156 protein-coding genes and 4 tRNA genes (1 of these 160 only partly in view) are annotated in these 172,511 nt (G+C 64.6%); 67 read left to right on the top strand and 93 right to left on the bottom strand.

The annotated features are described in order from the left end of the window. The 5 genes in view from metH to ABZ720_RS12495 are tightly spaced (at most 5 nt apart) and all read right to left on the bottom strand, a layout consistent with a single transcriptional unit that may run on beyond the window. Nucleotides 1-6, bottom strand: the 5' portion of a protein-coding gene (metH, locus tag ABZ720_RS12480) for a methionine synthase (RefSeq protein WP_438264100.1). 2,658 nt of this gene lie to the left of the window's left edge; only the first 6 of its 2,664 coding nucleotides appear in the window; its start codon is at nucleotides 4-6; its stop codon lies beyond the left edge, outside the window. Further along, nucleotides 3-1,091 (bottom strand): homocysteine S-methyltransferase family protein, encoded by a 1,089-nt coding sequence (locus tag ABZ720_RS17485; protein ID WP_438264101.1) that lies wholly within the window; start codon nucleotides 1,089-1,091, stop codon nucleotides 3-5. The genes metH and ABZ720_RS17485 overlap by 4 nt, the downstream gene beginning before the upstream one ends. Nucleotides 1,092-1,096: 5 nt before the next feature. Continuing rightward, nucleotides 1,097-1,960 carry a homocysteine S-methyltransferase family protein gene (locus ABZ720_RS12485; RefSeq protein WP_366555859.1) on the bottom strand — a complete coding sequence of 288 codons (864 nt, stop codon included), beginning with the start codon at nucleotides 1,958-1,960 and terminating at the stop codon, nucleotides 1,097-1,099. 1 nt (nucleotide 1,961) lies between these two features. Next, nucleotides 1,962-2,816: a methylenetetrahydrofolate reductase gene (locus ABZ720_RS12490; RefSeq protein WP_366555860.1), complete on the bottom strand. Its 855-nt coding sequence runs from the start codon at nucleotides 2,814-2,816 to the stop codon at nucleotides 1,962-1,964. Continuing rightward, nucleotides 2,816-3,793 carry an ArsR/SmtB family transcription factor gene (locus ABZ720_RS12495; protein WP_366555861.1) on the bottom strand — a complete coding sequence of 326 codons (978 nt, stop codon included), beginning with the start codon at nucleotides 3,791-3,793 and terminating at the stop codon, nucleotides 2,816-2,818. The genes ABZ720_RS12490 and ABZ720_RS12495 overlap by 1 nt, the downstream gene beginning before the upstream one ends. Before the next feature lie 237 nt (nucleotides 3,794-4,030). On the opposite strand from ABZ720_RS12495, the gene ABZ720_RS12500 reads away from it, so the two are divergent. Continuing rightward, nucleotides 4,031-4,507, top strand: coding sequence for a flavin reductase family protein (locus tag ABZ720_RS12500; RefSeq protein WP_366555862.1), 477 nt, complete (start codon nucleotides 4,031-4,033; stop codon nucleotides 4,505-4,507). Nucleotides 4,508-4,518: 11 nt separating this feature from the next. Further along, on the top strand, nucleotides 4,519-5,541 hold the full coding sequence (locus tag ABZ720_RS12505; protein ID WP_366555863.1) for a bifunctional riboflavin kinase/FAD synthetase: 1,023 nt from the start codon (nucleotides 4,519-4,521) through the stop codon (nucleotides 5,539-5,541). A gap of 31 nt (nucleotides 5,542-5,572) precedes the next feature. On the opposite strand, the gene ABZ720_RS12510 is transcribed toward ABZ720_RS12505, so the two are convergent. From ABZ720_RS12510 to ABZ720_RS12545, 8 genes are all read right to left on the bottom strand, one after another. After that, nucleotides 5,573-6,322 (bottom strand): glucose 1-dehydrogenase, encoded by a 750-nt coding sequence (locus ABZ720_RS12510; RefSeq protein ID WP_366555864.1) that lies wholly within the window; start codon nucleotides 6,320-6,322, stop codon nucleotides 5,573-5,575. Between the two features lie 81 nt (nucleotides 6,323-6,403). After that, complete coding sequence (locus ABZ720_RS12515) at nucleotides 6,404-7,144, bottom strand: AMP-binding protein (protein ID WP_366555865.1); 741 nt, start codon at nucleotides 7,142-7,144, stop codon at nucleotides 6,404-6,406. 59 nt (nucleotides 7,145-7,203) lie between these two features. Then, nucleotides 7,204-8,943 carry a 2-oxoglutarate dehydrogenase complex dihydrolipoyllysine-residue succinyltransferase gene (gene odhB, locus ABZ720_RS12520; RefSeq protein WP_366555866.1) on the bottom strand — a complete coding sequence of 580 codons (1,740 nt, stop codon included), beginning with the start codon at nucleotides 8,941-8,943 and terminating at the stop codon, nucleotides 7,204-7,206. 48 nt (nucleotides 8,944-8,991) lie between these two features. Beyond that, nucleotides 8,992-11,958 carry a 2-oxoglutarate dehydrogenase E1 component gene (locus tag ABZ720_RS12525; RefSeq protein ID WP_366555867.1) on the bottom strand — a complete coding sequence of 989 codons (2,967 nt, stop codon included), beginning with the start codon at nucleotides 11,956-11,958 and terminating at the stop codon, nucleotides 8,992-8,994. A gap of 107 nt (nucleotides 11,959-12,065) precedes the next feature. Beyond that, the gene (gene sucD, locus ABZ720_RS12530; protein ID WP_366555868.1) at nucleotides 12,066-12,950 is read right to left on the bottom strand and encodes a succinate--CoA ligase subunit alpha; all 885 of its coding nucleotides are present in this window, start codon (nucleotides 12,948-12,950) and stop codon (nucleotides 12,066-12,068) included. Then, nucleotides 12,950-14,146 (bottom strand): ADP-forming succinate--CoA ligase subunit beta, encoded by a 1,197-nt coding sequence (gene sucC, locus ABZ720_RS12535; protein ID WP_366555869.1) that lies wholly within the window; start codon nucleotides 14,144-14,146, stop codon nucleotides 12,950-12,952. The genes sucD and sucC overlap by 1 nt, the downstream gene beginning before the upstream one ends. A 182-nt stretch (nucleotides 14,147-14,328) precedes the next feature. Beyond that, the gene (gene mdh / locus ABZ720_RS12540; RefSeq protein ID WP_366555870.1) at nucleotides 14,329-15,285 is read right to left on the bottom strand and encodes a malate dehydrogenase; all 957 of its coding nucleotides are present in this window, start codon (nucleotides 15,283-15,285) and stop codon (nucleotides 14,329-14,331) included. Nucleotides 15,286-15,438: 153 nt separating this feature from the next. Continuing rightward, complete coding sequence (locus ABZ720_RS12545) at nucleotides 15,439-17,301, bottom strand: ABC transporter transmembrane domain-containing protein (RefSeq protein ID WP_366555871.1); 1,863 nt, start codon at nucleotides 17,299-17,301, stop codon at nucleotides 15,439-15,441. 163 nt (nucleotides 17,302-17,464) lie between these two features. Here ABZ720_RS12545 and rpmE point away from each other — a divergent pair, with 163 nt between their 5' ends. The 3 genes from rpmE (at nucleotide 17,465) to ABZ720_RS12560 (ending at nucleotide 21,735) form a co-directional block, all read left to right on the top strand. After that, nucleotides 17,465-17,692: a 50S ribosomal protein L31 gene (gene rpmE / locus ABZ720_RS12550; protein WP_366555872.1), complete on the top strand. Its 228-nt coding sequence runs from the start codon at nucleotides 17,465-17,467 to the stop codon at nucleotides 17,690-17,692. Nucleotides 17,693-17,966: 274 nt separating this feature from the next. Beyond that, nucleotides 17,967-18,536, top strand: coding sequence for a transcription termination/antitermination protein NusG (gene nusG / locus ABZ720_RS12555; protein ID WP_366555873.1), 570 nt, complete (start codon nucleotides 17,967-17,969; stop codon nucleotides 18,534-18,536). A gap of 511 nt (nucleotides 18,537-19,047) precedes the next feature. Beyond that, nucleotides 19,048-21,735 carry an ATP-binding domain-containing protein gene (locus ABZ720_RS12560; protein WP_366555874.1) on the top strand — a complete coding sequence of 896 codons (2,688 nt, stop codon included), beginning with the start codon at nucleotides 19,048-19,050 and terminating at the stop codon, nucleotides 21,733-21,735. Between the two features lie 212 nt (nucleotides 21,736-21,947). On the opposite strand, the gene ABZ720_RS12565 is transcribed toward ABZ720_RS12560, so the two are convergent. The 4 genes from ABZ720_RS12565 to ABZ720_RS12580 form a co-directional block, all read right to left on the bottom strand. After that, nucleotides 21,948-22,024 (bottom strand) — tRNA-Arg (locus ABZ720_RS12565). Nucleotides 22,025-22,052: 28 nt separating this feature from the next. Next, entirely contained in the window at nucleotides 22,053-22,358 is a 306-nt protein-coding gene (locus tag ABZ720_RS12570) for an ETC complex I subunit (protein ID WP_275823588.1), read from the bottom strand. 35 nt (nucleotides 22,359-22,393) lie between these two features. Then, a tRNA-Pro gene (locus ABZ720_RS12575) sits at nucleotides 22,394-22,470 on the bottom strand. A gap of 62 nt (nucleotides 22,471-22,532) precedes the next feature. Then, on the bottom strand, nucleotides 22,533-23,288 hold the full coding sequence (locus ABZ720_RS12580; RefSeq protein WP_366555875.1) for an aromatic ring-hydroxylating oxygenase subunit alpha: 756 nt from the start codon (nucleotides 23,286-23,288) through the stop codon (nucleotides 22,533-22,535). A gap of 238 nt (nucleotides 23,289-23,526) precedes the next feature. Between ABZ720_RS12580 and ABZ720_RS12585 the strand changes: the two genes are divergently transcribed. Genes ABZ720_RS12585 through ABZ720_RS12600 form a run of 4 tightly spaced genes read left to right on the top strand, consistent with a single transcriptional unit; the run spans nucleotide 23,527 to nucleotide 28,732 of the window. Continuing rightward, entirely contained in the window at nucleotides 23,527-26,748 is a 3,222-nt protein-coding gene (locus tag ABZ720_RS12585) for a formate dehydrogenase subunit alpha (protein WP_366555876.1), read from the top strand. A 10-nt stretch (nucleotides 26,749-26,758) separates the two neighbouring features. Further along, nucleotides 26,759-27,361, top strand: coding sequence for a formate dehydrogenase FDH3 subunit beta (fdh3B, locus tag ABZ720_RS12590; RefSeq protein ID WP_366555877.1), 603 nt, complete (start codon nucleotides 26,759-26,761; stop codon nucleotides 27,359-27,361). Between the two features lie 13 nt (nucleotides 27,362-27,374). After that, nucleotides 27,375-28,583 carry a formate dehydrogenase subunit gamma gene (locus ABZ720_RS12595; RefSeq protein ID WP_366555878.1) on the top strand — a complete coding sequence of 403 codons (1,209 nt, stop codon included), beginning with the start codon at nucleotides 27,375-27,377 and terminating at the stop codon, nucleotides 28,581-28,583. Between the two features lie 20 nt (nucleotides 28,584-28,603). Next, nucleotides 28,604-28,732 (top strand): hypothetical protein, encoded by a 129-nt coding sequence (locus tag ABZ720_RS12600; RefSeq protein ID WP_366555879.1) that lies wholly within the window; start codon nucleotides 28,604-28,606, stop codon nucleotides 28,730-28,732. Between the two features lie 96 nt (nucleotides 28,733-28,828). Here ABZ720_RS12600 and ABZ720_RS12605 read toward each other — a convergent pair whose 3' ends face one another. The 5 genes from ABZ720_RS12605 to tpiA all read right to left on the bottom strand — a co-directional run bounded on the left by ABZ720_RS12605 (nucleotide 28,829) and on the right by tpiA (nucleotide 33,135). Beyond that, nucleotides 28,829-29,089 (bottom strand): hypothetical protein, encoded by a 261-nt coding sequence (locus ABZ720_RS12605; protein ID WP_366555880.1) that lies wholly within the window; start codon nucleotides 29,087-29,089, stop codon nucleotides 28,829-28,831. 116 nt (nucleotides 29,090-29,205) lie between these two features. Beyond that, complete coding sequence (gene kdsA, locus ABZ720_RS12610) at nucleotides 29,206-30,066, bottom strand: 3-deoxy-8-phosphooctulonate synthase (RefSeq protein ID WP_366555881.1); 861 nt, start codon at nucleotides 30,064-30,066, stop codon at nucleotides 29,206-29,208. A gap of 18 nt (nucleotides 30,067-30,084) precedes the next feature. Beyond that, the gene (gene pyrG / locus ABZ720_RS12615; RefSeq protein ID WP_366555882.1) at nucleotides 30,085-31,710 is read right to left on the bottom strand and encodes a CTP synthase; all 1,626 of its coding nucleotides are present in this window, start codon (nucleotides 31,708-31,710) and stop codon (nucleotides 30,085-30,087) included. A gap of 201 nt (nucleotides 31,711-31,911) precedes the next feature. Then, nucleotides 31,912-32,265, bottom strand: a complete 354-nt coding sequence (gene secG / locus ABZ720_RS12620; RefSeq protein WP_366555883.1) for a preprotein translocase subunit SecG — start codon at nucleotides 32,263-32,265, stop codon at nucleotides 31,912-31,914. Between the two features lie 102 nt (nucleotides 32,266-32,367). Beyond that, on the bottom strand, nucleotides 32,368-33,135 hold the full coding sequence (gene tpiA, locus ABZ720_RS12625) for a triose-phosphate isomerase (RefSeq protein WP_366555884.1): 768 nt from the start codon (nucleotides 33,133-33,135) through the stop codon (nucleotides 32,368-32,370). Nucleotides 33,136-33,332: 197 nt separating this feature from the next. Here tpiA and ABZ720_RS12630 point away from each other — a divergent pair, with 197 nt between their 5' ends. The 5 genes from ABZ720_RS12630 to ABZ720_RS12650 all read left to right on the top strand — a co-directional run bounded on the left by ABZ720_RS12630 (nucleotide 33,333) and on the right by ABZ720_RS12650 (nucleotide 39,278). After that, complete coding sequence (locus ABZ720_RS12630; protein WP_366555885.1) at nucleotides 33,333-35,204, top strand: SurA N-terminal domain-containing protein; 1,872 nt, start codon at nucleotides 33,333-33,335, stop codon at nucleotides 35,202-35,204. A gap of 4 nt (nucleotides 35,205-35,208) precedes the next feature. After that, nucleotides 35,209-36,714 carry an anthranilate synthase component I gene (trpE, locus tag ABZ720_RS12635; RefSeq protein ID WP_366555886.1) on the top strand — a complete coding sequence of 502 codons (1,506 nt, stop codon included), beginning with the start codon at nucleotides 35,209-35,211 and terminating at the stop codon, nucleotides 36,712-36,714. 64 nt (nucleotides 36,715-36,778) lie between these two features. Next, the gene (locus tag ABZ720_RS12640) at nucleotides 36,779-37,792 is read left to right on the top strand and encodes an amidoligase family protein (protein ID WP_366555887.1); all 1,014 of its coding nucleotides are present in this window, start codon (nucleotides 36,779-36,781) and stop codon (nucleotides 37,790-37,792) included. Continuing rightward, a complete protein-coding gene (locus tag ABZ720_RS12645; RefSeq protein ID WP_366555888.1) occupies nucleotides 37,789-38,463 on the top strand; it encodes a gamma-glutamyl-gamma-aminobutyrate hydrolase family protein in 675 nt (224 codons plus the stop codon). Before ABZ720_RS12640 ends, ABZ720_RS12645 begins: the two co-directional genes overlap by 4 nt. Beyond that, on the top strand, nucleotides 38,460-39,278 hold the full coding sequence (locus ABZ720_RS12650) for a TVP38/TMEM64 family protein (protein ID WP_366555889.1): 819 nt from the start codon (nucleotides 38,460-38,462) through the stop codon (nucleotides 39,276-39,278). Before ABZ720_RS12645 ends, ABZ720_RS12650 begins: the two co-directional genes overlap by 4 nt. Here the strand turns inward: ABZ720_RS12650 and ABZ720_RS12655 are convergent. Beyond that, nucleotides 39,208-40,218 (bottom strand): divergent polysaccharide deacetylase family protein, encoded by a 1,011-nt coding sequence (locus ABZ720_RS12655; protein WP_366555890.1) that lies wholly within the window; start codon nucleotides 40,216-40,218, stop codon nucleotides 39,208-39,210. The genes ABZ720_RS12650 and ABZ720_RS12655 overlap by 71 nt on opposite strands. 193 nt (nucleotides 40,219-40,411) lie before the next feature. Here ABZ720_RS12655 and ABZ720_RS12660 point away from each other — a divergent pair, with 193 nt between their 5' ends. The 10 genes from ABZ720_RS12660 (at nucleotide 40,412) to ABZ720_RS12705 (ending at nucleotide 50,417) form a co-directional block, all read left to right on the top strand. After that, complete coding sequence (locus ABZ720_RS12660; RefSeq protein ID WP_366555891.1) at nucleotides 40,412-40,987, top strand: anthranilate synthase component II; 576 nt, start codon at nucleotides 40,412-40,414, stop codon at nucleotides 40,985-40,987. Between the two features lie 21 nt (nucleotides 40,988-41,008). Next, a complete protein-coding gene (gene trpD, locus ABZ720_RS12665; protein WP_366555892.1) occupies nucleotides 41,009-42,046 on the top strand; it encodes an anthranilate phosphoribosyltransferase in 1,038 nt (345 codons plus the stop codon). Beyond that, nucleotides 42,043-42,849, top strand: coding sequence for an indole-3-glycerol phosphate synthase TrpC (gene trpC, locus ABZ720_RS12670; protein WP_366555893.1), 807 nt, complete (start codon nucleotides 42,043-42,045; stop codon nucleotides 42,847-42,849). Before trpD ends, trpC begins: the two co-directional genes overlap by 4 nt. Then, nucleotides 42,846-43,322 (top strand): cyclic pyranopterin monophosphate synthase MoaC, encoded by a 477-nt coding sequence (moaC, locus tag ABZ720_RS12675; protein ID WP_366555894.1) that lies wholly within the window; start codon nucleotides 42,846-42,848, stop codon nucleotides 43,320-43,322. Before trpC ends, moaC begins: the two co-directional genes overlap by 4 nt. Beyond that, the gene (locus ABZ720_RS12680) at nucleotides 43,322-44,545 is read left to right on the top strand and encodes a molybdopterin molybdotransferase MoeA (protein ID WP_366555895.1); all 1,224 of its coding nucleotides are present in this window, start codon (nucleotides 43,322-43,324) and stop codon (nucleotides 44,543-44,545) included. Before moaC ends, ABZ720_RS12680 begins: the two co-directional genes overlap by 1 nt. Before the next feature lie 42 nt (nucleotides 44,546-44,587). Continuing rightward, the gene (locus tag ABZ720_RS12685) at nucleotides 44,588-45,625 is read left to right on the top strand and encodes a TAXI family TRAP transporter solute-binding subunit (protein ID WP_366555896.1); all 1,038 of its coding nucleotides are present in this window, start codon (nucleotides 44,588-44,590) and stop codon (nucleotides 45,623-45,625) included. Between the two features lie 142 nt (nucleotides 45,626-45,767). After that, nucleotides 45,768-46,622, top strand: a complete 855-nt coding sequence (locus ABZ720_RS12690; protein ID WP_366555897.1) for an SRPBCC family protein — start codon at nucleotides 45,768-45,770, stop codon at nucleotides 46,620-46,622. A 152-nt stretch (nucleotides 46,623-46,774) separates the two neighbouring features. Then, a complete protein-coding gene (locus ABZ720_RS12695; RefSeq protein ID WP_366555898.1) occupies nucleotides 46,775-47,242 on the top strand; it encodes a (2Fe-2S)-binding protein in 468 nt (155 codons plus the stop codon). 4 nt (nucleotides 47,243-47,246) lie between these two features. After that, on the top strand, nucleotides 47,247-49,607 hold the full coding sequence (locus ABZ720_RS12700; RefSeq protein WP_366555899.1) for a xanthine dehydrogenase family protein molybdopterin-binding subunit: 2,361 nt from the start codon (nucleotides 47,247-47,249) through the stop codon (nucleotides 49,605-49,607). A 15-nt stretch (nucleotides 49,608-49,622) separates the two neighbouring features. Next, entirely contained in the window at nucleotides 49,623-50,417 is a 795-nt protein-coding gene (locus ABZ720_RS12705; RefSeq protein WP_366555900.1) for an FAD binding domain-containing protein, read from the top strand. Nucleotides 50,418-50,506: 89 nt separating this feature from the next. On the opposite strand, the gene dapF is transcribed toward ABZ720_RS12705, so the two are convergent. Together dapF and ABZ720_RS12715 are read right to left on the bottom strand one after the other, a co-directional pair. Next, nucleotides 50,507-51,370, bottom strand: a complete 864-nt coding sequence (dapF, locus tag ABZ720_RS12710; protein ID WP_366555901.1) for a diaminopimelate epimerase — start codon at nucleotides 51,368-51,370, stop codon at nucleotides 50,507-50,509. Then, nucleotides 51,360-52,196, bottom strand: coding sequence for a branched-chain amino acid aminotransferase (locus tag ABZ720_RS12715; protein WP_366555902.1), 837 nt, complete (start codon nucleotides 52,194-52,196; stop codon nucleotides 51,360-51,362). Before ABZ720_RS12715 ends, dapF begins: the two co-directional genes overlap by 11 nt. Before the next feature lie 112 nt (nucleotides 52,197-52,308). Here ABZ720_RS12715 and ABZ720_RS12720 point away from each other — a divergent pair, with 112 nt between their 5' ends. From ABZ720_RS12720 to ABZ720_RS12730, 3 genes are read left to right on the top strand one after another with little or no spacing between them, the layout of a single operon-like run. Continuing rightward, nucleotides 52,309-52,653 (top strand): DUF952 domain-containing protein, encoded by a 345-nt coding sequence (locus ABZ720_RS12720; RefSeq protein ID WP_366555903.1) that lies wholly within the window; start codon nucleotides 52,309-52,311, stop codon nucleotides 52,651-52,653. 3 nt (nucleotides 52,654-52,656) lie between these two features. Next, nucleotides 52,657-53,712, top strand: a complete 1,056-nt coding sequence (locus tag ABZ720_RS12725; RefSeq protein ID WP_366555904.1) for a quinone-dependent dihydroorotate dehydrogenase — start codon at nucleotides 52,657-52,659, stop codon at nucleotides 53,710-53,712. Further along, nucleotides 53,699-54,922, top strand: a complete 1,224-nt coding sequence (locus ABZ720_RS12730) for an MFS transporter (protein ID WP_366555905.1) — start codon at nucleotides 53,699-53,701, stop codon at nucleotides 54,920-54,922. The genes ABZ720_RS12725 and ABZ720_RS12730 overlap by 14 nt, the downstream gene beginning before the upstream one ends. Here the strand turns inward: ABZ720_RS12730 and ABZ720_RS12735 are convergent. Beyond that, on the bottom strand, nucleotides 54,901-55,206 hold the full coding sequence (locus ABZ720_RS12735; RefSeq protein WP_366555906.1) for a 4a-hydroxytetrahydrobiopterin dehydratase: 306 nt from the start codon (nucleotides 55,204-55,206) through the stop codon (nucleotides 54,901-54,903). The genes ABZ720_RS12730 and ABZ720_RS12735 overlap by 22 nt on opposite strands. Before the next feature lie 78 nt (nucleotides 55,207-55,284). On the opposite strand from ABZ720_RS12735, the gene ABZ720_RS12740 reads away from it, so the two are divergent. Both ABZ720_RS12740 and ABZ720_RS12745 read left to right on the top strand, forming a co-directional pair. After that, nucleotides 55,285-55,719: a metallopeptidase family protein gene (locus ABZ720_RS12740; protein ID WP_275823557.1), complete on the top strand. Its 435-nt coding sequence runs from the start codon at nucleotides 55,285-55,287 to the stop codon at nucleotides 55,717-55,719. Nucleotides 55,720-55,763: 44 nt separating this feature from the next. Then, the gene (locus ABZ720_RS12745; protein ID WP_366555907.1) at nucleotides 55,764-56,615 is read left to right on the top strand and encodes a sterol desaturase family protein; all 852 of its coding nucleotides are present in this window, start codon (nucleotides 55,764-55,766) and stop codon (nucleotides 56,613-56,615) included. On the opposite strand, the gene ABZ720_RS12750 is transcribed toward ABZ720_RS12745, so the two are convergent. From ABZ720_RS12750 to ABZ720_RS12765, 4 genes are all read right to left on the bottom strand, one after another. Beyond that, complete coding sequence (locus tag ABZ720_RS12750; RefSeq protein ID WP_366555908.1) at nucleotides 56,560-57,249, bottom strand: LolA family protein; 690 nt, start codon at nucleotides 57,247-57,249, stop codon at nucleotides 56,560-56,562. The genes ABZ720_RS12745 and ABZ720_RS12750 overlap by 56 nt on opposite strands. A 113-nt stretch (nucleotides 57,250-57,362) precedes the next feature. Next, nucleotides 57,363-59,798, bottom strand: a complete 2,436-nt coding sequence (locus ABZ720_RS12755) for an FtsK/SpoIIIE family DNA translocase (protein ID WP_366555909.1) — start codon at nucleotides 59,796-59,798, stop codon at nucleotides 57,363-57,365. A gap of 5 nt (nucleotides 59,799-59,803) precedes the next feature. After that, nucleotides 59,804-61,063, bottom strand: a complete 1,260-nt coding sequence (locus tag ABZ720_RS12760; RefSeq protein ID WP_366555910.1) for an aminotransferase class I/II-fold pyridoxal phosphate-dependent enzyme — start codon at nucleotides 61,061-61,063, stop codon at nucleotides 59,804-59,806. A gap of 372 nt (nucleotides 61,064-61,435) precedes the next feature. Continuing rightward, nucleotides 61,436-62,935 (bottom strand): aldehyde dehydrogenase, encoded by a 1,500-nt coding sequence (locus ABZ720_RS12765; protein WP_366555911.1) that lies wholly within the window; start codon nucleotides 62,933-62,935, stop codon nucleotides 61,436-61,438. Between the two features lie 275 nt (nucleotides 62,936-63,210). Between ABZ720_RS12765 and ABZ720_RS12770 the strand changes: the two genes are divergently transcribed. From ABZ720_RS12770 to ABZ720_RS12820, 11 genes are all read left to right on the top strand, one after another. Further along, nucleotides 63,211-63,302, top strand: a tRNA-Ser gene (locus ABZ720_RS12770). Between the two features lie 413 nt (nucleotides 63,303-63,715). Continuing rightward, nucleotides 63,716-64,849 (top strand): DNA-methyltransferase, encoded by a 1,134-nt coding sequence (locus tag ABZ720_RS12775; RefSeq protein ID WP_366555912.1) that lies wholly within the window; start codon nucleotides 63,716-63,718, stop codon nucleotides 64,847-64,849. Between the two features lie 63 nt (nucleotides 64,850-64,912). Next, nucleotides 64,913-67,021 carry a DEAD/DEAH box helicase family protein gene (locus tag ABZ720_RS12780; protein ID WP_366555913.1) on the top strand — a complete coding sequence of 703 codons (2,109 nt, stop codon included), beginning with the start codon at nucleotides 64,913-64,915 and terminating at the stop codon, nucleotides 67,019-67,021. Continuing rightward, nucleotides 67,021-67,236, top strand: a complete 216-nt coding sequence (locus tag ABZ720_RS12785) for a DNA modification system-associated small protein (RefSeq protein WP_366555914.1) — start codon at nucleotides 67,021-67,023, stop codon at nucleotides 67,234-67,236. The genes ABZ720_RS12780 and ABZ720_RS12785 overlap by 1 nt, the downstream gene beginning before the upstream one ends. 4 nt (nucleotides 67,237-67,240) lie before the next feature. Continuing rightward, nucleotides 67,241-69,226 (top strand): AAA family ATPase, encoded by a 1,986-nt coding sequence (locus tag ABZ720_RS12790; RefSeq protein ID WP_366555915.1) that lies wholly within the window; start codon nucleotides 67,241-67,243, stop codon nucleotides 69,224-69,226. Beyond that, complete coding sequence (locus tag ABZ720_RS12795; RefSeq protein WP_366555916.1) at nucleotides 69,223-69,609, top strand: hypothetical protein; 387 nt, start codon at nucleotides 69,223-69,225, stop codon at nucleotides 69,607-69,609. The genes ABZ720_RS12790 and ABZ720_RS12795 overlap by 4 nt, the downstream gene beginning before the upstream one ends. Beyond that, a complete protein-coding gene (locus ABZ720_RS12800) occupies nucleotides 69,606-72,137 on the top strand; it encodes a sigma factor-like helix-turn-helix DNA-binding protein (protein WP_366555917.1) in 2,532 nt (843 codons plus the stop codon). The genes ABZ720_RS12795 and ABZ720_RS12800 overlap by 4 nt, the downstream gene beginning before the upstream one ends. Nucleotides 72,138-72,401: 264 nt before the next feature. After that, the gene (locus ABZ720_RS12805; RefSeq protein ID WP_366555918.1) at nucleotides 72,402-73,769 is read left to right on the top strand and encodes an MBL fold metallo-hydrolase; all 1,368 of its coding nucleotides are present in this window, start codon (nucleotides 72,402-72,404) and stop codon (nucleotides 73,767-73,769) included. 193 nt (nucleotides 73,770-73,962) lie between these two features. Then, complete coding sequence (dctP, locus tag ABZ720_RS12810; RefSeq protein ID WP_366555919.1) at nucleotides 73,963-74,952, top strand: TRAP transporter substrate-binding protein DctP; 990 nt, start codon at nucleotides 73,963-73,965, stop codon at nucleotides 74,950-74,952. 164 nt (nucleotides 74,953-75,116) lie between these two features. Beyond that, nucleotides 75,117-75,665 (top strand): TRAP transporter small permease, encoded by a 549-nt coding sequence (locus ABZ720_RS12815; RefSeq protein ID WP_366555920.1) that lies wholly within the window; start codon nucleotides 75,117-75,119, stop codon nucleotides 75,663-75,665. Further along, the gene (locus ABZ720_RS12820; protein WP_366555921.1) at nucleotides 75,665-76,981 is read left to right on the top strand and encodes a TRAP transporter large permease; all 1,317 of its coding nucleotides are present in this window, start codon (nucleotides 75,665-75,667) and stop codon (nucleotides 76,979-76,981) included. The genes ABZ720_RS12815 and ABZ720_RS12820 overlap by 1 nt, the downstream gene beginning before the upstream one ends. A gap of 27 nt (nucleotides 76,982-77,008) precedes the next feature. On the opposite strand, the gene ABZ720_RS12825 is transcribed toward ABZ720_RS12820, so the two are convergent. The 4 genes from ABZ720_RS12825 to ABZ720_RS12840 all read right to left on the bottom strand — a co-directional run bounded on the left by ABZ720_RS12825 (nucleotide 77,009) and on the right by ABZ720_RS12840 (nucleotide 82,629). After that, nucleotides 77,009-77,578: a hypothetical protein gene (locus ABZ720_RS12825; protein WP_366555922.1), complete on the bottom strand. Its 570-nt coding sequence runs from the start codon at nucleotides 77,576-77,578 to the stop codon at nucleotides 77,009-77,011. A 144-nt stretch (nucleotides 77,579-77,722) separates the two neighbouring features. Continuing rightward, a complete protein-coding gene (locus tag ABZ720_RS12830; RefSeq protein WP_366555923.1) occupies nucleotides 77,723-80,017 on the bottom strand; it encodes an Ig-like domain-containing domain in 2,295 nt (764 codons plus the stop codon). A gap of 13 nt (nucleotides 80,018-80,030) precedes the next feature. Further along, complete coding sequence (locus ABZ720_RS12835) at nucleotides 80,031-80,810, bottom strand: hypothetical protein (protein ID WP_366555924.1); 780 nt, start codon at nucleotides 80,808-80,810, stop codon at nucleotides 80,031-80,033. 64 nt (nucleotides 80,811-80,874) lie between these two features. Continuing rightward, nucleotides 80,875-82,629: a hypothetical protein gene (locus ABZ720_RS12840; RefSeq protein WP_366555925.1), complete on the bottom strand. Its 1,755-nt coding sequence runs from the start codon at nucleotides 82,627-82,629 to the stop codon at nucleotides 80,875-80,877. A 494-nt stretch (nucleotides 82,630-83,123) separates the two neighbouring features. On the opposite strand from ABZ720_RS12840, the gene ABZ720_RS12845 reads away from it, so the two are divergent. Further along, entirely contained in the window at nucleotides 83,124-86,120 is a 2,997-nt protein-coding gene (locus ABZ720_RS12845; protein WP_366555926.1) for an ATP-binding protein, read from the top strand. A 7-nt stretch (nucleotides 86,121-86,127) separates the two neighbouring features. Here ABZ720_RS12845 and ABZ720_RS12850 read toward each other — a convergent pair whose 3' ends face one another. After that, the gene (locus ABZ720_RS12850) at nucleotides 86,128-87,120 is read right to left on the bottom strand and encodes an LLM class flavin-dependent oxidoreductase (protein WP_366555927.1); all 993 of its coding nucleotides are present in this window, start codon (nucleotides 87,118-87,120) and stop codon (nucleotides 86,128-86,130) included. Nucleotides 87,121-87,184: 64 nt separating this feature from the next. Next, entirely contained in the window at nucleotides 87,185-87,751 is a 567-nt protein-coding gene (locus ABZ720_RS12855) for an HdeD family acid-resistance protein (protein ID WP_366555928.1), read from the bottom strand. Nucleotides 87,752-87,956: 205 nt separating this feature from the next. Between ABZ720_RS12855 and ABZ720_RS12860 the strand changes: the two genes are divergently transcribed. After that, nucleotides 87,957-88,700 carry an SDR family NAD(P)-dependent oxidoreductase gene (locus tag ABZ720_RS12860; RefSeq protein WP_366555929.1) on the top strand — a complete coding sequence of 248 codons (744 nt, stop codon included), beginning with the start codon at nucleotides 87,957-87,959 and terminating at the stop codon, nucleotides 88,698-88,700. Nucleotides 88,701-88,738: 38 nt separating this feature from the next. Then, nucleotides 88,739-89,164 (top strand): cupin domain-containing protein, encoded by a 426-nt coding sequence (locus tag ABZ720_RS12865; RefSeq protein WP_366555930.1) that lies wholly within the window; start codon nucleotides 88,739-88,741, stop codon nucleotides 89,162-89,164. A 43-nt stretch (nucleotides 89,165-89,207) separates the two neighbouring features. Here the strand turns inward: ABZ720_RS12865 and ABZ720_RS12870 are convergent, their stop codons facing one another. The 5 genes from ABZ720_RS12870 to ABZ720_RS12890 all read right to left on the bottom strand — a co-directional run bounded on the left by ABZ720_RS12870 (nucleotide 89,208) and on the right by ABZ720_RS12890 (nucleotide 93,946). Then, nucleotides 89,208-90,047 (bottom strand): ABC transporter permease subunit, encoded by an 840-nt coding sequence (locus ABZ720_RS12870; RefSeq protein WP_366555931.1) that lies wholly within the window; start codon nucleotides 90,045-90,047, stop codon nucleotides 89,208-89,210. Then, complete coding sequence (locus ABZ720_RS12875; RefSeq protein WP_366555932.1) at nucleotides 90,044-90,979, bottom strand: ABC transporter permease subunit; 936 nt, start codon at nucleotides 90,977-90,979, stop codon at nucleotides 90,044-90,046. Before ABZ720_RS12875 ends, ABZ720_RS12870 begins: the two co-directional genes overlap by 4 nt. Beyond that, the gene (locus tag ABZ720_RS12880; RefSeq protein ID WP_366555933.1) at nucleotides 90,976-92,112 is read right to left on the bottom strand and encodes an ABC transporter ATP-binding protein; all 1,137 of its coding nucleotides are present in this window, start codon (nucleotides 92,110-92,112) and stop codon (nucleotides 90,976-90,978) included. Before ABZ720_RS12880 ends, ABZ720_RS12875 begins: the two co-directional genes overlap by 4 nt. Before the next feature lie 111 nt (nucleotides 92,113-92,223). Continuing rightward, nucleotides 92,224-93,372 carry a polyamine ABC transporter substrate-binding protein gene (locus tag ABZ720_RS12885; protein WP_366555934.1) on the bottom strand — a complete coding sequence of 383 codons (1,149 nt, stop codon included), beginning with the start codon at nucleotides 93,370-93,372 and terminating at the stop codon, nucleotides 92,224-92,226. Between the two features lie 154 nt (nucleotides 93,373-93,526). Then, a complete protein-coding gene (locus ABZ720_RS12890; RefSeq protein ID WP_366555935.1) occupies nucleotides 93,527-93,946 on the bottom strand; it encodes an OmpA family protein in 420 nt (139 codons plus the stop codon). A 208-nt stretch (nucleotides 93,947-94,154) separates the two neighbouring features. Here ABZ720_RS12890 and ABZ720_RS12895 point away from each other — a divergent pair, with 208 nt between their 5' ends. Genes ABZ720_RS12895 through ABZ720_RS12905 form a run of 3 tightly spaced genes read left to right on the top strand, consistent with a single transcriptional unit; the run spans nucleotide 94,155 to nucleotide 97,872 of the window. Continuing rightward, entirely contained in the window at nucleotides 94,155-94,856 is a 702-nt protein-coding gene (locus ABZ720_RS12895; RefSeq protein WP_366555936.1) for an HAD-IA family hydrolase, read from the top strand. Beyond that, entirely contained in the window at nucleotides 94,853-97,156 is a 2,304-nt protein-coding gene (locus tag ABZ720_RS12900; protein ID WP_366555937.1) for an AsmA family protein, read from the top strand. The genes ABZ720_RS12895 and ABZ720_RS12900 overlap by 4 nt, the downstream gene beginning before the upstream one ends. Nucleotides 97,157-97,161: 5 nt before the next feature. Next, entirely contained in the window at nucleotides 97,162-97,872 is a 711-nt protein-coding gene (locus ABZ720_RS12905) for an ATP12 family chaperone protein (protein ID WP_366555938.1), read from the top strand. 324 nt (nucleotides 97,873-98,196) lie between these two features. Here ABZ720_RS12905 and infC read toward each other — a convergent pair whose 3' ends face one another. The 6 genes from infC to ABZ720_RS12935 all read right to left on the bottom strand — a co-directional run bounded on the left by infC (nucleotide 98,197) and on the right by ABZ720_RS12935 (nucleotide 102,244). Further along, nucleotides 98,197-98,718 carry a translation initiation factor IF-3 gene (gene infC / locus ABZ720_RS12910; RefSeq protein WP_275823528.1) on the bottom strand — a complete coding sequence of 174 codons (522 nt, stop codon included), beginning with the start codon at nucleotides 98,716-98,718 and terminating at the stop codon, nucleotides 98,197-98,199. Between the two features lie 101 nt (nucleotides 98,719-98,819). After that, a complete protein-coding gene (gene thrS, locus ABZ720_RS12915) occupies nucleotides 98,820-100,745 on the bottom strand; it encodes a threonine--tRNA ligase (protein ID WP_366555939.1) in 1,926 nt (641 codons plus the stop codon). A gap of 103 nt (nucleotides 100,746-100,848) precedes the next feature. Next, nucleotides 100,849-101,256 carry a type II toxin-antitoxin system HicB family antitoxin gene (locus ABZ720_RS12920; RefSeq protein WP_366555940.1) on the bottom strand — a complete coding sequence of 136 codons (408 nt, stop codon included), beginning with the start codon at nucleotides 101,254-101,256 and terminating at the stop codon, nucleotides 100,849-100,851. 4 nt (nucleotides 101,257-101,260) lie between these two features. After that, a complete protein-coding gene (locus ABZ720_RS12925) occupies nucleotides 101,261-101,449 on the bottom strand; it encodes a type II toxin-antitoxin system HicA family toxin (RefSeq protein ID WP_275823525.1) in 189 nt (62 codons plus the stop codon). 20 nt (nucleotides 101,450-101,469) lie between these two features. After that, nucleotides 101,470-102,015 (bottom strand): hypothetical protein, encoded by a 546-nt coding sequence (locus ABZ720_RS12930; RefSeq protein ID WP_366555941.1) that lies wholly within the window; start codon nucleotides 102,013-102,015, stop codon nucleotides 101,470-101,472. After that, the gene (locus ABZ720_RS12935) at nucleotides 102,002-102,244 is read right to left on the bottom strand and encodes a hypothetical protein (RefSeq protein WP_366555942.1); all 243 of its coding nucleotides are present in this window, start codon (nucleotides 102,242-102,244) and stop codon (nucleotides 102,002-102,004) included. Before ABZ720_RS12935 ends, ABZ720_RS12930 begins: the two co-directional genes overlap by 14 nt. A gap of 334 nt (nucleotides 102,245-102,578) precedes the next feature. Between ABZ720_RS12935 and ade the strand changes: the two genes are divergently transcribed. After that, nucleotides 102,579-104,285 (top strand): adenine deaminase, encoded by a 1,707-nt coding sequence (ade, locus tag ABZ720_RS12940; protein WP_366555943.1) that lies wholly within the window; start codon nucleotides 102,579-102,581, stop codon nucleotides 104,283-104,285. Between the two features lie 27 nt (nucleotides 104,286-104,312). Next, nucleotides 104,313-105,098 (top strand): alpha/beta hydrolase, encoded by a 786-nt coding sequence (locus tag ABZ720_RS12945; protein ID WP_366555944.1) that lies wholly within the window; start codon nucleotides 104,313-104,315, stop codon nucleotides 105,096-105,098. A gap of 27 nt (nucleotides 105,099-105,125) precedes the next feature. Here the strand turns inward: ABZ720_RS12945 and ABZ720_RS12950 are convergent, their stop codons facing one another. From ABZ720_RS12950 to ABZ720_RS12965, 4 genes are all read right to left on the bottom strand, one after another. Further along, nucleotides 105,126-106,046, bottom strand: coding sequence for a HEPN domain-containing protein (locus ABZ720_RS12950; RefSeq protein ID WP_366555945.1), 921 nt, complete (start codon nucleotides 106,044-106,046; stop codon nucleotides 105,126-105,128). Further along, nucleotides 106,046-107,119: a DUF262 domain-containing protein gene (locus tag ABZ720_RS12955; RefSeq protein WP_366555946.1), complete on the bottom strand. Its 1,074-nt coding sequence runs from the start codon at nucleotides 107,117-107,119 to the stop codon at nucleotides 106,046-106,048. The genes ABZ720_RS12950 and ABZ720_RS12955 overlap by 1 nt, the downstream gene beginning before the upstream one ends. A 375-nt stretch (nucleotides 107,120-107,494) precedes the next feature. Beyond that, nucleotides 107,495-107,941 carry a zinc metalloprotease gene (locus ABZ720_RS12960; protein ID WP_366555947.1) on the bottom strand — a complete coding sequence of 149 codons (447 nt, stop codon included), beginning with the start codon at nucleotides 107,939-107,941 and terminating at the stop codon, nucleotides 107,495-107,497. 16 nt (nucleotides 107,942-107,957) lie between these two features. Continuing rightward, nucleotides 107,958-108,776: an alpha/beta fold hydrolase gene (locus ABZ720_RS12965; protein ID WP_366555948.1), complete on the bottom strand. Its 819-nt coding sequence runs from the start codon at nucleotides 108,774-108,776 to the stop codon at nucleotides 107,958-107,960. A 48-nt stretch (nucleotides 108,777-108,824) separates the two neighbouring features. Between ABZ720_RS12965 and ABZ720_RS12970 the strand changes: the two genes are divergently transcribed. Next, the gene (locus ABZ720_RS12970) at nucleotides 108,825-109,139 is read left to right on the top strand and encodes an ArsR/SmtB family transcription factor (protein ID WP_366555949.1); all 315 of its coding nucleotides are present in this window, start codon (nucleotides 108,825-108,827) and stop codon (nucleotides 109,137-109,139) included. On the opposite strand, the gene ABZ720_RS12975 is transcribed toward ABZ720_RS12970, so the two are convergent. The 15 genes from ABZ720_RS12975 to ABZ720_RS13045 all read right to left on the bottom strand — a co-directional run bounded on the left by ABZ720_RS12975 (nucleotide 109,136) and on the right by ABZ720_RS13045 (nucleotide 123,439). Beyond that, entirely contained in the window at nucleotides 109,136-110,017 is an 882-nt protein-coding gene (locus tag ABZ720_RS12975) for an SDR family oxidoreductase (RefSeq protein WP_366555950.1), read from the bottom strand. The genes ABZ720_RS12970 and ABZ720_RS12975 overlap by 4 nt on opposite strands. A gap of 28 nt (nucleotides 110,018-110,045) precedes the next feature. Next, the gene (locus ABZ720_RS12980; protein ID WP_366555951.1) at nucleotides 110,046-110,492 is read right to left on the bottom strand and encodes a type II toxin-antitoxin system RatA family toxin; all 447 of its coding nucleotides are present in this window, start codon (nucleotides 110,490-110,492) and stop codon (nucleotides 110,046-110,048) included. 12 nt (nucleotides 110,493-110,504) lie between these two features. Next, on the bottom strand, nucleotides 110,505-111,461 hold the full coding sequence (gene lipA / locus ABZ720_RS12985) for a lipoyl synthase (RefSeq protein WP_366555952.1): 957 nt from the start codon (nucleotides 111,459-111,461) through the stop codon (nucleotides 110,505-110,507). Between the two features lie 4 nt (nucleotides 111,462-111,465). Further along, entirely contained in the window at nucleotides 111,466-112,866 is a 1,401-nt protein-coding gene (gene lpdA / locus ABZ720_RS12990) for a dihydrolipoyl dehydrogenase (protein ID WP_366555953.1), read from the bottom strand. A gap of 18 nt (nucleotides 112,867-112,884) precedes the next feature. Further along, complete coding sequence (locus ABZ720_RS12995) at nucleotides 112,885-114,267, bottom strand: pyruvate dehydrogenase complex dihydrolipoamide acetyltransferase (protein WP_366555954.1); 1,383 nt, start codon at nucleotides 114,265-114,267, stop codon at nucleotides 112,885-112,887. 18 nt (nucleotides 114,268-114,285) lie between these two features. Next, nucleotides 114,286-115,671: a pyruvate dehydrogenase complex E1 component subunit beta gene (locus tag ABZ720_RS13000; protein ID WP_366555955.1), complete on the bottom strand. Its 1,386-nt coding sequence runs from the start codon at nucleotides 115,669-115,671 to the stop codon at nucleotides 114,286-114,288. Nucleotides 115,672-115,741: 70 nt separating this feature from the next. Continuing rightward, nucleotides 115,742-116,917 (bottom strand): pyruvate dehydrogenase (acetyl-transferring) E1 component subunit alpha, encoded by a 1,176-nt coding sequence (gene pdhA / locus ABZ720_RS13005; RefSeq protein WP_366555956.1) that lies wholly within the window; start codon nucleotides 116,915-116,917, stop codon nucleotides 115,742-115,744. A 142-nt stretch (nucleotides 116,918-117,059) separates the two neighbouring features. Next, nucleotides 117,060-117,392: an FtsB family cell division protein gene (locus ABZ720_RS13010; protein WP_366555957.1), complete on the bottom strand. Its 333-nt coding sequence runs from the start codon at nucleotides 117,390-117,392 to the stop codon at nucleotides 117,060-117,062. Between the two features lie 148 nt (nucleotides 117,393-117,540). Next, on the bottom strand, nucleotides 117,541-117,915 hold the full coding sequence (locus ABZ720_RS13015) for a DUF5615 family PIN-like protein (RefSeq protein ID WP_366555958.1): 375 nt from the start codon (nucleotides 117,913-117,915) through the stop codon (nucleotides 117,541-117,543). 2 nt (nucleotides 117,916-117,917) lie between these two features. Beyond that, the gene (locus tag ABZ720_RS13020) at nucleotides 117,918-118,499 is read right to left on the bottom strand and encodes a DUF433 domain-containing protein (protein ID WP_366555959.1); all 582 of its coding nucleotides are present in this window, start codon (nucleotides 118,497-118,499) and stop codon (nucleotides 117,918-117,920) included. Between the two features lie 230 nt (nucleotides 118,500-118,729). Further along, on the bottom strand, nucleotides 118,730-119,716 hold the full coding sequence (locus ABZ720_RS13025) for a branched-chain amino acid ABC transporter permease (protein WP_438264102.1): 987 nt from the start codon (nucleotides 119,714-119,716) through the stop codon (nucleotides 118,730-118,732). Then, nucleotides 119,716-120,603: a branched-chain amino acid ABC transporter permease gene (locus ABZ720_RS13030; protein WP_366555960.1), complete on the bottom strand. Its 888-nt coding sequence runs from the start codon at nucleotides 120,601-120,603 to the stop codon at nucleotides 119,716-119,718. Before ABZ720_RS13030 ends, ABZ720_RS13025 begins: the two co-directional genes overlap by 1 nt. Nucleotides 120,604-120,683: 80 nt before the next feature. Then, nucleotides 120,684-121,883, bottom strand: a complete 1,200-nt coding sequence (locus ABZ720_RS13035) for an ABC transporter substrate-binding protein (RefSeq protein WP_366555961.1) — start codon at nucleotides 121,881-121,883, stop codon at nucleotides 120,684-120,686. Nucleotides 121,884-121,947: 64 nt separating this feature from the next. Further along, a complete protein-coding gene (locus ABZ720_RS13040; protein WP_366555962.1) occupies nucleotides 121,948-122,691 on the bottom strand; it encodes an ABC transporter ATP-binding protein in 744 nt (247 codons plus the stop codon). Next, nucleotides 122,684-123,439 carry an ABC transporter ATP-binding protein gene (locus ABZ720_RS13045; RefSeq protein WP_366555963.1) on the bottom strand — a complete coding sequence of 252 codons (756 nt, stop codon included), beginning with the start codon at nucleotides 123,437-123,439 and terminating at the stop codon, nucleotides 122,684-122,686. The genes ABZ720_RS13040 and ABZ720_RS13045 overlap by 8 nt, the downstream gene beginning before the upstream one ends. 250 nt (nucleotides 123,440-123,689) lie before the next feature. Here ABZ720_RS13045 and ABZ720_RS13050 point away from each other — a divergent pair, with 250 nt between their 5' ends. Both ABZ720_RS13050 and ABZ720_RS13055 read left to right on the top strand, forming a co-directional pair. Continuing rightward, nucleotides 123,690-123,962 carry a BrnT family toxin gene (locus tag ABZ720_RS13050; RefSeq protein WP_366556010.1) on the top strand — a complete coding sequence of 91 codons (273 nt, stop codon included), beginning with the start codon at nucleotides 123,690-123,692 and terminating at the stop codon, nucleotides 123,960-123,962. Nucleotides 123,963-124,035: 73 nt separating this feature from the next. Next, nucleotides 124,036-124,209, top strand: coding sequence for a helix-turn-helix domain-containing protein (locus tag ABZ720_RS13055; RefSeq protein WP_366555964.1), 174 nt, complete (start codon nucleotides 124,036-124,038; stop codon nucleotides 124,207-124,209). A gap of 31 nt (nucleotides 124,210-124,240) precedes the next feature. Here the strand turns inward: ABZ720_RS13055 and ABZ720_RS13060 are convergent. The 6 genes from ABZ720_RS13060 to infA form a co-directional block, all read right to left on the bottom strand. Beyond that, a tRNA-Phe gene (locus ABZ720_RS13060) sits at nucleotides 124,241-124,316 on the bottom strand. 98 nt (nucleotides 124,317-124,414) lie between these two features. Continuing rightward, on the bottom strand, nucleotides 124,415-125,392 hold the full coding sequence (locus ABZ720_RS13065) for a S1C family serine protease (protein WP_366555965.1): 978 nt from the start codon (nucleotides 125,390-125,392) through the stop codon (nucleotides 124,415-124,417). Next, entirely contained in the window at nucleotides 125,389-125,643 is a 255-nt protein-coding gene (locus tag ABZ720_RS13070) for a DNA gyrase inhibitor YacG (protein ID WP_366555966.1), read from the bottom strand. Before ABZ720_RS13070 ends, ABZ720_RS13065 begins: the two co-directional genes overlap by 4 nt. 4 nt (nucleotides 125,644-125,647) lie before the next feature. After that, nucleotides 125,648-126,823, bottom strand: a complete 1,176-nt coding sequence (locus ABZ720_RS13075) for a ribonuclease E/G (RefSeq protein ID WP_366555967.1) — start codon at nucleotides 126,821-126,823, stop codon at nucleotides 125,648-125,650. Further along, the gene (locus ABZ720_RS13080) at nucleotides 126,820-127,398 is read right to left on the bottom strand and encodes a Maf family protein (RefSeq protein WP_366555968.1); all 579 of its coding nucleotides are present in this window, start codon (nucleotides 127,396-127,398) and stop codon (nucleotides 126,820-126,822) included. The genes ABZ720_RS13075 and ABZ720_RS13080 overlap by 4 nt, the downstream gene beginning before the upstream one ends. A 15-nt stretch (nucleotides 127,399-127,413) precedes the next feature. After that, the gene (gene infA / locus ABZ720_RS13085; RefSeq protein ID WP_275823490.1) at nucleotides 127,414-127,632 is read right to left on the bottom strand and encodes a translation initiation factor IF-1; all 219 of its coding nucleotides are present in this window, start codon (nucleotides 127,630-127,632) and stop codon (nucleotides 127,414-127,416) included. 388 nt (nucleotides 127,633-128,020) lie between these two features. Between infA and ABZ720_RS13090 the strand changes: the two genes are divergently transcribed. Together ABZ720_RS13090 and gltB are read left to right on the top strand one after the other, a co-directional pair. Continuing rightward, nucleotides 128,021-129,472 (top strand): NAD(P)-dependent oxidoreductase, encoded by a 1,452-nt coding sequence (locus ABZ720_RS13090; RefSeq protein WP_366555969.1) that lies wholly within the window; start codon nucleotides 128,021-128,023, stop codon nucleotides 129,470-129,472. 27 nt (nucleotides 129,473-129,499) lie between these two features. Next, a complete protein-coding gene (gene gltB, locus ABZ720_RS13095; protein ID WP_366555970.1) occupies nucleotides 129,500-134,044 on the top strand; it encodes a glutamate synthase large subunit in 4,545 nt (1,514 codons plus the stop codon). Nucleotides 134,045-134,150: 106 nt separating this feature from the next. Here gltB and ABZ720_RS13100 read toward each other — a convergent pair whose 3' ends face one another. From ABZ720_RS13100 to ABZ720_RS13130, 7 genes are all read right to left on the bottom strand, one after another. Next, nucleotides 134,151-135,161 carry a hypothetical protein gene (locus tag ABZ720_RS13100; protein WP_366555971.1) on the bottom strand — a complete coding sequence of 337 codons (1,011 nt, stop codon included), beginning with the start codon at nucleotides 135,159-135,161 and terminating at the stop codon, nucleotides 134,151-134,153. Nucleotides 135,162-135,365: 204 nt separating this feature from the next. Beyond that, complete coding sequence (locus tag ABZ720_RS13105) at nucleotides 135,366-135,851, bottom strand: 2,4'-dihydroxyacetophenone dioxygenase family protein (protein ID WP_366555972.1); 486 nt, start codon at nucleotides 135,849-135,851, stop codon at nucleotides 135,366-135,368. 67 nt (nucleotides 135,852-135,918) lie between these two features. Then, nucleotides 135,919-136,626: an SDR family NAD(P)-dependent oxidoreductase gene (locus tag ABZ720_RS13110; protein WP_366555973.1), complete on the bottom strand. Its 708-nt coding sequence runs from the start codon at nucleotides 136,624-136,626 to the stop codon at nucleotides 135,919-135,921. Then, nucleotides 136,623-137,255, bottom strand: a complete 633-nt coding sequence (eda, locus tag ABZ720_RS13115; protein ID WP_366555974.1) for a bifunctional 4-hydroxy-2-oxoglutarate aldolase/2-dehydro-3-deoxy-phosphogluconate aldolase — start codon at nucleotides 137,253-137,255, stop codon at nucleotides 136,623-136,625. The genes ABZ720_RS13110 and eda overlap by 4 nt, the downstream gene beginning before the upstream one ends. Continuing rightward, entirely contained in the window at nucleotides 137,252-138,190 is a 939-nt protein-coding gene (locus ABZ720_RS13120; RefSeq protein ID WP_366555975.1) for a sugar kinase, read from the bottom strand. Before ABZ720_RS13120 ends, eda begins: the two co-directional genes overlap by 4 nt. A gap of 26 nt (nucleotides 138,191-138,216) precedes the next feature. Further along, the gene (locus ABZ720_RS13125; protein WP_366555976.1) at nucleotides 138,217-138,702 is read right to left on the bottom strand and encodes a GNAT family N-acetyltransferase; all 486 of its coding nucleotides are present in this window, start codon (nucleotides 138,700-138,702) and stop codon (nucleotides 138,217-138,219) included. After that, the gene (locus tag ABZ720_RS13130) at nucleotides 138,699-139,643 is read right to left on the bottom strand and encodes an acetamidase/formamidase family protein (RefSeq protein WP_366555977.1); all 945 of its coding nucleotides are present in this window, start codon (nucleotides 139,641-139,643) and stop codon (nucleotides 138,699-138,701) included. Before ABZ720_RS13130 ends, ABZ720_RS13125 begins: the two co-directional genes overlap by 4 nt. Nucleotides 139,644-139,777: 134 nt before the next feature. On the opposite strand from ABZ720_RS13130, the gene ABZ720_RS13135 reads away from it, so the two are divergent. Continuing rightward, a complete protein-coding gene (locus tag ABZ720_RS13135; RefSeq protein WP_366555978.1) occupies nucleotides 139,778-141,232 on the top strand; it encodes an N-acyl-D-amino-acid deacylase family protein in 1,455 nt (484 codons plus the stop codon). 13 nt (nucleotides 141,233-141,245) lie between these two features. On the opposite strand, the gene ABZ720_RS13140 is transcribed toward ABZ720_RS13135, so the two are convergent. Continuing rightward, on the bottom strand, nucleotides 141,246-142,073 hold the full coding sequence (locus ABZ720_RS13140; RefSeq protein ID WP_366555979.1) for a c-type cytochrome: 828 nt from the start codon (nucleotides 142,071-142,073) through the stop codon (nucleotides 141,246-141,248). Between the two features lie 125 nt (nucleotides 142,074-142,198). On the opposite strand from ABZ720_RS13140, the gene ABZ720_RS13145 reads away from it, so the two are divergent. From ABZ720_RS13145 to ABZ720_RS13160, 4 genes are all read left to right on the top strand, one after another. Further along, nucleotides 142,199-143,035 (top strand): universal stress protein, encoded by an 837-nt coding sequence (locus ABZ720_RS13145; RefSeq protein ID WP_366555980.1) that lies wholly within the window; start codon nucleotides 142,199-142,201, stop codon nucleotides 143,033-143,035. Between the two features lie 133 nt (nucleotides 143,036-143,168). After that, a complete protein-coding gene (locus tag ABZ720_RS13150; RefSeq protein WP_366555981.1) occupies nucleotides 143,169-145,511 on the top strand; it encodes a xanthine dehydrogenase family protein molybdopterin-binding subunit in 2,343 nt (780 codons plus the stop codon). 9 nt (nucleotides 145,512-145,520) lie between these two features. Continuing rightward, nucleotides 145,521-146,345, top strand: a complete 825-nt coding sequence (gene cysQ, locus ABZ720_RS13155; RefSeq protein ID WP_366555982.1) for a 3'(2'),5'-bisphosphate nucleotidase CysQ — start codon at nucleotides 145,521-145,523, stop codon at nucleotides 146,343-146,345. A 35-nt stretch (nucleotides 146,346-146,380) separates the two neighbouring features. Next, nucleotides 146,381-147,181: an inositol monophosphatase family protein gene (locus ABZ720_RS13160; RefSeq protein ID WP_366555983.1), complete on the top strand. Its 801-nt coding sequence runs from the start codon at nucleotides 146,381-146,383 to the stop codon at nucleotides 147,179-147,181. Between the two features lie 22 nt (nucleotides 147,182-147,203). Here ABZ720_RS13160 and ABZ720_RS13165 read toward each other — a convergent pair whose 3' ends face one another. From ABZ720_RS13165 to ABZ720_RS13195, 7 genes are read right to left on the bottom strand one after another with little or no spacing between them, the layout of a single operon-like run. Next, entirely contained in the window at nucleotides 147,204-148,082 is an 879-nt protein-coding gene (locus ABZ720_RS13165) for a phytoene/squalene synthase family protein (protein WP_366555984.1), read from the bottom strand. 3 nt (nucleotides 148,083-148,085) lie between these two features. Next, nucleotides 148,086-148,748, bottom strand: coding sequence for an SMC-Scp complex subunit ScpB (scpB, locus tag ABZ720_RS13170; RefSeq protein ID WP_366555985.1), 663 nt, complete (start codon nucleotides 148,746-148,748; stop codon nucleotides 148,086-148,088). Further along, a complete protein-coding gene (locus ABZ720_RS13175; protein ID WP_366555986.1) occupies nucleotides 148,745-149,557 on the bottom strand; it encodes a segregation and condensation protein A in 813 nt (270 codons plus the stop codon). Before ABZ720_RS13175 ends, scpB begins: the two co-directional genes overlap by 4 nt. Beyond that, nucleotides 149,554-150,555, bottom strand: a complete 1,002-nt coding sequence (nagZ, locus tag ABZ720_RS13180) for a beta-N-acetylhexosaminidase (RefSeq protein ID WP_366555987.1) — start codon at nucleotides 150,553-150,555, stop codon at nucleotides 149,554-149,556. The genes ABZ720_RS13175 and nagZ overlap by 4 nt, the downstream gene beginning before the upstream one ends. 35 nt (nucleotides 150,556-150,590) lie before the next feature. After that, on the bottom strand, nucleotides 150,591-151,568 hold the full coding sequence (locus ABZ720_RS13185; protein ID WP_366555988.1) for an SPOR domain-containing protein: 978 nt from the start codon (nucleotides 151,566-151,568) through the stop codon (nucleotides 150,591-150,593). Then, nucleotides 151,568-153,322: an arginine--tRNA ligase gene (argS, locus tag ABZ720_RS13190; RefSeq protein WP_366555989.1), complete on the bottom strand. Its 1,755-nt coding sequence runs from the start codon at nucleotides 153,320-153,322 to the stop codon at nucleotides 151,568-151,570. The genes ABZ720_RS13185 and argS overlap by 1 nt, the downstream gene beginning before the upstream one ends. Before the next feature lie 3 nt (nucleotides 153,323-153,325). Beyond that, nucleotides 153,326-154,486, bottom strand: coding sequence for a deoxyguanosinetriphosphate triphosphohydrolase (locus ABZ720_RS13195; protein WP_366555990.1), 1,161 nt, complete (start codon nucleotides 154,484-154,486; stop codon nucleotides 153,326-153,328). A gap of 69 nt (nucleotides 154,487-154,555) precedes the next feature. Here ABZ720_RS13195 and ABZ720_RS13200 point away from each other — a divergent pair, with 69 nt between their 5' ends. From ABZ720_RS13200 to ABZ720_RS13210, 3 genes are all read left to right on the top strand, one after another. After that, entirely contained in the window at nucleotides 154,556-155,125 is a 570-nt protein-coding gene (locus ABZ720_RS13200; protein WP_366555991.1) for a DNA-3-methyladenine glycosylase I, read from the top strand. 150 nt (nucleotides 155,126-155,275) lie between these two features. Next, nucleotides 155,276-156,037 carry a phosphoribosylaminoimidazolesuccinocarboxamide synthase gene (purC, locus tag ABZ720_RS13205; protein WP_366555992.1) on the top strand — a complete coding sequence of 254 codons (762 nt, stop codon included), beginning with the start codon at nucleotides 155,276-155,278 and terminating at the stop codon, nucleotides 156,035-156,037. 13 nt (nucleotides 156,038-156,050) lie between these two features. Further along, on the top strand, nucleotides 156,051-156,239 hold the full coding sequence (locus ABZ720_RS13210) for a hypothetical protein (RefSeq protein ID WP_366555993.1): 189 nt from the start codon (nucleotides 156,051-156,053) through the stop codon (nucleotides 156,237-156,239). Nucleotides 156,240-156,282: 43 nt separating this feature from the next. Here the strand turns inward: ABZ720_RS13210 and ABZ720_RS13215 are convergent, their stop codons facing one another. Then, entirely contained in the window at nucleotides 156,283-156,576 is a 294-nt protein-coding gene (locus ABZ720_RS13215) for a hypothetical protein (protein ID WP_366555994.1), read from the bottom strand. A gap of 597 nt (nucleotides 156,577-157,173) precedes the next feature. On the opposite strand from ABZ720_RS13215, the gene ABZ720_RS13220 reads away from it, so the two are divergent. The 5 genes from ABZ720_RS13220 (at nucleotide 157,174) to ABZ720_RS13240 (ending at nucleotide 162,702) form a co-directional block, all read left to right on the top strand. After that, entirely contained in the window at nucleotides 157,174-157,680 is a 507-nt protein-coding gene (locus ABZ720_RS13220; RefSeq protein WP_366555995.1) for an RNA polymerase sigma factor, read from the top strand. Next, nucleotides 157,677-158,549, top strand: a complete 873-nt coding sequence (locus ABZ720_RS13225) for an anti-sigma factor family protein (protein ID WP_366555996.1) — start codon at nucleotides 157,677-157,679, stop codon at nucleotides 158,547-158,549. The genes ABZ720_RS13220 and ABZ720_RS13225 overlap by 4 nt, the downstream gene beginning before the upstream one ends. A gap of 153 nt (nucleotides 158,550-158,702) precedes the next feature. Further along, entirely contained in the window at nucleotides 158,703-160,199 is a 1,497-nt protein-coding gene (locus ABZ720_RS13230) for a succinate-semialdehyde dehydrogenase (RefSeq protein WP_366555997.1), read from the top strand. 23 nt (nucleotides 160,200-160,222) lie between these two features. Next, nucleotides 160,223-161,641, top strand: coding sequence for an aminotransferase (locus ABZ720_RS13235; RefSeq protein WP_366555998.1), 1,419 nt, complete (start codon nucleotides 160,223-160,225; stop codon nucleotides 161,639-161,641). Between the two features lie 74 nt (nucleotides 161,642-161,715). Continuing rightward, entirely contained in the window at nucleotides 161,716-162,702 is a 987-nt protein-coding gene (locus ABZ720_RS13240) for a cyclodeaminase (protein WP_366555999.1), read from the top strand. 9 nt (nucleotides 162,703-162,711) lie between these two features. Here ABZ720_RS13240 and mfd read toward each other — a convergent pair whose 3' ends face one another. Next, nucleotides 162,712-166,215 (bottom strand): transcription-repair coupling factor, encoded by a 3,504-nt coding sequence (gene mfd / locus ABZ720_RS13245; protein WP_366556000.1) that lies wholly within the window; start codon nucleotides 166,213-166,215, stop codon nucleotides 162,712-162,714. 7 nt (nucleotides 166,216-166,222) lie between these two features. Beyond that, the gene (locus ABZ720_RS13250; RefSeq protein ID WP_366556001.1) at nucleotides 166,223-166,513 is read right to left on the bottom strand and encodes an FAD assembly factor SdhE; all 291 of its coding nucleotides are present in this window, start codon (nucleotides 166,511-166,513) and stop codon (nucleotides 166,223-166,225) included. Nucleotides 166,514-166,588: 75 nt separating this feature from the next. Between ABZ720_RS13250 and recG the strand changes: the two genes are divergently transcribed. Beyond that, a complete protein-coding gene (recG, locus tag ABZ720_RS13255; protein ID WP_366556002.1) occupies nucleotides 166,589-168,670 on the top strand; it encodes an ATP-dependent DNA helicase RecG in 2,082 nt (693 codons plus the stop codon). Between the two features lie 5 nt (nucleotides 168,671-168,675). Here recG and ABZ720_RS13260 read toward each other — a convergent pair whose 3' ends face one another. From ABZ720_RS13260 to ABZ720_RS13270, 3 genes are all read right to left on the bottom strand, one after another. Next, entirely contained in the window at nucleotides 168,676-169,743 is a 1,068-nt protein-coding gene (locus ABZ720_RS13260; protein WP_366556003.1) for a hypothetical protein, read from the bottom strand. Nucleotides 169,744-169,885: 142 nt separating this feature from the next. Then, entirely contained in the window at nucleotides 169,886-170,998 is a 1,113-nt protein-coding gene (locus ABZ720_RS13265) for a helix-turn-helix transcriptional regulator (RefSeq protein ID WP_366556004.1), read from the bottom strand. A 92-nt stretch (nucleotides 170,999-171,090) separates the two neighbouring features. Continuing rightward, nucleotides 171,091-172,287, bottom strand: a complete 1,197-nt coding sequence (locus ABZ720_RS13270) for an MFS transporter (protein ID WP_366556005.1) — start codon at nucleotides 172,285-172,287, stop codon at nucleotides 171,091-171,093. Between the last annotated feature and the right edge of the window lie 224 nt (nucleotides 172,288-172,511).

The following is a 172,511-nucleotide window of genomic DNA, read 5'->3' on the forward strand; positions in this document are numbered from 1 at the left end:
GGTCATGCTGCCTCCTCTTCTTCATCACGGGGCAGAATAAAGGGCTCGAGGCCGGAAAGCCGCATCCAGGGCTTCATCTGCGGGACACGCCGGGGCGCCTTGCCCTCGACGGCAGCCGCAATGGCCTTCAAGTGTTCTGGGGTGGTGCCGCAGCAGCCACCCACGATGTTCAGGAGTCCATCCTTGGCCCAGTCGGCGATATGCTCGGCCATTTCTTCCGGTCCCAGATCGTAACCGCCGAACTGGTTCGGCAAGCCGGCGTTGGGATGCGCGGACACAAGCGTATCGGCGATCCGGCTCAACTCGGCCACGTGCGGGCGCAGCTCCTTGGGGCCCAGAGCGCAGTTCAGCCCGACCGAGAAGGGCGCCACATGGCGCACGGAATGCCAGAAGGCTTCCGGGGTCTGGCCCGAGAGCGTGCGACCGGAGAGATCCGTGATCGTGCCGGAGATCATGATCGGCACCGCATCGCCCAACTCGTCGAACAGACCGGTCAGCGCGAAGAGCGCCGCCCGCGCGTTGAGCGTGTCAAAGATCGTTTCCACCAGGATCAAGTCGGCACCACCTTCGATCAGGCCTTTGGCTGCCTGCCGGTAGTTCTCGACCAGCTCGTCATAGGTTACGTTGCGGAAGCCGGGATCCTCGACATCCGGGGACAGCGAGGCGGTGCGAGACGTCGGGCCGATCACTCCGGCCACGAAGCGCGGCTTCTCCGGCGTCTTCTCGGTCATGGCATCGGCGGCGTCACGCGCCAACTGGGCCGCACCGCGGTTCAGATCATCCACCGCCGATTCCAGGCCGTACTCCGCCTGGCTGATCGCGGTGGCGTTGAAGGTGTTGGTCTCCAGGATGTCGGCACCAGCCTCGAGATTCTCGCGGTGGATGTCGCGGATCAACTCGGGCCGGGTGAGAGCGAGCAGGTCGTTATCACCCTTCAAGTCGCGCGAGTGGTCGCTGAAGCGATCACCACGATAGTCATCCTCCTCCAGGTCAAGTCCCTGGATGGCGGTACCCATCGCTGTGTCGAGCAGAAGTATCCGTTCCTTGGCCGCTGCGTGCAGCGCCTTTCTTCGGGTCTTTCGATCAGTCATGAAATTCAATGTAACTCCGTGATGATTGGATCGAGGCGCAGCGCCGAAGACGGCACTACGCTCTCATCGCTGTGGGCACCTGCTGCGCGGGCGGCGGCATTGAGCGGCCGCAGCCCGTCGTCGGCGAGCAGGCGCAGGCGTCGGTCAAGCGCCGCGGTGTCTTCGGGGGTATCGCCACCCCCGATCAGGTTCACACCTTCACTTTGAACGGCCCGGGTGAGCCAGTCGCCGCGAGCCCGCGAACCGTTGCGATAGATGATCGTGCCATCGACCTGCTCCAGGACGTGGTTCGAGTAAGCGACGGCGCCGGGCGTGCTCTGGAGGTAAAGCGGTGCCATGGCGCCCAGTTGGCGCCGTGCCTTCTCCGCCCCGCGCAGAAAGAGGGAAGCGCGACCGGTCCCCGGCGTCACATCCAGGGCGATCCCGTCGGCGCCCCCGGCGATCAGGCCTTCGGCCTGTGTCGCCACGGCAGCTTCGAGTTCGCCCGGCGACGCATCCCAGCCCTGGTCACGTACCAGCCCCAGCACGAAGCGCCGGCGGCCGCGACCGGGGATGGAATCCACTGCCTCGCAGGCGATCTGCGTCGCGACGAAGTTCAGGTAGAAGGCCTGGTCGGCCAGCCCCGCATCCTCCAGCGACAGCGGCGAAGCATCGAGCGTGTGACTGCGCACCACGTCGGCGCCCGCACGAAGATAGGCTTCGTGCACCGCCTTAACCCAAACCGGTCGAGTGAGGCACAGCAATTCCAGCCGCCCTTCGTGCCCCCAGAGGTCGCGCTCAGGGTCGATGGGCTGCTTGCGCAGCTGGCGGCTGACGGCGCCGTCCGTCAACAGCACGCGCTGTGCCAGTGCCTCCTCCAGGCGTCGCATGTCAGGCCGCCTCTTGCAGATCGGGCCGGATCCCCAGCAGTCGACAGATCGCCAGGGTCATCGGCGCCTTGTTGAGTGTGTAGAAGTGGAAATCCTCGATGCCTTCGGCGCGCAGATCGCGGCAAAGATCGGCTGCGATGACGGCACCCACCTGGCCGCGGGTTTCCGGATCGTCCTCCAGCCCGGCAAAGCGCTCGCCCACCCAATCGGGCACCGTGGCGCCGCAGCGCTCGGCAAAGCTTTTCACCTTGTTGAAGTCGTGCACCGGCACGATACCCGGGACCAAGGGCTGCGTGATGCCGGCGCGCACTGCACGATCCCGGAAGCGGAGGAAATCATCGATATTGAAGAAGAACTGGCTCACCGCCCGGTCGGCACCGGCATCGAGCTTGCGCTTGAGATGCTCCAGTTCGGCTTCGATGGACGGCGATTCCGGGTGGCCTTCGGGATAGCAGCCCACGCTGATGTCCTCGGCGCCCATACGCCGCAGCGACGCCACCAGTTCCACCGCCCCGGGATAGCCCTCCGGATGCGGGCGATAGGGCCGCGCCATATCGGGCATGTCGCCGCGCAGGGCCACAAAGCGCTTCACGCCGGCGTCCAGCCAGCTCTGCAACTGGGCGTCCACTTCGGCCCTCGGCTGCCCCACGACGGTGATATGGGCGGCCGGGTCCATGCCCGGCGTATCCAGCAGAAGCTGCAGCCCCTTATTGCTGGACTCACGCCCGGACCCGCCGGCGCCGTAGGTCATGGACCCAAAGGCCGGGCGCAGGGGCGCCAGCTTCTTGGCCGTCTCGGCCAGTTGACGCTCTCCCGCCGGCGTGCGCGCCGGAAAGAATTCGAAGGAGAATCGCATCAGATCACCTTCCTCGCAGTTTCTGCGTTATCAGAGTTGAGACTGTCATTGGCGGGCCGGCGCCCGAGCCAAAGGCCAACGGTCAAGGGACCGCCGGCTAGAGAGTGCGAACGTTCCGCCACCAGACCCGCTTCACTCAGGAAATCGGTCATCCCAGCATCGGAGAAGCCCAGCCAACGATGGGCATGCTCGCTGCGCAGTTCGGCGCGTTCATGCGGCAGGAAGTCGACGACCACGAGCCGCCCTCCCGGCCGCAAGACCCGCGCCGCTTCCTTGATCGCCGCCGCAGGGCGCTGCGCGTAGTGCAGCACCATATGCAGCGTCACCACGTCAAAACGCCCCGCGGCAAAGGGCAAAACCGTCATCTCGGCATGACGCACCTGGCAGTGCCGCAGACCGGCCCGGAAAAGATTGGCCCGGGCCACGGTCAACATATCGCGCGACAGGTCGACGCCTATGGCACTGCGGGCATGATCGCCCAAAAGCTTGAGGACATGCCCGGCGCCGGTGCCCACATCGAGAAGGTCGTCGATAGGCTCGGCCAGGACGATCTCCCGCAAGGCGCTGTCCACCGTGTCGGTGTTGGCATGCAGCGCCCGCAGCCGGGTCCAGTCCGTGGCGTTGCGGCGGAAATAAGCGGCAGCCTTGACCGCCCAGGCTTCCTGCACCGCCTGAAGCCGCTCCAGGTCACGCGCATGCAGCGGGTCTTCCGCCGGCAGCAGGTCGACGAGCTGGCGGGACAGTTCAGCCCCAAGCCCACGATCGGAAAGCCGATAGTAGGCAAAAGAGCCCTCCTGGTGCCGCTGGAGGAGACCTGCCTCCACAAGCAGCTTGAGGTGGCGCGACACCCTGGGCTGGGACTGGCCGAGAATCTCGACCAGGTCACTGACCGTGAGCTCCGCATGGGCACAAAGCGCCAGCACACGCAGCCGTGTCGGCTCCGCCGCTGCCCTCAGCCCCTGCAAAAGCACGTCCATCCCTGGTCCTCGCTCGCTCATATAAAGATATCTTTATACCCTTATGCTGCCGACTTCAAGAGGAGCAAAAGAGGCGCATGGTCATCGGATGCATCGCAGATCTGTCGGCGCCTGCTGCCCTGAGCGGTTGCACCGAGGGGGCCGATGGTCGATATGACCACTTCGTAATGGCAGGAGCGGAGAATGACCGGAGCAGGCGAGAAAGCGGCGCCGCAGGGGAGCCCAGAGGCAAGCACCGTGGATCGAAGTGATCTGCGCGACGCCCTGGGCAGCTTTGCCACCGGCATCGCCATCGTCACCAGCATTGACGAGACCGGCACCCCCGTGGGCGTGACGGTGAACTCCTTTTCGTCGGTCTCCATGGACCCGCCCCTGGTGCTCTTCTGCCTTGACCGGAGCGCCTTCAGCCTGCCCACCTTTGTGTCGGCGGGCCACTTCGCCATCAACATCCTGGAAAGTGCGCAGGCCGAACTCTCCAAGCGCTTCGCCACCCCAATGGCCGACAAATGGGCGGGTCTGCGCTGGACTGCAGGGTCCGGGGGCATTCCGCTGATCCCCGGCTGCGTCGCCTGGCTGGAGTGCGCCCGCCATGAAGTGATCGAGGCCGGCGACCATCTGATCCTGGTCGGCGAGGTCACGCGGGTGCGCAACGAGCCGGAGCGTGATGCACTGCTCTACAAGCGCGGCCGCTACGGCCACTTCGTCAGCGCCTAGAGACGTATCACATGCGCTTGATTCGCCACCCGCGCGCAACGCCACCTGAGTGCCGCAACGCGGTCGCGGTCATCGGCAACTTCGATGGCATCCATCGCGGTCACATGCACCTCCTGGAGCATGCCCGTGCGCTGGCGACAGCGCGAAACGCACCCTGGGGCATGGTCACCTTCGAACCGCACCCGCGGCGCCTCTTCGCACCCGATCTTGCGCCCTTTCGGCTGACCCCGCTGCGAGTTAAGGCCCGCCTGCTGCAAAGCCTGGGCGTCGAGGTGCTCTGGGTGCTGCGCTTCAATCGGGCGCTGGCCGGCTTGACGCCCGAAGCCTTTGCCCGAGAGGTCTTGCATGAGGGGCTGGCGCTCAAGCATGTGGTGGTGGGAGCGAACTTTCGCTTCGGCAACCGGCGCGCCGGTGATGTGGACGCGTTGCAGCAGTACGGGCAATCATTCGGCTTCGGCGTCAGCGGCCTCGGCATGGCTTCCGCGCCGGGCCAGGCGCAGGAAGTCTACTCCTCCAGCCTGGTCCGGGACTACCTGCAGGCCGGCAATCCGACCCGCGCGGCACTGCTGCTCGGCCGCTACTGGGAGATCGAGGGCCGGGTGCATCATGGCGCCAAGCGCGGCCGCGAACTGGGTTTTCCCACAGCCAACATCCTGCTCGGGCGCGATACGCTGCGCCCCGCCTTCGGCATCTATGCCGTGCGCGTGGCCGTGGAAGGCGCCTCGAGCGAGGGGCGCAGCACGACCCGCTGGCTGCCGGGTGTGGCCAATCTGGGCATCAGCCCCATGTTCAACTACGCCGAACCACTGCTGGAAGTGCACCTGATCGACTATCAGGGCGACCTTTACGGCCGTCATCTACGAGTGGCGTTTATCGACTACCTGCGGCCCGAAGCTCGCTTCGACAGCCTGGACGCCCTGAAGAACCAGATGACCGAGGACTTGCGCCGAGCCCGCGCCACGCTGGCCTGGGAAGACTGGCAGGGCAACTGGCCGGCCAGTTCCTTCCTTCCCATACGACCCGGCGAGTCCTGACTGGTGGGCGCATTACTGACCGGACGCGCGCTCAAACGCAGCGCCCGCCATCCACCGGCAGCTCGATGCCGGTGATAAACTCCGCCTCTTCCGAGGCCAGCCAGAGGGCAGCCCGGGCAATGTCCAAAGGCTTGCTCATTCGCCCCAAGGGAATGGTTGCGACGAAGCGGGCCCGGTTCTCCGGCGTGTCCGGTACACCCATGAAGTGCTCGAGCAGCCCGGTCTCACCGATGACCGGGCAGATGGCATTCACCCGGATGTTGTCCGGAGCCAGTTCCACAGCCATGGACTTGGAAATCACGTTGGCCGCACCCTTGGAGCCGTTATACCAGACCAGGCCGGGGCGCGGACGGATGCCCGCCGTGGAGCCCACGTTGATCACGGACCCGCCGCCCTTGGCGCGCATGGCCGGCACGGTCGCCTTCGCCATGAGATAGATCGCCTTGACGTTGACGGCGTAGACCTTATCGAAGGTCTCCTCGTCCACTTCCAGCATCGACTGGTTGCGGTGGGTGATGCCCGCGTTGTTGACCACGATATCCGCCTCGCCGAAGGCCGCGCGCGTGGCGGAGACGATCGCATCGATGCCGGCAGCCGTCGAAACGTCGCCCACAGCAGCGATGGCGGCCGCGCCGATGTCACCGGCAACGCGCTTGGCTTCCTCGGCGCGGATATCGGCGACACAGACCTTGGCCCCCTCCTCCGCGAACAGCCGGGCAATGCCTTCGCCGAAACCGCCGCCGGCACCGGTGACGATGGCAACCTTGTCCTTCAGTCTCATGCAGCGTCCCTCGCTTCCATCTCTTGTTGCAGGATCATCCTCAAGTAGGGAGAGCAAGACAAGCCCGTTCCCGGGTTAGCCTCAGGGTATCTCCCGCTCACTTGCAGCCTGTTGGCCGATCTTCGCCAGGCTCTTTCGGTCGAGCCGCGGCGAGAGCAGCACGCGAGCGCCAGCCTCCAGCCCGCGCAGCACCGCGGCAAAGCTGCGCGCATCGGCCAAAGGGGCCGTCAGCAACCAGCGCTCGTCCTGTCGCTTCGGCACCGCTGCTGCCGCAATCTCGGTTCCGAGACGGGCAGCGTCCCACTCCGTCATCAGGCCCTCCAGGGCCGTCATTCCGTGCACTGCTCCCCCGAACGACTCCCGTTTCCTCAGGGAGGCATAACGCAGAAAGCGTGGATCCGGCGGCAGCGTCGCCAGACCGCCGCCGCGCAACAGAGGCGCGATCAGATTGCGCGGAAAGGGCAAGAGATCGGTCAAACGGTCAACGGCCACCGGCATATCGGCAGGACAGGCACGCATGAGCCGCAGCACCTTATCGAAAAGCGGCGTCGGGTTGGAGGTAATCAGCAGCTTCGGCGGCCTGGCGCCAAGGCGTGCGGCCAGTTCAGCCTCCTCCTCCCGCGGGTCCAGGACCAGCAGGAGCAAGCCCAAGCAATCGGCGGCAATCAGCAGTTCGATGTGTGTGGGACTGTTGGGCAGAAGCACGGCCACCCGGTCGCCGTGGCCCAGCCCCCCTGGCACCGCTTCGACCAGACCGGCCGCCAGCGCCCGGCCGGCATGCGCCAGGGCCGGAGCCGATGTCGTGCGGCCGAGGAAGTCCACACTGCCTCGCCCTGCGTCAACATAGGCCTGCAGCGCCAACGGCGCCTGACGGCCCGCGGTCACAGGTCCAGAAGCAAGCGCTCGGGATCCTCGATCGCTTCCTTGACCTTGATCAGGAAGGTCACTGCCTCGCGACCATCGACGATGCGGTGGTCGTAGGAGTGCGCGAGGTACATCATCGGCCGAACTTCCACCTGCCCGTTCACGGCCATGGGCCGTTCCTGGATCTTGTGCAGTCCGAGAATGCCCGATTGCGGTGCATTGAGGATCGGCGTGGAGAGCAGCGAGCCGAAGACGCCGCCATTGGTGATCGTGAAGCTGCCACCCTGCATCTCCTCGATCTTGAGCTTGCCGTCGCGCGCGCGGCCAGCAATCTCGCCAAGCGAGGATTCGATCTCCGCGAAGGACTTGCCGTCGCAATCACGAATGATGGGGACCATCAAGCCCTGGGGTGTCGAGACCGCCATGCCGATGTCGAAGAACTTGTTGTAGACAATCTCATCCCCGTCGATACGGGCATTGACCGCCGGCACCTCCTTCAGCGCCGCCACCACGGCCTTGGCGAAGAAGGAGGTAAAGCCCAGCTTCACCCCGTGCTTCTTCTCAAAGCCTTCCTTGTGCTTGGACCGCAGGGCCATGACGGCGCCCATGTCTACCTCGTTGAAGGTGGTCAACATGGCCGCCGTGTTCTGCGCTTCCTTCAGGCGTCGGGCAATGGTCTGGCGCAGCTTGGTCATGCGCACCCGCTCCTCACGCGGCGAGGAGTCGGCGGGAGCCGCCGTCGATTTGGGCTCGGCAGTGGGCTGGGAGGCCGGTGCCGGCGCTTGCGCTGCCTGCACCTGAGGCTTTGCCAGCAGTTCCTTGCGCCCTTCCACCACGGCCAGGACGTCTTCCTTGGTCAGGCGTCCCTTGGGGCCGGTCGCAGGGATGCGCGCCGGGTCCAGGCCATGCTCAGCCACCAGATTGGTCACAGCAGGCGAAAGGGTCATGCTCGAGCTTCCGCCCGCGCTCTCCAGGAAGCTCTTCAGGTCGCGCGCCGTGATCTTTCCGCCTTCACCACTGCGCGGCACCGCACTGGGATCGAGGTCGCCGGTCGTCGCCTCTGCAGGGGCCGCCCTCTCGGGCTGAGCCGCCGCGGGTGCCTTCGCTTCGGGTTCCGCCGCAGCAGCGGGCTTGCTTGGCGCCGACTTCGCCCCCGCTCCACCGGCGGTGACAGCGCCCAGCACTTCACCCGGTTCGACAGAGGCGCCTTCCGCTGCATCGATCCGCGTGAGCACACCGGCCACAGGTGCATTGACTTCGAGACTGACCTTGTCGGTTTCCAGTTCCACCAGGGGCTCGTCCGCGCCCACGCTGTCGCCTTCCTGCTTCAGCCACTTAGCGACCGAAGCCTCCGCCACGGACTCGCCAAGCGTCGGCACGACAACCTGCTGTTCCTCGCCGCCGCCGGGCTCCTCTTCGCTCGGCGCGGCCTCGCTCGCTTCTTCCTCGGCGGGTTCTGGTGCAGCGGGCTTGGACTTCTGCGAATCAGCCGCCGGCGCCTTTTCGGCGGGCTGGCCCTCCCCTTCACCGATGCGGCCCAGCAGTGCATCGACCTCGACGTTGGCGCCCTCTTCCGCCAGGACCTCGCTCAATACACCGGCTGCTGGCGCATTGACCTCGAGCGTCACCTTGTCGGTTTCAAGCTCCACCAAGGGTTCGTCCGCGGCCACACTCTCGCCGGGCTGTTTCAGCCATTTGGCCACCGTTGCCTCGGTGACTGATTCGCCCAGCGTCGGGACCCGGATCTCGGTTGTCATGATCGCTCTCTCGTCCTTGGTTCGTCCGGTGGCTGCGAAGGGGGTCGACTACTTTGCCGCTGCGTGCTGTTCCTCGTCGGCCGCGCGGCGGGTGCCGATGCGCCCGACCCGCGCCATTCCCACGGTGAACGCCTCTTGCAACAGCTGGTTCTGTTCGGCCACGTGCCGCTGAAAGCGCCCGGTTGCTGGCGACGCCGCGGCCCGCCGACCGGCGTAACGCGGTCGCGGCTTCTTGAAGCCGATCTCATCCGCCGTTTCCTCGATGAAGGTCTCGACGAAGGACCAGGCGCCCATGTTCCGCGGCTCTTCCTGGCACCAGACCAGTTCGCAGTGACGGTAGGGCTCGAGCCGTTCCTGCAAAGCATCCCAGGGGAAGGGATAGATCTGCTCCAGTCGGATGAGATGCACATCCTTGACCTGATGCTTCTCCTGCTCCTCCAGCAGGTCGTAGTAGACCTTGCCCGAACAGAGCACGACCTGCTTGGCGTCCTTCGGCTTGCTGGGCAGCTGCGGTTGCACCATGACCCGGTGGAAGGAACTGTCCCCCGTCATGTCCGCCAGGTTGGACTGGCAGCGCTTGTGCCGCAGCAGCGATTTCGGAGTCATCACCACCAGCGGCTTGCGGAACTCCCGATGGACCTGTCGGCGCAGCGCGTGGAAGAAGTTGGCTGGCGTGGTGCAGTTCACCACTTGGATATTGTCTTCAGCACAGAGCTGCAGGAAGCGCTCCATCCGCGCGGATGAGTGCTCCGGCCCCTGCCCCTCGTAGCCGTGGGGCAGCAGCATGACCAACCCGGACATCCGCAGCCACTTGGCCTCGCCGGAAACGAGGAACTGGTCGATGATGATCTGGGCACCGTTGACGAAATCGCCGAACTGCGCCTCCCAGAGCGTCAAAGCTTTGGGTTCGGCCAGGGAGTAGCCGTACTCGTAGCCCAGGACCGCCAGTTCGGACAGCGGGCTGTCGACAATTTCCAGCTTGCCCTGATCCGGCCGGATGTGTTCCAGCGGCTTGTAAATCTCCTCGGTCTTCTGGTCGATCAGCGAAGCATGGCGCTGGGAGAAAGTGCCGCGATTGCTGTCCTGCCCCGACATGCGCACCGGATGGCCTTCGATCAGCAACGTGCCGAAGGCCAGAGCCTCGGCCGTCGCCCAATCAATCCCGGTCCCGCTCTCGAACACCTTGCGCTTGTTGTCCAGCTGGCGCTGGATCTTGCGATTGACGTTGAAGCCTTCCGGATAGCTGCACAGCGCTTCGCCGACTTCCTTCAATTGCTCCTCTGACACGGCCGTGCGACCGCGACGCGGATCGTAGCCCCGCGCAGCCTTGAAGCCGCTCCACGCCCCCTCCAGCCAGTCGGCCTTGTTGGGCTTGTAGGACTTGGAGGCCTCGAACTCCTGATCCAGCCGGTCGAACCACTGCTGCACCAGCGCATCCGGCTCCTTCTCCGAGACCACCCCCTCGCTCGAAAGCTGCTGGGCATAGATGTGACGGGTCGAGGGGTGGCCCTTGATCCGCTCGTACATCAGCGGCTGGGTGAAGGCCGGCTCATCGCCCTCGTTATGGCCGAAGCGGCGATAACAGAACATGTCGATGACGACGTCCTTCTTGAACGTCTGCCGGAACTCCGTGGCGATGCGCGCCGCATGAACCACGGCTTCGGGATCGTCGCCGTTCACGTGCAGGATCGGCGCCTGGATGATCTTGGCCACATCCGAGCAATAGGGCCCGGAGCGCGAATTCACCGGATTGGTGGTGAAGCCGATCTGATTGTTGACGATGAAATGGATGGTGCCGCCGATGCGGTAGCCCTTGAGCTCGGAGAGATCGAGCGTCTCCGGCACCAGCCCCTGGCCCGAGAAGGCCGCGTCACCATGCAGCAGCAGGGCCATGACCTTGGTGCGGTCACTGTCGCCGCGCTGCTGCTGCTTGGCACGCACCTTGCCGCAGACCACCGGGTTCACCGCTTCCAGGTGCGAGGGGTTTGCGGTCAGGGACAGGTGGACCACGTTGCCGTCGAACTCTCGATCCGCCGAAGTGCCAAGGTGGTACTTCACGTCGCCGGAGCCACCCACATCCTCAGGGTGCGCAGCACCGCCCTGGAATTCGCTGAAGATCGCCTGGAATGGCTTGGCCATGAAGTTGGCCAGCACGTTCAAGCGACCGCGGTGCGGCATGCCGATCACCACTTCCTCGAGCCCAAGGTGTCCACCGCGCTTGAGGATCTGCTCCAGCGCCGGGATCATCGCCTCGGCGCCATCCAGGCCGAAGCGCTTCGTGCCGGTGTACTTGCGGTCCAGAAACTTCTCGAAGGATTCCGCTGCCGTCAGGCGCTCAAGAATGGCGCGCTTGCCGGGAATGGTGAAGTCGGTCCGATTGTGGTCCCGGGTCTCGATGCGTTCCTGGATCCAGCGCTTCTGGTCCGGATCCTGGATGTGCATGAACTCCACGCCAATGGAACCGCAGTAGGTCTCGCGCAGCGCCTGCACGATCTCCCGCAGCGTGGCGATCTCCATGCCCAGCACATTGTCGATGAAAATCGGCCGATCCATATCGGAATCGCTGAAGCCATAGGACTTCGGATCGAGTTCCGGATGCGGCTCGACCTTGACCAGGCCGAGCGGGTCGAGCTGAGCCTCCAGGTGCCCGCGAACGCGATAGGCGCGGATCAGCATGAGGGCGCGGATCGAGTCCACGGTCGCGGCGCGCACACGCGGATCGTTGATGTCCGCGGGAACCGCGCCGGGCGGCAGCATGGGGCGTGGCGAGCGGGCCGGCCGGGTGTAGCCGTCGGGGCAGCCCTGGACGCCGGTGTCGCCGGGTTCCGCCCCTTCCGGCCAGTCCACCGCCTCGTTCAGGACCGCACGGGCATCCTCGTCCAGAGCATCGAAAAACGCCTTCCAGTCCGCCCCCACGGCATCCGGGGAACCGAGATAGGTGGCATAGAGCGCCGCCAGTTCGGGCGCATGAGGCCCCATCAGCTGCACGTCACCACTCGCCTGTTGCTGCGCCATCGCTTCTTTCAGCGCGGGACCCGCAAGGGCGGCCGCGCCGCCTCCTTCCAATCAAAGGCCGGGGAAGTCGAATGCAACTCCCCCGGTCTCATTTAACACAGTGCGCGCTACTTACCAGCGGCCTGCATGGCCTTGACCATGGAGCTGCCCAGGCTGGCCGGTGAGTCGGCCACGAAGATGCCTGCCTCCTGCAGCGCCTTGATCTTGAAGTCGGCCGTGTCGTTGCCGCCCGAGATCACCGCACCGGCATGGCCCATGCGACGCCCCGGAGGCGCCGTGCGGCCGGCAATGAAACCGCAGACCGGCTTCTTGGTGGCTGCGGCGGCCAGGTATTCGGCACCCTTCACCTCGGCGTCACCACCGATCTCGCCGATCATGATGATGCCTTCGGTCTCATCGTCGTCGAGGAACATCTCGAGACAATCGACGAAGTCGGTGCCATTGACCGGATCGCCGCCGATGCCGATGCAGGTGGACTGCCCCAGCCCCGCTGCGGTGGTCTGGGCAACAGCCTCGTAGGTTAGGGTGCCGGAGCGCGAAACGATGCCGATCTTGCCGCGGCGATGGATGTGGCCAGGCATGATGCCGATCTTGCATTCGTCCGGCGTGATGATGCCGGGGCAGTTCGGGCCGATGAGCCGCGCCTTGCTGTCCACCAGGGCGCGCTTCACCTTCACCATGTCCAGCACCGGAATGCCCTCGGTGATGCAGACCACCAGCTCAATCCCGGCATCGATGGCTTCCAGGATGGCGTCGGCTGCGAAGGGCGGCGGGACGTAGATCACGCTCGCGTTGGCGCCGGTGTCGTTCACCGCCTCGGCCACGGTGTTGAAGACCGGTAGGTCCAGGTGCTTGCTGCCACCTTTGCCCGGGGTCACGCCGCCGGCCATGTTGGTGCCGTAAGCAATCGCCTGCTCGGAATGGAACGTCCCCTGCGCGCCGGTGAAGCCCTGGCAGATGACCCGGGTGTTCTTGTCGACCAGAACGGCCATCAGTTCGCCTCCTTCACTGCGCTCACGATCTTCTCCGCCGCATCGGCGAGGTTGTCTGCCGACACGATGGGCAGACCGGACTCCTCCAGGATCTTCTTGCCGAGTTCCACGTTGGTGCCTTCCAGCCGCACGACCAGCGGCACATGCAGGCTGACCTCGCGCGCCGCGGCGACCACGCCCTCGGCAATGACGTCGCAGCGCATGATGCCGCCGAAAATGTTAACCAGGATGCCCTCGACGTTGGGGTCGGAGAGAATGATCTTGAAGGCCGCGGTCACCCGCTCCTTCGTCGCACCACCGCCGACATCCAAGAAGTTCGCCGGCTCGCCGCCGTAGAGCTTGATGATGTCCATGGTGGCCATGGCCAGGCCGGCGCCATTGACCATGCAGCCGATGTTGCCGTCGAGCTTGATGTAGTTCAGCTCGTGGCGCCCGGCCTCGATCTCCATCGGATCTTCTTCGTCCTCGTCGCGCATTTCGGCGACGTCAGGATGGCGGAAGAGCGCGTTGTCATCGAAGCCCATCTTGGCATCGAGGGCGATCACCGCCCCCTCGCCCGTCACCACCAGCGGATTGATCTCCATCAGGGAGACATCGAGCTCGGTGAAGGCCTTGTACATGGCCGCCAGGAACTTCGTGGCCGCGCCCACCTGCTTGCCCTCGAGGCCCAGCGCGAAAGCGATCTTGCGCGCCTGGAAGGGCATGAGGCCGACGGCCGGATCCACAGGCTCCTTGACGATCCTCTCGGGATGGGAGGCTGCCACCTCCTCGATCTCCATCCCGCCTTCCGTGGAAGCGACCACCGTCACCCGGCTGCTGGCGCGATCCACGAGCATGGACAGGTAGAGCTCACGAGCGATGTCGCAGCCTTCCTCGATATAGAGGCGCTTGACCTCCTTGCCCGCGGCCCCGGTCTGCTTGGTGACCAGCACATGGCCCAGCATCGCCTTGGCGTTGTCCCGGACTTCCTCAATGGACTTGCTGACACGCACACCGCCCTTGCCTTCAGGGTCGTCCTGGAAGCGGCCCGCGCCGCGTCCGCCGGCGTGAATCTGCGACTTGACCACCCAGACGGGGCCGCCGAGTTCCTTTGCGGCCGCTTCCGCTTCGTCCGGCGTGTAGGCGACATGCCCGCGGGGCACGGCCACACCGAACTTCGCGAGCAAGCTCTTCGCCTGATACTCGTGAATATTCATGCTGTTGCGCTCATTTCTTCCAAGGAAAGTTTAGAATGAAGCTGTCGAAACACGCTCCGCCCCACACCCATGTTTTCCGGCGCCTTCGCCTCCCGGTGGCACTTTAACAGCCTGCCGAAACGGCGCAACCGGCGCCGGAAATACCTGGGATCGAGGCGATCGGTCTCGCCGCATGCGCCAGATCACGCGCCTTCGAGATTCTTGCAGGCGTCGATCAGTCCGCGCACCGCATTCACCGAGTGGGTGAAGCCGTCCATTTCGGTTTCGTTGAGTTCGAGTTCCACGATCCGCTCAATGCCTTCCGCACCGATCACCGCCGGCACGCCGACATAGAAGCCGTCCACACCATATTCGCCGGACAGATAGGCGGCGCAGGGCAGCACACGCTTCTTGTCCTTGAGGTAGCTCTCCGCCATGGCAATGGCCGAGGAGGCCGGGGCGTAGAAGGCCGAGCCGGCCTTGAGCAGGCCCACGATCTCGGCGCCGCCATTGCGGGTGCGATCGACGATGGCGTCGAGCTTTTCCTGGGTGATCCAGCCCATCTTCACCAGATCCGGCAGCGAAATGCCGGCCACGGTGGAGTGGCGCACCATCGGCACCATGGTGTCGCCATGACCGCCGAGCACGAAGGCCGAGACATCCTCCACGGAAACCTGCATCTCTTCGGCCAGGAAGTGGCGGAAGCGCGCGGAATCGAGCACGCCAGCCATACCCACCACCTTGTTGTGCGGCAGGCCGCAGGCCTCGCGCAGGACCCAGACCATGGCATCCAGCGGATTGGTGATGCAGATGACAAAGGCGTCCGGCGCATGCGTCTTGATGCCCTCGCCGACCGCCTTCATGACCTTCATGTTGGTGGCCAGCAGGTCGTCGCGGCTCATGCCCGGCTTGCGCGGAATGCCGGCGGTGACGATCACCACATCCGCGCCGGCGATGGCCGAATAGTCGCTGGCGCCGGAAAAGTTGGCATCGAAGCCTTCGACCGGAGCGGACTGGGCAATGTCCAGTGCCTTGCCCTGGGGAATGCCGTCGACGATGTCGAAGAGCACGACGTCGCCCAGTTCCTTCAAGCCCGCCAGCAGGGCCAGCGTGCCACCGATGTTGCCTGCGCCGACCAGCGCGATCTTGTTGCGTGCCATGGAAAACTCCCCGGATTCGAGGCCGCTTCGACAAGGGGTCGAACGGCTATCGTTGCGCCGAAAAAACGCGGAAAAAGGACCGCCGCTGTTTACGACCTTTGCCGGTTGGACACAAGGCGGCGTCGCCTTCTGACTAGCGGCCGGCCGTCCAGATCAGGCGCCGGCGGTGGACAGCGGGAGCGCCGGCGAGAGGCGGTCGCCGGCAAAGCGATCGGCCTGATCGAACTGTAACGTGGCCAGGCGCCGATAGAGGCCTTCGGGTTCGGCCATGAGCGACTCGTGGGTGCCGCTGGCCACCACACGCCCGCGATCCAGCACCACGATGCGGTGCGCGCGCTGAACCGTGGCCAGGCGATGGGCGATCACCAGAGTCGAACGCCCGCGCGAAAGGCGGTCGAGAGCGCTCTGCACCATGCGCTCGCTCTCGGAGTCGAGGGCCGAGGTCGCCTCATCGAGCAGGAGCACCGCCGGATCGCGCAGGATGGCCCGGGCGATGGCCAGGCGCTGGCGCTGGCCGCCGGACAGGCGCACGCCGCGCTCGCCCAGGAAGGTGGCGAAGCCCTGCGGCAGGGCATCCAGGAACTCCGTGCAGCCGGCGGCCTCGGCCGCGTCACGCACCTCGTCGTCGCTCGCGCCGGGGCGGCCGTAGCGGATGTTTTCCCAGGCGTCGGCGGAAAAGATGACGGCATCCTGCGGCACCAGGCCGATCCTTTGCCGCAGAGCCTGGGGATCGGCCTCGCGCAGATCGACTCCGTCGAAGCGAATGCGTCCCGCCTGCGGATCGTAGAAGCGCAGCAGAAGCTGGAAGACCGTCGACTTTCCGGCGCCCGAGGGGCCCACCAGCGCCACGGTCTCGCCCGGCTCCACCGCCAGATCGAAGCCTTCCAGGGCCGGTGCATCGGGGCGGGCGGGATAGCGGAAGGCCACGGACTCGAAGCGAACGGCGCCTACGGGCGGCTCCGGCAGGGCCACCGGCTGGGCGGGAGCGGCAATCTCCGGCTCGGTTCGCAGCAGTTCGATGAGCCGTTCCGTGGCACCTGCAGCACGCTGCAGATCGCCGATGACCTCACCGATCGCTCCGAAGGCGCCGGCCACCACCACGGCATAGAAGACAAAGGACGCCAGTTCGCCGCCGCTGATTCGGCCGTTCAGGACATCGCGACCGCCGATCCAGAGCACGGCGGAGACCGCACCGAACACCAGCAGGATGACCAAAGCCGTTAGCCAGGCGCGGGCACGGATGCGGGCTACCGCGGTGGTGAAGGCCTCCTCCACCCGGCCGGTGAAGCGGGCGCGGTCCAGGTCCTCGTGAGTGAAGGCCTGCACCGTGCGGATCGCGTTCAGCGACTCGTCCACATAGGCGCCGACATCGGCGATGCGGTCCTGGCTGTCGCGCGACAGCCGGCGCACCCGGCGCCCGAACAGGAGGATGGGGAAGACCACCAGCGGCGTGACCAGCAGCACCAGCCCGGTGAGCTTCGGCGAGGTGATCAGCAGCATGATCAGGCCGCCGGCAAAGAGCAGGGTGTTGCGCAGCGCGATGGACACGGAGGTGCCAACCACGGTCTGCAGCACCGTCGTATCCGAGGTCAGCCGGGAGAGGACCTCGCCCGTGCGGGTGGTTTCGTAATAGGCCGGGGAGAGCCGGATCACATGGCCGTAGACCGTCGTGCGCACGTCGGCGATCACCCGCTCGCCGATCCAGGTCACCAGGAAGTAGCGGCCATAGGAGGCCAGTGCGAGCACGACCACCACGCCGAAGAGGCCCAGCACCGCCCGGTCGAGCCGTGCCGTGTCGCCGGCAGCAAAGCCCTCGTCCACCAGCCCGCGCAGGCCGGTGCCGATGGCAAGCAATGTCGCGGCCGCAATCACCAGCGCCACCATCGCGCCGGCAACCTGCAGCTTGTAGGGTCTAACGAAGCGCCAGAGATAGGTCAGGACCCGAAAGTCCCGGCCGGTCGGTCGATCGAACTGCTGACGCGCCGCGGCCGTCGCGGCTTCCTGGATGCGTGCCATCGGCACCTGTTCCGGCTGATTGCAAAAGGCCCGCCGCGGAGAACCAGTCTCGAGGCTCCGTCGGGCGCGGCTGCTAGATCGCATGCCGGACGGCAGGGAGCAAGGCGGCCTTGCAATAGCCCCGTCCCTTGGTTACAAGGCGCGCGACTTACGGAGGTGCGCGATGAAACAAGGTATTCATCCTGACTATCATGAAGTGACCGTCATCATGACCGACGGCACCGAGTACACGACCCGCTCGACTTACGGCAGCGCGGGCGACACGCTGCGCCTCGACATCGACCCCAAGACGCATCCGGCCTGGACCGGCGTTCACCGGGTGTCGGAGCGTGGCGGCCAGGTGGCGAAGTTCAACAAGCGCTTCGGTGCCTTCGGCCTGAAGAACGACTGATTGCGCGGCACCGGGCCACGCGATGGCTCGGTTCTGGCACAGTAGACGCAGCAGGGCGGCCCTTTGCGGCCGCCCTTGTTGTGTTTTGCGGCTTGTGACGCTGTGTCGCAACCTCCGGGCAACCGCTCGTCTCTGTCGTTCGCGGCGGGGAAAGCCATTGCCTCCGCCTCCCTGCAATCGATACAATCTTATGTAGAGATTTGCAGCGAGACGCGCCCTGATGGGCGTTGATCGCTCCGTCTACGGAAAATCGACGGATCGCAGGGGTGGGGTCGTGACAGCGAACAGGGGCAGCACAGCAGAGGGCACGGCACCCTCCGCGCGAGGACAGCCGCCGGAGTCCGTCAGCGAACGGGCTTGGTTTCTGGCCCAGTTCAAGCCGAACTGCCAGCACATCGCCGAGCGCAATCTGCAGCGCCAGCACTTTCCGGTCTTCCTGCCGCAGCAAATGGTCACCCGCCGTCAGCGCGGCCGCTTCGTCGAGGCGCTGCAGCCGCTGTTCCCAGGCTATCTCTTCGTTTCCTTCGATCCGGCAAGCGGTGGCTGGCGCAAGATCAACGCGACCTATGGCATCACCCGCCTGGTCGCCTTCGGGAGCGACCCGGCCCCGGTGCCCCCTGCCCTCGTCGCCGAGCTCATGGCCCGCTGCGATGGCGAAGGCCAGCTCCAGCCGCCCACCGCATTCGCCCCGGGCGACAGCGTGCGCGTGACCAAGGGCCCCTTCGCCGACTTCGTCGCCCGGATCGAAAAGCTCGACTCGCAAGAGCGCGTCTGGCTCCTCCTCGACATCCTGGGCCGCCCCACCCGGGTCTCGGCACAGCTGGATGCGCTGCAAGGCGTGTAGGATGTCGACAACGAGCCTATCAGTTAACTGTAAGCGCCGTTCTGATGGGGTATCGCATCGCTGCTTTTCATTATGCGGGGCAAATTATGGTAAATTCGTCGAAGCCTAGACCCATATCGAAGCTGATTCGTGAATGTAACATAAGCCCGCCCGCGATCTCCTTCCCACAGCAAGCGCATCGTCAATCGCAAATCATTGCGACGAGCAGGCATGCGAGGGACGATCAGGCGTACATCGACGCGATTTCCGATTCGGACGATGTATGAGGCACGGCAAGCCTGCCTAAACCGTCTCGGGGCGCCACCAATTGCCATTTGCTACCTATGTCTCAACAATTACTACCGATGCCATGGCGAACCCGAGAGGCCAAAGTGTGGAGCCACTATAGCATTGTTATTGCTGAGTAATTGTCCAGGTGGTCGGCCTTAGCGCTTGGCGCACTCTCCCAACAGGGTTGCCTATTGTTCCCGAAAAGCTGAAAAATTGCGTCAGGATGGGGGGCATGGGTTGCATGACTACAAACCACAATAACGATATCGAACGCGTGTCGGGCGAAACGCTCGGTGTCCTGGAAGCGATCGCGGCCTCAGCGGATGCTCAGTTGCGTGAGCCGAACACGATAGGCCCTGATGCTTTCGCGAGCGTCAACACGTTCACTTCTCACGAGGCGATAAAGAAGCTCAGCGGCATCGACGCTACGAAACGCCGCAGTCTTGAGTCCCAGTCCCGCGAACCAGCGATCGCGCGTGTCCTGGTCCGGACGGACGCTGGCAAGTTCATCATATACTACATCACCCGCGATACGCCATATGCGGCACTCGACCCAACCACGAAACTTGCAGGCCGCAACGCGCCGGCCGGACGGCTTGCCGCACTCTCTGTAGGCGAGGATTTCAAAATTGGCGGCATATCTGGCGTCATTGTCGAAAAGGTAATCCTCCACCCACTCCGACCCGAAGGCCTCTGGGACTCGCGTAACTCCGTACTCGAAGGCGACACATACGGGCCCATAACCGTTGTTTCGATGAGGGAGGCGCTGGCCGTCATCCCGACCGCCGACATTGGCGATGAGATACTCGCCAGTATTCTTGCGGCGGACGAGAAGGCCGCCAATGTCATCGAAGGCATTCGCCGCAGTGTCATCACGAAGATGGGCCTACGCGACCAACCGATTCTCGACCGCTACCAGGACGAGATATTCCGGTTGCCGCTGAACAGGCAGATTCTGATCGTCGGCCCGCCTGGCACGGGTAAGACGACGACACTAATCCGCCGCCTTGGGCAGAAGCTCGACCGCGAATATCTGGACGATGACGAGCGCCGCCTTGCCGATGCCGCGCGCTTCGACGGCTCGCCGTCGCACGCCGACAGCTGGATGATGTTTACGCCCACCGACCTCCTGAAGGTTTACCTCAAGGAGGCGTTTGCCCGAGAGCACATCGCCGCACCGGACCAAAGAATCTCGACTTGGGCGCGCTTTCGACTCGACCTTGCACGCGACCGCTTTCTCATCCTGCGTACGTCGAATGGCGGAGGGCCGTTTGTTCTCAGAAGCAACGCCTTCTTCACGCGGCCCGACCTGCTCTCACGACAGACCGCTTGGTACGAGGATTTCGCGAATTGGCAGTATGGGCACTTCCGAGACAATCTGAAAGGCGCCGTCGCGCTGCTCAGCAATTCCAAGACCGAGGAAGCCCGGAGGTTGTCGGAGAAACTGGCAGCGATTGTTGACGACGCCGGCGCCGACTCGTTCGCGCGCACGATAACAGCGCTGGCCGCTACGGAGGAGCGCGTTACTGATTTGCTGCAAGTGCTCAAAGAGGAAACAGATGGCACCATTCGCAGACAACTGAACATGCTTGTAAATAGGGACCGGCAGTTCCTTGAAGAACTGGCGCGGTTCCTGGACAACCTGGCTGACGCCGATGACGATTCTGATGAGGTGGACGCCGAGGAAGAAGAAGACGGTCAGGCGCAATCACCGCGCACGAGGGACGCCAGAGCCGCGAGAGCCTATATGCGTAACGTGCGCAGTCAGGCGCGCGCCCGTGTAAATCATCGCTCCATCGGCAAGGACACTCGGGCAGGACGGATCGCAGATTGGATCGGCGAGCGAACCTTGCCGGAAGACGAACTGCGGGCGCTCGGTGAGAGCCTGCAAGTACAGGGGGCGCTTCGTCGCTTCACCCACCCGGTGCGGCGGTACATTAACGGCATTGCGGGCCGCTATCGTCATTTCCGCCGCACTCGCCAGGCAGAGAACAGCTGGTACACTGCCGATACGATCGCAGCGAACGACGTCGATCCGCTGGAGATCGACGTAATGCTCCTCTGCGTGATGCGTGCGGCTTCATCCCTGCTCCAGGACCGCACGATCCTGCGCAACATCGACGACCCCGCCTATGCCCCGCTAAAGGACTATTTGGGCGTGATCAGAAATCAGGTCATGGTCGATGAGGCCACAGACTTCTCGCCCGTGCAGCTCGCCTGCATGGGCGCGCTCGCCAGTCCTGGAATTCAATCCTTCTTCGCCTGCGGCGACTTCAACCAGCGCATCACCGCTTGGGGCAGCCGATCCGCCGACGAAATGCGCTGGGCCTCGCCCAAAATCGAAGTCCGGCCCATCCAGGTCAGTTACCGCCACAGTCGCCAGTTGAGCCAACTGGCGACTGAGATCGTACGGCTCTGCTCCGATGACACCGTTGATATAGCGCTGCCAAAGGATGTCGATAACGAGGGGGTGGCACCGGTCCTCGGGACCGGTCTCGCAAGTCACGAAGACATCGTAAGCTGGCTTGCCCAGCGGATTGTCGAGATTGAGCAGTTCACAAAGCAGCTCCCTTCGGTCGCGATTCTCGTGAATGACGAGGTGGATGTCGGGCCACTCGCGGAAGGCTTAATAGCGGCCCTGGTGGAAGAGAATCTTAACGTCGTTGCCTGCTACAAAGGGCAATTTGCGGGGCAGGAGAACGACATTCGCGTCTTCGATGTGCAGCACATCAAGGGGCTGGAGTTCGAGGCTGTATTCTTCGTCGGCGTGGATACGCTGGCGAAGATGAAGCCGGACCTGTTCGACAAGTACCTCTATGTCGGCGCCACGCGCGCGGCCACTTATCTCGGGCTCACCTGTAACAGTACCGCGCTTCCACGCAAGATTGAGCCGCTGCGCGATAGCTTCGCCGCAGACTGGAAGCGGTGATGGTTTCGATCGGGAGCGCGTTCACCGCTCCCGATCGAAACAGTCCCTCCACCGCGCCCCTCCAAGTTCACGGATTAGTTATAGAATGAACAATACATCGACTTGGAACGGAGAACCCTGCAGACTATCGACAACCCGTTCGGACCCAGGGTGTCACCCATGTCTTAGGTACAAACTGTTACCTATGTCTCAGGAATGAACACAGTGGGAAATGGCGCGCCCTGCAGGACTTGAACCTGCGACCTAGTGCTTAGAAGGCACTTGCTCTATCCAGCTGAGCTAAGGGCGCTTTGGCCAGGGTGGCGGGCCTGGCGGAGTCAGTGGGTCCAGCGGTTGAGGCGGTCGACGCGGAAATTGTCGGCGTAGGCCTTGGGACGCAGTGTGCGCTCGCGCGGCCGCTCGACGCTGTACATGTAGCCATGCTTTTCGGCATAGGCCACGGCTTCCTCCGCGGTTTCGAACCAGAGGCGCAGCTGCTGGCGCGTGTCGGGCGAGGAGGTCCAGCCCATCAGCGGCTCGATGCTGCGCGGCGCGGCGGGCTCGAACTCCAGCACCCAGCGCCGGGTGTTGCCGCGGCCTGATTGCATGGCCGTCTTGGGAAGCTGGAAGATCCGCACCTGCATGGCTCTTTCCGTCCGTTCAAGGTTCCGCTGCGGCATGGTCGGGGCGGCCGGATTCGAACCAGCGACCCTCTGCTCCCAAAGCAGATGCGCTACCAGACTGCGCTACGCCCCGCGCGCCGCACTTCGCATCGGGGTTTAGGCCCTCGCCGCGCCAGGGTCAAGCAACCAGCGCCGCTATTGCGCGGCCTGTTCCTCGGGCGCCAGGCTCGCCTGCACCCGCTGCTGGAAGTAGGCGACCCCGGGTTCGTGGCGCGGGCTGAGCGGGCCCGGGCTATAGGCGCCGGAGGCATAGTTGCGCTGCGTCTCCTCGCAGATGCCGAAATCCTCCTCCACGATGGCGCAGTTGCCCTCGATGGTTTGCTCGACGAAATTGTCGGTGTAGGTTTTCCAGTTCGCCGCCATCACGAAGCGCCGGGTGGCGACCGCGGTGAAGGACTCGAGGGGATGGTCTGCCAGTTCTTCCGGCAGATCGCCCAGCTGCTCGACCAGCTCCTGCTCCGGCGCGATCGCCAGGAAAAGCAGGCCGCGCCAGCTTGCCACCGACACGGGCTTGAGCGGCCAGTCCTCGAGGCGGAAATCCGGATGCTCGCCGAACCAGGGCGCCTTCTGCAGCCGCCCCTCCTGGTCATACACCCAGTTGTGATAGGGGCAGCGCAGCAGGCTGCAGCGCCCCTGCCCTTCCGCCAACAGACGCGCGCCGCGGTGGCGGCAAAGATTGTGGAAGCCGCGCAGGACACCGTCGCGCCCACGCAGTACAAAAAGGTGCCACCCGGCCAGCTCGACCGCGAGATAGTCGCCGGGCGCGGCCACCTGGCTTTCCGGTCCCAGCAATTGCCAGGTGCGGCGGAAGATCGCCTGTCGCTCGGCGTCGTGGACGCCTGGGTCGACATAGAAGTGCGCTGGCAGATTCCGCTGCAGCGAAGCCGTCATCCACGCCTCCCCGGGTTAAGTGCGGCGGCAAGTCTGCCGGAAATCGCGCCACAATTGCAATGCGACAAGACGCCGGAGGCCACGGCAATGAAGTCAGATTCCAGCCTCGATGGAACCTTGCCGCGACCCCGTCGTTATTTTGCTTGGAGATTGATCGCTTTGGAGGTGGGGCAATGTCCAACTGGAAGTGTAGGTCCGAGCGTCATGGCATGAAGCGCCAGCTGTTCGTGAGGCCGTCATGCTGAAGAAGCGTACATCTTCCATCACCCGGCCCCTAACCGGCGCCAAGACGCGGCGCATGGCTGCGCCAATTGCAAGCATCGGCACCGTTGACCGGCGGACTTTCCTGAAGGGCTCTGGCATGGCGGTTGCGGGACTCGCCGCCTTGGGCACTTTGCCGGCGACCCGGGTGCGCAAGGCTCCGGCGCAGGAGCCGGCGCAGACCGGCGCAATCGAGGAGCGCAAGACCATTTGCCCCTACTGCGCCGTCGGCTGCAGCATCATCGCCGAGGTGCAGAACGGCGTCTGGATCGGCCAGGAACCCGCTTTCGCCAGCCCCATCAACATGGGCACGCACTGCGCCAAGGGTGCGGCGGCGCGGGAAGTGGCGCTGGGCGAACGCCGCCTGAAGTATCCGATGAAGCTGGAGGACGGCCAGTGGCGCCGCCTGTCATGGTCGGAGGCCATCGAGGAGGTCGGGGATCGGCTTCTGGCTATCCGTGAGCGCGAGGGTCCGGAGGCCGTGTACTGGCTGGGCTCGGCCAAGTTTTCCAACGAGCAGGCCTACCTGATGCGCAAGTTCGTCGCCTTCTGGGGCACGAACAACGTCGACCACCAGGCACGGATCTGCCACTCCACCACGGTCGCCGGCGTGGCCAACACCTTTGGCTACGGCGCCATGACCAACAGCTTCAACGACATCCACAACAGCAAGGCCATCTTCCTGCTGGGCGGCAACCCCGCAGAAGCCCACCCCATTTCCATGCTGCACCTGCTGCACGCCAAGGAACAGGGGGCGCACTTCATCGTCGTCGACCCGCGCTACACCCGCACCGCGGCTCACGCCACGGAGTATGTGCGGATCCGGCCCAGCACGGACATCGCCTTCCTCTGGGGCGTTCTCTGGCACATCCTGCGCAACGGCTGGGAGGATCAGGACTACATCGCCAGCCGCGTTTATGGCTTCGAGGAGATCCGCGCCGAGGTCGAGAACTATCCGCCCGACGTGGTGGAGAACATCACCGGTGTTGCGGCCGACCAGGTGGAGCGCGTGGCCCGCATCATGGCGGAGAACCGGCCCGGAACGCTGGTCTGGTGCATGGGGCTGACCCAGTCCACAAAGGGACATGCCAACACCCGCGCCGCCTCGATCTTCCAGCTTGCGCTCGGGAACATCGGCGTCGCCGGAGGCGGCACCAACATCTTCCGTGGCCATGACAATGTTCAAGGCGCCACCGACCTGGGACTCGATGCCAGCACCCTGCCCGCCTACTACGGCCTGAGCCAAGGGGCCTGGCAGCACTGGGCCCGGGTCTGGGATGTGGACTACGAGTGGCTGAAGAGCCGCTTCACCTCGCAGGAGCTGATGGAAACGACGGGCATGCCGGTGTCCCGCTGGTTCGACGGCGTGCTGGAGGCAACGGAGAACCTGGACCAGCCGACGCAGCTGCGCGGGATGGTGTTCTGGGGACACGCCGTGAACTCCCAGACCCGCCAGCCCGACGCGAAACGGGCGCTGGAGCAGCTCGATACACTGCTGGTCATCGACCCCCATCCCACCTTGGCGGCGGTGCTGGGGGAACGGCGCGACGGCGTCTATCTCCTGCCCTCGGGCTACACCATGGAGATCGCCGGTTCCGTCACCAACTCCCAGCGGGCACTGCAATGGCGCGAACGGGTGGTGGAGCCGATCTTCGAGGCCAAGAGCGACTACGAGATCACCTATCTGCTGGCCCGTAAGTTCGGTTTTGCCGAAGAGCTCTTCAACCAGATCACCGTGGAGAACGACCAGCCGCTGCCGGAGGACCTGCTGCGCGAGATCAACCGCGGCACCTGGACCATCGGCTACACCGGCCAGAGCCCGGAGCGCCTGAAGCGCCACATGGAGCACCAGGACAAGTTCGACACCACCACCTGCCTGGGCATGAGCGCGCCGGTGGAGGGCGAGTACTACGGCCTTCCCTGGCCCTGCTGGGGTACGCCGGAACTCGGCCACCCGGGGACGCCGCTGCTCTACGATGCGAGCAAAGCCGTTTCCGAGGGAGGGCTACCCTTCCGCGCCCGCTGGGGCGTGGAGTATCAGGGCGACAACCTGCTGGCCGAAGGCAGCGCGCCACCGGAATCGGAAATCGAGGACGGCTACCCCGAGATCACCCTCGCCATGCTGACCAAGTTCGGCTGGAACGGGGAATTCCGGCCCCAGGAGGCGCTGGCAATGGTGGCCACGGCAGCCGAAGCCTACGAGCCCGGCCTGCTGGATCTGTCCGACGAGGAGGCCGAGAGCCGCCTGCGTGAACTGCTGGACGAGCAGGATCTCCGACTCTCCCCGGAACAGCGCCGCAGCACTCAGCCCGGCGCCGAGGGCAGCAGTCTGCGCGAGCAGGCGATCGAGACCTATGAAACCAATCGCCCTCCCATTGCGGAGAATCCGCAGGAGGAAGAATCGAACGAGACTGAATCAGCCGATCAGGGTCAGCAGACCGAGGAAGGCTTCGGCGAGATGGAGTTCGGCGGTGGCTCCGATTCCGAAGAGGAGGCACCGCTGGAGGAGAATCCCTTCACTGAGGCCCTCTTGCAGATCAATTGGAAGTCCGACCTTTCGGGCGGCATCCAGCGCGTTGCGATCGCGCACGGCCTGGCGCCCTTCGGCAACGGCAAGGCGCGCGCCCTGGCCTGGAACTTCCCGGACCCGGTGCCGATCCATCGTGAGCCGCTTTACACGACGCGCCGCGACCTGCTTCCCGAGTATGAGACCTACGAAGACCGGCGGGACTATCGCCTGCCGATCCTCTACCGCACCATTCAGCAGCGGGATTTCTCGCAGGACTTCCCGCTGATCCTGACCAGCGGCCGTCTGGTGGAGCATGAAGGTGGCGGCGATTCCACCCGTTCCAACAAGTGGCTCGCCGAGTTCCAACCCCGCATGTTCGCGGAGATCAATCCCAGCGATGCCGCCGCGGCCGGTATTCAGGCCGGCAGCGAACTGTGGCTGCACACACCCGAGGGAGCGCGGGTGCGCGTTCCCGCCCTGATCACCAACCGGGTGGGCCGCGGCACCGTCTTCATGCCTTTCCACTTTGGCGGCTGGTTCCAGGGCGAAGACTTCAGCGGCCGCTACCCCGCAGGCACGGTGCCCTATGTGGTGGGCGAAGCCGCGAACACCGCCACGACCTACGGCTACGACCCGGTCACCTTGATGCAGGAGTCGAAAGCCACCCTCTGCCGCATCGAGCCCGCATAAGGAGCCCGCAATGGCCCGGATGAAGTTTCTCTGCGACGCCGAACGCTGCATCGAATGCAATGCCTGTTCCGTCGCCTGCAAGAATGAGCACGACGTGCCCTGGGGCATGGTGCGCCGGCGCGTGCTTACGGTGAACGACGGCGAGGAAGGTCAGGAACGCTCTCTCTCCATCGCCTGCATGCACTGCACCGATGCGCCCTGCATCGCCGTGTGTCCCGTGGAGTGCATCTACCAGAACGACTATGGCATCGTGCTGCACGACAAGGATCTCTGCATCGGTTGCGGCTACTGCTTCTACGCCTGCCCCTTCGGGGCGCCGCAGTTCCCGCAGCAGTCCAACTTCGGCAGCCGCGGCAAGATGGACAAATGCACCTTCTGCGCCGGCGGACCGGAAGAAGCCGGCTCCGAAGCGGAATTGCGCAAGTACGGCCGAAACCGCATCGCGGAAGGCAAGCTGCCGCTCTGTGCCGAGATGTGCTCCACCCGCTCGCTGCTTGCCGGCGACGGCGATCAGCTGGCGGAGATCTATCGCGAACGGGTCCAGCGACGCGGCTATGGCAGCGGCGCCTGGGGCTGGGAGACGGCCTACTACGGGCCGCGCACGGGTAGCTGAGGGGGCTAGGCCAATGGTACGTGCCATCGGGGGATTAGCAGCGCTCGTGTTCCTCGCCCTGCTCGTCTGGACGCTTTACTCCGGTTTCTCATCCAGTGACCGGGTCGTCCCCACCGACGGCGTGATCGGCGGCGGGACGCCGGATCCCGTGGCCGAGAACGCGGCGGACTACTCCACCTTGGTCGAACGCGCGCAGTTGCAGCGCTGGCGCGGCGACACCGGCCCCTCGCCGGAAGGTGAACAGACCCCCGTTGCAACGGACGAGGCGCGATCGGCTGAACAGACCTCGGAAGAGCGGGTCGAGCTCTGGCTGTCGCGCACGGAAGCGCAGGGCGACCTGCTGCAACCCCGGCGCTTCGTCGAGGGGCAGAGCGTCCTTCCCGGCGAGGTGCTCGGTGTCTTCTCCCAGCCGCAGGGCAGAAGCTGGCGTGCCTTCCGCAACAACTGGGTCGTATTCGGCGGCGGCGTCTACATTTTCGGGATCAGCGCACTTCTGGCACTGTTCCTCGCCTGGCGCGGTCGCGTGCGTGTGGAGGAAGGCTTCGCCGGTGAGAGCATTGTCCGGTTCAACGCCTTCGAACGCGCCAATCATTGGATGACGGCCGTTAGTTTCGTGCTTCTTGCGCTCACAGGCGTGGTGATCCTCTACGGCCGCGACCTGATACGCCCATGGCTGGGCCCTCAAACCTTTGCCGACCTCGCCAGTGGCAGCGCCTGGCTGCACATCGCCCTGATCATCCCCTTCACCATCGGCCTGATCGTGATGTTCTTTGCCTGGATCGCGCAGAATCTGCCGAAACGGGTCGACTGGGAATGGCTGAAGCGCGGCGGTGGCATGGGCCGCGAGCAGTCGCTCAATCCCCCTGCGCCCAAGTTCAACGCCGGACAGAAGCTGGTCTTCTGGCTGGTCATCCTGGGCGGCCTTGTGCTGGTGGCCAGCGGCCTGTCGCTGATGTTCCCCTTCCTGTGGCTCGGCTACAGCGGCATGGAGCTCAGCCAGACGGTCCACGTAGTTGTCGGCCTGCTCATGATCGGGGTCATCATCGGCCACATCTACATCGGCACGATCGGCATGGAAGGTGCCTTCGAGGCTATGTGGTCCGGCCGCGTGGACCGCAACTGGGCCAAGGAACACCACAGCCTGTGGTTCGAAGACCTTTTGACCAAGGGAAAGGCTCGTTCGCACGCGCGGCGCACTCCGGCAACGCGTGAACCTGGATGAGCCTTGCAGAGGAGGATGGAGTGAGGGCTTTTGTTGGCGGTGTGATCGTGGCCTGCTTGCTGGCAGCAGCGACGCTTTTCATCTACTCGAGCTTTGCCATCGACAGTGCCGGCGGCTATCGCCCGGCTGCGACCCTGCACCTGGATTGAGCTCGGACAGTCAAGCAACCGCGAACGGCAAAAAGCCTCTCCCCACCATCGATGGGGAGAGGCTTTTTCAGTCAGTGTAGCCGCCTTCGCTCGCCGTTACTGGCAGGAGAAGGTGGCTTCCATGCGCTCGCCTTCGCCGTCCCTGTCCAGCAGAACGGCGTCGCGGTCGAACTCCTCATCGCAGTAGTCCTCCGCCTGCTCCTTCACCTCGTCGAAGTCGCTGCCTTCCTGATAGGAATAGCTGACGGTCGGCGAGGAGGCCTGGCTGCGATAAGGGTTCGATGAGCCGCTGCAGGCGGCAAGGGCAATAGCCGAGACGGCCAGGGCGGCCCAGGTGACTTTGGTTCGGTCGAGCATTCGACTCTCCCTGTTACAGGTTTGTGCCTGGCTCAAGGAGATAAGCGCGGCCGCCGATTACGCCCAAGGACAGTTCTATGACCTTATCCGGACCAACAGGCGCCTTAATGCTAGGACTACGCGAGGCTCACCGGCCGCTGCTTCGCGAGCTTGTCGAAGGCCACCAGGGTTTCCAGCAGCTCCTTGAACTGATGCAGCGGCACCATGTTCGGGCCGTCGCTCGGCGCATTGTCCGGATCCTGGTGCACCTCCATGAAGACCGCCGCGACGCCGACGGAGACGGCTGCGCGGGCCAGCACCGGCACGAACTCCCGCTGTCCACCGGAGGTCGCCCCCTGTCCGCCCGGCTGCTGCACCGAATGGGTGGCATCGAAAACGATGGGGCAGCCGGTCTGCGCCATGATCGGCAGGCCACGCAGGTCGGTCACCAGCGTGTTGTAGCCGAATGACACCCCGCGCTCGGTCAGCATGACGCGCTCATTGCCCGAGGCGCGCACCTTCTCAGCCACGTTGCGCATGTCCCAGGGCGCCAGGAACTGGCCCTTCTTGACGTTGACCACGGCGCCGGACTGCGCAGCGGCAATCAGCAGGTCGGTCTGCCGGCACAGGAAGGCCGGAATCTGCAGCACGTCGACGCTCTCCGCGACGGGCGCGCACTGCCCTGCCTCGTGCACGTCGGTCAGCACCGGGCAACCGTAGGTCTCACGCACCTCGGCAAATATCGGCATGGCCTCCTTCAGCCCGATGCCGCGCTTGGACGTGAGGCTGGTGCGGTTGGCCTTGTCGAAGGAGGACTTGTAGATCAGCCCAACGCCGAGACCGCTGCAGATCTCCGTGAGCGCCTGTGCCATCTCCAGGGCATGTGCCCGGCTTTCCATGGCACAGGGGCCGGCGATGATCGCCAGGGGAAGGTCGTTGCCCAGGGTCAGGGACCCGATCTTCACGTGAACCGGGGCACGCGGGGTGGAACTGCTCATGCTCTGTCCTCTCAGGCGCTACATCAGGCGCGATTGCTCGACCGCGGCCCGGATGAAGGAGGTGAATAGCGGGTGCGGCGCAAAGGGTTTCGATTTGAGTTCGGGATGGAACTGCACCCCGATGAACCAGGGGTGGCCGGGGACCTCGACGATCTCCGGCAGCTCACCGTCCGGCGAGAGGCCGGAGAAATGCAGCCCGACGCGTTCCAGCGCATCCTTGTAGTTGACGTTGACCTCATAGCGATGCCGGTGGCGTTCCTGGATCTCGCCCTTGCCGTAGATCTCGTGCACCTTGCTGCCCCGCGCAAGGACCGCCGGATAGGCACCCAGGCGCATGGTTCCTCCCAGGTCGCTGTCGGAACCGCGACGCTCCACCTGGTTTTCCTTCGTCCATTCGGTCATCAGGCCGACAATGGGCGGATTGGGCAGGCCGAACTCGCTGGAGCCGGCGCCTTCCAGCCCGGCCAGATGACGTGCGGCCTCGATCACCGCCATCTGCATTCCGAGGCAGATGCCGAAGTAGGGAACCTTGCGTTCGCGCGCGAAGTGGGCTGCGGCGATCTTGCCTTCAGTGCCCCGTTCGCCGAAGCCGCCGGGCACCAGGATCCCGTGCACGCCTTCCAGCTGCTGCAGATGGCCTTCCTGCTCGAAGATCTCCGCATCCAGCCAGTTGACGTTTACCCGAACGCCATTGGCGATTCCGCCGTGAATTAGGGCTTCGGCCAGCGATTTGTAGGCATCGATCAAGCTGGTGTACTTGCCGACCACGCCGATGGTGACCTCGCCATCAGGATGGCGCACGGTGTCTGTGATGCGGTCCCAGATCGTCAGATCGGGCGCGCCGGTCTCCAGCTCGAAATGCCGACAGACAACGGCATCCATGCCCTCTTCGTGATAGGCGCGGGGCACGGCGTAAATGGTGTCCACATCCAACGCCTGGATGACGGCATCCTCCCGCAGATTGCAGAAGAGCGCCAGCTTGCGCCGGGCATCCTTGTCGATGGGATACTCGGACCGGCAGAGCAAGACGTCAGGCTGTATGCCGACCGATTGCAGCTCCTTGACGGAATGCTGGGTCGGTTTGGTCTTCAGTTCACCCGCCGACGAGATGTAGGGCAGCAGGGTGAGATGCATGAAGAGCGAGCGCGAGCGGCCCAGCTCATTGCCAAGCTGTCGGATGGCCTCCAGGAAGGGCAGGCTCTCGATGTCGCCGACCGTGCCGCCGATTTCGCAGATGCAGAAATCCTCGTCCACCAGGTCGGAACGGATGAACTCCTTGATGGCGTCGGTGACGTGCGGGATGACCTGAACGGTGGCGCCGAGATAGTCGCCGCGCCGCTCCCGGGCGATGATGCGGCTATAGATCTGGCCGGTGCTGACGCTGTCGCTGCTGCGAGAGGTGACCCCGGTGAAGCGCTCATAGTGGCCGAGATCAAGGTCGGTCTCGGCCCCGTCGTCAGTGACGTAGACCTCGCCGTGCTGATAGGGACTCATGGTCCCCGGGTCCACGTTGAGATAGGGGTCGAGCTTGCGCAGCCTCACCTTGAAGCCGCGCGCCTGCAGCAGCGCACCCAGGGCCGCTGCCGCCAGCCCCTTCCCCAATGAGGATACCACGCCGCCGGTGATGAAGATGAACCGCGTCATGGGCGTCCCTTATCCGCGCAAAAGCCGCACTCGGCAAGCCCCCCAGATCGGGACTCTCCTGAGCGCGCGAGATTTCAACGGGTCCTGTCGGACCGAAAACCGAACAAATCGAAGCCCATCGCTCAGCCCCTATGCCTGCCGAAACGGGCGTGGCCGGGCTGACGCCGCGATGGGTGGTGCCCCTACAGCCGAAGCCGAGGGCTACTGAACCGGGACTGCCGGCGCTTCGGGCTGACCGTCACCGGAAGGCTGCGACTCGATCGGAGCCGGCGCCGAAGGGATCAAGGGCGTGTCGACGATCGAACGCTGCTGCGTGGTGCCACTGGCCAGGATGGTCAGCAGAATGCTGGTCACCATGAAGGCCGCTGCCAAGAGCGCGGTGGTGCGGGTCAGGAAGTTCGCCGTGCCACGGCCGGACATGAGGCCGCCCATGCCGCCGCCACCGCCGGAACCACCGCCGATTCCCAGCGCTCCTCCCTCGCTGCGCTGCATCAGCACGACACCAATCAGCGCCAGAACGACCAGGAGATGGACAACGAGTAGAACCTGCATCATGGCGAAACCGCCTTCTCTCAACGATAAGCATGCATCACGCCCCGCGCCCTGAACGGGCGCCGGGTTGCTGCGCGCGGATATAACTGCTCTGGGCCGCTCGTTCTAGGGGCAAGCGGCGGCGATGGCCCAAAAATCTTCGGCCTTGAGGCTCGCGCCGCCCACCAAAGCCCCGTCCACGTCGGCCGTGCCGAGCAGCTCCGCCGCGTTCGCCGGCTTCACGGAACCGCCATAGAGTATGCGCGTCGCCTGCGCTACTGCTTCGCCGCGCAGGTCCTCTAACACCTTGCGAATCGCCCCGTGCACCTCGGCGACATCCGCAGATGTCGCTGTGAGACCGGTGCCAATCGCCCAGACCGGCTCATAGGCGAGCACAAGTTCGCTCGACCCGCCAGCGGCCGGGAGCGATTCCCTTACCTGAGTCTCGATGATCTCCAGTGCCCGTCCGGCATCGCGCTCTTCGCGTGTTTCTCCAACGCAGATGACTGGGGTCAGGCCCGCCGACAGGGCCGCAGCAGCCTTGGCCGCAACCAGTTCACTGCTTTCGCCATGGTCCTGGCGCCGTTCGGAGTGGCCGACGATCACGAAAGTGCATCCCGTATCCGCCAGCATTTCTGCGCTGGTATCGCCGGTGTGCGCGCCGCTTTCGGCCGGGTGACAATCCTGACCGCCCAGGGCGATACCGGCATTGCTGACTGTCGAGCGCAAAAGGGGCAGCAGCACGAAGGGCGGGCAAATCAGCAGATCGCAGGAGGGCGGCGTGCCGGCCACACCGGCTTCCTCCAGCTTTCCAGCCAGGGCTTCCGCCAGTGACAGGCCATCCCGGCTCAGGCCGTTCATCTTCCAGTTACCGGCGATCAGCTTGCGCCGCATCGGACCCCTCCTCGTGCACCAGTCATCCACACTGCAGACAGCTAGGCTTTAGCATGTGCCGCCCCTAGCTGCCAGTCGGCACGATGGCACTTGCCGCAAGAGCCTCTGCTATCTGTTGCCCGGAAGCGGCACGCTCCTTAGGATGCCGCGGCACCCGCACTGCAGGCGGAGCGCGTTACACAGTTGGGCGGAAATTCATGGGCAAGCTGCGCGGCGTCGTCGCCAAGGTATTTCTCTACGCACTCTTCGGGTTGCTGATCCTCAGCTTTGCCGTCTGGGGCATCGGCGACATGTTCCGGGGACGCACGGCCGCCCCGGTGGTCGCTGAAGTGGGCGAGCAGGAAGTAACCCAGGAGGAGTTCCGGCGCGCCTTCAGCAGCGAGTACAACCGCTTGCGCCAGATGCTCGGCGGCGACTTCGATATCCAACAGGCACAGGCGCTTGGTCTGCCGCAGCAGATCCTCAGCAACCTCGTCAATCGACGTCTGTATCAAGCGCACGCCCGGGAACTTGGCCTGACCGTGACCGACGAGCAGGTGCGTCAGGAAATCTTTTCAGTTCCGGCGTTCCAGAACGAACAGGGCCAGTTCGACCGCTTCCGCTACGAGCAGGCCCTGCGGATGGGACAGCTGACCGAAGCGGATTTGGTGCAAGAACTCCACGACGAGATGCTGCGCAGCCGCCTGCTCTCGGCTGTGCTCGGTGGCGTCGAAGCCCCCACGGCTCTGGCAGGGGGGCTCTATGCCTATCGCAACGAACGCCGTACTGCCGACTATGTCGTGGTCGAGCCGGACGCAGCGGATTCACTCCCCGAGCCGAGCGAGGAGGAACTGCAGGCCCACTACGAGAACCTCGTCGACCAGTTCCAGGCGCCCGAGTACCGCGAGGTAAGCTGGCTGCACATCGATCCGGCCGCGCTCGTGGATGGTGAGAACTTCCCCGAAGAGGAACTCCGCACGGCCTACGATGAGCGGATGCATCTCTATAGCGAACCGGAACGCCGCCGCGTCGAGCAGATCCTCCTGGAGGACGAAAGCGAGGCCGAAGCGGCACGGGAACGCCTTGTCTCCGGCGCAAGCTTCTCCGCCGTGGCGGAGGACATGACCGGCACTGCCCCCATTGATCTGGGCCTGGTGGCGCGCGAGGACATGCCCGAGGCACTGTCCGGTCCGGTTTTCAGTGCGGGGGAAGGCAACGTCACTGAACCGGTGGAATCAGCCTTTGGCTGGCACCTCATTCGCATCGTCGAGGTCGAGGAGGAAAGCGTACGCCCCTTCGAGGAAGTGCAAGACGAACTCGCCGTCGAGCTAAGCGAGCACGAGGCGATCGAAAGCGCCATTGCCCTCGCGAACCGGCTCGACGACCTCCTGGCGGCGGGCGCGGCGATCGAGGAAGCGGCGGCCGACCTAAATCTGCGACTGCAAGAGGCAGACGCCATCGACCGCTCGGGCGAAGACCGTCAGGGCGAGAGCGTCGAAGACCTGCCGGCACGTGAGCGCTTCATCGAGACCGTCTTCTCGACCCAGGCCGGGGACACCAGCCTGCTGGTGGAAACCGAGGCCGGCGGCTATTTCGTGCTCAGAGTGGACGGCATCATTCCGCCGGCCGCACGGCCCTTCGAGGAGGTCCGCGAGGATGTGCTCGCCAACTGGCAGGTGCAGGAACGTGAAGCCCTTGCCTTCGAACGAGCCGATGAGCTGGCCGAGCGCCTGCACAACGGCGAGTCGCTGAGTGCACTTGCGGAAGCCGAAGGGCTCGAGCTACAGAGCACGCCGGACGTGCAGCGGCAGGGCCGCGACCCCTCTCCGGAACTGATCGAGCAGCTGTTCGAGGCCAACGTGGGTGAGGTAATCGTCGCTTCCGGGCCGGAATGGCCCCTGCTCGCGGTGTTGGAAAGCATCGAGAGTGCCGATCCCGAAACGGCGGAACAGGCCCTGTCAGAACTCCGGCAGGACACCAGCGGTCGCCTACGCCAAGACATGGAGCAGTCCTTCCGACTGGCGCTCGAGGCCGAATACGGGGTGACCTTCAATCAGCGGCGTATCGACGACGTCCTTCTGGAATTCTGAACCCGTGCAGATTCATCCTGATTTCGAGAGCTTTCGCGCAGCCTACAATGCCGGAAAGCCGCAGGTCGTCTGGACCACGCTCGTTGCCGACCTCGAAACACCGGTTTCCGCTTTCCTGAAACTGGCGGAGGGGCAGCCCTTCTCCTTCCTGTTCGAATCGGTTGAGGGCGGCACGACCATTGCCCGCTACTCCTTCATCACCTTGAAGCCCGATCTGGTCTGGCGCTGCCGCGGCACAACGAGCGAGATCAACCGCCGGGCGCGCGTGCAGCCCGATGCCTTCGAGACACAAAGCGGTCACCCGCTGGAGAATCTGCGCACGCTGTCGCGCGAATGCCGTGTGGAAATCCCGGCACACCTGCCACCGATGGCGGCCGGACTGATCGGCTATGCCGGCTACGACATGGTGCGCCTGATGGAGCGCCTGCCGGAGAAGAACCCGGACGTGCTCGGCGTGCCAGACAGCATCTTTGTCCGACCGACAGTCACGGCCATCTTCGACCGCGTCGAAGACCTGGTGACCGTGGTCTCGCCGGTCTGGCCCGACGGAGAACGTTCGGCCCAAGCGGCCTACGACTTGGCCTGCGAGCGCCTTTCGGAAGTCACAGCGGACTTCGAGCGCTCCCTGCCCTATCGCCGGGAGCGGCACGAAGACGCCGGTGAACTGCCGGATCCCAGCTCCAATCTCAGCCCCGAGCGCTTTCACGAGATGGTGCAGCAGGCAAAGGATTATATTGCCGCCGGTGACATCTATCAGGTCGTCCTCGCCCAGCGCTTTTCCGTGCCCTTCACGCTGCCGCCCTTCCAGCTTTACCGCGCTTTGCGGCGCCTAAACCCTTCGCCTTTCCTCTTCTATCTGGATTTCGGCGATTTCTCTGTGGTCGGCTCATCGCCGGAAGTGCTGGTCCGTCTGCGCGATGGCGTGGTCACCATTCGGCCCCTGGCGGGCACCCGTAAACGCGGGGCGACGCCGGACGAGGACCGCGCACTGGCCGAGGAGCTCCTGGCCGACCCCAAGGAGCGTGCCGAGCACCTCATGCTGCTCGACCTTGGGCGCAACGACGTTGGCCGCGTGTCCCAGGTGGGCAGCGTCCGCGTGACGGAGCAGTTCGTGGTCGAACGCTACAGCCACGTCATGCACATCTCCTCCAATGTCGACGGCCGTATAGACCCGCGCTATGATGCGATCGACGCACTGGTAGCGGGCTTTCCTGCGGGAACGGTGTCCGGCGCGCCCAAGGTTCGGGCGATGGAGATCATCGAGGAATTGGAACCCGACCGCCGGGCAACCTATGCCGGTGCGTTTGGTTATCTCGGTGCCAACGGTGACATGGATACCTGTATCGGACTGCGCACGGCGCTGGTGAAGGACGGCATGCTGCACATCCAGGCGGGTGCCGGCATCGTGGCCGACAGTGATCCGGAGAGCGAGCACCAGGAATGCCGCAACAAGGCCCGCGCCCTGATCCGCGCCGCCGAGGAAGCGGTGCGATTTGCCCGGCGGGGATGACCTCATCCTGTCCCGCCGCCGGGCCGACAGGTCATCGAGGGTGATTCAACAGGGCTTCCGAAACATGGCCGACGCGCTGCAACACCCACCGCTCACCCGTAACGCCGAGGGCGCGCTGCGCCGGGTGGGGGTGGAGATCGAGTTTGCCGGTCTTGATGCGCTCCAGGCGGCCAACTGCGTGCGCGAGCTGTTCGGTGGCCGCCTGGTCGAGCATGACCCCTACAGCTTTCAGGTCGAAGACACCTGCTACGGCGACTTCGAATGCAAGCTGGACAGCCATCACGTCCACACGACCGAGGAGGACAGCCGCAGCCTCAAGGACTTGCTGTTCGGGCTGGTGGACGACCGCCAGGCCCAGGATCTGGCGCGCAAGGCCGGGAGCTTCTTTGGCGATATCACCCGCTATTGGCTGCCGGTCGAGATCGTCGCCCCACCGGTGGCCTACACTGAAATGCCGGCTTTCGATCGCCTGGCCGACGCGCTCACCGAGGCCGGGGCGGAAGGCACACAGGAATCGGTGATCTACGGCTTCGGGATGCAGTTCAACCCCGAGGTGGCCTCCTTCGAGGCCGAGTACCTGCGACGCCATATCCAAGCCTACTGCCTGGCATCGGAGTGGCTGCGGGCCAGCATCGAGGTTGACATGACCCGGCGCCTTTTGCCCTTTGTCGACCGCTTTCCCAACGCGTACCTGCGCCTCATCCTGAAGGAGGACTACGCACCGGAGCTGGGCGAACTGATCGATGATTTCCTGGAGCACAACCCGACGCGCAACCGGGAACTCGACCTGCTGCCGCTCTTCCGTTTTCTCGATGAGAAGCGCATAGCCGACGTGGTCGACATGACCCTGGTGAAGGCACGCCCCACTTTCCATTATCGTCTGCCGAACGCATCGCTCGGCATGGAGGGTTGGTCCGTGGTGCAGGAGTGGAACCGCTGGGTGGCTGTGGAGCGACTGGCAGCCGATTGCGAGCGTCTGCGCGCCACGATGCAGGCCTGGCACGAAAACGATAACAAGCTGATCTCCGATGACTGGGCGAAGCTGTCCCGGCGTTGGATGGAGAACGGCGGCTCTTGAGAGCACCGCTGATAGCCGTCACGAGTTCCCGCCGTCGCGCCCTCTTCACGGCCGTGATGAACCGCATTGCCCTGCTGCGGGCCGGCGCCCGCAGTGTGCGGGTCTATCCCGGCAAGCGGGTCGACCTCAGTGCGGTGGATGGCTTGCTGATCGGGGGCGGCGACGATATCGATGTGCGGCTCTATGACCAGGATCTCATCCTGGAAACCCGCCTCGACCCCGAACGCGACGCCCTGGAGATGGAAGCCCTGGCTCTGGCCGAGGAGCGCAAACTTCCCGTGCTGGGCATCTGCCGCGGCGCGCAGATCATGAACGTCTACTATGGCGGCAGCCTGCTGCCCGACATTCACGCGCTCTTCGAGGATCTGCCGCGCATGCGCACGGCCCTGCCCCGGAAGTGGATCAACCTGCGCATCGACAGCCGGCTGCATGGCATCCTGGGCCGCGAGCGGCTGAAGGTGAATTCCCTGCACCATCAGGCCGTGGACCGGCTCGGTCGCGATCTGCGGGCCATCGCCCGTGACGATTCCGGCATCGTGCAGGCCATCGAGAACGACAACCACCCCTTTCTCATCGGCGTGCAGTGGCACCCCGAACTGATGCCCTTTCACCGCGGCCAGCAGGAACTCTTTCGGCGGCTCGTTGCGGCGGCTCGGGGGCCCTCGGGATGACCCAGCCGGAGAGCGAAGGCGGCCAGGCCGCGCCAAGCGCGGCTCGAAACCTGCAGCGCCTGCGTCAGGCCATGGTGCTGTTGATCCTGGCGGGCGTGCTGGGTGCCTGGTTCTTCTTCGACCTTGGGGACTGGCTCAGTTTCGAGCAGTTGGCCGAGCGCAGCCAAGACGCACGCGCGGCGCTCGACGCGCGCCCCGTGAAGATCACGGCCCTGTTTCTCATTTCATTGGTCCTGGTCACCCTCTTTTGCATTCCGGCGGTGGCGATCCTGCAGATCTTCTCCGGATTCCTCTTCGGTCCGCTGGCGGGAACGCTGCTGTCCGTCCTGGCCCAGACGCTGGGCGGCGCCCTGGCCTTCCTGATCGCCGGTCATACCTTCCGCGAGAGCTTCGCCCGCCTGATCGGGCCCTATCTCCGGGGGCTCGAGGCTGGGTTTCAAGCCAATGCCTTCACCTACATCGTCACTTTGCGCATGACGCCCGTGATGCCCTACTGGGTGGTCAACATCGCACCCAGCCTGCTCGGCGTGCGTTTTCGTCCCTTCGTGCTTGGGACGCTTATTGGCGCGATCCCGCTAACCTTCGTCTATGCCACGTTCGGAGCCGGCCTGGGAGAGGTCATCGATGCTGGGGGCACGCCGGAGCTGGCAGATCTCTTGACCCCCAAGGCCATCGCCCTCGTTTGCGTGGCCCTGCTGTTTGCGCTGGCGCCCATGCTGCTGCGGCGCCTGATGGGACGGAAGATCAACCCGCGCCCGGAACCGCTATCAGACGGGGAGGAATCTCCTCAGACTCCACACGAACCACCGCGCTGACAGGGACAAGCTGGAAGCCCTTCTCCGACAGGCCCGGAAGCCATGCGGCGAGGGCGTCCAGCGTCTCGGCATAGGGATGGCCGATGGCTATGGCGACGCCGTCACGGCGCGCGATGCTTTCGGTCTCTGCAAGCTGCTGCCGGATGAAGTCGCGCGAGACCTCGTGGTCGAGGAACACGTGACGCTCGGCCAGCGGCACCCCAAGCTCCTCCGCCAACACGGGTCCCTTCGTCTCGGCCGAGGTGCGGGAATCGAGAAACAGCAGCCCCCGCCGGCGCAACTCGGCCATGACCAGCCGCATCCCCGGTTCGTCGGCGGTGAAGGCGCTGCCCATGTGGTTGTTGACTCCGACATAGCCCTCGAGCCGGTCGAGGCTCCAGCGCAGGTTGGCGCGCTGCTTTGCCTGGGCATCGGACAGCAGGAGCGCCCTTGGTCCCGGATCGAGATGATTCGAGGGTTCCATGGGCAGATGGAGCATCACCTCGTGTCCCGCTGCCCGTGCGCCCTGGCTCAAACCAGCCAGGCCATCGGCGTAGGTCATGAAGGACAGGGTCAGCGGACCCGGTAGAGCCACGGTTCGACGCGTTGCCGGGCGATTCAGCCCCAGGTCATCGATCACCACCACGATGCGCGGCCGCCCTTCAGCCGCCGCCACGGGCACACCGTGCTCCTGCCAGGCCGCTGGTTCCCGAAGCGTCGGCGGTCTTGGGAAGCCGAAGGACGCCGGTGCTTCCGGCGGCGACGGCATGCGTGCCAGCGGTGTCGGCTGCAAGGGATCGGGCGGAGGCAAAGCCAGGACCGTGCGTTCAGCTGCAAGGACCGGTGCCAACGGCTTGGCCGCTTCCCGCTCACCGCCGGCCAGGGCACCCAATGCAGCGCCCAGACACGCCAGACCCAGGATCGCACCGCGCACGACGCCCTTCGGTACTCTGATGGGCATGAAAAAATCCGCCTCCAGCACCTGCCCCGCCAACGAGGCTCTCGGCCCAGTGTAGCAGACTTGGTCTCCGACTGGCTCGCCTCCTCTGCGTCGGGACCTGCTCTTGTGCTGGCGCTTTCTCGCCCTTCGCTGGGTTGCTATAAAGGCCTGCCAGCTCGCGACCCCCGTCGCGACACCGTCAATGGACCGTTTCATGATCCTGCTGATCGACAACTACGACAGCTTTACCTGGAATCTCTACCACTATCTCGGCGAACTGGGTGCCGAAGTGGTGGTCCATCGCAATGATGCCCTGACCGCAGCCGAGGCGCTGGCGCTGGCGCCGGAAGCCATCGTTCTGTCCCCGGGTCCCTGCGATCCAGACCGGGCGGGAATCTGCCTGGAGCTGATCGCACTGGCCGCCGGGAAGGTTCCGCTCATGGGGGTTTGTCTGGGACATCAGTCCATCGGCCAGGCACTTGGCGGACGCGTCATCAGGGCGCCACAGCCGCTCCACGGCAAGATGAGCCGCATCTCCCACAGTGGACAGGGCATCTTCGCCGGCCTGCCCTCGCCGATGCAGGTGACGCGCTACCACTCGCTGACCGTGGAGCAGGACAGCCTGCCGGATGTGCTGGAGGTGACTGCCAGAACGGCTGATGGCGTCATCATGGGCCTCCAGCACCGTGAACTTCCGATCCACGGCGTCCAGTTTCACCCCGAGTCCATTGCTTCGGAACACGGCCATCAGCTCCTGCGGAATTTCCTCACGCTGGCCGGCCGGGCCTGACAAGAAGCCAAGGAAGAAGCCATGCCCGCCGACATGCCCGACCTGAAAGCCCTGCTCGCCGAAGTGGCGAACGGGCGAAGCCTCTCCGAGAGAGACGCCCGCCGCGCCTTCGACATCATGATGGCTGGAGACGCCACGCCCTCGCAGATGGGCGGCTTCCTTATGGCCTTGCGCGTGCGCGGCGAAACCGTGGCAGAGATCACCGGTGCGGCCCGCGCCATGCGCGGACGCATGACCGCGATCGAGGCTCCAGAAGGCGCCATCGATACTTGTGGCACCGGCGGCGATGCCAAGGGCACCTTCAACATCTCGTCGGCCTCCACCTTCGTAATCGCCGCCTGCGGTCTTCCCGTGGCCAAGCACGGCAACCGCGCGCTTTCCTCGAAGAGCGGCGCCGCCGACGTGCTGTCCGCGCTCGGGGTAAACGTCGATGCGGACATGGCACTGATCCGCAAGGCCTTGTGGGAAGCCAACACCTGCTTCCTCATGGCGCCACGCCATCACAGCGCCATGCGTCATGTGGGGCCGACGCGGGTCGAGCTCGGCACCCGGACAATCTTCAACCTTCTCGGGCCCTTGTGCAGTCCGGCCAAGGTGAAACATCAGCTCATGGGTGTGTTCGACCGCGTCTGGCTGGTCCCGCTGGCCGAGGTTCTGCGGGAACTGGGCCATGAGCGCGCCTGGATCGTCCACGGGGAGCATGGCTTCGACGAACTGACCACTGCCGGGGCCACCTATGTGGCCGAACTGAACCAGGGTGACATTCGGACCTTCGAGGTCACACCCGAGGATGTCGGCTTGCCACGCTGTGCCCCCGACGACCTGGCCGGTGGCGACGGGCCGGAGAACGCCGCGACACTTCGGGCGCTCTTGGCCGGCCAGCAGGGGCCGCTGCGCGACACCGTGCTGCTGACGGCCGCCGCCGCGCTGGTGATCGGCGGCAAGGCCCAGGACCTGCGCGAGGGCATTGCGCAAGGGGCCCGCGCAATCGACGAGGGCCATGCCACGGCCGTACTGGAACGACTGGTGGCGATTACCAATGAGGGAGCAAGGGCATGAGCGACGTCCTGGCTCGCATATGCGCGGAGAAGCGCGAAGAACTGGCCCGCCGGAAGGCAATCCGTTCGCTCGCCGAAGTCCAGGCCGCTGCCGAGGCGACCGATCCGCCGCGCGGCTTTCTGGAAGCCCTGCGTCGTCGGGCGGCAAGCAATGGCTACGCTCTGATCTGCGAAATCAAGAAAGCATCACCTTCCAAGGGATTGATCCGAGAGGATTTCGATCCGCCTGCACTGGCCCAGGCCTATGCGCAGGGTGGCGCAACCTGCCTTTCCATCCTGACCGATACGCCCTGGTTCCAGGGCCGTGACGAGCATCTGCAGGCCGCGCGCGCCGCCGTCGACCTGCCGGTCTTGCGCAAGGATTTCATGCTCGAGCCTTATCAGATCGTCGAATCCCGCGCCCTGGGTGCCGACTGCATCCTGCTCATCATGGCCGCGCTGGAAGACGGGCAGGCAGCGGAACTGGAGGCGGCGGCCTTCGACCTGGGCATGGACGTGCTGGTCGAGGTACACGATGGCGAGGAACTGGCGCGCGCCTTGAAGCTCCAGTCCGCCTTGATCGGCATAAACAACCGCAACCTCAAGACCCTCGACGTCGATCTCAAGGTAACGGAAGAGCTGGGGCCGCAGATCTCCGACACGCGCTTCCTGGTCGCGGAAAGCGGCATTTACACGCCAGAGGACATCGCGCGCCTTCGTCGGGCCGGGGCCCGCGCCTTCCTGATCGGCGAGTCATTGATGCGCCAGGAGGACGTCACCCAGGCCACACGGAAACTGGCGGCAACTGACGAGGCGGCGGCATGAGCGAGTTCACCCACTTCGACGCGCAGGGCCATGCAGTCATGGTGGACGTCTCCGACAAGCAGGAGACGGAGCGTGTGGCCGTTGCCAAGGGCGACATCGTCATGCAGCCGGAGACGCTGGCGCGGATCCGCGACGGCGGCGTAAAAAAGGGCGATGTGCTCTCCGTTGCACGGCTGGCCGGCATCATGGGTGCAAAGCGCACCCCTGACCTCATTCCCCTGTGCCATCCCTTGGCCCTGACCAAGGTGAGTGTGGATCTGGCACTCGCGCCGGAGCGCAACGCCGTCGAGATCACGGCCACCTGCAAGCTCAAAGGCCGCACCGGCGTCGAGATGGAGGCACTGACCGCCGTGAGCGTTGCCGCGCTCACCGTCTACGACATGTGCAAAGCCGTCGACCGAGGCATGCGGATCGAGAATGTTCGCCTGGCGCATAAATCGGGCGGCAAATCCGGTGATTATGAGGCGCCGTGATGATTTCGGTTGAAGAGGCACGCACGCGTATCCTGGAGGCTTTCAGCCCGCTGCCAGCCGAGGTCGTGGCAATTGATCAGGCCCTGGGGCGGGTGCTGGCCGCTCCGGTGATCGCTCGGACCACTCAACCCCCGAAGGCCGTTTCGGCCATGGACGGCTATGCGGTCAAGGCTGCCGATGTGGCGCAAGCCCCCGTGCGCCTGCGCGTGGTGGGGGCCGCACCCGCCGGCGGCGACCACGACGGAATTCTGCAATCCGGCGAGGCCGTGCGCATTTTCACCGGCGGCCCGCTGCCGCGCGGCGCTGACGCCATCGTCATCCAGGAGGACACGGACAGCGGCGAGGACACCGAGGGCTCCTGGGTCGAGGTCCGCGTCACCGTTCCCGAAGGTCACTATGTCCGCCCCGCGGGGCTGGACTTCTCGGCCGGAGATCGGGGCCCCGAGGCCGGACAGCGGCTGGGCGTGCGGGACATCGGCCTGGCCGCTGCCATGGATCAGCCGTGGCTCACGGTTCACCGCAAGCCGCGTGTGGCAATCCTGGCAACCGGCGACGAGGTGGTCATGCCCGGCGAACCGCGCGGCCCCAACCAGATCGTCAGTTCCAACGGCCTGGCGCTGCAGGCGCTGGTGCGCTCCTGCGGCGGAGAAGCGATCAACCTCGGCATCGCGGAAGACAATCGGGATTCACTGCTGCGGCTCGCAGCCGGCGCGCAGGGTGCCGACCTGCTGGTGACCACCGGCGGCGCCTCAGTGGGAGAACACGATCTCATCCGCTCGGTTCTCGGCGAGGACGGGCTGGAGCTGAACTTCTGGAAGATCGCCATGCGCCCGGGCAAGCCTCTACTGTTCGGGCACCTGCGGGAAACGCCCCTGCTGGGTCTTCCGGGCAATCCCGTTTCCTCGCTGGTCTGCGGCCTGATCTTCCTGCGCCCGATCCTTGCCCGCCTGCAGGGTCTCGACACCGTTGAACGAACCGTCACCGCCCGCCTGGGCAAAGCGCTACCGGCAAACGACAAGCGGCAGGACTATCTGCGGACCCGCCTGACCGAGGAAGCCGACGGCAGCTTGATCGCTCTGCCCTTTACCCGCCAGGACAGTTCCATGATGGCCACCCTGGCACAGGCCGACGGCCTCTTGATCCGGACACCCTCCGCCCCTCCTGCCGAGCCCGGCGAACTGGTGTCCGTGCTGCCGCTGGCTGAAGGACGGCCCGGCCTGTAACATGGGACGCCTTCAGGGAAGGCAATCAGGGAGGTGAAGGGGATGACCAGACAGAGCAAGGGGCGTCGCGCTTTCCTGCGGGCCGGCGCCATGGCAGCCGCTGTTTCCCTTGGGCTGGGCTGCAGCGCCGGCGCGGCACAGGCTGAAGGCAGCAGCTACATTCTCGCCACCGCCACCACCGGCGGAACCTACTATCCCGTGGGCGTCGCCCTGGCCACTCTGGTGAAGATCAAGCTCCAAGCCTCCGACGGCATCGACATGTCGGCCATCTCCTCGGCAGGCTCGGCCGAAAACATCCGCATGATGCGCAACGGCGATGCACAGTTTGCCATCCTGCAGGGCCTGTTCGGCGTCTATGGCCGTGATGGGATCGGCCCATTGGAGCAGGAAGGACCGCAAGTCAATCTGCGCTCGATCACCGCACTCTGGCAGAATGTCGAGCACTTCCTGCTGATCAAGGATCTCGCCGAAACCGGCACAATCGAGGACATGAAGAACGTCTACGGCCGGCCCTATTCCATGGGCGCGGCCACCTCGGGCACGCGTTTCTCGAATGAGTTCATTCTCGGCAATCTCGGGATCGACCACGGACAGTTCGAGCAGGTGCACAAGGGCTATGGTTCCTCCATCGATGACCTGCGAAGCGGCGCCATCGTCGGCACCAATCCGGCCGCTGGTCCGCCTACCGGCGCGGTGACCCGGGCTTTCGCCCAAATGGGCGACGACATCGCGTTTCTCCAGTTCACCGACGAGCAGGCCCGCGCTGCCGATGGCGGGAACACGCTCTACAGCCCCTACACCATCGAGGCCGGGACATATCCGGGCCAGGAAGCAGACTGGCAGACGATCGCCCAGCCCAATTTCTTGGCGGTGAACGCCGATGTGGCGGAAGAGCACGTCTATCTCATCACCAAGACCGTCTATGAGAACCTGCCCTTCCTCATTAACATCCATGCTGCCACCGATGAAATGTCGCTGGAAACGGCTCTGACCGGGCTGCCCTTTCCGCTGCACCCCGGTGCTGCGCGCTTCTACGAGGAAGTCGGGATCGACATTCCGGAGCACCTGCGCCCGCGGTAACAGCGCCATGCAACGCAGGATGCGCGCTGCCCTCCTGCTTCATCTGGAATTGGCGAAAGCCGCATCAGGCTCTAGGTTGAAAGGAAGCCGCCGGTCGGGATTGGCACGGGGGCACGGGCAATAAGCAAGAGGAACACTCTCCATGGAAATGAGCGGCGAACAGCGTATTCCGGCACCGCGCCAGGTGGTGTGGGACGCGCTCAACGATCCGGAAGTGCTCAAGGCCAGCATTCCAGGCTGTGAAAGCCTGGAGCAGAACGAGGCTGGCGATGCCTTTGACGCCAAGGTGCGCGCCAAAGTGGGTCCCGTCAGCGCGCGCTTTGCCGGTTCCGTCAACTTGACCGACATCAACCCGCCGGAAAGCTACACCATCAGCGGTGAAGGCAAGGGCGGCGCAGCCGGCTTTGCCAAGGGCGGCGCCAACGTCAAGTTGACCGAGGAAGGTTCGGAAACTCTGCTGTCCTATGACGTGAATGCCAAGGTGGGCGGCAAGCTGGCCCAGCTCGGCTCGCGCCTGATCGACGGCACCGCCCGAAAGATGGCCGACGACTTCTTCGCGCGCTTCTCGGAGATTGCGGTGGAACGCGCCGGTGGCCCTGTTCCCTCCGGCGAAGCAGCAGCGGCTCGGCCGGCAGTGTTCGAGCCCACGCCGACGGAATCCGCGGAACTGCCCAAAGCCGAAACCGCTGCTGAGCCAACCGAGTCCGCAGTCGGAGCTGCAACGCCGGAGCCACAACCCGCGCAGCCCACGGAATCGGCAGAACTGCCCAAAGCCGAGACCGCTGCTGAGCCAACCGAGTCTGCAGTCGGCGCCGCAACGCCGGAGCCACAACCGGAGCCCGCACAGCCTACACCAGAGCCACAGCCTGCTGCCGCAGCGGAGACTGCACCAAGACCAAAGAAGGAGCCGCCCAGTTCGGCCGCCGGCCTGCCGCCGGCTGTTTGGATCGGTGTGTTGGTGGCAATCATAGCCATTTTGCTGTTTTTGATTCTCTGATCTGCACCCCCGCAATCCGGGTGCCTCTTGACCGCCGAGAAACCGCGCAACACACTCGCCAGCAGGGATGCCCCGGCCAGCGGGATACCGAACAACAAGACACTCTGTCGGCACAAGATCGACCGAGTTCCCGAACATCAGGAGGGAGACGGATGCCAAGCCTTTCCATGACGATCAACGGCAAGCAGGTGACCAAGGACGTCGATCCGAACACGCTGCTTGTTCAATTCCTGCGAGAGAACCTCTCGCTCACCGGCACCCATGTCGGCTGTGACACCAGCCAGTGCGGCGCCTGTGTCGTGCATGTGAACGGCAAGTCCGTGAAGTCCTGCACCATGCTTGCGGTCCAGGCTGAGGGCTCGGACGTCACAACCATCGAAGGCCTGGCCCAGGACGGCGAACTGCACCCCATGCAGGCGGCCTTCCGCGAGCATCACGGTCTGCAGTGCGGCTTCTGCACGCCCGGCATGGTGATGAGCGCCGTCGATCTGCTGCAAAACAACCCGGACCCTAGCGAAACCGAGATCCGGGAGTGGCTGGAAGGCAACATCTGCCGTTGCACCGGCTATCACAACATCGTCAAGGCCATCCAGGCCGCGGCGAGCGAGATGAGGAGGTGAGTCCATGTCCGACAGCGGAATCGGCGCCCCGGTAAGGCGCAGGGAGGACAAGCGTTTCCTGACCGGAAAGGGACGCTACACCGACGATATCAATCGCCCCGGCCAGCTATACGCCTACTTTCTGCGTTCGCCGGTGGCCCATGCCAAGGTGACCCGGGTCGAAACGGCCGAGGCCGAAGCAGCCCCGGGCGTGGTTGCGGTTTTCACAGGCCAGGACATGGCGGCCGACAACGTGGGCTCCCTGCCCTGCGGCTGGACGGTCACCGATCGGCACGGCGAGCCTCACAAGGCGCCGCCGCACTATCCCCTGGTGCGCGACAAGGTGCGCTACGTCGGCGATCACGTGGCGATGGTGGTGGCTGAAAGCTATCCGCAAGCGCGCGATGCCGCCGATCTGATCGAGGTGGACTACGACGACCTTCCCGCCGTGGTGGACACCAAGGAGGCCATGTCCGGCACCCAGATTCATGACGAAGCGCCTTCCAACCTCTGCTTCGACTGGGAACTGGGCGACAAGGACGCCGTGGAGCAGGCCCTGAGCCAGGCGGCGCGCGTCGTCGAGCTGGATCTGATCAACAACCGCCTGATCCCGAACGCCATGGAGCCCCGCGCGGCCATTGGCGAATACGACAGCGGCACCGACAGCTACACGATTTATTCGACCAGCCAGAACCCGCACCTGCTGCGGCTGATTCTCTGTGCCTTCGTGCTGAACCTGCCGGAATCCCGGGTGCGAGTGATCGCGCCGGACGTGGGCGGCGGCTTCGGCTCGAAGATCTATGCTTACGCCGAAGAAACTTGCTGCACCTGGGCCGCCAAGAAGGTCGGTCGGCCGGTGAAGTGGACGGCCGAGCGTGGGGAGGCTTTCGTCTCCGACGCCCACGGCCGCGACCACGTCACCAACGTCAAGTTGGCGGTGGATCAGGAAGGCAAGTTCCTGGCCTTGAAGGTGGATACCACGGCGAACGTAGGGGCCTATCTCTCCAGCTTCTCCACCTGTGTGCCGACCTATCTCTATGCCACCCTGCTGGCCGGGCAGTACGCCACCCCGGCAATCTATGCCAATGTGAAGGCGGTTTTCACATCCACGGCCCCGGTGGACGCCTATCGCGGCGCCGGTCGCCCGGAGGCCACTTACCTGATCGAACGGGTGGTGGAAGTGGCGGCCCGCCAGCTCGGCATGGATCCGGCGGAGCTTCGGCGCAAGAACTTCATCAAGCCCGACCAGTTCCCCTACCAGACCCCCGTGGCACTGACCTACGACATCGGCAACTACGAAGCCTCGCTCGACAAGGCTTTGGAGATGATCGACTACACGGGCTTCCCGGCACGCAAGGCCGAGGCGGAGAAGCGCGGCAAGCTGCGCGGCATCGGCCTGTCCGCCTACATCGAGGCTTGCGGCATTGCGCCCTCGGCCGTGGTGGGTGCACTGGGCGCCGGCGTCGGACTGTGGGAGTCGGCCCAGGTGCGTTTCAACGCCACGGGCACAGTGTCGGTCATGACCGGCGCGCACAGCCACGGCCAGGGGCACGAGACCACTTTTGCCCAGCTCGTGTCCGAGAAGTTCGGCATTCCCTACGACAATGTGGAGATCGTGCACGGCGACACCGGCGCCATCCCCATGGGAATGGGCACCTACGGCTCCCGTTCGCTCGCCGTGGGCGGCTCGGCCATCGTGCGGGCCTGTGAGAAGATCGTCGAAAAGGGCCGCAAGATCGCAGCCCACCTTCTCGAGGCCTCGGTGGACGATGTGGAGTTCAAGGACGGCCAGTTCACCGTGGTTGGCACCGACCGTTCCAAGTCCATGGCCGAAGTGGCCTTTACGGCCTATGTCCCGCACAACTACCCGGAAGGGGTTGAGCCCGGCCTGGACGAAACGGCGTTCTACGACCCGCTCAACTTCACCTATCCCGCAGGCGTGCACATCGCGGAAATCGAGGTCGACCCCGACACCGGCATCACGCAGATCGTGGACTGGGTGGCCGTGGACGATTTCGGCCGGGTGCTCAATCCGATGATCGTGGAAGGCCAGGTGCACGGCGGCATCGCGCAGGGCGTGGGTCAGGCACTGCTCGAGAACTGCGTCTACGACAAGGAAAGCGGCCAGTTGGTGACCGGCTCCTACATGGACTACACCATGCCGCGGGCGGATGACCTTCCGTCCTTCCGGGTCGGCATGACAGTCACCGAGTGCACCCACAATCCGCTTGGCGTAAAGGGTTGCGGCGAGGCTGGTGCCATTGCCGCCCCGCCGGCACTGATCAACGCCATCACCGACGCCATCGGCGCCGAGATCGACATGCCGGCCACTGCGGAGAAGGTTTGGCGGGTCTGCCAGGCCCGCTTCGCCCAGGCAGCCGAGTAAGGAGGAGAAACGAGAATGTACGCCTTTGAGTATCACAAGCCCTCCTCGGTCGAAGACGCCGTGGCGGCGCTGAGCGGCAAGGATGATCCGAAGATCGTGGCCGGCGGCATGACCCTGCTGCCGACCATGAAGCAGCGCCTCGCCTCACCCAGCGATCTGATCGACCTCGGCGGCATCGCCAACCTGGTGGGTGTGCGCGAGGACGGCGGCGCACTGGTCGTGGGTGCCATGACCACCCACGCGGCCGTGGCCGGTAACGACCTTGTGAAATCCAGGATCCCTGCCCTGGCCGCACTGGCCGAAGGAATCGGCGATCCGCAAGTGCGCAACCGCGGCACCATCGGCGGCTCGGTCGCCAATGCCGATCCGGCGGCAGACTATCCTGCCGGCCTGGTGGGCTTGGGCGCGACTGTGACCACCAACAAGCGCGAGATCGCGGCCGACGACTTTTTCACCGGCCTGTTCGAAACGGCACTTGCGGAAGACGAGCTGATCACCTCGGTGCGCTTCCCGGTGCCGCAGAAGGCAGCCTACGCCAAGTTTGCCAACCCGGCCTCGCGCTACGCCATCGTCGGCGTCTTCGTCGCGCAGACCGACGGCGGCGTTCGCGTGGCGGTCACCGGTGCCAAGGGCAGCGTTTTCCGCGTGGCGGAGATGGAGCAGGCACTGTCCGGCAACTTCTCAGCCGATGCGGTGGCCGGCATCAAGGTTCCGGCTGATGACATGAACGGCGATCTCCACGCCTCGGCCGAGTACCGGGCCCATCTGGTGACGGTCATGGCAAAACGTGCGGTGGCCGCTGCCGGCTGATCGCCTCGGCAGTGCAAGCTCAGGGCCCGTGCCTCAGGTGAGGCACGGGCCCTTTTCTTGTTGGAGACGATTTCTGTGCGGCTTGGCGTTCAGCCTGCCAGGATCGCCGGATCGAGGTGCCCGGTGAAGACCTCGGCCGCGGGGCCGGTCATCTCCACATGGCCGTCGCTCTCACGCCAGGCCATGCGCAGCGTACCGCCCGGCTGATGCAGCAGGGCGCTGCGCCCGGCGATCAGCCCACGCCGAACAGCGGCCACGACCACCGCACAGGCAGAAGAGCCGCTGGCATGGGTCGCCCCGGCGCCGCGTTCCCAAATGCGGTGCTTCAAAGCCCCGTCGGGCAGGACCTGCACCACCTGGACATTGGCACGCGCGGGAAAGAGCGGCGCATGCTCGATCTGCGGCCCGAGAGCGGCCAGATCGATTGCATCCGCATCCTCGACGAAGAAGACCACATGCGGATTGCCCATGGAGACCGCCACGGGATCGGACAGCGGCCCCAGGGCGAAATCCAGGTGCAGGGTGTCCATCTCGCGCGCCAGCGGAATGTCCCGCCAGTCCAGGCGCGGCGGCCCCATATCGACGGAAATCAGGCCATCGGCACCGGCGCGCGCATGCAGCTCGCCCACCAGCGAGCGGATGACCACCGCGTCCTTGCCGGTTTCCTGAAACAGCAAGCGCGCGACACAGCGCGTGGCATTGCCGCAGGCCTCCGCCGTGCTGCCGTCGGCATTGAAGAAACGCACGGCCACGTCAGCCCCCTCGGGCGGCGGCAGCAGGATCACCACCTGGTCGCAGCCAATACCGAAGTGACGATCCGCCACCCGGGCCAGTTGAGCCTGACTCAGCTCCAGCGGCCTGGTCCGGGCATCGAAGACGACAAAGTCATTGCCCAGGCCGTGCATCTTGCGGAAGGCGAGCGGCCCGCCTCCCCCGCCAGCGTCAGCCGCCATGCGCCCAGGCCCAATAGAGCTCGCGCGCCCGGCTGTAGATCGGCCCAGGCTGGAGGTCGCGGTTCTCGATTCGGGTGAAGGGCATCACCTTGCCGTAGTTGCCGGTCTGGAACACCTCGTCGGCTTCGAGGAAATCCTTCCAGGTCAGCGTGCGCTCATGGACCGTGATCCCAGCCTCGCGCAGCAGCTTGCTCACCCGCTGGCGGGTGATGCCGTTGAGGAAGGTGCCGTTTGGCACCGGCGTGTGCGCCTCGCCGTCCTTCGCCAGCCAGATATTGGCCGAGGTGAGTTCGGCGACATTGCTGTTGGAGTCGAGCATCACCGCGTTGTCGAAGCCGCGCGCACGGGCCTCGCGCAGCGCACGACCGCTGTTCGGATAGAGACAGGCTGCCTTGGCGTTGGTCGGCGCCGTCTCGATGGTGGGACGCCGGAAAGGCGAAAGCGTCACCGCACCGCCCTTGGGCTCCGGCAGCGTCGAGTCGTAGATCGAAAGGCAGAAGCGCGTGGTCTCCGGATCATTGTCGACGAAGCCGCCCTCGGCCCAGTACATCGGCCGGATGTAGAGCCCGGCACCCTTCTCGAACTTTGCGATGCCGTCCTGGCACAGCTCGAAGATCTCACCGGCCTCGTGCAAGGGCTTGAGCCCCATGGCGCGGGCCGAGTTGTTGATGCGCTGGCAATGGATATCCAGATCCGGCGCCACCCCCTCGAATGCCCGCGCCCCATCGAACACGCAGGAGCCCAGCCACATGGCATGTGTCATCGGCCCCACCAGCCCGGGATTGCCCTCCAGCCACGCGCCATCCACATAAGTCCAGGTTGTCATCACTCACCTCATATAGCCTCTCGCAGCAGCATAGCTTCTGGAACCGCGCACGCAATCCACGGCTTGCTGGGAGAGGCTGGAAGAGTGCCCAAAGCACCGGTAAGGTTTGGCCATGACTGAAAAGATCTATCACGTCTGCCGTGCCGAGGACTGGGCGGCGGTTGGGGCCAGCGGTGGTTATCGCGGCTCGGCCGATGACCTGCGGGACGGCTTCATCCACTTCTCCACGGCCGCCCAGGTTCGCGAAAGCGTCGCGAAGCACCGGGCCGGGCAAGGTGGCCTGGTCATTCTCGCAGTCGATGCCGCGGCCCTGGGCGACGCACTGAAATGGGAGCCGTCGCGGGGCGGGCAACACTTTCCGCATCTCTACGGGCCGTTGCCCCCGGAGGCCGTGCGCTGGGTTCGCCCACTGCCTCTGGGTCCGGAAGGACACAGCTTTCCGCCGCTCGAGGACTGAACCATGGCGCTGACGAACCAGGCGCTCGCCCTTCTCCGCCGGCTTGATCCGGAGCGGGCGCATCGCCTGACGGTGCAGGCGCTGGCCCTGGGTCTGGGGCCGAGGCAGAAGCAGGCTGACCACCCCATCCTGCGCACGACCCTCTTCGGGCGGGAACTGGCCAATCCCCTGGGCCTGGCCGCCGGTTTCGACAAGCATGCCCAGGTCATGGCGCCGCTCCTTGCCGCCGGTTTCGGTTTCGTCGAGGTAGGCTCCATCACACCGGAGCCGCAGCCGGGCAATCCACGGCCACGGGTCTTCCGCCTCCCGGAGGACGGTGCCGTGATCAACCGCTACGGCTTCAACAGCCGCGGCATGGAGCGCGCCGCCCGGCGCCTTGCCGGCTATCGCACGGCTGCTGGGCGCGGTTTCGTCGGGGTCAATCTGGGCAAGAACAAGCAGACAGCCGATGCGGCCGAAGACTACGCCCGCGGCGCCGCGCGGCTGGCCATGCATGCGGACTACCTGGTGGTCAACGTCTCCTCGCCCAACACCCCCGGCCTGCGTGCGCTGCAAGGGCGGCAAGAGCTGGAAAGCCTGATCGCACGCGTGCGCGCGGCCCTGCCCCAACCAGCACCGCCGCTGCTGCTCAAGATCGCACCGGACCTGACGGAGGCAGATCTGGAGGACATCGCCGCCGTGGCTCTGTCCGCACCGCTGGAGGGACTCATCGTCTCCAACACCACCATCACCCGGCCTGCGGACCTGCAGAGCGCCGCGAAGACGGAGGCGGGCGGGCTCAGCGGTCGGCCGCTTTTCGGGCTGTCCACCGAGGTCCTGCGGCAGGTCTATCGCCTGACCGGCGGCGCCCTGCCCCTGATCGGGGTCGGGGGCATCAGCAGCGGCGCCGATGCCTATGCCAAGCTGCGCGCCGGGGCCAGCGCGGTGCAGCTATACACGGCGCTGGTCTACGAAGGCCCCGCACTCATCCAGCGCATTAAGGCGGAACTCGCCGAGTGCCTGCGCCGGGACGGGCTGTCCGCTCCGGCCGATGCCGTGGGACGCGATGCAGGGCGCTGATCGTTCGCGCGCTCTGCAGATCATCGCGCTGGCCTGTCTTGCGCATGTGCTGAGCGTCGCACACCACGCCACCTTCCCCGCCCTGATCCCACTCTTCCAGGCGGAATGGGGCCTCAGCAACAGCGAGAGCGGCTGGATCAGCGGCGTGTTCTTCGCCGGATATCTTCTCGGCGTGCCCGTGCTGGTGCCGGCGACGGACAGTCTCGATCCTCGACGCATCTACGTCGCCTCCGCTCTGGTCGGTGGTCTGGCGACCTTGGCCTTTGCCTGGCTCGCCCAGGGTTTCTGGTCGGCCCTGCTGCTGCGCGCCCTGGCCGGTCTCGGCATGGCAGGCACCTTCATGGTTGGCCTGCGCCTGGTGACCGATCGCTTGAGCGGGCGCTGGGAAAGCCGCGGCGCATCCTGGTACCTGGCCAGCTTCTCCATCGGTCTCGCGATCTCGACCTTCCTGGCCGGCGAGCTGGCCAGCCTTGGCGGCTGGCCCCTGGCATTCCTGGTCGCGGGCCTGCTCAGCACGGGCTCCGTGCTACCGGCTTTGCTCCTGCCCCGGGTCACGGGCATGCGACAGCCGGCGCCGGTGGCGCGCCCGCTGGACCTGCGCCCGGCGCTGCGCAACCGTGCGGCGCTCGGCTACAACATCGCCTACGCCTGCCACACCTGGGAACTCTTCGGCTGGCGATCCTGGCTCGTCGCCTTCCTTGTCTTCGCCTTTGCCTGGCACGGTCAGGAAGGTGTCGCGGGCTTCGGGCCCACCCAATGGGCAAGCCTCTTCCTGATGCTGGGGCTGCCGGCGTCCATTCTGGGCAACGAGGCGGCTCTGCGCTGGGGCCGGCGCAGGACACTCACCCTGGTGATGCTCGCCTCTGCTGCCTTGGCCGCCGGTCTCGGCTTTGCCGCCGTACTGCCGCCCGCGCTGCTCCTATTGCTCGTTGCCTGCCACGCGATCCTGGTCATGGCGGACTCCTCGGCGCTGACCGCCGGCGCAGTGGCAGCGGCGACAACCCGGCGCGGCGCCACCATGGCAGTGCACTCGCTCCTGGGATTCACCTTTGCCTTCATCGCCCCCCTGGTGGCCGGCCTCCTGCTGGATCTGGGCGGCGACACGCCACTGGGGTGGGGGCTCGCCCTGGCCAGCCTCGGCCTGGTGGCAGCCTGCGGCCCCCTGGCGCTGCGCTATTCAGCGAGGCATCAAGCATTTCCCGCAGCTTGAGCGAAACGCTCCATGGCCTTGGCGAGTTTGATATCCTGTCCAGTAACGCCGCCGGCGTCATGAGTGGCCAGGGTGACCTCGACTCGATTGTAGACGTTGAACCATTCGGGATGGTGGTCCATCTTCTCGGCCGTGAGCGCCACCCGCGACATGAAGCCCCAAGCTTCGTTGAAACTCCTGAAACGGAAGGTACGCTGGATCGCATCGCGCCCTTCGACCTCGCCCCATTCCGGCAGGTCAGCGAGGGCGGCGGTGCGTTCGGTTCCGACCAGCTTTTCACGCATGGTGCAGCGCTCCTTGTTTGAAGGTCTCGATCAACAGGACGTGGCGGCCGGCCGGAAAGCGGTCAAGGAAAGTCTTTCATGCTTTTGAAGAGAAACATCATGGTCGAGTCTGGATTTCTTCATTCCCACGGTGCTCCGCCCAGCCTCGTCGACATGGATGCCATGGCCCGTGAGGCCCTGACGGCCGTTCCGCAGGAACTCCGACGGTTTCTCGGCGACGTGACGATCCGCGTGGACGACTTTCCCGACGACGAAGTGCTGGAACAGCTCGACTGCGAGTCCCCCTTCGACCTGCTCGGCCTCTACCGGGGCGTCGACCTGACGCAGCGCAGCTTCTCCGACCAGCCGCAGGATTTGGACGTCATCTTCCTCTATCGCCGCCCCATCCTCGACTATTGGTGCGAGACCGGAGAGGACCTGACGCGCATTGTCCGCCACGTGCTGATCCATGAAATCGGCCATCACTTCGGCCTGTCCGACGAAGCCATGGAGCGGATCGAGCAGGAAGTCTGAGCCTGCGGCTTGGGCAGCCGCCACAAGAGCGCCATATCCAGGCCATGGACATCGGCATCGCCACACTGCTGGCCTGGAAGGGCGTCATCGTTGGCGCCTGGTTTTTAGCCTTCTTCCTGGCTGAGCGGCTCCGGCCCGCCGCGGCACCCCTGACCCAGCAAGAGCACGAGCCGCGCGGCGGTACGCCGCGCCTGGGCCGCAACGCCGGGCTCTGGCTGCTCAATACCGGCCTGTCACCGCTGCTGGTGGTCCCGATCACGGCCTGGGCGGCGAGCCAGTCGCTCGACTGGCGACCCGCGGTCTGGAGTGGCTGGGGCGGTCTACTGCTCGACCTTCTGCTGCTGGACCTGCTGATCTATTGGTGGCACCGGGCCAACCACGAGATCGCCTTCCTGTGGCGTTTTCACGAGGTGCACCACCGCGACCGCTTCCTCGATGTCACCTCGGCGGTACGCTTCCACTTCGGGGAAGTGATCCTCTCGGCGCTGGCGCGGGCCGCCGTTATCTGGTTGCTGGGTTTTCCGCTGCTATCGGTGCTGGTGTTCGAGGCCGTGCTGCTCCTAGCCTCGGTCTTCCACCACTCCAACCTGCGCCTGCCGCGCGGGCTGGAACGCCCGCTCTCCAAGGTCATCATCACGCCGGAGCGGCATTGGGTGCACCACCATGCCATACGGCAGGATACAGACTCCAATTACGGCACGGTCTTCGTGATCTGGGATCGGCTTTTCCGCTCGCTCAATCCCAACCCTCGCCGGCTGGACATGGTGATCGGCGTCGAGGGGCGCGGCGAACAGACGCTGCTCGCGCTTCTGCTCCAGCCCTTCCGGCGGAACTCTGACGTCAATTCGTCCGATCGAAACCGGGCGCCCGGATCCCCGGCAGATTCTGCACATTGAAGACGGAGGGGTTGGGGCGAGTCTCGTAGTCGAGCTCGTGCAGCGCCACCTGAGTGCGCACCCCCTGGGAATCCACCACCTCCCAGAGCACCAGCTCCAACGGCTCGTGTTGGAACACCAATTCGATGGTCCCCTCTTCCGGTGAGTCGCTCTGGCGCAGCAGGATGGAGAGGTAGTCCTCGTCCTGTTGCACGTTCAGGATATCGAGCCCGTCCTCCAGATCGATGTCCTCGCGCAGGAGCAGCCACAGCGGCGTGCGGCTCAGCGGCACCATGGTGGCCTGCTCCAGTTCGCGATCATAGATGACGAAGTTCATCCCGTCGGCGACCAGAAGTGTGGGTTCGGGGGCATCATAGTCGAAGCGGATACGCCCCGGTCGCCGCAGGGCAAAGTCGCCTTCCGAGTGTCCGCCACGGGAGGTGGTCTGCACGAAACGCCCCTGCAGGCTTTCGATGTCGTTGAGATAAGCCTCGATGGCGTCCAGGCTGTCTTCCGCCTCGGCCGGCGCAACCTCCTCCGGCACCGACAAGGCAGGGACCTCCTGTGCCGCCCCGCTCTCCTGCGCCATCCCCGTCCCCGAGGGCAGCAGCAATGCGGCGGAAAACGTCAAGGCTGTCAGCGAAAGCAGGCTCATCACGGGCAAGGCCCTCCATGCAGGCGATGGTGACGGTACGTCAACTCACTGTCACGCTGGGCAGCGAAGATGCCAATCCCATGGCAGCTTCACGGCACCTTTGCGGCGCCGCCTCAGTCATAGCCACGCTCGCCCAACAGCACCTCGCGCTTGCCGACATGATTGGCCGCGCTGACGATCCCCTCGGCCTCCATCTGCTCCACCAGGCGGGCCGCCCGGTTGTAGCCGATCTGGAGCTGGCGCTGGATGAAGGAGGTGGAGGCCTTGCGGTGGCGCGCCACCACCTCCACGGCGCGGCGGTAAAGCTCTTCGTCCGGGCCGCCCTCGCCGCCACCGAGGCCGGGAATGCCCTCTTCCTCGCCTTCCGGTTCGTCGGTCAGGCCCTCGACGAAGCTCGGCTGGCCCTGTGCCTTGAGGTGGGCCACGACGGCTTCCACCTCCTGGTCGGAGACGAAGGGCCCATGCACGCGGGTGAGCCGTCCGCCGTGGGCCATGTGCAGCATGTCGCCTTGGCCCAGCAGATGCTCGGCCCCGGACTCGCCCAGGATGGTGCGGCTGTCGATCTTGCTGGTGACATGGAAGGAGATGCGGGTGGGGAAGTTGGCCTTGATGGTGCCGGTGATGACATCCACGGAGGGCCGCTGGGTGGCCATGATCAGATGAATGCCGGCAGCACGCGCCATCTGCGCCAGGCGCTGGATTGCCCCCTCCACCTCCTTGCCGGCCACCAGCATGAGGTCGGCCATCTCATCCACCACCACCACCACATAGGGCAGCGGCTCCAGGTCGAAGGGCTCCTCCTCGTGAATCGGCTGCCCGGTGTCGGGATCGAAGCCGGTCTGCACCCGGCGGGTCAGCACCTCGCCGGAGCGCCGCGCCTCCTCCAAGCGGGCATTGTAGCCGTCGATGTTGCGCACACCGAGCAGCGACATGGCGCGATAGCGGTTTTCCATCTCCCGCACCGCCCACTTCAGCGCCACCACCGCCTTCTTCGGCTCGGTCACCACCGGTGTCAGCAGATGCGGGATGCCGTCATAGACCGACAGCTCCAGCATCTTGGGGTCGACCATGATCATGCGGCAGCGTTCGGGCGGCAGGCGGTAGAGCAGCGAGAGGATCATGGCGTTGATCCCCACCGACTTGCCCGAGCCGGTGGTGCCGGCGATCAGCAGGTGCGGCATGCGCGCCAGATCGACGGAGATCGGCAGGCCGCCGATGTCCTTGCCCAGCACCAGTGGCAGGGCCGCCTTGCTTTCGATGTAGTCGCTGCTGGCCAGCAGTTCGCGCAGATAGACCGTCTCGCGCTTGCGATTGGGCAGCTCGATGCCGATGGTGCTGGTGCCTGGAACCACGGCGACACGCACCGAGGTGGTGGACATCGAGCGCGCGATATCGTCGGACAGGGCCACCACCCGGCTGGTCTTGGTGCCCGGCGCCGGCTCCAGGTCATAGCGGGTGACAACCGGGCCCGGACGGACCTTCACGATCTCGCCGCGCACGCCGAAATCCTGCAGCACACCTTCCAGGAGGCGCGCGTTCTTTTCCAAGCCGTCGCGGTCCAGTTGGCCGCCATCTTTTGTGGGCTCCGTCAGGAGCGTCAGCGCAGGGGGGTCATAGCCGCCATCGCCGAAGGAGAGCGAGGTCTGCTCCTCGCCGCGTTCGCGCCGCGGTGCCTTGGTTCGCGGACTCGGCTCGGCCACCAGGCCCGGGGCCGGACTCTTGGCCCCTGAATCCGGCAGCGCATCGGGCGCGGCCTCGGGCGCGGCCGGCCTGACCGCCTTGCGTTGGCGGCGCGCGGGCGCCGGACGCGCAGGCTTCTCCGCCGGAGGCCCATCCGGCAGTGTCTCCTCGCTGGACCGGCGGCGGCCAAGCAGGCTCACGCCGCGTCCCAAGCCACTGCGCAGGTATCCGACGGCGCGGCCGCTGCCCTGCCCCAGTCCGCGGCCAACGGCCCGCCATTCGCCCAGGCGAAAGGCGAGCGCAAAGACCCCCAGGCCCAAGGCGAGCACCGCGGCCAGCAATGCCGGAATCACCGGGGAAACCGCAAAGAGCCGCAACGACTGGGACAGCAACAGGAGACCCAGCCAGCCTCCCAGGCCGCTGCGCAGTGGCCAGCCTTGGGTCGCCGGAACGACAGTGAGCGCCAAGGTGGCGGCCATCAGCGCCACCACGGCGGCAAGCAGGCGCAAGGTGAAGCGGCTGATGGCGTGGCTGCGCAGCAGCCGCCAGCCCCAGGCCATCGGCAGGAAGGCGAGCAGGAAAGCGCCCAGGCCGAAGCTCTGCAAGAGCAGGTCGGCCGTGTAGGCGCCGGGCAGTCCCAAGGGGTTGCTGACGTCCTGCGCCCCGGCGCGATTGAGGGAGGGATCGGCCGGATCGTAGCCCAGGCACACCAGCAGCAGCAAAAGACCGAGCAGCACGAGGCCGAGGCCCAGAGCCTCGATCATACGATCACGCAGGAAGGTGACCGCTCCGGCCGGCAGCAGGCGGTAGGACTTTCCGCGTGCCCCTGTGCGGTTGCTCGTGTTGCTTGCGCCCCGTGCCGAAGCCACCGCGCCTACCCCAGCACCTCGATCAGGCGATCGAGCGCGGGTTCGGTCACCTCCGGTCCATAGACCAGGGCCACCCGGATGAAACGCTCACTCGGATTGCCACCGGGCAGCGGCCGGGCGCAGAGATAGCCGCCGGGCAGCGTGCGGATACCGGCCTCGCGCCACAGCCGCTTCGCCGCCGCCTCGCCATCACCCACCTCGAGCCAGAGGAAGAAACCGCCCGCCGGCTTTGTCCAGCCGAAGCGGTTGCCCAGCTTTCGTTCGGCCAGAGTGAAGAGATTCTGGTAGAAACCGCGCGTTTCGGCGACATGGGCCTCGTCGTTCCAGAGCGCGGCGCCTGCCTCAAGTATCGGCACCGGCACGCCCGCTCCGCCGTACCGGAAGAAGGCATCGATCGCGTCCACCATGCCCTGCTCCCCGGCGACGAAGCCGCAGCGCAGGCCAGCGGCGCTGGAGCGCTTGGACAGGGACTGAAAGCTCAACACCCGGTCGAGCGAACCGCTTTCGGCCGCAGCCTCGAGCACGCCGGCCGGCGGGGTCTCGGTGTAGACGTCGGCGTAGCATTCGTCGGCGGCCAGGGTGAAGCCATGCTGGCGTGCCAGCGCAATCATCCGGCTCCACTGGGCCTTGTCCGCCACGGCGCCTTCCGGATTGGAAGGCGAGCAGAGGAAGGCGATTGCGGTGCGGTCCAGGATGTCCGGGTCGAGCGCACTGAAGTCGGGCAGGAAGCCCGTTTCGCGGGTCACCGGCACGAAAACGGGCTCGGCGCCCGCTGCCACGGCGCCGCCCACGTAGACGTGATAGCCCGGGGCGGGAATCAGCACCTTGGTCCGCCCCTCGGCCGCGCCCAGGTTGATCGCCGCCAAGGTGGCGAAAAACAGCCCCTCGCGGCTGCCTGGGATCGGCAGCAGGTGGCGGTCTTCCTCGATGAAGCCGTCGGGCAGCCCGTAGCGCCGGTTGAGCCAGCCCACGGCAGCCTTGCGATAGCTCTCCGGCCCACGGAAGGGAGGATAGCGTGACCAGTCTCCGGGAAACTGCGCGATCGTCTTCGCCACCAAGGGCGGCGCCGCGAGCTGCGGGTCGCCTACGGAGAGATTGATCGGCTTGCCGTCGGGCAGCGGCGAGCGACCGGGCTCCACCCCCTCGAGCAGACGCGCCAGCCGCAGGAAGGGATGAAAGCTGCGCGGGTCGACACGCAAGGGGCCTTCGTCCCCGGCTACGGCCGCGCTGGCCGGCGGCGTGCTGGATCGACTGGCTTCGGTCATGCTGGCTCCTCAACTGGTCGTGCCAAGGCACGGCGCTTGCCTGGGACAAGACGTGAACAGGGTAACCGCTTCATGCGGTCATGGAAACCTGTAGTGGCCTGCTTGCGCCGACTCCCAAGATTTGGGAAGAACAAACGCGAAATGTTCCCAAACTCCCTGGAGCCGCTTGCGGGCGTGGCTGACTCACACGGCGGCGCCCACTCGAGCGGATCTCGTTTGAACTGTAACGCGCAGCGTTTAGAACAAACGCGTGAATCCGCTCTGAATCAAGGGTGTAGAGCAGATTCACGTCTCAAATCGCTTCGCTTCGCGAACCCGATTTGAGACGATCTGCTCTAACAGCGCCGCCGCTGATGCTGCTCGCTCCGGATCTCAGTGCAGTTCGATCCAGATGGTCTTGAGTTCGGTGTACTTCTCCATCGAGTGCAGCGACTTGTCGCGACCAAAGCCGGACTGCTTGTAGCCGCCGAAGGGCGTGGTGATGTCACCGCCGTCGAAGCAGTTGACCCAAACCGAGCCGGCCCGCAGCGCGCGCGCCATCTTGTGCGCCTTGTTGATGTCGCGGGTCCACACAGCAGCCGCCAGGCCGTAGATGGTGTCGTTGCCGATGCGCACCGCCTCGCTGGCGTCCTTGAAGGTCAGCACCGAGAGCACCGGACCGAAGATCTCTTCCTGGGCGACACGCATGTTGTTGCGCACACCGTCGAAGATTGTCGGCTCGACATAGCAGCCGCCGGTGTCGGCAAAGGCCTGCTTGCCGCCCAGCAGCAGCTTGGCGCCCTCGTCCTGACCGATCCCGATGTAGGACATCACCTTGTCGAGCTGCTCCTTGTCGACGATGGCGCCCATCTGGGTCTGGGGGTCCAGCGGGTTGCCGAAGCGCATGCCGGAAGCGACCTTCTGCACCTTCTCCAGGAACTCGTCCTTGATCGACTCCTCGACCAGCAAACGGGAGCCGGCGTTGCAGACCTCACCCTGGTTGAAGAAGATTCCCCAGGCGGCAGCACTCGCAGCGGCATCCATGTCGTGGGTGTCCGCCAGCACGATGTGCGGGGTCTTGCCGCCGCACTCCAGGGAGACGCGCTTCATATTGGTCTCACCGGAATAGCGCAGCAGCAGCTTGCCCACCTCGCCGGAGCCGGTGAAAGCGATTGAATCCACGTCCATGTGCCGGGCCAGCGCCTTGCCGGCCTCTGGGCCATAGCCGGTGACCACCTGGAAGACCCCCTCGGGCACGCCGGCCTCAGCGGCCAGCTCGGCCACGCGGATGGCGGTCAGGGAGGACTGCTCGGCCGGCTTGATAATCAGTGAGTTGCCGGTGGCCAGCGCCGGACCGATCTTCCAGGCCGCCATCATCAGCGGGAAGTTCCAGGGCACGATCGCCCCGACCACACCCACCGGCTCGCGCCGCAGCATGGCGACGATGTTGTGCGCGGTGGGCGCCACCTCGTCATAGACCTTGTCGGCAGCTTCCGCGAACCAGCGGATGCAGTTCGCCACGCCCGGAATATCGATGTTGCTGGAATCGGTGATGGGCTTGCCCATGTCCAGCGTCTCCAGCAGCGCCAGCTCGGTGCGGTGCTGCAGGATCAGGTCGGCGAACTTGAGCATGATCCGCTTGCGCTTGGCCGGCGCCAAGTCGGCCCAGCGCCCGTCCTCGAAGGCGGCGCGCGCCGCGCGCACGGCGCGATCCACGTCCTCCTCGCCGCAGCGGGCAACCTTGGTCAGCAGACGGCCGTCGATCGGGCTGGTGCAGTCGAAGGTCTCGCCGCTGGCGGAATCGACATAGCGACCGCCGATGAAGGCCTGCCCCCGGATGTTCAGGCCCTGGGCCTGCTCCTGAACGGCATCGAGGGAAAGAAGCGCAGACATGGGAAGTCTCTCCTCGGTAAGAGTGGAAAACGGGACTGGCGCCGCCAGTGCCGGACAAAGGCCTCCAGACATCGGCGCGTCTCGGCCGGACGATAGCGCCGCCCATAGGGCGCAGCAAGCACGCGCGCACCTCCAAAGGCAGCCTTCGGGCGCTCGCTCTGGAACCTTCGCGGAGGGGCCTGGATGCTGGCCCGGATGCTGGCGTTGACAAGGCGCCGCCCCTGCGCCTAGAAGGTCTCGCCGCAAACGTCGTGGTGGACAGCCGCTCGTTTTGCGGAGGGGTGGCCGAGTGGCTGAAGGCGACGGTTTGCTAAACCGTTATAGGGTTAACCCCCTATCGTGGGTTCGAATCCCATCCCCTCCGCCATTCCTTGCAAGCCCAGGCTCTTTGCTCTTCCCCATTATCGGGGGATGAGCATTCATCAGACACAATTTATTGTGCTGCTCCGGCTGTCCAAACTGCTGGAACAGTTCGCGTTTGGGCGAGCATGTTTCATATATATATGGCCGTATTAGTAAAAATACTATATAAGCGATATATTTATAAAAAATTCTATATGTATTATCTTAGTCGCACCGAGATAGTGACGGCTTTCTGCGCGACATACGTCTAATTTTATACCTTAAATGCATTAGGATGGGAGAGTGTTTAATTAGTATCTTCCTTCCGATGACGAAACGTCATGAGCTTACCGAGAGTTAGCCCCAAATTTCGCTATTTACCGAAGCTTGTGTCCCAGATACCATTAAAGATGGTTTCAGGGGAGGCAGATTCACGCCATGGCGACATGGGGGAAGACGCACGATGTGGCGATCGCGAAATCAGTCAGACAGGGGCGGCGAACATCAACGCCCATCTATACCACCGCCTTCGGCTCAGCCTACTGCGGCGACTCCCTTAAGGTACTGAGAAGTAGGCCGCTTGGGACGCTCAAGGGCAAGATCCAGCTCGCGTTCACCTCGCCACCGTTTCCACTCAATACCAAAAAGAGCTATGGCAACCTGCAGGGTGATGAATATGTCCGCTGGTTCGCGAGGTTCGCACCCCTCCTCCGAGACATGGTGACAAAGGACGGCTCCATCGTCATCGAGATCGGCAACGCGTGGGTGCCCGGTCAGCCGACTATGTCCACGCACGTTCTGGAAGCATTTTTGCGTTTCCTTAAGATGGGCGACCTGCACCTTTGCCAAGAGTTTATCTGGTATAATCCGGCGAGGCTGCCGTCCCCGATCGAGTGGGTCAACAAAGAACGAATGCGGGTGAAGGATGCCTTTACCCGCATCTGGTGGATGTCTCCGAGCCCCCGCCCGAAGGCTGACAACCGAAAGGTGCTCCGCGAGTACAGCTCGAGCATGAAGCGCCTCATCAAGACCGGCAGGTACAACGCTGGCGCACGACCGTCTGAGCACCACATCGGCGCCGAGAGCTTCAAGACAAACAACAACGGGGCTATCCCGCCCAACGTGGGCGGCGTAGACGCGCTACCATCGCTCGACGCTGTCATCACGCCCAAGGGCTTCGCCGAGTTTCTGGAGGAGACCACCAACCTTCTGAAGGCATCAAACACGCTATCCAACGATGAGTATCGCAGGTTCTGCCTCAACCGAGGCTCTCCGGTGCACCCAGCACGGATGCCTCCCAGTTTGGTCGAGTTCTTCGTCAAGTTCCTGACCGACAAAGGCGACACGGTACTCGACCCATTTGCCGGCAGCAACACGACAGGAGCAGTAGCGCAGGACCTTGGACGGCGATGGATTTCCATCGAGGCGGACTGGAACTACGCGGCCCATTCCATTGGGCGTTTCAGCCCGGCAGCACTCACATCGATCTCTGAAGGTTTCGAGATCACGGAAATCGAAAAGGCCGCTGAATTGGCCGACGGCGGCGTGCCAGACTACTCTGGAACGGCGTGACTCGATGGACACTTGCGAAGTCCAAAGAGAAAAGGCGCAGTAAGCACAAGAAGGGGGGACGAAATGAGCAGCCAGATTGCCAACCGTGACACACGCCCCTTTCTCGGCAACCTTTCGGTTCTCAACCTAAAAACCGAATACCGCTCCCTGAAAGAGGACCCTGTCAGGGAGTTCTACAGACCCTGCCTGCTGAACGCGATCAGCTACAGGAGAGCGGTTGGTTACTTCCGGTCCACCATCTACAACGTGATAGGCACATCGATTTTAGAGTTTGCGCGTCGCGGCGGCCGTACCGAACTTATCTGCTCTCCCGAACTGAGCGAAGAAGACATCGACAGCATCGCGCTAGGATACGCCCGCAAGAGTAAAGTTGTCGCGGAGAGGCTGTCCCTGCAAATCGAAGAACTGCTGGCCGCCGAAGCAACTGCAATGCACACGCGCCTTCTGGCAACGCTGGTTTCGGTGGGCGCGATGGAAATCAAAGTCGCCGTCCGCTCCGACAGGAAGGGCCTATATCACGAGAAGATGGGCGTTTTCGCGGACGGCATTGGCAATGCCGTCAGCTTCAAGGGGTCTGCCAATGAGACCTGGAGCGGATGGCACCTGCAGGGCAATTTTGAATCGATGGAAGTATTTTGCAGTTGGCGAGGTGGGCTGGAGGCAGAACGGGTAAAAAAGCACACGGCCCACTTCGAAGCGCTGTGGGCAGAAGACGATCCGGACATCGAGGTGTTCTCGTTTCCCGCCGAGGCGGTGGCTCATCTCAAGAAGGCAGCATTTAAGGATTTGGACGCCGTGGACCGAAAAGGCCTGCCGCCCCCCCCACAGCGACGAACACCGTTACCCCACCAGAACGCAGCCGTGAACGCGTGGTTGTCCCGTGGCGGTCGGGGGATATTCGAGCACGCCACGGGCAGCGGCAAGACCTTCACGGCGTTGATGGCGATTCGCCACCACATCGAAGCCGGAAAACCCGTGCTGGTGGTGGTCCCGAGCAAGCTGCTGCTCGACCAGTGGGCTTTGGAGATAAAGGATGAGATTCCTGAAGCCACACTGTTGCTCGCCGGCGCGGGCAACAACGCTTGGCGGGCTCCCCATCGATTGAAAGGCATGACGGGAGCCGAAACCGCGGAAGGCAGCCGGATCGTGCTCGCCACGATGCAAACCGCTTCCACGGACGCCTTCCGGGATGCGGTTATCGACGGTGAGCACCTCCTGCTGGTCGCCGACGAGGTGCATCAGATCGGCAGTTCGCAGCATTCGCGCATTATGACGCTCGACGCCGGCGCCAGGCTCGGCCTGAGCGCGACGCCTATCCGCTACGGCGACCCGGAGAGTACCCGGCACATATTCGCGTATTTCGGCGGCGTCATACCCCCGCCGATCACACTTGCGGACGCGATCGAGGCCGGCCGTCTCGTTCCGTATGAGTACTTTCCGCATGCGCTCAATCTGACGGCGGAAGAAGCCGACGAATGGCGCGCCTACACCGTCAGGATACGTCGCGAGGTTGCTCGGCAAAAGTCGGACGAGGCCGGCGCACGGCCGCTTTCCGACAAAGCGAAGATGCTGCTCATACAAAGGTCTAGAATCGCGAAGAAGGCGACGGCCAAAGTGAGCCTCGCATGCGACGTGCTCAAGGCGGAATTCGAGAAGGGACAAAGCTGGCTCGTGTATTGCGAAGATGCCGACCAGCTAGGGCGGGTTCTCGCCATGCTTCGACAAGAGGGTATGAACCCCGTCGAATATCATTCGAGAATGGATGGCGACCGCGCCGCCACGATGTCCTGGTTCCAGTCTTTCGGTGGCATTCTAGTGTCGATCCGTTGCCTCGATGAGGGCGTTGACATACCGGACGTATCCCACGCTCTCGTTCTCGCGTCATCACAGAATCCGCGCCAGTTCATCCAGCGGCGCGGTCGTATCCTGCGGCGCGCACCCGACAAGCAGGTCGCAATCCTTCACGATGCCATCGTCGTGCCGGTCAACGCCGACGACGAGCCCGAACAAATCAGTTTGCTGAAATCCGAACTGCTGCGGGCGATAGAATTTGCCGACCACGCGATCAACAAGGGCGCGGGCGCGGAACTGCGCGACATTGCGATCAGCATGGGAATTGACCCCGACGACCTGCTCGACAGCGGGGTTGAGGAGAACGAGGAGGATGCCTGATGTCGGATGACAATGAACTCGGCCTAGAAACGCTCCTTTCAGTGAAAGTCGAGCTGGGCGTCGATCTGGACGACGAACTTCTCGAAGCATGCTTCGAGATCCAAAAGACATACCAGTTCAATCATGACAGGACGCTGTCCACGCAGGCGATGGACCGCCTCATTGAGGACCGTGTCGAGAAGGCCGGCGGCAAGCAAACCAAGGACAGGGCCTGACAGAATGAAGCTTCACAGTCTCACAGCCCGTAATTTCATGCCCTACAAGGGCGAGATGGAATTGACGTTCCCGCAGGACGAACAGCGAAACGTCATGATTGTCTTCGGCGACAACATGCGCGGCAAGACTAGCATCCTGAATGCGATCCGCTGGGCCTTCTACGGCGAAGCGATGGGCCGTCACTCGCGGCCGATCCCCCTACAGGAGATCGTCAACAAGGACGCGGCCCTGGTGGACGACTGGCGGGTGGAAGTGCATGTGAAGTTCGATGCCAACGGCCATGCCTATGATTTGCGCCGCGTCGCCGAGCGCAGACAGATGGTCGCCACACCTTCCAAACCCGAAGATTTTACCCGGTCGATACACCTGGCGCGCGACGGCTCTGCGGTCTCCGGGGACCAGGTCGAAGCCGAGATCGGCTTAATCGCGCCGAGGCAAATCGCGCGGTTCTTCCTTTTCGATGGAGAATTGCTCCAGGAATACGAGACTCTGTTAATCGAGGACAGTCAGCAGGGCCAGCAGATCAAGGAGGCCATCGAACAGGTGCTTGGCGTACCCGCCCTCACGAACGGTCGGGTGGATATTCAGACAATTCTTAAACAGGCGCAAAAGCGTCAAAACGCAGACCTCAGGCAGATCGCCGGCCTCGAAAAACAGGCAGAACGTCACGCGGACCTGACGGGAAAAACCGACGCTATCGACCGCGACCTCAAGGATTTGAACGCGAGATGGAGAAAAGTTCGCGAGAAAAGAACCGTGCTTGAAGACGAAGTTGAAGCGGCGCAATCGGTGATCGGCGCGAAAGCGACACTGGATGCGAAGCTCGGAGAGCAGAAGGTTCTGATGGAAGACTGTGAGCGGAAGGAAGCCGAACGGCTCGATCTGCTATCAGGTGCCTGGAAGGACCTGATCGATGCGCAACTCCAGATCAGGCGCGACCAGCTTGAACTCCGACGCAAGGAACTAATGGATTCCATCAAGAAACGAAGCGGTCTGGCGCAAAAAGCCTCTGACTTGCAACACCTTCTGGATACTCGCGAATGCCCCACCTGCGAACAAGTTATAAGCGAGGAGCGACGGTTCCAGATCGGTGAAATCTTGGGGACGGCCGAAGCCGAATTACAGTCCATTGAAGACAGCAGCGCAGCGCTACAGGAGATTTCCGGGCAACTCGACGCGTTGTCGAAAATCAGAGGCATTAATGCCAAAGACCGGCTTCGTCAGGCGGAGAAGGACCTGCAAGGCTATAACGTGCGCCTGACGAAGATCGAGAACGACATCGAAAAGCTGCGCGACGAGATCGCCGGTTACGATACTGCGGAAATCGCGCGCAAGCGCGTGTTGCTCAGCGAGAAAATTAGGGAAGAAGGCCGCTTGCAGGGCGATATTCAGGATCAGAACGTCGAGCGCAAGAAACTGTTCGACGAACTGGCCGTCTCGCAAAAGGCAATAGAGGGTCTGACCAAGGATCGCACGCAGCGCAGCACAGTAAAGGTTTCGCTTTGCTCTGACCTAGAAAAGGTGTTCTCGCAGAGCATCGAGCAGCTGCGGGACAAGTTGCGCAAACGTGTTGAAGAGCTTGCGAACGAGGCTTTCAAACACTTGACCACGCAGAAGAGTTATCGTGGGCTGGAGATCAACGACAATTACGGCTTGCAGATCGTCGATGCGTCCGGGCGTCACGTCGCCGTGCGAAGTGCGGGCGCGGAGCAGATCGTGGCGCTGTCCCTCATCGACGGGTTGAACCGGACCGGCCGCGCCGCCGGACCCGTTATCATGGATACGCCGTTTGGTCGCCTAGACCTGAATCACCGCGACAATATTCTGAGTTATCTGCCTTCGGTGACGAGCCAGTTCGTTCTGCTGGTTCATAGCGGAGAGATCAGGAAGGAAACCGATCTTGCTGTCATCGCCGAAAGGATCGGCGCTGTCTACGAGATCAGGGAAATCAGCTCCACGCAATCTCGACTGGAAAAGGCGACGTTATGAGCATCGCGGAACCTACCACAATCGGACTTTCGGAAGGCGCACATGAAAAGCTGAAACGACTGCAAGAGGAACAGTACTTCCGTGAACTTCTCGATGGATACCGTTTCGCCATAGGGCTTGCGCTTGCACAAGGGGTGGAGCCGCCCGAGCTCCAGAAGCGAACAACGATCTTCAATGTGGGGACCGTCGATCCGGACCAATCCCTGCAACGCTCGATCGAAGCACTTGTGGGAGATCGTGTCCGGGATGCGTCGATATACAAGATGGCCGAACGCCTTGCGGAATGGGGCGTCAATGAACTTGCGTCCCAGGCGGAGTCCGGCAGCATCGACTTTGTCGGCTTGCTCGATCAAGCCGCCGAGAGGGAGGCCGTCGATACATGATGGAGGCTCCCCTTCGCGCGTTTCTTATGTTGCGTTCGCGTGACGGCACATGGACGGTCACCGTTTGCCGCGACCTTGGTGCCGTCATACGCGCATGGAAAACGCGAAGGGAGCCAGATCGGGGCGTAGCCGTGCTGCATGTCGGCTTCAACCGCCCGCCGTCGCACAGCTTCGATGAAGTCGCAAAAGCGCATCCGGGTCGCATGCTATTGACCGCGGGGGCGAAGCACAGCGTTCCGGCCTCGTTCGTTTCTTCCGCCGCCCCGGTCGGTGCAGCGGGAATCTTTGACGTGTTCATCGGGCTGCAAGGCTGGGGATACACGCTTGACGATCCGACAGCAGGAGCAGATCGGGTAGAGCCGCCGCACCCGAACACCGTGAGCCATGAGCCGCAGGGTTGGGTCGCTTCATACTTGCGCGAGCACCCTTCAGATGCGGAAATGGTATCGGCACACGGAATATTCGACGACGCTACTTATCTCGACCGGGAAGCGGGACTAGAACGAAGTATTCGGCACCGCTCTGGACTGTTTCGCCTGTATCACATCGTGGGCACGAATTGCGACGACCCGTGCAAGTTTGCCCGCGCCGCACCGCCTTGGCTGGCCGCGCGGGAGCTGATGTCCCTGGCCCTTCCGGTGCGGGCCGACAACGTCTTCCGAGTGAGCGGCATCAAGACGGTGTGCAATCTCGCCGACTGGTCACCTGAAGCCCTGCTGGGCCAAAGGAATTTCGGGCGAACATCATTGAGGGATACTTTGCAGGCGCTCACCGCCGCCCTCAACAATGGACCTCTTCCGGCGGCGACGGCCGAAGAGGAGTCCCGCCGTCTACTGACCGAGGTACGGAAGTCGCTGCTGGTGTTCTCTGGCCGCGAGCGCGACGTGCTGATCCGCCGTTTGGGATTCGAAACCCCTCCAGAGACGTTGCAGGAGATTGCTGACGACTTCGGTATAACGCGCGAGCGTGTCAGGCAGATCGAGGCGCAAGCGACCAAGAGATGGATACGCGAATCATCCTGGGATGACATTCTTGAACAGAAAATCACCCGGCTTTTGATCGGCCGAAGCTTTCCCCTTCCGGTCGCTGGAGTGGAGGCCATAGATGCGTGGTTCGAGGGCGTGTCGGCACACAGGATCTTTTTCAGAAACCTCGTCCAGGCCATCTGTGGCGACCGCATCCACATGATCCCGATCGACGGCCTTTACTACTTCAGCCTCATGACGCAGGAAACTTGGGAGCGCACGGTTTCCGAAGCATCGGCGGTGTTATCTTCCGGCGCGGGACGGGAGTGGAGCGAAGATTACGCCTGCGCGCTTGTGCATGGTCTGCTTCCCGACACGGCAAATGAGTTCGGTACCTTACTATGGGACAAGGCGTCCCGCCTGTGCCATTTCAGTTTCGCCGATGACGGGTCGCGCATTCTCACGAGTTACGGTCGCGGCGCAGACCAGCTCGTTGAAGCCATTCTCGCCGAGTCCAGAACACCGTTGCACTACACGGAAATCGCCGAGCGCGCGAGAATCAGGGACGGAAGAAATCTGGATGCGAGGCGGGCGCACAGCGCCGCCGCAAGCGTGGGTTTTCTGTTCGCGCGCGGCACATATGGACTTGCGCGCCATCTGCCATTGTCTGATGAGCAAATGTTGCAGATTCGAAGCGAAGCTGAGGACATCTTGTGCTCTGAAGCGCCCGGCAGGCAATGGCACAGCTCTGAAATTCTCTCGGAAGTATCGGAGCGAATGGAAGGCAGCATTGACGGCCTCGACAAGTATGTCCTCGACATCGCGCTTGCCGGATCGGAAATGCTTAGACCCCTTGGGAAGATGACATGGGTTGCGGCTGCGGCCGACACCGACGATCAATCCCGCATTGACGTTCACCAAGCCGTGGTCGCAATCGTTCAGGCAGCGGGACATCCCTTAAGAACCAGTGAAATAAAGGAACGCCTGACCGCCGTGCGAGGCGTCAACGAAACGTTCCAGATTCATCCGGTTGACCCGCTTGTTCGCGTGCAGCCCGGCCTGTGGGGCATCAACGACAGGGATGTTCCGCTTTCACGCGAGGAACAGCGTGAGCTTGTGGAACGTCTGGTGCATATGCTCAATGAGAATCAGTCTGGAATTCACGTAAGCGAACTGTCTGACGTCTTGCCCCTACAGGATTGCCCGCCGGATGCATTTTGTTCCATTGCCTCACAAGACGAGCGGCTGAAGATCGGGCAGGGTCGCTATGTGTACTTCGCCGAATGGGGAAACCCGAGGCGCGAAACCATCGCCCATGCGGTAGCCGCCGTCCTTCAAGAGGCAGACGAACCGCTTGGCCTTGAGGAAATCACTAAACAGGTCGAATACCGAATTGGTAGAAGGACCGACAAGCCGGTCGTCTCCGGCGCGTTGCAGGCGCTCGAAGCGGAGTTCCTCGACGCGACAGGAGAATGGACCCTGAGGAAGCCGTCGCGAGACGATAACGAAGAAGCCGAACTGACCGAGGATGCTTCGCTCGACGTGCGTCAGAGTTCTGTCTAGCTCTTACCTTGCACGCCCATTGCCTCGGCGAGCGCACCCTGGGTAAGCCCCAGCGGCTTCTTGAACTCCTCAGCAGTATCTCCTGCTTCACCTGTAGCTGCCCACGACCATCCCAGCTCAACACCCTCCTCCGGCACCAGCGAAACCTTCCCCCGCAAACCGCGTTTCCGCTCCAGACGCTTTTGCTTTGCATCCCGGCCCCGGCATTGCCCCGGCCGGGGCGCATGCAGCCAATCGGCACCGTCAACAGGGGAGGAGCGCGCCATGTTTTTTCAGCGAATCAAGACACCCGGCATCGCCCATGTGGCCTACATTCTGGCGGAGGACGGCATGGCCGCTCTCGTCGACCCCGGCCGGGACGTGGAGCGCTATCTGAAGGTGATTCACGACAACGGGCTGCGGCTGCGCTGGGTGCTGGAGACGCATCGGCAGGAGGATTTCGAGATGGGCGGCGCGGCGCTGCGAACGCTCACAGGCTGCGAAATTCTGGCTTGCGACCATGACATCATGGCTCATGCAGACCGGCGGCTGCGCGATGGAGAGACCATGACGCTCGCCGGGGGCATGACGCTGCACGCCCTGCACACGCCCGGGCATACGCCGGAAAGCATGTGCTTTGCCATCAGCCTCGACGCCGCACCGGATCGGCCCTGGGGCGTGTTCACCGGCGACAGCCTCTTCATCGGCGACACCGGGCGCACCGATCTGCCGGACGTCGACAAGACGGCTGAGAATGCCGGCCTGCTCTATGACCAGGTGCACGCCAAGATCCTGCCGCTGGGCGACCAGGCCTTCGTCCTGCCGGCGCATGGCGCGGGCTCGGCCTGCGGCGGCAACGTCGCCGACCGCGACCACTCCACCATCGGCATCGAGCGGGTCAGCAACGCCGTCGCAACCAAGAGCCGGGATGACTTCATTCGCCACAAGGCCGGCGAAGGGCTGGCGCGGCCGCCCTATTTCCGCCTGATGGAGGAGGTGAACCTGCACGCCGGCCGCCCCTTCGACGACCTGCCCCTGGCATGGCTGCAGCCACAGGAGTTCGCCGAGCGTTGCGGCGAGGCTCTGGTAATCGATACCCGCGACGTGGAGGCCTTCGCCGGCGGGCATATCGGCGGCGCCTACAGCGTCTGGCTGTCCGGTGTGGCCCGCTATGGCGGCTGGATCTCCGAGGAGTCGGCATCCATCCTGCTCGTGGCCGACGGCCCTGCAGCGGCGCGCGAAGCACGCCTGTCGCTCGCGCGCATCGGCTTTGACAATGTGGCCGGCGCTCTGGCCGGCGGCTTTGAGGCCTGGCGCGATGCCGGGTTGCCCATCGAGACAAGCGGCACGACAGCACCGCGCGCGCTGGCCGATCGCCTCGATGAGGTCGCGGTTCTCGACGTCCGCGAGACCGAAGATTTCGAGGAAGGCCACATCCCGGGCGCCAAGCACGCCTTCGTCGGTCATCTGGAAGAACACCTGGCCGAGCTTGAACTGAGCCGCGAAGAGCCACTCGTGGTCACCTGCAGCGTCGGCCATCGCGGCAGCCTCGCGGCCAGCATCCTCGAGCGTAACGGTTACGCGGACGTCTCCAATCTCCTGGGCGGAATGACGGCCTGGACGGCGCTGAACATGCCTGTGGAAAGCACCTGACCAGCGGGCCAAGCCGGCCCGAATGTCGTTCGGAACAGACACCGCACCACCAGATTGCACACAAGTTATTGACCACGCGCATAATCCCGGGTTGGATGCTGCTTGCGCCTTGATCGGGCGCAGCGTGGGGCCAGGGCGGCGGAGATCGCCTGCGGGCTCTGGAACGAGGGACAACGCGCTCAGGGAGGATAGAATGAAGCTCTTACCCCTTGCTGCGATTGCGGCCGTATCCGGGCTCGCAATTGCCGCCAGTTCCGCACAGGCACAGCAGATGCGCCTGTCGCACCAGTGGTCGACGGCGGATGTCCGCCACAAGGTTGCCGAGATGGTGGCCGACGAGGTTGCCGCCGCCGATGTCGGGCTCGACATCCGTATTTTCCCCTCCGCATCCCTGTTCGCAGCCAGCGAACAGTACCTGCCGCTCAGCCGCGGCCAGCTCGACATGTCGGTCTTTCCGCTTTCCTACGCCGGTGGACAGCGGCCCGAATACAATCTCACGCTGATGCCCGGTCTGGTGCGCAATCACGATCACGCCGCGCGGCTCAACCATTCTCCCTTTATGGAAGCCATCGAAGAGGTGATGGCCGAGGACGACGTGATGGTTCTGGTGCACGGCTACCTCGCCGGCGGTTTCGCGGCCAAGGACGGCTGCATCACCGAGCCGTCGGACATGCAGGGCCGCACCGTGCGCGCCGCGGGTCGGGCCTTCGAGCAGATGCTGGCGGCCGCCGGCGCCTCGATCTCCTCCATGGCCTCCTCGGAAATCTACAACGCCATGCAGACCGGGGTGCTGGACGCGGTGAACACCTCCTCCTCGTCTTTCGTCTCCTACCGCCTCTACGAGCAGGTGGACTGCTTCACCCCGGCGGGCGATGTGGCGCTCTGGTTCATGTACCAGCCCCTGCTCATGAACAAGTCGACCTTCGAGGACTTGAGCGAGGAGCAACAGCAGGCGCTGCTGGACGCCTCGGCCAAGGCCGAGGAATGGTACCTGGAGCAGGCCAAGGTCGACGACGCCCGGGCGGTCGAGGTCTTCCGCAACAACGATGTGGAGATCGCCGAGATGACCCAGGAAGACTTCGAGGCCTGGCGCGAACTGGCAGCGGAATCCGCCTACGCCAGTTTCCTGGACGAGGTGCCGAACGGGCAGGAACTGCTCGATCTGGCCTTCGAGGTCGAATAAGCGAAGCCTGCGCGGGCGCCCGGCCCATGATCATCGCCGGTACAGGCCGGCGGGTCGGGCGCCCCACAGCTGCGCGACGAGTTTCTGATCCTGTCCCACGCTGATGCAGGGGTATCGGGCGCGCAGGCCGCATCTCATCTCGACCTGATCCAGGCCGGAACTTCATGACCCACGCTTCCCCGAGCAACGCTTCCCGCGGCGCAGTCGATACGCTTCTGCGCACCATTGCGTGGATTTCCACCGTGTGCGGCTGGTTCTCGGCGCTGATGATCCTCAGTTCGGTGCTGATCACCTGCCAGATGATTTTCGTGCGCTTCGTGCTGCGCCAGTCGACGATCTGGCAGACCGAGATGGTGGTCTACCTGATGGTCGGGGCCACCATGCTGGGCCTGCCCTACGTCCAGAAGCTGCGCGGGCACGTCAACGTCGATCTCCTGCCCATGTGGCTGCCGCGCAGGCCGCGCAAGTTCCTGGCGCTCCTGGTGCTTGGGCTGGGCATTGTCGTGCTGAGCGTCATGGCCTGGTACGGCTATGAGAACTGGCATATCGCCTGGGAGCGGGGCTGGCGCTCGCCCTCGGTCTGGGGCCCGCCGTTATGGATTCCTTATCTGCTGCTGCCGGTGGGCTTCGGGCTCTTCATCCTGCAGCTCCTGGCCGACCTACTTGCCCTGCTCACGGGCCGCGACACGCCCTTCGGCCTGGAGGACAAGTGATGGACCCGCTCACGCTGGGGGCCCTGGTCGCCCTCGTCACGGTCGCGGTGCTCTTTTCGGGCGTGTCGGTTGCGACCGGTTTGCTGATTGTCTCCGCCGGCTTCCTGCTCATCTTCGACGGAATGCGCTCGCTGGAACTGCTGCCCGAGATGTTCTTCGGCAAGCTCAATTCCTTCGCGCTGCTGTCGATCCCCATGTTCATCATCATGGGCGCGGCGATCTCCTCCACCCGTGCCGGCGCCGACCTCTACGAGGCGCTGGAGCGCTGGCTGACCCGCGTGCCCGGCGGGCTGGTCATGTCGAACCTCGGCGCCTGCGCCCTCTTCTCGGCCATGTCCGGCTCGTCGCCCGCCACCTGCGCGGCGATCGGCAAGATGGGCATCCCCGAGATGCGCAAGCGGGGCTATCCCGACGAGGTGGCGGCCGGCTCCATCGCCGCGGGCGGCACACTGGGCATCCTGATCCCGCCCTCGGTCACCATGATCGTCTATGGCATCGCCACCGAAACCTCCATCGGTCGCCTGTTCCTGGCCGGCGTGATCCCCGGAATGCTGCTGGTCGGCCTCTTCATGGCCTGGTCGGTCTGGTCGACCTGGCGCAAGCACGCGCTCTATGCCATCGCCAACCGGCGTTATGACCTGCGGGAGAAGCTGGAGATCCTGCCCCGGGTCCTCCCTTTCCTGCTGATCATCCTCGGCGTGCTCTATGCGCTCTACGGCGGCGTCGCCACACCGTCGGAGACCGCAGCGGTGGGCGCACTTCTGTGCCTGGTAATGGCGGTGATCATCTACCGCATGTGGGCCCCGCGCGCGCTCTGGCTGGTGTTGAGCAGCGCCACGCGCGAAAGCGTGATGATCCTCTTCATCATCGGCGCGGCCGGGGTCTTCAGTTACATGCTGTCCTCGCTGTTCATCACCCAGTCGATCGCCATGTGGATCTCGGACCTGGATGTGAATCGCTGGGTGGTGATGGGGGCGATCAACGTCTTCCTGCTGGTCGCCGGCTTCTTCCTGCCGCCGGTGGCGGTCATCGTCATGGCGGCGCCGATCCTGCTGCCGATCATCCTGGCAGCCGATTTCGACCCCTACTGGTTCGCGGTGATCCTGACCATCAACATGGAGATCGGCCTGATCTCGCCCCCTGTCGGCCTCAACCTCTATGTGATCAATTCCATCGCGCCGGAGATCAAGCTCAAGACCATCCTCATGGGCTCCCTGCCCTATGTGGGCTGCATGGTCCTGGCCATCCTGATCCTCTGCCTCTTCCCCGGCCTCGCCACCTGGCTGCCCGAGGCGGTGATGGGACCCATTCGCTGATTCTCGTGCCAGGCGACCGCGTAAACGTCAGCAGTATCCGGGGAAGCCGGGTTCGTCAGGAAGGGAGAACTCGGCCTCGATGGTAACCACATCGCCGCCGCTGCGACGCACGTCCCCCTCGATGCGAACAGCGCCGTTCTCCGCAACAATCATGGGTTCCGCTCTGGTCGCCGGCGTCACATCCCCGCTGCGATAGTTGGTTGTCGGGTCAGTCGCAGCGCTTACGGTTTGCACCGGTGGACGGCCTCTGTCGCGATCCACCTGCAGGGCGTAGACCATGACGTCACCACTGTCATTCAACGCCGCGACCCGGATGGTGACGGTGGTTCCGCTTTCGACACCTGGTTCCGGTTCACACCAATGGGACGCCGTCAGATCGTACGACTTCCCATCGATCGTCATACTGCCGACCGTTGCAGGCCCGTTGCTGGAAAGGTGCTTGGCCTTCGCTCCCTTGTTGGACTGGGGCACAGCGCCCGGCTCCGTCTGCTCGGCGTGGCTTTCCAAGCCTCCCGACACAGCGAGGATCAGACCGAAGGTGGCGACGGCCGCGCTCCGGCGCGCCCACTTGAGGGCAGGATTTCGTGTGATCGTCATGGTCGGCACTCCTCCGATGTGAAGCTGGCCGCCCGCAGGCGGTGTTGGGAACACGCGGCTCGTCGCCGGGACGCCCCGGGTGGTGATAGGCCTCGAAAGGCCCGGGGTTGAGAATTGAAGGCACCGCGCCGCTCTGTGACCGCCTCAGCGCGGGAGATGATCCATAAGCGATCGATACTCGCTCTCGTTAATCCAGACCCGCTCGGAGCTCAGCGGAGACGGCCACATCAATGGCGTCGGCGTGCCGGGATACTCGCTGTTGCCCTCGGAGTAGGATTTGTTCTGGCCCGTCATGCCATCCGCAGCAATGCGGAACCCCTCGATGGTCGGATCGGCATAGCCATCGGCAGTCAGTCCCATCTTGTTCAGGTCGTCGATATCCCCGGGTTTGTGCTTCAGGCCGTGATAGTGCCCGATCTCGTGGACCAGAGATTCCGCCTGGTGCGAAATGGGAATGCGTATGCCATCGACGGAGGTGGCGATGCTGAGCGTGATTCCCCGATCGGCTTCGTTGGAGAAGCGCGTGTGCACGGCACCGCCTGAATAGTCGAGTGTGCCAAAGGGTACCAGAACGACGAAGACATCCTGCGGCTGAGAAACGATGTGGGGTGAATTGCGCAAGTCGGCCAACAGGTTCTTCATGGGTGTCACGCCGCTTCCTGGCCTGGCGTCTTCGACGTTCGTGAAGGCCGTGCGCACCTCGCGGACCGGGAGAAGCTGTCGTGTGAATTCGGCCGCAGCGCGCGCCACCTGTTCGGCGACCAGCCAGTCCTCGCTGGGAACGCCATCTGACCAGGGGCCGACGGTGAGAAATGCAAAGCGCAGTGTCAGCGGCTGCGGATCCGTCTGCCAGATTTCGAAGTCCCGCTCGACAATCACGTCTGCCGGATCAAGCGGCCCCGGGAAGGGATCGTATGCCGCCAGACGCGCTTCGACCACGGGCGGCGAGACACCTCTCCTGGCTGGAAGCCAGCCGTAGACGTTGATGGTATGCGCGGCCTGCCGCCGATGTCGTGTGTTGAACTGGTCGGGCCGATGCAAACGGATCTCCTCGGTGGTCGCCGTGCCGCCGAACTGCGGTTCGACGCGGCGCTGATGTTCGGACACGACATTGAGATCCAGGGTGATCGGGAAGGATGTGGGCTGCCAATCCGGGTGGATATGCCCATGCTCTTCCCAGTTGGGATAGATCCTGATGGCGGTGGGTTTTTCCGTTACCAGCGGCGCGTCGCGCACCGTCTGGTAGACATGCATCTCCAGAGGCGGGTCGTCGGAATTGTTCTGAAACTCCAGGTCAAGGATCGTCGAGAATCGCCACCAATGATCGGCACCGAGAGTGGTTTCACCGTCTCTTGCCCGTATGCCGTCCGCACCGCCCTTCAGCCTGGCTTCGTACTGGACACCCGATTCCAGATCGCTGTCGGGGGAGAAGGTGAAGCGATTGCCGCCCTTGGACGCGATCTCACCGGAAACCTCAATCTCGTTGCCAGCCCGATCGCGGGTGGTGAGCGTGAAGCCGCGCCTGAGGCTGGCGAGATCCACGGGGGTGGTGAACTCCCACTCCACTGACGGCCTCTCGAAGTTGACATTCTCACGCTCGTGATCGGGCGTTACATCCACCACTTCGAGCGGGTCGTGAGGCACGCAGTCGTCGGGGTTCGCCTCCCAGGACTCTGCGTCACAGACCCAGCCCCGCACATCGCCGATACGGCCCGTCAGATCCGACGACGGATAGCCTCGGTCCCTATGGGTGCGCGATTCCTGGACACGGGCGGCAAACTCTATCCTGTATCCCTCTGCACGCCGTGTGAGGTGCAGTTTGCTTAGAATGGGCAGCTCGGTTTCAAAGTACTCCTCTGAGCCATCCGTGCAGCCGGTGCGATCAGGCTCGAACATGTGGCACAACCAGGTCACTTCAAACACGGCTTTGGGGGCTTCAAGTTCCGTGCCCAACGCCTCGCCGCCGTGTTCAGGCGGAAAGGCGGCGCTCAGCGTGAACACGTGCGCGCCATCCGTCTGTAGCCGCGCGTTGTACATGCGGAAGCCATGCTGGCCCGTGTACCTTTCCGGGTCGATCCGCAGGGTGGCGCCTCGGCCCTCCGTAAAGTCGGTCACCTGCAGGGAGCCGATTCCGGAAAGGCGAGCGACCCAGTCACCGCTCACCTCAATGCCCCAAACCACATCGACAAAATCGTAGGGCGTCTCGCCCAACATCGACTCCAGCACGGCTTCGGGCAGTGTGCCGGTCATGTCGAGTTCCATGTACTCGAACATCTGGTTGACGGGCCCACCGGAAGGATCGGGCAGCGGAATAGGCTTGTATTCCTCCACACTCTCGAATTCCGCTTCGGGTATTTCGAGAGTCTGCTGGGCTTGCGCGACAGGGCCTGCCGCCACCAACGCGAACATCGCGAGGGCCCAGATCGGAGCGCGCATCATCCTACGGCCCGCCTCAATCGTTGGAACGGGAGGCAGGACTGTTGGTCTCTTCCTCCCCAAGGTCGGTCTCGAACCGCCCTGCCACCAAGATACAGGCTTCGGGGTCGATACTTCCCTTCATCAGCGCGCTGATCGGGCAAAGGCTTCCTTCGAAAGTGCCTTCGGCAAATCCACCGCCTTCAACGATTTCCAACTGGTCGAATGCAACGACAGCGTCAGTTCCAACGTCGTGCGTTGAGACATGAAACCCTGTCTTTTCGCCAAAATTCTTGTGGTAGGATATCTCGGCTTCGTGCTGACCGTGCAGCAACTCATCCTTGTTCTCTGCCGAGAATGGGGGTAGTTCGATGGTCAGGCCGCCTTGGCGCAGAATCTTCTCTGCATCCGGGTCGACGCCCATGATGCGCAACGCAATCTTTTCTTCCCCATCGCCCCCCAGCATCTGCGCCAGCGGATTGGCGGCGGCATCGTCGCCCATCATCTCGGCCATCTTCTCCAGGCGCTCTTTCATCTGCTCGCGCTGCTGCTCGCCCATGGCTCCCAAAGCGTTCTCCATGGCCCGCGCATCCGAATGCGGTCGCCAGGCAGCGGACGCCATGTCGCTGCCTTCGACCTCACCGGAGATCGTTAGCCAGCCGCGTTCCGTGCCGTCGACGGTCCCGTCTATCGAGCCGAGCACGGTCATCGTCCGAGAGTCCTGCGAGACTGCGGGAGCTGTGAAGAATGCTGAAACGGAGATCACGGACAGAATGACCATCGGGCCCACTCTTGTTGCGATACTGGTGAACTTCATGAGTTATTCCTTTGGGGGCGGTTGGTGAATCGCGGGAACACAGGCAGGTGCCGCAAGGTGTGCATCAGAAACGCTCGAGCGCGCGGCGGGCGGTTGGGCTGAAGTTGTCGTCGTCCAGATCAATGACACGCTGGAGAAAGGCCAGCCACTCCGCCTTGGCCTCGGGATCCTGCGCAAACCACCCCGGGCGCATCAACATGGGCCGCATGTAGGGCTCCAGCGCGAAGTCATAGCTCGCGGGCTTGTCTTCCGCGAAGATCGTCGGGGCGTAGGTGCCGATGACGCCGGCAACCGTGTTGGCCTCCAGACTGGCGAGCGCTTCCCCGTTGCGGGCCAGGTGTGGCCCCAAGTATTCCAGATCGATTGCCGTACTCTGGATCGCTTTTCCCATCATGATGGCGGCGGCCTCACGTGTGGCCGAGCGCTCGAGCCCCGGGGTGGTGCCGCTACCGATTGCAATGGCCGTGGCCGGGTTGATCGCCCAATTCGTCAGATGCTCCGAAAAGCGCACCTCGATGGCATCCACCACTTGCGGTGCGAGCTCGGGCGACGACATCAGGGGTGCCAGCAACGCCACCGGCAACTCGGCTTCACTCGGATCGTCCGCTTGCCAGATCAGGTCGACCGCCTCGCCAATGAAGTAGTCCGGGTCGAGAGCCGCCAGGCGTGCCGGCGTCTGGCGGAGCGACTTGGCCGCTGCTATCCGCGCCTCAGGAGCCGCGGCAGGATCGGTGAGCAGGGCAAAAACCGAGGTCAAGGCAGCCGACGCATCTGCATCGGGGTTGCGTTGCAGGAACAGGACCTGTCGCGCTGCGCCGATGGCGCGGTGTGTCGTTGTTGGCCCGGACTCGATCAGCTCGGTCATGGCACGTGCGAAGATCGACGAACTTTCATCGCGCAACGCGCTCTCGAGCAGAGAAACGCCTTGCCGGATCGGCTGTTCTCCCTCGAGCGCCCTGATCTCGTCCAGCATACGATCCGTGGCACCTTCAGGAGACATCGAACCCTCAGCAAAACGGCTGATCAGCTGAAAGCGCGCCGGCCCTTCCAGCGGCTCAATGGCCAGTGCTGCATCCAGCGCCGCCTCGGTTCCGACCCGCGCGAGTGCCTCCCGGCTCTGCTGCGGGCCGGCCACCTCAAGATTGCCGAGAACGTACTCGAGCCTTTCGGTGTCGTTGAGAAACGGCAAATCATCCAGGCGCTGCAGAAAATAACGGGTCGCCGCTTCACCGTGAGCGCCCTCGAACACCGCCACGTCCAGCGCAGCCTGCACCGGCGACGGGAGTGCTCCCAAGGTCATCAGTCGTTCGGCATGGTCCGGCGCCGCATCGATCAGCGACATCAGATCGCGAGTCAGTGTCTCGTTGTCGATGTCTACCTGCATCGCGGCGTCCAGTAATGCGGCATAGGACCTGTCTTGCGTGGCGAAGTCGGGGTCGAGGATCTTGCTGCGCAGCAGGTCGATTGCTTCAGGGGCCTGCATCGCATGCATCGCGGACAGCGCACTGAGCCGCAGTTCATCAATCTGTACGTCGGAGAACTGGGCGCTGTCGCCGTGCTCGACCACGAAACGCACCGTGTCGCGCGCGGGCAAGGCGTTGGGACCCATCTCGATCAGCGCCTGCAAGGCCATGAGCCGGCGCATCAGGACTGGCGCACCGAGATCCTCCGCATGGTCCATTGCCGATTTGCCTCGCAGCTGCGCTTCCGGGTCATGGTCCGGCACAGGCTGTTGCGATACAGCTAGCGGATCGGGGGGTGAGTAGCTGTCAGCCGATGGCGCTGCCGGGTTGCTCAGGAAGATGACCGTGATGGCCACGGCCAATGCCCGGGACCGGCGAAATGAGCGAGATGAGCACGTCATTGTCTGCTCCTGTTCAGCATAGGCATTGGCGGTCGGGCGTGAACTGTGTGCCCGGCCGCATGCCTATGGTGAGCACTTCGTTGGAGCGACGTTGATTTCGACCGATGGTTCGAGCCGATGCAGCGATTGAAACCTCGAAGCCAATGGTGCCATGGGGCCGCCCCCATGGTCTGGCGTGCTACACCGGGATCGGCCCAACGCGAAGGAAGGCTATCATCCGCTGCCAAGCCTTTCCCCCTTCGTTCGAACAGGTAGCGAGCAGAAACTGAACCAGCGGTTTCCGCTGCCTGGCCCACACTGATCCGCCCATAACGCGAGTGCGACTTGCGGGCTAATGCGATAGGCTGTGCCGGGCTATTGGAGCCAGGCTCCCCCAGGCTCCTCGGGGATGCGGGATTGAATAAGGTTAACCTCCAAGCGATCGGAAAGGCGGGCCGGGCGTGCCGGCGATGAAGCGCCTGCTTCTGCTCGGCAACCTGCTGGCCGCGCTGGCCCTGGCGGCAGTGGTGACCTTCGAGATACTCGCCGACCGACAGCAGGTCATCTCCGATGCCGGCACCGATGCGGCCAACCTGCGCGATGCCCTCACCGAACACACGCGGCAGACCTTTTCTGCCGTTGACATCGCGCTGCGCGGGGTCGCCGAGAATATTGACAGCCGCACTCCCGGGTCGGATGACGCGCACGACATGCTACGGCTGCGCCAGGAAGCCTTCAGCCCAGCCTTCTCGCTCTTCCTGGTTGACCAGAATGGCCTGGTCACCGCCACCTCACGCACGCCAGAGCCGGGATCTGTCGATCTCTCGTCACACCCCTTCTTCACGGCGCACCGAGACAAACCGAACCAGGGGCTCTACGTGGCGCCGCCTCGCCTGGGCGAGGTGGGCCACGCCACCGGGCGCTGGATCATGAACGTCAGCATCCGGCTGGAGCATGCCGACGGCCGCTTTGCTGGCGTGGCCTCGGCCGCCATATCCCCCGCCTACATCAGCAACTTCTACGAGGTTTTACGCGTCGGCGAGCACGGTGTGGTCGGGCTTCTGACGCACGAAGGTAAGGTGGTCAGCCGCAACCCTTTCGACGAGAGCCTCATCGGATTGCGCCAATCCGACATCACCTTGCCCATCGACACGCTCGCGGCCGGCGAAACCGGAATCTTTCGTGGACCGCTCGCCGAGAGTGAGGCAGGAGAGTGGAGCATCGCCTACGCCCAGGTGCCCGACCTGCCGCTCGTGGTCTACACCGGTATCTCCCTGGACGAACGGCTGAGCAAATGGCTGCGTCGCGCGCTCATCGACATCGCCGTTGGGCTGCTGGCCATTCTTTTGCTCAGTGGCCTTACCTGGATTTTCATCAGGCGCATCGGCGAGCGCGAGCGCAATGCAGCCGAGCGAATTGCGAACCTGAACGCCCTCACGCAGGCCTCGGCCGGCCTGCTGAACTCGCAGAGCATCCAGGATGCCCTGCAGAGGGTTGCGGACCTGGCGCGTGAGCTGGCACCCAGCCATCAGGCAATCGCGAGTGTCGTCCTCGACGATGGGCGCAAGCTGCTGCGCAGCTCGCTCTCCGACAAGTATGCGGCCTGGCGGGACTACAGCGCGCTGCCCGACGGCAGCGGCATCTATCGACTGGTGCATGCCACCAATGAACCCATGCGGCTCAGTCAGGAGCAACTGGAGGCGCACCCGGAGTTCCGGCGGTTCGGCAGCGAAGGGGATAAGCATCCGCCCCTGCGCGGCTGGCTTGCGGTCCCCCTGGCCGCGCAGGATGGCCGCAACCTTGGATCGCTGCAGCTTTCTGATCGCAATGGAGGCGAATTCACCGACGAGGACCAGATCCTCATCCAGCAGCTCGCCAACATCGCCACCGCGGCCATCCAGAAACTGCGCTTGACCGAGGAACTGCACGAGGCAGCGACCCAGGCGCACCGGCTGCGCGCCGATGCCGAACGGGCGCGCCGCGAAAGCGAATCCATACTGAGATCGATTCGCGACGGCGTCTACGCGGTGGACCGGGCCTGGCGCTTCGTCTTCATGAACCGACAGGCCGAGCGCTACCTCGAACGCAAGGCGATCGACCTGATCGGCCAGTCGATCTGGGACGCCTTTCCCGAGGCCCAGAACACTCTGCTTTATAGCGAGTATCGGCGGGCCGTCCGGGAGGGCGTGGATGTCGAGTTCAACCTCTACTATGAAGCGCTGGGCCGCTGGTTCGAGGTGCGGGGCTTTCCGCACGAGCACGGCCTGACCGTCTACTTCCAGGACATCTCCACCTGGGTCACCCAAGAGGAACAGCTGCGCCAAGCCCAGAAGATGGAGGCGGTTGGCCAGCTCACCGGCGGGATCGCGCACGACTTCAACAACCTCCTCACCGTCATCCTGGGCAACGCCGAGACGGTCACGGAGATGCTGCCCAGGGACAGCGAAAGCCGTCATCTGGTGTCACTCATCAACCGCGCTGCCGGACAGGCCGCCGACCTGACCCAACGGCTCCTGGCCTTCTCCCGCCGCCAGGCGCTCGACCCGAAAGCCACCGACGTCAACCAGCTCATCCGCGAACTGGAGCCGTTGCTGCGACGCGCCCTGGGCGAGCGCTATCGCATCGAGCCCCTGCTGGACTCGGATGCGCCGACTGCGATGGTCGATCCAAACCAACTGCAGAATGCCTTGATGAACCTGGCGCTGAACGCCCGCGACGCCATGCCCGACGGCGGCAGCCTGAGCATCGAGACCACAGAAGTTACGATCGAGCAGGAGGATGCCGATACTCACCTGCTGCCCGCGCCGGGCACCTACGTCCGCATTGCCGTGGGCGACAGCGGCAGCGGCATGGCACCCGAGATTCGCGCTCGGGTGCTCGAACCCTTTTTCACCACCAAGGCTACCGGCGAGGGCACAGGGCTCGGCCTGCCGATGGTCTATGGCTTTGTGCGCCAGTCCAACGGCCACATCACCATTTACAGCGAACCAGGCGAGGGCACGCTCATCAAACTCTACATCCCCTCAGTCAAATCTCAGGCCAAACCCCAAGCGCAGAGCCCCACCCGACAGGAGATTCCTGCCGGCCGCGAGAAGATTCTCGTGGTGGAGGACGACGCCATGGTGCGTGAGTTCACCGCCCTGACTCTCAAGCGTCTGGGCTATGCCGTGACGGCCGTGGCCGATGGACTGGCAGCGGAAGCCGCATTGAAGGAGGGGGCACGCTTCGACCTGCTGCTCTCCGACGTGATCCTGGCCGGCAGCATGAACGGCCGGCAGGTGGCCGAGGCCGCCCAGGCGATCCAGCCCGACCTGCCGGTGCTATTCATGTCAGGCTACACGGAGCAGGTGATCACCCACCACGGCCGCCTCGACCCCGGCGCACGGCTGCTGCAGAAGCCCTTCCGTCGCGCCGATCTGGCACTCAAGGTACGCGAGGCCATCGAGGACGCACGCAAGCAATCCTAGACGGGATTCACGCAGTCGTTTCAGCCTGCGCCTGGGCAATCAGCTCGTAGGAGCGCAGCCGATCTTCGTGGTGGTAGAGGTCGGAGACGATAATCAACTCGTCTGCGCCGGTTTCGGCCACCAGATCGGCAATGCCCGCCCTGACAGTGGCCGGCGAACCGATGATCGAGCGTGCCAGCATCTGCATGGCCTGGGCTTTTTCCATCGGTGACCAGTAGCTCTCGATGTCGTCGATGGGCGGCTTGCTGTAGAGCCGCGTGCCGCGCACCAAATCGACGAAGGACATCTGCTGTGTCGTCGCCAGTCGGCGCGCCTCGGCATCGCTGTCGGCTGCGATGATGTTGACGCCCACCATGGCGTAGGGCTGCTGCAGCTGCTTCGAGGGCCGGAAGCGGCTGCGATAGATCTCCAGTGCCGGCAGCAACGCCTGCGGCGCGAAGTGCGAGGCGAAAGCGTAGGGCAAGCCCAGCTCCGCCGCGAGCCGAGCGCCGAAGGTGCTCGACCCCAAGATCCAGAGCGGCACCTCCGTCCCCTCCCCCGGCACGGCGTGGAGAAACTGTCCGGCCTGCGGCGGAGCCAGCAAGGCCTGCAGTTCCAGCACATCCTGGGGGAAGGAATCCGACGCCGCCGGAGAGCGGCGCAGCGCCTGCAGGGTCCGCTGATCGGTACCGGGCGCGCGCCCCAGCCCAAGGTCGACACGATCGGGAAAGAGATGCGCCAAAGTCCCGAACTGCTCCGCAATCACCAGGGGCGAGTGATTGGGCAGCATGATGCCGCCGGCACCGACACGGATCTTCTCGGTGCCACCGGCGATGTGCGCCAGGACGACGGCTGTCGCGGCACTGGCGATGCCGGCGATGTTGTGATGCTCGGCGGCCCAGATTCTTTGATAACCCCAGCCCTCGGCGTGGCGAGCGAGGTCGCGGGCGTTGTTCAGTGCACCACCGGCGTTCGTTTCCTGGGTGATGCGGACCAGATCGAGGATGGAAAGGGGAATCATGCGCGGCCCTTACAGCATTGAAGACGGGGGGCGGAATCGGCACCCGCCAGACATGTGGGAAGCGTCAGGAGCGCTGCAATGTCCGCAAGGCCATGGCTGTCATGACCAGGGCCAGGCCGGTGAACAGAAGATTGATCCCCACCAACAAACCGAGGACCCAGTCGGCCGAACCGGGCAGGCCGAAAACAATCAGCAGGCCCAGCACCAGATCGATCACGCCGCTTACCAGCATCCAGGTCCAGCCGCGCGCCATGGTGCTGCGGTAGCGCGCAGCGGCGCCAAGCTTGAACAGCCCGGTCGCCAGGAAATAGGCCGCGAGAATGATTGTCAGGGTCAGCACACCGGCAAGCGGACGCCAGAGCAGCGTGGCGCCGGCCAGCAGGAACACCACCGACATCAGCAGGTTCGACCAGTAGCCGGGCTCGCTCGATCCGGAGCGGAACACCGCAAAGATCCCGAGCACGCCGGCAATGAGCAAGAGCCAGCCCAGCAGCAGGCTGATGGCCACGGCGGCAAACCCGGGCGCCACGATGGCAAAGAGGCCGAGCAGGCAGAGCGCCACTCCGTAAAACAGGAATCCGGTGATGTGCCGGCGGATCGTATCGGCGTCTCTCGGCAGAACGGCGCGCATGGTGCTCTCCCCGTGTCTGGTGCAGGAACAATGGCTCAGCATGGCGGCTCCCGGGCGTAATGGAAACCATCTTCGCCACCCTGCGGCGCAGATCAGGCGCTTGCGCTATGCCGCCTGCTCGCGGCACTCTGCTTCCATACAGGAGAGGGAGCGCGCAATGGCAAGAGCCGGTGGGGTACGGTCGGGCGGACGTCTTGAAGGAAAGGTGGCTTTCATCACCGGTGGCGGCGGCGGCATAGGCCGCGCCACGGCCGAGCGATTTGCCGCGGAAGGCGCCTGCGTCGCGGTGGCCGAGATCAACGCGCAACTGGGAGAAGCCGCCGCCGAGTCCGCGCGTGCCGCCGCCGATTTCGGCGGGCACGCGCATTTCATCCACTGCGACGTGACCGATCATGCCTCCGTGGAAGCGGCCGTTACCGAGACGGTGAAGCGCTACGGCAAGCTGGACATCCTGCACAACAATGCCGGCGGCTCCACCAAGGAGGACGGCCCGGTCACCGAAGCACCGGATGAAGAGTTCTGGCGTGTCATCCGCCTCGACCTCTACGGCACCTTCCTCTGCTCAAAGCTGGCGATTCCCGAGATCATCAAGGCCGGCGGCGGCTCGGTCATCAACATGTCGTCCAACGTGGCCTTGATGGCCGTGCCGGGGCGCGACTGCTACACGGCAGCAAAGGGCGGCGTCGCCTCAATGACGCGATCCATGGCCGTTGAGTATGCGCCCCACAAGATACGGGTGAACGCCATTGCGCCGTCGGTCACGCTTTCCGACCGGGTCAAGAGGTTGATCGATGACAGCGCGGGCATCGCCGATCTGGCGCGGGCCCATCTGCTGGGCCTGGGCGAGCCGATCCATGTGGCGGATATGGCGGTCTATCTCGCCTCGGACGAGTCGCCCATCACCACCGGGCAGATCCTCTCGGTGGACAGCGGCGTAACCGTCGCCTGAACCCATCATTCACGCCATCACGTCAGGGAGACACTGCCATGACCGAGAAAGCCAAGACCGGCGCCTGGAGCTTCGTCCACCATCAGGCCTCTGAGGCAGAATGGACGCCGGGCCTGCGGGAAATCTTCGACTACCGCGATCTCGGCATCAAGGAAGGCACCAAGGGCGACTATGTCGCGCACGTGATCCGCGCCAACGGCCGCAAGAGCGCGGACAAGGTGCAGCGCTGGCACATGCACGACTGCACCTTCCAGTTGGTCTACGTCCTGAACGGCTGGGCGACCTTCGAGTACGAGGGCCAGGGCGTTCACACCATCCGCAAGGGCGATACCGTGCTGCAGACGCCGAAGATCAAGCATCGCGAAATCGACTGCTCGGCAGACTTCGAGGTGCTGGAGATCGTCGCACCGGCCGACTTCAAGACCATTACCCTCGACGATGAAGAGGTGGCGGCGGCCCAGTAAGTCGGCACAACCGACGCGGTGGGCACACGCCGGGCGATCCGGTTCAGGACCGCCCGGCCAAGGCCGCCTGCACGTCGCGTTCGCGCCGCCGTTCGCTGCGGATCATCAGCCAACCGGAGATCACCACCGCCACGGTGACGATCAACACGATGATCGTCGCCAGTGCATTGACGTCCGGCGATACGCCCAGGCGCACCTTGGAAAAGACCACCATCGGCAGGGTGCTGGCCCCCGGTCCGGAGACGAAGGAAGCGATCACAAGATCGTCCAGCGACAGGGTGAAGGCCAGGAGCCAGCCGGCGACAAGCGCCGGTGCGATGATCGGCAGGGTGATGACCAAAAAAACCTTCCAGGGCCGCGCCCCGAGGTCGAGCGCTGCTTCCTCCAGCGAGCCGTCCAGGGATGAAAGCCGCGACTGGACGATCACGGCCACATAGGCCATCGAAAAGGTGATGTGGGCGATGGTGATGGTGGTCACGCCGCGCCCCGAGGGCCAGCCCACTACACTCTCCAGGGTGACGAACAGCAGCAGCAGTGAGAGACCGGTGATCACCTCCGGCATCACCAGAGGTGCGGCGATCATCCCGGTAAAGAGCATCCTGCCGCGAAACCGCCCAAAGCGCGTGATGGCAAGGCCGGCCAAGGTCCCTAGCGCCACGGCGAAGGTTGCGTTCACCGCGCCGATGCGCAGCGACAGCAGCGCCGCATCGATGATCTGCGGGTCGCGGAAAAGCTCGCCGTACCAGCGGGTCGAGAAGCCCCCCCACACCGTGACCAGGCGGCTGGCGTTGAAGGAGTAGATGATCAGCGACAGGATCGGCCCGTAGAGGAAGGCGAAGCCGAAGCACAGAGCGGAAAAGAGAAACCAGTTGCGCCGCTTCATGCCCCCTCCCGGCGCAACTGCATGCGCTGAAACAGCATGATCGGCACCACCAGCACCAGCAGCAGGGCGATGGCCACGGCCGAGGCCACCGGCCAATCACGGTTGCCGAAGAACTCATCCCAGAGCACCCGGCCAATCATCAGGCTGTCCGGCCCGCCCAGCAGCGAGGGGATGACGAACTCGCCCACCGCCGGAATGAAAACGAGCAGGGAGCCGGCAATGATGCCCGGCACCGACAGCGGCAGCGTGATGGTCGCAAAGGCCTTCCAGGGTCGGCAGCCGAGATCCTGCGCCGCCTCCACGAGGTCGCCCGGCAGGCGCTCCAGCACTGCGTAGAGCGGCAGGATCATGAAGGGCAGATAGGAATAGGTGATGCCGATGTAGATGGCGAAATCGGTGTTCATCATCTGGATCGGCTGGTCGATCACCCCGAGCCAGAGCAGCAAGTTGTTGATCAGACCGTTGTTGCGCAGGATGCCCATCCAGGCGTAAACGCGCAGCAGGAACGAGGTCCAGAACGGCAGGATGACCAACAGCAACAGGATGTTACGCAAGGCTGGCGGCGCCTTGGCCATGCCATAGGCCATGGGATAGCCGATCAGCAGGCACAGCAGCGTGGAAACCCCGGCCAGCTTCAAGGAATTGAGGTAGGCGACGATGTAAAGGTGGTCTTCCCAGAGGAAGCGGTAATTGTCCAAGGTCGCCTGCAAGGCGCCGTCCGGCCCGAACAGTGGGGTGAACGGCGGCTGCGCGATCAGGGGTTCGGCCAAGCTGATCTTCAGCACGATGGCAAAGGGCAGCAGGAAGAAAAGCAGCAGCCAGAAGTACGGAATGGCTGTGACCGCGCCCTTGCCCCGCGTCCAGAAGCGCGGCTTGCGCCCCGGCGTCGTGAGCGGGGCGCTTGGAGCGGGAGTGGGCTGGGCCGTCGTCATTCGTTCAAGACCAAGGCGGCCGAAGACCGCCAGCCCAGGTAGACCATGTCGTCCCAGTCCACCTCGCGCTCGGTGGAGTGGAGCGTGTTCGCGGTGCTTACCTTGACCAGGCGGCCGCCATCGAGCTCGACACGATAGACGGAGAGGTTGCCGAGGTAGCCCAGGTCACGCACCTTGCCGCGCAGGACATTGGGCAGATCGAGCGGCTCGCGAGAGATGGAGATCTTCTCCGGCCGCACGGCAACGCATACCTCCCGGCCCGGCGGCAGTTCGATTTCCGAGCGCACCTGCAAGGTGCTTCCAAGGTCCGGCACGTCTACCGTGAGCGCCTCGCCCTTCCGGCCGGCGACTTTGCCGTCGAAGAAGTTGATTGAGCCGATGAAGTCGGCCGTAAAGCGCGTTTTGGGGTACTCGTAGATCTCGGTGGGCGTGCCGACCTGCGCAATCTGGCCGCGGTCCATCACGGCAATGCGTGTGGACAGCGACATCGCCTCCTCCTGATCGTGGGTGACCACGATGAAGGTGATCCCCACCTCCTCCTGGATTGTCATCAACTCGAACTGGGTCTGCTCGCGCAGCTTCTTGTCCAGCGCCGCCAGCGGCTCGTCGAGCAGCAGCAGCTTCGGCCGCTTGATCAGGCAGCGGGCCAAAGCGACACGCTGGCGCTGCCCCCCCGAGAGCTGATGCGGCTTGCGCTTGGCATAGGGCCCGAGCTGAACCAGATCCAGCGCCTCCGCCACGCGGCGCTTGATCTCGGGCGCCGGCACCCGGTCCTGCTTCAGGCCGAAGGCCACATTCCCGCCCACAGTCATGTGCGGAAAGAGCGCATAGGACTGGAACATCATATTGACCGGGCGCTCATAGGGCGGCGCGTCGGTCACATCGCTTCCATCGAGATAAATGCGCCCCTCGCTCGGCTGTTCGAAGCCGGCCAGCATGCGCAAAAGCGTGGTCTTGCCGCAGCCCGATCCACCCAGAAGGCAGAAAAGTTCCTTGCGATAGATGTCGAGGCTGACGCCATCCACCGCGACGAAATCACCGAATCGCTTGACCACCCCTTCGATGCGCAGAAAGGGCGGTGTATCCGGCTGCTGCCAACTGGTGCTGCTGCCACCGCCTGTCGCCTGGGACACCCTGCTCTCCCGCAATCCACACAGTAAAAGGGGACGAGGGCCGCTTGGACCCCCGCCCCCGCTTACAAGGCGCTGTCGATTGAGCCAGCCACCTGCCGGTCACTCTGCCGGCTACTGCCCGGTGCGGACCCGCGTCCAGGCCCGAGTACGCAGGCGCTCGAAGCGTGGCGTGATCACCTCGGCGGAGAAAAGCCGCTCCTTCACCTCATCGGTCGGAAAGACTGCCGGGTCCTCGGCAATCTCCGGGTCGACGTACTCCAGGGAAGCCGGCACTGCATTGGCATAGACCACGTAGTCGGTGATGTCCGCCATCACCTCGGGGTCCAGGAGATAGTTGATGAAGGCATGCGCGCCGTCGGGATTTGGCGCATCGGCGGGAATGGCCAGCATGTCGTACCAGAGGATCGTGCCTTCGGAGGGAATGGTGTACTCGATCTCCACACCCTGCCCCGCTTCGGCAGCCCGGTCCCGCGCCTGGAAAACGTCGCCGGACCATCCATAGGCCAGGCAGATCTCACCATTCGCCAGGTCGTTGATATACTGCGAGGAGTGGAAGTAACGGATGTGCGGGCGAAGCTCCATCATCCGCTCTTCCGCCTCGGCCAGATTGTCCGGATCCTCGTCGTAGGGATCGTGGCCGAGATAGTGCAACAGAACCGGGAAGACCTCGGAGGCGTCATCCAGGAAGGCCACGCCGCAATCGGCGAACTTCTCCAACACTTCCGGCTCGAACAGCATGGCGTAGGAGTCCACCGGGGCGTCCGGCATCCGCTCCTCGATCTTCTCCACGTTATAGCCGAAGCCGTTGGTGCCCCACATGTAGATGGCGGCATGCTCGTTGCCCGGATCGGCCAGATCGCCCACCGGCCGCAGCAGGGTTGGGTCAAGATTGTCCCAGTTGGGGATCTTTCTGCGGTCGAGCTTCTGATAGATGCCCGCTTCGATCTGACGTGCAAGATAGGGAACGGCCGTCGGCACGACCACGTCGTAGCCGGAGGATCCGGCCAGCAGCTTGGCCTCGACCACAGAGTTGCTGTCGTAGACGTCGTAATTAACCTTGAAGCCGGTTTCCGCCTCGAAGTTGGCGATGGTGTCTTCGGCGATATAGTCGGACCAGTTGTAAACATTGACGGTGTCCTGAGCCTGAGCACCAGCCAGCCCCCCGGCCAGGCCCAGTGTCAGGGCTGCTGTCCCCACGCCCGCGCCCAAAGCAAAGCGCCGGCCCGTTCGGCCACCGATGGTGATTCGCTTTTTGATCATGATGTTCCGCTCCGCCTTCCCTGTTGCCCTCGGTGTCGAGATCGCTCGCGGAACCCTCATGGCCTTTTGGCCTCGAACTGCGGGCCCTACGCAAGCCTTATCTCGACCCTTGCGTGCCGCATTCTCGCCTTGGCGGAGTGCCGAACGCAAGCCTTCAACGCGCGGCTTCCAGCAGAAGAATGCGCCTTTCCAGGGCGTGGTAGCCGGCCTCATCTGCCGACCCCACATCGAGGAGAATGACCCTGTTCGACAGGCCGGCCTCGGTGAGCACGGCCGCCACTGCCTCGGCCCGCCGCTCTGCCAGGCGCCGATTGTACTGGCCGTCTCCTTGACCGTCTGCCTGCGCAATGATGCAGAGCTTGAGGTCAGGCATAGCGAGATAGTCGGGAACAACGCGCTCAAGCCGCGTGCGCTCCCGTTCCGTGAGCTCCGCGGAATCCGCCGAGAAACCGATGACGACCGGCGGGCGTTGCGGCTGCTCAAGGGCACGGTCACAAACCGCATGGGCACGCACCGCTTGGGACGCGACAAAGATCGTCGCAAGCGCGGCGGCAAGGGTCAAAGTGCGTCGCATCAATAGATCTGATTTCTCGCCATCGGCCCGCTGATCGGGCCGCAGAAGCATCATGCAAACATTGGATTGGGGCAACCCCGGGGCAGCCGGGAGGCGTACCACGCCTGCTTTCGACACATTTGACGACGATGCCGGAGGGCGCCGCGGCCCTTGACGACATGGGCTCGCCGGGTCACCTACGGGCATGCCTGGGCAAAGGACATCCGCGTTGGGTACAGCCGCTTCCATGGGCCGACCGCCCTTCAAACTCATCCTGTTCGATTTCGACGGCACGCTGGTGGACAGTCAGGCGAACATCCACCGCTGCATGGCTCAGGCTTTCGCCGCCGATGGTCTGCCGCCCCCAGCGCTGGCAGAGGTGCGCCGGGTGGTCGGACTGTCGCTCGAACTGGCGGTGGGCAAGCTGCTGGGCGAAGCCCTGCAAAGTCGCACCGCTCGTGTGACGTCTGCCTATCGTGAGGCCTTCTTTGCCTGGCGCCAGCACCCGGACTATTGCGAGGTGCTGTTTCCCGGCGCTCGCGACGCCCTGCTGCAACTCGATCAGCCCGACGTCTGCCTCGGCATTGCGACGGGAAAGAATCTCCGTGGCCTGAGCGCAGCACTGGAGAAGCACGCGCTTGCCGACCGCTTCATAACGCTCCAGACCCCGGATCATTCGCCCAGTAAGCCGCATCCCGGCATGGTACTGCGCGCTCTGGCCGAGACCGGTTTCCAGCCACAGGATGCCGTACTCATCGGTGACACCACCTATGACATCGAGATGGCTTGCAATGCCCGCATCTCGTCGCTCGGGGTTGGCTGGGGCTATCATGCGCCCGACGAGCTGCGCGCCGCCGGTGCACGCGGCATCGTTGAGGATTTCACCCGCCTGCCGGACGTTCTGGCGGGGCTGAAGGAGACAAGCACATGAGACTCGGCTGGATCAAATGGGCGCTGCTCCTGGTCATCGCCGTTCCTGTGGCGGTTCTGGTGGTGGGATACATCATCCTGACAAGTCAGGACTTCGACGAGATCCGGCGCCTGGCCGAGAACGAAGTCCAGAAGGCGACGGGCCGCGAGCTGCAGATCGAGGGACCGATCGATATCGCGCTCTCGCTAACGCCCGCCATTCGCCTCGAGGGCATACGTTTCGCCAACGCGCCGGGCGGCGGCGCCGAGGATATGGCGCGCGCCGAGCGGCTGGAGGTGCAGGTCGCCCTGCTGCCGCTGCTGCAAAGCGAAATCGAAGTGCAGCGCTTGGTCCTGGTCGATGCCGACATCCTGCTGGAAACCGATGCCGAGGGCCGAGCCAACTGGGACTTCAGCCAAGACTCTGCAGACGGCGAGGAACAGCCTGCTGAACCCGCTTCGGATGGCGGAGCGCAAGGCGAACCGCAGCTTCCGCGCCTGGAAGCGGTGACCATCGAGAATGCGCGAGTGACCTGGCGCGACGGGCGCAGCGGCGAAAGCCTCGCATTGACCGTCGAGGAAGCACAGATCAGCGAGACCGAGAATAGCCTGAACCTCGATGTTTCCGGCACCTACCAGGAGATTCCCTTCGCCCTGGAGGGGCAGGTCGGCGCGCCTGCGCTGATCCTGTCGGGGGCCGACGTCCCTGTCGACCTGGAAGGGCATCTGGCGGACACGGCTTTCGCCGTCGAGGGACTGGTGACCGCCCCCGACGAGAACCCGGGCGCAGACCTGCATATCTCGCTCGACGGCAGCGATCTGCCTGCCTTGTCCCGGCTTGCCGGCCGTGACCTGCCCGACATTGGGGCCTACAGCCTCGCCGGACGCTTCGGCTACAGCAGCGACGCACTGACCTTCGAAGCCGTGGAGGGCAGCCTGGCCGAGTCCAGTTTTCAAGCGGAGGGCCAGGTGGCCGGCCTGAACGAGGGGGCACCGCGGGTCGAAGCTCGGGTCCGTGGCGAAGGGCCGGCGCTGGAAGCATTGGCCTCCCTGGGTGGCGCCGAAGCGCCGCCGCTTGGCGCCTGGACACTGGACACGGCTCTGGTCGCCGCACCCGATGGCATCACGCTTTCCGATCTCTCGGCCCAGGTCGGCGAGAACGCCGTGACCGGCCAGGTTGAACTGGCTCTGGGCGGGGATCGGCCGCGCCTGAACGCCCGCATCGCTTCCGACTTTCTCGATCTCACCGCCCTGATGCCCGAGGGCAGCGAAGACGACGGAGGCGATGACAGCAGCGGCAGTGGCGAGGACTCCCCCTTCCTCATTCCCGACACGCCCCTTCCGCTGGACGCCCTGCGCACGCTCGATGGCGAGGTTGAATTGCAGGTGGGCCGTCTGCGCCTGCCGAACGAATTGGAGCTCGAATCGATCGACGTTCTGGCGCGCCTCTCGGCCGGCGACCTCACCCTGGAGCCGCGCAATCTTTCCTTCTACGAAGGGCAGCTCTCAGGTCAACTGCGCCTCGACGCCAGCCAGCAGCCGCCAGCGTTGGTGAGCGACCTCACCCTGAGCGGCCTGAACCTGGGGCGCTTGATGCGTGAAAGGGAGATCAGCGACTCCATGCAGGGCCTGCTCGACGCCCGCCTTGATCTCTCCGGGCGCGGCAACAGCCCGCGCACGCTTGCTTCCTCGCTTAACGGCGAGAGCGAGTTGGAAGTGGGCGAAGGCGTGATCTCCAACCGGCTGCTGGCGATCGTCGGATCCGGCCTGAACGAGATCATGAACCCGCTCTTCGGCGAACAGGACACCACTTCCCTGCACTGCGTGATCAGCCAGATCACCTTCGAGGACGGGGTGGCGACCAACCGCGCCGCGCTGATCGACACCAGCACCTTCTCGGTGGCCGGCAGCGGACGCGTGGACCTGCGCGACGAATCGCTGGACATGCACTTCGACACCTCCTCGCGGGTGCCGGCACTGGTCAGTCTCGCCATTCCCTTCAATGTCCGCGACACCCTCAAGGAGCCGCGCTTTGCGCCCGATCCGCTCGGCACCGCACAGCGGGCGGCTGAAATGGCAGGCATCGCGATCGCGCCGCCGGCCGCGCTCTCCGCCATGCTGGGCATGAGCGAAAGCGAAGCCGAGAGCGAGAACCCTTGTGCGGTGGCGCTGGAAGCCGCGGGGACGGAACCCGCCGAAACGTCCGCGCCTCAACAACAGATCGAGGACATGGGCCGCCAGTTGCAGGAAAACCTGCCTCAGGATCTGGAGGGGGCCGGCGATGAAATCGGCCGCCAGCTGCGCGGACTCTTCGGGAACTGATCGGAATGCAGCAAGCAAAGACCAAACGCTTCTACAAGACCGCGACGGCGACCGCGACCCCGGAAGGGTGGCAAGTGGAACTTGACGGCCGTCCCGTGAAGACCCCGGCCAAGGCACCCTTCCTTCTACCCACCGCCGCCCTCGCCCAGGCGGCCGCAGAGGAGTGGCAGGCGCAAGGCGAACGTGTTGACGCAGCCAGGATGCCGGTGACCTCGCTCTCCTTCACCGCCATCGATCTCGTCGCGGGTCAGCGAGCCCAGATCACGGAGGAACTGGCCGAGTTCGCCCAGACCGATCTGCTCTGCTATCGCGTCGAGTACCCGGAATCTCTGGTCCGTCGACAACGCGACTGCTGGCAGCCCTTGCTGGATTGGGCCGCTTTAACGTTCGACGCTCCCCTGGCGGTCACCAGCGGGATCTATGCCATCGAACAGGACGGCGCCTCGTTGCGGGCCCTGCAGCGGGCGATCGCGCGTCACGATGACTTCGCGCTGACCGCCCTGGCGACCGTGGTGCGCCTGAGCGGTTCCCTGGTGATCGGTCTGGCCTTCAGTCACGCGCACATCGATGCTGCTGCCGCATTCGATGCGGCAGAACTCGATCAGACCTACGAACTGGAACACTGGGGGGAAGACGCGGAGGCCAAGGCGCTCCGGGATGCGATGCAGCAGGAGCTTGCCGACTGCGAGCGGTTCCTCACGCTGCTGCGACAGTAGCATCAAACAGCGCTGAGGCTTGCCCGGACTTGGGGTATCAAATGATGGTACAGGGATCACCCCGGGTCCGTGAGTCGAACTCGCGGTGATGCGGGCAGTCCAACCGGTCTGCTGATCCCTTCTTCAAGGTTCAGCAGACCGGAGACTATTAGAGCGGATCGCGTTTGATCTGTAACGCGCAGCGTTCAGAACAAACGCGTGAATCCGCTCTGAAGCAAAGGTGTAGAGCAGATTCACGAATCAAACTGGGTCGCTTCGCGAAGCCGATTCGACTCGATCTGCTCTAGTGGGGGCACGGCACCGCACGCGACCGCGCCCGGAAGCTCAACGCGGTGCCATGACCATGGTCATCTGGCGACCTTCCATCTTGGGGGTCTGCTCGACCTTTGCAGCCTCGCCGACCTCGTCGCGCACACGATTGAGCAGGGCCAGGCCCAGTTCCTGATGCGCCATTTCACGGCCGCGGAAGCGCATGGTGACCTTGACCTTGTCACCCTCCTCCAGAAACTTCGCCACCGACCGCATCTTCACCTGGTAGTCGTGCTGGTCGATGTTCGGGCGCATCTTGATCTCCTTGACCTCGATGACCTTCTGTTTCTTCCGGGCTTCGTTGGCCCGCTTCTGCGCCTCGTACTTGAACTTGCCGTAGTCGAGGATCTTGCACACGGGCGGGTCGGCCATGGGCGAAATCTCGACCAGGTCCAACCCGGCGTCTTCCGCGCGCAACAGCGCATCGCGCGTTGCGACAACACCCACATTCTCTCCGGTCTCGTCGATCAGCCGCACCTTCGGGATGCGGATCTGATCGTTGACGCGCGGTCCTTCGCGGGAAGGCGCGGCGTCCATTGGTGGTCTGGCTATGGAAGCATCTCCTCAAATTGCATTGACCGGCTGCGAACCCCCCAACGGCCGCGAGCGCAACCCAGCCTTCTTCGGTAAGAAATGGGTTACGCCGTGGGCCGCAGGTCGGGCGCCGCAGCTTCCGTCTCTAGTGTAATGAGCGCATCGTCGAGCGCAAGAGTCTCCTGCGCCTTACTACCAAGGCGGCGCAGGGTCACGCTACGCTGCTCCGCCTCGCGGGCGCCGACGACGGCAATCACCGGAACCTTGGCCAGGGAGTGCTCGCGGACCTTGAAGTTGATCTTCTCGTTGCGCAGATCGGTCTCGACCCGCAGCCCACGCTTGGCCATGGCTGCGGCGACCTCTTCGGCATAGGCGTCGGCCTCGTTGGTGATCGGAGAGACCACCACCTGCAGCGGCGCCAGCCAGAGCGGGAAACGGCCGGAGAAGTTCTCCACCAGGATGGCCAGGAAGCGCTCGAAGGAGCCCAGGATGGCGCGGTGCAGCATCACCGGGCGATGCTTCTCCCCGTCCTCGCCGATGTACTTCGCATCGAGGCGTTCCGGCAGCACGAAATCCACCTGCAGCGTGCCGCACTGCCAGTCGCGGCCGATGGCGTCCTGCAGCACGAACTCCAGTTTGGGACCGTAGAAGGCGCCCTCCCCCGGGTTCAGGCTGTACTCCAGCCCCGCCGCCTCGGTCGCCTCGATCAACGCCTTTTCCGCCTTGTCCCAGATGGCGTCGGCGCCGGCGCGCTTTTCCGGACGGTCGGAGAACTTCACCTTCACATCGGTGAAGCCGAAGTCGGCGTAGATGGATTTCAGCAGGTCGCAGAAGCGCTCCGTCTCCGAGACGATCTGGTCCTCGGTGCAGAAGATGTGGGCGTCGTCCTGCACGAAGGAGCGCACGCGCATCAGCCCGTGCAGCGCGCCGGAGGGCTCGTTGCGGTGGCAGGAGCCGAACTCCGCCATGCGCAGCGGCAGATCGCGGTAGGAGGTGATGCCGCGCTTGAATATCTGCACGTGCCCCGGGCAGTTCATGGGCTTCACTGCCAGGATCCGGTCCTCGCTTTCGGCGATGAACATGTGCTCGCGGAATTTCTCCCAGTGGCCCGAGGCCTCCCAGAGGGAGCGGTCGATGAGCTGCGGCGTCTTCACCTCAACATAATGGCCGGCCTCCAGGCGGCGGCGCATGTAAGACTCCACCGTGCGATAGAGCGTCCAGCCGCGCGGGTGCCAGAAGACACTGCCCACCGCCTCTTCCTGCAGATGGAAGAGATCCATTTCCCGGCCCAGGCGACGGTGGTCGCGCTTGGCGGCCTCCTCCAGGATGGTCAGGTGAGCCTTGAGACGCTTTTCGTCCTCCCAGGCCGTGCCGTAGACGCGCTGGAGCTGCTGGTTCTTGGCATCGCCGCGCCAGTAGGCGCCGGAGACCCGCAGCAGCTTGAAGGCGTGGCCCAGATTCTTGGTCGAGGGCAGGTGCGGCCCGCGGCAAAGGTCCAGCCACTCGCCCTGGCGATAGATGGAGATCACCTCTTCGCGCGGCAGTGTGGCGATGTGCTCCGCCTTGTACTTCTCGCCGATCTCGTTGAAGAAGCGGATCGCATCGTCGCGCTCCCAGACCTCACGGCTGATCGCCTCGTCCCGGTCGACGATCTCGTGCATGCGCCGCTCGATCTTCTCCAGGTCTTCCGGCGTGAAGGGTTCGTCGCGCGCAAAGTCGTAGTAGAAGCCGTCGGCCGTCGCCGGACCGAAGGTCACCTGCGTGCCGGGATAGAGCTCCTGCACCGCCTCGGCGAGCACGTGCGCTGCGTCGTGGCGCAGCAGCTCCAGGGCATCATCATGGTTGCGGGTCACGATCTCCAGGCGCGCGTCCTGCTCGATCGGGCGCGTCAAATCGCGCAGATCGCCCTCGACCTTCACCGCGAGCGCGGCCTTCGCCAGTCCGGGCCCGATGGCCTCGGCGACCTCCTGCCCCGTCACCGGCCCGTCGAAGCTCTTCACCGATCCGTCCGGCAACGTAATCGCAACCATGCCTTAGTCTTTCCTGCCTTTTGGGAACACCGTTAAGAAGCCGGATCAAAGGAGTCTTGACCGGCACTGTCAAGCAAGGGGACGCGGGGATATTCGGCGCGGCTCAGCGGCCATCCCGCCGGTCGCTCATCATCTCCCGTGCCGCCTTGGCGAGAAAGCCCGAACGATTGAAGCCGTGGCGGCTCGCATAGGCATCGATGGAGGCCAGAAGGTCCTCCGGAAAGGTGACGTTGACCCTCACGGCGCGCATACGCACCTCCGGCGCCGGTACCAGCACTGCAACGCCCTCGCGGTTCTCGGGGTCGCTCATCACCCGGTCCAGATCCGAGGGCTCCGGCACGGGATCTCCGTCAGCCGCGAGTCCTTCCAGATGCAGCGCCAGGGCCTCCTCGGCCATGGCCCGCGCCTCGGCCAGGTCCCGTCCCGCGGTGACGCAGCCGGGGAGGTCCGGGAAGGAAACGCCGAAGTCACTGTCGGCATCCTTGTGGATCAGGGCGATGTAATAGCGCATGTCGTTACCGGAGCTTCAGCCCCGCCTGTCTTTCTATGGAGCGCAGCGTGCCGAACGGCATATCCCGCTGTGGATGGGGAACTGTGACAAGTCCCTGCTTTACCGGGTGCTTGAACTGCTTGTGGCTGCCGCGTTGTCGCACCTCATACCAGCCATCCGCCTCAAGGCGCTTTATGACCTCACCGCTTCGCATGTGTATTTATATGCATAAGGTCAGTCAGTTTCAATAAGCGCCGGCTCCACCATTCGGGCGTTTGCCCTGAGACGGTCGCGAAGATGGCCCGCTTCGCCAGCAGTCACCGCCTCGTTTGCCGCCTTCACCACCTGGGCGAGGGCCACCTCTTCCCGATCGAGCTTGCCATGATCGCAGAACCAGCGGGAGACGTCCGCCCAGTCCCAGAGCGGACTTGCGGCGGTGACGCGCGCCACCGGCGGCGGGAAGCCGCTCGCGCGCTGTCCCTTTGCATAGAGCGACAAGGCGGCACGCGTCAGGCCCGCACGCGACGCCATGTCCGTCAGGCTGACCAAGGGGTCGGGCTCCACGCGTTCAACCGTAGCACCCGCCTTCATTACGTCCTCGATGGCGGAAACGACGGCGTCCTCCGGCGAGCCTGCCTCCCGCGCAAAGTCGGCTATGATGCGACCGCGCTGAAAGGAGATGGTCGCGTCATCGCAGCCAGCGCGGTAGAAGCGCGCCTCGAGATCCTCATCCTGTGGGTCCAGCCCGGAAGCAACGATGGCGAGTTCATAGGTTCTCATCTTCGAACTCCCGCCCATGCGGGCATCTGTCCACCGCGCGACGGATCTGCCGGGCGTGGCTGCCGGGGTTGCGCGGCGTGCTGTTGACCCCGATCTGGCATCCTTCCCGATCCGCAAGAGGGCAGAACAAGCGCCCCCAATGCCCCAGCGGGCGCCAGCCCCATCCCAGCGCCTCGGCGTAGGCCACAGCCTCCTCCACCTCCTTATGCGGATGTCGAGGCCTGGCCATTGGGTGCGCTCAGTATGCGGCGATCGTTAACAGACGTCAACAACGTGCAACCTTCCTTGCCAGAGCAAAAGAGTAAACTAGTTTACCGTGCATTCTTTGCGCGATTTTCCCACCTCATATCCCCAACCCCGTCATCGCGAGGAGGCGAAGCCGACGCGGCGATCCAGGGCCACAGGTCAGCCGCCCTGGACTGCCGCGCTCCGCTGCGGTCGCTCGCAGTGCTGGGTGGAGAGACAGCGAGGGACGGCGTCGTAACCGCGCAGGAAACGCACAGCCGGTTTCACTCCCGCCGCGCGCGGATTAGACTGGGGCAAAATAGACGAGGAAACCCGGCATGACCGGCTATCAGGAGACACTGGCCCGCCGCATCGACCAGGCGCGCGGCGCCACCGCGGCCGATCTGGTGATCAAGGGCGGGCGCTATCTGGACGTGGCGCGCGGGGTGCTGGAGTCCGGTGACGTGGCAGTCTGCGGCGACACCATCGTCGGCGTCGGGCCCGACTACCGCGGCACCCGCGAGATCGACGCGCGCGGCCGGATCGTGGTGCCCGGCTTCATCGACACCCACGTCCACGTCGAAAGCTCGATGGTGACGCCGGTGGAGTTCGGCCGCTGTGTGCTGCCGCGCGGGACTACGACGGCGATCTGCGACCCGCACGAGATCAGCAACGTTTTGGGCGCGGAAGGGCTGGAGTACTTCCTGCAGGTCTCGGGCCGCATCCCCCTCGACCTTTTCGTGCAGCTTTCGAGCTGCGTGCCGGCAACGCACCTGGAGACCAGCGGCGCGGCCCTGTCGGCGCAGGAGCTGGCGCACTGGCGCGACCATCCGCGCAGCCTGGGCCTGGCCGAGATGATGAACTTCCCCGGCCTGCTGGCGAAGGACCCGGGCGTGCTGGACAAGCTGGCCGCCTTCGAGGGACGGCACATCGACGGCCACGCCCCCATGGTCGGCGGGCGCGACCTCTGCGCCTATGCCGCCTGCGGCATCCGCAACTGCCACGAAAGCAGCAGTTTGGCCGAGGCCGAGGAGAAGCTGTCGCGCGGGCTGCAGGTGCTGCTGCGCGAAGGCAGCGTCGCCAAAAACCTCGACACCCTGATCCCGCTCCTGACCGAGCGCACCTGGCCCTTCCTCGCCTTTTGCACCGACGACCGCAACCCGTTGGACATCGAGCGCGAGGGTCACCTGGACTACCTCATCCGCCGCGCCATTGCCCTGGGCGCACCGGCGCTCGACGTCTACCGCTGTGTCTCCTGGGCCGCGGCGCGCCACTTCGGGCTGGCCGACCGCGGCATGGTGGCGCCGGGCCAGCGCGCCGACCTGGTGCTGCTGGACGACCTGGAGACCTGCGCGGTCAGCCAGGTGGTCGCCGCCGGCCGCCCGGTGGACGAGGCCCTGCTGGCCCAGGACCCGGGCATCGCGCCCGTGGGCTACAACTCCATGAAGCTCGCGCCCGTGACCGCCGAAGCCTTTGACGTGCCCGTCGGCCTGCCGCAGCCGGTCATCGGCATCATTCCCCATTCGCTCGTGACTGAGCGGCTGGAGTTGTCGCTGCCGGAGCGCGGCGGCCTGCGCCTGCCCGATGTCGAGCAGGACGTGCTGCGCGTCGCCGTGGTGGAGCGCCACCGCTACAGCGGCAACATCGGCCGCGGCTTCGTGAAGGGCTTCGGCTTCCGCGAGGGCGCGCTGGCCGCCAGCGTCGGCCACGACAGTCACAACGTCACCGTGATCGGCGCCGCCACGAGCGACATGGCCGTGGCGGTCAACCGCCTGATCGAACTGGGCGGCGGCTTCGTCGCCGTGCGCGACGGAAAGGTGCTGGCCGAGCTGCCGCTTCCGGTGGCCGGCCTCATGTCCGACCGCCCCTTCGCCGAGGTGGCCGCAGCACTGAAGCCGCTGCAGGCGGCGACGCAGGCCATCGGCTGCCCCCTGCCCGACCCCTTCATCCAGATGGCCTTCCTGGCGCTGCCGGTCATCCCGCACCTCAAGATCACCGACCGCGGCCTGGTCGACGTCGACCGCTTCGAACTGATCGCAGCCTGACCCGCCTTATCGAGACGAGTGCCCCGCATGAGCGACCAAGCCAGCACCTCGGCCAGCTTCATTGAGCCAGAGTACCTCGACCGGGGCGACGGCCATCGCCTCGCCTACCGCCGCACCGCCGGGACCGGCACCGGCATCGTCTTCCTCGGCGGCTTCAAGTCGGACATGACCGGCTCCAAGGCCCTGGCGCTGGAGGACTGGGCCAAGGCCCGCGGCCGCGCCTTCCTGCGCTTCGACTACCTGGGCCACGGGGAATCCTCCGGCGACTTCGAGGATGGGACCATCGGCCGCTGGGCCGCCGACGCCATCGCCGCGCTCGACGCCCTGACCGAGGGGCCGCAGATCCTCGTCGGCTCCTCCATGGGCGGCTGGATCATGCTGCTGGCGGCGCTGGCCCGGCCGGAGCGCGTGGCGGCCCTGGTCGGCATCGCCTCCGCCCCCGACTTCACCGAAGACCTGATGTGGGCCGAGTTCTCGGAAGAACAGCGCGAACAGCTCTTGCGCGACGGCCGCCTGCCCCTGCCCTCGCCCTACGCCGAGGAGCCGACGGTGGTGACCCGCCGCCTGGTCGAGGAGGGCCGCGACCACCTGCTGCTGCGCAATGCCATCCCCCTCACCTGCCCCTTACGCACCCTCCAGGGCCGCCGCGACCTTGACGTCCCCTGGCCCCACGCCCTGCGCCTGGAAGAGGCCTACGCCGGCGAGGACGTGAAAACGGTCCTCATCAAGGACGGTGACCACCGGCTATCGCGGGAGGAGGATTTAAGGGTGCTGCGGGCGGTGTTGGAGGGGTTGGTGGCCGGCCTGGGCTGAAAATTCTTACCCGCGATAATAGAACATCTAGGAAAACCCCTGTAAAACTATCCGCAACGGTATTCCACTGCTATTCCTCACCACAATAGGTGAATCATCCCTCCTTAATTGTGAAGCTCTGAGTGCTTTTTCGTATGATGAATGGCGCTTAACAGCTTTTCCGGTCGACCTTTTCCTTTCTATCCACGCCCCATCAAATGTTTTGTCAACAAAACGAACCTTAATTGGCGGATTCTTTGCCTCTTCTCTTAATTTTTTCGCAGTATGCGATTTGATATATATTTTCTTTAGTGAATGCAGCAATAATGCGACAGACAACGCTATTAAGGCAGATACGGTGAGATTTGTTTCTAAATCCGTGGTTGTGACGTTTCCCGTTGGGTTGTGTGCTGAACTATGCCTTGTTCGAGCTAAATTTTCAAAATCATCGCCCAAATCTGTCCTATGCGCCCCTAATTCTCCAGTGATTGCTGTGAGCTTGGACCAAGGCGTATGCACTCCCAACGCCTTCAGTGCCGATGCAATGTCGTCTTTGCTAATGTTTGAGCCTTTTGGACTAAATCCATGAGCGTTAAATCTTGCAGGAAGGGTCATAGCGTTCGGCAAAAAAGATATTTCGCTCTCAAAAAATGAAAGACGATCTGCTTTTGGCATAAAACTCATTCTATTTAGAATTCCTTCTGTCGCATAAATCGTCACAAATTTTCTAAAATCTTCACTCATATCAGCATACGCAATTTTTGTTTTTGAAGCGTCCTCCATGAACGCATGAAACGCCCCTTGTAAATACTTTTCTAATAAGGCAAAAGATGATACAGATAGTCCGTGCCGCAGAATTCGAGCACTTGTATTATGCTTCGACGAACCCAATGACGCGTCAACCAGAATCTCCTCTGCTGTAACGCCTTTTATAGATTCAAGGATATCAAAGAACTCCGCGTTCATCATTAATTAACTTCACTCAGAAGCGTTTCGTATGTTTTTGTAACTCTATACCTAATGCGCGCAGGCGTATTAGTGCCCGTGCGAACAGATTTATCAAACTCTTTATCACTAAAAAGCTGTCTCGTTTTCTCGACGATATGCTTACGCCTTGAGCATACAGATATAAACTCTTTTTCTTCTAATCTCCATGATGCTAGCATTTGCGCATCGTATAGGCCGGCAAGAAGTTGGTCTCTCCATCCCAAGCCATCAGGTCTTTGAAACGCCCTCTCGCCCCAAATTTCTTCAACGCGTGCGATCGCAATATTAAAACTATTAGAGATATTGAATGCACTTTTTTTATCAGTATTTTCATGCTTCAACATAAAAGTATCCATCTGTCGGATTAGACTTCCTCGGAAATGAGCTAGATCAACTGACAGAGCCAAAAATCTCAATACAAACTCCGCATCCTGCATTTGGCGGTATGATTGCGACTTTTCGGACGTAATTTTTAACTGCTTACGTAGAAACGTATTCTTTGCACATTCATATATGGCATCATTCATCGCACCGCGAAAAGCAACATTTCTAATTTCTTGTTGATTAAGGCTTTCTCCACCTCTATTTAACCTAAGAAACACCTCGTACTTAAGATGTTCATTGGTTTGCTTAAGAAGTGTCACCACCCTCAGAAAAGGCCTGAGCCGCAGTGCATTATAAATTTCTGATGGCATATCATTAAAATACTTACCCTCGGCTTGAACTAGGCTTTCAAGTCCCCGTAGCGCAATTCTTCCGCTCATAAAATCCGCTATAGCTTTTAGTCGTTGCTTTCCATCAATTGCAGTATACTTCCCATCATCTTCTTCAGATAGGTATATTGGCGGAACTGGAACATTTAGTAGGAAACTCTCTATAAGTGCTGATTGATCTTCCTGTTTCCATCGCTCGCGCCTCTGAAAGCCTGGCGACAGGTCAATAGAACCCTCTTCGACCATATTTGCCAACGTCCCCAGTGGCAGATCTGCAGTTTGTATAACTAGCTTAGATTGCGCTCTGTTAAAATTTTCCGCTAGCGATGCACTTTCCTTCATTGCGTTCTCCGCTTTTCATGGCCAAGGGTAATTTGTTACTTTATGCAACGTGATGTGCAAACACTTAGATGCATTGCTAAATCTCTACTGCTTTTATGAGCATCGACTATAAAATCGGGCCTACAACCAATGTATTTACCTAGTGAACTCAAAGGGTGTCGCGAGTGCTTTACGCTACCGGGGATCGGCGCGCGGGCGCAACCATAAAGTGCCAGGAATCTTGTCTGCTACGCTTTAGTTCCCGAACTCCTTCACTTAAATCAGCTACCCGTCATCCCGGCGTTGGGGAGGGAGTAGAGCCACGAGCAAGCCGTTGTTCAAAGCAGCTCGAACAAGCGCTTCTACGCCATCCACCAACGCCCGGGAGGCCCACTCCTAATCAGGGCACCCCGGCCCTTCCTGCCGTCGGCTGCTCAATGAGAAGCCGCGTTCGATGTCCTGCTGCACGGCGGCGTATTCATCCATGGTGAGCATCACACCGGCGATGGGCAGGGGATAGGGCCACATGAGGGAGAGCAGCAGGTCGTGGCGCAGGATGCCCTCCCCAACCTCACCGTTGCCTTCGCTGACCGACTTGTTCCAGCCGTTCAGGCCGCTCAGGTCCAGGCGGAAGCCCTCGATGCCTTCTTCGTAGCGACCGATGGGGTCGGGCGCGCAGGCCCAGTCGGTGGGATTGTGGCGCAGGGACAGGGTGTGGGCGATCTCGTGCAGCAGAGCCTGCGCCAGGGTGTCGTCGGTGACGCTGTCGTGGACGAAGCCGGAGGGCGGGTTTACCCCATTGGCCCCAGCGGTGCGCGGCTTGCACTCCCGCGCACCCAGCACCGTTCAACCCACCGCATCACTGGCCCATGATCTGGTCCAACACCGCCGCCACAATCGCCTCCGGCCGGTCCTCCTGCACCAGATGGCCGGCGCCGGGCACAGGCACGCAGGGGCGGTCGGAGATCAGTGCCGCCAGGGCCTCGCCCTGCGTGTAGGGGATCCACTGGTCCTCCTCGCCCCAAAGCACGGTAACGGGACAGTCGAGGGGGCCGTAGAGGCCCTGCACCTCGTCGGTAAACTTCTGGTCCATCTGCGCGATCTGGCGATAGAAGGCCGGCTGTCCCACGGAGCCGAGCCAGGGGGCGCTGTAAACCTTGAGCGCCTCGGCGGAGAGCGGTTGGTGGGCCGCGGTCTGGAGATAGGCGGCGAGCAGCGCGCGGTGCATATAGTCGGGCATGCCGGCAAAGGCGGCCTCGTGTTGGCGCACATGCTGGACGAAGGGCGAGCCCCAGGGCGCCAGCGCCACGGCGTCGAAGATGGTGAGCGAAGCATAGCGCAGGCCGTCGAGGTACCAGGCCCTGAGCGCCGTGGCGCCACCGAAATCGTGCGCCAACACGTCGGGTCGCTCCAGCCCCCACTCCCGGAAAAGCCCGACCAGCACCCGGTTCTGCACGCCGAGCGACACGTCCTGGCCCTCGCGCATCTCGGACTGCCCATAGCCGACTAGGTCGAAGTAGTAGATGCTGCGGCGCCCCGCGGGCTGCGGAACGATCCGCCGCCAGACCTGGGAGGAGAAGGGCGTGCCGTGGATGGCGACCAGCGGCGGCCCCTCGCCCAGCTTCCCCCAGCGCACAGCGTTGCCCTCGACGGTCATGACGTTCGGTAGATCCAGCATGGCGCATCTCATATTGTTATTTCGCTAAGTGACTATATGATTGTCGGCATGGACAGGGCAATACAGATGAAGGCCATGGCCAGCGAAGTGCGGATGGCAATCCTGCGCCTGCTGGCGGAGCCGGAACGGCACTTCGGGCAGCAGTGGTCGGCGGACGCAGTGGCGTTCGGCGTCTGCATGAGCCTGATCGCCGAGGCCCTGGGCATCGCCCAGCCCACGGCCAGCCGGCACCTGGACATCCTGAAGCAGGCCGGTTTCATCACCGTGCGCCGGCAGGGCAAGTGGTCCTACTGCCAACGCGACGAGGCGGCGATCCGCGACTATCTGGCCTGGCTGGAAAGGGAACTTACCGCCGCAAGCTAGAGCGCGCGCAGCAGCGCCTGCAGCCCTTCGCGGTAGGTGGGATAGGCCAGCGTCACCCCCAGCACGTCCTTAATGCGGCGGTTGGAGACGCGGCGGCACTCGGCGTAGAAGCTGCGGGCCATGGGGCTGAGTTCGGCGCTCTCGAAGGCTTCGACCGGCGGAGGCGGCCGTTGTAGCAGTTCCGCTGCGTATGCCACCACCTCGGCGGTGCTGGCAGGGAGGTCGTCGGCCAGGTTGAAGATCCCGCCCTTCTCCGGCTGCGCCATCGCAGCGGCCAGGACAGTCACCAGGTCGTCGACATGGATGCGGCTGAAGACCTGGCCCGGTTTGACAATGCGCCGCGCCGTTCCGGCCTGCAGCGCCTCCAGGGCGTTACGTCCAGGGCCGTAGATGCCGGCGATGCGAAAGACAGCGCAGGTGGCACCCAATTCCTGTGCCAGAGCCTCCCACCCCGCTTCCGCCCCGATGCGGTGACTCGCACGGGCGCTGCCCGGCGCCGGCGGCGCGGTCTCATCGACCCAGGAACCCTGGCGATCGCCATAGACCCCGGTGGTGGAGAGATAACCCAACCAGCGCGTGCCGCCGTCTCGGTCCAACGTCCGGTGCAGCAGCGGCAGGACCATGTCGCTGCCCTCCTGCGGCGGGATGGAGGAAAGGATGCAGGCGGCCCCCGTGAGCTCCGGCAGCGCCGCCTCGGCGAGTGTGCCGTCCGCGAAGCGATGGGCCTGGATGCCGCGCGCGCGCAGCCGGCGCACGCCCTCCTCACTGCTCACGGTCCCGGCCACCCGCCAGCCCTGCCCCTGCAGGCGCTCCGCGAGGCGGCTCCCCGTATAGCCGAGGCCGAAGATGAAGGCCGAATGCACCCTGCTGTCACTCATGGCCGGTCCGAGATGAAAAAAGTAGCGTCTAGCCCTTGCCGTAAAGTTCCTTCGCCCGCCCCTCGAAGGCGCCCACCATGCGGCGGACGGCCTCGTTGAAGAGCGGCTGCATCACCTTCTGCAGCAGGCGGGAGCGGAACTCGAAATCGACGTAGAAATCCAGCAGGCAGCCCTTTTCGTCGGGCAGGAAGAGCCAGTGGTTGTTCAGGTACTTGAAGGGGCCGTCGATGTAGCTGACGTCGATGCGCAGATGCTCTTCGGCCTCGTCGTGCAGCACCACGCGGCTGGTGAAACGCTCGCGCACCATCTTGAAGCCGACCGCCAGATCGGCGGTGACCGTATTGCCTTCGCGCCGGCGGATGCGCGACGCCAGGCACCAGGGCAGGAACTCGGGATAACGCTCAATGTCGGCCACGAGATCGAAGAGTTCGCGCGGCTGGTACGGCATGCGCCGCTTTTCGGCATGGGTTGGCATAGGGGTGTGACTTCAGCCTGCAGCGGCGAGCTTGGCCTCACGCGCGGCGCGCAGGCGCTCGAAATCCTCGCCGGCGTGATAGGAACTGCGCGTGAGCGGCGAGGCGGACACCATGAGGAAGCCCTTGCCATAGGCGCGGCGCTCATACTCCTTGAACTCATCCGGCGTGATGAAGCGGTCGATCGCGTGATGCTTGGCCGTGGGCTGCAGGTACTGGCCGATGGTCATGAAGTCCACATCGGCCGAGCGCAGATCGTCCATGAGCTGCAGCACTTCCTCGCGGCTTTCACCCAGCCCGACCATGATGCCCGACTTGGTGAAGATCGAGGGATCCATCTCCTTCACCCGGTCCAGCAGGCGCAACGAGGCAAAGTAGCGCGCCCCGGGCCGCACCGTGGGATAGAGCCGCGGCACGGTTTCCAGATTGTGGTTGAAGACGTCGGGCCGCGCCGCGACCACCACCTCAAGCGCGCCGTCCTTGCGCAGGAAGTCGGGGGTCAGGATCTCGATGGTCGTGGCCGGCGAGGCTTCGCGGATCGCCCGGATGGTCTGGGCGAAATGCTCGGCGCCGCCGTCTGCCAGGTCGTCGCGGTCCACCGAGGTGACCACCACGTGCTCCAGCGCCAGCTTGCGCACCGCCTGGCCGACGTTGGTCGGCTCGAAGGGGTCCAGCGCATTGGGCCGGCCGGTGGAGATGTTGCAGAAGCTGCAGGCCCGGGTGCAGATCTCGCCCATGATCATCATGGTGGCGTGCTTCTTGGCCCAGCACTCCCCGATATTCGGGCAGGCGGCCTCCTCGCAGACCGTGGCCAGCTTATGCTCGCGCACGATCTCCCGGGTCTCGTTGTAGGCGCGGGAAACCGGCGCCTTGACGCGCAGCCACTCGGGCTTGCGGCGCTGCACGGGATTGTCCGGCTTGTGCGCCTTTTCGGGATGACGCAGCCGGGGCTTTGCTTCGATATCTGCCATGGCTCTAGAAGTGGATGGCCCGCCCGTAGGCGTCAAGCACGCTCTCATGCATCATTTCCGAGAGCGTGGGGTGCGGGAAGACGCTGTGCATCAATTCAGCCTCGGTCGTCTCCAGGTTCATGGCAACCACATAGCCCTGGATCAGCTCCGTCACCTCGGCGCCCACCATGTGCGCGCCCAGGAGCTGGCCGGTCTTGGCATCGAAGATGGTCTTGACCAGCCCGTCCGCATCGCCAAGCGCAATGGCCTTGCCGTTGCCGATGAAGGGGAAGCGTCCGACCTTGACCTCGCGGCCGGCCTCCTTGGCCTGCTTCTCGGTCATGCCCACCGAGGCGACCTGCGGATGGCAGTAGGTGCAGCCGGGGATCAGGTTCTTGTCGAGCGGATGCACTTCCTTGCCGGCGATGGCTTCGACGCAGACCACGCCCTCGTGGCTCGCCTTGTGCGCCAGCATCGGCGCGCCGGCCACGTCACCGATGGCATAGACGCCCGGCTCGGCGGTGCGTCCCAGGCCGTCGGCCACGATGATGCCGCGCTCCACCTTCACCTTGGTGCTTTCCAGGTTCAGGCCTTCCACATTGCCGACCACGCCGACGGCGGAGATCACCTTCTCCACCTCGATGGTCTGGCTCTTGCCCTTCTCGGCCTCCACCGTGCAAGTGACCTTGTTCTTGCCCTTGTCGAGCTTGGTCACCTTGGCGGAGGTCAGGATCTTGATGCCCTGCTTTTCCAGGCGCTTGCGGGCGTGGGCCGCGATCTCCTCGTCCTCCACCGGCAGGATCTGCGGCAGCACCTCGACCACCGTCACCTCGGCGCCCAGGCTGCGGTAGAAGCTGGCGAACTCTATGCCGATGGCCCCGGACCCCACCACCAGCAGGGATTTGGGCATGCTTTCGGGCACCATGGCCTCGAAGTATGTCCAGACCTGCTTCTTGTCCGGCTCCAGGCCGGGCAACTCGCGAGGGCGTGCGCCGGTGGCCAGCACGATGTGCTTGGCCTGATAGCCGGCCTCCTTGCCGTCCTTGCCCTTCACCTTGATCTTGCCCGCCCCGTCGAGACGGCCCTCGCCTTCGATCACTGCGACCTTGTTCTTCTTGAGCAGGTGGCCGACGCCCGCGTTGAGCTGCTTGGAGACGTTACGCGAGCGCTTCACCACCTTGGCGATGTCGAAGCCAACCTTCTCGGCCGAGAGGCCGAAATCGCCTGCGTGCTGCATGTGGGTGTAGACTTCGGCACTGCGCAGCAATGCCTTGGTCGGGATGCAGCCCCAGTTGAGGCAGATGCCCCCCAGGTGCTCGCGCTCCACCACCGCGGCCTTCATGCCGAGTTGTGCGGCACGGATCGCGGCCACGTAGCCGCCGGGGCCGCTGCCGATCACCACCAGGTCGAAACTTGTGTCTGCCATCGTCGACTCCCCTCGCGCTCAGAGCAGCATGCTGAGCGGATCTTCGATCAGCTTCTTGAAGGCGGCGAGGAACTCCGCGCCCACCGCACCGTCGACCACGCGATGGTCGACCGAGAGCGTGCAGCTCATCACCGTGGCGATGGCCAGCGCGCCCTCCTTGACCACGGCGCGCTGCTCGCCGGCGCCGATGGCCAGGATGCAGCCCTGCGGCGGATTGATGATGGCGTCGAACTGCTTAACCCCGAACATGCCCAGGTTCGACACCGAGAAGGTGCCGCCCTGATACTCTTCGGGCTTCAGCTTGTTCTCGCGCGCCCGGCCGGCCAGGTCCTTCATCTCACGGGCGATGGTGGCCAGCCCTTTGCCCTCCGCCTGCTTGACGATGGGGGTGATCAAGCCGTTCGGCGTCGCCACGGCCACCGAGATGTCCGCATGCTCGTAGAACAGCATGCCGCCTTCGTCATAGGAGGCATTGGCCGCCGGCACCTGCTTCAGGGCCAGCGCCGCCGCGCGGATGACGAAATCGTTGACCGAGATCTTGGTCTCGCCATCGGTGCGCTCATTGAGCTGCTTGCGCGTGGCCAGCAGCGTGTCGAGCTCGCAGTCGACCGTCAGGTAGAAGTGCGGCACCTGCTGCTTGGACTCGCTGAGCCGCTTGGCGATGGTGCGGCGCATGCCGCTGAGCGGCTCCTGGGTGTGAGCCATGCCCAGCATGTCGGCCAGCTGCTTGGCACCGGGGCCGGCAGGAGTTGGCGCGGCCGGGGCAGCCGCTGCCTGCGGTGCGCTGGGTGCAGCGGCGGCTTCCGGCTGCTTCTCGCCCCCGGAAAGCGCTGCATCGATGTCGGCCTTGACGATCCGCCCCTTGGGGCCGCTGCCTTTCAGGCTCGCCAGGTCGAGACCGGCCTGTTCGGCCATGCGCCGTGCCAGCGGGCTGGCGAAGATGCGCTCGCCGTCCGCGCCCTTGGGCGCCGGCGGGGCCGCGGGCTGGGAGGCCGGCTGGGCCGCGCCACTCTTCTCGGCCGCGGCCGCCTTCTCGTCGGAAGAAGCGCTCTCCTGCGCCTCTCCAGAGTCCTTCGGTGCGGGCTTCTCGTTCGATGCGTCGGACTTGGCCTCTGGCTGCTTCTTACCGCCCGCCGACTTGAGGGCGCTCTCGTCCTCGCCTTCCTCCAGCAGGACGGCGATGGCCTGGTTCACAGGCACGCCCTCCGTGCCTTCCTCCACCAGGATCTTGCCCAGGCGGCCCTCGTCGACCGCCTCGACCTCCATGGTCGCCTTGTCGGTCTCGATCTCGGCGATGATGTCACCGGCCGCGACCTCGTCACCTTCCTGCTTGTGCCACTTCGCCAACTTGCCCTCCGTCATTGTGGGCGAAAGCGCGGGCATCAGCACCTCAATCGTCATGGTCTTGGTTCCCCGAATTCAGCGGTAGCAGACCGCGCGCGCGGCCTCGACAACGGCGTCGGACTGCGGCAAGGCGAGTTTCTCGAGATTGGCGGCATAGGGCAGCGGCACGTCGACACCTGTGACCCGGCGCAGTGGCGCATCCAGCCAGTCGAACGCAGCTTCCATCATCACCGCTGCGATTTCAGAACCGATGCCGGCCACGGGCCAGCCCTCTTCCACGGACACGATGCGGTTGGTCTTCTTGACCGATTCCACGACAGTGGCCGTATCCAGGGGCCGCAGGCTGCGCAGGTCGATCACCTCGGCCTCGATGCCCTCCTCGGCCAGCGCCTCGGCGGCCTCCAGGGCCTTCCCGACCATGATGGAGAAGGCGACGATGGTCACGTCGCTGCCCGAACGCACGACCTTGGCCTTGCCAATCGGCACCAGCCAGTCCTCGCTCTCCGGCACCTCAAAGGATTGGCCGTAGAGCATCTCGTTCTCGAGGAAGACCACGGGATTGGGGTCGCGGATGGCGGACTTCAGCAAGCCCTTCGCATCGGCCGCCGACCAGGGCGACACCACCTTCAATCCCGGTACATGGGCATACCAACTGGCATAGCACTGCGAATGCTGGGCCGCGACACGCGAGGCGGCGCCGTTGGGGCCGCGGAAGACGATGGGGTTCTCGATCTGCCCACCGGACATATACAGCGTCTTGCCGGAAGAGTTGATGATCTGGTCCATGGCCTGCATGGCGAAGTTGAAGGTCATGAACTCGACCACGGGGCGCAGGCCGTACATGGCGGCGCCGGCCGCCAGGCCCGTGAAGCCATGCTCGGTGATCGGTGTGTCGATGATCCGCTTCGCCCCGAACTCCTTGAGCAGGCCCTGGGTGACCTTGTAGGCGCCCTCGTATTCGGCGACCTCCTCGCCCATGACGAAGACCCGCTCGTCACGGCGCAGCTCCTCGGCCATGGCATCGCGCAGGGCCTCGCGCACCGTCTGCTTCTTGGTGGGGCCGTCCCACTCGGGCTCCGGTTCCGGTGCGGCGGCAGCCGGCTCGGGCTTTTCGGCCGGTGCCTCGGACTTGGCCTCCGCGGGTGGCGCTTCGCTTTCCTGGGGCGCCGCCTTGGCACCCTCGCCCTTACCTGCGCCTTCCAGGGCTGAGCTGTCCTCGCCCTCTTCGAGCAGGAGCGCGATCACGCTGTTCACCGCGACAGCGTCCGTGCCTTCCGGAACCACGATCTTGCCCAGCGTGCCCTCCTCGACCGCCTCGACCTCCATGGTCGCCTTGTCGGTCTCGATCTCGGCGATCACGTCGCCGGCACTGATTTCATCACCTTCCTGTTTCATCCACTTGGCCAGCTTTCCCTCGGTCATGGTGGGGGAAAGCGCCGGCATCAGGACTTCGATCGGCATTCCATCGCTCCGCGAATGGCGAGCGCGCTGAAGATCGCGCTCCGGTCAAGGGCGTGCAGCAGGCCGGCGGTCATTCCGCTGCCTGGGTCTCGATATAGACGTCGGTGTAGAGTTCGGAGGGATCCGGCTCCGGGCTGTTCTGAGCGAACTCGGCTGCTTCGCCCACGATCTCCTTCACCCGCTTGTCGATCTGCTTCAGCTCGTCCTCATCGGCTTTCTTGTGCTTCAGCAGCGTCTCGCGCAGGCGGTCGATGGGGTCGTGCTCGCTGCGCATCTTCTGCACTTCCTCGCGCGAGCGGTACTTGGCCGGATCGGACATGGAGTGACCGCGATAGCGGTAGGTCAGCATCTCCATCACGTAGGGACCCTTGCCGGCCTTGACGTGCTCGATCACCTCGCGGCCGGCCTCGCGCACGGCCAGCACATCCATACCATCGACCTGGACACCGGGGATGCCGTAAGCCTGACCGCGATTGTAGAGCTCTGTGGACTTCGCGGAGGAGCGCTCGATGGAGGTGCCCATGCCGTACTTGTTGTTCTCGATGACGTAGACCACCGGGAGCTTCCAGAGCGAGGCCATGTTGAAGGACTCATAGACCTGTCCCTGGTTCACGGCACCGTCGCCGAGATAGGTCAGGCAGAGGCCCGGCTCCTCGTTGTACTTCATGGCAAAGGCAATACCGCTACCGATCGGCACCTGTGCGCCCACGATGCCGTGCCCCCCAAAGAACTTGGTCGCGCGGCTGAACATGTGCATCGAGCCGCCCTTGCCCTTGGAGTAGCCGCCACGGCGCCCGGTGAGCTCGGTCATGACGCCCTTTGAATCCATGCCGGTCGCCAGCATGTGGCCATGGTCGCGGTAGCTGGTCACAACGGCGTCATTCTCATCGATGCAGGACTGCAGGCCGACCACGACGGCTTCCTGCCCGATGTAGAGGTGGCAGAAACCACCGATCAGGCCCATGCCGTACATCTGCCCCGCCTTCTCCTCGAAACGGCGGATCAGCAGCATATCCTCGTAAAGCTTGAGAAGGGTGTCCTGGTCCAGGCTCTTGGCCAGATCGGCCTGCCGGGCCGTGGCGCTCTTGCTCCCCTTGGCAGTCCCACTCTTGGCGGGCCCGCTTTTGCTCGCGGCCTTAGTCGCGGCGGCGCGGCTGGATTGGGACCGACTGCGCGCGTTTTGGCGGCTGGTTGAACTGCTGCTCTTGCGCGAGCTGCGGCTGCTCTGTCCGGTACCTGTCGCCATGGGCGCCTCCCAAGGATGATGCGGCGGGCTTGGCGCGCCGCTTTCCAATCATGCTACGGGCAGCACGTTAGGAGGAAAAGATGTAATCCGCAAGCAAAGGCGTAACCATCTGAAACGGCACCATAAACCGTGTTTTAACTTGTTATTGGTTATTCAGATTCCGTTTGGGCAAATAAATTACAGCCTCGTCCTCCCTCAGGTAATTCAAGAGAAGACGCGCGCGCTCCTCGACCAAGTCTGGATCAAGGCTCTCCGGTCGCAAAAGCGATACCCGCCGCTCCCAGGTTTCACGCTGATCGGCAACCTCCGCGGCCAGAGCCCTGGTCTGAGCCAGTTCCTCATTGAGCCGCTTATACGCCAGCAAACCCCGTTCGCCCTGCACAGAGTGAAAGGCGAAGTAGGCCACGGCCGCAATGGCAAGCGCCTGGGGCGCGACATGGCCCATGGTCTGACGAAGGTCGGCGAGCAGTCTCATCCAGCCAGAGAATCACGTCGCGACTCGGCCGTCAAAGGAAAAAGGGGCCGCCGATGGCGACGCCTGTCACAGCTGTGGGTCGGCCAACTAAAACCACCTTTTGAAATTTGAGAGCAGCTTGTGCCTCATTCTTCAGTTGCTACCCTAATCACTCCCGGGGCAGCGCATAGATCTCAATGGTGCCACTCACGTCGATTTCGAGGACGTGGTTGACCAAGAGATCGTCCGGGTTCCCCAGAACCTCGAGGTGAGCGATCGCCGCGCGAATGAGAGCTTCAGCGGATCGGCGCCCCACGCATGGCAGCATAATCATGCCGGGGTGGATGTCGCTGCGTGCGGCAAGCACGCGAAAGTCCCGAGCATTTTCGGTTACGATGACGAGGTTCTCTTTAATGCAGCGATCAAGAACCCTGTGATCAGAGTCTCCGAGACCGCCGTCGTTGCGTGGATGCACCACGAAGTGCTTGCCTTCCGCGAGCAGTTCCAGCGCGATCCTAGGGGAAAGGCATTCGTCGAGGAACAACCTCATGCGCGCCAGGGCTTGCCCTTTACCGGCCGCCCGCGCGGCGGATGCGTACGCGCGTAGGTGATGGCCGCCTCGAATGCCGCGCGCGGGATATCGCCGTGCTCTTCGCAGAGGTCGTCAATGGAATCACCCCCCTCGATCCGGCCCAGGACGGATCGACACGTAATGCGCGTGCCCTTAACAACTGGCTCACCACCAAGGATATCTTCGCGCGATTCAAGGTAAGCGCCCTTGGCTAACAGGTAGCTGCGCGCCCGTGCCCATTCTACAGCGGCCAGGGTGCCGACCGCGAGGCGCACGCCGGGCATGGGTTCGAAGGTTCCGAGTTCATCGCCGAAGTCTGTGATGCAACGGAAGAGGCGCTTTTTCGTATTCAAGTCCATGTGCAAGCCTCTAACATGCTTGAGAACTGAGGCATAGGCCACAACCTGCACAGGTACATGCACTGTGCGCACCGCGCGCAAACTACCCCTGCTCACCGTCTTCCTGACGACGCCTTCCTCGGTGGCTTTCTCAATACTGCGCGTCGATACGCCGGAGAGCTCTGCCGCTTCCTTTACTGTGAGATGTGAGGCAACCATAAATCAATGTCTCCCTTAGTAGGGAAACATTTAGTACGAGTGCCAAAGAGAATCAATGCGGCCCGCCCGGAGCACCATAGGCAACGAAGGGGCCCACGAGGGAGCTTTCCACAAACAGACAGAACGCGGACCGCTCGCTGGAGCTATCCTACAACGCGGAATGGCGTCGCCACCGGCGACGCCATTCCAACAGCTTGAGCGGAGAGAGACTCTCTCGATAGTTTGACGTCTTACAAAGGCTTTTTGATCTTCCGGCTCAGCACACCGATGATGCCTTCGCGGAAGGCCAGCACGCCGATGACGAAGATAACACCCTGGATGATCGTCACCCAGGCCCCGAAGGTCGCCAGGTAGTTTTGCATGGTAATGATGACCGCAGCGCCGACGATGGGGCCGAAGATCGTGCCCATGCCCCCCAGCAACGTCATCAACACCACTTCACCGGACATGGTCCAATGCACGTCGGTCAGCGAGGCGAGCTGGAACACCAGGGCCTTGGTGCCGCCGGCCAAGCCGGCGAAGGTTGCGGAGATCACGAAGGTCGCCAGCTTGTAGCGGTTGACCCGATATCCCAGCGAAACGGCACGCGGCTCGTTCTCACGGATCGCCTTGAGCACCTGCCCGAAGGGGGAGTGGACGATGCGGTAGAGGAAGAGGATGCCGAAGAACACGATCGCCAGCACCAGCCAGTAGATCGCGCGATCGGCTTCAAGGCTGATGAAGCCAAAAAGCTCCCCGCGCGGCACCGCCTGGATGCCATCCTCACCCCCGGTAAACTCGGCCTGCAGCGAGAAGAAGTAGATCATCTGCGCAAAGGCCAAGGTCACCATCGCGAAGTAGATGCCCTGCCGGCGGATGGACAGGTAGCCGAAGATCAGCCCCAGGAAAGCCGCCACGGCCGTTCCGGCGAGGATCGCAAGCTCCGGCGTCAGCCCCCAATACTTGGCGGTATGGGCGGCGATATAGCTGGCCGAACCGAAGTAGGCGGCATGACCGAAGGACAGCAGCCCGCCAAAGCCCAGGAGCAGATTGAAGGCGCAGGCAAAGAGCGCGAAGCACAGCACCTTCATCACGAAAACGGGATAGAGGAAAAAGGGCGCCAATATCGCGATGGTCAGGAAGGCAGCGAAGAGCGCCAGATGGAGCCGCGGCATGCCTTGGGCGTAGGAGAGAGATGCGGGGGTGGTTGCCTTTGCCACAGTAGCCTCACCAGCCATCACGCAGTCCTCCCGAACAGGCCCGCCGGCTTGACGAGCAGAACGATAGCCATGATGACGAAAATCACAACGGAGGAGCCTTCGGGGTAGAAGACGCGAGTCAATCCTTCGACGATGCCCAGACCGAAGCCGGTGAGGATGGCACCCAGGATCGAGCCCATGCCACCGATCACGACCACGGCGAAGACCACGATGATCATCTCAGCACCCATGTTCGGGTTGACCGAGTAGATCGGCGCCGCCAGCACACCGGCGAAAGCGGCCAGCGCCACGCCGAAACCGTAGGTCAGGGTGATCATCCTCGGCACATTGATGCCGAAGGCGCCCACCAGCGTCGGGTTCTCGGTGCCGGCCCGCAGATACGCGCCCAGTCGTGTCTTCTCGATCATGAACCAGGTCCCGAAGCAGACAATCACCGAGGCCACGACCACCCAACCGCGATAGTTCGGCAGGAACATGAAGCCGAGGTTTTGGCCGCCCGAGAGCTGCGAGGGAATGTTGTAGGGCATACCGGAGATGCCAAACTCATTGCGCAGCAGCCCCTGCATGATAAGCGCCAGCCCGAAGGTCAGCAGCAGACCATAGAGATGATCCAGGTGGTAGAGCTTGGAGATCATCAGACGCTCGAGCACGATGCCGAAAGCACCGACGAGGATGGGGGCAAGCAGCAGCGCGCCCCAATAGCCCACACCCAGATACTGCAGCAGCAGATAGGCAACGAAGGCGCCCAGCATGTACTGCGCCCCGTGGGTGAAGTTGATGATGTTCAGAAGGCCGAAAATGATCGCCAGCCCAAGACTCAACATCGCGTAGAAAGACCCGTTGATCAGCCCAAGCAGAAGCTGGCCGAACAGGGCCTGTGGTGGAATTCCCAGGAGCTCGAACATGCGCGCGTCTCGCGAGTATGATCAGGAAAAGACGGGGACGCGCCAGATACGACGCGCCCCCGGTTACCGGTCGTTACCGATTACTCAACCAGCGGGCAGTTGCCCTCATCCAGCGGACGCCAGGCCGAATCGGCCGGGATGGTCGCCAGAACGTCATAGTAGTCCCACGCACCCTCGGACTCGTCGGGGCTCTTCACCTCGAAGAGGTAGAGGTCGTGGATCTTGCGGCCATCGGCGCGGACTTCACCGTCGCTGAAGAGCGGGTCGCTGGTCGGCATGGACTTCATCGCCGCCATCACCGGCTCGGCATCGGTCGAGCCGGTTTCCTCAACCGCCTTCAGGTAGTGCAGGACCGCCGAGTAGACGCCGGCCTGAACCATGGTCGGCATGTCGCCCTTGGCTTCCATGAAGCGCTCGGACCAGGCGCGGGTGTCGTCATCGAGATCCCAGTAGAAGGACTCGGTCAGCACCAGGCCCTGCGCCGCTTCCAGACCAAGAGCGTGCACGTCGGTCAGGAAGATCAGCAGACCGGCAAGCGACTGCCCGGCCTGGGTGATGCCGAACTCGGCCGCCTGCTTGATGGTGTTGACCGTGTCGCCGCCGGCGTTGGCGAGACCGATCACCTGCGCGCCGGAGGACTGCGCCTGCAGCAGGAAGGACGAGAAGTCCTGCCCCGGGAAGGGATGGCGCACGGTGCCTACGACCTCCCCGCCATTGGCCTCGACCACGGCCGCGGTGTCACGCTCCAGCGCATGGCCGAAAGCATAGTCGGCGGTCAGGAAGAACCAGCTTTCGCCGCCTTCCTGCACCATGGCGCTTCCGGTGCCGTTGGCCAGCGCCCAGGTGTCATAGGTCCAGTGCACGGTGTTCGGCGAGCAGGCTTCGCCCGTCAGGTCGGACGTTGCCGCACCAGAGTTGAGCATGATCGCGTTGGAGCCGCGCAGCACTTCGTTCACCGCCAGAGCAGCGGACGAGGTGGGGACGTCGGCAATGACATTCACGTCTTCGTCGTCAACCCACTGCCGCGCGATGTTCGAGGCCACGTCGGGCTTGTTCTGATGGTCGGCGGAGACGATCTCAACGTTGATGCCCTTGGACGCAGCGTCGAAGTCCTCAACCGCCATGCGTGCCGCGATCACCGAGCCCTCGCCGGACAGATCGGCATAGAGACCGGAACGGTCGTTCAGGACGCCGATCTTGACGTCGATGTCCTGCGCCAGGGCCGAGGTCGCCATCAGCGATGCGGCCAGGCCACCCAGAATCAGACCAGTTTTTTTCATACCTTAACCTCCCTTGCGGGGCCGGTCGGCCCCTGTTGTCGGGTGCAGACGGCACCCTACTCCATTACACACCCAGATAGGCGTGCAACTTCTCCATGTTCGCTTCGAGATCCTCGTTGGGAATCATGTCGACCACCTTGCCTTGATCGACGACATAGTGGCGGTCGGCGACCGAAGCTGCGAAACGGAAATTCTGCTCCACCAGTACGATGGTGTAGCCATCCCGCTTCAACCACTCCAGGGTCCGTCCGATCTGCTGCACGATCACTGGCGCCAAGCCTTCGGTGGGCTCGTCCATCAGGATCATTTTCGCACCGGTGCGCAGGATGCGTCCGATGGACAACATTTGCTGCTCACCGCCGGACAGCTTGGTGCCCTGGCTGTTGCGCCTTTCCTTCAGGTTCGGAAAGAGCTCGAAGATCTGCTCCACCGTCATGCCACCCGGCTTCACTTGCGGCGGGAGCATCATGTTCTCGTCCACGGACAGGCTGGCGAAGATGCCACGCTCTTCCGGAACGTAGCCGACGCCGAGACGGGCGATGGTACGCGCCGGCAGCTTGATCAGCTCGGTCCCGTCAAACACCACAGACCCGGTCCGCTTGCCCAGAATGCCCATGATCGCCTTGAGCGTCGTGGTCTTCCCGGCGCCATTGCGGCCCAGCAGGGTAACGACCTCGCCCTGACGCACATCAAAATTGATGCCGTGCAGGACGTGGCTTTCACCGTACCAGCCCTCCAGGTCCGAGACCTTCAGCAGGGCGCCTTGCGTGTTCGCGTCCGTGCGCTCTTGCAGCATAGCGTCAGCCATGTCCGGCTCCGATATAGGCTTCGATGACCCGCGGGTCCTTGGAAACTTCCTCGTAGGTGCCTTCCGCCAGGACCTTGCCCCGAGCGAGCACTGTGATCCGATCCGACAGGTTGGCCACCACCGACAGATTGTGCTCGACCATCAGGATGGTGCGGTTGGCGGCGATCCGCTTGATCAGCACCGAGATGCGCTCCACGTCCGCCTCTGCCATGCCGGCCATGGGCTCGTCGAGCAGCAGCATTTCCGGGTCGAGCGCAAGCGTGGTCGCAATTTCCAGCGCGCGCTTGCGGCCATAAGGCAACTCGGCGGCATGCACTTCGGCAAAATCGGTCAGCCCGACATCCGCGAGGAGTTTCTCGGCCCGGTCATTGTACTGGTTGAGCACCGTTTGCGAACGCCAGAAATCGTAGCTGTCGCCGCGCTCACGCTGCAGCGCAATGCGGACGTTCTCGAGTGCGGTAAAGTGCGGAAAAACGGCGGAGATCTGGAAGGAGCGCACCATGCCAAGCCGCGCGATGTCCGCCGAGGCCATGCTGGTGATGTCATCGCCCTTGTAGGTGATCTTGCCGCGCGTGGGCTGCAGGAACTTGGTCAGCAGATTGAAGCAGGTGGTCTTGCCCGCCCCATTCGGCCCGATCAGGGCATGGATCGAGCCCCGCTCGACCGAGAGATTGACGTCGTCGACAGCGACGAAGCCCTTAAATTCCTTAGTAAGCCCTACGGCCGTAAGAATGGCGTCTGCTGCCATTAACACATCCCTCCCAGTCACTCCCGCAGCGGATACCTAGCCGGATTCTGATGCCCGCGCCACCCGCCTCGTTGCGCCGGGTGGGGATTAATGGCTTCGGGCGGGTTTGACAACAGGCGACATGCTATCGTTCGCAAACGACGTGCGTTTTCATGCAGCAAGCGACGCCAGGCTGTGCAGGACAACCGCCTTCGACGCGCCACCCAAGTTCGATTTTGTACGCACTACGGAAATACCGTTTGCTTGCCTCATGGCAGACAGATTCGATCCGGGCAAGGATGCCGTTAACAGGACGAAGCACAATCTGCCTCTATTATTCGGGTTCCGGCTCTTTGAGGACCAAGGGCATCTCATCTTGCCCACCTTCTGGTCCGAAGACGGCGAGGAGCATTTCAAGGTTATTGGTAGAGTGGGAGACAGACTGTTTACAGCGGTTTTCGTCTGGCGGGACGGGGAGCCTCGCTTCATCTCAGTAAGAAGGAGCAACAAGCGGCAAGAGGAATGCTATCGCGATCCCGGCTAACCCCTCCGACCCAGAAGACCGGGATGTCACGACAGAAGGCTTGGAGCGCGGGCAGCGGGCGCGCCTGATTCGCATGACCCGCATCAAATTGGGCCTATCGCAGACGGAGTTTGCCCATCGGTTCCATGTGCCTGTCGGCACCCTGAGAGACTGGGAGCAGGCGCGCGTCATGGCACCCGATTTTGCCATCGCTTATATCAAGGTAATCGCCCAGCATTCGGACATGGTGGCGAAAGCAGTCGCGTAATCTGCTTTCGGCCATAGGGGCGGAGGGAGGATGGTGCCCAGGGGCGGAATCGAACCACCGACACTGCGATTTTCAGTCGCATGCTCTACCAACTGAGCTACCTGGGCGCCGGCCACCGCGGTGGCGACGGCTGGCTGTATAGGAGATGACCCGGTGGCTGTCCAGCCTTCTTAGACGCTTTTCTCTGACCGAAATGCAGCGACCGCTACTCCAGCGTCAAGGTGACAGTTTCGCGCACCTCGCCGCGGCGGAAGGTGATGTAGAAGCTTTCCTGCGGTCGGTGCAGATGAATGGCGGTGTTCACGTCCGCGGCCGAGGTGATCGGCCGCCCGGCAATCTCGACGATCAGGTCGCTCTCACGCAGCCCGGCACGGGCGGCGGGGCTCTCCTCAGTGACGCCGCTCACCACGGCGCCGGCCGCCAGCGCCTGCTCCTCCCGGGAGGGATCGCGCACGCGCAGGCCGCTGCTGCCGCGCAGCACCTCACCATGCTGCTGCAGATCCAGGCTCACGCGGCGCAGCAGCTTGGCCGAGACCGCGAAATTCACACCTGCGTTAGTGTCGGATTCGCTGGCAAAGATCGCGGAGACCAGTCCCGCCAGGCGCCCCTCCTCGTCCACCAGCGCACCCCCGGACATGCCGGGATTGATTGCGGCGTCGGTCTGAATGAAGTCCTCGATCGCATTGAAGCCGGCGTTGGTCCGGCGCAGGGCCGAGACCACGCCACAGGTCACAGACAGGCCCAGGCCAAAGGCATTGCCCACGGCGCAGACCGGATCGCCCAGATCCATATCCATTTCCAGCACGTCCGCCAGCATGGGTACCGGAAGGTCCATCTCGATCTTCAGCAGGGCGATATCGCTGGCCGCATCGGCGCCGACCAGCTCTGCGGGACGCAGGCGACCGTCGGACAGGCGTACGTCGATGGATTCGGCATCGGCCACAGCATGATAGGCGGTGGCGAGATAGCCTTCCGGCGCGATGGCCACGGCACTCGCCTCAGGCGCAACGCCCGGCGGCAACTCCGGCGTGCCTCCTTGAGGATGCCCGGGCCAGACCGGCAGGACCGAGACCACGGACTCCACGATCTCGCTGTCAAAGGCCTGGGCATCGCCCGGCACCCACGCCGGGGCCAAAAGCAAGGCGAGACCCAGCGCACTGCGGTGAAGGTGGGGCAGCGTCACAATTGCTCCTCCCGTCCATTCTCCTCAGAGAATTCCCCCTCGGACAAGCTGCTCTCCGGCTCCTCGGTGGGGATTCGGTAGCGCTCACCCAGCCAGCGGCCCAGATCGATCTGAGCGCAGCGCGCCGAGCAGAAGGGGCGTCGCTCCGCCACGGCGGGCCTGCTGCAGATGGGGCAACGCTCACCGGTGCGCTCACCCCGGGTTTCCCCGGCGGCACGGCGGCGCGGAAAGGGCAGGATGCGATCACTCATGGGGTCACTCTATCACAATTTCAGCCAGGTCGACTGCCCTGCCCGGTTCTATTTCACAGGCAAGGGCCCGTCCGCGGCGCGCCTCGATCTCGGCCCGCGCCGGCCCAGCCGGACCGCGCAAGGCCGCTTCTACGGCCGGCGCGATGCGCAGACGCGGCCGGGCCGTCGGCGGCAAGGCACGGATGCGCCGCAGCAGTTCATAGGCCACGGCCACCGGATCGCGCGCCCAGCCCCCGCCGCCCAGACCACAGCGCCGGCCCAGCAACTCGTGCAAAGGCGGACGGCTGCGCCGACGGGTGAGTTCGAAGAGTTGGCCACGCGGTGGAAAGAGTTGCACCGGTTCCGGATCCCCTTCCAGGAACTGGCTCAACAGTTCCGCCAGCTTTTGGCGCTCCTCCCGGCCGGGCATCTCCAGAAAATCGATCAGGATGCGCCCGGACAGATCACGCAGGCGCAGTTGATGGGCAATCTCCCAGGCCGCTTCCCGGTTGACCTCGACGCTGCGCCGCGCCCCCTGCCCGCCGTGCGCGCCGGCGTTGACGTCGATGGCCGTCAGGGTGCGCACCGGCTCGATCAGCAGATTGCCGCCGCCGGGCAACGGCACCTGGGGCTGCAGCAGGGCTTCCACTTCAGCCTCCAGCGCGCTGCCAAAGCTGCTGCCCTGCCGATCCAGGACCAGGCGATCGCTCAGGTCTGGTCGGTCACGCAGGGCACCCTGGGCCGCGGTGAAGGCCCCGAGATCATCGAAGATCACCTCATCGGGCGGCTGTTCCTCGCTGCGCAATAGCTCCAGCGGGTCGTCTCCAGTACGCAGCAGGCAGGGCGGTTTGCGCGCCGCATCCCGCTCAGACCCTTCGGCGGCGGCTGCAGCGGCAAAGGCCAGGCGCGCGCCCTTGTCCTCGCTGGGCGCGCGGGTGATGCGCACACGCAGCGCTTCGCCTTCGGTCGGGCGACGCTTGTTGCGGCCCAGGGGCAGCAACCCGGGACGCTCCAGGCCGATATCGACGAAGGCCGCGTTGAGACCGGCGTCCAGCGCCTGCACCCGGCCGAGCAGCAGATCGCCGGCCGCCCCAGGTCGGTCAGCGCGCTGCACGCGCAGCCAAAGCAGGCGCTCCGTTGCGTCGAAGCGAAAGACCCGGGTCTCCCCAGGCAGGCTGCTGATGAGGAGTCGCCCGCTCACGCCTTCCAGCCAAGCCCGCACAGCAGAGCCGCCGTTTCCGCCAGAGCGAGGCCGACGACGTTGCTGTAAGAGCCACGAATCCACGGAATGAAGGCAGCGGCCCGGCCTTGGATGGCATAGCCCCCTGCCTTGCCCTGCCACTCCCCGCTGTCGATATAAGCGTCGATTTCTCGGGGCGTCAGGCGCTTGAACTGAACCACTGTGGTCACTCGCCGCCTGGCCTGGCGCCCATCGGGCGCAAGCAGGGCGATCCCGCCGATCACGCGATGGCGACGGCCGGACAGAAGCTGCAGACAGTCCAGCGCCTGGTCGCGCGTTTCGGCTTTGGGCAGGATGCGCCGGCCGAGCGACACCACGGTGTCGGCCGCGAGGATGAAGCTGTCGGAGTTGGTGGCAGCCACCGCCTCGGCCTTGCTAAGGGCCATACGGTCGGCATAGACGGCGGGCAGTTCGTCGGCGCCGGGTGTTTCATCCAACGCAGCCGGCACCACCCGGTCCGGTTCGATATCGATTTGCCTGAGCAGTTCCAGCCGCCGTGGAGACGCAGACGCGAGCGCCAGTGGCGGCACTGTCATGAGCGCGCCCCCGCCTTACTTGAAGCGGAAGGTGATGCGACCCTTGGTCAGGTCGTAGGGGGTCATTTCCACGTTCACACGGTCACCGGCCAGCACACGGATGCGGTGCTTGCGCATCTTGCCCGCGGTATGGGCCAGCACCTCGTGGCCGTTGTCGAGCTTCACGCGAAAGGTGGCGTTGGGCAGCAGTTCTGCAACTGTGCCCTGGAATTCCATTAAATCTTCTTTGGACATGCCTCTGATCTTGCTGATTTCACGCAGGATGAACGGTGCGTCCCAGCCGGGCCGCCACCGCGTTCATGCATATATAGCCTTTCGTTCGCTACGCCACAATCACTCCAAAGCGGCAGGACCCGAACGCAGGAAAAATAGATTGTCTCTTTTCGGAACCATATATCTCGAAAAAGCAGACTCCCTCATAAGGCGCCGCGGCGCACACGTCGGGGCGACGGCAATATAGTCAATATTCCTGTCTTACTTGCCCAGAAAACGCTCGCCTGCAACACCGTCTTGCGATATACCGCGCTTCCGCTCCGCCCCACGGAGCTGCAAAGAGAACCGGCCCGGTCGACGGCACAGCAGAATGCAGCCCCGGCCGACCAGCAGATTGAAGAGGCAAGTCATGGCGAACCGGATGCTCCAGTTCACGCACCTGCAGCGACACATGCCGCCCAAGCGGCAAGTCGCCCTGCGACGCAACGACTTCGGGGAGATCTATGACGAGTTCGAGGCGCAGTCAGCCGCCGAGCAGGCCTCGCGCTGTTCGCAGTGCGGCGTGCCCTTCTGCCAGGTGCACTGCCCGGTTCATAACAACATTCCCGACTGGCTGATGCTGACCGCGGAGGGACGTCTGCAGGAAGCCTATGAGGTCAGCCAGGCCACCAACAACTTTCCCGAAATCTGCGGGCGCATCTGTCCGCAGGACCGGCTTTGCGAAGGCAACTGCGTCATCGAGCAGGCCGGCCACGGCACGGTCACCATCGGCTCGGTGGAAAAGTACATCACCGACACCGCCTGGGAGCGCGGCTGGGTCAAGCCCGTCAGCCCACCGCGCGAACGCGACCAGTCCGTGGGCATCGTCGGCGCCGGTCCGGCCGGACTCGCCGCAGCCGAGCAGCTGCGCGCCAAGGGCTACAAGGTAACGATCTACGACCGCTATGACCGCGCCGGCGGGCTGCTGATCTACGGCATTCCCAGCTTCAAGCTGGAGAAGGAGGTGGTGGAGCGCCGCACACGCCTGGTGGCGGATGCCGGCGTCACCTTCCGGATGAACTTCGAGGTCGGCCGCGATGCCAGCCTGCCGGAGTTGCGCCAGCGGCACGACGCCGTGCTGATCGCCACCGGGGTCTACAAGGCCCGCGATGTCATGCTCCCCGGCGCCGGCATCGACAATGTGCTGCCGGCAATGGAGTACCTGACCGCTTCCAACCGCAAGGGTCTGGGCGACGAGGTCCCCGCGTTCGACGACGGACGCCTGAACGCCGCCGGTAAGGACGTGGTGGTGATCGGCGGCGGCGACACGGCCATGGACTGCGTGCGCACGGCAGTGCGCCAGGGTGCGCGCTCGGTCAAATGCCTCTACCGCCGGAACCGGGCCAACATGCCGGGCTCCCAGCGCGAAGTCGCCAATGCCGAGGAGGAAGGTGTCGATTTTGTCTGGCTTGCGGCACCCGAGGCCTTCGATGGCCGTGACGGCGTGGCCGAGGTGCGCGCCCTGAAGATGCGCCTGGGTGTGGCCGATGCCACCGGACGCCAGGCGCCGGAGGTTGTCGCGGACTCGGGCTTCACCCTGCCGGCGCAGATGGTGGTCAAGGCGCTGGGCTTCGACCCCGAGGATCTGCCGACCCTCTTCAACTGCCCCGAGCTGGAAACCACTCGCTGGGGCACGGTCAAGGTCGCCTACCCCAGTCTCATGAGCAATCTCGACGGCGTTTTCGCCGCCGGCGACATCGTGCGCGGGGCCTCCCTGGTGGTCTGGGCCATTCGCGACGGCCGCGACGCCGCCGAGTCCATCGACCGCTACATTCAGGCCAGCGCCCAGAGCGGCACGCAGGCCGCCAGCGCCGCCGCGTAACCCCTTTCGACCGGAAGGCTGAACAGCATGCCGCACGATCTCGACACCCCCCTCGCCCGGATCCGCGCCCAGGAAGCCGAGGCCGAACGCCTCACTCGCATCGGGCTCTATGATCCCGCCGACGAGCATGACGCCTGCGGCGTCGGCATGGTCGCCGCGCTGGACGGCAAACCGCGTCGCGACGTCGTGCTGGCGGGCATCGAGGCCCTGAAGGCGGTCTGGCACCGCGGCGCCGTGGATGCCGACGGCATGACCGGCGACGGCGCCGGCATTCACGTCCAGATCCCGCAAAATTTCTTCCGTGAGCATATCGAGCGCACCGGTCACCGCGCTCGCGACCGGCAGATCGGGGTCGGCATGGTCTTCCTGCCGCGCACTGACATGAACGCCCAGGAACGCTGCCGCGTCATCGTCGAGCGGGAGATCCTGAACTCCGGCTACACCATCTACGGCTGGCGTCAGGTTCCCACCGACACCACGGTCATCGGGGAAAAGGCGAACGCGACCCGGCCGGAGATCGAGCAGATCATCATTGCCAATGCCAAGGGCGTCGACGCAGCCCAGTTCGAGATCGACCTCTATATCATCCGCCGGCGGATCGAGAAGGCGGTGGAGCAGGAGTCGATCAAGGAGTTCTATATCTGCTCCCTGTCCGGGCGCTCAATTATCTACAAGGGCATGTTCCTGGCCGAGCAGCTCTCCACTTTCTACCCGGACCTGCTGGATGAGCGCTTCGTCTCGAACTTCGCCATCTTCCATCAGCGCTACTCCACCAACACCTTCCCCACCTGGCGCCTGGCCCAGCCCTTCCGCGTCCTCGCCCACAACGGCGAGATCAACACCCTGAAGGGCAACGTGAACTGGATGACGGCGCACGAATGCCGCCTGGAGAACCGTCTGCTCGGCGAGGGCATTTCCGATGTGAAGCCGGTGGTGCAGCCGGGCAGCTCCGATTCCGCCGCCCTGGATGCCGTCTTCGAGCTCATGGTCCGGGCCGGGCGCGATCTGCCCATGGTCAAGACCATGATGATCCCGGAAGCCTGGTCGTCCGACCAAGCCATGCCGGACGATTGGAAGGCCCTCTACTCCTACTGCAACGCTGTCATGGAGCCCTGGGACGGACCGGCGGCGCTCTGCGGTTACGGCGGCCGCTGGCTGGTGGCCGGCATGGATCGCAACGGCCTGCGCCCCTTGCGCTTCTCCGTTACCGCCGACGGACTGCTTTTTGCCGGCTCCGAGACCGGCATGGTGCGCATCGACGAAGCGCAGATCGTCGAGAAGGGCCGCCTCGGCCCGGGCCAGATGCTCGCTGTCGATCTGCAGGAAGGACGCCTCTACCACGATGGCGAGATCAAGAGCCGCCTCGCCGGGCAGCACCCCTACCGCGACTGGGTCGGCTCCATCACTGTCATCGACGACCTGATCCGGCCGGACGCGGGGGAGTCCGTCGCGCTCGACCGCGACACCCTGCGCCGTCGGCAGCTTACCTACGGCATCTCCATGGAGGATTTGGAGCTCATCCTCCACCCCATGGTGGAGACCGCAAAGGAAGCGGTGGGCTCCATGGGCGACGACACGCCGCTGGCGGTGCTTTCCGACCGCTACCGCGGCCTGCACCACTTCTTTCGCCAGAACTTCAGCCAGGTCACCAACCCGCCGATCGATTCCCTGCGCGAGCGCCGGGTCATGGCGCTGAAGACCCGCCTGGGCAACCTCGGCAACATCCTGGCCGAGGACGAGACCCAGTGCCGCCTGCTGCAGCTCGACTCGCCTGTGCTCTCCAACGCCGAGTTCCTGGCGATGCGCGACTACATGGGCGAGACGGCAGCGGAGATCGACTGCACCTTCGATCCCGAGGGCGGCGATACAGCCATGCGCCAGGGCTTGAGCCGGATCCAGCGCGAAGCCGAGGACGCCGTGCGTGGCGGCAAGACCCACATCATCCTCACCGACGAGCACACTGCGGCCGACAAGGCGGCCATCCCGATGATTCTCGCCACCGCAGCGGTGCACACCCACCTGATGCGCGAGCGCCTGCGCACCTTCACCAGTGTGAACATCCGCTGCGGCGAAGGCATCGACGTGCACTACTTTGCTGTCCTGATCGGTGTCGGTGCGACGACGGTGAACGCCTACCTCGCCCAGGACGCCATCGCCGACCGCCACGCGCGCGGCCTCTTCGGTGACATGGACCTGACCCAGGCGGTGGAGCGCTACATCCAGGCGGTCGACGAGGGCCTGCTCAAGATCATGTCCAAGATGGGCATCTCGGTGATCTCCTCCTACCGCGGCGGCTACAACTTCGAGGCCGTCGGCCTGTCCCGCACCCTGGTGGACGAGTTCTTCCCCGGCATGCCCAGCCGTATTTCCGGCATCGGCCTGACCGGCATCCAGGGCATGACCATCGAGGCGCATCACCGAGCCTGGTCCCAGTCGGTGATCGCGTTGCCGGTGGGCGGCTTCTACCGCTATCGCCGGGGCGGCGAGCACCATGCCTGGGAAGCGGGGCTGATTCACACCCTGCAGGCTGCGGTCGCCAACGACAGCTACTCGACCTACAAGAAGTTCAGTGAGGGGAACAGCAAGCTGCCGCCCTCCTCGCTGCGCGATCTGATGGACTTCAAGAAGGAGAAGCTGACGCCGATCTCGGTGGAAGAGGTCGAATCGATCACCGCGATCCGCAAGCGCTTCGTCACTCCCGGCATGAGCCTGGGGGCGCTCTCCCCCGAGGCGCACGGAGCCCTCAACATCGCCATGAACCGCATCGGCGCAAAATCCGACAGCGGCGAAGGCGGCGAGGATCCCTCCCGCTTCACACCGCACCCGAACGGTGACAACGAGAACTCCGCCATCAAGCAGGTGGCCTCGGGCCGCTTCGGGGTGACGGCCGAATACCTCAACCAGTGCCGCGAGATCGAGATCAAGGTGGCCCAGGGCGCCAAGCCCGGCGAAGGCGGCCAGCTCCCCGGCTTCAAGGTGACCGAGATGATCGCCAAGCTGCGGCACTCGACGCCGGGCGTCATGCTGATCTCCCCGCCACCGCACCACGATATCTACTCCATCGAGGATCTGGCGCAGCTCATCTACGACCTGAAGCAGATCAACCCGGACGCCAAGGTCTGCGTCAAGCTGGTGGCCCGCTCGGGCATCGGCACGATCGCGGCCGGCGTGGCCAAGGCCAAGGCGGACGTCATCCTGATCTCAGGTCACAACGGCGGCACCGGAGCCAGCCCGCAGACATCGATCAAGTATGCCGGCGTCCCCTGGGAGATGGGTCTGACCGAGGTGCACCAGGTGCTCACCCTCAACCGCCTGCGCCACAAGGTGCGCCTGCGCACCGACGGCGGCATCAAGACCGGTCGCGATGTGGTGATCGCCGCCATGCTGGGCGCCGAGGAGTATGGCGTCGGCACGGCCTCCCTGGTGGCCATGGGCTGCATCATGGTGCGCCAGTGTCATTCCAACACCTGCCCCGTGGGCGTCTGCACCCAGGACTCGGCCCTGCGGCAAAAGTTCATCGGCACGCCGGAGAAGGTTGTGAACCTCTTCTCCTTCATCGCCGAGGAGGTTCGCGAGATTCTCGCCGAGCTTGGCCTGCGTTCCCTGGACGAAGTTGTGGGGCGGACCGATCTTCTGAGCCAGGTCAGCCGTGGTGCACCGCATCTCGACGACCTCGACCTCAACCCGCTTTTGGCCAAGCCGGACGGCGGCGGCCTGCCAATCCATTGTACCCTGGAGGGTCGCAACGAGGTCCCCGATACCCTGGACGCCCAGATGATCGAGGATGCCGAACCGCTGTTCCGCGATCGGGAAAAGATGCAGCTCCAGTACACGATCCGGAACACGCATCGGGCCATCGGCACCCGGCTGTCGGCCATGATCACCCGGCGGTTCGGCATGCAGGGCCTCCAGCCCGGCCACATCACCGTGCGCCTGCGTGGCTCGGCCGGCCAGTCGCTCGGCGCCTGGGCGGTGCAGGGTCTCAAGCTCGAAGTCTTCGGCGATGCCAATGACTACGTGGGTAAGGGCCTGTCCGGCGGCAGCATCGTGGTGCGACCCATGACCAAGAGCCCGCTGAGCACCCAGGACAACACCATCATCGGCAACACCGTGCTCTACGGCGCCACGGCCGGAAAGCTCTTTGCCGCCGGCCAGGCGGGCGAGCGCTTCTGCGTGCGCAACTCGGGCGCGGTGGCGGTGGTCGAGGGCTGCGGTTCCAATGGCTGCGAGTACATGACCGGCGGCACGGTCGCCATCCTGGGCGGCGTCGGCTTCAACTTCGCGGCCGGGATGACCGGCGGCATGGCCTTCGTCTACGACCCGGAGGAGAAGCTGCCCCTGCGCATCAACGCCGACAGCGTGATCTACCAGCGCATCGAGACTCCGCACTACGACTCGCTGTTGCGTGAGCTGATCGCCGAGCATGTGCGCGAAACCCAGAGTAGCTTCGCCGAGCGCCTGCTGATCGATTGGGAGCGCGAGCAGCCGCACTTCTGGCAGGTCGTGCCCCAGGAAATGCTGCACCGCCTGGAGCACCCGGTCACCCTGGAGGCGCGGGAGAAGCGGGCATAGAACGGATCGGAAAGCGGTTCCAGCTAACACGCCCTGCTCTCCGCGAGGGACGATCGAACGCTACGGCATCAAGGGCGAAGCCAAACGCGCTTCGTCCAGCCATGGCTCAGAAACTGCAGGCCTGGCCGGAAGCCTTACCATTCGAGACAAAGTCTGTGTCCCTCAAGTTGTTCCAAGTGCTGATATACTCATTGTTCTCGCGAACCATGTCGTCAGGGTGTTCAAAGGTCCAGCTTCCGACGCTGCTGTACGCCGTGGGCGGCGACCGCAATTCGACTTCAAGCCCCGGGAAAAGGGGGGCAAACTGATTCGGAGGGATCTGCAGATCAGCGCGAATGGGAAGCCCTTGAGCCGTGCTCTGCACATGTTCCGAGCCAATAACCACCTTGACCCAATACTTCCCCTCGCCGCCACTGCGCCATGTTGTTGAAGCGTCGTTGAAGACGATTGGATGGATTGTCAGCTTTCGCGCAGTCCACTGCAATTTGTAGCACCAGCCGAAAGCTACCAAGTCGCCGTAATAGCCGCGGTGCCTAGTCGGATCTGTGCTCGTTCCCGAGCTCACGGTCCCATCCGTCCACCAATAGTAGACATGATCGTCACCAGCGATTGCTGCTGCCTGCAGTGTTTTGCTGGCCGGCACATTGAAAGTCGCTGCCTCTCGGTGCTGAGAGGGGTCCGTGCTCGTCCCCGCACTCACGGTCCCATCCGTCCACCAATAGTAGACGTGGTCGTCTGATGCGATTCCTGCTGCCTGCAACGTCTTCCCACCAGGCGCGCTGAAAACCTCAGGCTCTCTGTAATGAGTAGGCTCAGTGCTCGTGCCAGAACTGACGGTTCCATCCGACCACCAGTAATAGACGTGATCATCTGATTTAGCGATCGCGGCCGCGATTAACGTCGGTCCTGGCAGGTAGCCGACCTTTTGGCTCGCTCGATATATGCTGTGCTTGAGCGTCGTGCCCGAACTGACAGTCCCGTCCGACATCCAGTAGTAAACGTGGTCGTTTGAGCCGGCGATACCTGCGGCCTCCATCTTTTGCGCGCCAACATCATCAGCTCCAAGAAAGGCGAAAGAGGCAAATACCCCAGCAGTAAAAAACGCCTTCTTACGCATCGCCTGCCTCCTATTCATGAATGAAGGCAGACTACAGCACTCTCCTTACCAGCAATTGATCTACATCAAGTTGATCACACTTGATTATGAAGCAACATGATAGAGCAATGGGGGTATCACTACTCAAAAAATGCTACTCGGTTGCAGGGAATGAGAGCGGGTGACCACAACACTTGCCGTCGGACACTTCCATTCGAGGTCGGCTCACCGAATGAACTGGTCCACATAGTCTGCGCCGAGACCCACCTCTTCGTAGTGGCGGCGGCACATGTCGATCTTGGCGAAGACGTCCTCGAAGCCGGTGTGCTTGCCCTCCTCGTCGACGTAGTACATGCAGCCGGAGATGTTGAAGAAGGTAATCATCTCCTCCACATCGTCCGGCACCACCAGCGTGTGGGTCTCGCCCGGCGGCTCGAAGACGTAGTCGCCGGCGCGCGCCACCCAGTCGTGCTCGCGGTAGTACCAGGAGCCCTTCAGCACGAAGCCGTGGACCGGGGCAGGATGAAGGTGCCGGCTCAGCACGCCGGCCTTGCGCACCCGCAGCAGGTTGCACCACTGCCCGGCCACGGTGTTGAGCATCAAGGGCCGGAACCAGACGTTGGTCGCCTGGGGCACCCAGACCCGCTCATCCTCCGGGATGGCGGTCTGCACGATTTCCTTGGGCGAAAGCGGATGGGTCGATGCGCTCATCGGAACCTCTCAAAGCAGTGGCGCGCGGTCGGGGCGCCCAACGAGACGCCCGCCAACGCAAGAAAACTCAAACTGTCAGATAGCCCCCGTCCACGGGCAAAACCACCCCGTTGACGAAAGCTGCGGCATCGGAGCAGAGGAAGGCGACCGCGCCGCCGATATCCTGCGGCGTCCCCCAGCGCCCCTGCGGTGTGCGGGCCAGGATGGCGGCATTGCGCGCTTCATCCTCCTGCAGGGGGCGGGTCAGGTCGGTCGAGATCCAGCCAGGGGCCACGGCATTGACCCGGATGCCCTCGGCTGCCCAGGCGGCGGCCAACGCCTTGGTCAACTGGGCCACGCCGCCCTTGCTCGCGGTGTAGGCCGGCACCATCGGGCCACCGAAGAAGCTCAGCATCGAGGCGGTGTTAACGATCGCGCCGCCGCTTTTCGTCAACAGCGGCCGGCAGGCCACGCACAGGCGCATGGTGCCGGTGAGGTTCACCTCCACCACCTTCTGAAAGGTTTCGACATCATACTCCGCCCCTCCGCGGCCAATGATGCCGGCGCAGTTCACCAGCGCATCCAGGCGGTCGAGTCCGGAAACCAGCGCGTCCACCGCCGCCTGATCAGTGACGTCCAGATGGGTTGTCGTCATGCCCGGGCGCGCCGGAGCATCGAGCGGATGAAGACCAGCCGCCAGCACCTCCCATCCGGCGTCGAGCAGTCCTTCTGCTATCCCCAGGCCAATGCCCCGGGTGCCGCCGGTGACCAGTGCCAGCTTCTTGTCTTCGCTCATCGTTTCACTCCTGCCGCCGCGCGGGCTCGCTGTTCAATCTCCTCCCAGGCCCCCTGGCGTATGGCCGCTGCCGGCGCGATCCAGGAGCCGCCGACGCAGGCGACATTGCCCAGCGCCAAGTAGTCCGGCGCGCGCTCGGCGCTGACACCACCGGTGGGACAGAAGCGGCAATCGGGAAAGACCGGCTGCACTGCCTTGAGCCAGGCAATGCCACCCGCGACTTCGGCCGGGAAGAACTTCATATCCCTATAGCCTGCCTCCCGGAGAGTCATCACCTCTCCTGCAGTTGCAGCACCTGGCAGCAACGGCGGCATGCCTTCCTCTCGCGCCGCCTGCAGCAATCCGTCCGAGGCGCCGGGGCTGACGGCGAAGGCTGCGCCAATCTCGGCGGCGGCACGCAGTTGCGCGCGTTCCAGCACGGTGCCCAGCCCGACCAGCGCGTCGGGGAGCGCCTGAATCAGGGCCCGAGCGGCGTCCAGGGCCGCCGCCGACCGCAGCGTGATCTCGATCACGGGCAAGCCCCCGGCCAACAGGGCCTTGCCGAGCGGCACTGCATCCTCCACCCGCTCCAGGGTCAGCACGGGAATCACCGGGGCCCGATCCAGCAGGCTGGCCATGGCAAGGGTCATGCCTCGCTCCTTTGGGCAAGAAAGGCTTCCACCTCGGCGCGTCGGGGTATGGGGGCCACGGCGCCGTAGCCGGTGGTGGACAGGGCGGCCGCGGCATTAGCGTAGCGCGCCGCGTCGAAAGGGTCCGTCCCGCGCGTGAGTTCAGCTAGGAAGGCGCCATCGAAGCAATCGCCGGCGCCGCTGGCGTCCACGGCCTCGACCGGAAAGCCCGGCACCAGCACGCGCCGCTCCCCCGTGGCAAGCAACACGCCCTTGGCCCCCAGCTTGAGCGCAACCAGACGGCACTCCAGTCCCAGGTAGAAGTCGGCGATAGCCTCCGGTTCGCTCAGCCCGGTCAGGGCGAGCGCGTCGTCCAGCCCGGGCAGTGCAACGTCCACGCCCCGTATGGCTTCGTGGATGACGGCCCGCGCCCGGGGCAGCGGCCAGAGCTGGCGGCGCAGGTTGGTGTCATAGGAAATGCGCCCGCCGGCCGCCCGCACCTCATCGATCGCGCGAAACACACCATCGCAGGCCCGGTCGGAAATGGCCTGGCTGATGCCCGAGACGTGAAGGAAACCGGCGTTGCGCAAGACCGGCAACGGCAGATCCTCGGGACCGAGACGACTGGCGGCCGAGCCCGCGCGGCAGTAGGTGAAGGCGTGGCCGTCGGGACCGTGGGTGATGAAGTAGATACCCGTGGGCGCCTGCGCAAAGCGCACGACGCCGCTGCAATCCACGCCCTCTTCAGCCCAGAGCTCCTCCAAGGCGTCGCCGAATGGGTCGCGGCCCAGCGCGGTCACGAAGCCGCAGCGCGCGGACTGACGAGCGGCGGTGATGACCGCGTTCGATGTGTCGCCGCCGAAACCCTGAAGATAGCTGCGGCGCTCGGCCGAGCCCGGTACTTGGCTGAACTCGACCATCGGCTCGCCAAGGCCCACAATATCGTATGGCTCCACTTCCCCTCCCCTTGCAGCAACTGGCGCTAACGGCCTGCCGCCTGGATCAATTTTTCCATCCGAAAGTTCGTCAATGTTTCCCCTCTACAGGGAATCCTCTGCGCTGCAATAGTGCGAAACCCCCGCCTTTCAAAGAAGCCGCGCGCCGTGATACTGGCTTCCGTAAACAATCGGAGCGAACCCTGCCGCATCGCAGCCTGTTCGATGGTTTCAAGCAGCGCGCCCGCCACGCCGGTCCCGCCAAACGAGGGATGGACGAACATCATGTCGATGTGACCATCCGGCTCCAGTTCAGCGAATCCGGCAGGGGTATTGTTTACCAACGCCACCCAGGTGGCACGGCCACGCCGCCTCTTTGTCCATGATTCCCTGTCCGCTTGGGCCCAGGCGTTCACCTGCGCGAGCGTATAGTCCACCGAGGCCGTTTCCCGAATCGCCCGAAGGAAGATCCCGATCGTCGCATCGAGGTCATCGGGCGCGTAGGGCCTTATGACGAGCGGACGGCTGCTCAAGTGAGAATGATCCGCGGGAAGTAGAAGGAGACGAGCCAGTTGGGCGCATCGACGATCTCGCTGATCCGCAGATCGCCGCTGACACTGCAGAGCATGTAGGCATCCACGGGCGCCATGCCGTGCTGCGCCGCCAGCAGGTCGATCATCCGGCGAACCGAGTCCTTGGCCGCCTCCATCAGGTCGGGACCGATGCCCGTGGTCACCTCGTAGCCGGCCTCGTCCAGATGGCGCGTGACCGGACCCGGTGTGGTGAAGCGCGGCGTGGCGGGTGCAGCACCCTTCACCAACTCAAACTTCAAGGCGACGCTCATGGGGCTCTCGATGGCCGTGCCGCAGACCTCTCCGTCGCCCTGGGCCGCGTGAGTATCGCCCACGGAAAAGAGCGCGCCCTCCACTTCGACCGGCAGATAGAGAGTGCTGCCCTCTGCCAGGTCGCGCACGTCCATGTTCCCGCCGACCCGGCGCGGCGGGACGATCGAATGGGTGCCCGCTTCCGCCGGCGCGACGCCGATGGTGCCGGTGAAGGGCTTGAGCGGCACGCGCCCACCCGGGCCGTAAAGCGCAGGCGCCAGACTTTGCGCGTCGTACTGCCAGAGATGCAGGGCCGGCTCCGGAAAATCGTCCGCGAGCAGGCCAAAACCCGGAATGCAGGCGGTCCAGCCCCAGCCCGAGGGCTTGAAGGACAGCAGGGTCACCTTCAGCGCATCGCCGGGCTCCGCGCCTTCGATGCGAACCGGGCCGGTCACCGGGTTGATACGGTCGAAATCGAAGCGGAGGATGTCTCCCGCCTCGGACTGCGGATTGAGTTGCCCACCCGAGGCATCGAAGACCTCGAACTCTACGCTTTCGCCCGGCGTTACGGTCAGCACCGGAGGATTGGCGTTGCTCCAGCCACAGTGGGAGTGATTGCGATGAATGGTGTGCCTGCCGCAGCCGCTCATGATGCCCTCAACCTCCTGCCTTCCTTCCTGCGCCCAATTTATCACAGGCGCCAATTGGAAACCGCGTGTTTCAGATAGTCCGCGATTGCGGCTAGCATGCCACGGGACGACAGAAAGCCGAAAGGGCGCAACGCATGAGCAATGAGAGCATTCAAGCGGATCTGGCAATCACCAACGCACGGCTGATCGACGGCAGCGGCGCTCCGGCGCGCCGAGGCGGCATCGCGATTCGCGGTGAGCGCATTGTCGCTCTGGGCGACCTCCGGAATGTCGAGGCGCGCACAGAGATCGATGCCGTCGGCAAGGCAGTCTCGCCCGGCTTTATCGATGTCCATACCCATGACGACCGCGCCCTGCTCGCCGATCCGGGGATGACCTGCAAGGTCAGCCAAGGGGTCACGACGGTGGTCGCCGGTAACTGCGGCGTCAGTCTCGCGCCCCTGACCATCAGCAAGCGCCCGCCACCGCCGCTCGATCTGGTCAGCGAGTCGGCCCAGGGGTTCTTCGGCACCATGCGGGAGTACTTCGCCGCCCTGGACGACGCACCGGCAGCGGTCAATGCCGTGGCCCAGGTGGGCCATTCCTCTCTGCGCGCCGGCGTCATGGACAGCCTGGACCGCCCGGCCGACGCCGGAGAGATCAAAAAGATGCGCGCGCTGCTCGAGGAGGGCCTGGAGGCCGGCGCCGTCGGCATGAGCACCGGGCTCTTCTATGCGCCGGCCAAGGCCGCACCCACCGAAGAGGTGATCGAACTGGCCAAGGCACTTGCCGGCTTCGGTGCGGTACACACGACCCACATGCGCGACGAATCCGCGCTCGTGCACGAGTCCCTGGAGGAAACCTTCCGCATCGGCCGGGAAGCTGGCGTGCCCGTGGTCATCTCCCATCACAAATGCGCCGGGAAACACAATCACGGACGTTCGGTTGAAACGCTCGCCCTGATCGACCGCGCCCGCAAAGTGCAGGAGCTCAGCCTCGACGCCTATCCCTACGTGGCTGGCTCCACGACGCTGGCCAACGATCTGCTGCACGAGTCCAGCAAGGTCGTGGTGAGCTGGTCCGAGCCCCACCCCGAGGCCAGCGGCCGCGATCTGTCGGAACTCGCCGCCGAATGGGGCGTGGAGGAGGCCGAGGCGGTGCAGCGTCTGCTCCCGGCCGGCGGCATTTTCTTCATGATGGACGAGGCGGACGTGCGCCGGATCCTTGCCTATCCCGGAACGATGATCGGCTCCGATGGCCTGCCGCACGATGTGCACCCACATCCCCGCCTCTGGGGCACCTTTCCGCGCGTGCTCGGCCACTACGCCCGGGACGAAAAGCTCTTCTCCCTGGAAGAGGCCGTGCGCAAGATGACGGCGCTGTCCGCAGAGCGCTTCGGGCTGGCCAATCGGGGCCGCCTTGCGGTGGGAGCCTACGCCGACCTGGTGCTGTTCGACCCCGAAAGCGTGGCAGACCGGGCGACCTTCGATGCACCGAAGACGCCCGCTGCGGGGATCGAGCAGGTCTGGGTCAACGGCGCGACCGTTTGGAAGGACGGCCGGCACAGCGGCGCCCGACCCGGCCGCGCCCTCCGACGCGGCGCGGAATAAAGGTCAGAGCAAATCAGCGGTCCGCCATGTGTCGCAGGTAGGCGATCACCGCATCCAGCTCCGCCTCGCTCAGCATCGCTTCACTGAAGGCGGGCATCTGCATTGCGGGCCAACTGCGCAGCGAAGCCGGATCGCGTAGCAAGCGCCGCAGACCCTCCTCGGTGAAGTAGCGCGTGGGATTGGCAGGCTGATTGAGATCCGGGCCCATGGTGGCGCTGCCGGCGCCGTTGAGCGTGTGACAGGCCAGGCACTGGGTCACGAAAACCTCCTGACCGAGGCGGGCGGCATGCTCTGCCGGCAGGGCGGCATCGACCGCGATCTCCGGCCAGCGCGACGCAGCTGGCTCCACCTCGCGCATGCGAACCACCGCATAGGGCCACTGCTCGCTGCGCACGCCGCTTTTCTCGGGATCCATCCAGACGAGATAGAAGGGACCGGCACTGACCTGCTTGCCGGGCAGAGCCGGCCAGGGGTCATCGGGCGGCTCGATCGCCAGCCAGGCCACCGCCCGCTCCTCGCCATCGCCCAACAGAAGCTCCGCAGGGATCAGGGAGGCGAAGCCGTCGCTGGCGATGAACTCGATCTCCCCATCCGGCGACACGGGATAGGCCGATAGGAGCTCCGCGATGGGCAAGGCGCGATACTGCAACGCTTCCTTGTAGGCCACGTCCTGCGGCACGGAGATATCCTGCGTGTCCGGCCGCCCCAGCAGCTCCTCGGCGCTCAGAATGATCCGCTCGCCGGCGATCTCCACGGCAAGCTCCGGCATGGCCGCGGCCGGCAGCGGACCCAAGAGCAACGACGCGAACAGCAGGCTTCGCCACCAAAGGCCTTCACCCATCGATCCCACCCCCTTTACACGCCCGGCAGCCAATCACGATTTGGAGCCGGAAGCCGTTGCCTATACCATGCCTGTGCACAACAAGGGCGCCGCAAGGCGACAGGAAAGGGAAAGGAAGCATCGCGATGGCCATCAAGGACCTGCTGGTCGCCTACCAGGGTGATGAGGACTCGAAACACGCACTTCGATTCGCCCTGCAGATGGCGAAGAAGTACGGGGCAAGCGTCACCGGTGCCTACGTTTTCGCGCCGGAGCAGTACGAGAGCCAGATCCGCCACTGGATAGGCGCCGACTTCCTGAAGCAGATGCGCCAGGTCCAGATGGAGGCCGTCAGCGGCATCGAAGCCTCCTTTCATACAGCGGTGCAGGAAACCGCGCCCGAGGTTCCGCATGAATGGGTGTCGGCCAACGGCCCTCCCGGCCTCACCCTGGCACGCATGTCGCGCTCCTTCGACATGCTCATCACTGGCCAGTTCGAGGGCGCGGTGCGCATGGGCGGCCGCGCGGTGCAACCGGAGGAAGTGATCGTGCGTTCCGGCAAGCCGCTGGTGATGGTTCCGAAGGGCTACTCCATCCGCCCCTTCAAGGAGCACGCGGCGGTCGCCTGGGATGGAAGCCGTTCCGCCACGCGGGCGCTGACTGACGCCATGCAGATCCTGGAAACGAAGAAGCGCCTGGACGTGGTCACCGTCAACAGCAGCAGCGAGGAAGCCATCCTCGGCTGGGCAGGCGAGCACGACATCATCGCTCACCTGAAGCGGCACAGCATCGATGCCCGCCATGTGCCGCTGGAGATCAAGGGCAGTCTGGGCAAGACGATTCTTGCCTACTGCCAGGAAAGCGATCCCGACGTGCTGGTGATGGGCGCTTTCGGCCGCGGCAAACTGGGCTCCCTGCTGTTCGGCGGTGTGTCCCAGTACATCCTCGAGCATCAAACCGTGCCGGTGCTCATGTCGCACTGACCGGCGCGCTCGAGCGAGCGCCGGAGGCCCCGCCCCTATTGGCCCTTTCGCGGCCCCGTCGGCCTTGCCTATAGTGCGCGCCGTTCCGGCGGATCCCGCCATGGCGCATGGCAACAATCGCGAACGGGAGTGAATGATGGGTCAGTTCGGTGTTGGTCAGGGCATCAAGCGACTGGAAGACGTTCGTCTTCTGCGCGGTGAAGGGCGTTACCTGGACGATGTCAATGTGGGCGGTCAGGCACACGCCGTCTTCGTCCGCTCGCCACATGCCCACGCCGAGATAGCCTCGATCGACAGCGAGGACGCGGCCGCCGTCGAAGGCGTGCTGGCCATCTTCACCATTGCCGATCTCGATGCCGAGGGTGTCGGGACGATTCCCTGCCTGGCGCCCATGAAGGGCATCGACGGCGAGCCGGCCCGCCAGCCCCCGCGCCCGGCCCTGGCGAAGGGTCGCGTGCGCCATGTCGGCGAGGCCGTGGCCCTGGTGGTCGCTGAGACGCAGGAGGCGGCCGAGGAAGCCGCCGAGATGGTCATGATCGACTACGAGTCGCTGCCGGCGGTCGTTTCGGCGCCCGACGCCCTGGCAGAAGGCGCGACCCAGCTCCACGACGCAGCACCCGGCAACCTGGCGCTGCACTGGCGGCAGGACAACGGCGCCGACATCGATGACGCCTTTGCCAAGGCTGCCAAGGTCGCCACGGTCGACCTGATCAACAATCGCATCGTGGTGAATTCCCTGGAGCCGCGCGGCGCTATCGGCGACTTCGATTCGAAGACCGAGCGTCTCACCCTGGTCTCAGGCAGCCAGGGCATCTTCCGGCTCAAAGGGCAGCTCGAGGGCATTCTCAATATTCCCGAGGACGAGCTGCACATCATCACGCCCGACGTGGGTGGCGGCTTCGGCATGAAGATCTTCTGCTACCCGGAGCACGTCTGTGTCCTCTTCGCGGCGCGGCGGCTGCAGCGTCCGGTGAAATGGACCAGCACGCGCGGCGAAGCCTTTCAGTCCGACATTCAGGGCCGCGACCACGTGACGAGGGCCGAAATGGCCATCGACGCCGAGGGGCACTTCCTGGGCCTGCGCGTGCGCACCATGGCCAATCTGGGCGCCTATCTCTCCAACTTCAGCACCTACATCCCCACCGGTGCCTCCACGCAGATGTTTACGGGTCTCTACAAGATCCCGGCCATCGACGCCGAGGTGCGCTGCACCTTCAGCAACACCGTGCCGGTGGATGCCTACCGCGGCGCAGGCCGCCCGGAAGCCGCCTACCTGATGGAGCGGCTGGTGGACGAGGCCGGACGGGTCGCGGGCCTGGATGCCCGGGAAATCCGCCTGCGCAACTTTGTGCAGCCGGAAGACCTGCCCTACACCTCCGGCATGGGTCCGGTCTACGACAGTGGCGACTATCCGCGCCTCCTGAAGGAGGCCACAAAGCTGGCCGGCTGGGAGGGATTCGCGCAGCGGCGCGCCGAAGCGCGCAAGCAGGGCAAGTTGCTCGGCATCGGGCTCGCCTCCTATGTGGAAGCCTGCTCCGGCATGGGACAGGAGGAAGCGCGACTGAAACTGGACGAGGACGGCGGCGTCACCCTGGTGATCGGCACCATGACCAACGGTCAGGGCCACCACACCGCCTATGCCCAGCTCCTGAACGACAAGCTTGGCGTCGATCCTGAAAAGGTCCGCATGATCCAGGGCGACAGCGACATCGTGAAGAAGGGCGGCGGCACCGGTGGGTCCCGCTCTCTGCTGATGGGCGGCGTGGCCATCAATCGGGGCGCCGACCTGCTGATCGAGGAAGGCCGCAAGCTCGCCGGCCAACTGCTCGAAGCCGCAACCGCGGACATCGAGTTCGTCGACGGCACCTTCTCCATCGTCGGCACCGACCGCCGCGTCTCCCTTGAGGGCCTGGCAAAGGCCCTGGGCGAAGGCTCGATCCCCGGCGCCGAAGACTCCCTGAAGGCCACCGGCGACTACACGGCCGAAGCGCTCACCTATCCGAACGGCACGCACGTCTGCGAGCTCGAGGTGGACGAGGAGACGGGCGTCACCAAGGTCTTGCGCTATCTCGTGGTCGACGACTTCGGCACGGTGGTGAACCCCATGCTGGCCGCCGGCCAGGTCCACGGCGGCGCTGCCCAGGGGCTGGGACAGGCACTGCTGGAGCACACGGTCTACGACGAGGAAGGCCAGCTTCTGACCGCCTCCCTCATGGACTACTGCCTGCCGCGCGCAGACGACATGCCCCCGATCGAGGTCAACCTGGTCGAGGACCTGCCCTGCAAGACCAACCCCATGGGTGTAAAGGGTGCGGGCGAGGCCGGCGCTATTGGTGCGCCTCCGGCAATCATCAACGCGCTCATCGACGCGCTCTCGCCCATCGGCCCGGCACAGATCGACATGCCCGCCACACCGGAGAAAGTCTGGCGCGCCATTCAGGACGCCCGCACCGCCGGCCAGGCCGCAGCAGAATAAGGATACCCCATGGTCACTGAACCCACTTTCAGCCCTCTGCCGGACGAGGCCTCGGCGGAGGACCTGCTGGCCGTGCTGCGCTCGCTCGCCGAACAGGCCGGCAAGGTGGTGCTTGAGTACTACGCCCAGGGCGACGCCGTGGAGGTCCGGGACAAGGACGATGCCTCGCCGGTGACGGCAGCGGACGAAGCCTGCGAGAAGTTCATCCTGAAGGCGCTGAAGCAGCTCACGCCCAGCATTCCGATCATCTCGGAAGAAGCCGCATCGGCCGGGGAACTGCCCGATGTGGTCAAGGGCGGGCGCTTCTGGTTGGTGGACCCGCTGGACGGCACCAAGGAGTTCCTCTCGCGCAACGGCGAGTTCACGGTGAACATCGCCTTGGTAGAGGCCGGCCGGCCCATCGCTGGCGTCGTGCATGCACCGGCCCTGGACGCCACCTGGATCGGTGCGCAGATCGGCGGACAATCCCAGGCAGCCTATTCGAAAGGCGACGGACCGGGCGAGGCGATTCGCGCCCGCGCGTGCCCGAGCGATGGCGCCACCATCGTCGCCAGCCGTCGCCATGGCGCAGGCGGGGATCTCGACCAGTTTCTCGCGCGCTTTACGGTGAAGGACAGGGTCTCGGCGGGCTCGTCACTCAAGTTCTGCTTGATTGCCGGCGCCAAGGCGGACATCTATCCCCGCTTCGGGCGCACCATGGAATGGGACACGGCGGCTGGACAGGCCGTCCTGGAAGCGGCTGGCGGTCGCGTGGAAACGGTACATGAGCAGCCCCTGACCTACGGCAAGCCCGGTTTCGAAAACCCCCACTTCATCGCCTACGGCAGCCGTTGAGGCTGGCCTATCCTTTCCGCAAGCACTGAGAAGTCATGTCCCTCAAGTCTCCGCAGATAACCGTCATGACCCGTGCGGCTTTCAAGGCCGCGCGCCACCTGAAGCGCGACTTCGGGGAGGTGGAAAACCTCCAGGTATCGCGCAAGGGTCCGGCGGATTTCGTCTCCACTGCCGACCTGAAGGCGGAGAAGATCCTGCGCGAGGAGTTGAGCCGGGCGCGGCCTGACTATGGCTTTCTCATGGAAGAGTCCGGTGCCAGCAGCGCGCGCAACGGCGAGACCCGCCGCTGGCTCGTCGATCCGCTCGACGGCACAACGAACTTCCTGCACGGCCTGCCGCACTTTGCCATTTCCATCGCTCTGGAGGATAAGGGCGAGGTGATCGCCTCAGTGATCCTCGACCCTATTAAGGATGAGCTCTTCACCGCGGAGAAGGGCCAGGGCGCCTTCCTCAACGATCGGCGCATCCGGGTGTCCGGGCGTCACCGTCTCGACGAGGGCCTTTTTGCCACCGGTATCCCCTTCAAGGGCCGTTCCGGGCACCAGACCTTTCTCGAAGAGCTGGAAAAGGTGATGGCGGTCACGGCCGGGGTGCGGCGCTGGGGCACTGCCGCCCTGGATCTCGCCTACGTCGCGGCTGGCCGCTATGAGGGCTTCTGGGAACGCGGCCTCAAGTCCTGGGACATCGCCGCTGGCATCCTGCTGGTGCGCGAGGCCGGTGGACAGGTGAGCGAGATCGGCGGACGGACCATGACCCTCGACAGCGGCTCCATCCTGGCCGCCAACACCCAGATGCACCGCGACCTGGACAAGCTCCTGACCCAGCCTCGCGATTGAGGGCTGGTTGTTCCTACTGGGCCTACCAGCGTCCGCGCCAGGACAGCCAGACCAGGCGCGGCATGCGGCTTGGGGGCGACAGGCCGACGCGTGGATCGAAGGGGTCATAGTCGGCGGCGGACAGGCGCTTGAGATAGAGCCGGGCCAGGCTGCCGTGCAGCAATACCGGTTTGGCCGACCGCGCATCCGGAACGAGTTTCGCGGCTTCGGACAGATGTTCTTCGGCGCGCTGGGCCAGGCGCATGGCGACCCCTGACAGGGCCTCCTGCGGCCGCAGCTCGAAGAGGTCTCGCCGGTTCACACCCGCGACACTGAGGTGGTCTTCCGGCAGATGGATACGCTTCTGCGCGGCGTGAAAGGGCACCGCGCGCAGCAGGCCGACGCTGGCGTAAGCGATACCGACATGCCGCGCAGCGCGATGGAGCACTTCGTGCTGCTCCGCGGGCAGCCCCATCAATTCCAGAGCGGCCCACAGGAGCTCCGCCCCCGTGGCTTCGGCGTAGCTCTCGAAGGCGGCCAGGTCCGCCGGCGATTCCCCCGTGAGGTCCACCTCTCGAGCATCGACGAGCCGCTCCAGACGCTCCCGTGAGAGGCGTCCTTCCTGCGCGGGGTCGCGCAGAGCCTGGATGACGTAGTGCTCCCGCGGCGCGGCACCAAACAGGCCCTCGACCGATTCACGCCACCACTGCAAACGGATCTGGCCGATGATGGCCTCACTGACCACTTCCGAGGTCTTGGCCACTTCGTGGTTGAAGGCAAAGAGCCCCTGCAGTTCGTCACGCAGCCCGGGCGGGGCAAAGAGACTCAGCAGATAGCGGTCATGGTCATAGTGGCGCAATTCCTGGGCAGCGGCGCTCAGGCGTCCCCTTTCGCTTCTCCCCTCGCGACGGTCCGATGACACGGCCTAGCCCTCATCCGCGCTGTCTGCGGGCAGCAGAGATTCGCCGAAGTCCTCTTCCAATCGATCCGCCGCCTCCTCCTCTTCACGCTCGGCCGGCGGCAACAGTCCGCGCTCGCCGAGCGAGGTGATGGCCGGACGGGTATCCAGTAGCCCGGCGGCCTTCAATTCCTCCACACCCGGCAGGTCCTTCAAGTTCTCCAGGCCGAAGTGATCGAGAAACGCCGGGGTCGTTCCCCAGGTCAGGGGACGCCCGGGAGTCTGACGCCGCCCGCGCGGCTTCACCCAGCCCGCTTCCAGCAGTGTGTCGAGGGTGCCCTTCGACAGCGCGACGCCGCGCACCTCTTCGATCTCGGCCCGGGTCACCGGCTGGTGATAGGCGATAATCGCCAGCGTATCCACGGCCGCCCGGGAAAGCTTGCGGCGCACCTCGCGTTGCAGCGTCATCAACTCGGCCAGATCGGCCGCGGTCCGGAAGGCCCAGCGGCCGTCGCTCTGTTCCAGCACCACGCCGCGATTGGCATAGAGCGTCCGCAGTTCGTCGAGCAGTGCCTCCAAGGAGACGTCTTCAGGGAAGTAGCGCGCCAGATCCCGGAGGCTGCGCGGCTCGGCGGAGGCGAAAAGCAGGGCTTCGAGCAGGCGCAGATGCTGGAAGCGATCACCGGTCACGAAGCCTCTCCCGACCCCTCCCCGCTCCCGGCCTTGCGGCCCCGCAGGCGAATGGGACCGAAGGTCGAGCTTTGCTGGATCTCCGCCTTGCCGTCCCGGCACAGCTCCAGTCCGGCAACCAGGGTGCTGGCCACCGCAGAGCGCCATTCCAATCCGTCGCGCAGGTCCGGTGGCAGGAAGGTTGTGAGATCGCGCCATTCCGGCATGTGGCCAAGCAGCCTGGAAAGGCGGCGAACCGCTTCCTCAACGGAATAGAGGTTCCAGTGCAGGATGCGCAGACCCGGGGCCCCGGACTGTCGGCTCTTCAGGGCACCGTAGGCGGAAAGCAGGTCATAGAGCGAGACCTCGAAGATCGGCCGGGTCGTCTCGCTCTGCGTTTCCGGTGCTCCCCGCGCGAAACGCTGCTGGCCCAGTTGCGGTCGCTCGATCAGCGCGGCGCCGTGATCCTGCATCGCCTGCAGCCGCTGCAGATGGAAGCGCAGCGCGGCCGCCATCTCGGCGCCGCTCGGGCGCTCTTCCTCGCTCTCGGGCTCCGGCAGCAGCAGCTTCGACTTGAGATAGGCGAGCCAGGCGGCCATCACGAGATAGTCGGCGGCCAGCTCCAGGCGCAGCCGTCGCGCTTCGCGCACGAAGGTCAGGTACTGCTCCGCCAGCGCCAGGATGGATATGCGGGTCAGGTCGACCTTCTGCTCGCGGGCCAACTGCAGCAACACGTCCAGAGGCCCTTCGAAGCTGCCAAGATCGACCACGAGGCCATCACCGCGTGGCGGGTCTGTCTTGCTGTCCTCGGCAAAGACCTCAGCACTCATGCCGCGGCTTTCAGCAATCGCCCCAGTTCATCCAGCCCCTCATCCCGATCAAACGGCTCGGGGCTCCGCACGGCGGCGCTGGCCCGGGCAAAGCGCGCCTGGCAGGGCGCTGTCATAGCCTCCACTACACCCGCCACTTCCTGCATTTCCGCCCGGTCACCGCTGCAATGCAGCACGAGATCGCAGCCCGCCGCCAGCGAGGCTGCCGCACGCTCAGCCTGGGTTCCGGCAAGCGCTTCCATGGTGATGTCATCGCTCACCAAGAGGCCGTCGAAGCCGATTTCCTGGCGGATGACCTCCTCGATGATCCGCGGAGACTGGGTCGCAGGGCGTTCGGCATCCAAGTCGCTGTAGACGATATGCGCGGTCATGCCCCAGTGCTCGTCGGCCAGGGCCTGGAAGGGTACGAAATCGGTCCTGGCGAGCTCCTCGCGGGCCGTTTCCACCCGCGGCAGGGAAAGATGGCTGTCGACGGTGGCCCGGCCATGACCGGGCATGTGCTTGACCACCGGCGAGACACCACCGGCCCGCAGCCCCGAACAGGCGGCCTGCCCAAGTGCAGACACCAGGGCGGCATCGCTGCCGAAGGAGCGATCACCGATCACGCTATGGGATTGCGGGTGCAGCAGGTCAACGCAGGGCAGGCAGTCCACGTCCAGGCCGAGGGGAAGCAGCGTCTCCGCGATCAGCCTTGCCTGCAGCCACACACTGCGCTGCGCCGCCTCCGGGTCCGCCAGCGCGAGCGCGCCGTGCCGCCCCATGGGGGGAAGGTCGGGCCAGTGCGGCGGGCGCAGGCGCTGCACGCGCCCGCCCTCCTGATCGATGAGGATCGGTGCATCCGCACGGCCCACCGCCTCACGCAGCGCCTGGGTCAGCGCCCGAATCTGTTCCGGCGTCTCGACATTGCGCCGGAACAGAATGAAGCCCAAGGGGTCGGCATCGCGAAAAAAGGCGCGCTCCCAGTCGGACAGGCTCGGCCCGCTGGTTCCGAACAGCACCGCGCGCGGCGCATTCCCCCTGTTCCCCTGCCCACTCATCGGGCACGCACCAGGCAGTCTTGCTGCGCGGCCTGCAAGCGGGCACAGAGCTGGTCAGCACTTTCGCGTGTCGGCACAGGGCCGGCCTGCAGGCGATAGAAGGTGCCGCGCTCGCCCAGGTCGGCTTCTTCCACCTGCAAGGTCAGGTCGCCCAACACCTCGGGATGCCGCTCCTGCATCCGGGACCATTCCCGCTCAATGGCGTCGCGGTTGCCCACGGAGGCCAACTGGATCACGAATCCCCCCGAAGCCGGTGCTGCTGCCTGCTCTGCCGCGGGCTCCTCCTGCTCGACAGTCACAGCAGGCTCCTCGGTCTCGTCAGCCGCATCTTCGGTTACGGACGCTTCAGGGGACGTCTCCTCCTCCGCTGGCGCCTCTGCGATCTCGCTCACCATGGAATCCAGCGAAAGCGGTTCGTCGGCAACTTGAGCTGGCGCAGTGGCGGTTTCCTCCCCTTCCGGCGCTTCCTCAGCCGAGACATCCGCTTCCTCACCGGTCCCATCGATTGCAGGACCCGCCTGTCCGGCCTCGGTGGCCTGCGTGGCGGTTTCGCTTTCCGGTTCCGGGGGACGCGGCTCTTCCGGCGGCGGCAGAAGGCGCTCCACACCCTCCTCCGAGCGCTCACCCGGGTTCAGGACCAGGCTGTCCTGATAGGGAACCTCCATGCCACCCGGGGACTCCGGCCGTTCCTTCTCGGGCGTGCCGGGCGCCGTAACAAGCGGCAGCTCCTCGGGGTCGGGATCACTTGTGCCCCAGGTGTAGGCATAGACCACCAGCGCCCCGAATCCGAGCAGCACCAGTCCAGCCAGGGCCACGCGCAGCGGACCAATGCGGCGCCGGCGCCGCTCAGGCTCGGGCTCCTCGTCCGGATAGTGGTCATGTGCATAGGCCGTGCTGCGTTGGCGATAGGCGGGATCGCCGCGCAGCTCGATGGGAGGCCCATCGTCCCAGTGGTTGCGGCCGTCGGACGGCATCAGCGCATCTCCTCCACCGGCTCAACGCCGAAAATCAGCAATCCGGAGGCAATCACGGCGGCCATGCCTTGCAGCAGGGCCAGGCGGGCTCCCGTGAGCTCCGGATCTTCCGGTACCAGAAAGCGCAGCGTCGTGTCTTCCTTGCCCTTCGTCCAGAGTCCATGAAAGGCCGCTGCCACTTCGTGCAGATAGAAGGCAATGCGGTGCGGCTCGTAGGCTTCCGCCGCACTCTCCACCAGGCGCGGCCAACCGGACATCAGCTTGATGAGCGCAACCTCGCTGGGATCCGTCAGGCGATGCAGCGGCCCCTCGGCCAGGGCACGCGGATCCCGATCGATTGCCGGAAATGCCTCAGTGGCGTGACGCAACACGGAGTGCGCACGGGCATGGGCGTACTGAACATAGAAGACCGGGTTATCCTTCGACTGCTCCAGCACCTTTTCGAGATCGAAGTCCAACGGCGCGTCCGGCTTGCGGGTCAGCATCATGAAACGCAGCACGTCCTTGCCGACCTCCTCCACCACCTCGCGCAGAGTGATGAAGTTGCCGGAGCGCTTCGACATCTTCAATTCCTCGCCGCCGCGCATCAGGCGCACGAGCTGGCATAGCACCACGTGGAGCTTGCCTTCTTCGTTGGTCAGGGCCGCCACGGCCGCCTTCATGCGCTTGACGTAGCCACCATGGTCGGCGCCCCAGACCTGCAGCATGGTGGGATAGCCGCGGCGATACTTGTCGAGATGGTTCGCCATGTCGTTGGCGAAATAGGTCCAGGAACCGTCGGACTTGCGGATCGGACGGTCGGTGTCGTCGCCGTAGGCGGTGGCGCGGAAGAGCGTCTGCGGCCGCGGCTCCCAGTCCTCCGGCGCCTTGCCCTTGGGCGGCTCCAGTACGCCGGTATAGATCAGGTCGCGCGCCTGCAGTGTCTCAATCACGGCATCCACGGCGCCGGCTTCGACCAGGGCGCGCTCGGAGACGAAGAGGTCGTGCTCGATGCCGATGGCCTGCAGGTCGGCGCGCACCAGACCCATCATCGCGTCGATGGCGAAGGCGCGCACTTCCGGCAGCCACTCTTCCTCGGGGCGGTCGAGCCACCTCTCCCCGTCGCGCCCAGCCAGGGCGGCACCCACGTCCTTGAGATACTCTCCCGGATAGAGGCCGGGCGGAATCTCCGCGATGGTCTCGCCCAGCGCTTCGCGGTAGCGCAGGTAGGCCGACCGGGCCAGTGTGTCCACTTGGCCTCCGGCATCATTGACGTAGTACTCGCGCAGCACCCTGTAGCCGGCCTTCTCCAATAGCGAGGCCAGGGCATCTCCCACCACGGCGCCGCGGGCATGCCCGACCGTCAGTGGACCGGTGGGATTGGCGGAGACATATTCGACGTTCACGGCCGCATCACGGCCCATGTCACTGGAACCGAAGTCCGAACCCGCGCGCAGGATGCCGGCGAGCTGGCGATACCAGACGTCATCACTGAGGCGCAGGTTGATGAACCCCGGCCCGGCGATCTCGACACTCTCCACACCCTCGAGGCGGCGCAGTTCTTCCGCCAGCATCTCGGCCACATCGCGGGGCTTACGGCCCGCCGGCTTGGCCAGAACCATTGCCGCATTGGTGGCCAGGTCACCGTGGCTCGGATCGCGCGGCGGCTCGACAGTCACCCGCGAGAAATCGAGGCCCTCGGGCAGATTTTCGGCGGCCACCAGTGCTTCAAGTTGATCCCGAACGATGACCTGAAAGTCTTTGAAGAGATTCATTCTTTATAACCGGAGATAGGGGTTGAAGAGTTTCTCATGGGATTCCAGTGCGTAGCGATCGGTCATGCCTGCGACATAGTCCGCGACAACACGCGCCTGTGCCGATTGCGCCGGGGCGGCTTCGACCTCCAAGCGCCACTCATCCGGCAGGAGGTTGGGTTCCGCCAGATAGATATCGAACAGCTGGCGCAGCACGCGTCGTGCCTTGGAGGTGAGGCGGTTCACCCGATAGTGGCGGTACATCCGCGCAAACTGGAACTTCCGGACCGGGCGTAGCTTCTCCTGCACCTCCGCCGAAAAGGCAATGAGCGGGCGTCCCGCCTGACGCAGTTCATCGACCGAGGCAGGCTTGTCCTCGGCCAGCCGCCTGCGGCTTTCCTGCAAGAGGTCGTCCACCATGACACCGATGAGTTCGCGCACCGCAGCGTGGATCTGCCGTGCCCGCTCGACGCCAGGGTAGGTCTGTTCCACACGGGCCAAGACCTCCCCCACCAGTGGCAAGGTCCGACACTCTTCGACCGTAAAAAGCCCGGCGCGCAGGCCGTCGTCCAGATCGTGATTCACGTAGGCGATGTCATCAGCCAGTGCAGCCACCTGTGCCTCGGCGCTGGCGTGGCCGCCGAGTTCCAGCGACCATTGCGCATCGAAATCTGCGATCGTCGGGCGCGGCCGGCCGACCGGGCCGTTGTGCTTTGCCAAGCCTTCCAGGCTTTCCCAGGTCAGGTTGAGGCCGTCGAAGTTGGGGTAGCGCTCCTCCAGATGCGTGACCACACGAAAGGTCTGCTCGTTGTGGTCAAAACCGCCGTGAGGCTCCATCGCCGCCTTCAGGGCATCCTCGCCTGCATGTCCGAAGGGCGTGTGGCCCAGATCGTGGGCCAGCGCGATGGCCTCGGCCAGGTCCTCATCCAGCTGCAAGGCCCGCGCCACCGAGCGCGCAATCTGCGCCACCTCCAGCGAGTGTGTCAGGCGGGTGCGGTAGTAGTCCCCTTCGTGATAGACGAAGACCTGGGTCTTGTACTGCAACTTGCGGAAAGCCCCGGCGTGGATGATGCGATCCCGGTCACGCTGAAAGGCGCTGCGAGTCGCACTGGGTGACTCATCCACCAGACGACCGCGGCTGTGCGCGGCGTGGCAGGCATAGGGAGCAAGTGAGGAAGTGGACATGACGTTGCGGACACTACGCCAAGGCACCGCAAGCGGCAATCGGCGCTGCACCCGGACCGGGCCATCTTCATGAAGGTTTCGACCCGCCACCCCGACGGTCGCCCGCGCTGTGCATGGGTCACCGACGATGCGCTCTACCGCGCCTATCACGACGAGGAGTGGGGACGGCCGGCGCATGATGGGCGAAGGCTGTATGAAATGCTCAGTCTCGAAAGCTTCCAGGCTGGGCTTTCGTGGCTCACCATCCTGCGCAAGCGACCGGCTTTCCGTTCCGCCTTCGCCGGCTTTCAACCAGAAACGGTGGCTGCCTTCGGCGAGGAGGACATCGTTCGTCTGCTCAACAACCCGGGCATCGTGCGGCACCGCGGCAAGATCGAAGCAACCATCTCAGGTGCCCGGGCCTGGCTGGAGATCGAGTCTTCGCATCCAGGCGGCTTTTCCGCCTTCATCTGGGAACACCGGCCTGCGGCCCCCCATCGCTCCGGGGACGGCAGCGGTCTGCAGGAAGCCACGCAACTCAGTCGTCGCCTGAAGCAGAGCGGCTTTCGCTTCGTCGGCCCGACCATCACCCACTCCTTCATGCAGGCTGCCGGACTGGTGCAGGATCACGACGGGGCCTGTTTCTTGCGTGAGGACTGAAGGGGTGGGGCCTTCTCAGGTCCCGGCGGTGCCGTTGTTCGCCGCTGGCCCGACTGTTATATAGCGAAGAGCCACCTACCCTCACGGCGCGAGCCCGTTCCTCCCAGCCGAAACCCGCGGCCTGGCCGCTGCCTCTCCCGGACGAAGAAGATGCGACGCAAAAGGATCTACGAAGGCAAAGCCAAAGTTCTATTCGAGGGCCCGGAACCGGGCACCCTCGTGCAGTACTTCAAGGACGATGCCACGGCCTTCAATAACCAGAAGAAGGGCACGATCACCGGCAAGGGCGTGTTGAACAACCGCATCTCCGAGTACCTCATGATGCGGCTCGAGAGCATCGGCATACCCACCCACTTCGTCCGGCGCCTGAACATGCGCGAGCAACTGGTTCGCGAGGTTGAGATCATCCCGCTGGAAGTGGTCGTGCGCAACGTGGCCGCGGGATCGCTCTCCAAACGCCTGGGCATCGAGGAAGGCACCGCCCTGCCCCGCTCCATCGTTGAATACTATTTCAAGAATGATGCCCTGGGAGACCCCTTGGTCACCGAGGAGCACATCACCTGCTTCAACTGGGCCGGACCGCAGGATCTCGACGAGATGATGCAGATGGCGCTGCGAGTGAACGACTTCCTGACCGGGCTGTTCCTGGGCGTCGGCATCAAGCTGGTGGACTTCAAGCTCGAGTTCGGGCGTCTCTGGGAGGAAGACCAGATGCGCATCGTCCTCGCGGACGAGATCAGCCCCGACAGCTGCCGCCTCTGGGACATCAAGACCAACGAGAAGCTCGACAAGGATCGCTTCCGCCGCGACCTGGGCAAGGTCGAGGAAGCCTATCAGGAGATCGCCCGACGCCTGGGCGTGCTGCCTGAAGCGGGGCCGCTGGACATGCAGGGCCCCAAGGTCATGCAGTAGGGCGGACTCCATCATGCGCGGCCCGCTGCTCGCCCTGGCCGCCGGCCTGATCTTCGTCGCCGGCACGGCGGCACTGGTCCTGGATTTCAGCCGCGGTCTCGATCTGGGCCACGATCCGCGCTTTCTCGGTCCCCTGGCATTCATCCTTATCGGCGCTGGCCTCTTGATCGGCTTCTTCCTCTGGATGCGCCGCAAGCGTTGAAGCCGCGGCAATCAGTACCGAGTTCACCAAGCAGGATTCCTGATCAGTCGAGCCAGAGAGAGTCCGGATGTGCTGGCCGACGCTCTTGCCGCAGGCGGGCCACCGCCTCGGCGGCCGTCTGAGCGTTAAGGCGCGCCCGCGCTGCCGCTTCGGCCGCCGCTCGCGCAGCGGCCTGAGCCTCGGAAGTGCCCAGAAGGCGCGCCCGATCCTGTGCAGCCCCCGCAGCCCAGGCGGCCGCTTCCGCAGCGTTCTCTGCTCGTGCCGCCGCCAGCGCTGCGGATGCCGGATCATTGGCGATGCCCGCCTCGACGGCCGCCTCGGCGGCAGCTGTTGCCATGGCCCGCGCCTGGCTTGCTTCGGGGATCGCCTCTGCCGCGCCATCGGGTGCCACTGTGCGACCCAGGGCCGGGGAAGCACCGCGCTCGGGCACGGTTTCGGAGGCGCTGGTATCCGGGTTCAGCCGACCCGCCGCGATGCTTCGAGCATTAGACAGGCTCAGGCTCCCGCCGATTGGGGTCGCATAGAGTTCGGCTGATTGCACAACAGCAGGCCCCAGGTTCCCGGGCCCGATGGCGGCGCCACGGTCAGGGTCCACGACCAGGCAAGCGATGCCGCCTGCGACCAACACTCCCATGCGGCGCGCGACGCGGAGGCACCGGGGCCTGCAGCCGATTCCAAGCATTCTTCCCCCTTGCCTTCGACCTTGCCGGAAGGATCACGCCGCACCGCCCTGACCCGACGGTGTCTGCCACGCATCAGGAAGAGGCATGGCTCTGCTCTCACCGCGAGCCGCTGCTTTATAGAGCGTGGGGAACGCTCGCCTATTCCAGAAGACCACCCACTCGAAAGAGCGCTGCGCCGCTCCTTTCGAGCAGACCCCTGGCCACCGAAGCAGCGGGATACTCTCCGGCGTGCAAGCGACAGGAGGGCGGTTTTGGGCGATCCTGCAGAGAGACTCACAGAAGAAGTGCGCGGCCTGAGGCGCTATGCCCTGGCCCTGACTGGCAGCACCGCCGACGCGGACGATCTGGTTCAGGAGAGTCTGCAACGCGTACTGGCTGCATTGCGCAAGGGTGCAAAGGTGAACAACCTGCACGGCTACCTTTACTCGGTGGCGCACAACACCTGGATGGAGCAGCGTGCCCGTCCCTCCGGGGCCTTCGCGCATCTATCCCTGGAGGACCTGGACATGCAGCTTCCGCTGGCCGCCAACCAGCCGGCCCGCGCGGAATGGCACGCCATGGCCCAGGCACTTCAGGCTCTGCCACGAGAGCAGCGCGAGGTCCTGCTGCTGATCGGGCTCGAGGGTTTTTCCTACAAGGAAGCCGCCACCCTGCTGTCCGTTCCCATCGGCACCGTCATGTCCCGCTTGAGCCGGGCACGGGTGGCGTTGCGACGCGCGCTGGAAGGCAAAAGGACTCACCAGCGGAGAGCGCAATGAAGGAGCGTTTCCGCCTTCTGCCCGGCGGGCAGCAACTCGGCGAAGCGCAGATTCTGGCCTATGTGGATGGGCAACTGCCGCCGCGCGAACGGGCCGAGGTGGAAAGTGCCCTCGCAACGGATCCGCAGGCGGCAGAACAGGCGGAAGCCTATCAGGCGCAAAACCGCCTGCTGCACAGCACCTTCTCCGGCCGACATCTCCCCCCACCGCCGCCAACCGTCGAGGATCTGACTCAGGCAATCGTTGACACGCGTGCCTCCAAGCCGAGGCGGCCCGTGCCTCTGCAAGCGGCGGGCTTTCTCCTAGCCACGTTGCTCGGGGTCCTGGGATCACAGGTCTGGGAGGAACGCGATGAGCTGATGGATCTTGCATTCTTCCAGGAGCAGGCCTCCCTTCCGCTGCTCGGCGCCTTCGAGGACTGGAACGAAGGTCCGGCACAGCCCCTGCATCTGCGCTCCCAGGATCTTCCAAGCATTGCCCCCTTGTCGGCCGCCGACGCCATTCCCGATTCCCGTGGCCGGGCGCCGGATTTGCGCAGCGAAGGGCTGGAACTGATCGCAGCGCGCCTGCTACCAGGCCGACAGGCCGGTGCCATGGAACTGATTTACGAAACCCCCGAGCGCGCCCGGGTCTCGCTCTACTTCGGGCCAGCGCGCGAACGCGGGAACCCCCGCTTCTCGCTGCTGCAGGAAGGCGCCATGACACTGCTCTTCTGGCATCAGCAGGGCCGCAGCTTCGGTCTGGTCAGCGAGCTCGGTCGCGATAAGCTCCTCGCCATCGGCAGCGCCGTGCAAGCCGCCTGGCGCCATCAGCCTGCGCCGGCCACCGACCTTCACGGTACAGCCGATTCCCCCGACCCCCTCCTCTGATCGCAGATATCTCGACCATAGCCGCAGAATCCTCGGTTGTTCCGTGTGCTAGTCGCATTTTCTTCGTCATAGCCGCATTCGTTCAACAGCACTCGCGGCGCGTCCCGGGCTAGCTTGCGCCAGAATGAGGCGATCGCTCGAGGAGAGGACACCATGGCGTTGGACGCACACCAAACCCAGGGGCTTGGCATCGACGGGCAGCAGCGCCCCGCGTTGCTGCGGGAAGACGCCTGGCTGGAAGGGCGTTGGACCGGCGCCGACGGCGATGGTCGCATCGAGGTCACCAATCCTGCCAATGGCTCACTGCTGGGCACAATCCCGGATATGGGCGCCGCCGAAACCGGGCGCGCCATTGAAGCGGCCGCAGCAGCCTGGCCGGCCTGGCGCGGGCGCCTCGCCAAGGACCGAGCTGCGATCCTGCGCCGCTGGGCCGACCTGATGGCCGAGAACCGCGAGGAACTGGCGCGGCTGATGACCCTGGAGCAGGGCAAACCTGTGGCGGAATCGCGTGGCGAGATCGACTATGCCGCCTCCTTCCTCGAGTGGTTCGGGGAGGAGGCCAAGCGGATGTACGGCGAGACGATTCCTTCCCACCTGCCCGGCAGCAAGATGATCGTCACCCGGGAGCCCATCGGGGTCACCGCGGCGATCACCCCCTGGAACTTTCCCGCGGCCATGATCACCCGCAAGGCCGGCGCCGCGCTGGCGGCCGGCTGCCCCATGATCGTGCGTCCGGCAACAGAAACCCCCTACTCGGCTCTGGCTCTCGCGGTCCTGGCCGAAGAGGCCGGAGTACCGGGCGGCGTCTTCCAGGTGCTCACCGGTTCCTCCCGGGCAATCGGCGCGGTGCTGCTGGAATCGCCCACGGTGCGGGCGCTCTCCTTCACCGGATCGACCGAAGTTGGGCGCAAACTCTTTGCCGACTCGGCCGACAGCATCAAGAAGCTGTCGCTGGAGCTTGGCGGCCATGCCCCCTTCCTCGTCTTTGACGATGCAGACCTGGATACGGCCGTCCAGGGCGCGCTTGGCGCCAAGTTCGCCACCAGCGGCCAGGACTGCCTGGCGGTAAATCGCCTGTTCGTCCAGGACAGCATCTACGACGCCTTCGTGGAGCGCTATGCCGCCGCGGTGGCCTCGTTGAAGGTGGGTCCGGGGCTCGAGGAGGGTATCGACATCGGCCCCCTGATGAACGAGGCCGCGGTGGCCAAGTGCGAAGCCCATGTGGCCGATGCCGTGGAGAAGGGTGCGCGGCTGCTGGTTGGTGGCCGACGCCACCGGCTCGGCGGCACCTACTTCGAGCCGACCCTGCTCGCCGATGTCACCGAGTCCATGGCGATTTTCCGTGAGGAGACCTTCGGCCCCGTAGCGCCCGTGCTGCGCTTCCACGAGGAGGCGGAAGCTGTCGCCCGGGCCAACGATACGATCTACGGCCTGGCGGCCTACCTCTACAGCCGCGACGTGGGGCGTGTTTGCCGCGTGGCCGATGCCCTGCAGTACGGCATGGTCGGCGCAAATACGCCAAAATTCACCGGCGCCTCCATCCCCTTCGGCGGCATGAAGCAGTCCGGATTGGGTCGGGAAGGCTCGCGCCACGGCCTCGATGACTACAGCGAAATCAAATACCTCTGCCTCGGCGGCCTAGGCGCCTGAGGACGCAGCAAGGAGCAACTGTCATGAACCAATCAGCCCGCAACATCAGCCTGGAGGAGATGGACCGCCGTTCCGTGCTCCACCCCTTCACCGTGCTGCGCGACCATGCCAGCGGCAAGCTGGGTGACCCGCGCATCGTCGAAAGCGGCAAGGGCGTGTTCATCAAGGACCGCAAGGGCACCGAGTTGCTGGACGGCTTCGCCGGGCTCTACTGCGTGAACATCGGCTATGGCCGCACGGAAGTGGCCGATGCCATCGCGGAACAGGCGCACAAGCTGGCCTACTATCACAGCTACGCCGGGCATTCTTCGGAACCGCTGATCCGCCTGTCCGACCGGTTGGTTTCCATGGCGCCGGGCGACATGAGCAAGGTTTTCTATGGCCTCTCGGGCTCGGACGCCAATGAGACCAACGTCAAGCTCGTCTGGTACTATCACAACCTCAAGGGCCAGCCTGCCAAGAAGAAGATCATCAGCCGGGACCGCGGCTATCACGGCTGCTCCATCATCTCCGGCGGCCTGACGGGTCTCAGCTTCTATCACAATGCCTTTGACCTGCCGACGGGTCCGATCCGCCACACCGGCGTGCCGCACTATTACTGGGGCGCAAACGAGGGCGAGAGCGAAGCCGAGTTCGTCGCCCGACGGGCGCGCGAGCTGGAAGAGCTGATCCTGGCCGAGGGGCCGGAGACCGTGGGCGCTTTCATCGGCGAGCCGGTGCTGGGCACCGGCGGCATCATCCCGCCGCCCGAGGGCTACTGGCAGGCCATCCAGGCCGTGCTGAAGAAGTACGACGTGCTGCTGATTGCCGACGAGGTGGTCTGCGGTTTCGGCCGCACGGGAGCCGGCTTTGGCTGCGACAAGTACGGCATCGAGCCGGACCTGATCACCATCGCCAAGGGCCTGACCAGCGCCTATGTGCCGCTTTCCGGCTCCATCATCTCGCGCCGTGTCTACGAGGTGATGGAAACGGCGGCCGACAGCCTCGGCGCCTTTTCCCATGGCTACACCTATTCGGGACATCCGTTGGGTGCCGCCGCGGCCATGGCCACGCTCGACATCGTCGAGAAGGAGGATCTGGCCGGCAATGCCGAGCGCACCGGTGCGCACTTCCAGCAGAGGCTCAAGGACGCCTTTGCGGACCACCCGCTGGTGGGCGAGGTGCGCGGTGTGGGCCTGCTGGGGGCCGTCGAGTTCGTCGCCGACCGCGAAAAGAAGGAGCGCTTCGAGGGTGCGCTCAAGGTCGGTGCGCGCGTCTCCGCTGCGGCGCTCGGGGAAGGCTTGATCGCCCGGGCGATGCCGCATGGCGACATTCTCGGCTTTGCACCGCCGCTGGTCATCACGCCGTCCGAAGTCGACGACATGGTTGCCCGGGCACGCCGTGCGGTCGATAAGGTCACCGATGAACTGGTGCGCGACGGGCATTGGCAGGCGAAGGCCTGACACGCGCCGCATAAGCTAGAGGTTCTTCACCCCGCCGCAGTGTATTGGCGGGGTGAAGCCTTGGGAGGCAGGGAATGACCATCAGGATCCTGACGGCAGGCGAACTGCGTTCCTGCGTCGACATCGACCGGGAAGCCATGGAGACGGTGGCGACCGGCTTTCGCGGTCTGGGCGAAGGCCGCGCGGTGATGCCGCCGATCCTGCGGCTCGACGTGGAGGACGCCAACGGCGAGATGGACGTGAAGACTGCCTACGTCCCTGGCCTCGATTCCTTCGCGCTGAAGGTCTCCACCGGCTTTTTCGACAACCACAAGCTGGGCCTGCCCTCCCTGTCCGGCATGATGACGCTAATCTCAGCGCACACCGGGCGCGTGGAGGCGGTGCTGCTCGACAACGGTTACCTGACGGACGTGCGCACGGCTCTGGCCGGCGCCATTGCCGCCGACACCCTGGCCCGCCGCGATGCCAAGGTGGCCGGCATCTTCGGCACAGGCCTGCAGGCGCGGCTGCAGTTGCGTGCGCTGGTCCTCGTGCGCCCCATCGAGCGCGCCCTGATCTGGGGCCGCGATGCGGAAAAGGCCGCGGCCTGCGCGCAGGAGATGACAGCGAGCCTGGGCATCCCGGTGGCGGCCTGCGCCGAGGGCAGCGCGGTTTGCGCCGAAGCCGACATTCTCGTGACCACCACTCCGGCCCGCACCCCCATCCTGCAGGCAAAATGGCTCCGGCCCGGCCAGCATATGACCGCCATGGGTTCCGACGCCGAGGGCAAGAACGAGGTCGACCCGCAGGTCCTGGCGCGCGCCGAGCGGCTGGTGGTCGACCGCGTTTCGCAGTGCGCCCGGCTGGGCGAACTGCACTACGCCCTGAAGGCCGGACTGGTGGAGGAGTCGCAGGCCGTTGAACTTGGCGACATTCTCGTCGGCAAGGCCGAGGGGCGCCGCTCTGACGAAGAGATCACCTTCTGCGATCTCACCGGCACCGGTGTGCAGGACACGGCCATTGCGCTCTTCGCCCACCGCCGCGCCCAGGAACGCGGCCTGGGCACGGCGATAGAGGCTTAACCGAACAGCTTAAGCCGCCTGCTTCGCCTTGTTGGAGAGCTGCGCCAGTTGATCCATCAGCTGGCGCACCCCGCGCATCCGGGCCTTGGCGCTGTCCCATTCGCGGCGGTAGACCAGCTTGCCGTCGGGGCGAAGCTGAACCTTGCCCTTCTGGCGCTGGATGAACTGCACCAGCGGCGCGGGATCGGCGATGGCTTCCTCCCGGAAGGTCAGCACTGCCCCCTTGGGCCCGGCATCCACCCGCTCGACGCCCGCATCCCGGCAAAGACGTTTTACCGCAATGATTTGCAGGAGGTTCTCAACCTCATCCGGCAAAGGCCCGAAGCGGTCGATCAGCTCGGCGGCAAAGGCATCGATCTCCGCCCGGTCCACCAGCGTCGACAGGCGGCGGTAGAGGCCCAGGCGCAGATGCAGGTCGGCCACATAGCTGTCCGGGATCAGCACCGCCGTGCCCAGGTTGATCGTCGGGGTCCAGGTGGTCTCGCCACCAGCAGCGGCCTGCGCGGTACCGCCACCGCCTTCCGAGCGGGCGCGGGCCTCTGCGACCGCTTCTTCCAGCAGCTGCTGATAGAGTTCGATACCCACTTCCTTGACGTGGCCCGACTGTTCTTCGCCCAGCAGGTTGCCGGCCCCGCGGATGTCCATGTCGTGGCTGGCCAGGGTGAAGCCGGCGCCCAGGCTGTCGAGGGTCTGCATAACATCCAGGCGCTTCTGCGCCGCGGGGGTGAGGATGCGTCCCTGCGGCAGCGTCAGGTAGGCATAGCCCCGCTGCTTGGCCCGGCCGACACGCCCGCGCAGCTGATAGAGCTGCGAGAGGCCGAACATGTCCGCCCGGTGAATGATCAGGGTGTTGGCGGTGGGAATATCCAGGCCGGATTCCACGATGTTGGTCGAGAGCAGCACATCGAAACGGCGCTCGACGAAGCCGGCCATCACCGCTTCCAGCGCGCTGGCCGAGAGCTTGCCGTGGGCGACGGCGATCTTCACCTCCGGCACCAGCTTGCGCAGCCGCTCCTCAAGCGCCCCGAGATCCTCCAGGCGCGGCGCCACGTAGAAGACTTGCCCGCCGCGAAAATGCTCGCGCAGGATGGCCTCGCGCACGATGACCGAATCGTAGGGCAACACGAAGGTGCGCACCGCAAGTCGGTCGACCGGCGGCGTGGCGATCAGGCTCATCTCCTTCACGCCGCTCATGGCCAGCTGCAGGGTGCGCGGGATCGGCGTGGCGGTGAGGGTGAGCACATGCACGTCGGCGCGCAGCGCCTTCAGCCGCTCCTTCTGCTTCACCCCGAAATGCTGCTCCTCGTCGACGATCAGCAAGCCCAGGTCGCTGAACTTGATCGACTGGGAGAGCAGCGCGTGGGTTCCGATCACGATGTCGAGCTGCCCCTTGGTCAGTTCATCGCGCGTGGCCGCCGCCTCTTTGCTGCTGGCCAGGCGCGAGAGCTGTCCGATGCGCAGCGGCAGGCCGGCAAAGCGTTCGCGGAAGCTGGCATAGTGCTGGCGCGCCAGCAGCGTGGTGGGCACCACGACGGCCACCTGCTTGCCGGTCATCGCAACCACGAAGGCCGCTCGTAGCGCCACTTCCGTCTTGCCGAAACCCACATCGCCACACACCAGGCGGTCCATGGGCTTTCCGCTGGCCAGATCCTCCATCACGTCGGCGATGGCGCGCAGCTGGTCTTCGGTTTCGGGATAGGGAAAACGTGCCGCAAACTCCTCGTAGAGGCCTTCCTGCGGGATGATCTCCTCAGCCTGTTTCAGGGCACGCTCGGCTGCCACCCGCATGAGCTGCTCGGCGGCCTCCTGGATGCGTTCCTTGACCTTGGCCTTGCGCGCCTGCCAGTTGCCCTGCCCCAGCCGATCCAGTTCTACCACGCCGTCCTGGGAGCCGTAGCGGGAGAGAACCTCGATGTTCTCCACCGGCACATAGAGCTTGTCGTTGCCGTGATAGACCACGCGCAGGCAGTCGTGGGCTGCACCCCCGACGTCCAGGGTCTCCAGGCCCTCGTAACGGCCGATGCCGTGGTCCACATGCACCACGTGATCGCCCTCCTCCAGGCTGGAGACCTCGGTGAGGAAGTTGTCGGAACGACGGCGCTTGCGGGTGGCTCGAGCAATGCGCTCTCCCAGCACATCCGATTCGGTGAGCAGCGACAGGCCGTCGTGGGTGAAACCGCGCTCCAGCGCCAGGGTGACGAGCGCAACACTTCCCGCCGGCTGTGCCTGGGCTTCGGCCCAATCTGAGACCGTGCTCAGCCCTTCCAGTCCGTGCTCGCCGAGCAGTCCGCCCAGGCGATCGCGCGCGCCGTCGCTGTAGGCCGCCAGCAGCACCCAGCGCCCGGCTTTGCGCTCACCCTCAATCCAGGCGCAGACCGCCTCGAAGGCCTTGCCTTCCGAGGTCGCCCGTTCGGCTGCGAAGTCCGGTGCGCGCCGTCCACCGGCATCGGCATGGCCCTCGGCCTCCTCCGGCAGATCGAAGGGTGTGAACTCCGCATAGGCACGCGCGGAAAGCTGCGCCTCCCACTCCTCCTTCGACAGGTACAGCTGTTCCGGCGGCAGGGCGTTGTAGGCGCTGCCTTCCGCCAGATCGGCCCGTGCGAGCTGCACCCGTGCCTGATGGAAGTCGGCAATTTGTTCCAGGCGCGTATCGCGCACCGCCTCAGCCTGATGATCCAGGGTGATCGGTGCATCGCCAATATAGTCGAAGAGCGTTTCCAGCCCGTCATGGAACAGTGGCAGCCAGTGCTCCATGCCCGGATGCGGGCGGCCCTCGCTGACCGAGGCGTAGAGCGGGTCATCCCCCTGCACCGCTCCGAAAGCCGCACGATAGCCGGTGCGAAAGCGCGCGATCGACTCCTCGTCCAGCACGGCCTCGCTGACCGGCAGCAGCGACAGGCGCTCTGCCGGGCCGGTCGAGAGCTGGGTCAGCGGGTCGAAACACCGCAGCGACTCCAGCTCATCGCCGAAGAAGTCCAGACGCAGGGGCTCGTCGCTGCCTGGCGGGAAAAGGTCGAAGATGCCGCCGCGCAGCGCATACTCCCCCGGCTCACCCACCGTGCCCACACGTTGGTAGCCGTTCTGCGCCAGGAAGGCTGTCAGGCTCTCCGGCTCCAACCGATCCCCGGCGGCGGCCACGAGCGCGCGCCCCTCGAAATGGCTGCGCGGCGGCACGCGCTGCAGCAGGGCATTGACCGTCGTGAGAACCAAGCCGGCAAAGCCGCCGTCGCGCAAACGCGCCAGAGTGGCCAGACGTCGAGCAACGATGTCCCGGTGCGGGCTGACCCGGTCGTAGGGCAGGCAGTCCCAGGCCGGGAAGGTCAGGATCTTCAGGTCCGGCGCAAAGAAAGCCAGCGCCTCCTGGAGCTGGGCCATGCGGGCGTCGTCGCGACAGACATGCACCTGCAGACCCGGCCGGCTTGCCGCCTCGGCGAGCAGCAGGGCATCGAGACCTTCCGGCGCATTCGCCACCCGACGGCTGCCGGGCGAGCTCAGCAGTTCTTTGAGAAACACGCTATTTTCAGCCGCTTTGAGGTGTAAACTTGAAGTCCTGCATCATCTTCATGATGTCGGTGTCGTACTCTGGCGGCGGAACATCGCGCCCGATGATCCAACCGTAGAGATCGGGGTCGGGCGCGCGCAGCAGGGCCTCCAGCCGCTCCAACTGCGCGGAATCAAGGCGCTCGATATGGCGATCGGCAAAACCGCCGACGAGCATATCCATCTCGCGCGTGCCCCGATGCCAGCAGCGCCACCGCAGCTGTTTGCGGCGAATTTCCGTCGACGTGCCTTGGGAGGTGCCTTGGCTCATGCTTTCCTTCCTCGCTCGGAGATAGGATATAGGCCGAACGCCCCGAACTGTCATTCCCAACCCGCCGGATGATTCGTGCGACCTGATATCCTCAATCCCCTCTTTGCGGAGATCACGACGCTCCCCGGCGTGGGACCGCGGCTGGCGAAGCTTTTTGAGCGGCTGGCGGGGCCGCGGGTGAGCGATCTCTGCTGGCACCTGCCCAGCAGCTTGATCGACCGCCGCTACCGGCCCAGCCTGGCCGAGGCCGTTCCTGGACGCATCGCGACCGTGAAGGTCCGGGTGATGGCCTATCAGGCGCCGCACTCGCCCAAAGGGCCGTGGAAAGTGCTCTGCACCGACGGGACGCGGGACATCGAGCTGGTCTACTTTCACGCCAAGCAGGATTGGCTGCGCAAGCTCCTGCCCGACGGGGCCTGGTGCGTGGTCAGCGGCAAGCTGGAAAGCTACAACGACCGCCTGCAGATGAATCATCCCGACCACGTGGTGCCGGCCGATGAGGATCACACTCTGCCGGCGGTAGAGGCGGTCTATCCGCTGACCGGCGGACTGGGCCAGCGCGTGGTGCAGAAGGCCATCCAGGCGGCTGTGGCCCGCGCACCCGTACTGCCGGAATGGCATGACGCCTCCATCCTGAAGGCCCGCAAATGGCCGGACTGGCGCAGCGCACTAGAGGCAGCCCATCACCCGGAGACGGAAGCCGACCTGCTGCCGGAAGCGCCGGCGCGCCAAAGACTCGCCTACGACGAACTGCTGGCCAATCAACTGGCGCTGTCGCTGATCCGCCTGAAGCAGAAGCGTGCCGCCGGCCGCAGCCAGAAGGGCGATGGGCATCTGGTGGAGGCCGCGCTTCAGGCCCTGCTCTTCCCGCTGACCGGGTCGCAACGCACAGCCTTTGCCGAGATCGCCGCCGACATGGCCGAGCCGCACCGCATGCTGCGTCTGCTTCAGGGCGACGTGGGCAGCGGCAAGACCGTGGTGGCACTGCTCGCCATGCTGACCGCGGTCGAGGCTGGGCAGCAGGCGGCGCTCATGGCCCCGACGGAGATTCTGGCGCGCCAGCACTTCAACACCATCGCGCCCCTGGCCACTGCGGCGGGCATCGGGATCGAACTCCTCACCGGCCGCGACAAGGGCGCGGCGCGCAAGCGCGCGCTGGAACGCCTCGCCCACGGACGCGCGCTGCTGGCGATCGGCACCCACGCCCTGTTCCAGGACGATGTCCTGTTTCGCGACCTCGGTCTGGCGGTGATCGACGAACAGCATCGCTTCGGCGTGCATCAGCGCCTGCAGCTTGCGGCCAAGGGCAAGGGCGTGGATGTGCTGGTCATGACCGCAACGCCGATTCCGCGCACCCTGGTGCTGACCGCCTACGGCGACATGGAAGTCTCGCGCTTAACGGAAAAGCCCGCCGGCCGGCAGCCCGTGGACACGCGCACCCTGCCGCTGGAGCGGCTCTCGGAGGTGGTCGGGGCCGTCGGGCGGGCCATCGAGCAGGGCGCCAAGGTCTATTGGGTCTGCCCACTGGTGGAGGAGTCCGAGGCGGTCGACCTGGCGGACGCCGAGGCCCGCTACGGCGCGCTGACCGAACGCTTCCCCGGCCGCGTGGCCCTGGTGCATGGACGCATGAAGGGGCCGGAGAAGGATCGGGCGATGCAGGCCTTCGCCGAGGGCCCTGCCGATATCCTGGTCGCCACCACGGTCATCGAGGTGGGCGTCGACGTGCCGGCTGCCACGGTCATGGTGATCGAGCAGGCCGAGCGCTTCGGACTGGCGCAGTTGCACCAGCTTCGCGGACGGATCGGCCGCGGCGGCGGGCGCTCGACCTGCCTGCTGCTCTACCGACCGCCGCTGGGCGAGACGGCGCACGAGCGACTGAAGATCCTGCGCGAAAGCGATGACGGCTTCCGCATTGCAGAGGAGGATCTGCGCCTGCGCGGCGCCGGCGACGTCCTGGGCACCCAGCAGTCAGGCCTGCCGCGCTTTCGCCTGGCTGACTTGGCCGAGCACGCGGAGCTGCTGCCCATGGCCCGCGATCACGCCCGCCTGATCCTGGAGCGCGACCCCGATCTGCAAGGCGATCGGGGTCCGGCACTCAGAACCCTGCTCTATCTCTTCGAACGCGACGCGGCCGTGCGCTACCTGCGATCAGGCTGAACTACCTACCGGACGGCCGCTGCCTGCTGGATGGCGGGCAACAGGCCCGGCGCCTGCAGGCTCGACGTTTGCGCCGATCCTTCGCAAGCCTCAGCGGGTGCCTCTTTCCCGTACTGGAAACAGGTCCGACTGGCGTCTGACGGATAGCCTTCCACAAACTCCACCGGATGCGCCACCATCCAACCGTGGTTCTTTCCATCCACCGTGGTGAACTCCTGGAAGAGACTTTTTCCCGCATATGTTGTCGCCTTCATCAGCGACGGGGTTACATATTCATGGATTATCGTGAGAAGGCGAGGCGGTTCCGACGGGTTATCATAGGTGTAGAGTATCTGAAGGTGCTGCCCCACAGGCTCCCCGTTCTCGTAGTGCAGCATCGAATGCGCAATGTTCTGCGTATTTGATTGCAGTGACTCAATGCGCATGTCCGATACCCTGTCGAGCAGCATGGCCCCTTCGAAACGGCGATCGCGCATCTCCCCTTCGAGGCGCTGCCGCTCTGCGTGCCGGGAAACGAATGTTGCGCTGTTGACTGAGTACTCCCAATTTGTCACCGCCACAAAATCACCCTCCGGTGCACCTTCCTCGCACTCACCCTCCAGCAGCGCCGCTTCGCGCTGCAAGGGCTGCATGCGCGCACCCGTCCCCTCAAACGAGGCTGCGAAGTCCTCATAACCCGACTCGGAAAGTCGATGCACGAGCAGAAGCTCGACATCGCGCCCCAGAGCACAATCGCGCGCATCAAAGCTTGAGACATGCCCGTCAACATCCGCGACAAACACCGTGTGCCGGGCGATCAACTGTGCCTGCATCGCGCTCAACTCGCCATCGGCCAGCGCGGGATGATCCTGCATGGTTGGGTTGGTGGAGGGTGCCATTGCTGTATCCATTTCATCGAACACGCCCATGGCCTCCATCGGCTCCATCGCGATGAGGGCGAGTGGAAAGGCAACCGGACCGGCGGCCATCATGGCGCCGGCGCAGCCCGTAAGCAGTACGCCGCAAACGAGCGCCCCCGCTCCACTCAGCGCACGCCGTGCCCGCGAGCTACCAGCCCCCAACTCTTTTGCCATTCTCCTGATTCCTTCGCTCTTGTCTGCGCACGCCTCTCAGGGGCGCGTTCGTCACTGATGACGCAGAAAAGGGATAGTGGCCTCCCCCGTTTGGGGGAGGCGGAGCGTCAGGAGGAGATTCTTCTCTCGTCGTTGAGAACACTCAGAAGGAGATGGCTGCCGCCCGATGAACCAGCACGATAAGCTCCGACTGCCGGTTCGTGTCCGTCTTGCTGAATACGACCTTGAGGTGACCACGCGCTGTTTCCCTCGTAATCCCGAGACTGTCAGCCGCCTCGGCGAGGCTGGCGCCGCGCCCCAGTTCAAGCGCCAAGGCTGCTTCTCGCACCGTGAGGTTGAAGAGGCTGGCGAGCAGTGCGCTCTTTGGCGTCGGCCGCTTGTCCAAATCGACAAGCAGCAGCAGCACCTTGCCGAAGAAGAAGGGGCTCGCGGCCTCGGCCGGAATGGGCAGCACCTCGACCAGTAGCGGACGGCCGAGCGGCCGCTCGACGACAACTGCGGCGTCGGGCTGCGGACCCAGCCTCAGGCAGCGGTGCAGAAGGTCCTGCAGGCTCCTGTTCGCCGAAGCAGATTGCGCATAGACCGCCCTATTCCGGATCCCGATACCGTTGCCGAGGAGGCGTTCTGCACTGCGGTTTGCGCCCATCACCCAACCGCGGGCATCCACCAGGATGCCGCCGTTCCCGAGCGCATCCAGCACCTCCAGTCCGCCGCGGCCCGCCGCCGTGCAGAGCTTTTCCGCTAGCGTGACCGACTGCGCGAGGTGGCCGGTCAGTTGCAGGAAGAGTTGGCGTTCCTGCTCGCTGAAGGCTTCCTGGCGTTCGGAGCGGGACAGCGACAGGACATACTGCTGCTCATGAGTCCGGAAGGTGATGCCGGCCCACCAGAGCATCCCGTGGCGGCGGTAGAGATCCTGGTAGAGGGGGTGCTTCTCATGCTCGTCAGGGCGGATGATGTCCTGTTCCAGAACAACCGGCTGACCCCGGTCCACCAGCGGCCAGCCGCGCTCGGCACGTATATCGCGCTCGTACCAGCCGTCGCGCACAAAGGCCTGCAGGAAATCTTCCATGCCGGGCGTGCTGGGCAGGTTGATTGTGTTGTGCGCCGCCACTCTGGGAACCGTCACAGCCGAGTAGGCTCCCAGGGAACTGCAGAGGTCGCTCAGGCCTTCCTGCCAGAGATCGGCACTGAAACCGGCCGTGTATATCTTGTCCACTGCCGTTGCGACCGACTTGGGCAAGTCCTGTAGGCCCACCGTCCTCCCCCCCCCCTCCGCCTGCTCTTTTGTTGAGCTTACCCCGTTATGCCGGGATTGGCAGCAGAAAGCGGCAGGCAGTGAGAGTCAGATCACGCCTTCTGCACGGCCCGGCCGCCCACCAGAACCCAGAGCACCGCACCCGCTGCCAGGAGGATGGCCGGTAGGGTTACCAGGTTGAGCCACTCCCAGCCGATACCGTCGAAGAGCGCGCCGGAACTGAAGGCCGTGAGCGCGACGGTGCCGAAGACGCAGAACTCGTTGAGGCCCTGGGCCTTGGCCTGCTCCTCGGGCCGATAGGTCTCGGTCAGCAGGGTGGAACCGCCGATGAAGAGGAAGTTCCAGCCCACGCCCAGGAGGATAAGGCCGAGGGCGAAGTTCATCACCTCGATTCCCGTGAGCGCCATGACGATGCAACCGAGCAGCAGCACGGCCCCGGCCAGAAGCACCTTGGGCAGCCCGACCCGCGCGATCAGCGAACCGGTGAAGAAGGACGGCAGGTACATGCCGAGCACATGGAGCTGGATGACCAGCGCCGCCGTTTCGAAGGGATGCCCGCAGGCGACCATGGCCAGCGGCGTCGAGACCATCACCAGGTTCATGGTGCCATAGGCGACCATGCCGCAGAGCACCGCGACGATATAGCGGGGCTGTCTCGCAATGGTGAGCAGGGGCCGGCCCGAGGCGCCGCGCACACGCGCCGGCGGTCGGGGAATGCGGATGAACTGCAGCACCAGGAGACTGGCGAGGCCCAGCACCGTGATCGCCGCATAGCCGCCCGCGAAGGTCACGGGTGCGAAAAGGTCCCGCGTCTGCTTCGCCGTCTCCGGCCCGGCGATGGCGGCCAGAACCCCGCCCGCAAGCACAAGCGAGATTGCCCGGCTCTTGAACTTGTCGCTCGCCGTGTCGGCGGCCGCAAAGCGGTAGTACATGGAAAAGGCGCTGAAGCTGCCCAGCAGGAAGGATCCGATGGACAGCATGGTGAAGTCCGCCCGGAACACCGCCCAGGCGCAGAGCGTCCCGCCCACCATTCCCATGCAGGCCCCCAGCGAGAAGCCGGCGCGGCGCCCGAAACGCTGCATGAAGAAGGACGCGGGGATCGTGGTGACCAGGACCCCGAGGAACTGCAAGGCCAGCGGCAGGGTCGCCAGTGAGGGCTTGGCGGCGATCATGCTGCCGACCAGGGCCGAGATGGTCATCTGCAGCGACAGGCAGGTCATCGCCAGCGCCTGACAGAAGGCCAGCAGCGCGACGTTGCGAACCGAAGGGTCTTTGAAGTCGATGGACATGATCACCGGAGCGGGCTGACATGGGAGCAGCCGAAGGCGCCCCGAGGGGGCGCTCGATCGACTGGCGGCGTTGTGTGCCGCCAGAGCCTAGCCACTCAGCCCAATCGGTCCAGCGCCAAGTTCTACTAGTGTCCCGACTCAGAAGTTTGACGGCCTCAAGCTCGACTCAATCGTAGCGGATTCTGTCTGACTCTTCTGCCTTTGGAGGGTCTGAGATGAGGGGT

Source organism: Aquibaculum sediminis (assembly GCF_040712085.1).
In the GTDB taxonomy this organism is placed as follows: domain Bacteria; phylum Pseudomonadota; class Alphaproteobacteria; order Kiloniellales; family DSM-21159; genus Aquibaculum; species Aquibaculum sediminis.

Coding starts and splice junctions, on each gene's coding strand:
- ABZ720_RS17485 (WP_438264101.1), bottom strand. CDS start 1,091: ATGACTGATCGAAAGACCCGAAGAAAGGCGCTGCACGCAGCGGCCAAG.
- ABZ720_RS12485 (WP_366555859.1), bottom strand. CDS start 1,960: ATGCGACGCCTGGAGGAGGCACTGGCACAGCGCGTGCTGTTGACGGAC.
- ABZ720_RS12490 (WP_366555860.1), bottom strand. CDS start 2,816: ATGCGATTCTCCTTCGAATTCTTTCCGGCGCGCACGCCGGCGGGAGAG.
- ABZ720_RS12495 (WP_366555861.1), bottom strand. CDS start 3,793: ATGGACGTGCTTTTGCAGGGGCTGAGGGCAGCGGCGGAGCCGACACGG.
- ABZ720_RS12505 (WP_366555863.1), top strand. CDS start 4,519: ATGCGCTTGATTCGCCACCCGCGCGCAACGCCACCTGAGTGCCGCAAC.
- ABZ720_RS12510 (WP_366555864.1), bottom strand. CDS start 6,322: ATGAGACTGAAGGACAAGGTTGCCATCGTCACCGGTGCCGGCGGCGGT.
- odhB (WP_366555866.1), bottom strand. CDS start 8,943: ATGACAACCGAGATCCGGGTCCCGACGCTGGGCGAATCAGTCACCGAG.
- ABZ720_RS12525 (WP_366555867.1), bottom strand. CDS start 11,958: ATGGCGCAGCAACAGGCGAGTGGTGACGTGCAGCTGATGGGGCCTCAT.
- sucD (WP_366555868.1), bottom strand. CDS start 12,950: ATGGCCGTTCTGGTCGACAAGAACACCCGGGTCATCTGCCAGGGCTTC.
- sucC (WP_366555869.1), bottom strand. CDS start 14,146: ATGAATATTCACGAGTATCAGGCGAAGAGCTTGCTCGCGAAGTTCGGT.
- mdh (WP_366555870.1), bottom strand. CDS start 15,285: ATGGCACGCAACAAGATCGCGCTGGTCGGCGCAGGCAACATCGGTGGC.
- ABZ720_RS12545 (WP_366555871.1), bottom strand. CDS start 17,301: ATGGCACGCATCCAGGAAGCCGCGACGGCCGCGGCGCGTCAGCAGTTC.
- rpmE (WP_366555872.1), top strand. CDS start 17,465: ATGAAACAAGGTATTCATCCTGACTATCATGAAGTGACCGTCATCATG.
- ABZ720_RS12560 (WP_366555874.1), top strand. CDS start 19,048: ATGACTACAAACCACAATAACGATATCGAACGCGTGTCGGGCGAAACG.
- ABZ720_RS12570 (WP_275823588.1), bottom strand. CDS start 22,358: ATGCAGGTGCGGATCTTCCAGCTTCCCAAGACGGCCATGCAATCAGGC.
- ABZ720_RS12580 (WP_366555875.1), bottom strand. CDS start 23,288: ATGACGGCTTCGCTGCAGCGGAATCTGCCAGCGCACTTCTATGTCGAC.
- ABZ720_RS12585 (WP_366555876.1), top strand. CDS start 23,527: ATGCTGAAGAAGCGTACATCTTCCATCACCCGGCCCCTAACCGGCGCC.
- fdh3B (WP_366555877.1), top strand. CDS start 26,759: ATGGCCCGGATGAAGTTTCTCTGCGACGCCGAACGCTGCATCGAATGC.
- ABZ720_RS12595 (WP_366555878.1), top strand. CDS start 27,375: ATGGTACGTGCCATCGGGGGATTAGCAGCGCTCGTGTTCCTCGCCCTG.
- ABZ720_RS12605 (WP_366555880.1), bottom strand. CDS start 29,089: ATGCTCGACCGAACCAAAGTCACCTGGGCCGCCCTGGCCGTCTCGGCT.
- kdsA (WP_366555881.1), bottom strand. CDS start 30,066: ATGAGCAGTTCCACCCCGCGTGCCCCGGTTCACGTGAAGATCGGGTCC.
- pyrG (WP_366555882.1), bottom strand. CDS start 31,710: ATGACGCGGTTCATCTTCATCACCGGCGGCGTGGTATCCTCATTGGGG.
- secG (WP_366555883.1), bottom strand. CDS start 32,265: ATGATGCAGGTTCTACTCGTTGTCCATCTCCTGGTCGTTCTGGCGCTG.
- tpiA (WP_366555884.1), bottom strand. CDS start 33,135: ATGCGGCGCAAGCTGATCGCCGGTAACTGGAAGATGAACGGCCTGAGC.
- ABZ720_RS12630 (WP_366555885.1), top strand. CDS start 33,333: ATGGGCAAGCTGCGCGGCGTCGTCGCCAAGGTATTTCTCTACGCACTC.
- ABZ720_RS12640 (WP_366555887.1), top strand. CDS start 36,779: ATGGCCGACGCGCTGCAACACCCACCGCTCACCCGTAACGCCGAGGGC.
- ABZ720_RS12650 (WP_366555889.1), top strand. CDS start 38,460: ATGACCCAGCCGGAGAGCGAAGGCGGCCAGGCCGCGCCAAGCGCGGCT.
- ABZ720_RS12655 (WP_366555890.1), bottom strand. CDS start 40,218: ATGCCCATCAGAGTACCGAAGGGCGTCGTGCGCGGTGCGATCCTGGGT.
- ABZ720_RS12660 (WP_366555891.1), top strand. CDS start 40,412: ATGATCCTGCTGATCGACAACTACGACAGCTTTACCTGGAATCTCTAC.
- trpD (WP_366555892.1), top strand. CDS start 41,009: ATGCCCGCCGACATGCCCGACCTGAAAGCCCTGCTCGCCGAAGTGGCG.
- trpC (WP_366555893.1), top strand. CDS start 42,043: ATGAGCGACGTCCTGGCTCGCATATGCGCGGAGAAGCGCGAAGAACTG.
- moaC (WP_366555894.1), top strand. CDS start 42,846: ATGAGCGAGTTCACCCACTTCGACGCGCAGGGCCATGCAGTCATGGTG.
- ABZ720_RS12680 (WP_366555895.1), top strand. CDS start 43,322: ATGATTTCGGTTGAAGAGGCACGCACGCGTATCCTGGAGGCTTTCAGC.
- ABZ720_RS12685 (WP_366555896.1), top strand. CDS start 44,588: ATGACCAGACAGAGCAAGGGGCGTCGCGCTTTCCTGCGGGCCGGCGCC.
- ABZ720_RS12690 (WP_366555897.1), top strand. CDS start 45,768: ATGGAAATGAGCGGCGAACAGCGTATTCCGGCACCGCGCCAGGTGGTG.
- ABZ720_RS12695 (WP_366555898.1), top strand. CDS start 46,775: ATGCCAAGCCTTTCCATGACGATCAACGGCAAGCAGGTGACCAAGGAC.
- ABZ720_RS12700 (WP_366555899.1), top strand. CDS start 47,247: ATGTCCGACAGCGGAATCGGCGCCCCGGTAAGGCGCAGGGAGGACAAG.
- ABZ720_RS12705 (WP_366555900.1), top strand. CDS start 49,623: ATGTACGCCTTTGAGTATCACAAGCCCTCCTCGGTCGAAGACGCCGTG.
- dapF (WP_366555901.1), bottom strand. CDS start 51,370: ATGGCGGCTGACGCTGGCGGGGGAGGCGGGCCGCTCGCCTTCCGCAAG.
- ABZ720_RS12715 (WP_366555902.1), bottom strand. CDS start 52,196: ATGACAACCTGGACTTATGTGGATGGCGCGTGGCTGGAGGGCAATCCC.
- ABZ720_RS12720 (WP_366555903.1), top strand. CDS start 52,309: ATGACTGAAAAGATCTATCACGTCTGCCGTGCCGAGGACTGGGCGGCG.
- ABZ720_RS12725 (WP_366555904.1), top strand. CDS start 52,657: ATGGCGCTGACGAACCAGGCGCTCGCCCTTCTCCGCCGGCTTGATCCG.
- ABZ720_RS12730 (WP_366555905.1), top strand. CDS start 53,699: ATGCAGGGCGCTGATCGTTCGCGCGCTCTGCAGATCATCGCGCTGGCC.
- ABZ720_RS12735 (WP_366555906.1), bottom strand. CDS start 55,206: ATGCGTGAAAAGCTGGTCGGAACCGAACGCACCGCCGCCCTCGCTGAC.
- ABZ720_RS12740 (WP_275823557.1), top strand. CDS start 55,285: ATGCTTTTGAAGAGAAACATCATGGTCGAGTCTGGATTTCTTCATTCC.
- ABZ720_RS12745 (WP_366555907.1), top strand. CDS start 55,764: ATGGACATCGGCATCGCCACACTGCTGGCCTGGAAGGGCGTCATCGTT.
- ABZ720_RS12750 (WP_366555908.1), bottom strand. CDS start 57,249: ATGAGCCTGCTTTCGCTGACAGCCTTGACGTTTTCCGCCGCATTGCTG.
- ABZ720_RS12760 (WP_366555910.1), bottom strand. CDS start 61,063: ATGACCGAAGCCAGTCGATCCAGCACGCCGCCGGCCAGCGCGGCCGTA.
- ABZ720_RS12765 (WP_366555911.1), bottom strand. CDS start 62,935: ATGTCTGCGCTTCTTTCCCTCGATGCCGTTCAGGAGCAGGCCCAGGGC.
- ABZ720_RS12775 (WP_366555912.1), top strand. CDS start 63,716: ATGGCGACATGGGGGAAGACGCACGATGTGGCGATCGCGAAATCAGTC.
- ABZ720_RS12780 (WP_366555913.1), top strand. CDS start 64,913: ATGAGCAGCCAGATTGCCAACCGTGACACACGCCCCTTTCTCGGCAAC.
- ABZ720_RS12785 (WP_366555914.1), top strand. CDS start 67,021: ATGTCGGATGACAATGAACTCGGCCTAGAAACGCTCCTTTCAGTGAAA.
- ABZ720_RS12790 (WP_366555915.1), top strand. CDS start 67,241: ATGAAGCTTCACAGTCTCACAGCCCGTAATTTCATGCCCTACAAGGGC.
- ABZ720_RS12795 (WP_366555916.1), top strand. CDS start 69,223: ATGAGCATCGCGGAACCTACCACAATCGGACTTTCGGAAGGCGCACAT.
- ABZ720_RS12800 (WP_366555917.1), top strand. CDS start 69,606: ATGATGGAGGCTCCCCTTCGCGCGTTTCTTATGTTGCGTTCGCGTGAC.
- ABZ720_RS12805 (WP_366555918.1), top strand. CDS start 72,402: ATGTTTTTTCAGCGAATCAAGACACCCGGCATCGCCCATGTGGCCTAC.
- dctP (WP_366555919.1), top strand. CDS start 73,963: ATGAAGCTCTTACCCCTTGCTGCGATTGCGGCCGTATCCGGGCTCGCA.
- ABZ720_RS12815 (WP_366555920.1), top strand. CDS start 75,117: ATGACCCACGCTTCCCCGAGCAACGCTTCCCGCGGCGCAGTCGATACG.
- ABZ720_RS12820 (WP_366555921.1), top strand. CDS start 75,665: ATGGACCCGCTCACGCTGGGGGCCCTGGTCGCCCTCGTCACGGTCGCG.
- ABZ720_RS12825 (WP_366555922.1), bottom strand. CDS start 77,578: ATGACGATCACACGAAATCCTGCCCTCAAGTGGGCGCGCCGGAGCGCG.
- ABZ720_RS12830 (WP_366555923.1), bottom strand. CDS start 80,017: ATGATGCGCGCTCCGATCTGGGCCCTCGCGATGTTCGCGTTGGTGGCG.
- ABZ720_RS12835 (WP_366555924.1), bottom strand. CDS start 80,810: ATGAAGTTCACCAGTATCGCAACAAGAGTGGGCCCGATGGTCATTCTG.
- ABZ720_RS12845 (WP_366555926.1), top strand. CDS start 83,124: ATGAAGCGCCTGCTTCTGCTCGGCAACCTGCTGGCCGCGCTGGCCCTG.
- ABZ720_RS12850 (WP_366555927.1), bottom strand. CDS start 87,120: ATGATTCCCCTTTCCATCCTCGATCTGGTCCGCATCACCCAGGAAACG.
- ABZ720_RS12855 (WP_366555928.1), bottom strand. CDS start 87,751: ATGCGCGCCGTTCTGCCGAGAGACGCCGATACGATCCGCCGGCACATC.
- ABZ720_RS12865 (WP_366555930.1), top strand. CDS start 88,739: ATGACCGAGAAAGCCAAGACCGGCGCCTGGAGCTTCGTCCACCATCAG.
- ABZ720_RS12870 (WP_366555931.1), bottom strand. CDS start 90,047: ATGAAGCGGCGCAACTGGTTTCTCTTTTCCGCTCTGTGCTTCGGCTTC.
- ABZ720_RS12875 (WP_366555932.1), bottom strand. CDS start 90,979: ATGACGACGGCCCAGCCCACTCCCGCTCCAAGCGCCCCGCTCACGACG.
- ABZ720_RS12885 (WP_366555934.1), bottom strand. CDS start 93,372: ATGATCAAAAAGCGAATCACCATCGGTGGCCGAACGGGCCGGCGCTTT.
- ABZ720_RS12890 (WP_366555935.1), bottom strand. CDS start 93,946: ATGCGACGCACTTTGACCCTTGCCGCCGCGCTTGCGACGATCTTTGTC.
- ABZ720_RS12900 (WP_366555937.1), top strand. CDS start 94,853: ATGAGACTCGGCTGGATCAAATGGGCGCTGCTCCTGGTCATCGCCGTT.
- ABZ720_RS12905 (WP_366555938.1), top strand. CDS start 97,162: ATGCAGCAAGCAAAGACCAAACGCTTCTACAAGACCGCGACGGCGACC.
- infC (WP_275823528.1), bottom strand. CDS start 98,718: ATGGACGCCGCGCCTTCCCGCGAAGGACCGCGCGTCAACGATCAGATC.
- thrS (WP_366555939.1), bottom strand. CDS start 100,745: ATGGTTGCGATTACGTTGCCGGACGGATCGGTGAAGAGCTTCGACGGG.
- ABZ720_RS12920 (WP_366555940.1), bottom strand. CDS start 101,256: ATGCGCTATTACATCGCCCTGATCCACAAGGATGCCGACAGTGACTTC.
- ABZ720_RS12925 (WP_275823525.1), bottom strand. CDS start 101,449: ATGCGAAGCGGTGAGGTCATAAAGCGCCTTGAGGCGGATGGCTGGTAT.
- ABZ720_RS12930 (WP_366555941.1), bottom strand. CDS start 102,015: ATGAGAACCTATGAACTCGCCATCGTTGCTTCCGGGCTGGACCCACAG.
- ABZ720_RS12935 (WP_366555942.1), bottom strand. CDS start 102,244: ATGGCCAGGCCTCGACATCCGCATAAGGAGGTGGAGGAGGCTGTGGCC.
- ade (WP_366555943.1), top strand. CDS start 102,579: ATGACCGGCTATCAGGAGACACTGGCCCGCCGCATCGACCAGGCGCGC.
- ABZ720_RS12945 (WP_366555944.1), top strand. CDS start 104,313: ATGAGCGACCAAGCCAGCACCTCGGCCAGCTTCATTGAGCCAGAGTAC.
- ABZ720_RS12950 (WP_366555945.1), bottom strand. CDS start 106,046: ATGATGAACGCGGAGTTCTTTGATATCCTTGAATCTATAAAAGGCGTT.
- ABZ720_RS12955 (WP_366555946.1), bottom strand. CDS start 107,119: ATGAAGGAAAGTGCATCGCTAGCGGAAAATTTTAACAGAGCGCAATCT.
- ABZ720_RS12965 (WP_366555948.1), bottom strand. CDS start 108,776: ATGCTGGATCTACCGAACGTCATGACCGTCGAGGGCAACGCTGTGCGC.
- ABZ720_RS12970 (WP_366555949.1), top strand. CDS start 108,825: ATGGACAGGGCAATACAGATGAAGGCCATGGCCAGCGAAGTGCGGATG.
- ABZ720_RS12975 (WP_366555950.1), bottom strand. CDS start 110,017: ATGAGTGACAGCAGGGTGCATTCGGCCTTCATCTTCGGCCTCGGCTAT.
- ABZ720_RS12980 (WP_366555951.1), bottom strand. CDS start 110,492: ATGCCAACCCATGCCGAAAAGCGGCGCATGCCGTACCAGCCGCGCGAA.
- lipA (WP_366555952.1), bottom strand. CDS start 111,461: ATGGCAGATATCGAAGCAAAGCCCCGGCTGCGTCATCCCGAAAAGGCG.
- lpdA (WP_366555953.1), bottom strand. CDS start 112,866: ATGGCAGACACAAGTTTCGACCTGGTGGTGATCGGCAGCGGCCCCGGC.
- ABZ720_RS12995 (WP_366555954.1), bottom strand. CDS start 114,267: ATGACGATTGAGGTGCTGATGCCCGCGCTTTCGCCCACAATGACGGAG.
- ABZ720_RS13000 (WP_366555955.1), bottom strand. CDS start 115,671: ATGCCGATCGAAGTCCTGATGCCGGCGCTTTCCCCCACCATGACCGAG.
- pdhA (WP_366555956.1), bottom strand. CDS start 116,917: ATGGCGACAGGTACCGGACAGAGCAGCCGCAGCTCGCGCAAGAGCAGC.
- ABZ720_RS13010 (WP_366555957.1), bottom strand. CDS start 117,392: ATGAGACTGCTCGCCGACCTTCGTCAGACCATGGGCCATGTCGCGCCC.
- ABZ720_RS13020 (WP_366555959.1), bottom strand. CDS start 118,499: ATGGTTGCCTCACATCTCACAGTAAAGGAAGCGGCAGAGCTCTCCGGC.
- ABZ720_RS13025 (WP_438264102.1), bottom strand. CDS start 119,716: ATGGCTGGTGAGGCTACTGTGGCAAAGGCAACCACCCCCGCATCTCTC.
- ABZ720_RS13030 (WP_366555960.1), bottom strand. CDS start 120,603: ATGTTCGAGCTCCTGGGAATTCCACCACAGGCCCTGTTCGGCCAGCTT.
- ABZ720_RS13035 (WP_366555961.1), bottom strand. CDS start 121,883: ATGAAAAAAACTGGTCTGATTCTGGGTGGCCTGGCCGCATCGCTGATG.
- ABZ720_RS13040 (WP_366555962.1), bottom strand. CDS start 122,691: ATGGCTGACGCTATGCTGCAAGAGCGCACGGACGCGAACACGCAAGGC.
- ABZ720_RS13045 (WP_366555963.1), bottom strand. CDS start 123,439: ATGGCAGCAGACGCCATTCTTACGGCCGTAGGGCTTACTAAGGAATTT.
- ABZ720_RS13050 (WP_366556010.1), top strand. CDS start 123,690: ATGGCAGACAGATTCGATCCGGGCAAGGATGCCGTTAACAGGACGAAG.
- ABZ720_RS13055 (WP_366555964.1), top strand. CDS start 124,036: ATGACCCGCATCAAATTGGGCCTATCGCAGACGGAGTTTGCCCATCGG.
- ABZ720_RS13070 (WP_366555966.1), bottom strand. CDS start 125,643: ATGAGTGATCGCATCCTGCCCTTTCCGCGCCGCCGTGCCGCCGGGGAA.
- ABZ720_RS13080 (WP_366555968.1), bottom strand. CDS start 127,398: ATGACAGTGCCGCCACTGGCGCTCGCGTCTGCGTCTCCACGGCGGCTG.
- infA (WP_275823490.1), bottom strand. CDS start 127,632: ATGTCCAAAGAAGATTTAATGGAATTCCAGGGCACAGTTGCAGAACTG.
- ABZ720_RS13090 (WP_366555969.1), top strand. CDS start 128,021: ATGGCGAACCGGATGCTCCAGTTCACGCACCTGCAGCGACACATGCCG.
- gltB (WP_366555970.1), top strand. CDS start 129,500: ATGCCGCACGATCTCGACACCCCCCTCGCCCGGATCCGCGCCCAGGAA.
- ABZ720_RS13100 (WP_366555971.1), bottom strand. CDS start 135,161: ATGCGTAAGAAGGCGTTTTTTACTGCTGGGGTATTTGCCTCTTTCGCC.
- ABZ720_RS13105 (WP_366555972.1), bottom strand. CDS start 135,851: ATGAGCGCATCGACCCATCCGCTTTCGCCCAAGGAAATCGTGCAGACC.
- ABZ720_RS13110 (WP_366555973.1), bottom strand. CDS start 136,626: ATGAGCGAAGACAAGAAGCTGGCACTGGTCACCGGCGGCACCCGGGGC.
- eda (WP_366555974.1), bottom strand. CDS start 137,255: ATGACCCTTGCCATGGCCAGCCTGCTGGATCGGGCCCCGGTGATTCCC.
- ABZ720_RS13130 (WP_366555977.1), bottom strand. CDS start 139,643: ATGAGCGGCTGCGGCAGGCACACCATTCATCGCAATCACTCCCACTGT.
- ABZ720_RS13135 (WP_366555978.1), top strand. CDS start 139,778: ATGAGCAATGAGAGCATTCAAGCGGATCTGGCAATCACCAACGCACGG.
- ABZ720_RS13140 (WP_366555979.1), bottom strand. CDS start 142,073: ATGGGTGAAGGCCTTTGGTGGCGAAGCCTGCTGTTCGCGTCGTTGCTC.
- ABZ720_RS13145 (WP_366555980.1), top strand. CDS start 142,199: ATGGCCATCAAGGACCTGCTGGTCGCCTACCAGGGTGATGAGGACTCG.
- ABZ720_RS13150 (WP_366555981.1), top strand. CDS start 143,169: ATGATGGGTCAGTTCGGTGTTGGTCAGGGCATCAAGCGACTGGAAGAC.
- cysQ (WP_366555982.1), top strand. CDS start 145,521: ATGGTCACTGAACCCACTTTCAGCCCTCTGCCGGACGAGGCCTCGGCG.
- ABZ720_RS13160 (WP_366555983.1), top strand. CDS start 146,381: ATGTCCCTCAAGTCTCCGCAGATAACCGTCATGACCCGTGCGGCTTTC.
- ABZ720_RS13175 (WP_366555986.1), bottom strand. CDS start 149,557: ATGAGTGCTGAGGTCTTTGCCGAGGACAGCAAGACAGACCCGCCACGC.
- ABZ720_RS13185 (WP_366555988.1), bottom strand. CDS start 151,568: ATGCCGTCCGACGGCCGCAACCACTGGGACGATGGGCCTCCCATCGAG.
- argS (WP_366555989.1), bottom strand. CDS start 153,322: ATGAATCTCTTCAAAGACTTTCAGGTCATCGTTCGGGATCAACTTGAA.
- ABZ720_RS13195 (WP_366555990.1), bottom strand. CDS start 154,486: ATGTCCACTTCCTCACTTGCTCCCTATGCCTGCCACGCCGCGCACAGC.
- ABZ720_RS13200 (WP_366555991.1), top strand. CDS start 154,556: ATGAAGGTTTCGACCCGCCACCCCGACGGTCGCCCGCGCTGTGCATGG.
- purC (WP_366555992.1), top strand. CDS start 155,276: ATGCGACGCAAAAGGATCTACGAAGGCAAAGCCAAAGTTCTATTCGAG.
- ABZ720_RS13210 (WP_366555993.1), top strand. CDS start 156,051: ATGCGCGGCCCGCTGCTCGCCCTGGCCGCCGGCCTGATCTTCGTCGCC.
- ABZ720_RS13215 (WP_366555994.1), bottom strand. CDS start 156,576: ATGGCAACAGCTGCCGCCGAGGCGGCCGTCGAGGCGGGCATCGCCAAT.
- ABZ720_RS13225 (WP_366555996.1), top strand. CDS start 157,677: ATGAAGGAGCGTTTCCGCCTTCTGCCCGGCGGGCAGCAACTCGGCGAA.
- ABZ720_RS13230 (WP_366555997.1), top strand. CDS start 158,703: ATGGCGTTGGACGCACACCAAACCCAGGGGCTTGGCATCGACGGGCAG.
- ABZ720_RS13235 (WP_366555998.1), top strand. CDS start 160,223: ATGAACCAATCAGCCCGCAACATCAGCCTGGAGGAGATGGACCGCCGT.
- ABZ720_RS13240 (WP_366555999.1), top strand. CDS start 161,716: ATGACCATCAGGATCCTGACGGCAGGCGAACTGCGTTCCTGCGTCGAC.
- ABZ720_RS13250 (WP_366556001.1), bottom strand. CDS start 166,513: ATGAGCCAAGGCACCTCCCAAGGCACGTCGACGGAAATTCGCCGCAAA.
- ABZ720_RS13260 (WP_366556003.1), bottom strand. CDS start 169,743: ATGGCAAAAGAGTTGGGGGCTGGTAGCTCGCGGGCACGGCGTGCGCTG.
- ABZ720_RS13270 (WP_366556005.1), bottom strand. CDS start 172,287: ATGTCCATCGACTTCAAAGACCCTTCGGTTCGCAACGTCGCGCTGCTG.